General features: G+C 65.4%; 222 protein-coding genes and 1 tRNA gene (2 of these 223 cut by a window edge). 131 read left to right on the top strand and 92 right to left on the bottom strand.

What is annotated here, in order from left to right; genetic code table 11:
• Together rocF and metG are read right to left on the bottom strand one after the other, a co-directional pair.
• Window positions 1-371, bottom strand: the start of a protein-coding gene (gene rocF / locus ACFOMH_RS02175; RefSeq protein WP_377742308.1) for an arginase. The gene continues 550 nt to the left of window position 1, outside the view; only the first 371 of its 921 coding nucleotides appear in the window; its start codon is at window positions 369-371; its stop codon lies off the left edge, out of view.
• A 60-nt stretch (window positions 372-431) separates the two neighbouring features.
• Complete coding sequence (gene metG, locus ACFOMH_RS02170) at window positions 432-2,150, bottom strand: methionine--tRNA ligase (protein WP_377742306.1); 1,719 nt, start codon at window positions 2,148-2,150, stop codon at window positions 432-434.
• 204 nt (window positions 2,151-2,354) lie between these two features.
• On the opposite strand from metG, the gene ACFOMH_RS02165 reads away from it, so the two are divergent.
• Window positions 2,355-3,062: a hypothetical protein gene (locus ACFOMH_RS02165; protein WP_377742305.1), complete on the top strand. Its 708-nt coding sequence runs from the start codon at window positions 2,355-2,357 to the stop codon at window positions 3,060-3,062.
• On the opposite strand, the gene ACFOMH_RS02160 is transcribed toward ACFOMH_RS02165, so the two are convergent.
• Both ACFOMH_RS02160 and ACFOMH_RS02155 read right to left on the bottom strand, forming a co-directional pair.
• A complete protein-coding gene (locus tag ACFOMH_RS02160; RefSeq protein WP_377742303.1) occupies window positions 2,995-3,450 on the bottom strand; it encodes an NUDIX hydrolase in 456 nt (151 codons plus the stop codon). The genes ACFOMH_RS02165 and ACFOMH_RS02160 overlap by 68 nt on opposite strands.
• 1 nt (window position 3,451) lies before the next feature.
• The gene (locus tag ACFOMH_RS02155; protein ID WP_374424070.1) at window positions 3,452-4,060 is read right to left on the bottom strand and encodes a GcrA family cell cycle regulator; all 609 of its coding nucleotides are present in this window, start codon (window positions 4,058-4,060) and stop codon (window positions 3,452-3,454) included.
• A 132-nt stretch (window positions 4,061-4,192) separates the two neighbouring features.
• On the opposite strand from ACFOMH_RS02155, the gene ACFOMH_RS02150 reads away from it, so the two are divergent.
• The 3 genes from ACFOMH_RS02150 (at window position 4,193) to argF (ending at window position 7,523) form a co-directional block, all read left to right on the top strand.
• A complete protein-coding gene (locus ACFOMH_RS02150; protein ID WP_374424071.1) occupies window positions 4,193-5,014 on the top strand; it encodes an ABC transporter permease in 822 nt (273 codons plus the stop codon).
• A 167-nt stretch (window positions 5,015-5,181) separates the two neighbouring features.
• Window positions 5,182-6,354: an aspartate aminotransferase family protein gene (locus ACFOMH_RS02145; RefSeq protein ID WP_377742300.1), complete on the top strand. Its 1,173-nt coding sequence runs from the start codon at window positions 5,182-5,184 to the stop codon at window positions 6,352-6,354.
• A gap of 242 nt (window positions 6,355-6,596) precedes the next feature.
• Window positions 6,597-7,523 carry an ornithine carbamoyltransferase gene (gene argF / locus ACFOMH_RS02140; RefSeq protein WP_374424075.1) on the top strand — a complete coding sequence of 309 codons (927 nt, stop codon included), beginning with the start codon at window positions 6,597-6,599 and terminating at the stop codon, window positions 7,521-7,523.
• 73 nt (window positions 7,524-7,596) lie between these two features.
• Here the strand turns inward: argF and ACFOMH_RS02135 are convergent, their stop codons facing one another.
• Together ACFOMH_RS02135 and ACFOMH_RS02130 are read right to left on the bottom strand one after the other, a co-directional pair.
• Window positions 7,597-9,024, bottom strand: a complete 1,428-nt coding sequence (locus tag ACFOMH_RS02135) for an HlyD family type I secretion periplasmic adaptor subunit (protein ID WP_374424077.1) — start codon at window positions 9,022-9,024, stop codon at window positions 7,597-7,599.
• Window positions 9,021-10,763, bottom strand: coding sequence for a type I secretion system permease/ATPase (locus tag ACFOMH_RS02130; protein WP_374424079.1), 1,743 nt, complete (start codon window positions 10,761-10,763; stop codon window positions 9,021-9,023). Before ACFOMH_RS02130 ends, ACFOMH_RS02135 begins: the two co-directional genes overlap by 4 nt.
• 156 nt (window positions 10,764-10,919) lie before the next feature.
• On the opposite strand from ACFOMH_RS02130, the gene ACFOMH_RS02125 reads away from it, so the two are divergent.
• Together ACFOMH_RS02125 and ACFOMH_RS02120 are read left to right on the top strand one after the other, a co-directional pair.
• Entirely contained in the window at window positions 10,920-11,651 is a 732-nt protein-coding gene (locus ACFOMH_RS02125; RefSeq protein ID WP_377742299.1) for an MlaA family lipoprotein, read from the top strand.
• A complete protein-coding gene (locus tag ACFOMH_RS02120) occupies window positions 11,641-12,237 on the top strand; it encodes an MlaC/ttg2D family ABC transporter substrate-binding protein (RefSeq protein ID WP_374424178.1) in 597 nt (198 codons plus the stop codon). Before ACFOMH_RS02125 ends, ACFOMH_RS02120 begins: the two co-directional genes overlap by 11 nt.
• 87 nt (window positions 12,238-12,324) lie before the next feature.
• Here the strand turns inward: ACFOMH_RS02120 and ACFOMH_RS02115 are convergent, their stop codons facing one another.
• On the bottom strand, window positions 12,325-14,688 hold the full coding sequence (locus ACFOMH_RS02115; protein ID WP_377742297.1) for a transglycosylase domain-containing protein: 2,364 nt from the start codon (window positions 14,686-14,688) through the stop codon (window positions 12,325-12,327).
• 259 nt (window positions 14,689-14,947) lie between these two features.
• Between ACFOMH_RS02115 and ACFOMH_RS02110 the strand changes: the two genes are divergently transcribed.
• The gene (locus tag ACFOMH_RS02110; RefSeq protein ID WP_374424180.1) at window positions 14,948-16,381 is read left to right on the top strand and encodes an ammonium transporter; all 1,434 of its coding nucleotides are present in this window, start codon (window positions 14,948-14,950) and stop codon (window positions 16,379-16,381) included.
• Window positions 16,382-16,453: 72 nt separating this feature from the next.
• On the opposite strand, the gene ACFOMH_RS02105 is transcribed toward ACFOMH_RS02110, so the two are convergent.
• A complete protein-coding gene (locus ACFOMH_RS02105) occupies window positions 16,454-17,455 on the bottom strand; it encodes a polyprenyl synthetase family protein (RefSeq protein ID WP_377742296.1) in 1,002 nt (333 codons plus the stop codon).
• 75 nt (window positions 17,456-17,530) lie between these two features.
• On the opposite strand from ACFOMH_RS02105, the gene ACFOMH_RS02100 reads away from it, so the two are divergent.
• The 3 genes from ACFOMH_RS02100 to ACFOMH_RS02090 all read left to right on the top strand — a co-directional run bounded on the left by ACFOMH_RS02100 (window position 17,531) and on the right by ACFOMH_RS02090 (window position 18,762).
• Window positions 17,531-17,743 carry a putative signal transducing protein gene (locus ACFOMH_RS02100; RefSeq protein WP_374424087.1) on the top strand — a complete coding sequence of 71 codons (213 nt, stop codon included), beginning with the start codon at window positions 17,531-17,533 and terminating at the stop codon, window positions 17,741-17,743.
• 37 nt (window positions 17,744-17,780) lie between these two features.
• Window positions 17,781-18,515, top strand: a complete 735-nt coding sequence (locus ACFOMH_RS02095) for a tRNA1(Val) (adenine(37)-N6)-methyltransferase (RefSeq protein WP_377742295.1) — start codon at window positions 17,781-17,783, stop codon at window positions 18,513-18,515.
• Between the two features lie 82 nt (window positions 18,516-18,597).
• Window positions 18,598-18,762, top strand: coding sequence for a YdcH family protein (locus ACFOMH_RS02090; protein WP_377742293.1), 165 nt, complete (start codon window positions 18,598-18,600; stop codon window positions 18,760-18,762).
• A 99-nt stretch (window positions 18,763-18,861) separates the two neighbouring features.
• On the opposite strand, the gene phbB is transcribed toward ACFOMH_RS02090, so the two are convergent.
• The 3 genes from phbB to ACFOMH_RS02075 form a co-directional block, all read right to left on the bottom strand.
• The gene (gene phbB, locus ACFOMH_RS02085; protein ID WP_374424093.1) at window positions 18,862-19,587 is read right to left on the bottom strand and encodes an acetoacetyl-CoA reductase; all 726 of its coding nucleotides are present in this window, start codon (window positions 19,585-19,587) and stop codon (window positions 18,862-18,864) included.
• Between the two features lie 87 nt (window positions 19,588-19,674).
• A complete protein-coding gene (locus ACFOMH_RS02080; RefSeq protein ID WP_377742292.1) occupies window positions 19,675-20,847 on the bottom strand; it encodes an acetyl-CoA C-acetyltransferase in 1,173 nt (390 codons plus the stop codon).
• A gap of 141 nt (window positions 20,848-20,988) precedes the next feature.
• Window positions 20,989-21,816 carry an EAL domain-containing protein gene (locus tag ACFOMH_RS02075; protein WP_374424097.1) on the bottom strand — a complete coding sequence of 276 codons (828 nt, stop codon included), beginning with the start codon at window positions 21,814-21,816 and terminating at the stop codon, window positions 20,989-20,991.
• Between the two features lie 90 nt (window positions 21,817-21,906).
• Between ACFOMH_RS02075 and ACFOMH_RS02070 the strand changes: the two genes are divergently transcribed.
• Entirely contained in the window at window positions 21,907-22,494 is a 588-nt protein-coding gene (locus tag ACFOMH_RS02070) for a DNA-3-methyladenine glycosylase I (RefSeq protein WP_377742290.1), read from the top strand.
• On the opposite strand, the gene ACFOMH_RS02065 is transcribed toward ACFOMH_RS02070, so the two are convergent.
• A complete protein-coding gene (locus ACFOMH_RS02065; protein WP_374424182.1) occupies window positions 22,469-23,011 on the bottom strand; it encodes a TlpA disulfide reductase family protein in 543 nt (180 codons plus the stop codon). The genes ACFOMH_RS02070 and ACFOMH_RS02065 overlap by 26 nt on opposite strands.
• A 27-nt stretch (window positions 23,012-23,038) precedes the next feature.
• Here ACFOMH_RS02065 and argH point away from each other — a divergent pair, with 27 nt between their 5' ends.
• The 5 genes from argH to ACFOMH_RS02040 all read left to right on the top strand — a co-directional run bounded on the left by argH (window position 23,039) and on the right by ACFOMH_RS02040 (window position 28,828).
• Window positions 23,039-24,439 (top strand): argininosuccinate lyase, encoded by a 1,401-nt coding sequence (argH, locus tag ACFOMH_RS02060; RefSeq protein ID WP_374424101.1) that lies wholly within the window; start codon window positions 23,039-23,041, stop codon window positions 24,437-24,439.
• Window positions 24,436-24,585 (top strand): hypothetical protein, encoded by a 150-nt coding sequence (locus ACFOMH_RS02055; RefSeq protein WP_374424103.1) that lies wholly within the window; start codon window positions 24,436-24,438, stop codon window positions 24,583-24,585. The genes argH and ACFOMH_RS02055 overlap by 4 nt, the downstream gene beginning before the upstream one ends.
• A 10-nt stretch (window positions 24,586-24,595) precedes the next feature.
• Window positions 24,596-24,871 carry a DUF2834 domain-containing protein gene (locus tag ACFOMH_RS02050; RefSeq protein WP_377742287.1) on the top strand — a complete coding sequence of 92 codons (276 nt, stop codon included), beginning with the start codon at window positions 24,596-24,598 and terminating at the stop codon, window positions 24,869-24,871.
• The gene (lysA, locus tag ACFOMH_RS02045) at window positions 24,871-26,136 is read left to right on the top strand and encodes a diaminopimelate decarboxylase (RefSeq protein ID WP_377742285.1); all 1,266 of its coding nucleotides are present in this window, start codon (window positions 24,871-24,873) and stop codon (window positions 26,134-26,136) included. The genes ACFOMH_RS02050 and lysA overlap by 1 nt, the downstream gene beginning before the upstream one ends.
• Window positions 26,137-26,221: 85 nt before the next feature.
• Window positions 26,222-28,828 carry a DUF4175 domain-containing protein gene (locus ACFOMH_RS02040; protein ID WP_377742283.1) on the top strand — a complete coding sequence of 869 codons (2,607 nt, stop codon included), beginning with the start codon at window positions 26,222-26,224 and terminating at the stop codon, window positions 28,826-28,828.
• 60 nt (window positions 28,829-28,888) lie between these two features.
• On the opposite strand, the gene ACFOMH_RS02035 is transcribed toward ACFOMH_RS02040, so the two are convergent.
• Complete coding sequence (locus tag ACFOMH_RS02035) at window positions 28,889-29,785, bottom strand: zinc-ribbon domain-containing protein (protein ID WP_377742281.1); 897 nt, start codon at window positions 29,783-29,785, stop codon at window positions 28,889-28,891.
• Between the two features lie 136 nt (window positions 29,786-29,921).
• Between ACFOMH_RS02035 and ACFOMH_RS02030 the strand changes: the two genes are divergently transcribed.
• The 8 genes from ACFOMH_RS02030 (at window position 29,922) to ACFOMH_RS01995 (ending at window position 37,005) form a co-directional block, all read left to right on the top strand.
• Window positions 29,922-30,596: a cell division ATP-binding protein FtsE gene (locus ACFOMH_RS02030; RefSeq protein ID WP_374424111.1), complete on the top strand. Its 675-nt coding sequence runs from the start codon at window positions 29,922-29,924 to the stop codon at window positions 30,594-30,596.
• Complete coding sequence (locus ACFOMH_RS02025; RefSeq protein WP_377742279.1) at window positions 30,593-31,522, top strand: cell division protein FtsX; 930 nt, start codon at window positions 30,593-30,595, stop codon at window positions 31,520-31,522. Before ACFOMH_RS02030 ends, ACFOMH_RS02025 begins: the two co-directional genes overlap by 4 nt.
• The gene (locus ACFOMH_RS02020) at window positions 31,522-32,301 is read left to right on the top strand and encodes a lysophospholipid acyltransferase family protein (RefSeq protein ID WP_377742277.1); all 780 of its coding nucleotides are present in this window, start codon (window positions 31,522-31,524) and stop codon (window positions 32,299-32,301) included. The genes ACFOMH_RS02025 and ACFOMH_RS02020 overlap by 1 nt, the downstream gene beginning before the upstream one ends.
• Before the next feature lie 5 nt (window positions 32,302-32,306).
• Window positions 32,307-33,146 carry a hypothetical protein gene (locus tag ACFOMH_RS02015; protein WP_377742276.1) on the top strand — a complete coding sequence of 280 codons (840 nt, stop codon included), beginning with the start codon at window positions 32,307-32,309 and terminating at the stop codon, window positions 33,144-33,146.
• 73 nt (window positions 33,147-33,219) lie between these two features.
• Complete coding sequence (locus tag ACFOMH_RS02010; protein ID WP_377742275.1) at window positions 33,220-33,822, top strand: MSMEG_1061 family FMN-dependent PPOX-type flavoprotein; 603 nt, start codon at window positions 33,220-33,222, stop codon at window positions 33,820-33,822.
• A gap of 35 nt (window positions 33,823-33,857) precedes the next feature.
• Entirely contained in the window at window positions 33,858-34,787 is a 930-nt protein-coding gene (locus ACFOMH_RS02005; RefSeq protein ID WP_374424120.1) for an ABC transporter ATP-binding protein, read from the top strand.
• Complete coding sequence (locus ACFOMH_RS02000; protein ID WP_374424121.1) at window positions 34,784-35,545, top strand: ABC transporter permease; 762 nt, start codon at window positions 34,784-34,786, stop codon at window positions 35,543-35,545. Before ACFOMH_RS02005 ends, ACFOMH_RS02000 begins: the two co-directional genes overlap by 4 nt.
• A gap of 98 nt (window positions 35,546-35,643) precedes the next feature.
• A complete protein-coding gene (locus ACFOMH_RS01995) occupies window positions 35,644-37,005 on the top strand; it encodes an esterase-like activity of phytase family protein (protein WP_377742272.1) in 1,362 nt (453 codons plus the stop codon).
• A 78-nt stretch (window positions 37,006-37,083) separates the two neighbouring features.
• Here the strand turns inward: ACFOMH_RS01995 and ACFOMH_RS01990 are convergent, their stop codons facing one another.
• Window positions 37,084-37,455 carry an MliC family protein gene (locus ACFOMH_RS01990; protein WP_377742270.1) on the bottom strand — a complete coding sequence of 124 codons (372 nt, stop codon included), beginning with the start codon at window positions 37,453-37,455 and terminating at the stop codon, window positions 37,084-37,086.
• Between the two features lie 31 nt (window positions 37,456-37,486).
• Window positions 37,487-37,960 (bottom strand): hypothetical protein, encoded by a 474-nt coding sequence (locus ACFOMH_RS01985; RefSeq protein WP_374424125.1) that lies wholly within the window; start codon window positions 37,958-37,960, stop codon window positions 37,487-37,489.
• Between the two features lie 133 nt (window positions 37,961-38,093).
• On the opposite strand from ACFOMH_RS01985, the gene rimO reads away from it, so the two are divergent.
• Together rimO and ACFOMH_RS01975 are read left to right on the top strand one after the other, a co-directional pair.
• On the top strand, window positions 38,094-39,476 hold the full coding sequence (rimO, locus tag ACFOMH_RS01980; protein ID WP_377742268.1) for a 30S ribosomal protein S12 methylthiotransferase RimO: 1,383 nt from the start codon (window positions 38,094-38,096) through the stop codon (window positions 39,474-39,476).
• 29 nt (window positions 39,477-39,505) lie between these two features.
• Entirely contained in the window at window positions 39,506-40,009 is a 504-nt protein-coding gene (locus tag ACFOMH_RS01975) for an isochorismatase family protein (protein WP_377742267.1), read from the top strand.
• Window positions 40,010-40,024: 15 nt separating this feature from the next.
• On the opposite strand, the gene ACFOMH_RS01970 is transcribed toward ACFOMH_RS01975, so the two are convergent.
• The gene (locus ACFOMH_RS01970; protein ID WP_377742265.1) at window positions 40,025-40,900 is read right to left on the bottom strand and encodes a hypothetical protein; all 876 of its coding nucleotides are present in this window, start codon (window positions 40,898-40,900) and stop codon (window positions 40,025-40,027) included.
• 187 nt (window positions 40,901-41,087) lie between these two features.
• Between ACFOMH_RS01970 and ACFOMH_RS01965 the strand changes: the two genes are divergently transcribed.
• From ACFOMH_RS01965 to ACFOMH_RS01955, 3 genes are all read left to right on the top strand, one after another.
• Window positions 41,088-41,948 (top strand): sulfotransferase family protein, encoded by an 861-nt coding sequence (locus ACFOMH_RS01965; protein WP_374424131.1) that lies wholly within the window; start codon window positions 41,088-41,090, stop codon window positions 41,946-41,948.
• A 72-nt stretch (window positions 41,949-42,020) separates the two neighbouring features.
• On the top strand, window positions 42,021-43,676 hold the full coding sequence (ettA, locus tag ACFOMH_RS01960; RefSeq protein ID WP_377742263.1) for an energy-dependent translational throttle protein EttA: 1,656 nt from the start codon (window positions 42,021-42,023) through the stop codon (window positions 43,674-43,676).
• 52 nt (window positions 43,677-43,728) lie between these two features.
• Window positions 43,729-44,556: a glycosyltransferase gene (locus ACFOMH_RS01955; protein WP_377742262.1), complete on the top strand. Its 828-nt coding sequence runs from the start codon at window positions 43,729-43,731 to the stop codon at window positions 44,554-44,556.
• Window positions 44,557-44,636: 80 nt separating this feature from the next.
• Here the strand turns inward: ACFOMH_RS01955 and ACFOMH_RS01950 are convergent, their stop codons facing one another.
• The 3 genes from ACFOMH_RS01950 to lysM all read right to left on the bottom strand — a co-directional run bounded on the left by ACFOMH_RS01950 (window position 44,637) and on the right by lysM (window position 48,317).
• Entirely contained in the window at window positions 44,637-45,698 is a 1,062-nt protein-coding gene (locus tag ACFOMH_RS01950; protein WP_377742261.1) for a hypothetical protein, read from the bottom strand.
• Between the two features lie 98 nt (window positions 45,699-45,796).
• A complete protein-coding gene (locus tag ACFOMH_RS01945; protein ID WP_377742259.1) occupies window positions 45,797-47,683 on the bottom strand; it encodes an acyl-CoA synthetase in 1,887 nt (628 codons plus the stop codon).
• Between the two features lie 130 nt (window positions 47,684-47,813).
• Window positions 47,814-48,317: a peptidoglycan-binding protein LysM gene (lysM, locus tag ACFOMH_RS01940; protein WP_377742257.1), complete on the bottom strand. Its 504-nt coding sequence runs from the start codon at window positions 48,315-48,317 to the stop codon at window positions 47,814-47,816.
• Window positions 48,318-48,478: 161 nt separating this feature from the next.
• On the opposite strand from lysM, the gene ACFOMH_RS01935 reads away from it, so the two are divergent.
• The gene (locus ACFOMH_RS01935) at window positions 48,479-49,024 is read left to right on the top strand and encodes a CAP domain-containing protein (RefSeq protein ID WP_374424142.1); all 546 of its coding nucleotides are present in this window, start codon (window positions 48,479-48,481) and stop codon (window positions 49,022-49,024) included.
• Window positions 49,025-49,398: 374 nt separating this feature from the next.
• On the opposite strand, the gene ACFOMH_RS01930 is transcribed toward ACFOMH_RS01935, so the two are convergent.
• From ACFOMH_RS01930 to tsaD, 5 genes are all read right to left on the bottom strand, one after another.
• A complete protein-coding gene (locus tag ACFOMH_RS01930) occupies window positions 49,399-51,195 on the bottom strand; it encodes an ABC transporter transmembrane domain-containing protein (RefSeq protein WP_377742255.1) in 1,797 nt (598 codons plus the stop codon).
• Window positions 51,196-51,304: 109 nt separating this feature from the next.
• Window positions 51,305-51,730, bottom strand: coding sequence for an EVE domain-containing protein (locus tag ACFOMH_RS01925; protein WP_374424184.1), 426 nt, complete (start codon window positions 51,728-51,730; stop codon window positions 51,305-51,307).
• Window positions 51,730-52,005 (bottom strand): YciI family protein, encoded by a 276-nt coding sequence (locus ACFOMH_RS01920; RefSeq protein WP_377742254.1) that lies wholly within the window; start codon window positions 52,003-52,005, stop codon window positions 51,730-51,732. The genes ACFOMH_RS01925 and ACFOMH_RS01920 overlap by 1 nt, the downstream gene beginning before the upstream one ends.
• The gene (locus tag ACFOMH_RS01915) at window positions 52,002-52,946 is read right to left on the bottom strand and encodes an NAD(P)H-dependent glycerol-3-phosphate dehydrogenase (protein WP_377742253.1); all 945 of its coding nucleotides are present in this window, start codon (window positions 52,944-52,946) and stop codon (window positions 52,002-52,004) included. The genes ACFOMH_RS01920 and ACFOMH_RS01915 overlap by 4 nt, the downstream gene beginning before the upstream one ends.
• Window positions 52,943-54,007, bottom strand: coding sequence for a tRNA (adenosine(37)-N6)-threonylcarbamoyltransferase complex transferase subunit TsaD (gene tsaD / locus ACFOMH_RS01910; RefSeq protein ID WP_377742251.1), 1,065 nt, complete (start codon window positions 54,005-54,007; stop codon window positions 52,943-52,945). Before tsaD ends, ACFOMH_RS01915 begins: the two co-directional genes overlap by 4 nt.
• A gap of 87 nt (window positions 54,008-54,094) precedes the next feature.
• Here tsaD and ACFOMH_RS01905 point away from each other — a divergent pair, with 87 nt between their 5' ends.
• The 4 genes from ACFOMH_RS01905 (at window position 54,095) to ACFOMH_RS01890 (ending at window position 58,542) form a co-directional block, all read left to right on the top strand.
• Window positions 54,095-54,820 (top strand): uroporphyrinogen-III synthase, encoded by a 726-nt coding sequence (locus ACFOMH_RS01905; RefSeq protein ID WP_377742250.1) that lies wholly within the window; start codon window positions 54,095-54,097, stop codon window positions 54,818-54,820.
• Window positions 54,821-54,960: 140 nt separating this feature from the next.
• On the top strand, window positions 54,961-56,457 hold the full coding sequence (locus tag ACFOMH_RS01900) for a COG4223 family protein (protein WP_377742249.1): 1,497 nt from the start codon (window positions 54,961-54,963) through the stop codon (window positions 56,455-56,457).
• Between the two features lie 14 nt (window positions 56,458-56,471).
• The gene (locus ACFOMH_RS01895; protein ID WP_377742247.1) at window positions 56,472-58,295 is read left to right on the top strand and encodes a heme biosynthesis protein HemY; all 1,824 of its coding nucleotides are present in this window, start codon (window positions 56,472-56,474) and stop codon (window positions 58,293-58,295) included.
• 171 nt (window positions 58,296-58,466) lie between these two features.
• Window positions 58,467-58,542: transfer RNA gene (locus ACFOMH_RS01890), tRNA-Thr, on the top strand.
• Window positions 58,543-58,580: 38 nt separating this feature from the next.
• On the opposite strand, the gene pdxR is transcribed toward ACFOMH_RS01890, so the two are convergent.
• Complete coding sequence (gene pdxR, locus ACFOMH_RS01885) at window positions 58,581-60,071, bottom strand: MocR-like pyridoxine biosynthesis transcription factor PdxR (RefSeq protein ID WP_377742245.1); 1,491 nt, start codon at window positions 60,069-60,071, stop codon at window positions 58,581-58,583.
• Between the two features lie 121 nt (window positions 60,072-60,192).
• On the opposite strand from pdxR, the gene ACFOMH_RS01880 reads away from it, so the two are divergent.
• The 8 genes from ACFOMH_RS01880 to ACFOMH_RS01845 all read left to right on the top strand — a co-directional run bounded on the left by ACFOMH_RS01880 (window position 60,193) and on the right by ACFOMH_RS01845 (window position 68,958).
• Window positions 60,193-61,194, top strand: a complete 1,002-nt coding sequence (locus tag ACFOMH_RS01880; protein WP_374424155.1) for a TRAP transporter substrate-binding protein — start codon at window positions 60,193-60,195, stop codon at window positions 61,192-61,194.
• A gap of 98 nt (window positions 61,195-61,292) precedes the next feature.
• The gene (locus tag ACFOMH_RS01875) at window positions 61,293-61,844 is read left to right on the top strand and encodes a TRAP transporter small permease (RefSeq protein WP_374424185.1); all 552 of its coding nucleotides are present in this window, start codon (window positions 61,293-61,295) and stop codon (window positions 61,842-61,844) included.
• Window positions 61,844-63,184: a TRAP transporter large permease gene (locus tag ACFOMH_RS01870; RefSeq protein ID WP_377742244.1), complete on the top strand. Its 1,341-nt coding sequence runs from the start codon at window positions 61,844-61,846 to the stop codon at window positions 63,182-63,184. The genes ACFOMH_RS01875 and ACFOMH_RS01870 overlap by 1 nt, the downstream gene beginning before the upstream one ends.
• Window positions 63,185-63,199: 15 nt before the next feature.
• Window positions 63,200-63,595, top strand: coding sequence for a nuclear transport factor 2 family protein (locus ACFOMH_RS01865; RefSeq protein WP_374424159.1), 396 nt, complete (start codon window positions 63,200-63,202; stop codon window positions 63,593-63,595).
• A 7-nt stretch (window positions 63,596-63,602) separates the two neighbouring features.
• Window positions 63,603-64,994, top strand: a complete 1,392-nt coding sequence (locus ACFOMH_RS01860; RefSeq protein ID WP_377742242.1) for an NAD(P)/FAD-dependent oxidoreductase — start codon at window positions 63,603-63,605, stop codon at window positions 64,992-64,994.
• Window positions 64,995-65,006: 12 nt separating this feature from the next.
• Complete coding sequence (xsc, locus tag ACFOMH_RS01855) at window positions 65,007-66,788, top strand: sulfoacetaldehyde acetyltransferase (RefSeq protein WP_377742240.1); 1,782 nt, start codon at window positions 65,007-65,009, stop codon at window positions 66,786-66,788.
• Between the two features lie 100 nt (window positions 66,789-66,888).
• Window positions 66,889-67,908, top strand: a complete 1,020-nt coding sequence (locus ACFOMH_RS01850) for a YeiH family protein (protein ID WP_374424165.1) — start codon at window positions 66,889-66,891, stop codon at window positions 67,906-67,908.
• 90 nt (window positions 67,909-67,998) lie between these two features.
• The gene (locus tag ACFOMH_RS01845; RefSeq protein ID WP_377742238.1) at window positions 67,999-68,958 is read left to right on the top strand and encodes a phosphate acetyltransferase; all 960 of its coding nucleotides are present in this window, start codon (window positions 67,999-68,001) and stop codon (window positions 68,956-68,958) included.
• On the opposite strand, the gene ACFOMH_RS01840 is transcribed toward ACFOMH_RS01845, so the two are convergent.
• Together ACFOMH_RS01840 and ACFOMH_RS01835 are read right to left on the bottom strand one after the other, a co-directional pair.
• Window positions 68,955-69,860: a polysaccharide deacetylase family protein gene (locus ACFOMH_RS01840; protein ID WP_377742236.1), complete on the bottom strand. Its 906-nt coding sequence runs from the start codon at window positions 69,858-69,860 to the stop codon at window positions 68,955-68,957. The genes ACFOMH_RS01845 and ACFOMH_RS01840 overlap by 4 nt on opposite strands.
• Window positions 69,844-71,619 (bottom strand): carbamoyltransferase family protein, encoded by a 1,776-nt coding sequence (locus ACFOMH_RS01835; protein WP_377742234.1) that lies wholly within the window; start codon window positions 71,617-71,619, stop codon window positions 69,844-69,846. The genes ACFOMH_RS01840 and ACFOMH_RS01835 overlap by 17 nt, the downstream gene beginning before the upstream one ends.
• Before the next feature lie 238 nt (window positions 71,620-71,857).
• Here ACFOMH_RS01835 and ACFOMH_RS01830 point away from each other — a divergent pair, with 238 nt between their 5' ends.
• Genes ACFOMH_RS01830 through dld form a run of 3 tightly spaced genes read left to right on the top strand, consistent with a single transcriptional unit; the run spans window position 71,858 to window position 75,239 of the window.
• The gene (locus ACFOMH_RS01830; protein WP_374424516.1) at window positions 71,858-72,361 is read left to right on the top strand and encodes an HdeD family acid-resistance protein; all 504 of its coding nucleotides are present in this window, start codon (window positions 71,858-71,860) and stop codon (window positions 72,359-72,361) included.
• Window positions 72,354-73,475, top strand: a complete 1,122-nt coding sequence (locus ACFOMH_RS01825; protein WP_374424517.1) for an AI-2E family transporter — start codon at window positions 72,354-72,356, stop codon at window positions 73,473-73,475. Before ACFOMH_RS01830 ends, ACFOMH_RS01825 begins: the two co-directional genes overlap by 8 nt.
• 57 nt (window positions 73,476-73,532) lie before the next feature.
• Window positions 73,533-75,239, top strand: coding sequence for a D-lactate dehydrogenase (gene dld / locus ACFOMH_RS01820; RefSeq protein WP_377742232.1), 1,707 nt, complete (start codon window positions 73,533-73,535; stop codon window positions 75,237-75,239).
• Here the strand turns inward: dld and ACFOMH_RS01815 are convergent.
• From ACFOMH_RS01815 to ACFOMH_RS01795, 5 genes are read right to left on the bottom strand one after another with little or no spacing between them, the layout of a single operon-like run.
• The gene (locus tag ACFOMH_RS01815) at window positions 75,236-75,913 is read right to left on the bottom strand and encodes a GntR family transcriptional regulator (protein WP_377742231.1); all 678 of its coding nucleotides are present in this window, start codon (window positions 75,911-75,913) and stop codon (window positions 75,236-75,238) included. The two genes, dld and ACFOMH_RS01815, sit on opposite strands and share 4 nt — an antisense overlap.
• A 28-nt stretch (window positions 75,914-75,941) precedes the next feature.
• Window positions 75,942-76,883 carry a 2-hydroxyacid dehydrogenase gene (locus ACFOMH_RS01810; RefSeq protein WP_377742229.1) on the bottom strand — a complete coding sequence of 314 codons (942 nt, stop codon included), beginning with the start codon at window positions 76,881-76,883 and terminating at the stop codon, window positions 75,942-75,944.
• Between the two features lie 17 nt (window positions 76,884-76,900).
• Complete coding sequence (locus ACFOMH_RS01805) at window positions 76,901-77,665, bottom strand: SDR family oxidoreductase (RefSeq protein WP_377742228.1); 765 nt, start codon at window positions 77,663-77,665, stop codon at window positions 76,901-76,903.
• A gap of 3 nt (window positions 77,666-77,668) precedes the next feature.
• Window positions 77,669-78,409 carry an SDR family oxidoreductase gene (locus ACFOMH_RS01800; RefSeq protein WP_377742226.1) on the bottom strand — a complete coding sequence of 247 codons (741 nt, stop codon included), beginning with the start codon at window positions 78,407-78,409 and terminating at the stop codon, window positions 77,669-77,671.
• A gap of 21 nt (window positions 78,410-78,430) precedes the next feature.
• On the bottom strand, window positions 78,431-80,212 hold the full coding sequence (locus ACFOMH_RS01795) for an IlvD/Edd family dehydratase (protein WP_377742225.1): 1,782 nt from the start codon (window positions 80,210-80,212) through the stop codon (window positions 78,431-78,433).
• A gap of 106 nt (window positions 80,213-80,318) precedes the next feature.
• Between ACFOMH_RS01795 and ACFOMH_RS01790 the strand changes: the two genes are divergently transcribed.
• The 9 genes from ACFOMH_RS01790 (at window position 80,319) to ACFOMH_RS01750 (ending at window position 88,570) form a co-directional block, all read left to right on the top strand.
• A complete protein-coding gene (locus tag ACFOMH_RS01790; RefSeq protein WP_377742223.1) occupies window positions 80,319-81,536 on the top strand; it encodes an SMP-30/gluconolactonase/LRE family protein in 1,218 nt (405 codons plus the stop codon).
• A gap of 69 nt (window positions 81,537-81,605) precedes the next feature.
• Window positions 81,606-82,517 (top strand): dihydrodipicolinate synthase family protein, encoded by a 912-nt coding sequence (locus tag ACFOMH_RS01785; protein ID WP_374424530.1) that lies wholly within the window; start codon window positions 81,606-81,608, stop codon window positions 82,515-82,517.
• Window positions 82,514-83,668, top strand: coding sequence for a fumarylacetoacetate hydrolase family protein (locus ACFOMH_RS01780; protein ID WP_377742222.1), 1,155 nt, complete (start codon window positions 82,514-82,516; stop codon window positions 83,666-83,668). Before ACFOMH_RS01785 ends, ACFOMH_RS01780 begins: the two co-directional genes overlap by 4 nt.
• Before the next feature lie 64 nt (window positions 83,669-83,732).
• Window positions 83,733-84,704 carry a D-erythronate dehydrogenase gene (denD, locus tag ACFOMH_RS01775; RefSeq protein ID WP_377742220.1) on the top strand — a complete coding sequence of 324 codons (972 nt, stop codon included), beginning with the start codon at window positions 83,733-83,735 and terminating at the stop codon, window positions 84,702-84,704.
• A 2-nt stretch (window positions 84,705-84,706) separates the two neighbouring features.
• Window positions 84,707-85,477, top strand: a complete 771-nt coding sequence (locus ACFOMH_RS01770) for a GntR family transcriptional regulator (protein WP_377742219.1) — start codon at window positions 84,707-84,709, stop codon at window positions 85,475-85,477.
• Window positions 85,477-86,205, top strand: a complete 729-nt coding sequence (locus ACFOMH_RS01765; RefSeq protein WP_374424537.1) for an SDR family NAD(P)-dependent oxidoreductase — start codon at window positions 85,477-85,479, stop codon at window positions 86,203-86,205. Before ACFOMH_RS01770 ends, ACFOMH_RS01765 begins: the two co-directional genes overlap by 1 nt.
• A 96-nt stretch (window positions 86,206-86,301) precedes the next feature.
• Complete coding sequence (locus ACFOMH_RS01760; protein ID WP_377742217.1) at window positions 86,302-87,156, top strand: ureidoglycolate lyase; 855 nt, start codon at window positions 86,302-86,304, stop codon at window positions 87,154-87,156.
• A 2-nt stretch (window positions 87,157-87,158) separates the two neighbouring features.
• Complete coding sequence (gene otnC / locus ACFOMH_RS01755; protein ID WP_377742214.1) at window positions 87,159-87,809, top strand: 3-oxo-tetronate 4-phosphate decarboxylase; 651 nt, start codon at window positions 87,159-87,161, stop codon at window positions 87,807-87,809.
• Window positions 87,810-87,811: 2 nt separating this feature from the next.
• Entirely contained in the window at window positions 87,812-88,570 is a 759-nt protein-coding gene (locus ACFOMH_RS01750; RefSeq protein WP_377742374.1) for a hydroxypyruvate isomerase family protein, read from the top strand.
• On the opposite strand, the gene otnK is transcribed toward ACFOMH_RS01750, so the two are convergent.
• From otnK to ACFOMH_RS01725, 5 genes are read right to left on the bottom strand one after another with little or no spacing between them, the layout of a single operon-like run.
• Window positions 88,567-89,826: a 3-oxo-tetronate kinase gene (gene otnK / locus ACFOMH_RS01745; RefSeq protein WP_377742212.1), complete on the bottom strand. Its 1,260-nt coding sequence runs from the start codon at window positions 89,824-89,826 to the stop codon at window positions 88,567-88,569. The genes ACFOMH_RS01750 and otnK overlap by 4 nt on opposite strands.
• Window positions 89,823-90,752 carry an L-threonate dehydrogenase gene (ltnD, locus tag ACFOMH_RS01740; RefSeq protein WP_377742210.1) on the bottom strand — a complete coding sequence of 310 codons (930 nt, stop codon included), beginning with the start codon at window positions 90,750-90,752 and terminating at the stop codon, window positions 89,823-89,825. The genes otnK and ltnD overlap by 4 nt, the downstream gene beginning before the upstream one ends.
• A complete protein-coding gene (locus tag ACFOMH_RS01735) occupies window positions 90,749-92,233 on the bottom strand; it encodes a tripartite tricarboxylate transporter permease (protein ID WP_377742208.1) in 1,485 nt (494 codons plus the stop codon). The genes ltnD and ACFOMH_RS01735 overlap by 4 nt, the downstream gene beginning before the upstream one ends.
• Before the next feature lie 7 nt (window positions 92,234-92,240).
• Complete coding sequence (locus ACFOMH_RS01730) at window positions 92,241-92,771, bottom strand: tripartite tricarboxylate transporter TctB family protein (RefSeq protein ID WP_377742206.1); 531 nt, start codon at window positions 92,769-92,771, stop codon at window positions 92,241-92,243.
• Entirely contained in the window at window positions 92,768-93,811 is a 1,044-nt protein-coding gene (locus ACFOMH_RS01725) for a Bug family tripartite tricarboxylate transporter substrate binding protein (protein ID WP_377742204.1), read from the bottom strand. Before ACFOMH_RS01725 ends, ACFOMH_RS01730 begins: the two co-directional genes overlap by 4 nt.
• Before the next feature lie 176 nt (window positions 93,812-93,987).
• Here ACFOMH_RS01725 and ACFOMH_RS01720 point away from each other — a divergent pair, with 176 nt between their 5' ends.
• The 4 genes from ACFOMH_RS01720 (at window position 93,988) to ACFOMH_RS01705 (ending at window position 98,376) form a co-directional block, all read left to right on the top strand.
• On the top strand, window positions 93,988-95,046 hold the full coding sequence (locus tag ACFOMH_RS01720; protein WP_374424555.1) for an ABC transporter ATP-binding protein: 1,059 nt from the start codon (window positions 93,988-93,990) through the stop codon (window positions 95,044-95,046).
• Window positions 95,047-95,137: 91 nt separating this feature from the next.
• The gene (locus ACFOMH_RS01715) at window positions 95,138-96,451 is read left to right on the top strand and encodes an ABC transporter substrate-binding protein (RefSeq protein WP_374424557.1); all 1,314 of its coding nucleotides are present in this window, start codon (window positions 95,138-95,140) and stop codon (window positions 96,449-96,451) included.
• A 75-nt stretch (window positions 96,452-96,526) separates the two neighbouring features.
• A complete protein-coding gene (locus ACFOMH_RS01710) occupies window positions 96,527-97,486 on the top strand; it encodes a carbohydrate ABC transporter permease (RefSeq protein WP_374424558.1) in 960 nt (319 codons plus the stop codon).
• A gap of 11 nt (window positions 97,487-97,497) precedes the next feature.
• Complete coding sequence (locus ACFOMH_RS01705) at window positions 97,498-98,376, top strand: carbohydrate ABC transporter permease (protein ID WP_374424559.1); 879 nt, start codon at window positions 97,498-97,500, stop codon at window positions 98,374-98,376.
• 648 nt (window positions 98,377-99,024) lie between these two features.
• Here the strand turns inward: ACFOMH_RS01705 and ACFOMH_RS01700 are convergent.
• The 6 genes from ACFOMH_RS01700 to ACFOMH_RS01675 all read right to left on the bottom strand — a co-directional run bounded on the left by ACFOMH_RS01700 (window position 99,025) and on the right by ACFOMH_RS01675 (window position 102,231).
• Window positions 99,025-99,822 carry a DUF1217 domain-containing protein gene (locus tag ACFOMH_RS01700; RefSeq protein ID WP_374424561.1) on the bottom strand — a complete coding sequence of 266 codons (798 nt, stop codon included), beginning with the start codon at window positions 99,820-99,822 and terminating at the stop codon, window positions 99,025-99,027.
• Window positions 99,822-100,223, bottom strand: coding sequence for a flagellar biosynthesis repressor FlbT (gene flbT / locus ACFOMH_RS01695; RefSeq protein WP_374424563.1), 402 nt, complete (start codon window positions 100,221-100,223; stop codon window positions 99,822-99,824). The genes ACFOMH_RS01700 and flbT overlap by 1 nt, the downstream gene beginning before the upstream one ends.
• Window positions 100,220-100,537, bottom strand: coding sequence for a flagellar biosynthesis regulator FlaF (gene flaF / locus ACFOMH_RS01690; RefSeq protein ID WP_377742202.1), 318 nt, complete (start codon window positions 100,535-100,537; stop codon window positions 100,220-100,222). Before flaF ends, flbT begins: the two co-directional genes overlap by 4 nt.
• Before the next feature lie 120 nt (window positions 100,538-100,657).
• Window positions 100,658-101,500, bottom strand: coding sequence for a flagellin N-terminal helical domain-containing protein (locus tag ACFOMH_RS01685; protein WP_374424566.1), 843 nt, complete (start codon window positions 101,498-101,500; stop codon window positions 100,658-100,660).
• A gap of 165 nt (window positions 101,501-101,665) precedes the next feature.
• Window positions 101,666-101,980, bottom strand: coding sequence for a hypothetical protein (locus ACFOMH_RS01680; RefSeq protein WP_377742200.1), 315 nt, complete (start codon window positions 101,978-101,980; stop codon window positions 101,666-101,668).
• Window positions 101,977-102,231: a hypothetical protein gene (locus ACFOMH_RS01675; RefSeq protein WP_377742198.1), complete on the bottom strand. Its 255-nt coding sequence runs from the start codon at window positions 102,229-102,231 to the stop codon at window positions 101,977-101,979. Before ACFOMH_RS01675 ends, ACFOMH_RS01680 begins: the two co-directional genes overlap by 4 nt.
• Window positions 102,232-102,487: 256 nt before the next feature.
• Here ACFOMH_RS01675 and fliK point away from each other — a divergent pair, with 256 nt between their 5' ends.
• Both fliK and ACFOMH_RS01665 read left to right on the top strand, forming a co-directional pair.
• Window positions 102,488-103,507 (top strand): flagellar hook-length control protein FliK, encoded by a 1,020-nt coding sequence (gene fliK, locus ACFOMH_RS01670; protein WP_377742197.1) that lies wholly within the window; start codon window positions 102,488-102,490, stop codon window positions 103,505-103,507.
• A gap of 12 nt (window positions 103,508-103,519) precedes the next feature.
• Window positions 103,520-104,179 (top strand): flagellar hook capping FlgD N-terminal domain-containing protein, encoded by a 660-nt coding sequence (locus ACFOMH_RS01665; protein WP_377742196.1) that lies wholly within the window; start codon window positions 103,520-103,522, stop codon window positions 104,177-104,179.
• A 226-nt stretch (window positions 104,180-104,405) separates the two neighbouring features.
• Here ACFOMH_RS01665 and ACFOMH_RS01660 read toward each other — a convergent pair whose 3' ends face one another.
• Window positions 104,406-105,098, bottom strand: a complete 693-nt coding sequence (locus tag ACFOMH_RS01660) for a GntR family transcriptional regulator (RefSeq protein ID WP_377742193.1) — start codon at window positions 105,096-105,098, stop codon at window positions 104,406-104,408.
• A gap of 126 nt (window positions 105,099-105,224) precedes the next feature.
• Here ACFOMH_RS01660 and ACFOMH_RS01655 point away from each other — a divergent pair, with 126 nt between their 5' ends.
• The 3 genes from ACFOMH_RS01655 to ACFOMH_RS01645 all read left to right on the top strand — a co-directional run bounded on the left by ACFOMH_RS01655 (window position 105,225) and on the right by ACFOMH_RS01645 (window position 109,169).
• Complete coding sequence (locus tag ACFOMH_RS01655) at window positions 105,225-106,574, top strand: glutamine synthetase family protein (RefSeq protein WP_377742192.1); 1,350 nt, start codon at window positions 105,225-105,227, stop codon at window positions 106,572-106,574.
• The gene (locus ACFOMH_RS01650; protein ID WP_377742190.1) at window positions 106,574-107,899 is read left to right on the top strand and encodes an NAD(P)/FAD-dependent oxidoreductase; all 1,326 of its coding nucleotides are present in this window, start codon (window positions 106,574-106,576) and stop codon (window positions 107,897-107,899) included. The genes ACFOMH_RS01655 and ACFOMH_RS01650 overlap by 1 nt, the downstream gene beginning before the upstream one ends.
• A gap of 97 nt (window positions 107,900-107,996) precedes the next feature.
• Window positions 107,997-109,169 carry a M20 aminoacylase family protein gene (locus tag ACFOMH_RS01645; RefSeq protein ID WP_377742189.1) on the top strand — a complete coding sequence of 391 codons (1,173 nt, stop codon included), beginning with the start codon at window positions 107,997-107,999 and terminating at the stop codon, window positions 109,167-109,169.
• A 30-nt stretch (window positions 109,170-109,199) separates the two neighbouring features.
• On the opposite strand, the gene ACFOMH_RS01640 is transcribed toward ACFOMH_RS01645, so the two are convergent.
• From ACFOMH_RS01640 to ACFOMH_RS01620, 5 genes are all read right to left on the bottom strand, one after another.
• Window positions 109,200-109,607 carry a DUF6691 family protein gene (locus ACFOMH_RS01640; protein ID WP_374424582.1) on the bottom strand — a complete coding sequence of 136 codons (408 nt, stop codon included), beginning with the start codon at window positions 109,605-109,607 and terminating at the stop codon, window positions 109,200-109,202.
• Between the two features lies 1 nt (window position 109,608).
• Window positions 109,609-110,028, bottom strand: coding sequence for a YeeE/YedE family protein (locus tag ACFOMH_RS01635; RefSeq protein WP_377742188.1), 420 nt, complete (start codon window positions 110,026-110,028; stop codon window positions 109,609-109,611).
• Between the two features lie 128 nt (window positions 110,029-110,156).
• Entirely contained in the window at window positions 110,157-111,035 is an 879-nt protein-coding gene (locus ACFOMH_RS01630) for an MBL fold metallo-hydrolase (protein ID WP_377742187.1), read from the bottom strand.
• Between the two features lie 192 nt (window positions 111,036-111,227).
• Window positions 111,228-114,662 carry a pyruvate carboxylase gene (locus ACFOMH_RS01625; protein ID WP_377742185.1) on the bottom strand — a complete coding sequence of 1,145 codons (3,435 nt, stop codon included), beginning with the start codon at window positions 114,660-114,662 and terminating at the stop codon, window positions 111,228-111,230.
• A 71-nt stretch (window positions 114,663-114,733) separates the two neighbouring features.
• Entirely contained in the window at window positions 114,734-115,204 is a 471-nt protein-coding gene (locus ACFOMH_RS01620; RefSeq protein WP_374424590.1) for a nucleoside deaminase, read from the bottom strand.
• Window positions 115,205-115,434: 230 nt separating this feature from the next.
• Between ACFOMH_RS01620 and ACFOMH_RS01615 the strand changes: the two genes are divergently transcribed.
• A complete protein-coding gene (locus ACFOMH_RS01615) occupies window positions 115,435-116,982 on the top strand; it encodes a pseudouridine synthase (protein WP_377742183.1) in 1,548 nt (515 codons plus the stop codon).
• 21 nt (window positions 116,983-117,003) lie between these two features.
• Here the strand turns inward: ACFOMH_RS01615 and hemP are convergent, their stop codons facing one another.
• Together hemP and ACFOMH_RS01605 are read right to left on the bottom strand one after the other, a co-directional pair.
• Entirely contained in the window at window positions 117,004-117,180 is a 177-nt protein-coding gene (gene hemP / locus ACFOMH_RS01610) for a hemin uptake protein HemP (RefSeq protein ID WP_377742182.1), read from the bottom strand.
• Window positions 117,181-117,361: 181 nt separating this feature from the next.
• Window positions 117,362-118,342 carry a zinc ABC transporter substrate-binding protein gene (locus tag ACFOMH_RS01605; RefSeq protein WP_377742181.1) on the bottom strand — a complete coding sequence of 327 codons (981 nt, stop codon included), beginning with the start codon at window positions 118,340-118,342 and terminating at the stop codon, window positions 117,362-117,364.
• Window positions 118,343-118,421: 79 nt separating this feature from the next.
• Here ACFOMH_RS01605 and ACFOMH_RS01600 point away from each other — a divergent pair, with 79 nt between their 5' ends.
• The 4 genes from ACFOMH_RS01600 to ACFOMH_RS01585 all read left to right on the top strand — a co-directional run bounded on the left by ACFOMH_RS01600 (window position 118,422) and on the right by ACFOMH_RS01585 (window position 120,970).
• On the top strand, window positions 118,422-118,919 hold the full coding sequence (locus tag ACFOMH_RS01600; RefSeq protein ID WP_374424598.1) for a Fur family transcriptional regulator: 498 nt from the start codon (window positions 118,422-118,424) through the stop codon (window positions 118,917-118,919).
• The gene (locus ACFOMH_RS01595) at window positions 118,916-119,746 is read left to right on the top strand and encodes a metal ABC transporter ATP-binding protein (protein WP_377742180.1); all 831 of its coding nucleotides are present in this window, start codon (window positions 118,916-118,918) and stop codon (window positions 119,744-119,746) included. Before ACFOMH_RS01600 ends, ACFOMH_RS01595 begins: the two co-directional genes overlap by 4 nt.
• Window positions 119,747-119,755: 9 nt before the next feature.
• On the top strand, window positions 119,756-120,541 hold the full coding sequence (locus tag ACFOMH_RS01590) for a metal ABC transporter permease (protein WP_377742179.1): 786 nt from the start codon (window positions 119,756-119,758) through the stop codon (window positions 120,539-120,541).
• Window positions 120,542-120,751: 210 nt separating this feature from the next.
• Window positions 120,752-120,970, top strand: a complete 219-nt coding sequence (locus ACFOMH_RS01585; RefSeq protein ID WP_377742178.1) for a hypothetical protein — start codon at window positions 120,752-120,754, stop codon at window positions 120,968-120,970.
• A gap of 212 nt (window positions 120,971-121,182) precedes the next feature.
• Here the strand turns inward: ACFOMH_RS01585 and ACFOMH_RS01580 are convergent, their stop codons facing one another.
• From ACFOMH_RS01580 to ACFOMH_RS01565, 4 genes are all read right to left on the bottom strand, one after another.
• A complete protein-coding gene (locus ACFOMH_RS01580) occupies window positions 121,183-121,839 on the bottom strand; it encodes a YjbF family lipoprotein (RefSeq protein ID WP_374424606.1) in 657 nt (218 codons plus the stop codon).
• Window positions 121,836-124,040 carry a YjbH domain-containing protein gene (locus ACFOMH_RS01575; RefSeq protein ID WP_377742177.1) on the bottom strand — a complete coding sequence of 735 codons (2,205 nt, stop codon included), beginning with the start codon at window positions 124,038-124,040 and terminating at the stop codon, window positions 121,836-121,838. Before ACFOMH_RS01575 ends, ACFOMH_RS01580 begins: the two co-directional genes overlap by 4 nt.
• Before the next feature lie 97 nt (window positions 124,041-124,137).
• A complete protein-coding gene (locus ACFOMH_RS01570) occupies window positions 124,138-124,986 on the bottom strand; it encodes a hypothetical protein (RefSeq protein WP_377742176.1) in 849 nt (282 codons plus the stop codon).
• A 135-nt stretch (window positions 124,987-125,121) separates the two neighbouring features.
• The gene (locus ACFOMH_RS01565; RefSeq protein WP_377742175.1) at window positions 125,122-126,504 is read right to left on the bottom strand and encodes an L-serine ammonia-lyase; all 1,383 of its coding nucleotides are present in this window, start codon (window positions 126,502-126,504) and stop codon (window positions 125,122-125,124) included.
• Between the two features lie 236 nt (window positions 126,505-126,740).
• Between ACFOMH_RS01565 and dusB the strand changes: the two genes are divergently transcribed.
• The 9 genes from dusB (at window position 126,741) to hflX (ending at window position 138,982) form a co-directional block, all read left to right on the top strand.
• Window positions 126,741-127,796 carry a tRNA dihydrouridine synthase DusB gene (dusB, locus tag ACFOMH_RS01560; RefSeq protein WP_377742174.1) on the top strand — a complete coding sequence of 352 codons (1,056 nt, stop codon included), beginning with the start codon at window positions 126,741-126,743 and terminating at the stop codon, window positions 127,794-127,796.
• Window positions 127,793-128,950 (top strand): two-component system sensor histidine kinase NtrB, encoded by a 1,158-nt coding sequence (locus ACFOMH_RS01555; RefSeq protein WP_377742172.1) that lies wholly within the window; start codon window positions 127,793-127,795, stop codon window positions 128,948-128,950. The genes dusB and ACFOMH_RS01555 overlap by 4 nt, the downstream gene beginning before the upstream one ends.
• Window positions 128,951-128,958: 8 nt before the next feature.
• Window positions 128,959-130,458 (top strand): response regulator, encoded by a 1,500-nt coding sequence (locus ACFOMH_RS01550; RefSeq protein WP_377742171.1) that lies wholly within the window; start codon window positions 128,959-128,961, stop codon window positions 130,456-130,458.
• A gap of 93 nt (window positions 130,459-130,551) precedes the next feature.
• Entirely contained in the window at window positions 130,552-132,798 is a 2,247-nt protein-coding gene (locus ACFOMH_RS01545; protein WP_377742169.1) for a sensor histidine kinase NtrY-like, read from the top strand.
• Complete coding sequence (ntrX, locus tag ACFOMH_RS01540) at window positions 132,795-134,186, top strand: nitrogen assimilation response regulator NtrX (protein ID WP_374424618.1); 1,392 nt, start codon at window positions 132,795-132,797, stop codon at window positions 134,184-134,186. The genes ACFOMH_RS01545 and ntrX overlap by 4 nt, the downstream gene beginning before the upstream one ends.
• Window positions 134,187-134,351: 165 nt before the next feature.
• Window positions 134,352-135,728 (top strand): Trk system potassium transporter TrkA, encoded by a 1,377-nt coding sequence (gene trkA / locus ACFOMH_RS01535; protein ID WP_374424619.1) that lies wholly within the window; start codon window positions 134,352-134,354, stop codon window positions 135,726-135,728.
• A 7-nt stretch (window positions 135,729-135,735) separates the two neighbouring features.
• A complete protein-coding gene (locus ACFOMH_RS01530; RefSeq protein WP_377742166.1) occupies window positions 135,736-137,358 on the top strand; it encodes a potassium transporter TrkG in 1,623 nt (540 codons plus the stop codon).
• 82 nt (window positions 137,359-137,440) lie between these two features.
• Window positions 137,441-137,674 (top strand): RNA chaperone Hfq, encoded by a 234-nt coding sequence (gene hfq / locus ACFOMH_RS01525; RefSeq protein ID WP_017999735.1) that lies wholly within the window; start codon window positions 137,441-137,443, stop codon window positions 137,672-137,674.
• On the top strand, window positions 137,675-138,982 hold the full coding sequence (hflX, locus tag ACFOMH_RS01520; RefSeq protein WP_374424623.1) for a GTPase HflX: 1,308 nt from the start codon (window positions 137,675-137,677) through the stop codon (window positions 138,980-138,982).
• Between the two features lie 126 nt (window positions 138,983-139,108).
• On the opposite strand, the gene ACFOMH_RS01515 is transcribed toward hflX, so the two are convergent.
• From ACFOMH_RS01515 to ACFOMH_RS01490, 6 genes are read right to left on the bottom strand one after another with little or no spacing between them, the layout of a single operon-like run.
• Complete coding sequence (locus tag ACFOMH_RS01515) at window positions 139,109-140,029, bottom strand: carbohydrate kinase family protein (RefSeq protein WP_377742164.1); 921 nt, start codon at window positions 140,027-140,029, stop codon at window positions 139,109-139,111.
• A 27-nt stretch (window positions 140,030-140,056) separates the two neighbouring features.
• Window positions 140,057-141,349: a zinc ribbon domain-containing protein gene (locus ACFOMH_RS01510; RefSeq protein ID WP_377742162.1), complete on the bottom strand. Its 1,293-nt coding sequence runs from the start codon at window positions 141,347-141,349 to the stop codon at window positions 140,057-140,059.
• Window positions 141,350-141,366: 17 nt separating this feature from the next.
• On the bottom strand, window positions 141,367-142,521 hold the full coding sequence (locus ACFOMH_RS01505) for an SPFH domain-containing protein (protein WP_377742160.1): 1,155 nt from the start codon (window positions 142,519-142,521) through the stop codon (window positions 141,367-141,369).
• Window positions 142,522-142,536: 15 nt separating this feature from the next.
• Window positions 142,537-143,199: a hypothetical protein gene (locus tag ACFOMH_RS01500; RefSeq protein WP_374424629.1), complete on the bottom strand. Its 663-nt coding sequence runs from the start codon at window positions 143,197-143,199 to the stop codon at window positions 142,537-142,539.
• An 11-nt stretch (window positions 143,200-143,210) separates the two neighbouring features.
• Window positions 143,211-144,254 carry a DUF2927 domain-containing protein gene (locus ACFOMH_RS01495; protein WP_377742158.1) on the bottom strand — a complete coding sequence of 348 codons (1,044 nt, stop codon included), beginning with the start codon at window positions 144,252-144,254 and terminating at the stop codon, window positions 143,211-143,213.
• Window positions 144,251-145,447 carry a toxic anion resistance protein gene (locus tag ACFOMH_RS01490; RefSeq protein WP_377742157.1) on the bottom strand — a complete coding sequence of 399 codons (1,197 nt, stop codon included), beginning with the start codon at window positions 145,445-145,447 and terminating at the stop codon, window positions 144,251-144,253. Before ACFOMH_RS01490 ends, ACFOMH_RS01495 begins: the two co-directional genes overlap by 4 nt.
• A gap of 224 nt (window positions 145,448-145,671) precedes the next feature.
• On the opposite strand from ACFOMH_RS01490, the gene fabF reads away from it, so the two are divergent.
• From fabF to cysE, 22 genes are all read left to right on the top strand, one after another.
• Complete coding sequence (gene fabF / locus ACFOMH_RS01485) at window positions 145,672-146,934, top strand: beta-ketoacyl-ACP synthase II (RefSeq protein ID WP_374424635.1); 1,263 nt, start codon at window positions 145,672-145,674, stop codon at window positions 146,932-146,934.
• Window positions 146,931-148,109, top strand: a complete 1,179-nt coding sequence (gene mltG / locus ACFOMH_RS01480) for an endolytic transglycosylase MltG (protein ID WP_374424637.1) — start codon at window positions 146,931-146,933, stop codon at window positions 148,107-148,109. The genes fabF and mltG overlap by 4 nt, the downstream gene beginning before the upstream one ends.
• A 154-nt stretch (window positions 148,110-148,263) precedes the next feature.
• Window positions 148,264-148,713 (top strand): hypothetical protein, encoded by a 450-nt coding sequence (locus tag ACFOMH_RS01475; protein ID WP_374424638.1) that lies wholly within the window; start codon window positions 148,264-148,266, stop codon window positions 148,711-148,713.
• A 334-nt stretch (window positions 148,714-149,047) separates the two neighbouring features.
• Window positions 149,048-149,410: a permease gene (locus ACFOMH_RS01470; RefSeq protein ID WP_374424640.1), complete on the top strand. Its 363-nt coding sequence runs from the start codon at window positions 149,048-149,050 to the stop codon at window positions 149,408-149,410.
• Window positions 149,361-150,701 (top strand): DNA-packaging protein, encoded by a 1,341-nt coding sequence (locus tag ACFOMH_RS01465; protein ID WP_377742154.1) that lies wholly within the window; start codon window positions 149,361-149,363, stop codon window positions 150,699-150,701. Before ACFOMH_RS01470 ends, ACFOMH_RS01465 begins: the two co-directional genes overlap by 50 nt.
• Before the next feature lie 151 nt (window positions 150,702-150,852).
• A complete protein-coding gene (locus ACFOMH_RS01460; protein ID WP_377742153.1) occupies window positions 150,853-152,037 on the top strand; it encodes a phage portal protein in 1,185 nt (394 codons plus the stop codon).
• Between the two features lies 1 nt (window position 152,038).
• On the top strand, window positions 152,039-152,272 hold the full coding sequence (locus tag ACFOMH_RS01455) for a GTA head formation protein, RCAP_rcc01685 family (protein WP_019352420.1): 234 nt from the start codon (window positions 152,039-152,041) through the stop codon (window positions 152,270-152,272).
• Window positions 152,253-152,810, top strand: coding sequence for an HK97 family phage prohead protease (locus tag ACFOMH_RS01450; protein ID WP_377742150.1), 558 nt, complete (start codon window positions 152,253-152,255; stop codon window positions 152,808-152,810). Before ACFOMH_RS01455 ends, ACFOMH_RS01450 begins: the two co-directional genes overlap by 20 nt.
• A gap of 24 nt (window positions 152,811-152,834) precedes the next feature.
• On the top strand, window positions 152,835-154,001 hold the full coding sequence (locus ACFOMH_RS01445; protein WP_377742148.1) for a phage major capsid protein: 1,167 nt from the start codon (window positions 152,835-152,837) through the stop codon (window positions 153,999-154,001).
• A gap of 138 nt (window positions 154,002-154,139) precedes the next feature.
• The gene (locus ACFOMH_RS01440; protein WP_374424649.1) at window positions 154,140-154,757 is read left to right on the top strand and encodes a head-tail connector protein; all 618 of its coding nucleotides are present in this window, start codon (window positions 154,140-154,142) and stop codon (window positions 154,755-154,757) included.
• Complete coding sequence (locus tag ACFOMH_RS01435) at window positions 154,754-155,119, top strand: head-tail adaptor protein (protein ID WP_374424651.1); 366 nt, start codon at window positions 154,754-154,756, stop codon at window positions 155,117-155,119. Before ACFOMH_RS01440 ends, ACFOMH_RS01435 begins: the two co-directional genes overlap by 4 nt.
• On the top strand, window positions 155,116-155,535 hold the full coding sequence (locus ACFOMH_RS01430; protein WP_377742147.1) for a DUF3168 domain-containing protein: 420 nt from the start codon (window positions 155,116-155,118) through the stop codon (window positions 155,533-155,535). The genes ACFOMH_RS01435 and ACFOMH_RS01430 overlap by 4 nt, the downstream gene beginning before the upstream one ends.
• Before the next feature lie 12 nt (window positions 155,536-155,547).
• Window positions 155,548-155,961: a phage major tail protein, TP901-1 family gene (locus ACFOMH_RS01425; RefSeq protein WP_374424655.1), complete on the top strand. Its 414-nt coding sequence runs from the start codon at window positions 155,548-155,550 to the stop codon at window positions 155,959-155,961.
• Between the two features lies 1 nt (window position 155,962).
• Window positions 155,963-156,280: a gene transfer agent family protein gene (locus tag ACFOMH_RS01420; RefSeq protein WP_377742144.1), complete on the top strand. Its 318-nt coding sequence runs from the start codon at window positions 155,963-155,965 to the stop codon at window positions 156,278-156,280.
• Window positions 156,277-156,489, top strand: a complete 213-nt coding sequence (locus tag ACFOMH_RS01415) for a phage tail assembly chaperone (RefSeq protein ID WP_377742142.1) — start codon at window positions 156,277-156,279, stop codon at window positions 156,487-156,489. Before ACFOMH_RS01420 ends, ACFOMH_RS01415 begins: the two co-directional genes overlap by 4 nt.
• Window positions 156,490-156,537: 48 nt before the next feature.
• Window positions 156,538-157,206 carry a phage tail tape measure protein gene (locus ACFOMH_RS01410; protein WP_374424661.1) on the top strand — a complete coding sequence of 223 codons (669 nt, stop codon included), beginning with the start codon at window positions 156,538-156,540 and terminating at the stop codon, window positions 157,204-157,206.
• Between the two features lie 6 nt (window positions 157,207-157,212).
• Window positions 157,213-157,845, top strand: coding sequence for a phage distal tail protein, Rcc01695 family (locus ACFOMH_RS01405; RefSeq protein ID WP_374424663.1), 633 nt, complete (start codon window positions 157,213-157,215; stop codon window positions 157,843-157,845).
• Window positions 157,842-158,663 carry a DUF2163 domain-containing protein gene (locus ACFOMH_RS01400; protein ID WP_377742139.1) on the top strand — a complete coding sequence of 274 codons (822 nt, stop codon included), beginning with the start codon at window positions 157,842-157,844 and terminating at the stop codon, window positions 158,661-158,663. The genes ACFOMH_RS01405 and ACFOMH_RS01400 overlap by 4 nt, the downstream gene beginning before the upstream one ends.
• The gene (locus tag ACFOMH_RS01395; RefSeq protein WP_374424667.1) at window positions 158,660-159,085 is read left to right on the top strand and encodes an NlpC/P60 family protein; all 426 of its coding nucleotides are present in this window, start codon (window positions 158,660-158,662) and stop codon (window positions 159,083-159,085) included. Before ACFOMH_RS01400 ends, ACFOMH_RS01395 begins: the two co-directional genes overlap by 4 nt.
• A gap of 20 nt (window positions 159,086-159,105) precedes the next feature.
• On the top strand, window positions 159,106-162,996 hold the full coding sequence (locus tag ACFOMH_RS01390) for a baseplate multidomain protein megatron (protein ID WP_377742137.1): 3,891 nt from the start codon (window positions 159,106-159,108) through the stop codon (window positions 162,994-162,996).
• On the top strand, window positions 162,989-163,699 hold the full coding sequence (locus ACFOMH_RS01385) for a DUF2793 domain-containing protein (RefSeq protein ID WP_377742135.1): 711 nt from the start codon (window positions 162,989-162,991) through the stop codon (window positions 163,697-163,699). Before ACFOMH_RS01390 ends, ACFOMH_RS01385 begins: the two co-directional genes overlap by 8 nt.
• Window positions 163,700-163,776: 77 nt before the next feature.
• A complete protein-coding gene (gene cysE / locus ACFOMH_RS01380) occupies window positions 163,777-164,616 on the top strand; it encodes a serine O-acetyltransferase (RefSeq protein WP_374424672.1) in 840 nt (279 codons plus the stop codon).
• A 25-nt stretch (window positions 164,617-164,641) separates the two neighbouring features.
• On the opposite strand, the gene ACFOMH_RS01375 is transcribed toward cysE, so the two are convergent.
• Both ACFOMH_RS01375 and ACFOMH_RS01370 read right to left on the bottom strand, forming a co-directional pair.
• Window positions 164,642-165,712, bottom strand: a complete 1,071-nt coding sequence (locus ACFOMH_RS01375; protein ID WP_377742133.1) for a quinone-dependent dihydroorotate dehydrogenase — start codon at window positions 165,710-165,712, stop codon at window positions 164,642-164,644.
• The gene (locus tag ACFOMH_RS01370; protein WP_377742131.1) at window positions 165,709-166,041 is read right to left on the bottom strand and encodes a DUF952 domain-containing protein; all 333 of its coding nucleotides are present in this window, start codon (window positions 166,039-166,041) and stop codon (window positions 165,709-165,711) included. Before ACFOMH_RS01370 ends, ACFOMH_RS01375 begins: the two co-directional genes overlap by 4 nt.
• Window positions 166,042-166,173: 132 nt before the next feature.
• On the opposite strand from ACFOMH_RS01370, the gene ACFOMH_RS01365 reads away from it, so the two are divergent.
• Complete coding sequence (locus ACFOMH_RS01365; RefSeq protein WP_377742130.1) at window positions 166,174-167,775, top strand: bifunctional metallophosphatase/5'-nucleotidase; 1,602 nt, start codon at window positions 166,174-166,176, stop codon at window positions 167,773-167,775.
• A 45-nt stretch (window positions 167,776-167,820) separates the two neighbouring features.
• Here ACFOMH_RS01365 and ACFOMH_RS01360 read toward each other — a convergent pair whose 3' ends face one another.
• Both ACFOMH_RS01360 and ACFOMH_RS01355 read right to left on the bottom strand, forming a co-directional pair.
• Window positions 167,821-168,999, bottom strand: coding sequence for a Hint domain-containing protein (locus ACFOMH_RS01360; RefSeq protein ID WP_377742129.1), 1,179 nt, complete (start codon window positions 168,997-168,999; stop codon window positions 167,821-167,823).
• Between the two features lie 148 nt (window positions 169,000-169,147).
• Window positions 169,148-169,498, bottom strand: a complete 351-nt coding sequence (locus ACFOMH_RS01355) for an ArsR/SmtB family transcription factor (RefSeq protein WP_374424680.1) — start codon at window positions 169,496-169,498, stop codon at window positions 169,148-169,150.
• A 188-nt stretch (window positions 169,499-169,686) separates the two neighbouring features.
• Between ACFOMH_RS01355 and ACFOMH_RS01350 the strand changes: the two genes are divergently transcribed.
• The 5 genes from ACFOMH_RS01350 (at window position 169,687) to ACFOMH_RS01330 (ending at window position 172,342) form a co-directional block, all read left to right on the top strand.
• Window positions 169,687-170,031 (top strand): AtpZ/AtpI family protein, encoded by a 345-nt coding sequence (locus ACFOMH_RS01350; RefSeq protein ID WP_374424682.1) that lies wholly within the window; start codon window positions 169,687-169,689, stop codon window positions 170,029-170,031.
• Window positions 170,028-170,786: a F0F1 ATP synthase subunit A gene (locus ACFOMH_RS01345; protein ID WP_377742126.1), complete on the top strand. Its 759-nt coding sequence runs from the start codon at window positions 170,028-170,030 to the stop codon at window positions 170,784-170,786. The genes ACFOMH_RS01350 and ACFOMH_RS01345 overlap by 4 nt, the downstream gene beginning before the upstream one ends.
• Window positions 170,787-170,849: 63 nt before the next feature.
• Entirely contained in the window at window positions 170,850-171,083 is a 234-nt protein-coding gene (locus ACFOMH_RS01340) for a F0F1 ATP synthase subunit C (RefSeq protein WP_114348568.1), read from the top strand.
• A gap of 78 nt (window positions 171,084-171,161) precedes the next feature.
• Window positions 171,162-171,791 (top strand): F0F1 ATP synthase subunit B', encoded by a 630-nt coding sequence (locus tag ACFOMH_RS01335; RefSeq protein WP_377742124.1) that lies wholly within the window; start codon window positions 171,162-171,164, stop codon window positions 171,789-171,791.
• The gene (locus tag ACFOMH_RS01330) at window positions 171,788-172,342 is read left to right on the top strand and encodes a F0F1 ATP synthase subunit B (RefSeq protein ID WP_377742122.1); all 555 of its coding nucleotides are present in this window, start codon (window positions 171,788-171,790) and stop codon (window positions 172,340-172,342) included. The genes ACFOMH_RS01335 and ACFOMH_RS01330 overlap by 4 nt, the downstream gene beginning before the upstream one ends.
• A gap of 76 nt (window positions 172,343-172,418) precedes the next feature.
• Here ACFOMH_RS01330 and ACFOMH_RS01325 read toward each other — a convergent pair whose 3' ends face one another.
• The 4 genes from ACFOMH_RS01325 to ACFOMH_RS01310 form a co-directional block, all read right to left on the bottom strand.
• The gene (locus tag ACFOMH_RS01325; protein WP_374424689.1) at window positions 172,419-172,982 is read right to left on the bottom strand and encodes a TetR/AcrR family transcriptional regulator; all 564 of its coding nucleotides are present in this window, start codon (window positions 172,980-172,982) and stop codon (window positions 172,419-172,421) included.
• 12 nt (window positions 172,983-172,994) lie between these two features.
• Window positions 172,995-173,474 (bottom strand): HPP family protein, encoded by a 480-nt coding sequence (locus ACFOMH_RS01320; protein WP_377742120.1) that lies wholly within the window; start codon window positions 173,472-173,474, stop codon window positions 172,995-172,997.
• A gap of 176 nt (window positions 173,475-173,650) precedes the next feature.
• Window positions 173,651-174,328, bottom strand: coding sequence for an OmpA family protein (locus ACFOMH_RS01315; RefSeq protein WP_377742118.1), 678 nt, complete (start codon window positions 174,326-174,328; stop codon window positions 173,651-173,653).
• Between the two features lie 163 nt (window positions 174,329-174,491).
• Window positions 174,492-175,088: a methylated-DNA--[protein]-cysteine S-methyltransferase gene (locus ACFOMH_RS01310; RefSeq protein WP_377742117.1), complete on the bottom strand. Its 597-nt coding sequence runs from the start codon at window positions 175,086-175,088 to the stop codon at window positions 174,492-174,494.
• Window positions 175,089-175,321: 233 nt separating this feature from the next.
• Between ACFOMH_RS01310 and nth the strand changes: the two genes are divergently transcribed.
• Window positions 175,322-175,942: an endonuclease III gene (gene nth / locus ACFOMH_RS01305; protein ID WP_377742372.1), complete on the top strand. Its 621-nt coding sequence runs from the start codon at window positions 175,322-175,324 to the stop codon at window positions 175,940-175,942.
• On the top strand, window positions 175,939-176,946 hold the full coding sequence (locus tag ACFOMH_RS01300; protein WP_377742115.1) for an adenosine kinase: 1,008 nt from the start codon (window positions 175,939-175,941) through the stop codon (window positions 176,944-176,946). The genes nth and ACFOMH_RS01300 overlap by 4 nt, the downstream gene beginning before the upstream one ends.
• Window positions 176,947-177,049: 103 nt before the next feature.
• On the opposite strand, the gene ACFOMH_RS01295 is transcribed toward ACFOMH_RS01300, so the two are convergent.
• From ACFOMH_RS01295 to ACFOMH_RS01265, 7 genes are all read right to left on the bottom strand, one after another.
• Entirely contained in the window at window positions 177,050-179,233 is a 2,184-nt protein-coding gene (locus ACFOMH_RS01295) for a 3-hydroxyacyl-CoA dehydrogenase NAD-binding domain-containing protein (protein ID WP_377742113.1), read from the bottom strand.
• The gene (locus tag ACFOMH_RS01290) at window positions 179,230-179,727 is read right to left on the bottom strand and encodes a cupin domain-containing protein (protein ID WP_377742112.1); all 498 of its coding nucleotides are present in this window, start codon (window positions 179,725-179,727) and stop codon (window positions 179,230-179,232) included. Before ACFOMH_RS01290 ends, ACFOMH_RS01295 begins: the two co-directional genes overlap by 4 nt.
• Window positions 179,727-180,938: an acetyl-CoA C-acetyltransferase gene (locus ACFOMH_RS01285; RefSeq protein ID WP_377742110.1), complete on the bottom strand. Its 1,212-nt coding sequence runs from the start codon at window positions 180,936-180,938 to the stop codon at window positions 179,727-179,729. The genes ACFOMH_RS01290 and ACFOMH_RS01285 overlap by 1 nt, the downstream gene beginning before the upstream one ends.
• Window positions 180,935-181,576, bottom strand: coding sequence for a glutathione S-transferase family protein (locus ACFOMH_RS01280; protein WP_377742108.1), 642 nt, complete (start codon window positions 181,574-181,576; stop codon window positions 180,935-180,937). The genes ACFOMH_RS01285 and ACFOMH_RS01280 overlap by 4 nt, the downstream gene beginning before the upstream one ends.
• 271 nt (window positions 181,577-181,847) lie before the next feature.
• Window positions 181,848-183,626 carry an acyl-CoA dehydrogenase C-terminal domain-containing protein gene (locus tag ACFOMH_RS01275; RefSeq protein ID WP_377742106.1) on the bottom strand — a complete coding sequence of 593 codons (1,779 nt, stop codon included), beginning with the start codon at window positions 183,624-183,626 and terminating at the stop codon, window positions 181,848-181,850.
• A 25-nt stretch (window positions 183,627-183,651) separates the two neighbouring features.
• On the bottom strand, window positions 183,652-184,041 hold the full coding sequence (locus ACFOMH_RS01270; RefSeq protein ID WP_374424705.1) for a MerR family transcriptional regulator: 390 nt from the start codon (window positions 184,039-184,041) through the stop codon (window positions 183,652-183,654).
• A gap of 137 nt (window positions 184,042-184,178) precedes the next feature.
• Window positions 184,179-184,577 carry a MerR family transcriptional regulator gene (locus ACFOMH_RS01265; RefSeq protein WP_377742104.1) on the bottom strand — a complete coding sequence of 133 codons (399 nt, stop codon included), beginning with the start codon at window positions 184,575-184,577 and terminating at the stop codon, window positions 184,179-184,181.
• Window positions 184,578-184,721: 144 nt separating this feature from the next.
• On the opposite strand from ACFOMH_RS01265, the gene ACFOMH_RS01260 reads away from it, so the two are divergent.
• The 3 genes from ACFOMH_RS01260 to ACFOMH_RS01250 are packed head-to-tail and all read left to right on the top strand — an operon-like array spanning window position 184,722 to window position 187,043.
• On the top strand, window positions 184,722-185,180 hold the full coding sequence (locus tag ACFOMH_RS01260) for a PaaI family thioesterase (RefSeq protein ID WP_377742102.1): 459 nt from the start codon (window positions 184,722-184,724) through the stop codon (window positions 185,178-185,180).
• 1 nt (window position 185,181) lies between these two features.
• On the top strand, window positions 185,182-185,685 hold the full coding sequence (locus ACFOMH_RS01255; protein ID WP_374424711.1) for a PaaI family thioesterase: 504 nt from the start codon (window positions 185,182-185,184) through the stop codon (window positions 185,683-185,685).
• A gap of 5 nt (window positions 185,686-185,690) precedes the next feature.
• Window positions 185,691-187,043: an MATE family efflux transporter gene (locus ACFOMH_RS01250; protein WP_377742100.1), complete on the top strand. Its 1,353-nt coding sequence runs from the start codon at window positions 185,691-185,693 to the stop codon at window positions 187,041-187,043.
• 93 nt (window positions 187,044-187,136) lie between these two features.
• Here ACFOMH_RS01250 and ACFOMH_RS01245 read toward each other — a convergent pair whose 3' ends face one another.
• Complete coding sequence (locus ACFOMH_RS01245) at window positions 187,137-187,451, bottom strand: DUF1476 domain-containing protein (protein WP_374424714.1); 315 nt, start codon at window positions 187,449-187,451, stop codon at window positions 187,137-187,139.
• A 252-nt stretch (window positions 187,452-187,703) separates the two neighbouring features.
• Between ACFOMH_RS01245 and purC the strand changes: the two genes are divergently transcribed.
• The 9 genes from purC (at window position 187,704) to rnr (ending at window position 198,008) form a co-directional block, all read left to right on the top strand.
• Entirely contained in the window at window positions 187,704-188,468 is a 765-nt protein-coding gene (gene purC, locus ACFOMH_RS01240; protein WP_374424716.1) for a phosphoribosylaminoimidazolesuccinocarboxamide synthase, read from the top strand.
• Window positions 188,469-188,479: 11 nt separating this feature from the next.
• Complete coding sequence (gene purS, locus ACFOMH_RS01235) at window positions 188,480-188,731, top strand: phosphoribosylformylglycinamidine synthase subunit PurS (protein WP_377742098.1); 252 nt, start codon at window positions 188,480-188,482, stop codon at window positions 188,729-188,731.
• Between the two features lie 76 nt (window positions 188,732-188,807).
• Window positions 188,808-189,680, top strand: coding sequence for a LysR family transcriptional regulator (locus ACFOMH_RS01230; RefSeq protein WP_377742097.1), 873 nt, complete (start codon window positions 188,808-188,810; stop codon window positions 189,678-189,680).
• 79 nt (window positions 189,681-189,759) lie between these two features.
• A complete protein-coding gene (locus ACFOMH_RS01225) occupies window positions 189,760-190,239 on the top strand; it encodes a formate dehydrogenase subunit gamma (RefSeq protein ID WP_377742095.1) in 480 nt (159 codons plus the stop codon).
• Window positions 190,236-191,771 (top strand): formate dehydrogenase beta subunit, encoded by a 1,536-nt coding sequence (locus tag ACFOMH_RS01220; protein WP_377742093.1) that lies wholly within the window; start codon window positions 190,236-190,238, stop codon window positions 191,769-191,771. The genes ACFOMH_RS01225 and ACFOMH_RS01220 overlap by 4 nt, the downstream gene beginning before the upstream one ends.
• On the top strand, window positions 191,768-194,644 hold the full coding sequence (gene fdhF / locus ACFOMH_RS01215; protein WP_377742091.1) for a formate dehydrogenase subunit alpha: 2,877 nt from the start codon (window positions 191,768-191,770) through the stop codon (window positions 194,642-194,644). Before ACFOMH_RS01220 ends, fdhF begins: the two co-directional genes overlap by 4 nt.
• A gap of 7 nt (window positions 194,645-194,651) precedes the next feature.
• A complete protein-coding gene (gene fdhD, locus ACFOMH_RS01210; protein ID WP_377742090.1) occupies window positions 194,652-195,470 on the top strand; it encodes a formate dehydrogenase accessory sulfurtransferase FdhD in 819 nt (272 codons plus the stop codon).
• Window positions 195,463-195,699, top strand: a complete 237-nt coding sequence (locus ACFOMH_RS01205) for a formate dehydrogenase subunit delta (RefSeq protein WP_374424728.1) — start codon at window positions 195,463-195,465, stop codon at window positions 195,697-195,699. Before fdhD ends, ACFOMH_RS01205 begins: the two co-directional genes overlap by 8 nt.
• 44 nt (window positions 195,700-195,743) lie before the next feature.
• Window positions 195,744-198,008: a ribonuclease R gene (gene rnr / locus ACFOMH_RS01200; protein WP_377742088.1), complete on the top strand. Its 2,265-nt coding sequence runs from the start codon at window positions 195,744-195,746 to the stop codon at window positions 198,006-198,008.
• A gap of 64 nt (window positions 198,009-198,072) precedes the next feature.
• Here rnr and ACFOMH_RS01195 read toward each other — a convergent pair whose 3' ends face one another.
• Entirely contained in the window at window positions 198,073-199,383 is a 1,311-nt protein-coding gene (locus tag ACFOMH_RS01195) for a short-chain fatty acid transporter (protein WP_374424731.1), read from the bottom strand.
• Window positions 199,384-199,590: 207 nt separating this feature from the next.
• Here ACFOMH_RS01195 and ACFOMH_RS01190 point away from each other — a divergent pair, with 207 nt between their 5' ends.
• Window positions 199,591-200,205: a LysE family translocator gene (locus ACFOMH_RS01190; RefSeq protein WP_377742086.1), complete on the top strand. Its 615-nt coding sequence runs from the start codon at window positions 199,591-199,593 to the stop codon at window positions 200,203-200,205.
• Window positions 200,206-200,288: 83 nt separating this feature from the next.
• Here the strand turns inward: ACFOMH_RS01190 and ACFOMH_RS01185 are convergent, their stop codons facing one another.
• On the bottom strand, window positions 200,289-201,887 hold the full coding sequence (locus tag ACFOMH_RS01185) for a phosphoenolpyruvate carboxykinase (protein ID WP_374424734.1): 1,599 nt from the start codon (window positions 201,885-201,887) through the stop codon (window positions 200,289-200,291).
• A 229-nt stretch (window positions 201,888-202,116) separates the two neighbouring features.
• On the opposite strand from ACFOMH_RS01185, the gene ACFOMH_RS01180 reads away from it, so the two are divergent.
• From ACFOMH_RS01180 to ACFOMH_RS01155, 6 genes are all read left to right on the top strand, one after another.
• Window positions 202,117-202,533, top strand: coding sequence for an HPr kinase/phosphorylase (locus ACFOMH_RS01180; protein WP_377742084.1), 417 nt, complete (start codon window positions 202,117-202,119; stop codon window positions 202,531-202,533).
• A gap of 5 nt (window positions 202,534-202,538) precedes the next feature.
• Entirely contained in the window at window positions 202,539-203,495 is a 957-nt protein-coding gene (gene rapZ / locus ACFOMH_RS01175) for an RNase adapter RapZ (protein ID WP_377742082.1), read from the top strand.
• Window positions 203,496-203,517: 22 nt separating this feature from the next.
• On the top strand, window positions 203,518-203,943 hold the full coding sequence (locus ACFOMH_RS01170; RefSeq protein WP_377742080.1) for a PTS sugar transporter subunit IIA: 426 nt from the start codon (window positions 203,518-203,520) through the stop codon (window positions 203,941-203,943).
• Window positions 203,940-204,230, top strand: coding sequence for an HPr family phosphocarrier protein (locus tag ACFOMH_RS01165; protein WP_374424740.1), 291 nt, complete (start codon window positions 203,940-203,942; stop codon window positions 204,228-204,230). The genes ACFOMH_RS01170 and ACFOMH_RS01165 overlap by 4 nt, the downstream gene beginning before the upstream one ends.
• 9 nt (window positions 204,231-204,239) lie before the next feature.
• Window positions 204,240-204,851 carry a TetR/AcrR family transcriptional regulator gene (locus tag ACFOMH_RS01160; protein ID WP_374424742.1) on the top strand — a complete coding sequence of 204 codons (612 nt, stop codon included), beginning with the start codon at window positions 204,240-204,242 and terminating at the stop codon, window positions 204,849-204,851.
• Window positions 204,852-204,937: 86 nt separating this feature from the next.
• Window positions 204,938-205,360 carry a DUF2852 domain-containing protein gene (locus ACFOMH_RS01155; protein ID WP_374424744.1) on the top strand — a complete coding sequence of 141 codons (423 nt, stop codon included), beginning with the start codon at window positions 204,938-204,940 and terminating at the stop codon, window positions 205,358-205,360.
• A gap of 78 nt (window positions 205,361-205,438) precedes the next feature.
• Here ACFOMH_RS01155 and ACFOMH_RS01150 read toward each other — a convergent pair whose 3' ends face one another.
• The 5 genes from ACFOMH_RS01150 to ACFOMH_RS01130 are packed head-to-tail and all read right to left on the bottom strand — an operon-like array spanning window position 205,439 to window position 209,755.
• Window positions 205,439-206,818, bottom strand: coding sequence for a glutamate--cysteine ligase (locus ACFOMH_RS01150; RefSeq protein ID WP_374424746.1), 1,380 nt, complete (start codon window positions 206,816-206,818; stop codon window positions 205,439-205,441).
• 53 nt (window positions 206,819-206,871) lie between these two features.
• A complete protein-coding gene (locus tag ACFOMH_RS01145; RefSeq protein WP_377742077.1) occupies window positions 206,872-207,387 on the bottom strand; it encodes a hypothetical protein in 516 nt (171 codons plus the stop codon).
• Complete coding sequence (locus tag ACFOMH_RS01140) at window positions 207,384-207,806, bottom strand: GNAT family N-acetyltransferase (RefSeq protein ID WP_377742076.1); 423 nt, start codon at window positions 207,804-207,806, stop codon at window positions 207,384-207,386. The genes ACFOMH_RS01145 and ACFOMH_RS01140 overlap by 4 nt, the downstream gene beginning before the upstream one ends.
• Window positions 207,803-208,951: a succinyl-diaminopimelate desuccinylase gene (gene dapE / locus ACFOMH_RS01135; protein ID WP_374424752.1), complete on the bottom strand. Its 1,149-nt coding sequence runs from the start codon at window positions 208,949-208,951 to the stop codon at window positions 207,803-207,805. The genes ACFOMH_RS01140 and dapE overlap by 4 nt, the downstream gene beginning before the upstream one ends.
• A 30-nt stretch (window positions 208,952-208,981) precedes the next feature.
• A complete protein-coding gene (locus ACFOMH_RS01130) occupies window positions 208,982-209,755 on the bottom strand; it encodes a sulfite exporter TauE/SafE family protein (protein WP_377742075.1) in 774 nt (257 codons plus the stop codon).
• Between the two features lie 156 nt (window positions 209,756-209,911).
• Here ACFOMH_RS01130 and ACFOMH_RS01125 point away from each other — a divergent pair, with 156 nt between their 5' ends.
• Window positions 209,912-210,334 carry an META domain-containing protein gene (locus tag ACFOMH_RS01125; RefSeq protein ID WP_374424756.1) on the top strand — a complete coding sequence of 141 codons (423 nt, stop codon included), beginning with the start codon at window positions 209,912-209,914 and terminating at the stop codon, window positions 210,332-210,334.
• A 63-nt stretch (window positions 210,335-210,397) separates the two neighbouring features.
• Here the strand turns inward: ACFOMH_RS01125 and recO are convergent, their stop codons facing one another.
• The 7 genes from recO to mutM form a co-directional block, all read right to left on the bottom strand.
• Window positions 210,398-211,141, bottom strand: coding sequence for a DNA repair protein RecO (gene recO / locus ACFOMH_RS01120; RefSeq protein WP_377742073.1), 744 nt, complete (start codon window positions 211,139-211,141; stop codon window positions 210,398-210,400).
• A gap of 1 nt (window position 211,142) precedes the next feature.
• Window positions 211,143-212,213, bottom strand: a complete 1,071-nt coding sequence (gene recF / locus ACFOMH_RS01115; RefSeq protein ID WP_377742070.1) for a DNA replication/repair protein RecF — start codon at window positions 212,211-212,213, stop codon at window positions 211,143-211,145.
• Complete coding sequence (gene dnaN, locus ACFOMH_RS01110; RefSeq protein ID WP_374424761.1) at window positions 212,210-213,328, bottom strand: DNA polymerase III subunit beta; 1,119 nt, start codon at window positions 213,326-213,328, stop codon at window positions 212,210-212,212. The genes recF and dnaN overlap by 4 nt, the downstream gene beginning before the upstream one ends.
• A 128-nt stretch (window positions 213,329-213,456) precedes the next feature.
• Entirely contained in the window at window positions 213,457-214,800 is a 1,344-nt protein-coding gene (gene dnaA, locus ACFOMH_RS01105; RefSeq protein ID WP_374424763.1) for a chromosomal replication initiator protein DnaA, read from the bottom strand.
• A gap of 510 nt (window positions 214,801-215,310) precedes the next feature.
• Entirely contained in the window at window positions 215,311-215,580 is a 270-nt protein-coding gene (gene rpsT / locus ACFOMH_RS01100) for a 30S ribosomal protein S20 (RefSeq protein ID WP_374424765.1), read from the bottom strand.
• Window positions 215,581-215,731: 151 nt separating this feature from the next.
• Window positions 215,732-216,508 (bottom strand): enoyl-CoA hydratase, encoded by a 777-nt coding sequence (locus ACFOMH_RS01095; protein WP_377742067.1) that lies wholly within the window; start codon window positions 216,506-216,508, stop codon window positions 215,732-215,734.
• Between the two features lie 123 nt (window positions 216,509-216,631).
• The gene (gene mutM, locus ACFOMH_RS01090; protein WP_377742065.1) at window positions 216,632-217,477 is read right to left on the bottom strand and encodes a bifunctional DNA-formamidopyrimidine glycosylase/DNA-(apurinic or apyrimidinic site) lyase; all 846 of its coding nucleotides are present in this window, start codon (window positions 217,475-217,477) and stop codon (window positions 216,632-216,634) included.
• Between the two features lie 95 nt (window positions 217,478-217,572).
• Between mutM and ubiE the strand changes: the two genes are divergently transcribed.
• From ubiE to ACFOMH_RS01070, 4 genes are all read left to right on the top strand, one after another.
• Complete coding sequence (gene ubiE, locus ACFOMH_RS01085; RefSeq protein ID WP_377742063.1) at window positions 217,573-218,325, top strand: bifunctional demethylmenaquinone methyltransferase/2-methoxy-6-polyprenyl-1,4-benzoquinol methylase UbiE; 753 nt, start codon at window positions 217,573-217,575, stop codon at window positions 218,323-218,325.
• A 1-nt stretch (window position 218,326) separates the two neighbouring features.
• The gene (gene ubiB / locus ACFOMH_RS01080; protein ID WP_377742061.1) at window positions 218,327-219,868 is read left to right on the top strand and encodes a 2-polyprenylphenol 6-hydroxylase; all 1,542 of its coding nucleotides are present in this window, start codon (window positions 218,327-218,329) and stop codon (window positions 219,866-219,868) included.
• Between the two features lie 62 nt (window positions 219,869-219,930).
• Window positions 219,931-220,749 carry a TIGR00282 family metallophosphoesterase gene (locus ACFOMH_RS01075; RefSeq protein ID WP_374424775.1) on the top strand — a complete coding sequence of 273 codons (819 nt, stop codon included), beginning with the start codon at window positions 219,931-219,933 and terminating at the stop codon, window positions 220,747-220,749.
• Between the two features lie 88 nt (window positions 220,750-220,837).
• Window positions 220,838-222,616 carry an SLC13 family permease gene (locus tag ACFOMH_RS01070; RefSeq protein WP_377742060.1) on the top strand — a complete coding sequence of 593 codons (1,779 nt, stop codon included), beginning with the start codon at window positions 220,838-220,840 and terminating at the stop codon, window positions 222,614-222,616.
• 11 nt (window positions 222,617-222,627) lie between these two features.
• Here the strand turns inward: ACFOMH_RS01070 and ACFOMH_RS01065 are convergent, their stop codons facing one another.
• On the bottom strand, window positions 222,628-223,174 hold the 3' portion of the coding sequence (locus tag ACFOMH_RS01065) for a lysophospholipid acyltransferase family protein (RefSeq protein ID WP_374424779.1). The gene runs 290 nt beyond the window's last position; 547 of the gene's 837 nt are visible here — the last part of the coding sequence; its start codon lies off the right edge, out of view; its stop codon occupies window positions 222,628-222,630.

Raw genomic sequence — 223,174 nt, 5'->3', positions numbered from 1 at the left:
TCCAGCCAAAGCACGAATTGCGGCCGGTCAAGCGTCTCGGCATGGGCCGTCACCCCCGATAACGTCCCCAGCGCCAGCGAATGATCCCCACCCAGAAAGATGGGCAGACCGGCCCCCATGGCGGTGGTTGCGGCGGCGGCCAGCGCCTCGGTCCAGGCGACCACCTCGGGCAGGTGGTGAACGGCGGGATTGTCGCAGGTCTCGCCGCGCCCGGGCGCCGGGATCAGATCGCCCCGATCCTCGACGGAATGGCCAAGCTCGGCCAGCGTCCGGGCAAGGCCCGCGACACGATAGGCGGCCGGCCCCATCAGACAGCCGAGGCGGCGCTGCCCCTCGTCCACCGGGGCGCCGATCAGAATGCAATGGGTCATCAGCTCTCTTTCGGTGATTCGCGGGTCAGGTGGCAGGGGTTGGGGATCAAGGGGCGGGGATCAGGTGCGGATCCCCTTGAAGCGATCCTGCCAGTCGTCGCGCTGTTCGTCGGTGATCTTGGCAAACAGAACCTCGGGCACGGTAAAGGCGTGGCCGGCGGGCAGGGCCTGCATGGCGGCGCGCACATCGTCGGGCCAGTTGCGGTCATCCGATTGCATCGCGGCCAGCATCGCATCCGCCGCAAAGGGGATGAAGGGCGAGGACAGTACCGCGTAAAGCCGGATCAGGTTCAGCCCCAGCCGGACCTGCATCGCGGCCTTTTCCGGGTCGGTCTTAAAGGTGGACCAGGGCGCCGCCGATTGCAGATATTCGTTCCCCAGAACCCAGATCGCGCGCAACTCGGCCGCCGATTTGCGGACCTCGGTATGGTCCATAAAGCCCTCATAGGCGCGGATGCGCGTGGTCAGCGCCTCGATCAAGGCCTCTTCCTCGGGGCCATAGCTGCCGCCTTCGGGGATCACCTCGCCGAATTTCGAGCGGCAGAACTTGGTGATGCGGCTGACGAAATTGCCCAGAACATCGGCCAGATCCTTGTTCACCGATTGCTGGAAATTGTCCCAGGTGAATTCGCTGTCCCCCGATTCCGGAGCATGCGACAAAAGCCACCAGCGCCAGTAGTCGGCGGGCAGGATCGACAGCGCCTGATCCATGAACACGCCGCGCCCCTGCGAGGTGCTGAACTGGCCGCCGTCATAGGTCAGATAGTTGAACGATTTGATGTAATCGACCAGCTTCCACGGCTCGCCCGAACCGATGATCGTGGCCGGAAAGCCCAGCGTGTGGAAGGGGACGTTATCCTTGCCCATGAACTGGGTATAGGTGACGTCGCCCGCCCCCTCGTCCAGCCGCCACCAGCGGCGCCAGTCGGCATCGGTCCTGCCATTGGCATCGGCCCATTCGGCGGTGCCGGCGATATATTCGATGGGGGCGTCGAACCAGACGTAAAAGACCTTGCCCTCCATCCCCGGCCAGGGCTGGTCGCCCTTTTTGACCGGGATGCCCCAGTCCAGATCGCGGGTGATGCCGCGGTCCTGCAACCCGTCGCCGTCATTGAGCCATTTCTTCGCGATCGAGGTGGTCAGGATCGGCCAGTCCGTCTTGCTGTCGATCCAAGCCGCGATCTGATCCTTGAGCGCGCGCTGGCGCAGATAGAGATGCTTGGTGCTGCGGACCTCAAGATTGGTCGAGCCGCTGATGGCGCTGCGCGGGTCGATCAGGTCGGTCGGGTCCAGCTGCTTGGTGCAGTTTTCGCATTGATCGCCGCGCGCCTTGTCATAGCCGCAATTCGGACAGGTGCCCTCGATATAGCGGTCGGGCAGGAAACGGCCGTCATCGATGGAATAGACCTGACGTTCCTCGACCTCGCTGATCCAGCCGTTTTCGTCCAGCTTGCCGGCGAAATGCTGGGTCAGGATGTGGTTGCGTTCGCTGGACGAGCGGCCGAAATGGTCGAAGGACAGACCGAAATTCTGCGCGATCCCGGCCTGAACCTCGTGCATTTCGGCGCAATAGACCTGTACCGGCTTGCCGGCTTTCTTGGCGGCAAGCTCGGCGGGCGTGCCATGTTCGTCGGTGGCGCAGATGAACATGACCTCATGCCCGCGCTCGCGCAGATAGCGGGCGTAAAGATCCGCCGGAAGCTGTGAACCGACCAGATTTCCGAGATGCTTGATCCCGTTGATATAGGGGATCGCCGAGGTGATGAGGTGCCGGGCCATGTCTGCGTCCTGAAAGCTGCTTGTGCGCTGTTTACCGGCGGTGCCGGGTGAAGGCCAGTGCCTCGCAACCCCCTGTCACCTTTCTGTCATGACCTTGTCACATGCCCGACCGGTCCCCAGTTCAGGGGTCGCGGCCGGTTAACCATGTGTGATGTTCCAGCGGTTGTCGCGATGTCCTGACAATCCGCAAGAACACGAAACACCATGTCTGACACTGCCTGCCTGTCCCCCAACGCCACGCTGAACCTGATGCTGGGGCTGATCCTTGCATTGCTTTGTTTCGATCTTGTGACCCAGGACGCGACCGCGATCCTTTTCAAGGAAGGTCATGCCTTCGAGACAGCCTCGGCTCTGATCCTGGGGGCGGTGGCGGGGTTTTGGTACTATGCCGGCGCCGATGACATGAAGGGGCGGCAATGGCACCTGCCGGTGATCCTTGTGCTGATGGCGCTGCGCGAGCTGGATTTCGACAAGCGTTTCACGTCGCTCGGCGTGCTGAAACTGCGGCTTTATACAGAGCCCGGGCCGCTTTGGGAAAAGGCGGTCGGGCTGGCGGTGATCGCGCTGATCCTGTTTTGCGGCTGGCGGCTTTTGGTGATCACGGTGCCGCGCTGGTGGGCGGGGATGCGCGCGGGTCGGTCCGACAGCCAGCTTGCGGCGGCGGCGGCCCTGATGCTGGTGCTGTCCAAGTCGCTGGACGGGCTGGATCGCAAGCTGGCAGGTTTTGGCATCGCATTGCCCGCCGATCTGGGTCAGATGTCGGGCCGCATCGAGGAAATGCTGGAACTGGGCGTCGCGATCATGCTGATGCAGGCGCTGGTCTGTTTTCTGCGCGACCGCTGTGTCAACCGGGCGCCTGTCCGGTATCGCGCCGCGCCGACAGTGCCAGCGCCTTGTGCAAGGTCGCGCTGACCCCGGCGCTCAGCGGGCGGCGCGCCGCCAGCACATCCGCGACCGGCACCCAGGCCGCATCCCGCGCATCATCGGCGGCAATGGGTGTGCCGGAAACATAATCGCAGAGCACCGCCGCCAACAGGAAATGGAACCGCAGCGCGCCATCCGCCCCGCGTTCGATCACGTCGATATTGTCGATATATGCACGAGGGCGGCCGGTTACGCCCGTTTCCTCGAAAAGTTCGCGGACGGCGGCGGCCAGCGCCGTCTCGCCCGGTTCGACATGGCCGCCGGGGAAACCCCAAAGCCCGGCATCGGGCGGATTGCGGCGCTGCACCAAAAGCACCCGCGCCGCCGTCGCGTCCAGCACCACCGCCAGCGCGGCCAGCCGGGGGAACCCCGTCACCTCAGCGGCGCCGGTCGCGGCGCGAACTCATCGGCTGGAAGGCGACGCCGACATGGGCCTCGCAATAGGGTTTGCCGGGGGCCGAGGGCAGGCCGCAGAACCAGAACTTATCCGTGGCCGGATCGCCGATCGGCCATTTGCAGGTGCGCTCGGTCAGGTCCATCAGCGACAGCTTGCGGGCCTTTTTCTCGACCTCGCGCACATTGGCCAGGGCCTCGGGGCTGATTTCATTCGCCGAGGGCTGCGGCGGCAAGGGTTGGCCGGCCGGCACGATAGGGCGGCGGTTGAAATTGTTGGCCGCGGGCGCCGGGGTGGCGGGCTCGGGTTCCGCCGGGGCCGGTTGCGGCGCGGCGGCGGCGGCCGGGGCGGGCTTGGGCTCGGCCTTGGGTTCGGGCGCGGGCTTCGGGGCCGCGGCCTTGGGTTCGGGCTTGGCCTCGGGCGCGGGGTCGGCGGCGCCATCCTCATTGCGGTTCGACAGGCCCAGCCGGTGGACCTTTCCGATCACGGCGTTGCGGGTCACCCCGCCCAGTTCCTTGGCGATCTGGCTGGCCGACTGGCCCTCGGCCCACATGCGTTTCAGCGTCTCGACGCGCTCGTCGGTCCAGGACATGACTTGCCTTTCCAGCACCGGAGCGGTTCGCCGGTGCCCTTCACTCTAGTGGCTTCAATTCCGCGGGACCCGGGCTTAAACCCGGGGATAGCCAGATTTACCCGCACCATGCCGCAAATTCAAGGAGTGCCGATGCAACCGCCCCCGTCCCGTCCCGGTTTTCGCCAGATGGGCGTGCGCCGTTTCGGCCGCGTCAACTGGCTGGGGCTTTACACGCTGGCCCGGCGCGAGGTGATGCGCTTCATGAATGTCTGGCAGCAGACGGTTCTGGCGCCGCTGATGACCGCCGGGCTTTTCGTCGTGGTCTTTGCCCTGGCGCTTGGCAAGAACCGGGGGGAAATCATGGGCTTGCCCTATCTGGCCTTTCTGGGGCCGGGCATCCTGATGATGACGGTGATCCAGAACGCGTTTGCCAATACCTCGTCCAGCATCATCTCGGCCAAGATGCAGGGCAATATTGTCGACACGCTGATGCCGCCGCTGTCCGCCGCCGAAATTCTGGCCGGTTATCTGGCCGGTGCGCTGATCCGGGCGCTGATCGTGGCGGTGGTGATCGGCGCGGGCATGGCGGTGGTGATCGGCCAGAACGTCGCGCATCCGCTTTGGGCGCTCAGCTTTGTGCTGTTGGGGGCGGCGCTGATGGGCGGGCTTGGGCTTTTGGGCGGGATCGTGGCGCAAAAGTTCGACCAGATGGCCGCCATCACCAATTTCGTCGTCACCCCGCTGAGCTTTCTGTCGGGGACCTTCTATTCGGTGCAATCCCTGCCCGAACCGTTCCGCATTCTCGCGCATTGGAACCCGATCTTTTATCTGATCGACGGCGCGCGCTATGGCTTTACGGGTGTCTCTGATGCGCCGCCGCTTCTGGGACTTTGCGTCTGCGGGGGCAGCGCCGCGCTTGTGCTGGCGGTGGCCTGGCGCTGGCTTGACAGCGGCTATCGGATGAAGCCGTGAAAACCGTTGCGTGGCCGGGAATTTGCCGTTATTCGAAGGCGATGATCGTTCGGACCGCCCATATCGCCCGTCCCCGACGTTGATTTTTCAACGTCCGATCCTGCCTGCCTTTTCGTCACCCCTGTTGCCGCCAGCCGCGCGGCACTTGTCTGCAAGAGGACAATTCCATGATTACGCACGTCCTTCCGACCTATAATCGCGCCAATATCGCCTTTGAACGGGGCGAGGGCAGCTGGGCCATTGCCACGGATGGGACGCGATATCTGGACCTGGGGGCAGGGATTGCGGTCAATGCTCTGGGCCACGCCAATCCCGACCTGATCGCCGCGCTGACCGAACAGGCCGGGCGGATCTGGCATGTCTCGAACATCTATCAGATCCCCGAACAGGAAAAGCTGGCCGATCTGCTGGTCGAACATACCTTTGCCGATACCGTCTTTTTCACCAATTCCGGCACCGAGGCGGCCGAGCTGGCGATCAAGATGGTCCGCAAATACTGGTACGAGCTGGGCGATGCCGACCGTGAAGAGATCCTGACCTTCGAGGGTGCGTTTCATGGCCGCTCGACCGGCGCCATCGCGGCGGCGGGATCGGAAAAGATGGTCAAAGGATTCGGCCCGCTGATGCCCGGTTTCCGGCAGCTGCCCTTTGGCGATATCGAGGCGCTGCGCGCGGGCATCGGCGAACGCACCGCCGCCGTGATGATCGAGCCGATTCAGGGCGAAGGCGGGATCCGCCCGCTTTCCGACGCCGATCTGCGCGAGATCCGGGCGCTTTGCGACACGACCGGGGCGCTATTGGTGCTGGACGAGGTGCAATCGGGCATGGGCCGGACCGGAAAGCTGTTCGCGCATGAATTTTCCGGCATTACCCCCGACATCATGATGGTCGCCAAGGGGATTGGCGGCGGCTTCCCGCTTGGGGCGGTGCTGGCCACCGAAAACGCGGCATCCGGCATGGTGGTGGGTACGCATGGTTCGACCTATGGCGGCAATCCCCTGGCCTGCGCGGTCGGTGCCCGGGTGATGGAGATCATCGCCGAGCCCGCCTTTCTGGCCGAGGTGAACCGCAAGGCCGGACTGCTGCGCCAGCGGCTGGAGGGGGTGGTCGCCGCGCATCCCGAGGTGTTCGAAGGCGTCCGGGGAACCGGGTTGATGCTGGGCCTGAAATGCCGGCTTGCCCCGGCCGATCTGGTCAAGGCGGGCTATGCGGAACATGTGCTGACAGTGGCCGCCGCCGACAATACGCTGCGGCTTTTGCCGCCCCTGACCATTACCGATGACGAGATCGTCGAGGCGGTCCACCGGCTGGACCTGGCCGCCGCGCGGCTTGAGGGGTGACGGATGATCCCGGCGATTTCAGCCGCAGCCTCGCGCAAGCGGCATTCAGCGGGGTGCCGGCGGATTGTCGGTGCACGGCGCTCGGCTATGGGTGCCCGTTCAGGTCACCGGCTGCTGAAACGGCGCCGATGACGCATATTGTTCTGAGCATGCGCCAAAATCGCCCCGGCCAGAGGCTTGGGCCTTGACCTCGTTTCGGCAAAGCGGCTTGCTTGCCCGATCATTCCGAAAGACAGCACGACATGAACAGTTTCCTCGATATCAACAGCACCGATAAGGCCGATCTGCGCAGCATGATCGACATGGCCCGCCGAATGAAAGAGGCGCGCGACGGACAGCCCAAGGGGACGCCGGACGCGGATCTGCCGCTGAAGAACCGCATGGTCGCGCTGATCTTCGAAAAACCCTCGACGCGGACGCGGGTCAGTTTCGACCTTGGCGTCCGGCAGATGGGCGGGCAGACCATGGTGCTGTCGGGCAAGGAAATGCAGCTGGGTCATGGTGAGACCATCGCCGATACGGCCCGGGTGCTGTCGCGTTATGTCGATCTGATCATGATCCGCACTTTCGAAGAGGCGACGCTGCTCGAGATGGCCGAATATGCCAGCGTGCCGGTCATCAACGGGCTGACCAACCGTACCCATCCCTGTCAGATCATGGCCGATGTCATGACCTTCGAGGAACATCGCGGGCCGATCGCCGGCAAGAAAGTGGTCTGGTCGGGCGATGGCAACAATGTCTGTGCCAGCATGATCCATGGTGCCGGCCAGTTCGGCTATGACTTCACCTTCACCGGCCCGCCGACGCTGGATCCCGAACCCGAGGCTTTGGCCTTTGCGCGAGCGCAGGGTGTTCAGGCCATCATCGAGCGTGATCCGGTCAAGGCGGTCGAGGGGGCCGATCTGGTCGTGGCCGATACCTGGGTCTCGATGCACGATCCGCAATCCGCGCGCGAACGGCGCCACAATCAGTTGCGCGCCTATCAGGTGAATGCGGCGCTGATGGCGCAGGCGCGGTCCGATGCGCTGTTCATGCATTGTCTGCCGGCGCATCGCGACGACGAGGTGACCAGCGAGGTCATGGACGGGCCGAATTCGGTGGTCTTCGACGAGGCCGAAAACCGGCTGCACGCGCAAAAGGCGATCATGCGCTGGTGTCTGGGGGTATAGGGGGCGCTGCCCCCCGCCTGCCCGAGGGGCAGGCGTCCCCCGGGATATTTTTCTGAAGAAGAAGGCCCGGTGTTCAGTTTTCGCGGAAGGCGCGGGTGAAATAGTCGCTGAGCGGCTTGATCAGATAAGCGATCGGGCTGCGTTCGCCGGTCTGGATATAGACCTCGACCGGCATGCCGGGAACGAGGTCGAGGCCCTTGAGCTTTTCCAGTTCCGTCGTGGGGATGGTGACCTCTGCGCGGTAATAGGGAACCTGTGTGGCCTGGTCGATGAGCGTGTCGGCCGAGACGCGGCTCAGAAGGCCATCGATTTCCGGGGTGGTGCGCGAAGAGAAGGACGAGAAGCGCAGGACCACCTCCTGTCCGGGATGGACCTCGTCGATATTGATCGTGGCGATGCGCGCGGCGACGACCAGAGGCCGGTCCTGGGGAATCAGATAAAGGATCGGATCCGCGGCCCGGATCACAGAGCGCGGTGTCGTGACCTGCAATTCCTGAACCACGCCCGAAACCGGGGCCCGGATTTCAAGCCGCGTGATCTGTTCGCTGAGCGAACGGCGGCGTTCGGCCAGTTCAAGTTCGCGGTAACCCTGATCACGCAGTTCGGTTTCGGCGGCCTCTCGCTGGGTGGCGGTCTTTTCAAGGCGGGACAGGTCGATTTCGGCAAGCTGGGTCACGGCGCGGGCGCGGGTGGCGATCACCTCGCCAAGCTGGCCGTCAAGACGCGCGGCCTCGCGTTCCAGGGCCAGCACGCGCGGCGCCTGGGCAAGGCCCTTTTCAAGCAATGCGCGCTGGTCACGCAGTTCCTGTCCAATGAAGTCGCGTTGCTGGCGCAGGGCCGAGGCTTGCGCATCTATGCCGCCGATCTGGGATTCGATCTGTTCGGATTGCTTGGCCAACTGGCCAAGGGATTGTTCAAGCGTATTGCGCCGGGCCGCGAACAGGCTGAGCTGTCCCTGCATCATGGCATCATATTGCGGGTTATTGGCGGCTGCTTCGATCAATTCGTCGGGAAAGGTGATTTCGGGAGTTTCGGCGCGCTCGGCCTCGAGCCGGCCGCGGCGGGCCAGTATTTCGAAATACTGGCCCTCGACGATGGTCAGCTCGGTGTTGAGCAGGGCGCCGTCGAGGCGGATCAGCGGCTGGCCGGCCGCGACCGTTTCGCCGTCATGGATCAGGATTTCGGCCACCACACCGCCATCGGGATGCTGGACGACCTGGCGGCGCTGTTCGACCTCGACCTGGCCGCTGGCAACGACGGCGCCGGCGATGCGGGCGGACCAGGACCAGAGACCGAAGCCACCGATCAGCAGAACAAGCGCGAACAGGCCAAGCAGGATCGCACCCCGTGCCGACCATTCCGGGCGCTTTTCCGCCACGGGCGGCGGCGGGGGTGGGACATCGCTGGCCTTGGCGCGAAACCGCGGCGGTGTGGTCCGGGCGGCCATGTCATCCGAGGATTTGGCCACCGGGGCGCGGCCTAGTTTGTCGGGATCTGTCATGTCACGCCTCCACCATGACCCTGGGCGCGGGTGATCTGGTCGGCATTGCGGACCATGGATTTCAGCACCTCGTCACGCGGACCAAAGGCCCGGCGGGTCCCCTGATCCATGACCAGCAGCAATTCGCATTCCGTGATCGCGGCGGGCCGGTGCGCCATGATGATGACCGCGCCGCCGCGCGCCTTGATGTTGCGGATGGCCGTGTTCAGCGCGGTCGAGCCCTCGTTGTCGAGATTCGAGTTCGGTTCATCCAGAACGAAGATCGCCGGATCGGCGTAAAGGGCACGGGCCAGTCCGATGCGCTGAATCTGGCCACCAGAGAGCCGGCCGCCGCTTTGGGTCACCGGCGTGTCATACCCCTGGGGCAGGTCCAGGATCATCCGGTGCGCCGCGGCAGCGATCGCGGCGGCGACCACGCGTTGCGGATCGGGGTTGGGCGAAAGGCGCGCGATATTTTCGGAAATGGTGCCATCGAACAGGGTAACCTGTTGGGGCAGATAGCCGATCAGCCCGCCAAGGACATCGGGGTCATATTGATCCAGTGTCGCCCCGGCCAGCCGGATCGAGCCGCCCGAGATCGGCCAGGCGCTGATCAGGGCGCGGGCCAGCGTGGTCTTGCCGGCGCCCGAGGGACCGATGACGCCAAGCGCCTGGCCGGGCGCCAGATCGAAGCTGACCCCGCGCAGCGTCGGCACGTTCTGTCCGGGCGGGACCATGGTCAGGTTGCGGATCTCAAGCTGAGCCTCGGGCCGGGGCAGGGGCGTGCGCGGCACCGGCGGCGGCCGTCGCGACAAAAGCTCGGAAAGCCGCTTCCAGCCGTCCTGAGCGCGCTGGACCACCGACCAGCCGCCCACGACCTGTTCGACCGGGGCAAGCGCGCGGCCCATCAGGATCGAGGATGCGATCATCGCGCCCGGCGTCACCTGTTGGCGCAGCACCAGCCACGCCCCCGCAGCAAGCAGGGCGCTTTGCAAAAACAGGCGGAATGTCCGGGAAAAGACCGTGAAGCTGCTGGCGCGGTCCGTGCCCTGCATCGTCGCCTCGGTGGCGCGGTCGCGGGCGCTTTGCCAGCGCTGGAACGCCGCCCCGCGCATGCCGAGCGAGCCGATCAGCTCGCCCTCGTCGCGATAGAGGTCGGACATGCGGTCCGCCGCCTGACCGGCGATGGTCGCCCGTTGCAGCGAATCGCGGCTGAGCCATTGGTTGAGCAGCGTCGACACCACCAGCACGGCCATGCCGGCGGTCGCGACCATGCCCAGAACCGGGTGGAAAAGATAAACCGCCGCCAGAAAGAACGGCGCCCATGGCAGGTCGAACAGTGCCATCAGCACCGGCGACGAGATCAGCCGCTGCACCGCCTCGAGGTCGCGCATGCCGCCACGCACGATCAGATCCGATCCGGCGGCGTTGCCGTCTTGCAGCGCGGCGGTGAAAACCCGCCCCTCCATCTTTTCCTGAAAGCGGGCGGCGACGCGCGCCATGACCCGGTTCCGGGCCAAGTCCAGAAGGCCCATCATGGTGAACAGAAACACCACCAGCAAAAACAGCGCCGTCAGCGTTTCCACCGAACGGCTGGCCAGAACGCGGTCATAAACCTGCATCATGAACAGCGGGCCGGTCAGCATCAGCATGTTCACGGCAAAAGAAAACACCCCGACCACGCCATAGAGTTTCCACCCCTGGCCGCGCGCGTTGCGCAATTCCCGTTGACCGTCATGTCGCATTGGCGGCAAGGCCATGCCGGTTCCTTCCTGTTCAATCCACCGGGGCTTGCCCGGCATCCTTTCAGCGCATATCCCAAAGCGTGGCCGTGAAACAGCCCGTTTGCCAGCATTGCCGGCAGTCCCGATTCCGGTGGGCCTGATCCGTCATAACCACAGAAGGTTATCAGAAGCTTGACTGCGACGAAAATTTCCGCCGCGCTGTGCATGATCGCCGCCTTGTCGGCCTGTGCCGCAAATCCGGGCGCCGATGATCCGCTTGAGCCCATGAACCGACAGGTTCACGCCTTTAACCGTGGGCTGGATGCGCATGTCGTGCGCCCGGTGACGCGGGGCATGTCCTCGGGCGAAAGCAAGGGGGAAAGCGGGCCGGCGGGCAAGGCGGTCGCGGCGGTCGGCAATTTCGGGTCGAATCTGGCCCTGCCGGGCAAGGCGGTGAACCATCTCTTGCAGGGCAAGCCTGCGCCGGCCGTGCGCACGACCTTTCGGTTTCTGGTGAATTCCACCTTAGGGTTTGCGGGCTTGCTGGATCCGGCGGCCAAGGATTTCGCATTGCCCGAAGAGGATACCGATTTCGGCCAGACCCTGGCCGTCTGGGGCGTGGGCGAGGGGCCCTATCTTGAACTGCCGCTGGTCGGTCCCTCGAACCTGCGCGATGCCACCGGGCGTATCGTCGATCTGGTGGCCGATCCGGTGCGGCCGTGGCTGGGGCGCGATACCTGGCTGGTCGGGCTGGGCGGGCGGCTGGTCTCAAAAGCCGGTGAACGGGGGCGTTTCGGCGATTCCGTCGATTCCATCCTGCATGAAAGTGCCGATAGTTACACCCAGACGCGGCTGATCTGGCAGCAGCATCGCCGCTATGAGCTTGGCCAGGAAGGAGACTATATTGACCCTTATGCCGAATGACACCCGCCGCGGATTTCTGGGCCTGATCGGGGCCGGACTGGCGCTGGCCGCCAGCCCCGCCTGGGCGCTGAACACCGATCAGGCCCGCGCGCTGGTCGAGAAATCGCTGGCCGAGGTCTATGCCGTCATCAATTCCGGCCAGCCGCCGGCACAGATGTATAAATCCTTCGAGGCGATCTTTGCGCGCTATGCCGATGTCGACATCATCGCGCGCTCGGCGCTGGGGCCGGCGGCGCGGCAGGTCGGTGCCGCCGATTTCGCCGCCTATAAACAGGCGTTTCAGGGATATATCGGGCGCAAATACGGCAAGCGCTTTCGCGAATTCATCGGCTCGAAGATCGAGGTGACGGGCGCGAAAAAGGTGAAATCCTTCTTTGCGGTGACCTCGGTCGCCTATCTGAACGGGCGCAGCCCGATGGAAATGGAATGGCATGTCTCGGACAAATCCGGGCAGAGCCGCTATTTCAACATCATCATCGAGGGGGTGAACATGCTCGCCTCGGAGCGCGCCGAAATCAGCGCCATGTTGACCCAGCGCGGCGGCGATATCAGGGCGCTGACGGCCGATCTGCAAAAGGCGGGTTAGCGCGGGGAAAACCCCCTGAACGGAAACGAAAAAGGCCGACCCGGCGGGGTCGGCCTTTCGCATTCGCGCGGGATGCCCGGCGCGGGGCTATTCCTGATAGACGCCCTGAATGCCCCGCAGCGCCTGGGTCAGGGCGTCGTCGGCCCCGCCCTCGGCCGCCGAGGGATCGCTGCTTAGTGTTTCGGCCGGAAATTGCGGCGGCGCGGCCGGGCTTTGATCTTGGCCATTCGGATCGGCGCCGGCCTGCACCCCGGGATCGGGCAGGACCTGGCCGCCATTTTGATCCCCGGCCTCGCCGTCGGTTGCCTGCGGGCTTTGCGGGGCAGGCTGGCCAAGCGCCTGCGACAGGGCATCGGCCAGCGGGTCGGCCGCGCCATCGCTGCCCGAGCTGACCACCTGCGGCACCGCGCTTTGTCCGTCAAAGACGAAATTGCCCAAAGGCTCGACCGGCAATCCCTCGTGGATTTCGGCCATCACCGCCTGCCAGATCTCGGCCGGAAGGCCGCCGCCTGTCACGCCTTTCAGCGGCGTGTTGTCGTCGTATCCCATCCAGACGCCGGTCACATATTGGCCGGTAAAGCCGATGAACCACGCGTCGCGATAGCTTGAGGTGGTGCCGGTCTTGCCGGCGACTGGCCGCCCGGACAGGCGGGCGCGCTTGCCGGTGCCGTTTTCGACCACCTGCTGCATCATGCCGATCAGCTCACCGGCCGCCTTTTGGGAAATGACCCGCTGACCCAGACCGCCGGCCTGACCGATCAGCGCCTGATCGTCGCCCTGAATGCGCAGCTCGACAAGGCCATAGGGGCTGACGGCGGTGCCGCCGTTGCGGATGCCGGCATAGGCGCCGGTCATCGCCAGAAGCGTCGATTCCGACACGCCCAGACCCAGCGAGGGACCGCTGGCCAGATCGTTGGCAAAGCCGAAATCGGTGGCCACGCGGCGCACCGCATCGCGGCCGGCGATCTCTTGCAGGCGGATGGTCGCGGTGTTCAGCGAATTGGCCAAGGCCCGGGTCAGCGTCACCTCGCCCATATAGCGGCGCGAATAGTTCTGGGGCGACCACGGCCCCGAACCGCGCACATTGATGGTCAGCGGCGCGTCCAGAATCATGTCATTGGGGCCATACCCCTGATCCAGCGCGGCGGCGAAAACAAAGGGCTTGAAGCTGGACCCGGTCTGCCGGTTGGCCTGGGTCGCGCGGTTGAAGGTGCCGACCACCTGCGTATCGCGGCCGCCGATCATGGCGCGCACCGCGCCGTCGGGCGACATGACCACGACCGCCGCCTCGGCCTTGGACCCCTTGGCCACCTTTTCGTCGAAGATCCGCTTCAATGCCCGTTCGGCGGCGCGCTGCACGCGCTGGTCGAAGGTGGTCTTGATGGTGACGTCTTCGGTCGTCTCGCTGGTCAGGAAGCCGGGGCCGGATTCCATCACCCAATCGGCGAAATAGCCGCCCGCCCGGGCCGCCGCCGCCTTGGACAGCGCCGCCGGATGGGCCTTGGCATCGGCGAATTGCGCATCGTCCAGATAGCCCTGATCGTGCATCAGGCCCAGAATGACGCTGGCGCGGTCCTGCGCGCGTTCAAGGTTCGAGGTCGGGGCGAAATAGCTGGGCGCCTTGAGCAGACCGGCCAGCATCGCCGCCTCGGCCGGGGTCACATCGGCCGCCGATTTGTCAAAGTAACGCTGTGCCGCGGCTTCGAACCCGCGCGCGCCGGCGCCCAGATAGGACCGGTTCATATAGATGTTGAGGATGTCCTCTTTCGAATATTTGGCCTCCATGGCCAGCGAATAGGGGACCTCCTTGACCTTGCGCCAGATCGAGGATTTGCGGCATTCGGCCTCGAAATCGGCCTCGGATTTCCAGAGGATCGGGTCGAACGTGTCGCCAAGGCACAGAAGTTTCGCGACCTGCTGGGTGATGGTCGAGCCGCCATTCCCCTCAAGCGGGCCGCGCCCGGCGGCCATGTTGATCTTGATGGCGCTGGCGATGCCGCGCGGGCTGACGCCCAGATGGCCGTAAAAACGCTTGTCCTCGGTCGCGACCACGGCGTTTTTCAGAACCGGCGCGATCTTGTCGGCGCTGACCATGCCGAAGGTTTCGCCGCGCCAGGCAAAGACGCGACCTTCGTTGTCCTGCATGGTGACGGAACCGCGCGCCCGGCCGTCAAACAGCGCCGAGGCCTCGGGCAGGGTGGTGTAATAATAAAAGGTCGCGGCGGCCACGATTGCGATCACGGTCAGCGACAGGCGCCAGAATGATCCCCAGACCACCCGCCAGACCAGCGAAATCAGCCCGGTGATTCCCCGTGTCACCATATTCCCGCGCCGCCCGCCACGGGTCGGCTTGCGCGGCGGTTGGGACGGCTGTTTCTGTCTTTTCTGAGGGGCTTGGTCGAAATTGCGCTTGTCCGCGACAATACGGCCGCTGCCGGTCGGTTTTTTCATGCCTGTTTTCCTGCCCGGCCAAGTCCGCTGGCCTGTTTGGCGGCAACATACAGGAACGCGTCGGGTTTGAGAACTCAGTTGACCTATCAGTGAACTGCCGTGCATCGCGGCAGAGCCGGCCATCGCTGCCCGAAAAGCGGGCAGTCGCGCGGCGCCATCGGCGGGGGACTGCACAAACCTTGTGCCGGATCGGGGCGCATGGGCTTTCTGATCGGGACACGGAACTGCTGCAACGCAGAAAGAAGGTGCAGGAAAGATGATGAGACCTACCGCGATCAAACCTCTGATCCCGGCGCTTGCGCTGCCTCTGATCGGGCTGGCGCTGCCGGCCCTCGCGCAAGAGGCCGAGGCCGTCGCCACCGTCGCAGAAACCGTCGCCCCCATCGTCGACAAGGGGGACACAACCTGGATGATGCTTTCGGCGATCCTGGTCATGGCGATGACCATTCCGGGGCTGGCGCTGTTCTATGGCGGTCTGGTGCGGGCCAAGAACATGCTGTCGGTGCTGATGCAGGTGCTGACCATCTTTTGCGTGATGGTGCTCTTGTGGGTCTGCTTCGGCTATTCGCTGGCCTTTACCGGGGCCGGTTCTGCCGAGGATGCGACGGCGCTGACGCCGTTCATCGGGGGCTTGTCCAAGGCGTTCCTGTCCGGCGTGAACACCGCCTCGCTGGCCGAGACCTTCACCACCAATGTCTTTGTGCCGGAATATGTCTTTGTCGTGTTCCAGATGGCCTTCGCCTGTATCGCCTCGGCGCTGATCGTGGGGGCCACGGTCGAGCGGATGAAGTTTCCGGCGATCCTGCTTTTCGTGGTGATCTGGTTCATCTTTTCCTATCTGCCGATGGCGCACATGGTCTGGTGGTGGGGCGGCCCCAGCGCCTATGACGCGCCGGCGGGCTTTCTGTTCGGTCATGGCGATCTGGACTTTGCCGGTGGTACGGTCATCCATATCAACGCAGGCGTCGCCGGGCTGGTCGCGGCGCTGGTCGTCGGTCCCCGCCTTGGCTATGGGCGCGAATTGATCGCGCCGCATAACCTGACCTTCACCTTTATCGGCGGCTGTCTCTTGTGGATCGGCTGGTTCGGGTTCAACGCCGGCTCGAACATGGAGGCCACGGGCATCGCCGCCATGGCGATCGTGAACACCGTCGTCGCCACCGCTGCCGCCACGCTGGCCTGGGCCTTTGGCGAATGGGTGTTGCGGGGCCATCCCTCGCTTTTGGGCGGGGTTTCGGGTGCCATTGCCGGTCTGGTCGCGATCACGCCGGCGGCGGGTTTCGTCGGTCCGATGGGGGCCATCGCCATGGGGCTGATCGCGGGGCTGGCCTGCATGTGGTTCGTCATCAGCGTGAAGGCGAAGCTGGGCGTCGACGAAAGCCTTGACGTCTTTGGCATCCACGGTGTCGGCGGCATCATCGGCGCCATCCTGACCGGGGTCTTTGCCTCACCCTCGCTGGGGGGATCGGGCATCTATGATTACGCGACCGAGGCGGTGGCCGCCAATTACAGCATCCCCGATCAGGTGATGACCCAAACGCTGGGCGTGATCGTGGCGGTGATCTGGTCGGCGGTGGTGTCCTATGCCGCGCTGATGATCGTCAAGGCACTGATTGGGCTGCGCGTGCCCGCCAGCGACGAACGTCAGGGTCTGGACATCACCACCCATGGCGAGAACGCCTATAACAGCTGAGGATCGCGGCCTCTGAAACGACAAAGCCCGGGGCAGGCCCCGGGCTTTTTCATATCCGCGCCGGTCACGCGATCAGGCGACGCGCGCGACCACGAAATCCGCCAGATCGGAAAGCTGATCGCGGATCGGATGCGGCGGCAACACCGCCAGGGCCGTCCGCGCCCGCGCCACCCAGTCCAGCGCATCGCCCCGCGCCGCCGCAAGCGCGCCATGGCGCGCCAGCAGCGCCAGCGCCTGTTCCAGATCGCCCTCGCGCTGATCGCCCTTTTCGATGGTGCGCTGCCAGAAGGCGCGTTCCTCGGCCGAGGCGGCGGCCACGGCCTTGATCACCGGCAGGGTCAGCTTGCGTTCCCGGAAATCGTCGCCGACATTCTTGCCGATGGTTTCGGTCATGCCGCCATAATCGAGAATGTCGTCCACGATCTGAAACGCGATCCCCAGCGCGTCGCCATAATCGAACAGCGCCTGCACCTGTTCCGGGGTGGCATCGGCCAGCACGGCGCCGGATTCCGTCGCCGCCGAGAACAGTGCCGCCGTCTTGCCGCGCACCACCTGCAAATAAATCTGTTCATCCGTGGCCAGATCCTGCGCGGCGGTCAGTTGCAGCACCTCGCCCTCGGCGATGGTGGCGCTGGCATTGGCCAGAATGTCCAGAATGCGCAGCTTGCCCGGCTCGACCATCAACTGAAAGGCGCGGGCGAAGAGATAGTCGCCGACCAGCACGCTGGACTTGTTGTCCCAAAGCAGGTTCGCCGTCGGCCGGCCGCGCCGCTGCCGGCTTTCATCGACGACATCGTCATGAAGCAGGGTCGCGGTGTGGATGAATTCGACCGTCGCCGCCAGATGGATGTGATAAGGCCCCGGATAGCCCAGCAGCCGTGCGGCGGCCAGCACCAGCATCGGGCGCAGCCGTTTTCCCCCGGCCTCGACCAGATGGGCGGTCACCTCGGGGATGCGGGGCGCGTGACGGCTGGCCATGCGTTCACGGATCAGCGCGTTGACGGCCTCCATATCCCCGGCGAGTTCCGCGGCCAAGCGGTCGAGCGGCTTCGAGACGTTTTCGTTCATGCCCATTTGCCATTCCCTTTCGCCGCAAGCCATTGCCATGCCATGGACACATGCGCAACCGCCGCTTAACTTTCCCATGACATGAAAGAGCTTTTGCGCACCACTGACCCGCTTTTGATCACCCGCGTCACCGACTTGCTGGAGGGCGAGGGCATTGCCGCCTTTCCCTTGGACCAGCATATGAGCGTGCTCGAGGGATCCCTGGGGATTCTGCCCCGCCGGCTTATGGTCGCGGACCGCGATCTGTTCATGGCGCGCGCCATCCTGCGCGATCATGACATTGTCCATGAATGATGCGGAATGCCCCCCAAATGACCCTGCGGCCCAAGCGATGAGCCCGCTGCGCGAGGATGGCTTTCTGGGCGGGCGGCTGCGCATCGCCCAGCCGGTGCGCGGCTATCGCGCCGGGGCCGATGCGGTGATGCTGGCGGCGGCCTGTCCCGCGCGGGCGGGGGAGAGCGTGCTGGAACTGGGCTGCGGGGCAGGGGTGGCGATGCTGTGCCTGGCGCTGCGCGTGCCGGGAATCGCGCTCAGCGGCCTTGAGGTACAGGCGGAATATGCCGATCTGGCGCGACGAAATGCCGCCGCCAATGGCATTCCCGCCCGGATCCATGAAGGCGATCTGACCGAGATGCCGGCTGAACTGCGCGCCGTCGCATTCGATCACGTGATCGCCAATCCCCCCTATTTCACCGCCGGCACCACCGCGCCCGAAACCGGGCGCGGCCTTGCCCGCCACGAGGTGACGCCCATGGCCGCCTGGATCGATGCCGCCTTGCGCCGCCTGCGGCCCGGCGGGGGGCTGACGCTGATCCAGCGCGCAGACCGGCTGGATGCGATTCTGTCGGGTCTGGAAAGGCGTGCGGGCGCGATCACAATTCTGCCAGTGGTTGCACGCGCGGGGCGCGATGCGGGGCGGGTGATCGTGCGTGCGCGCAAGGGTGCGCGGGGGCCGCTGCGGCTGCTATCCCCCTTTGTCATGCACGAAAATCTGTCACATTCCGCCGATGCCGAGGACCTCACACCGGCCGCGCAGGCGGTTTTGCGCGAGGCTGCGGCACTTTGACAATCTGAACTGATTTTCCGGTGACAATGTGACGATTCTGTGCTGCAATCGCCTCGTTAGATCAATCCTAGAGGAGGACGGAATGTCGGTTGAATCCCATGTTCAGGAGCTTCGCCGTAAACACCAGTCATTGTCTAACGCCATCGAGGCCGCCGCGCGCAGCCCGGGTGTGGATGACCTCAGCATCTCTCAGATGAAAAAGGAAAAACTGCGCCTCAAGGAAGAGATCACCCGCCTGTCGCATTGACAGCCAAAGGGCGGAGCGTCTGATCGCATCCGGCCCGGAAACGGAACAGAAAACGGCCCGCGATTTTCGCGGGCCGTTGCATTTTTGGTGTCTGCGGAGTTAGCCGAAGAATTGGCCGCCATTGGCGCTGATGGTCGAGCCGGTGATAAAGCCCGCATCCTCGGATGCCAGAAAGACCACCACGCGCGCGATTTCCTCGGGCTCACCCAGACGGCCGACGGGGATTTGCGGGATGATGCGTTCGGCCAGCACCTTTTCATCGATGGCGCGCACCATTTCGGTGCCGATATAGCCGGGCGCGATGGCATTCACGGTGATGTTGGCGCGCGCGCCTTCCTGCGCCAGGGCGCGGGTAAAGCCGATATCGCCGGCCTTGGCGGCCGAATAATTGGCCTGTCCGGCCTGACCCTTCTGACCGTTGACCGAGCTGATATTGATGATGCGGCCGAATTTGCGGTCGCGCATGCCGCCCCAGACCGGGTGCGTCATGTTGAAAATGCCGCTCAGATTGGTGTCGATGACCTCTTTCCACTGCTGGGGGGTCATCTTGTGGAACATCGCGTCGCGGGTGATGCCGGCATTGTTGACCAGCACGGCGATGGGGCCAAGTTCGGCCTCGACGCGGCTGATGCCGTCGGCGCAGGCGTCGTAATCGGCGACCGACCATTTATAGGTCTTGATGCCGGTTGCCTCGGTAAAAGCGCGGGCCGCGTCGTCATTGCCGGCGTAATTGGCGGCAACGGTATATCCCGCATCTTTCAGCGCCGTCGAAATCGCCGCGCCAATCCCGCGCGAGCCGCCGGTCACAAGGGCCACTTTTGCCATTTCTTCCCCTCCAAGGTTTGTCATTGAAATTATGCTAGCCAGAGGTTTTTGCGCGCGCAAGATAATTGCGCGCGCCTTTCGCGGGGATCAGCGCTCGACGCAAAGCGCGACGCCCATGCCGCCGCCGATGCACAGCGTGGCCAGACCTTTTTTGGCGTCGCGACGCGCCATTTCGAACAGAAGCGTGTTGAGAATCCGCGCCCCCGAGGCACCGATCGGGTGACCGATGGCGATGGCGCCGCCATTGACGTTGACGATGGCCGGGTCCCAGCCCATGTCGCGGTTCACGGCGATGGCCTGGGCTGCAAATGCCTCATTCGCCTCGACCAGATCCAGATCGGCGACCTTCCAGCCGGCCTTTTCAAGGGCGCGGCGACTGGCCGGAATCGGACCCGAGCCCATGATCGCCGGATCGACGCCGGCCGTGGCATAGGATGCGATGCGGGCCAGTGGCGTCAGGCCACGGCGGGCGGCCTCATCCTCGGTCATGACCAGCACCGCGGCGGCCCCGTCGTTCAGGCCCGAGGCGTTGCCGGCGGTGACGGTCCCGTCCTTGGTGAAGGCGGGCTTGAGCTTTTGCATCGCCTCAAGCGTGGCGCCGTGGCGGATATATTCGTCGCTGTCGACGACGGTGTCACCCTTGCGGCCCTTGACGGTGACGGGGGTGATCTCATCCTTGAATTTGCCGGCATTGTGCGCGGCCTCGGCCTTGTTCTGCGAGGCGACGGCGAATTCGTCCTGTTCCTCGCGGCTGATTCCCCATTTCGCGGCGACGTTCTCGGCCGTCTGGCCCATGTGGTAATTGTTGAACGCGTCCCAGAGGCCGTCCTTGATCATCGTGTCCAGAAGCTTCATGTCGCCCATCTTCTGGCCCGCGCGGATATGGGCGGCATGGGTGGAAAGCGACATCGATTCCTGCCCGCCCGCGGCGACGACGGTGGCATCGCCCAAAAGCACCTGCTGCGCCGCCAGCGCCACCGAGCGCAGTCCCGAGCCGCAGACCTGGTTGATCAGCCAGGCCGCGGATTCGCGCGGATAGCCGGCATGGATATGGGCCTGGCGGCCGGGATTCTGGCCCTGCGCGGCGGTCAGCACCTGGCCCAGAATGGTTTCGGAAATCTCGGACGGGTCGATGCCAGCGCGCTCGACGATGGCTTTCAGAACCGTGGCGCCAAGCTCATGCGCGGGCACATTCGCGTATGAACCAAGAAAACTTCCTACCGGCGTGCGGGCGGCTGAGACGATTACGGCTTTGGTCATGGCGAAATCCTTCCCTTGATGTCCGGTCATACCGGGTTCAGGGAACTGTTCGCCATTTCATTCCATAAGGTCAAGCCGGCTCGGCGCCGGATCGCGACGACCCCTGAGCCGCCGCCAGATCACTGTCGGATCACTGCCGGATTACTGCCGTTTGGCGGCAGAGTTGGGGGATTTCCACGGCGGCACGATGGTCGGCGCGCCGAAGTAATACCCCTGCATGCAGTCGATCCCCATATCGATCACGAAGGCCGCGTCATCTGCGGTTTCGACTGATTCCGCGACCGTGAACATGTCGAAATGATGGGCGATGGATTGCAGCGCGCGGGTCAGCACCTGATTATCGCGATGCTGCGAGATTTCGCGGATGAACTGTCCGTCGATCTTGATCATGTCAAAGCAGAAATCGCGCAGGTAACGGAACGAGGTATAGCCCGCACCGAAATCGTCCAGGGCGAAGCTGACGCCATGCCCTTGCAATTCCTGCATGAAACGGCCGACCAGCTCGGGCATGCCCATGGCCGAGCTTTCGGTGATCTCAAGGATCAGCCGCTCGGCGACACGCTCATCCTCGGCGATGCCGGCGCGTAGGGTTTGCAGCCATGCGGGATAGCCGATCGAGCGCGCCGACATGTTGATCGACAGCCGCATCGAGGGTTCTTCGGACAGCGCCTTGAGGCCCAGCGACAGCGACAGGCAGTCAATCTGCCGGCCCAGTTCGGTGGTCTCCGCCAGCGGCATGAAATCGCGCAGGGGCACGATGCGCCCGGTTTCGTCGATGATGCGGATCAGCCCTTCGTGAAAGGCGGGGGCGTCGGTGCGGTCGGATTGCACCACCGGTTGATAGGCCAGCACGGCATCGCCGCGTGACACCGCCCGCCGGACGGTCGCCATCGTGATGCGCGATTGTTGATCCACCGCGAAATCCAGCGGAGAGCCGAATTCCGGGCCCGAATCGATTTTGTCGGTCATGCCAAGACTCCTTCTTCCGCCGCAGTCTGGCGATCATCCCCTAAGATCGGGTAAACCCAAGGGGGTTTCTGGACTCGAGGTTAACGGAACATGACTGATACCCCCCAGCGCTGCGCGTGGTGCGGCACCGATCCGCTATATGTGGACTATCACGATACCGAATGGGGGGTGCCGGAATACGATTCGCGCGCCTTGTGGGAAAAACTGGTTCTGGACGGGTTTCAGGCCGGGCTGAGCTGGATCACCATCCTGCGCAAACGCGACGATTTCCGCGAATGCTTCGAGGGCTTCGACCCCGAGCGCGTCGCCCGCTGGGGCGAAGCGGAGATTCTGCGCGCCCTGCAAAACCCCGGGATCGTCCGCCATCGCGGCAAGATCGAGGCGGCGGTGACCGGCGCGCGCGCCTATCTTGAGATCGAGGCAGCCGAGGGGTTTTCCCCCTTTATCTGGTCCTTTGTCGGCGGCCGGCCCATCCAGAACGCCCTGACCTCGATGGCCGAGGTGCAGGCCAGGACCGCCGAATCCGATTCTATGTCCAAGGCATTGAAAAAGCGCGGTTTCAAGTTCTGCGGCCCGGTCATCACCTATGCCTTCATGCAAGCCTGCGGACTGGTCAACGATCACATGATCCATTGCCCGCAGCACGCCCGCGTCAAGGCGCTGTCGCCTGCCGGATAAGCGTTTTCGACGCCTCGGATGCCCAGTCGGCGCCACCGATCAGGCGCGCGATCTCATTGCCGTCGCGGTCGATCAGCACCGTCACGGGCATCCCCAGAACACCCATTTCGCGGGCCAGCCCCTGACGCGGATCCAGCAGCACGGGCAGGTTCCGGATCCCGGCCTCGGTCAGGAATTTTGTGATCGCGGGGGGCGGGTTATGGCCTGCGGCAATGGCCACGACCTGAAAATCCTCGCCGCCCAGTTCCGCCTGCAATGCGTCGAGCGAGGGCATTTCCTCGCGGCAGGGGGCGCACCATGTCGCCCAGAAATTCAACAGCACCACCTTGCCGCGATAATCGGCCAGCGAATGAGTGCCGCCCTCGGGGTCGGTGAAGGCGGTCGCCGGGACCGGGGTGGGCGTTGTCTGCGCCAGCTTGGCCAGACCGCCGTCATGCGCCGCCTGCCAGTCGATTTCCCCGGCCAGCGCGGCATTTGCACCAATCCCCAGTGCCGTATAAAGAACCAGCCAACGCAGCATTTCATCCCCCCGAAGGATCAAGTCATGACCGAGCAGCCCGCCAGCACCGCCAACCAGATGTGGGGTGGACGTTTCGCCGCCGGCCCGGACGCGATCATGGAGGCGATCAATGCCTCGATCGGATTCGACCAGCGGCTCTATGCCCAGGACATCCGGGGCAGCCGCGCCCATGCGGCGATGCTGGCCGCACAAGGCATCATCAGCGATAGCGATGCCAAGGCCATCGGGGAAGGCCTTCTCACGGTCTTGTCAGAGATCGAGAAGGGGGATTTCCCGTTTTCGACCGCGCTCGAAGACATTCACATGAACGTGGAATCGCGTCTGAAAGAGGTGATCGGCGAGCCGGCGGGGCGGCTGCACACCGCGCGGTCCAGAAACGATCAGGTGGCGACCGATTTCCGGCTCTGGGTGCGCGATCAATGCGACGCGGCGATTTCGGGGCTGGACGCGCTGATCCGCGCGGCACTGGCGCAGGCCGAGGCCGGCGCCGATTGGGTCATGCCCGGCTTTACCCATCTGCAAACCGCGCAGCCGGTGACCTGGGGCCACCACATGATGGCCTATGTCGAAATGTTCGGCCGCGACCTGTCGCGGTTTCAGGATGCGCGCAAGCGGATGAACGAATCACCCCTTGGCGCGGCGGCGCTGGCCGGGACGGGCTTTCCCATCGACCGCCATGCGACGGCGCAGGCGCTGGGGTTCGATCGGCCGATGGCCAACAGCCTCGATGCGGTCAGCGACCGGGATTTCGCGCTGGAATACCTGTCCTCGGCGGCGATCTGTGCGGTGCATCTGTCGCGGCTGGCCGAAGAGCTGGTGATCTGGTCCTCGGCGCAGTTCCGCTTCGTGACCATGTCGGACCGCTTTTCCACCGGCTCGTCGATCATGCCGCAAAAGAAAAACCCCGACGCGGCCGAGCTGATCCGCGCCAAGATCGGGCGCATCCTTGGCGCCGCCGTGGCGCTGTTCGTGGTGATGAAGGGCCTACCCTTGGCCTATTCCAAGGACATGCAAGAGGACAAGGAACAGGTCTTTGACGCGAGCGACAACCTGATGCTGGCGCTGGCGGCGATGACCGGGATGCTGTCCGATCTGGTCGCGAACCGTGACCGGCTTGAGGCGGCGGCGGGCGCGGGCTTTTCGACCGCGACCGATCTGGCCGATTGGCTGGTGCGCGAGGCGGGGCTGCCCTTCCGCGATGCCCATCACGCGACCGGCGCGCTGGTCGCCATGGCCGAGAAACGCGGCGTCGACTTACCCGACCTGACGCTGGATGAAATGCGATCCGTTAACCCCGCGATTACCGGGGATGTCTATAAGGTGCTGGGCGTGCATAATTCGGTCGCCTCGCGCACAAGCTATGGCGGCACGGCGCCGGCGCAGGTCCGCGCCCAGATCGCCCGCTGGAAGGAGAAACTGGCATGATCCGTATCACGCTTGCCGTTCTGGTGCTGACGCTTGCGGGCTGTGGCGCGGATGGCCCGCCCACGCGGCCCGGACCCGCGCCCGAACCGCAACCCGGCATCGCCGTCAGCGGAGAGGCGCGGATCGGTGTCGTCTCGACGCTTTGAGACGCGGCAGGTGTCGTCTCGGCGCTTTGCTCTGACGCCCTTGCGGCTTGTCTGGCTTGGGCTGGCGTTGCTGGGCGCGGCCGTCGCGCTGTGGCGCGGCGAATGGCTGTGGCAGGATGCGCGCGCGACCGAGATCGTGGCGCAGATCGCCCTGGCGATCTGGTGCCTGGTCGAGACCATGGTGCGCCGCAACCGCGCCGCTCTGTTGACCCTGCCGGCGCTTGGGCTGGGGATCGGTTGCGCGCTGCCGCTTTATCTTTTCATCCGCTCAAGCAGGATCGTCTGATGGATTACTTCAACTATGTGGACGGCTGGCTTCACGCCGAGGAGGTGCCCCTTGCCCGCATCGCCGAGGCTGTGGGGACGCCCGTCTATGTCTATTCGGCGGCCACGCTGACCCGGCATTTCAAGCTGTTCCAGCAGGCGTTGGAATGGACCGATCACCTGGTCTGTTTCGCGGTCAAGTCGAACTCGAACCTTGCCGTGCTCAAGCTGCTGGGCGATCTGGGCGCGGGCATGGATATCGTTTCGGGCGGGGAATATGCGCGGGCGCGGGCCGCCGGCGTTCCGGGGGAACGGATCGTCTTTTCCGGTGTCGGCAAGCTCGAATCCGAGATGCGCATGGCGCTGGAGGGCGGCATTCGCCAGTTCAACGTCGAATCCGAGCCGGAACTGGAGCTGCTGTCGCGCGTCGCCCATTCCATGGGCCTGCGCGCGCCCATCGCCATCCGTGTGAACCCGGATGTGGATGCGAAAACCCATGAAAAGATCGCGACCGGCAAGTCCGAGAACAAGTTCGGCATCCCCATCGCCCGCGCGCGCGAGGTCTATGCCGCCGCCGCCCGGTTGCCCGGGATCGAGGTCGTGGGGATCGACATGCATATCGGCAGCCAGCTGACCGATCTGGAACCTTACCGTCAGGCCTATGCCAAGATGGCGGATCTGACGCGCGCGCTGCGCGCGGATGGCCATGATATCCGCCGGCTGGATATGGGCGGGGGCCTGGGTATTCCTTACCGGCGCGACAACAATGCGCCGCCCCTGCCGATCGAATACGGGCAGGTGATCCGCGAGGCGGTGGGGGATCTGGGCTGCGAGATCGAGATCGAGCCGGGGCGCAATATCTCGGGCAATGCCGGGATTTTGCTGAGTTCTGTGATCTATCTGAAAGAGGGCGAGGGGCGCGATTTCCTGATCCTTGACGCGGCCATGAACGACCTGATCCGCCCGGCCATGTACGCGGCGCATCACGATATCGTCCCGGTGCGCGAGGCGGCGCCGGGCACGGATGTGGTGCGTTTCGACGTGGTGGGTCCCGTGTGCGAGACCGGCGATACCTTTGCCAAGGGCGTCGATCTGCCGGGGTTGGCGGCGGGCGATCTTGTCGCGTTCCGGTCGGCAGGGGCCTATGGCGCGGTGATGGCGTCCGAGTATAATTCGCGTCCGCTGGTGCCCGAGGTTCTGGTCCGAGGCGATCAATTCGCTGTCATTCGCCCAAGGCCGACACTTGAGGAAATGCTGGGACGCGATACCATCCCGGAATGGCTTTGATCGGATCCTATTGCAGCGTGGTCACCGGGGGTTTCACACCCCCGGACCCCCGTGGGATATTTTTCCATGAAAGAAGGGCAAGGGCGTGACGGCGCGGCGGGACGTTGAATTCGCGGCGCGCGCGGTCGGGCTGACCCGTGCCGGGATGTGGTGGGAGGCTGCTGCAAGGGCCTTTTGGCGGCTGGGGGTTTTTCTGGCCGTGCTGTTCGCCGCGCTGGCGTTTGGGGCGACCGAGCTTTTGGCGACGCGGCTTTTGCCCTGGGCGCTGGGGATTGCGGTGCTTGCGGGGCTGTTGCTGGCCGGCTGGGGATTGCGGGGGTTCCGGCGGCCGACGCGTGCCGACGCGCAGGCGCGGGTTGACCGGACCTTGCCCGGGCGGCCGCTTTCGGCGCTGAGCGATCAGGTCGCGGTAGGTGCCGGGGATGACGGTTCGGCCGGGCTTTGGTCGGCGCATCTGGCGCGGATGGCGCAGGCGGCGGCAGAGGCGCGCGCGGTGCGTCCCGATGCGCGGCTGCGCTGGCGCGATCCGGCGGGTCTGCGGTTGCTGGGGCTTGCGGCGGTGGTGATGGCGCTGATCTTTGCGCCGACCGGGCGCTTTGGGCAGGGCATCGCCGCATTGGGGGCGAGTTTCCGGCCCATGTCCGAGCGCCGTTCCGATGTCGCGCCCGCCCCGGTCTGGGAAGGCTGGGCCGAGCCGCCGGCCTATACGCGGCGCCCGACCATTTATCTGAACGCGCTGCCCGAGGGGCAGGTTCTGGAATTGCCCAAGGGCAGCAGGATCAGCTTTCGGTTCTATGGGGATGGCGTCGATCTGAAACAGGATATTTCCGCCGGAATGGCCGGGGATCCGGCCACCGCGCCGCAATTCGTCGCCGAACGGGACGGGATGATCGAGGTCGCCGGACGGCGGTTCGATATTGCCGTATTGCCCGACGCGCCGCCGCAGGTTCAGCCGGGCGTGGCGCCCGATCGCCGGGCCGATGGCCGCCTGGTGCAGGAATTTTCCGCCAGCGACGACAATGGCGTGACCGGCGGGCGGGCGGTGATCACGCTTGATCTGGGGGCGGTCGACCGGCGGTTTGGTCTGAAGTCCGCGCCCGAACCGCGCGAGGATATCACGCTTGAGCTGCCCTTGCCGGCCTCGGGCAATCGCAAGGAGGTGCGGGGCCGTCTGACCGAGGATCTGTCGCGTCATCCATGGGCGAACCTGCCGGTCAGGGTGTCGCTGAGCGTGAGCGACGGGATCGAGCAGGAGGGGCGGTCGGCCCCAATGGCGATGGTGTTGCCGGGGCGGCGCTTTTTCGACCCGCTGGCCGCGGCGCTGATCGAATTGCGGCGCGATCTGCTTTGGTCGCGGGGGAATGCGCCCGAGGCGGCGCAGATGCTGCGCGCTGTCAGCTGGCAACCCGACGGGTTGATGGATGAAGAGCTTTATGGCGGGCTGCGTGGTGTGGTCACGACGCTTGAGGCCGGGCCGTTGAGCGAAGAGACGCGCAACCGGTTGGCGCAGGTGCTGTGGGATGCTGCCGTCGCGCTTGAGGATGGCGGGCTTGCCGATGCCTTGCAGCGCATGCAGCAGGCGCAGGAGCGGCTGTCCGAGGCGATCCGCAACGGCGCCAGCCCCGACGAGATCCAGCGCCTGATGGACGAATTGCAGCAGGCGACCGACCAATATATCGACATGCTGGCCCAGCAGCAGGGCGAGGATCCCGCACAGCGTTTCGACCGCTCGCCGCGCGAACAGAACCAGCAGATCACCGGCGATCAGATCCAGCAGATGATGGACGAGATCCAGCGGCTGATGAATGAGGGCCGCATGGCCGAGGCGCAGGAGCTGCTGGAACAGTTCAACCGCATGATGCAGAACCTTCAGGTGACCAACAGCAGCGACCCATCCGGTTCGGGACGGTCGGGGCGCATGGGCGAGCTGGCCGAGACGCTGCGTGATCAGCAAAAGCTGGCCGATGAGGCGATGCGGCAGATGCAGGACCAATATGGCCAGTGGCAGCCGCCGGGCCAGCAAGGTCAGGACCAGCAGGATCAGGGTCAGGGAGAGGCGCGGCAGGATCAGGACGGCCAGGGTCAGGATACCCAGAATCAGAATGGGCAGAATCAGGGGGCCGGGAATCAGAATGGTCAGGACCTTGCCGGGCAACAGCGCGAGCTGCGCGAAAGGCTGGGCCGGCAGCGCGGGCTGTTGCCCGGTCGCGGCACCGAACAGGGGGATCAGGCCCGGCGCGATCTGGACGAGGCCGGGCGCGCGATGGAACAGGCCGAACAGGCGCTGCGCGATGGCGATAACGGCGCCGCGATGGAGCGGCAGGCCCAGGCGATCCAGTCCATGCGCGAAGGCATGCGCGCGCTGGGCGATATGATGGCCCAAGAACAGCAGGGACAGCAGGGCCAACCGCAGCAGGGCAACCAGCAGAACGGGCCGCAGGGGCCGGCGGGCGATCCGAATGGCCAGCGCGGGCTGGCGCAGCCCTGGTCGCAACAGCCCCAGACCGATCCTCTGGGCCGCGCGCTTTCGGGTGATGGCGGAACCATCGTGGGCAATGAGCCGCTGGCCGAAGGGGGCGATCCGTCGCGCAAGGCCCGCGATCTTCAGGACGAGATCCGCCGCCGCGAGGCCGAGCGCCAGCGCCCGCGCGACGAACGTGATTATCTTGGCCGGTTGCTGGAAAACTTCTGATCGTGGCGCAGGTCCGGCCCCGGCATGAGGCCGGGGCGCCCGATCCGTGCGGTGCGGGGGCTAGTCCTCGGTCGCCGGGTCAAAGATGCGGTCATGCAGCCACAGCCTGCCGCGATCGATTTCCTGACGCCACTCGCCCAAAACGCCCCCCATGACCCCGGCGGGCACCCGTGGCGCCAGCGCATAGACCGTGACGATCCCCAAACCGAGCATGGCCGCAAGGCCGAACCCGGTTGCATAGCCGGAGCCGTGCCGGGCGGGCGTCGCCGGGGCCGTGAAGGGGCCGGTATCCATGCCGGGGACGGGGGGTGCCGATGCCTCGGTCGGGGGCGGCGCTTCGATTGCGGCCTCGGTCGCGGTTTCGGTCGTGGCGGGGGACGGCCCGCTGCGCGTCAGGGTCGCGGCCAGCTCGGCCGCATCGGGCAGGGTGGGGGCCGGGGTTTCCTCTTCAGCCGGCGCATCCTCGGGCGGTTCCTGTTCCGTCCGTTCGGATATGAGCGCGCTCTGTTCTTGCGCGGCCGGGACCGGCGGCCGGTCCGTGGCGCCCGGACGGACCGCCTCGGTCAGGGTGGTCGCGGGCCAGTCGTGATCGCCGGGCGCGGATGTGGGGGGCGCGGATGCGGGGGGCGCCCCTGCATCCCTGTTCGCGATATTTTGATCTGTGTCCTCATCCCCGGTCTCGGCATCGCTGCCGGAAGCGGCCCCGGCGGGCGGGGTGCCGGTGCGGGCCTGCAATTCGCGCGCGGTTTCTTCGCGCAGGATCGACAGGATCGACTCGTTCAGCGGCCGGTTCAGCATCGGGCGCGCCGCCGGATCATAGGGCGCGGCGGCCTTGCCCGCGCCGGGCTGATGCCAGACATGGGCGCAGGCCGAGCATTCCACCTCGCGTCCGGCGACGGGGATGGCCGATTCCGCGATCTCGTACTGGGCTCCGCAGCGTGGGCAGGTCAGGCGCATGAACGGGTCCCTCGGGCAATATTGCGGTGTCAATCTTGGGCGGCGTCAATGGTGCGGGCGTCTCGCATTCGCCGCAGGACTGTTCTATCAAGCCACGAACCGCGCGCCAAGCAGGCCGCTGGCAAAGGAGTCGACCGTGATCGAGATGCAGAACCTGTCCTTCGGCTATAGCGGCGGCGATCCGCTGCTGGCCGATATGACGCTTAGCCTGCAACCGGGATCGTTCCATTTTCTGACCGGGCCGTCCGGGGCGGGCAAGACCACGTTTCTGCGGCTGTGCTTTGCCGATCTGCTGCCGACGGCGGGGCGGATGTCGGCATTCGGTCAGGATGTGCGCGCGCTCAGCCGCGATGGCATCGCCGGGCTGCGCCGCCGGGTGGGCGTGGTCCATCAGGATCCGCAGTTTCTGGACCATCTGCCGGTGGCCGAGAACATCGCCCTGCCGCTGATGGTCGCCGGCCATCAGATCGACATGGCGGCGCTGGGCGATCTTTTGGCCTGGGTCCAGCTTGGCGGCCATGCCCGCGCCATGCCGCCCGAGCTTTCGGGCGGCGAACGCCAGCGCGCGGCGCTTGCGCGCGCCGTCATCATGTCGCCCGACCTGATCGTCGCGGATGAGCCGACGGGCAATCTTGACTGGGACATGTCGATGCGACTGCTGCAATTGCTGATCGAGCTGAACCGTTCGGGCAAGGCGGTTCTGATCGCGACCCATGACCTGAACCTGATCCGCGCCGCCAAGCAACAGGTGCAGGCGCGGGTGCTGCGCATCGCCGGCAAGCGGCTGCAACTCGCGGGGGCGGACCTGTGAAGAAACCGGACCTGAAATCGCTTGATCTTGCGGCGCTGTGGCGGGGCCTGACCCGGCCCGATACCGCCGGGGCCGACCGCGTGGTGCCGCCGACCGGCTTTACCGCGCAGCTGACGCTGTTTTCCGCCGCCGCCATGGCCTTTCTGGCGGTGTTCGCGCTGGCGCTGGCGCTGGCCACGGGGCGGCTGGCGGAACGCTGGTCGACGGAGCTGGCGCAGACGGTGACCGTGCGCGTCTCGGCCCCCGCCGATCAGATCGACGCCCAGACCGATGCGGTGATGGCCGCGCTCAAGACCACGCCCGGCATCGCCGAGGCCACGCTTTTGCCCGATTCCGAGGTCGAAAAGCTGCTTGAGCCGTGGTTCGGCCCCGATGTCCCGGTCGAGGCCCTGCCGGTGCCGCGCCTGATCGAGGTGACCGAGGCCGATGAGGGCTTTGACGCCGACGCGCTGCGCCTGCGGCTTCAGGGCGAGGCGCCGGGGGCGGTGCTGGACGACCATACCCGTTGGCGTCAGCCGCTGGTTTCGGCGGCCAACAGGCTGCGGATGCTGGGGCTTTTCTCGCTGTTGCTGATCGCGGCGGCGGCGGCGGCGATGATCACGCTGGCGGCCAAGGCGGCGCTGGCGGCGAATGGACAGGTGATCCGGGTGCTGCGTCTGATCGGGGCGCGTGACATCACCATTGCCACGGCCTTTGTGCGCCGCTTTACCCGTCGCGCGGCGATGGGGGCGGCGGCGGGCACCGGGCTGGGAATGCTGGCGGTCTGGGCCTTGCCTTCGGTCGATCAGGCGGGCGGCTTTCTGACCGGGCTTGGCTTTCAGGGCTGGGGCTGGCTTTTGCCACTGCTGATCCCGGTTCTGGCCGCCGTGATCGGCTTTGCCGCCACCCGCTGGGCGGCGCTGCGCATGCTGCGCGAGGTGCGTTGATGAACCGCTATCATCCGCGCCCGCCCTCGATCCTGGATTGGCCGCGCACGCTGATCTATTACCTTTACATCGCGCTGGCGACGATCGTCTTGGGGCTTTGGGGCCTGCCGCAGGGGTTGCGGGGCCGGGCGCAGGCCAACCATGTCGCCACCGTCTGGCTGGGCCAGATGATGGGCGCGGCCCGCGTCATCCTTGGCCTGCGGGTCGAGCTGCGCGGCACGCCGCCCGCCGGCGATTGCCTGATCGCGGCCAAGCATCAAAGCTTTCTGGATATTCTTGCGCTGGCGCAGGCCTGTCCGCGCCGCGCCTTCGTGATGAAGCGCGCGGTCCTCAACGTGCCGATCATGGGCTGGTTCGCGCGCAAGGTCGGCTGCATCCCCATCGACCGCGCCAAGGGCAAAGAGGCGCTCAAGCAGATCATCACCGAGGTCGAGACCGCCATGGCCAGCCCCGAGGGCCTTGGCCAGCTGGTCTTTTACCCCGAAGGCACGCGCACGCGGCCGGGCCACAGCCTGCCCTATAAGCACGGCGTCGGCTCGATCCAGCGCGCGACCGGGCTGCCCATCGTGCCGGTGGCGGTCAATTGCGGCATGTTCTGGCCCAAGCGCGGCTTTCCGATCCGGGGCGGCACCACGGTGATCGAATTCCTTCCCGTCCTGCCGCCGGGCGAACGCGCCGGCGCGGTGATGGAGGTCCTTTACGAACAGATCGAACCCGCCAGCCTGCGGCTTTACGCCGAGGCGGGCGGTGAGCCGGTGGTGGCTGAAGCCCAGCCATGAGGCGCGTGCATCTGCGCATCCTTGGTTTTGTGGCAGGTGTTGGGATTGCGCTTGGCGCACTGCTCGCGGTGGAATGGGCGCGCGCTGTTCCAAGAACCGAGCTGCTGGTATTTTTTGAACGGCAAGGTTGTGTAATCGGTCCGGCGACGCGGGGCGCCGCCCGCGATGCCGGGTTCTCCGACGCGGATATCGATGCGCTGGCGCGCCGCACCCGCCTTGTCGGCCGGGCTGAGACACAGCGCGACTGGCTGGTTCTTGCGCCGGAAATCTGCACCATCCGCCCTCCCGCGATCAAGGCGACCCTGCATCTGGGCGATCCGGGCTTGGGCGCGTATTTCGCCGCGCACTTTTCCGGCGCGGGTGTGGTGCGCCCAGGCTGCTCTCTTGATCTTGGAGCCACGGTCCTTGCTGCGCAGAAGCAATTTGGCTGGGATCGTGACCGGGCAATGCTTGAAGCCACGCGTCTTGTCGGAGCCGCGCTTGTTTCGGGTGAGATGGCCTTTTACTCGGCCGATCCCAATATCGTGCCGGCCGGGCTTTGGCTGATGACCGGTGAATGCGCCAAGCTTCCGGCACAGGCCGCCATCCGGCAAAGCCACGAATTCCTGATGCGGGAGTTCGATTCGCTGGTCCGGTTTGCGGGTTCGGTCACAGTTTGCGAGAAGGGCGCCCTAACCGAGCCGGCGCTGATCCGGGCAAAGGCCGAAAAGCTTTGGGGCGGGCAAGGCGGAAACGCCTGGCTTTTTGCCGAACTGCGATGGATTGCTGAAGCCGCTGGCTGGTACGGCGATCTTTTGGCGCGCGACATCGGCACGCCGCGCCCGCCCTTTTGCCACTACGAATAGTCGCCCGGGCGCGGCTGCTGGACAAATCCCCGGTGCTTGGTCAAAGCTGTCGGCGAACAGGACCGGGGGGATCATGCATCGGCTGACGGCGGACGATCTTGCGCGTATTTATGGCACGCCCGCGCCGGCCGCGCTGCGCAAGGTCGCGGATCACGTCACGCCCGAATATGCGCGGCTGATCGAGGCCGCGCGCTTTTGCGTGCTGGCGACGTCGGGGCCAAAGGGCGTCGATGCCAGCCCGCGCGGCGATGACGGGCCGGTGGCGCGGCTTCTGGATCCGCATCATGTCGCGCTGCCCGACTGGCACGGCAACAACCGCATCGATTCCATCGCCAATATCGTCGCCGATGGCCGCGCCAGTCTGATGTTCATGATCCGCGGCTCGGCCACGGTGCTGCGTCTGCGCGGGACGGCGTGGGTGACCGATGATGTGCAATTGCGCACAAGTTTTGCGCGCGGCGAAAAACTTCCGCGCACGGTCATTGTCTTGCGCCCGTCCGAGGTTTACTTCCAATGCGCCCGGGCGGTAAAGCGCGCCGGATTGTGGGACGGGGGCGACGAATCCGCCGGCCTGCCCACACCGGGCGAAATCCTGTCCGCATTGACCTTGGGTGAGGTCGGCGGAAAAACCTATGACGCCGAATGGCCAGAACGCGCCGCCCGCAGCATGTGGTAGGCCCCGGCCCGATTGACCTGACCGAAGGAGGGCGCATGCGTCCGATCATCGAAATCGACCATCTTTCGAAACGCTATGACAGCGGCACCGTGGCGCTGAATGACGTTTCGCTGAATATCAACGAGGGTGAGATCCTTGCGCTGCTGGGCCCTAATGGCGCCGGCAAGACGACGCTGATCTCGATCATCTGCGGGCTGGTGGTGCCGACGGGCGGCACCGTGCGCGTGGGGGGCCACGACATCCGCACCGACTGGCGCGCGGCGCGCAAGATGATCGGGCTTGTGCCGCAGGAAATCCTGCTCGAGCCGTTCGAAAAGGTCATCGACTGCGTGCGGTTCACCCGCGGCCTTTATGGCGAGCCCCCGGACGAGGCCTATGTCGAACAATTGCTGCGCAGCCTTGCGCTGTGGGACAAGCGCGATGCCCGCACGCGCGAATTGTCGGGCGGCATGAAACGCCGGGTGCTGATCGCGAAGGCGCTGTCGCACCGGCCCAAGGTGCTGTTTCTGGACGAACCCACCGCCGGCGTCGACGTGGCTTTGCGGCGCGAGATGTGGGTGGTGATGCGCGACCTCAGCAAGCAGGGCGTGACCATCATCCTGACCACGCATTACCTGGAAGAGGCCGAGGACATGGCCGACCGCATCGGCGTGATCAATCACGGCCAGCTTTTGCTGTGTCAGCCCAAGGACGAGCTGATGGGCGAATTCGGCAAAAAGCACCTGACCATCCAGCTGGATCAGCCGCTGATCGCATTGCCCCGGGCGCTCAAGGGGCGCGGGCTGACCCTGTCGCCCAGCGGCCATGCGCTGGGTTACGATTACGACACCCGGGCCGAGCGCACGGGCATCGCGCGGCTTCTGGCGGATCTGGCCGATGCCGGGATCTCGGTCAGGGACGTCTCGACCAAGCAAAGCAGCCTCGAGGAAATCTTTATCTCTCTGGTCGAGGAGCCGCAGGCATGAACTGGCGTTCCATCCGCGCGATCTATGGCCATGAGATGGCGCGTTTCTTCCGCACGATCTGGCAATCGCTGGCCTCGCCGGTGCTGTCGACGGTGCTTTATTTCGTGGTCTTCGGCGCGGCCATCGGCGGCCGCATCCAGTCCGTCGAAGGGGTGGCCTATGGCGCCTTTATCGTGCCGGGGCTGATGATGCTGACGGTGTTGCAGCAATCGGTCAGCAATGCCAGCTTTGGCATCTATTTCCCGAAATTCTCGGGCACGATCTATGAATATCTGGTCGCGCCCACCGGCTGGATCGAGGTCACGCTGGGCTTTGTCGGCGCCGCCGCCAGCAAGGCCGTTCTGATCGCGCTGGTGATCCTTTTGACCAGCTTCTGGTTCAACGGCGTCCATATCGCGCATCCGTTCTGGATGGTGGCGTTTCTGGTGCTGACGGCGACGGCGTTTTCGATGCTCGGCTTTATCATCGGGCTTTGGGCCAAGAATTTCGAACAGCTTCAGATCGTGCCGATGATGGTGATCACGCCGCTGACCTTTCTGGGGGGCGCGTTCTATTCGGCCAGCATGCTGCCGCCGTTCTGGGCGGGCGTGGCCAAGCTGAACCCGGTGCTTTATCTGGTTTCCGGGTTCCGCTGGTCGTTCTTCGGGCTGGCCGATGTGCCGGTGGGGCTGTCGATTTTCGCGGTCATGCTGACCATCGTCATCTGCATGGTGGCGATCCGCTGGATCTTTCTGACCGGCTGGCGGTTGCGCGAATAGGCCGACCAAGGCGTCACGCATCCGACATTTCGCTGCAACGGCATTGTCACGCCCCGGCATTAGCAGGGGCGTGATTTTTCTATGCGAAGGAACGAAAGATGCGCCTTTCCATTGCCGTGCTGGCCTGTGTCGCGGGCGTGGCCCAGCCCGCGCTGGCCCAGAATGCCCAGACCGAAGAAAGCTTTCCCGCCCGGCTGGCCGGTCACGCGCTGTTGCCGGCGATGACCATGGCCGCGCCGCCGGCGGATGCGCCGCGCGACCTGTGGATCTCGGGCAAGTTCACCGGCAAGACCCGTATCGAAACCCCGATGAGCGTGGCCGGCGACACCGGCGAAAAATATGGCCGCCACGGCACCGGCATCAGCCTTCCCTTCATTGGCCAGCCGGTGCAGGGCATGTCGGGGCTTGCCATGAACCGCGACCGCGATGGCGACTGGTTCGTGCTGACCGACAATGGCTTTGGCAGCAAGTTGAACAGCCCCGACGCCATGCTGTTTTTCCACCGCATGCGGCCCGATTTCGACGCCGGCACCGTCACCCGCACCGAAACGGTGTTCTTGCGCGATCCCGACCGCAAGGTGCCGTTCCGCATCGCCAATGAGGGCACCGAGAGCCGCTATCTGACCGGCGCCGATTTCGATCCCGAAAGCATCCAGATCCTGAACGATGAAATCTGGATCGGCGAGGAATTCGGCCCCTCGATCCTGCGTGTCGCCCGCGATGGCCGGGTGCTGGGGGTCTTTGCGACCGAACTGGACGGCGCCGTGCTGAGCGGTCCCGACACGCCCGGCACCACCGTTCCCGCCCAGCCCGGCGCGGATTTCCGCGTCCAGCGTTCCGGGGGATACGAAGGCATGGCCTTGCAGCCGGGCACCAACCTGCTTTGGGCGATGCTGGAAAAGCCGCTTCTGGGCAATGACGGCCAGCCCGAGGGCGACTTTCTCCGGGTGATGACCTTTGATCCGGCGAAACCCGGCTGGACCGGCGACAGCTATCGCTTCCGGCTGGCCGAGGGGGCGACCGCGATCGGGGATTTCAACTTTATCGACGAGAGCCGCGCGCTGGTGATCGAACGCGACAATGGCGAAGGCGACGCGGCGAAAGCCTGTGCCGAGGGTGCCGATCCGGCGGACTGCTATCCGCAGCCGGCGCGGGTCAAGAACGTCGTGCTGGTCGATACCGCCAGCATCGACGAGCAAGGCTATATGCGCCGGATCGGGCATGTGAATCTGCTCGATATCGCGGATCCGGATGGCAAGGCCCGGCTGGGCGGCGCGGCGGGGCAGGGGGTGTTCAGCTTTCCCTTTTTCACCATCGAGGATGTGGCGCGGGTCGATGACAGCCACATCATGGTCGCCAATGACAACAACCTGCCCTTTTCCGGCGGGCGCGAGATCGGCCGGGCGGCCGATAACGAATTCATCCTGTTGTCGGTGCCCGAGCTTTTGGGCGCCAAATAACCCGCGCCCGCATCCCGCATGAAGAAGGCCCGCCCCCGACCGGGGCGGGCCATTCATCCTTATGCGCTGGTCCGTGGCCTATTCGGGGGGAAGTTCGGTGCATTCCTGGGCCGGGGCCTCGGTCATGGTGTCGGTCAGTGTCGCGGCCTCGCCCTTGCTCCACCATTCATGCGCGCCCGAGACATAGCGTACGCCCGAGGCGCTGACGACCTGGACAAAGACCCGCTCGCTGCCGGCGACCGGGATCAATGCCAAGTTGTTTTCGTTCGCATTGACATATTGCATATCAAAGGGCGCGCCGCCGTCGCAGGAATAGCGTGCGGTGACGATATTGGCGTCCGGGCCGGTTTCAAGCTGGATGTTGAGGGTGGCGCCGCTTTGGGCCGGGGCGCCGGCGCCAAGGGCGATCAGGCCAAGGCCTGCGGCGGTGATGCTGCGAAACAGGGTCATGGTCGATACTTTCAGGGATCGTTAACGGGGATCAGTTCTTGCAAAGCCGCGTCTGCGGGTCCAGCCGGACATATTCCTTGGCCGAGATCTTTTGCATCTTCAGCGAATGTTTCCAGGTCGAATTCCACCGCGCCAGAATGCCGTTGCGGTAATAGCGGGCCATGATTTCGTCGACCAGCGGCGGGATGATGGTGGTGTTGGGAATGCGCGGCGCGTGAAAGCCGACCGTGGCGCCGGGACCAAGGCAGGCATTGGGCAGCGTGATCAGAATCGTGCAGGCCGACCGGCAATAGCCCCGGATCTCGACCCGGCGGCCGCTCGCGGCCAGCTTGTTGCGGTATTGCACGGTGTCGAGCACATTGCCGCCGCGATGGTTCCAGATCTGGATCGGCTTGCCCTGTGGCGCGGCCTCGGCCACGGGCGGATTGGTCGAAACACAGGCGGCAAGGGTCAGCGCAAGGGCGAGGGCGGTGGATACGCGGGTCAAGGTGATCATCGTTCTCATGGCTGGCGTGGGGCGGGCGGGCCGCTTGGGCAGATTGCACGCACTAACGCGCAAACATAAATGACGTTCCGGTGTGGTGGGGGTTTTCGCATCACCGCTTAACAACCGCCGCGCCCCGCATTATATCCCGGCCATGAGCCAGAACCCGCCCCAGCTACGCCCCGACCTTGCCCCCGCGCCGGTATTCGACGCGGCCCCCCGCGATGGCCAGCCGACCATCGGCATGGTCAGCCTTGGCTGCCCCAAGGCGCTGGTCGACAGCGAACGCATCCTGACCCGTCTGCGGGCCGAAGGCTATGCCATCAGCCCCGATTACAAAGGCGCGGGCGCGGTGATCGTGAACACCTGCGGCTTTCTGGACAGCGCCAAGGCGGAAAGCCTGCAAGCCATTGGCGAGGCGCTGGCCGAAAACGGCAAGGTCATCGTCACCGGCTGTCTGGGCGCGGAACCCGAATATATCACCGGCGCGCATCCCTCCGTGCTGGCCGTGACCGGGCCACAGCAATATGAACAGGTGCTGGACGCGGTCCATGTCGCCGTGCCGCCCAGCCCCGATCCGTTCATCGATCTTTTGCCGGCCAGCGGGGTCAAGCTGACGCCGCGCCATTACAGCTATCTCAAGATTTCCGAAGGCTGCAACCACGCCTGCAAATTCTGCATCATCCCCGACATGCGCGGCAAACTGGTCAGCCGCCCCGCCCATGCCGTGATCCGCGAGGCCGAAAAGCTGGTCGAGGCCGGGGTGCGCGAATTGCTGGTCATCTCGCAGGATACCAGCGCCTACGGCCTTGACCGCAAATTCGCGACCGAACGCGGCCACCGCGCCCATATCACCGATCTGGCCCGCGATCTGGGCAGCCTTGGCGCGTGGGTGCGGCTGCATTACGTCTATCCCTATCCGCATGTGCGCGACCTGATCCCGCTGATGGCCGCCCATGGGGAAACCGACGGGCTGGTGCTGCCCTATCTGGATATCCCGTTCCAGCATGCCCATCCCGATACCCTGAAGCGCATGGCGCGGCCGGCGGCAGCCGCCAGAACGCTTGACGAGATCGCGGCCTGGCGTGCGGCCTGCCCGGAAATCACCCTGCGCTCGACCTTCATCGTCGGTTACCCCGGCGAGACCGAGGCCGAGTTCCAGACCCTGCTCGACTGGCTCGACGAGGCGCAGCTGGATCGCGTGGGCTGTTTCCAATACGAAAACGTCAAGGGCGCGCGGGCCAACGATCTGCCCGACCATGTCCCGGACGAGGTCAAACAGGACCGCTGGGACCGCTTCATGGAAAAGGCGCAGGCGATTTCCGAGGCCAAGCTTGCCGCCAAGGTCGGCCAGAGGATCGAGGTCATCGTGGACGCGGTGGATGCCGACGGCGCCACCTGCCGGACCAAGGCCGACGCGCCCGAGATCGACGGCAACCTGTTCATCGACGAAGGTTTCGAGGACCTGACCCCCGGCGATATCGTCACCGTGACGGTGGACGAGGCCGGCGAATACGACCTTTGGGGACGGCTTTGATCCCCGTGACCCGCAACGGAGACCCGGACATGACCCGCGCCCTGATCGTCATCGACGTGCAGAACGAATATTTCGACGGCGGCAAGCTGCCGCTCTTTGAAGCGGCCGAGACCGAGGCCCGCATCATCGACGCCATCACCCGCGCGCGTGCCGCCGGGGATCGCGTCATTCTGATCCGCCATGAAGCGCAAAGCGATCAGGGGATTTTTGCCGCCGGTTCATCCGGGACCCTGATCCGCGACGGTATTCTGGCTGCTGCGGGCGATGCGCCGGTGGTGACCAAGCATTTCGCCGATTCCTTTCAGGAAACCGATCTGCTGGGCCATCTGGATGGCATCGACAGCCTGCTGATCTGTGGGATGATGACCCAGAACTGCGTGGTCTTTACCGCCATGTCGGAACTGACCGGCGGGCGCGCGGTGACGGTGGCGGGCGATCTTTGCGCCGCGCCCTCGCAGGTCGTGCATCTGGTGGCGCTGGCGGCGCTGGGGTCCAAACGGAAAATGGCCGACGCCGCGAGCCTTTGGCCCTGACGTCGGCGGTCGGGCCTAAAGACAGCCCTCAAGCAGGCGCTCAAGCTCGGCGGCATCGTGGCGATAGCGCGCCATGGTGCGCCGCAGCGTCGCCTGCATCGTGGCCTTGGTCGCCATCAGATTGCCCGAGGTTTCCAGCCGCCGGTTGAAGGCGCCTTCAAGTTCGCGGTTATAGCTGGCCATGGCCTTGGCGATCTGGGCGGCCGCGCCGATGCGCTTGGCGGTCGGATGGCCGCCCGGCGTGCCCGCATCCAGCGTGTCGGCGCTGCGCTGGATCAGGCCGGCGGTCATCTCGACGCCCGCCTCGAAGCTGCGCGTATTGGCCGAGGGGCTGCCCTGCGCGGCCACGATATTGTCCATATTCGCCCAGCCCCCAAGCGCGATATCGCCGCTGCCCTTGGCCATGGCGCCCCCGGCGCCCTTGGGCTTGGCATGGGTCAGCGCGCGCTGTGCCAGCGTGCGGCCGAATTCCTTGGCCGATACCGATCCGTTCGCGACCCCGGCCGCGCCGCCATAGACATCGCTGATGGTCTGGGTGCCATCGGCCAGCGCGCGCGCCGCATCGCCGGTTTTCAGCCCGGTCGCCTGCATCAGCGCCGCCGCCAGATCCAGCGAGGCGAGCGAGGTCTTGTGAATGATGTCCACGACCAGCCAGATGCGGCCTTCGTCGTTCAGCCGGTCCAGCTCGGCCGACATTTCGCGATATTCGCGATCCGCCCCGGCGATCAGATGGCGCAGATTGGCCAGCTTGGCGCGGTTGTCGCGGCATTGCGCGGGCGGCACGACCCGGTTGCGCCGCATGGCGTCGTCTATGGAATGCACGGTCTTGCGCTGGCGCGGCAGCTTGTAGGGGATGCCCTGCCAGCCGTTGTTCTGCTGATAACCTGTCATCGTAAACCTCCGGTCGCGGGCGCAGGTTAACGGCTTGGCGGCGCGCTGTCGATGCATTGCGGGCGGGGCTGCGACATTCCCGCCATCGGGGCGCGAAACCGGCAATGTCTGCTTTTGTCTGCCGCGCGGCTGCCCTAAGGAAGGGGCAGGGACAGGGAAACCGCGATCTGGAACAAAGGCCGCACGCATGAAATGGGACCCCGAGGGCAAGCCCCGCAAACCGGACGTTCTGGGCATCGGCGCGCAAAAGGCCGGCACCACATGGCTGTCGCAGATGCTGAGCCAGCACCCGGATATCTGGGCGCCCCCCTTCAAGGAGGTGCAGTTCTTCAACCACCGTTACATCGAAGAACATCGCGAATGGCTGCCCTGGCATTTCAACCGCACCAAGAAGAACATCCGCGAAAGCTGGGCCAGCCGCGGGCGCGAGATGCCGGCCCATCTGACAGATTATCTTGAACGTCTGACCCGGGGCGAGATGTTCACCAATCACTGGTACAAGCGCGTCTTTGCGCCCACGCCCGTGGGCGCGCTGGCCATGGACGTGACCCCCGAATATTCGACCTTGCCCGATGAAGGCGTCGATTTCATTGGGAAATTCCTGCCCAACGCCAAATTTGTCTATGTCATCCGCCATCCCGTCGACCGCGCCATTTCGCAGATGCGCATGAACATGCGCCGGCTGAAACGCACGCCCCGGACCGATGACGACTGGAAGGCCGAGGTCGAGGATCCGGTGCTGATGGATCGCGGCGATTATGCCACCTATGTGCCGCGCTGGCGCGCGCGCTTTGGCCCCGACCGGCTTTTGATCCTGCCCTTTGGCCAGATCGCGGCCGATCCCCAGGGCCTGTTGCGCCGGATCGAGGAATTTCTGGGGCTTGCGCCGCATGGCACCTATCGCGGCGCCGATCAAAAGGTCTTTGCCTCAGAGGGGGGGCCGAGCGTGCCTCCCGAGGTCCGCGCGAAGCTGCGCGAAAAGCTGGAGCCGCAATTCGCCTTTCTTGAGGCCGAATTCGGCCCGGAATTCACGCGGGCGTGCCGCTGAGCCTTTCCCTTTGCCCGGCCAGCGGCTACATAGCGGCCAAACTCGGACAGCATTCAACGGCGGGGAAAGATCATGGCCTCATATCAGTTCGTCTACCACATGGACGGGGTGTCCAAGACCTATCCCGGCGGCAAGAAGACCTTTGAAAATATCCGCCTGAATTTCCTGCCCGGGGTAAAGATCGGCGTCGTCGGCGTGAACGGCGCCGGTAAGTCGACGCTCTTGCGCATCATGGCCGGCATCGACAAGGATTTCACCGGCGAGGCATGGGCCGCCAAGGGCGCGACCGTCGGCTATCTGCCGCAGGAGCCGCAGCTGGACCCGGCGCTGAACGTGCGCGGCAATGTCATGGAGGGCGTCAAGGCCAAACAGGACAAGCTGAACCGCTATAACGAGCTGGCGATGAACTACTCGGACGAGACCGCCGAGGAAATGGCTAAGCTTCAGGACGAAATCGACGCCGAAAACCTGTGGGATCTGGACAGCCAGATCGACATCGCGATGGAGGCCCTGCGCTGCCCGCCCGACGATGCCGATGTCGAAAGCCTGTCGGGCGGCGAACGCCGCCGGGTCGCGCTCTGCAAGCTGTTGCTTGAGGCGCCCGATATGCTGCTGCTGGACGAACCGACCAACCACCTTGACGCCGAAACCATCGCCTGGCTGCAAAAGCACCTGATCGAATATCCCGGCACGATTCTGGTCGTCACGCACGACCGCTATTTCCTCGACGACATCACCGGCTGGATCCTTGAGCTGGATCGCGGTCGCGGCATTCCCTATGAGGGGAATTATTCCGCCTGGCTGGACCAGAAGGCCAAGCGCCTGGAACAGGAAGCGCGCGAGGACAAGGCCAAGCAGAAGACGCTGGAACGCGAACTGGAATGGATCCGCGCCGGTGCCAAGGCCCGTCAGGCCAAGCAAAAGGCCCGGATCAACGCCTATAACGAACTGGTCGGCCAGTCCGAGCGCGAAAAGCTGTCCAACGCCCAGATCATCATCCCCAATGGCGAGCGTCTGGGCAACAAGGTGATCGAGATCGAGGGCCTGAAAAAGGCCATGGGCGACAAGCTTCTGATCGAGGATCTGACCTTTTCGCTGCCGCCGGGCGGCATTGTCGGCGTGATCGGCCCGAACGGCGCCGGCAAATCGACGCTGTTTCGCATGCTGACCGGCAATGAGGCCCCCGATGCGGGCCAGATCAGCCTGGGCGATACCGTCAAGCTGAGCTATGTCGACCAGTCGCGCGATGCGCTGGATGCCAACAAGACCGTCTGGGAGGAAATCTCGGGCGGGGCCGAGCAGATCGTGCTGGGCGATGCGACGATGAACAGCCGCGCCTATTGCTCGGCCTTCAACTTCAAGGGCGGCGACCAGCAGAAGAAAGTCGGCCTTTTGTCGGGCGGTGAACGCAACCGCGTGCATATGGCCAAGCTTTTGAAATCCGGCGGAAACGTCCTGCTGCTCGATGAGCCGACCAACGATCTGGACGTCGAAACCCTTCAGGCGCTGGAAGCCGCGCTTGAGGATTTCGCCGGCTGCGCGGTCATCATCAGCCACGACCGTTTCTTCCTTGACCGGCTTTGCACGCATATCCTTGCCTTTGAAGGCGATGCCCATGTCGAATGGTTCGAAGGCAACTTCGAGGATTACGAGGCCGACAAGGTCCGCCGCCTTGGCCCGGATTCGATCGAACCCAAGCGGGTGAAATACAAGAAATTCACGCGGTGACCCGGTCACCGCGTCCGCTGCGCCTGATTTTTACAGATATTGGTTGGTTGTGATGGGTCTGGATATTGTTGGCATCTGCCGGTTTTCATTGTTGGGGCGGGGTGACTGGAAGGCGACCGGCGGCAAAAGCGATGCCGAACTGGCCGAGATTCTGGAATCGCGGGCCGAAATGCTTTACGCGCCGCAGCGCATGGAAGAGCGTTTCGCCACCTTCGAGCATCTGACCCTGAAATCCATCGCGGCACAGCGGGACAAGGATTTCACCTTTCTCGTCTGCGCCTCGGAACGGATGCCGGCCGAATATCGCAAGCGTCTGGATGCGATTACCGCCCCCATTCCCCAGGTCGCGGTGCGCTATTATCCGGCCACCGACGTGATTTCGGCCCAGAACGCCTTTTTCAAGGAACAGGGTGTGGATCAGGAAAACTGCATCCAGTTCCGGCTGGACGATGACGATTGCGTCTTTGTCCGCTTTATCGACCGGCTGCGGTTCTTTGGCGAACAGCTTGAGGCGGTCAAGACCTTCGGGATCACCTTTTCCGACCTGATCTATTCGTCGCTGAACCATCCCGAAGGCGGGGTCTTTCACTGGCACCGGGATTTCTTTTCGGCCGGTGCGGCGATCCGGCACCCGACGCGCTCGATCTACAGCTATGGGCATTTCGCGATTCCGCGGCGGATGCCCTGTGTGACCGTGCCCTATTTCATGCCGCTGGTGACGCATCGCGGCAATAACGACACGCGCCCGATCCAGACCCATCCCGGCGCGCGGGGCGAGGTGGTGCGGATCGCGCCCGATGCCCTGGAAAAATACATCGCCGCGCATCTGCCGTTTCTGGATGAAACCGGGCTCAAGGTCGCCGGGCTGATCCCCGAATAGGCCGCGCGGGAACGCCCGGCCCGAAACGCCCGCCCCGAAACGCCCGGCCAGAGCCGGCGCCGCCGCAAGCGGCGCCTTGTTCACTCGACCGGGGGTGTCACCGGCGGCGCCACGGGCGCTTTGCGGCGGCGCCCGGCGGGGCGGCCGGGACGCGGGCCGCCGGCGGCCTCGATATGCTTCTGGCGGATCTTGTGGGCCAGAAATCCCTGACCGGAATTGCGCAGATAGATCACCATGCGCTTGCTTAGCCCGAAATGGCGGCGCGACAGGGCCTTGTCGGCGATGATGCTGGCAAACCACGGAAACGTCCGCACCGCGCGGTAATGGCGATAAAAGCGGGCCGGGGTCATTTCGCCGCGCACCGTTTCGCGCACCACCGTGCTCAGCAGGTTGGCGCGGCGCAGGATCAGCGCCGTCTTGTGCCCGGCATAGCGCGCCTTGAGCAGGCGGATATTGGGGCCGCTGAACATTTCGATATGCTGGCGATCCTCTTCGAAATGCGGATCATAGACCAGCCAGACCTCGGCCGCCGCCGCGACCTCGCGGGCGGCATTGGAAAAATCTCCGCTCCAATCCATCTTGCGCCCGGCGGGAAAGCGCTTTTCCCAAGGCGCGAGGTCCTGATCAAGGCTCGCCTGCGGGGAAAAGGCCAGCACCGTACAGCCCGGCACCAGCGAGGCAAAGGCACAGGCCGCATAGCCCCCCATCGACGTCCCGGTCAGGAAAACCCGGCCGAAACGGCGGAAGAAGCCCGATTTCGCAAGCGCGCGCAATTCGGCGAACAGATCTTCGCTGCGAAACCAGTTCGCGCCAAAGGCCAGGACGCCAAGATGCGACCAGCCGTTCTTGGCCACGAACCCATAGCCCCAGCTGTCGCGGTCGATGCCCGCATCGCGCGCCGCCGACAGGTTGTCAAAACTGACCACCAGCACCGCGTCGCCGCGATCGGTGAATTGCAGTGCATATTCGCCCAGCGACTTGTAATAGCCGATGCGATGTTCGGATCGGCGCATGTCGACGATCCAGCGCGGCGCCAGATCGGGCGGCTGGGGCGCGGCATTCTTGTCTGCGGGCAACTCGTTTGGGGGAGCATCCTCGTCAAGGTGCTCGTCGTCCCGGTCTTCGACCGATGCGTCCGTCATTTAAATTCCACAACCGATAAAATCGCTATGCCTCAGGGTAACCGGCGGCCATGGAAGTTGCAACCTGAGCAGGCCGGCCCGTCGCGGAATCCCGGCGCTCATGTCCATTCCCAGGGCCGGGTAAAGCGGCCAAGGCAATCGATGACCGCCTGGTCCTCGACCTCTGCGGTGCGGCGCAGCCGGGCCGTCAGGCCGCGTTTCTTGTCATCGACCACCTCGGCCACCTCGACGGCCAGCCCGGCCTCGGCCAGCGCCGTGCCATAGACCCGCGCCAGTGCCAGCTTGCGCAGCTCGGGCTTGAAGATCTTGCCGATCGCCGTCTTGGGAAGCTCGGGCACGATCTCGATATATTTCGGAACGGCGGCGCGTTCATGGATATGGGTGCGGGCATGTTCCATCAGCTCGTCGACGGACAGTTCGGCCCCGGCCACCAGCTCGACATAGGCACAGGGCAGTTCGCCCGCGAAACTGTCGGGCTGGCCGATCGCGCCGACAAAGGCGACCTTGGGATGCGAAAGCAGCGCGTCCTCGATCTCGGCCGGGTCGATATTGTGGCCGCCCCGGATGATCAGGTCCTTGGCGCGCCCGGTGATCCAGATATAGCCATCGGCGTCGAACCGGCCCAGATCGCCGGTGCGCAGGAAACGGTCCTCGACGAAGAGATCGTGGTTCTTGTCGGTTTCGGTATAGGTTGACCCCTCGAAGACGCCGGGATTGGCGATGCAGATCTCGCCGACTTCGTCGGTGGCGCATTCCTCGAAGCCGCTATCGCGGCGCCTGAGGATGCGCACATGCGTATAGGGCAGGGGGATGCCGACCGAGCCCACCTTTTTCACCCCGTCGATGGGGTTGCAGGCCACCAGACAGGTGGCCTCGGTCAGGCCGTAGCCCTCGGCGATCTCGACCCCGGTCGAGGCCTTGAAGCGGTTGTAAAGCTCGATCGGCAGCGGCGCCGAACCCGAGATCGCGATCTTCAGCGACGAGACATCGGCATTGACCGGGCGCTGCATCAGCGCGGCGATGGCGGTCGGCACGGTGATCAGGAACGTCGCCTGCCAGCGTTCGATCAGCTTCCAGAAATTGTCGAACACCCCCTCGCCGCGATAGCCGGCCGGGGTCGGCATCACCAGATGCGCCCCCGACATCAGACAGGACATCAGCACCGGATAGGCGGCAAAGACGTGAAACAGCGGCAGCGGGCACATCAGTACGTCGCGTTCGTTGAACAGCAGCGTGCCGCCCAGCCAGCCATTATAGATCATGCCCGACAGCTTGTGCTGGGCGACCTTGGGGGTGCCGGTGGTGCCGCCGGTGTGGAAATAGGCGGCGACGCGATCCTCGGGCGGCTCGTCAAAGGTCAGGCGGTCGTGGCGATGCGCGCTCGCCCCAGCCTCGAAATCCATGACTTTGGCGTGATGGCGGGTCGGCATCTTGGGCCGCATCATCGGCACCAGAAGACGCTTGATCCCGGTCAGATAGCGGTTCAGGTCCACCTCGAGCACGGTCTCGACGCCGGGGGCCATCGCCACCGCCAGCGCGGCCTTTTGCGCGATATCGGATTTCGGAAAACTTTTCAGCGTGACCAGCACCTTGGCGCCGGTCTCGCGCAGGATGCCGGCGATCTGCTCGGGTTCCAGAAGCGGGTTGATCGGGTTCACGATCCCGGCGGTCGCCCCGGCCAGAAGCACCACAGGCGTTTCAAGGCAATTGGGCAGCATATAGGCGACGACATCGCGTTCGCCGATGCCAAGGCTGCGAAACAGATTGGTGGTTTCGGTCACCCGCTCATGCAACTCGGTCCAGTTCAGACTGCGTGCGGGCGCGTCGGGGGCCGAAAACAGCTGAAAGCTGATCGCCTTGCGGTCGGGGTGCACATCGCGCGTGCGGCTCAGGGCCTGAAAAACCGTGCGCGGCAGGTCGCGCAGGGAATAATCCATTTCCGCCTCGAGCGCGTCGCGCGCCGCGACATCCACAAACCTCGTCATCGACATTCCTCCCAGATCGTCCGCGGGGGGCACCCCGCATTGCCGGAAAGAATGGTCCGAAACGGCACCCCGGACAAGAGTTGACCCCCCGTCGCAAGGTGCCGCAACGCTGCGTCAAAGTGTCGTTGGGTCAGGCCTGCGGAATGCGCAGGGTCTGGCCCGGATAAATCTTGTCGGGATCGCTGAGCATGGGCCGGTTCGCTTCGAAAATATCCTTGTAGCGATTGGCGTTGCCCAGATAGTGCTTGGCGATGGCCGACAGCGTCTCGCCTTTCTTGACGGTGTGAAAGACCGGCTTGGTGCCGGCGGGGGCGGGGGTTTCGGTGCTGGTATCGTCGGCCAGCTCGACCCGGGCGATGCCCTTGATATTGCCAAGCGCCACGATCAGCTTTTCCAGTGTTTCCTGATCGCGCGCCTTGCCCGAAATGACGATGGTGTCGCCGCCGCGCAGCGTAAGATGCACGTCATTGGCGGTCAGACCCAGCGCCTTGAGCTCGGCTTTCAGCGCGGCGACCTTGCGGTCGGTTTCGCTGGGTGCCGGCTGTGCGGGGGTTGCTGCGGGGGCAGGCGCCGCTTCGGCCTCGGAGCCGAGAACCGATTTCCCGGCATCCTTGACGAAATCCCAAAAAGCCATTGCTTCTCCTTTCACATCGACCTGCGGCGGCAAGGCTTTGCCGAAACCCAGATCCGTGGGGCAACGCCTTGCCGATGGCCCGGTTCCCTAGAATTTTCAGCAATCTTTGGTTGAGAAACTGAACTTTCGGTCCTAAGTTCGCCGCAAATGAGGGATGCGGAATGCCGAAAAAATATCTGAGATCAGCCATTTGCGCCGTCGTTCTTGGGCTTGTGGCCGTGCCGGCTTCGGCCTCGGAAGATATCGCCATTCCGCATCGGACCCCGCATGGCGGCAAGCCTTTGGGCGATGTCGTCTGTTTCGGAACCACGCGTCAGGACAATGAGTCGGCCGTCCGCGCGACCAATGCCACGCGCAAGGCGCGCGGGCTGAAACCCCTGCGCGCCAGTTCCGATCTGGCGCTGGCCGCCGCCCGCCATGCCTGTGACATGGCCCGCCGCAGCGTCATCTCGCATCGCGGCACCAATAGCCGCGGGCCGATGCAGCGGGTCAAAAAGACCGGCTACAAGCCGGGCATTGCCGCCGAAAACATCGCCGCCGGCCCCTGGGGCCAGGAACAGGTGCTGACCGAATGGGTGCGGTCCAAGGGGCATCTGGACAATATCCTGATCCCGCAGATTCGCGATTACGGCATCGGCAAGGCGATTGGCGCCGATGGCCGCACCGTTTTCTGGGCGGCGGTCTATAGCGCGCCCAAGCGGCGCTGAACGGGATCATCCTGTCGGCGGAGGCCGGTCGCGCGTCTTGGGCTGATCGGTATGGGAAAATCAGCTTGAGAAGATCGGCCCGGGAAAGCCGGGCCGGGAAAGCTCGCGGGGGAAACTGGGCCCGGGAAAAGCCGGCCCAAGAAAACCTGCCCCGAGCAAGCTGATATCGTAAACCACCGTGGACAGCGCCGCGAAACGGATGCCGCGAAACAGGGTCGCCGAACAGGGTGACCCGTTAAAGCCCAGCCTGACAGATTCTCCGCAACAAACAGGTTCGGATCCCCGGGCCTGAACACGGTGCCGCCAAGACTGCAATCCGAACGCCGATGGTGCGGGCACCTGGAAGACAGATTTCCGACCCGGCGGTTCGCGCGCTATTCCGCCGCTTCGCTGAGCGGCCCTTCGGTGAATTGCAGGCGCGCCAGCCGGGCATATAGCCCGCCTTGTGCCACCAGCTCGTCATGGCGCCCCTGCGCGACGATGCGGCCATGGTCAAAGACGACGATGCGGTCGGCCTTTTTCACCGTGGCCAGCCGATGCGCCACGATGATGGTGGTGCGTGTGCGCGCCAGTTCATCCACCGCCTCTTGCACCAGCCGTTCGGATTCGGCGTCCAGCGCGCTGGTCGCCTCGTCCAGAAGCAGGATCGGCGCGTCGCGCAGGATGGCGCGGGCGATGGCGATGCGCTGTTTCTGCCCCCCCGACAGCATCACCCCGCGCTCGCCGACATAGCTGTCGTAACCATCGGGCAGCTGGGTCAGGAATTCGTCGGCATGGGCGGCGCGGGCGGCGGCCTCGACCTCGGCATCCGTGGCGTCGGGTCGACCAAAGCGGATGTTTTCGCGCGCCGACGCGGCAAAGATCACCGGATCCTGCGGCACCAGCGCGATAGAGCGGCGGAAATCGGCGCGCGCCATGTCGCGCAGATCGATGCCGTCGATGCGCACCGCGCCCGCATCCGGGTCCCAGAATCGCAGCAAAAGCTGGATCACCGTGGTCTTGCCCGCCCCCGAGGGACCGACCAGCGCCACCGTCTCGCCGGCCGCGATGTCCAGATTGACGTCGTCCAGCGCCGAACGGTCGGGGCGGCTGGGATAATGAAAGGTCACCGCGTCGAACCCGATCCGGCCCTGCACCGGCCGGGGCAGGGGGACGGGATGGGCGGGGTCGCGCAGGCTGTCCTGGGCGGTCAGCAATTCGGTCAGCCGCTCGGTCGCGCCGGCCGCGCGCTGCAACTCGCCCCAGATTTCGGAAAGCGCACCGACCGCGCCCGCGACCAGCACCGCATAGATGACGAACTGCACCAGCTCGCCCACGCTCATTGTGTGCAGCCGCACATCGCGCGCGCCGATCCACAGCACGCCCAAGACACCGGCAAAGATCAGAAAGATCACGATCACCGTCATGATCGTGCGCACCCGTACCCGGCGCAGGGCGACGTCAAAGGCGCCCTCGGTCACCGTGTCGAAACGGGCGCGGGTCGGCCCCTCCTGGGTAAAGGCCTGCACGGTCTGCGCAGCCAAAAGGCTTTCCGAGGCCGCGCCCGAGGATTGCGCGATCCAGTCCTGGGTTTCGCGCGACAGCCCGCGCAGCCGCCGGCCCAGCACGATGATCGGCACCACGATCACCGGCACCAGCACCAAAAGCAGCATGGAAAGCTTGGCCGAGGTCCAGATCAGCATCGCCATCCCGCCGATCAGGATCAACAGATTGCGCAGCGCGATCGACACGGAAGAGCCGATCACCGACTGGATCAGCGTGGTGTCGGTGGTGATGCGGCTGATGATTTCGCCGGTCAGGACGCGTTCATAAAAGGCCGGGCTCATGGCGATGACGCGATCGAAAACGGCCTTGCGGATATCGGCCACGACCCGTTCGCCCAGCCGGGTGACAAGGTAATAGCGCAGCCCCGTCCCCAGCGCGAGCAAGGCGACAATGGCCAGCGCGGCGCCGAAATACTGGTCCAGAAGATGCGCGCCGGCCCCGAATCCGTCGACCACGCGCCGCACCGCCAGCGGCAGGACAAGGCTGATCCCCGCCGTCACCGCCAGCGCCGCCATCGCCGCCAGCAGCAGCCAGCGATAGGGCCGGATGAATGGCCACAGCGCCCGCAGCGCGCCAATGCGTTTCGTCGTCGGACGGTCGGCGATAAGCTTGGTGCCGCGTGCCATGTCTTCTCCTTGGGTGCCGAACCGGGCGGGTCGGTCAGTAACGTCCGGCCCGGTATCGGTGCCTGTCTTGCGCCCGCCGCTCCCGCTCAAGGGGGGCGGCGGGCAGATCTCACAGGGGCTGGGGGCCGCCGGCCAGTTCCAGCACCACCTGCCATTCCGCGTCCGATACCGGCTGCACGGACAGGCGCGAATTATTGACCAGCACCATGTCTTTCAGGCGCGGCTCGGCCTTGGCCTCATCCAGCGAAACCGGGCGCAGGACCCGCGCCACGGCGCGGATGTCGACGCATTCCCATTTCGGATCGGCGGCCTTGGAATCGGGATGGGCCAGCGCCACCACCTCGCAGATGCCGACAACTTCCTTGCCGATATTCGAGTGATAGAAAAAGCCGCGATCCCCGATCTGCATCGCCCGCATGTTGTTTCGGGCCTGATAGTTGCGCACGCCGTCCCATTCCTCGCCCGTCTCGCCCTTTGCGATCAGGTCGTCAAAGCTGAAGACGTCAGGCTCGGATTTAAAGAGCCAATGCGCCATCAGCCGATCACCTTTTTCCATTCGATCACCTCGACCGAGGCAAAAAGTCCTGCGGCCTTGTAGGGGTCGCCGGCGGCCCAGTCCTTGACCTGGGTCAACGTCTCGGCCTCGACGATCAAAAGCGAGCCGCGCATCTCGCCCTCTTCGATCAGGGGGCCGGCCATCCGCAGGCCGGGCTGTTCCTTCAGAAAGGTCAGGTGCTTGTCGCGGGTGTCCAGACGGGTTTGCAGCTTGCCGGGCAGGTCACGGCAGATCACGGCGAAAAGGGACATCATTCCTCCTTCAAGGGGCGGTTCAGCAGAATATCAAGGGCTTGTTTCATGGCGATCCGCCCCTCGGCAAGGCCGGCGACCAGATCCGAGATCGGCATCTCGATGGCCTTTTGCCGGGCCAGCGCGCTGACGGCGCGGGCGGTGGCGGCGCCTTCGACGGTGGTGCCCTGTGCAAAGGGCCGGCCCGCGCCAAGCGCAAGCCCATAGCGGAAATTGCGCGACTGCTCGGACGTGCAGGTCAGCACCAGATCGCCAAGCCCGGAAAGCCCGTTCAGCGTTTCCGGCCTCGCGCCAAGCGCGGTCGCCAGCCGCCCCATCTCGGCAAAGCCGCGGGTGACGATGCTGGCGCGCGCGCTGTCGCCGTAGCCTGCGCCGATGGCGGCGCCCGCGGCGATGGCGATGATGTTCTTTAGGGCCCCGCCAAGCTCGGCGCCGGTCACATCGGTGGTGCGGTAAAGCCGCAGCGTCGCCGTGCTCAGATCGCGCTGCAAGGCCTCGGCCGCGGCGGCATCCGCACAGGCCAGCGTCAGCGCCGTGGGCAGGCCGCGCGCGATATCGGCGGCGAAACTGGGGCCGGTCAGCACCGCGACCGTGGCCAGGGGACAGGCCCGCGCAATCAGCGCCGACGGCCCGGTCAGCGTGGCCAGATCGATCCCCTTGGCGCAATTGACCAGCCTGCGCCCGCCCAGCCGCGCGCCATGTTTGGCCAGAAAACCGCCCAGCACCTGCGCGGGCAGCGCCAGCAACAGGGTTTCGGCCTGGATCATGTCGATCCGGTTCGTCACCTGCATTCCGGCGGGCAGGCGGATCCCGGGCAGGCGCGGGTTCTCGCGCCCGCGCGCCCAGCCGGTATCGCGGCCCCAGAGCGTGACCTGTCCCCTGCCGGCCAGATTGACCGCCAATGCGGTGCCGAATGCGCCCGCGCCAATGACCGCCACGCTCATGCCTTGGCCCCCTTTTTTCCCGCGCCCAGCATGGGCGCCGCATCGCGGTCCAGGGGCCAGCGCGGCCGCGCGGCCAGATCCATGCCGTCGCGCTGACCGGCGGCATAGGCCTCGATCCCGGCCCAGGCGATCATCGCGGCATTGTCGGTGCAAAGCGTCAGCGGCGGCGCCAGAAAGCGGGCGCCGGCCTTGTCCGCCACCGCCTCAAGCGCCGCGCGCAGGGTCTGGTTCGCCGCGACCCCGCCGGCGACCGCCAGAACCGGGGCACGGGTCTGTTCCAGCGCGCGGCGGGTCTTTTCCGCCAGCACATCGGCCACGGCGGCCTGAAAGCCGGCGCAAAGATCGGCGCGGTCCTGTTCGTGCAGCCCGCCTTGCGCCGCGACCAGCTCGTCGCGCTGGCGCAGCACGGCGGTTTTCAGCCCCGAAAAGCTAAGGTCGCAGCCGGGGCGATCCAAAAGCGGGCGCGGCAGGGCAAAGCGTTTCGCGTTCCCCGCCCGCGCCGCCGCCTCGACCGGCGGGCCGCCGGGCTGGGGCAGGCCCAGAAGCTTGGCGATCTTGTCAAAGGCCTCGCCGGGGGCGTCGTCGATGGTGCCGCCCAGCCGGGTAAAGGCATCGGGGCCATCGACCATCAGAAACTGGCAATGCCCGCCCGACACCAGAAGCATCAGATAGGGATAGGCGACCGCATCGGTCAGGCGCGGGGTCAGCGCATGCCCCGCCAGATGGTTCACCCCAACCAGCGGCAGGCCGCTGCCCGCCGCCAACCCCTTGGCCAGCATGACGCCCGACAGCACGCCCCCGATCAGCCCCGGCCCGGCGGTCACCGCGATACCGTCCAGATCGGCCAGCCGCAGCCCCGCCTGCGCCAGCGCCTGTTCGACGCAGAGATCCAGCTTTTCGGCATGGGCGCGGGCAGCGATTTCCGGGACGACGCCGCCGAAATCGGCGTGCAGCGCGCTTTGACCGGCCACCACCGAGGCAAGGATCGTGCCATCCTCGCGCACCACCGCGGCGGCGGTGTCGTCGCAACTGCTTTCGATGCCCAGAAAGGTCCGTGACATGCTTGTCCTTGTTCCCGCGCCGCCAAGGGCCTAGGCAAAGGGAGGTAACATCTTGTCCCGCCGATTTCCATGCCGTTTGCCGCCCCGATGAAGCCATCGCCCGCCATGTCCAGCCCCATGCCGCCCGCCAGCCCGACCGATCCCGTGCCCACGCTGCTTTTGACCCGACCCGACGGGGCCTCGCGACGCTTTGCCACGGGGGTGGCGGATCTGGGGCTGGCGGTGGTGATCGCGCCGGTGCTGCGGATCGTGGCGGTCGAACATGACGCCGCCCGGCTGGCGGCGGCGCGGGGGCTGGTCTTTACCTCGGTCCATGCGGTTCCGGCGGCGGGGGCGGGGCGCGGCCGGCCCGCGATCTGTGTCGGCCCCGCCACCGCCGCCGCCGCCCGCGCCGCCGGTTTCGACGTGACCGAGGGGCCGGGCGATGCCGCCGGCATGATGCCGCTGCTTGCGGGGCTGGGCGCGGGGTGGCTGCACCCCCATGGCACCCATCTGGCCCGGGTGCTGCCGGTGCCGGGCATGGTCGTCTATGATCAGGCGCCGCAGGTACTGAACAATGCGGCGCGGGACCTTTTGGCGGGAACGGCGCCGGTCCTTTTGCCGCTGTTTTCGCCGCGCTCGGCGGCGCTCGTCGCCGAACAGGTGCGGGATGCGCAGGCGCCGCTTTGGCTGGTGCCGATCAGTCCGGCCGCGGATGCGGCATGGGATGGTGCCGGTGGCCGCGCGTCGCGGCGCTTGGTTGCGCCGCGCCCCTATGCGGGGGGGATCGTCGCCGCAATCGAAACCCTTTTGAATGCAAAGCAATCCATCTGAGGCTTGGTGTGATGCGCGGGTTGAGGCGCTGCGTCTCGGCGTCTAGACTGCGACCCAGAGCCAGAGGCATGATGCCATTCGGACGGGCGCCGATCCGCGCCCGGACCGAAGCGGGATCGACAGCGAAACGGGGAAGAGTCGTGAAAAAGCCAGAAACCGATGCCAGCGAAAGCAAACCCGCCCCCGATGCCAGCAACAAGAAAAAGCCGGCGACCGGCGCGGTGATCGACAGCCATCCGGTGGGCACCGGCGATGCGGCGGGCGCGGCCAAGGTCCCGGCCATGCCCAAGGTCGAATCAAAGCTGGTCGGATCGGGCACCGGACCGGCCGCCGCCGCGCCGAAATCCGCGGCTGCCGCCGAATCGGGTGGGGCATCGGTCACGAGCAAGCCCACGGAAAAGCCGGCCGCGAAACCGTCGGATGCCGCCGCGAAACCGGCCGCCACCCCGGCGCAGACGCCCGCCTCGACGCCCACCTCGACCCCGGCCAAATCCGAAACCCGCGTGATCGAGGTGCGCAAGGCGGGCTTCATGCCGACGCTTCTGGGCGGCATCATTGCCGCCGGTCTGGGTGCCGGCGCCACCTATTGGGCGATCCCGAAGCTGCCCCCCGCATGGCAGCCGGGCGCTGGACAGGGCGATCAACAGGGGTCGCTCGACGAGGTGCGCGCGGTCGCGACCGAGGTGGCGCGCGCCGAAATCCAGACCCAGCTTGATGCCGTGTCCGGCCGCGCCGCCGATGCCGGCGCCGATGCCGCGCGCCAGCTTCTGGCCGATAGCGGCCCAAGCGGGGCCTCGGTCGCCGATGCCGAGGCGTTGCAGGCGCAGCAGGAAAAACTGGCCGCGCTTGAACGCACGGTTGCGGATCTGGCCGCGCGTCCGGCCGTCCCCGCCGTTGCCCCCGGCGATGCGGATGGCCAGCTTCAGGCGCTTTTGTCCGATATGAGCGCGCGCATGACCGAACAGCAGCGCCGTCTTGACGAATTGTCGGCGCGTCCCGCCGGCGATGCGGGATCGGCCGAACAGTTGCAGGGGTTCGCCGCACAGGCGCAGGCGCTGGAAAGCCAGATCGCCGCCGCTGCAGACGCCGCCGAAAAGCGCATCTCGGCCGCCGAATCCCAGGCCGCCCAGTTGCAGGACAGCGCCGAGGCCGCCAATCGCCGCGCCCGCATCTCGGCCGCCGCCGCCGCCTTGCAGGCCGCGCTCAGCTCGGGCGGGGCGCGGGATCAGGCTTTGGCCGAATTGCAGGCCGCAGGGGTTCAGCCCCCGGCGGTGCTCAGCGGCGAGGTGGCGACGCTTGCGCAGCTGCGCGCCGAGTTTCCCGCCGCCGCGCGCGAAGGGCTGGCGGCGGCGCTCAAGGCCGCGCCCGCCAATGACGGCGCGATGGGCGTGATCGGGAATTTCCTGCGCGTGCAGACCGGCGCCCGTTCGGTCGAACCGCGCGAAGGCAGCGACCCCGATGCGGTGCTGTCGCGCGCCGATGCGGCGGTCAAGGCCGGCGATATTCCCGGCGCGCTGAGCGAAATCGGCGCCCTGCCACAGCCCGGCCAGGACGCGATGTCGGGTTGGTCCGCACAGGCGCGGACCTGGGTCGAAGCCAATGCCGCCCTGACCGCCCTGGCGGCAGGCAGCATGTAGAAAGGGGGTTGGACATGCTGCTTTCGGCTTTGAAAATACTTATCTTTTTTGCCATCGTTCTGGCGGTCACGCTTGGCGCGATGCAGCTTTCGGAAGGCAATGACGGGCTTGTGCTGGTCTTTGGCGGCACCGAATATGTGCTGGGCCCGGTGCATGCGCTGATCGCGCTGGTCATCGCCATCCTGCTGGGTTGGCTGGTGGTGCGCGTGGTCGGGCTGGTGCTGGCTTTCGTGCGCTTTCTTCTGGGCGACGAGACGGCGATCAACCGCTATTTTGCCCGCTCGCGCGAGCGCAAGGGCTATGAGGCGCTGTCCGAAGGCATGCTTGCCGTCGCCTCGGGCGAGGGGCGGCTGGCCCAGGACAAGGCCGCCCGTGCGGCACGGTTTCTCGACAAGCCCCATGTCACCGATCTTTTGGCCGCGCAGGCGGCCGAGGTGGCGGGCGATCGCGCCAAGGCCGGCGAGGTTTACCGTCGGCTCTTGTCGGACGACCGCACCCGCTTTGTCGGCATTCGCGGCCTTTTGCGCCAGAAGCTGGACGAAGGCGATACCGCGACCGCGCTGAAACTGGCCGAAAAGGCCTATGCGCTGAAACCCAAAAGCGCCGAGCTTCAGGACACCTTGCTGGAATTGCAGACCCGTCAGGGCGACTGGAAGGGCGCGCGCGCCGTGCTCAAGGACAAGCGCAAACAGGGGCATTTGCCGCAGGATGTCCATATCCGCCGCGACGCCGTGCTGGCCCTGAAAGAGGCGTCAGAGGTGCTGGCCGAGGGCAATTCGATCAGCGCCCGCGAGGCGGCGATTTCCGCCAGCCGCGCCAGCCCCGACCTGATCCCGGCGGCGGTGCTGGCGGCGCGCAGCTATATCGCCCAGAACGATGCCCGCAATGCCAGCCGCGTGCTGCAAAAGACCTGGAGCGTGCGGCCCCATCCCTCGATCGCGGCCACCTATGCCGAAATCGTGCCGGACGAAAAGCCGGCCGCGCGCCTGCGCCGCTTTGAGGATCTGATGCGGCAGAACCCCGATCACGAGGAAACCCGCCTGCTGCGCGCCGAATTGTTGCTGACCGCCGAGGATTTCCCCGGCGCCCGCCGCGCGCTGGGCAATCTGGCTGAAAAGCACCCGACCGTGCGATCGCTGTCGATCCTTGCCGCCATCGAACGCGGCGAGGGCGCCGATGACGCGGTGGTGCGCGGCATTCTGGCCCGGGCGCTGGTGGCCAGCCGTGGCCCGCAATGGGTCTGTGACAAATGTCACAACGTCATGGCGGAATGGGCGCCGGTCTGCGACAGCTGCGGCGGGTTCGATACGCTGACATGGCGCGAACCCGAAACGCCGGCATGGTCCGCCGCCGCCGGCAACGGGGTCGAGATGCTGCCGCTATTGGTGGGCAGCCGGCCGGCCGGCGATGGGGCGGACGCGGCCGTGCCGGTGCCCGTCTCCCAGGTCGAGGTCAAGGCGTCCGTGACGGGTCCTGCGACGGGTCCTGTGACTGCACCGACGCCCGGGATCGTCGGGGACGAGCCGGATCCGCCGGCCCCGGCCGCGCCCCCGCCGCGCGCGCAGGCGCCCGCCGATCTGCCGGATGTGGCGCCGGGCATGGTGCCCCGGGAATCGGATTATCGCGATTCGGGCAGTGTCGCGGATCGCGACACCGGCAACGGCACCGAGCCGGCGATGACCGTCACCGATCCCGAACCCGAACCGGCGCCCGTGGCAAGGCCGGTCCCGGCGCGGGCCAACGGTCCCCGCATCACCGACGAATCCGAGGTGCTGCCCGTGCGTCCCGATGTCGAACCCCCGGAAGGGGCCGGTCTCGACACCGCCAAAAAGCGCTGACACCCCCTTTTCCGCCGCGCCTGAACCTGTTATCTGGCGCGGCGTGGGTGCGGTCGAAAGCTTTGGCCGGAACCTGCGGGCCGGGCGATGCGTCGTCCCGCCATTACCAGCGGTCTTTCGGGCATGTTGATGCTTGCGAGGATCGCAACGCGCTGATAGATCGGCGCGGATGCCGCAGTAGCTCAGCTGGTAGAGCACGTCATTCGTAATGATGGGGTCGGGGGTTCGAGTCCCTTCTGCGGCACCATTTCCCTGTTTCATACTGATACAGGTCCGGCGCCCGGATCAGAACCGCATCCGTCTGATGCGCGCGGCGATCCGGCGGATGCCTTCGGGGATGGCGATATCGGCGATGGTGCCATAGCCCAGCCGGAAATAGGCACAGGGTTCGGCCGGCTTTTCAAAGAACACCGCCCCCGGTTCGATCAGCACGCTGTCGGGCCGCAGCGCAAGGGCCAGCGCGGTGCTGTCGCTGCCATCCGGCCCCCGGATCCAGACGCTGGATCCGCCCGCGGCCGGCGCGCCGGCGATCTGCAAGCCATGGCGATCCAGCGCCTGTTCCAGAATCTCGCGCCGCTGTTTGAACGCCTGTCGCAGCCGGGCGATATGGGCGTCGTAATGCCCAAGCGCCAGGAAATAGGCGGTGATGCGCTGAAGATGGCTGGGCGGGTGGCGCAGCATGATCGACCGCAGCGCGCGGGCGCGGGCGATCAGCTCGGGCGGCGCGACCATGTAGCCGATGCGCAGCCCCGGAAACAGCGATTTCGAAAAGCTGCCCAGATAGATCACCCGCCCCCCGGGATCGAGCGATTTCAGCGCCGGGGCCGGGGGCGCAAGATAGGACATCTCGAAATCGTAATCGTCCTCGATGATCAGGAAATCCTGCGCGGCGGCGCGGCGGATCAGCTCATGCCGGCGTTCAAGCGGCATGGTGGCGCCGGTCGGGATGTGATGGCTGGGCGTGACGATGACCAGCCGCGCATTGTCGGGCAGCTGATCGGGGTTCAGCCCCATCTGATCCACCGGCAGAAAGGTGGTCGGGCTATGCGCCCGGCGCAGGGTTTCGGCGAAATCGGGATAGCCGGGTTCCTCGGCCACGGCCAGACGGTCGGCACGCGACAAAAGCTCGGTGGCCAGAAACAGCCCGTTCTGCGCGCCCAGCGTCACCAGCACCTGATCGGGGCGCGCGGTGATGCCGCGCCGGGGCAGGGTGTTGGAACAGATGTAATCGATCAGCAGCGGGTCGTCGCTGCCATAGCGATCCGCCGCCAGTTCGCCGAAATCGCGGGTGCCGAGCGCGCGGCGCGCACAGTCGCGCCAGGCATTGTGGTCAAACAGCACCGGATCGGGCTGGCCATAGATAAAGGGGTAAAGATAGCTCTGCCAGTCCGGCGGCTTGCGGATGACGCGGCGCGGCGATGACTGATCGGAAAGCCAGCTTTGCCAGTCGGGCGGGCTGCCGGCGGTTTCGGCATCCGTGCGCTGACCCTTGAATTCCTCGGGCCGCAGGCGGCGATGCGGCACGGTCGCGGCCACCGCGATCCCCGAACGCGGCCGCGTCTCAAGGTAACCCAGGCTGACCAGTTCCTGATAGACCAGCGTCACCGTCATCCGCGACATGCCAAGCGCCTGCGCCAGCTTGCGGCTTGACGGCAAAAGCGTGCCCGGCCGCGCCCGGCTTTCCAGAATCGCGCGCACCACCGCCGCCGCCAGCCGCCCTTGCAGGGTGGGGGCCTCGGCCTCGCGCAGAAAGATCGCCTCGATGGGGATGCGCATCGCAAACTGGACCTAACATCGGGTTCATCTGGACATATAGGATTGGGTCCCGCTCTGCAAGATTGCGATGCGTCAAGCCGCCGCACCGAACGGGGCAAGACGACAAAAGGGAGGAATGAACATGAATCGTATGACCCGCCTGCTGACTGGCACGCTGACCGCGCTTGCGCTGGTGCTGCCCGCCGCTGCCACGGAATACCGCATCGCCGTGGGGGACGGCGCCGGCGGTACCCAAGAGGCGCTGGGCAAGGCCTTTATCGCCGCACTTGAGGAAAAATCCGGCGGCGAGATGACCGGCAAGCTGTTTCTGAACGGCCAGCTGGGCGACGAACAGGATACCGTCACCGCCGCCGCCACCGGCACGCTGGATTTCTCGATCGTCGCGATCAACAACATCACACCGTTTTCGCCCAGCGTCGGCACGCTGACCCTGCCTTATGTGATCCTGTCCCAGGAGGACGCCGAAAAGGTGACCCAGGGCGAGGTCGGCGAAAAGATGATCGCGCAGACCATCGAGGATGCGGGCGTGCGCATCATCGGCTGGGGCTATTCCGGGTTCCGGGTGCTGACCAATTCGAAAAAGCCGGTCTCGACGGTCGCCGATCTGCAAGGGCTGGTGATCCGCGTGCCCAAGAACGAAATCATGATCGAGACCTATAAAAGCTGGGGCATCAACCCGACCCCGATGGCCTGGGGCGAAACCTTCGCCGCGCTTCAGCAAAAGGTCGTCGACGGTCAGGACAATCCCTACATGACCGTCTATTCGATGAAGTTCGACGAGGTGCAGAAATATATCACCGATCTGCGCTATATCTTCTCGATCGAGCCGCTGATCATCAGCGAGGCGCTGTTCGAGGGCCTCAGCGACGAACAAAAGAGCCAGGTGCTTGAGGCCGGCAAGGCTGCGACCATGGCCTCGGCCGAATTCCTGCGCGCCGAAGAGGCCAAGATCCGCGAAGAGCTGGTCGCGCGTGGCATGGAAATCACCGCGCCGGCCGACGATGAAAAGGAATTCATCGAAAAGGCCACCACCACCGTCTGGCCGAAATTCTATGACCAGATCGGCGGTGTCGAGGTGCTCAACACCGTGCTGACCTCGTTGGGCCGTCCGGCGGTCGAGTAAACTCCCCCCCGACTGGGCGCGCGGACAGATTGCCGCGCGCCGCCTTTCCCGCCCGCCCTGTCCGCAACCACCCACCAGTGGGGAGCCCTGTCTTGTCCGTGCTCTGGTCTTTTCTCGACAAGTTCGAAAGCCATGTCTGCCGTGTTCTGCTGGCCATTTTCGTGTCGCTGCTGTTCGTGCAGATCGTGGCCCGCCAGATCTTTGGCTTTTCGATCACCTGGATCGAGGAACTCTCGGTCATCCTGTTCGTCTGGTTCGCCTATTTCGGCGCATCCTATGCGGCGCGCATGGCGGCCCATAACCGCGTCACCTTTCACCTGAACCAGATGCCGCGCACCCGTGCCCGCATCATCGAGGCCATCGGCGATGCGTTCTGGATCGCCTTCAATCTGATCTTCATCTGGCAGGCCACGGCATTCATCGGCCGGCTGAAGCCCTTCGTCAAAGCCCAGACGCTGGGCTGGGAAATGCGCTATGTCTATCTGGTCCTGCCGATCGCCTTCACACTGATGACGATCCGCATCATTCAGGTGAACTACCTGAAGCTTGTGCGCGGCATAGACCCCGCCGATCCCGACAAGGTCACCGTCGAGGCCGCTCTTGAGCTGGCCGAGGATGAACAGCGCGCCTTTGAACGGAGCAAGCACTGATGGACAGCTATCTGATTGAAATCCTGTTCGGCACCTTCTTCGGGCTGATGCTTCTGGGTGCGCCGATCACCGTGGCGCTGGGCGTCGCCTCGCTGGCCGCGATGTTCTATCTGGGCGACAACCCGATCAAGATGGTGCAGATGGCCTGGTCCTCGGTCGGGTCCTTCCCGCTGATGGCGCTGCCGGCATTCATCCTGGCCGGCGCGCTGATGGAGGCCTCGGGCCTGTCGCGGCGGCTGATCAATGTCGCCGAAAGTCTGGCCGGTCCGTTCACCGGGGGCCTGTCGGCCGCGACCATCATGGCCTGCCTGTTCTTTGGCGCCATTTCGGGTTCGGGGCCTGCGACCACGGCCGCCGTCGGCATGCTGATGATCCCGGCCATGGTGCGCCAGGGCTATGGCGCGGGCTATGCCGCATCGGTCACCGCCGCCGCCGGGGGCTTGGGGATCATCATCCCGCCCTCGATCCCGATGGTGATCTATGGCATCTCGGCCATGGGCATTGCCCCCGATCCCGCCGCCATCGAGGCGCATGGCCAGTTTCAGTCCGTCTCGATTTCCAAGCTCTTCATCGCCGGCTTCCTGCCCGGTGTGGTGATGGCCGGCGGGCTTTTGATCATGAACTATATCCGCTGCCGGATGCGGGGCTTTCACGGCTCGCCGGAACCGCTGTCGCTGCGCAAGGTTGCCTGCGCCTGCTATCACGGGTTCTGGGCGCTTCTGGCCCCGGTGGTGATCCTGGGCGGCATCTATTCGGGTCTGTTCACGCCGACCGAGGCCGCCATCGTCGCCATCTTCTACACGCTCTTTGTCGGTGCGGTGATCTATCGCGAACTGGACCTGCGCGAGGTGATCAAGTCGCTCGATACCACCACATGGCTGGCCGGGCGGGTGCTTCTGGTGCTGTTCACCGCCACGATCTTTGGCCGGGTTCTGGTCGAAAACAACATCCCCGGCGTGATCGCGGGCGGCATCCTCAGCCTGACCACCAATGTCTATATGATCTGGGCCATGGTCATCGGCATGCTGCTGATCGTGGGGATGTTCATGGAAACGCTGGCGGCGATCATGATCCTCGTCCCGGTGATGCTGCCAGTGGCCTATATGGTCGGCATCGACCCGATCCATTTCGGCATCGTCATGATCTGCACGCTGTCGGTGGGCTTCCAGACCCCGCCATTGGGCGAGAACCTGTTCATCGCCTCGGGCATCTCGGGGGTGTCGATCGAACGGATCAGCCTGCGCGCGATCCCCTTCGCCGTCGCCTCTGTCACCGCAATCTTCATCATCGCCAGCTTCCCGGCCATCGCCCTCTGGGTGCCGCGGGTGCTGGGCTACTAACGCAAGGAGTTCGCAATGTCCCGTCAACTGACCGCCGCCGACCTGAAGGCCACCTTCGACGCCTTCAACCGCCATGACATCGACGCCGTGATGACCCATTTCGCCGATGACTGCGTGTTCTTCACCGTCGCGGGCGAGCACGAATACGGCAACAGGATCGAGGGCAAGGACGCCATCGCCAAGGCCTTTGTCGGCGTCTGGACCGCGATGCCGGACGTGCAATGGGCCGATCACAGCCATTTCCTGTCCGAGGACGGCACCCGCGGTGTCAGCCAGTGGACCTTTCGCGCCACCAACCCGGACGGCACCCGGACCGAGGTCGAGGGCGTCGATCTGTTCCGCATCAAGGATGGCCAGATCACCGAGAAACAGGCGATCCGCAAACAGCGCCCGGCCATTCCGGCGAAATGAGGCGCCCATGAAGTCCATCGACAAACGCCCGGGATCGGTGCCTTTCGATCCCCTCTATGACCCGATGACGGCATCCGGGCTGGGTCCGAAAAGCGATTATGCGCCGACCTATTGGATCGGCACCGCCGGTCCCGCGCCGGAAGATGACGGCCCCGTCACCGGCGACATGGATGTCGACGTGGCGGTGATCGGCTCGGGCTATACCGGCCTTTCGACCGCGATCCATCTGGCCAAGATGCATGGCATCAAGGCGGTGGTGCTGGAAGCGAATGGCGTGGCCTATGGCTGTTCGACCCGCAATGGCGGACAGGCCCAGATCAGCTCGGGGCGGCTCAAGCGCAGTCAGTGGATCGACCGCTGGGGTCTTGATGTCGCCAAGGGCATGCATGCCGAGGTGGTCGAAGGGTTCGATCTGTTCCGGGGCCTGATCCGCGATCATGCCATCGACTGCGATCCCCAGGACGGCGGCCACTATTATATCGCGCATAAGGCCGCCTCGATGCCGGCGCTGGAAAGCGAAACCCGGCTGCTGAACGAAACATTCGGCTATGGCGCCCGGATGCTGTCGCGCGACGAGCTGCATGACGGCGTCGTCCGCGACATGGAGGCGCATGGCGCCATGTGGGAACCCGACGGTGTCGGCATCCACGCGGCAAAGCTGGCCTTCGGCTATCTGCGCGTGGCCCGCGAGCTGGGCGCAAAGGTCCATACCGACAGCCCGGTGCAGGGATGGCAGCTGAAAGACGGCGTCCATCACCTGCGCACGCCGGGCGGCACGGTGCGCGCCCGCCGCGTGGCGGTGGCGACGGCGGCCTATGCGCCGCGCGGCCTGCACCCGCAGCTCAAGGACCGGCTGATGCCGATCATGTCGAACAGCGTCGTCACCCGCGTGCTGCGCGAGGACGAGCTTGCCGCCATCGGCATCCGCAAGCTGTCGCCGCTGACCGATACGCGCATCCTGCGCCATTACTATCGCCTGTTGCCGGACAACCGGCTTCAGATCGGTTCGCGCGCCGCCATCACCGGCCGCGATGCGGCCAACCCAGCGCATCTGAACGCCCTGCGCGAGGGCATGGCCCGCAAGTTCCCCGCCCTGCGCGGGATCGAGCTGGATTACAGCTGGTGGGGTTGGGTCGATGTCAGCCATGACATGATGCCCCGCATCACCGGCATGCCCGACCTGCCGGGCGCGTTCTACGCGCTGGGCTATGGCGGCAACGGGGTCATGTATTCCGCCATGGCCGGCCGCCGCATGGCGCAACTGGTTGCCGGCGAAGCCGTGCCCAGCCTGCCCATCTTCAACGAGGAACTGCCCCATGAAGGCTGGAGGACCCCCTTCCGCCGGCTTGGCCAGCGCGCCCTCTATCACCTCTATCACTACCGCGACGAGCGCAAATAAGGAGCGACGCCGATGAAAATGACCACCGAAGAAGCCTTTGTCAAAGTCCTGCAAATGCATGGCATCGAACATGCGTTTGGGATTATCGGCTCGGCCATGATGCCCGTCTCGGACCTGTTCCCCAAGGCCGGGATCACCTTCTGGGACTGTGCCCATGAAACCAATGCCGGGCTGATGGCCGATGGCTTCACTCGCTCGACCGGCAAGATGTCGATGGCGATCGCCCAGAACGGGCCGGGCGTCACCGGCTTCGTGACCCCGGTCAAGACCGCCTATTGGAACCACACGCCCCTGCTTTTGGTCACGCCCCAGGCGGCGAACAAGACCATCGGTCAGGGCGGCTTCCAGGAAATGGAACAGATGCGGCTTTTCGCCGATGCCGTCTGCTATCAGGAAGAGGTCCGCGACCCGAGCCGCATCCCCGAGGTCCTGAACCGCGTCATCATGCAGGCCTGGCGCAATTCCGCGCCCGCACAGATGAACATCCCGCGCGACATGTGGACCCAGGTGATCGATGTCGATCTGCCGCAGGTCGTGGCCTTTGAGCGCCCCTCGGGTGGCGAGGATGCCGTGGCCGAGGCCGCGAAGCTTCTCTCCGAGGCGAAATTCCCGGTCATCCTGTCGGGCGCGGGCGTGGTGCTTTCAGGGGCGATCCCCGATCTGATCAAGCTGGCCGAGCGTCTGGATGCACCGGTCTGCTCGAACTATCAGCATAATGACAGCTTCCCCGGCTCGCATCCGCTGGCCATGGGCCCCTTGGGCTATAACGGTTCAAAGGCGGGGATGGAGATCATCCAGAAAGCCGATGTCGTGCTGGCGCTGGGGACGCGTCTGAACCCGTTCTCGACCCTGCCGGGCTACGGCATCGACTATTGGCCCAAGGACGCCAAGATCATTCAGGTCGATATCAATGCCGACCGGATCGGGCTGACCAAAAAGGTTACCGTGGGCATTCAGGGCGATGCCGGCAAGGTGGCGCGCGGGATCCTCGCGCAGCTGTCGGGCACGGCGGGCGATACCGGCCGCGCGGATCGCAAGGCATTGGTTGCGCAGACGAAATCCCGCTGGGCACAGGAACTTTCCAGCCTCGATCACGAAGATGACGATCCCGGCACCGAATGGAATTCCGGCGCCCGCACCCGCGACGCCGATCTGATGTCGCCGCGTCAGGCATGGCGCGCGATCATGCAGGCGGTGCCGGCGGATGCCATCGTCAGCTCGGATATCGGCAATAACTGCGCCATCGGGAACGCCTATCCGACCTTCGAGGCGGGGCGCAAATACCTCGCGCCGGGTCTTTTCGGTCCCTGCGGCTATGGCTTCCCGTCGATCCTCGGCGCCAAGATCGGCAACCCCGACACCCCGGTCATCGGCTTTGCCGGCGATGGCGCCTTCGGGATCTCGATGAACGAGATGACCGCCTGCGGTCGCGACGACTGGCCGGCGATCACCATGGTCATCTTCCGCAACTACCAGTGGGGCGCGGAAAAGCGCAACACGACGCTCTGGTACGACAACAACTTCGTCGGAACCGAGCTTGACCGCGACACCTCCTATGCCGCCATCGCGCGGGCCTGCGGGACCAATGGCGTGCAGGTGCGCAGCCAGGAGGAACTGACCCAGGCGCTGCATGACGCGGTCGAACGCCAGATGAAGAACAAGGAAACCACCTTCATCGAGGTGTTGCTCAATCAGGAACTGGGCGAACCCTTCCGCCGCGACGCGATGAAAAAGCCCGTCGTCGTCGCCGGGATCGATGCCGGAGACATGCGCCCGCAAAAAGGCGCGGCCTGATCCAGACCGCGCGGCCGGCCCCCGTCCGGGGTCGGCCCGATACCAGATGCCGGCGCGGGATGCCCCGCGCCGGGGCCAATCCCGAAACCGGATGACGACGATGCTGACCTCCACCATGATCCCCTCGCGCAGCCAAATCGACGCGATCTTTCCGGGCTTTGCCGTCTCGGTTCTGGTCGCCGCAACGGCGCAATTCCTGTCGGACCATTACGGCGCGCCCGCGATGCTACTGGCGCTGCTGCTGGGGCTGGCGCTGAATTTCCTTGCCGATGACGGCACCAAGACCGCGCCCGGAATCGCCTTCACCGCCCGCACCGTGCTGCGGCTGGGGGTGGCGCTTCTGGGCGCGCGCATTTCGGTCGACATGCTGGCCGCGCTCGGGGGCGCCTCGATCGCGCTGGTGGTGGCGGGGGTGGTGCTGACCATCCTCTTCGCGCTGGTCGCGACGCGGCTCGTGGGGCGCAACTGGCGCTTTGCCTTGCTGACCGGCGGCTCGGTCGCGATCTGCGGCGCTTCGGCGGCCATGGCCATCGCCGCCGTGCTGCCAAAGCATGAAAAATCCGAACGCGATCTGGTCTTTACCGTGCTTTCGGTGACGGTGCTCTCAACGGTGGCCATGGTGCTTTACCCGATGCTGGCGCAGCTTTTCGAATTCAATGCCCGTGACAGCGGCGTGTTTCTGGGCGGCACCATCCATGACGTGGCCCAGGTGGTCGGCGCGGGCTTTTCGATCAGCCCGGAAACCGGCGAAACCGCGACCCTGGTCAAGCTGATCCGCGTCTCGATGCTGGCGCCGGTGGTCCTGTGCTTTTCGCTGGTGATCCGCGCGCGCGGGCTGACTGACACCGATGGCGGCAAGGCGCCGCCGCTGCTGCCGGGCTTTGTCGTGGGCTTTCTGATCCTCGCCGCGCTCAACAGCTTCGGGGTGATCCCCGCGGTGGTCGCCGACTGGGCGGGACAGCTCTCACGCTGGGCGCTTCTGATCTCGATCGCGGCGGTGGGGATCAAGACCTCGCTCAAGAAGATGCTCGAAGTCGGCGGCGGCGCCATCGCCCTGATCGTGATCGAAACCGTGTTCCTCGGCGTCTTCGTCGTCGCGGGTCTTCATCTGCTCGGCTGACGCCGCCCGTTCTTCTTCACCCAAATATCCCGGGGGAGGCCGAAGGCCGGGGGCAGCGCCCCCATCCCCACCAAGCCGAAAGGCCAAGCCATGAAACCGCTCGACCGCATCTACCAGGCCGCCCGCGCCCATCCGCGCCATATCATCCTGCCCGAAGGCGACGATCCCCGCGTGGCCGAGGCCGCCGCCCGCATCACCGCCGAGGGGCTGGCGCGGATCACGCTGATGAACGGCCCCGACCTGCCCGGCGTCACCAGCCTGCGCCCGGCCGAGGCCCCCGATCTGGTCCAGCTTTCGACCCATTGGCACGAAATGCGCGCCGCCAAAGGCATGACCGCCGAACGCGCGCTCATAGAAATGCGCGACCCCATCCGTCAGGCCGCGCTCCGGGTGCGGCTGGGCCAGGCGGACGGCACCGTCGGCGGTGCCGTGGCGACCACGGCCGACACCGTGCGCGCCGCCTTGCAGGCCATCGGCAAGGCGCCCGATGCCGGCATCGTCAGCAGCTTTTTCCTGATGCTGTCCTGCGGCGCGGATGCGCCGGTCAAGGGCGGCATGATCTTTGCCGATTGCGGGCTGATCATCGATCCCGATGCACAGGAACTGGCGGCCATCGCGCGCTCGGCGGCGCAATCCTGCCGGCAATTGCTGGGCGAGGTGCCGCGGGTCGCGCTTTTGTCGTTTTCGACCGCAGGCTCGGCCGAACATCACAGCCTGACCAAGATCCGCGACGCGCTGGCCATGATCCGCGCCGCCGAACCCGATCTCGAAGTGGATGGAGAGCTGCAATTCGACGCCGCGCTCGACGACGCGGTGCGGGCGAAAAAGGCGCCGGGCAGCCGGCTCTCGGGGCGGCCCAACGTGTTCATCTTTCCCGATCTCGCCTCGGGCAATATCGGCTATAAGATCGCGCAGCGGCTGGGCGGGCTGAATGCCATCGGCCCGATCCTGCAAGGGCTGGCCCGGCCCGCAAACGACCTGTCGCGCGGCTGCACGGTCGAGGATATCGTGGCGGCGACGGCGGTGACCGCCGCGCAATCGGCGCGCTAGGGGGCGCCCGACAAGGTACCCGACACGGCATCCGGCACGGCCCCGGATGCGGCGGCAAGATCGCGGTCCAGCCGCCCCGCCAGCCCCCCGGCGCCGATCAGCGCCGCAAGCTTGCCGGACAGGCCGTCATTGCCGATCCGGTTCCATTGCGCCTGGCGCAGCCCCCAATAGGCCGCCTTGCGCCAGCCCAGCGGCCGGCGCTCGGTCGCCGACAGGGTATAGCGGCCATCGGCGGCGAATTCATAGGGATGCAGATAGATATGGGGCGCAAAACCCGCCCCCCGCGCCTGTGCGACAAGGTCATGGGCGACGGCCTGCGGAAACAGCTTCAGATAGGTGCCGCCCAGCCGCAGCGCCGGCCCCTTGCCGCGAAACCGGCCGGCAAAGATCGGCAGGATCGGGAAATCGCCCAGCCCCGCCGCGCGGCGGAACGCCGCCAGCTCGGCCAGATCGCCGGTCGGGAATGAACTGTCATAGCCAAAGATCGCCGCCACCGCCCGGTATTGATCCGGCGCGCTGCGGTCGATGCGGAATTTCGGCGCCCGGAAACCGCGCACCGGCTGGCCCGAGGCCGCCTCGAGCGCGTCGCGCGCGCGCGCCAGCATGCGGGTGACGGTGGGCACGTCCTGACGGTCCATCTCGTCATGGAAATGATAGTGACAGGCGATCTCGTGCCCGTCGCCCGCGATCCGCGCGATCAGATCGGGCGCCTGATCGGCGATGACGCCGGTACAGAAAAACGTGGCCCGCCGCCCGTCCGGCCCGCCATGCCGGGCCAGAAACGCATCGATGGTCAGATAGCTTTGCCACAGCGCGTCAAGGCGCAGCGGCCCGGTTTCCCAAAGACCCAGATCGCGTTTCAGATCATGGGCGAAATCCTCGAAATCAATGCTCAGATACATGGGTATCCTTTCGCGCGGCCAGATCGTCGCGCGTGACCAGATGATCGCCGATCACCAGCGCATCCACCCCCGAGGCGGCGAAGGTCGCAAAGGCCTCTGCGGGGGAATAGACGATCGGTTCCTGAATGTTGAAGGACGTGTTCAGCACGACCGGCACCCCGGTCGCCGCCCCAAAGGCCGAGATCAGCGCGTGATAGCGGGCATGGGCGCCCGCGCGCACGGTATGGACGCGCGCGGTGCCGTCGACATGGGTGACGGCTGGGATGCGGTCGTCGCGCACCCGCGCCACGATGTTCATATAGGGGCTGTCCTGTCCCAGATCAAAGAATGCCGGCGCCGCCTCGGCGGTGGCCGAGGGGGCAAAGGGGCGGAACAATTCGCGTTTCTTGATCTTGTCGTTCATCTCGTCGCGGATCGCATCGCGGCGCGGATCAGCCAGAAACGAGCGCGCGCCAAGCGCCCTTGGGCCGAATTCGGCCCGCCCCTGAAACCAGGCGATCAGCCTGCCTTCGGCCAGCATGCCGGCGGTCCGCGCGATCAGATCGTGTTCGGGCAGGGGCGGGGGCGGCGCGGGACAGGCATCCGCCACCGCCCGCGCGATCTCGGCGGGGCCGAATTCACGGCCCAGATAGGGGCTGCGCACAGCCGCCTTGTCGACCGGCGCCGGCAGCACCGCCAGCGCCGCGCCGATGGCGCAGCCGGCATCATGGGGCGCGGGCGGGATGATGATTTCATCAAAAAGCCCCGCCTCAAGCAGCCGGCCATTCGCGGTCACGTTCAGCGCGCAACCGCCCGAAATGACCAGCCGCCGCAATTCGGGATGGGCCGCGCGCGCCGGTTCCAGCACATGCATCAAGGCCGCCTCATGCGCGGCCTGCACGCTGGTCGCAAGGTCGATCTGGGCCTCGGTCGGGGGGGCGTCGGGCGCCCGGCGGGGACCGAAAAGCGCGCTCAGCCGGTCCGAGAACTGGCCCTTCAGCGCGGCGTGATAATCGCAGACCGAGGTGTCGAGCCGATAGCGCCCGCCGGGTTCCAGAACCAGCACCTCGCGCAGTATGGCGTCGCGGAAACGCGGCCTGCCATAGGGCGCAAGCCCCATCATCTTGTATTCCCCCTCAAGCATCCGGAACCCCAGATAGCCGGTGAAGGTGGAATAGAAATGGCCCAGCGAGTTCGGCCAGCGATGGCGGCTCAGCACCTCGCGGGCGCCGCCGCGCCGCACGGTCAGCACGGTGCTGTCGACCTCGCCCCCGCCATCATAGGATAGCGAGACGCAATCGTCCCAGTCGCGCATGGCCTCGGCATAAAGTTGATGGCTGAGATGATGGTCGACATGGGTGATGGCGGCGCGGGTCGGGCCGTGGATCCGCTCGAGCACCCGGCGCAGGCGCATCAGATCGGTCCATGAGCCGCGCACCTCATCCCCCCCGGCCTCGGCTGCGCCCCCCCGGCGCAGGAACATGGCGCCGGCGCGTTGGGCGATGGCGCGGGCGGTCGCCGGATTGCGGCGCATCTTGCCCAGCGTGCCGGCGATGCGCCCGCCGATGCGCCAGGGCTGCCAATAGACCGCGATGCGGTCCAGATCGGCCAGCGTGATCCCGGCGATCGACAGGACCTCGGCAATGGCCAGATGCGGGAAGGCGCCGTCATTCTTGATACGGCTCAGCCGTTCCTGTTCGACGGCGGCCACCAGCACCCCGTCGGCAAAGAGCGCGGCGGCGCTGTTGTCCATGGTGGCCAGACCCAATGTATACTGCATGACGCCCCCGCGCTTTTCGCCCCCCCTGTATAGAGGCCGGGCGGGTCGGAACAACCCCCGGCTGCCGGGCCATGCGACGCCCTGGCATGTGGCGGCGTCTTGGCAGCGGCGCGCGCGGGTGGCACAAACATCCCATGGGCCTGCGCCGCGGGCCCGCGATCCGTCTGCCGCAGGAGGATGACAGGATGACAAAGCCGATATTCCATTCGCCGCTTTCCGCATCGCGCGGGGTGCAGTCATGAAAGCCTGGTTGCCGATGCTGATGGCCGGGCTTGCCGCGCTGGCCGGCGGGTTTCTGGCGCTGATCAATCCGGTTTCGGCCAGCGTGGCGACGGCGACGCTGGCGGGGTGGGCGCTGTTGATCGTGGCCGTGGTCCAGGGTTGGGGCGCGTGGAAGGCCGAACAGCGCCGGCCGCGCATCCGCGCCGGGCTGATCGCCGCCGTCAGCGCCTTTCTGGGCCTGTCGCTGCTTTTGGGGCCGTTTGGCGACGGCCGGCTGATGCAGATCCTGATCGGGCTGTTGCTGATCGGATCGGGCGCGGTCAAGGGCTGGATCTCGCGCGATCTGCGCCATGCGCAGAACTTTCCGCTGATGCTGGGCACGGCGGTGGTTTCGGCGATCATGGGGCTGGTGGTGCTGTTCGGGCTGAACCTGAATTTCGGCGTCCTTTTGGGGGTCGAACTGATGGCCAGCGGGCTTGCCATGGTGCTTTTGGCCATGCACCGGCGCGCCGATGGCTGAAACCGGGGGCCGTATCGACCCGCTGCGCGGCCTTTTGGGGGTCGTTCTGGGGCTGGCGCTGGTGGCGCTGGTCGGGATGTTTCTGGTGATCGGGAAATCGCTGATCCTGCCCATCGTGGTCGCGGTTATCTCGGTCTATGTGCTGATCGCGGCCAGCGATGCGGTGGGGCGGCTGCCGGGGTGCCGGCATCTGCCGGAATGGCTGCGCCGGGCCATCGTTCTGGTGCTGTTTTTGCTGGCGATGATGTGGCTGGGCGGGGTGATGGTGTCGACCGCCGAACAGATCCGGCCACGCCTGCCCGAATATCAGGGCAATATCACCACGCTTGCCGGCGACCTGACCCGGCTTCTGGGCTTTGAAAAGCTGCCCGACTGGCGCAAGATCTGGTCCGATGCCGTGGGCCCGATCCGCATCCAGCAGGTGGCGGGGGCGATCCTTGGCTCGATCAGCGCCGGGGCGGGGCTGATTTTCATGGTGGTGGTCTATGCCGCCTTTCTGATGGGTGAGCGGGGCGGGTTCGCCCATAAGATCGCGGTCGCGCTGCCCGGCGAAAGCGGCGCCCAGACCAGCCGCATCGTGGCCGAGATCAACCGCGCGATCAGCCAGTATCTGGCGGTCAAGACGCTGGTGAATGTGATCCTTGGGGTGATTTCCTATGCGGTGATGTGGTTCTTTGGCGTCGATTTCGCGCTGTTCTGGGCGGTGCTGATCGGGCTTTTGAACTATATCCCCTATGTCGGCTCGTTTCTGGGGGTGATGTTTCCGGTGGTGCTGAGCATGGCGCAATTCGGATCGATCCAGAAAACGCTGGTGATCGCCCTGTTGCTGACGGGGGCGCAGATGTGGGTCGGCAATGCGCTGGAACCGCGCATGGTCGGACGGCGGGTGAACATGTCGCCCTTTGTCGTGCTGGTGGCGCTGGCCGTGTGGTCGGCGGTCTGGGGCGTGGCCGGGGCGATTCTGGCGATCCCGCTGACCTCGATCATCGCCATCGTCATGGGCAGCTTTGTCTCGACCCGGCCCTTTGCCGTGCTGCTTGCCGAAGATGTCAGCGTCTATGAGACCGTGCCCGAGACCGTGCCAGAGACCGCGCCCAACTCGGCGCCCAGCTAAGCCATGCCCGCGCCGCGCCGGCGGCGGGGCCTTTGCAACCTTGTTCCGGGGGCCGCCATGACCGATCTTTCCCAAGCCGCCATGTCACCGCGTTCCGAATTGCTGACACAGCTTTCCGGGATCGTCGGCGGGGTGAATGTTCTGACCGCGCCGCGCGCGACGCGCCGCTATACGCGCGGCATCCGCTTTGGCAGCGGGCCGGTCGCCGCCGTGGTCCGTCCCGGATCGCTGGTCGAGATGTGGCGCGTGCTCAACGCCGCCACGGCGTCGGGGCGGGCGGTGATCCTTCAGGCCGCGAATACCGGGCTGACCGGCGGCTCGACGCCCTGGGGCGACGATTACGACCGCGAGATCGTGCTGATCAGCGTGATGCGCCTGCGCGGCATCCACAAGCTGGGGCAGGGCGAGCAGGTCGTCTGCCTGCCCGGGGCGACGCTGGATGCGCTGGAAAAGACCCTGCGGCCCCTGGGGCGCGAGCCGCATTCGGTGATCGGCTCGTCCTGCATCGGGGCCTCGGTTCTGGGGGGCGTGTGCAACAACTCGGGCGGCGCGCTGATCCGGCGCGGGCCGGCCTATACCGAACTTGCCCTTTTCGCCGAGGTGCGTGAGGATGGCCGCGTCGCGCTGGTCAACAACCTTGGCCTTGATCTGGGCGAGGATCCCGAAACGATCCTGACCCGCGTCGAGCGGGGCGATCTGCCCGCGCCCGCGCCGACCGATGCCTGGGCCTCGGACCGCGAATATCACGACCACGTCCGCCAGATCGACGCCGAAACGCCCGCCCGCTTCAACGCCGATCCGCGCCGGCTGCATCAGGTGTCGGGCTGCGCGGGCAAGCTTGCGGTCTTTGCCGTGCGGCTGGACACGTTTCAGGCCGAACCGGAAACGGCGGTCTTTTACATCGGCACCAACGATCCCGCCGAGCTGACAGAGATCCGCCGCCATATCCTTGGCCAGTTCGAAAGCCTGCCGATTGCCGGGGAATATATCCATCGCGACGCCTATGACATCGCCGCGCGCTATGGCAAGGACACGTTCCTGTTCATCCAGAAGCTGGGCACCGACCGCATGCCGGCGCTGTTTTCCGCCAAGGCCCGCGTCGATGCCCTGACCGAGCGGCTGGGTCTGGGCACGACCATTTCCGACCGTATCGCGCAGGGGATCGCGGGTCTGATGCCGCATCACCTGCCCAAGCGTATGGACGATTTCCGCGACCGTTATGAACATCACCTGCTGTTGCGCATGGGCGGCACCGGCATCGCCGAGGCGCGGGCCCATCTGGCGCGGATGTTCCCTTCGGCCGGCGGGGATTTCTTTGAATGCAACGCGGATGAGGGCAAGGCCGCCTTTCTGCACCGTTTCGCGGTCGCGGGGGCCGCGAACCGGTACCGCGCCATCCATGCCCGCGAGGTCGAGGATATTCTGGCGCTGGACATCGCGCTGCGCCGCAATGACCGCGACTGGGTCGAAACGCTGCCCGCCGAAATCGACGCGCTGATCGCGCATAAGCTTTATTACGGGCATTTCTTCTGCCACGTCTTTCATCAGGATTATGTGGTGAAGAAAGGCCACAATCCCATCGCGCTGGAACATCGCATGTGGGACTTGCTGGACCGGCGCGGGGCCGAATATCCGGCCGAACACAATGTTGGCCATCTTTACAAGGCCAAGCCGCAGCTGGCCGATTTCTATCGCGGGCTGGACCCGACCAACAGCCTGAACCCCGGCATCGGCCAGACCTCAAGACATCGCTGCTGGCATTAGGCCAGCGGCGGCTTTTCGCGGTTCTGGAAATGGCGGGTGACATTGCGCACCATCCCGTCCAGATGCGAGGCCAGCGCCGCCGTCATCCGTTCCGGGTCGCGCCCGCGCAGGGCGGCGATCATTTCGCGATGATCGGCCAGCACGCGCGGCGCGTCGGCCCGTTCGCGCGCCGAGACAAAGCGGATGCGCCACAGCCGCGCCAGATATTCGCGATAGGTCCGGCTCAGCGCGGCATTGTGGCCGGCATCGCAGATCGCGCTGTGCATGCGCATGTCCTGATCAAAGACATCGACCTTGTCGCCATCGGCATGATGGGCGGCGACATCGGCGGCCAGCGCGGCGATTTCCTCGATTTCCTCGGGCGTGGCGTTCACACAGGCCAGCCCGCCCGAAAAGATCTCAAGCTGGCGCAGCACGGCGATTTCGTCCAGCACCTCGGCCAGCGAGGGGTCGGCGACGACCGGGCTGCGCAGGGGGCGCAGCGTGACCAGCCCCTCTTGCCCAAGGATGCGCACCGCCTCGCGCAGGGGGGTGCGGCTCACGCCCAGCCGCTGGGCGTTGTCGCGTTCCTTGAGCGGGCTTCCGGGCGGCAGCTCGCCGGTCAGGATCTCGCGCCGCAACCGCGCGGCGATGCCGGCGGGATAGGTCTTGTCGCTTTCAGCAGCTTGGGTCACGGCGCAGCCATCGTCGTCAGTTCGCCCTTCAGTTCACCGGGGTTTCCGGCGCGCGTCCGTCAAGGATCGCGCGCAGGTTGGCGCGCTGCAATTGCCCCATGGCGGCGCGGGTTTCAACCGTGGCCGAACCGATATGCGGCAGCGCCAGCAGGTTCGGCGCCGCCAAAAGACGCGGATCGACCTGCGGCTCGCCCCGGAACACATCCAGCGCCGCGCCCCGGATCGCCCCCGATTGCAGCGCGGCGATCAGCGCCTCTTCGTCGATGACGCTGCCGCGCGCGATATTCACGATCACCCCGTCCGGCCCCAGCGCGCCGATGACACCGGCCGAAACGAAGCCCTCGGTTTCCGGGCCACCGACCACGGCGACGATCAGGTCGTCGACCGCGCGGGCCAGTTCGACCGGATCGGCGTGATAGGTCCAGCCGGCGGGCGTGTCCTTGCGGCTGCGTGATTGATAGTGGATTTCGGTCTTGAAGGCCGCCAGCCGGTCGGCGATCTCGCGCCCGATGCGGCCCATGCCAAGAATGCCGACCCGGCGCCCGGATGCCTTGCGCGCCAAGGGCAGCCTGACCCCGCGCCCCCAGTCACCGCTGCGGGCGTTCTGCATCGCGGGTTCAAAATCGCGGGCCTGCGCGATCCACATGGCCACGGCCAGATCGGCCACGTCGTCGTTCAGCACATTGGGGGTGTTTGTCACCCGGATGCCCCGCGCCGTCGCCGCCGCCACGTCGATGGCGTCATAGCCCACGCCGAAATTGGTGATCGCCTTGAGCCCCGGCAAAAGATCCATCACCGCGCCGCCAAAGGGGTCATGCCCCATGAAGGCCACGGCCACGACATCGCGGCGCTGATCCTCGGGCAGGGTGGCGATGGCCGCCAGATCGGGCAGGCGCCGCGCGTCGAAATCCCGCGCCAGCGCGGCGGCGTCGGTGTCGGAATAGGGACCGATGGCGATGACTTGGGACATATGGGTTCCTTGTTCTTTCAAAGCGATGCGGTGATGCCGCCATCCACATAAAGGACGGTGCCGTTGACAAAGGACGAGGCCGGCGCCGACAGGAAGACCGCCGCGCCCACCAGTTCCTCGACCCGGCCCCAGCGGCCGGCGGGGGTGCGCTTTTTCAGCCATTCGGTAAAGGCCGGATCGGCGACCAGCGCCGCGTTCAGGGGCGTGTCGAAATAGCCCGGCGCCAGCGCGTTGCATTGCAGCCCGTGGCGCGCCCAGTCGGTGGCCATCCCCTTGGTCAGGTTCGCGACCGCGCCCTTGGTCGCGGTATAGGGCGCGATCCCGGGCCGCGCGAGCGCGCTTTGCACGCTGGCGATATTCACGATCTTGCCCGCCCGCCGCGCGATCATGTGCCGCGCGCAGGCCTGCGCCACGTTAAAGACGCTGGCGATATTGGTTTGCAGCAGGCGCTGGAACGCGTCGGCGGGAAATTCGTCCAGCGGCGCGCGGTGCTGCATGCCGGCATTGTTGATCAGGATATCGATGGGGCCGCGATTGCCCTCGAACCCGTCCACGGCGGCGCGGGCGGCGGCGTGATCGGTCACGTCAAAGGGCAGGGTCTGGACGGCGAACCCTTCGGCGCGCAGCATGTCCGCCGCCGTCTCCAGCTTGGCCCGATCACGCCCGTTCAGGACCAGCGCCGCGCCCGCCCCGGCCAGCCCGCGCGCCAGAGCAAGGCCGATCCCCTGGGACGAGCCGGTGATCAGCGCCTGTTTGCCGCTGAGGTCGAAAAGCCCCGCCATCGCTCAGCCGCGCCCGATAAAGGGCATGTTGGTGGCCATGACGGTGACGAATTGCACATTCGCCCCCTCGGGCAGGCTGGCCATGTGCAGGACGGTGTCGGCGACCACCTGTGCATCCATCACTGGTTCGACCCGGACCGAGCCATCGGCCTGCGGCACGCCTCTGGTCATCGCCTGCGCCATATCGGTCAGGGCGTTGCCGATGTCGATCTGCCCGCAGGCGATGTTATAGGGCCGCCCGTCAAGGCTGATGGAACGCGTGATCCCCGTCACCGCATGTTTCGAGGTGGTATAGCCGATCGAGCCCGGCCGCGGCGCGTGGGCCGAGACCGAGCCGTTGTTGATGATGCGCCCGCCCTGTGGGGTCTGTTCGCGCATGATGCGGAAGGCCGTATGGGCGCAGTTGAAAACGCCCAGCACATTGACCTCGATCACGCGGCGGAATTCGTCGGGATCGACCTCGTCGGGGGTCTGGGGGACCAGCCCGGTGCCGGCATTATTGAAGATGGCGTCCAGATGGCCCCATGCGGCATGGGCGCGGTCAAAGGCGGCATCGACCTCGGCCGCGTTCACCACGTCGCAGGGCAGGACCAGCGCCGCCTTGTCGCCGCCCGCCGTCTCGCGCAGCGCATCCTCGCGCCGGCCGATCAGACCCACCCGCCAGCCGGTCCTGAGAAAGGTCCGCGCCGTCACGCGGCCGATGCCGCTGCCTGCGCCGGTGATGATGATGGTTTTGCCGCTCATGCGCACGTTCCCCGTTCCCGCTTAGTGATTGTCGCGCGGCAGCATGCGCGCCACGCGCTGATAGGCCGTCGCCAGTTCCAGACAGCCGCCATCGGCAAGCTGGCCGACATTCCGGCGATAAAGCTCTTGCCACGGTGTCTGGTTGATCAGCTCGGGCGGCTGCCAGGCATCCTTGCGCGCCTGCCATTCGGCGGCATCGACCAGCGCGTCCATGCGCCGCGCGTTCAGGTCCAGCCGCACCCGGTCGCCGGTCCGCAGATAGGCCAGCCCGCCGCCCACCACCGCCTCGGGCGAGGCGTTCAGGATCGAGGGGCTTTCCGATGTGCCCGATTGCCGGCCGTCGCCCACCGTGGGCAAATGGTTGATCCCGGCTTTCAGCAGGGCGTCCGGCGGCTGCATGTTCACCACCTCGGCGCTGCCGGGGTAACCGACGCAGCCCACATTGCGGATGAACAGGATGCAGTTTTCGTCGATCCCAAGCGCGGGGTCGTTGATGCGGTCGTGGTAATCCTCGGGGCCTTCAAAGACGATGGCGCGGGCCTCATGGATGCCCTCGGCGCCGGGGCGCGACAGGAAACGGTCGCGGAAATCGGGGGAAATCACGCTGGTTTTCATCAGCGCGCTGTCAAAGAGGTTCCCCGACAGGACCAGAAAGCCCGCGTTTTCGCGCAAGGGGTCGGAGACCGCGCGGATCACCGCGCCGTCGCGGCTGTCCCAGCCCTTGAGGTTCTCGCCCATGGTCCGGCCGCTGACCGTCATCGCGCCTTCGCGGATCAGCCCGGTCTTCATCAACTCGCCCATCACCGCAGGCACGCCGCCGGCGCGGAAAAAGCTTTCGCCCAGAAACTCGCCCGCCGGCTGCATGTTCAGCAAAAGCGGCACTTCGAAGCCGACGGTTTCCCAATCCTTGAGGTTGAGCGCGATCCCCGCATGCCGCGCGATGGCCTGCAGATGCGGCGGCGCGTTGGTCGAGCCGCCAATGGCCGCGTTCACCACGATCGCGTTCTCGAAGCTTTCGCGGCTCAGGATGTCGCTGGGCTTCAGATCGTCCAGCACCATCTGCACGATGCGCTTGCCGGTCTCATAGGCCATGTTCATGCGTTCGCGGAACGGCGCCGGAATGGCCGAACAACCGGTCAGCGACATGCCAAGCGCCTCGGCCATGGCGTTCATGGTGCTGGCCGTGCCCATGGTGTTGCAATGGCCAAGGCTGGGGGCCGAGGCGCAGACGCGTTCCATGAATTCGTCGTAATCGATCTTGCCCTCGGCCAGAAGGCGGCGGCTTTCCCAGACGATGGTGCCCGAACCCGCCCGCTTGCCCTGCCACCAGCCGTCCAGCATCGGGCCGCCGTTGAGCGTGATCGCCGGAATGTCCACGGTCGCGGCGCCCATCAGCATGGCGGGCGTGGTCTTGTCGCAGCCGGTGGTCAGCACGACCCCGTCGATGGGATAGCCGTGCAGCACCTCGACAAGGCTGAGATAGGCAAGATTGCGGTCCAGCGCCGCCGTCGGACGCTTGCCGGTTTCCTGAATCGGATGGACCGGGAATTCCATCGGAATGCCGCCGCCGTCGCGGATTCCGGCCTTGATGCGGTCCATCAGAAAGACGTGGATCTTGTTGCAGGGGGCAAGGTCGCTGCCGGTCTGGGCCACGCCGATGATCGGGCGGTCGGACTGGATCTCGTCGCGGGTAAAGGCCTGATTCTGATAGCGTTCGACATAAAGCGCGGTCATGCCCGGATTGTTCGGATTGTCGAACCATTCCTGGCTGCGAAAGCGTTTCTTGGCGCGCGTGTCGGACATGGGATACCCTCGGCTGGCGGGAATTTACCTGATTTCAAATCTGGTATACCATAACCGGATTGTTCGAAAAGCAAACTGCATTTTTCCACGAGGAGGAGGGATCGGGATGACGCATCAGAGTGACATTGATCCGCCCCGGGGTATGACCCGGCGGCAATCGCTGGGCACGCTGGGGGCGGGGGCTGCGGCGGTGCTGGCCGCGCCCGCGGCTTTCGCGCAGGAAGGTCCGCCCCCGCCCAGCACGGTCACCACGCCGCCGCGCAGTTTCGCGCCCGATGCGCCGCCGAATGTCTATTTCCGCGATCCCGATGTGCTGACCGTCGATCCCGCCTTTGACGCGCTGGCGCAGGGCAATGCCCCGATCCGCAGGCTGTGGACCGGGGGGCTGTGGCTTGAGGGCCCGGCATGGAACGCGGTCGGGCAGTACCTGCTGTTTTCCGACATCCCCAACAATCGCCAGATGCGCTGGCTTCAGGATGACGGCCATGTCAGCGTGATGCGTCTGCCCTCGAACAATTCGAACGGCAACAGCTTTGACAGCAAGGGGCGACAGCTGACCTGCGAACACCTGACCCGCCGGGTGGTGCGCTATGAGCTGGACGGCACCGTCAGCATCGTCGCCGACCGCTATGACGGCAAGCGCTTCAATTCCCCCAATGACGTGGTCGAGCATCGCGATGGCAGCGTCTGGTTCACCGACCCGCCCTATGGTGGGCAGCTTTATGAAGGCACGCCCGACGCGCCCGGCGGCCCCTCGAACCCCGAGGGGCGGATCAACAACCGCATCGGCCAGCCCCCCGAAATCGGCGAGGCGAAACGCGAAATGCCCCATGGCGTCTATCGCGTGGCCCCGGACGGCGCGGTCACCCGTATGATCGAGGAAACCCAGGTCGAGGATCCGAACGGGCTTTGCTTTTCGCCGGACTTCGACCGGCTTTATGTCGCCTCGACCGGCAAGGGGCCGGGCGATACCGGCGCCGGCGGCAAGGGCGAGATCTTTGTCTTTGACGTGGCGCCGGATGGCGCGGTCTCGAACGGGCGGCTGTTCAGCGATTGCATGGTCGACGGGGTGAAATGCGCGCCCGACGGGCTGCGCTGCGACGTGTTCGGCAATCTTTGGGCGTCCAGCAATGCGGGGCGCGTGGTGGGCTATAGCGGGGTGACCTGCTGGGCGCCGGACGGGCGGCTTCTGGGTCGGGTGCGTCTGCCCGAGGTTTGCGGCAATATCTGCTTTGGCGGACCCAAGCGGAACGTGCTGTTCATGGCCGCCAGCCAGTCGATCTATGCCCTGCCCACGGCGACACAGGGCGCGGGATATTCCTGAAGAACGCGGCCTTGCCGTTGCCCAAAAATGGTATACCATCCGCGCATCGCATGATTCATGGGGGCTTTGATGCCGGGTTGGGAAGGAATTTGGCCGGTCGCGCCGACGCCATTCTTGGATGGTGGCGCGGTCGATTACGACGGCATGCGCCGGGTCTTGGATTGCATGGTCGATCAGGGATCGACCGGCATCTGCATCCTTGCGAATTTCTCGGAACAGTTCCTGCTGTCGGATGAGGAACGCGAAAAGCTGACCCGGCTGTCATTGGAACATGTCGCGGGCCGGGTGCCGGTGATCGTCACCATCAGCCATTTCGCCACGCCCATCGCGGTCGCCCGCGCCCGCCTTGCGCGCGAGCTGGGCGCGGCGGCGGTGATGATGATGCCGCCCTATCACGGTGCGCTGCTGCGCGGCACGGCCGAGCAGACCTTCGAGCAGTTCCGCGCCGTGGGCGAGGTGGGCATCCCGATCATGATCCAGGACGCGCCGCTGTCGGGGGTCGATCTGCCGGTGCCGCTTTTGGTGCGCATGGCCCGCGAAATCGAGATGGTGAAGCTGTTCAAGATCGAATGCCCGCAGGCGGCGAACAAGCTGCGCGCGCTGATCGCCGAAGGGGGCGATGCCATCGAGGCGCCGATGGACGGCGAAGAGGCGATCACGCTTCTGGCCGATCTGGATGCGGGGGCGACGGGATCGATGACCTCGGCCTCGATCACCGATCAGATCAAGCCGATCCTTGGCCTTTGGGCCTCGGGCGACCGCGAAGGCGCGACGGCGGCCTACGCGCGCGTTCTGCCCTTTGTGAACCATGAAAACCGGCAATGCGGTTTCCGCTCGGCCAAGGCGCTGATGGTCGAGGGGGGCGTGATCGGGTCCGAGTTCTGCCGCCATCCGATCCCGCCGCTGCATCCCGACACGCGGCGCATGGCCATCGACCTTGCCCGGCCGCTGGATCCCATCGTGCTGCGCTGGGGCAAATGAGCATGGGCGCCGGGTTCGCTCTGCCCGATGCGGGCATCTTTGTCGGCCGCGTCTGGCGCCCGGGCATCGGCCCGGCGCTGGTGGTGCTGCGCGACGGGACGGTTGTCGATGTGACCGCGCCCGACGCGCCGACCATGCGCGACCTGCTCGAGATCGAGGATCCCGCCGGCTGGCTGGCCGCGGCGCGCGGCGAAACCCTGTGCGATCTGGCCGATTTGCAGGTCACGGGCGCCGGTTCCGACCGGCTGCATCTGTTGTCCCCCGCCGATCTTCAGGCGATCAAGGCCAGCGGCGTGACCTTCGCCGAGTCGATGGTCGAGCGCGTGATCGAGGAACAGGCCGCCGGCAATCCCGATCTTGCCGCCGAGATCCGCGCCCGCATCGGCGCGCGTGTCGGCGACAACCTGCGCGGCATCGTGCCGGGATCCGAACGTGCCGCCGAGGTCAAGCGCGTGCTGTTGACCGAGGGGCTGTGGTCGCAATATCTTGAGGTGGGCATCGGCCCGGATGCCGAGATCTTCACCAAATGCCAGCCCATGGCCTCGGTCGGTTGGGGTGCGGATGTGGGGCTGCACCCGATCAGCCGCTGGAACAACCCCGAGCCGGAAATCGTGCTGGCCGTCGACAGCCGGGGCCGGATCAGGGGCGCGAGCCTTGGCAATGACGTGAACCTGCGCGATGTCGAAGGGCGCTCGGCGCTGCTGCTGGGCAAGGCCAAGGACAATAATGCATCCGCAGCCATCGGCCCCTTCATCCGGCTTTTCGATGCGGATTGGGGGCTGGACGATATCCGCCGGGCCGAACTGACGCTGCGGGTCGAGGGGGCGGACGGGTTCGTCATGGACGGGCGGTCCTCGATGGCGCGGATCAGCCGCGATCCGGCCGATCTGGTGGCGCAGGCGCGTGGACGCCATCATCAATATCCCGATGGCTTCATGCTGTATCTGGGCACGCTTTTCGCGCCCACACAGGACCGCGACGCCCCCGGTCAGGGCTTTACCCACCACCCCGGCGACATGGTCACCATCAGCGAGCCGGGTCTGGGCGCGCTGGTCAATCGGGTGGCGCTGTCCACCGAATGCGCCGAATGGACATTCGGCGCCGGCGCCCTGATGCGCAATCTGGCCGGGCGGGGGCTTCTAAGCGCTTGAACTGCCCTTGGCTCCGGTTAATGTATACATAAATTTCGGACTCAGGGGAAAGGGCAGGGACAGAATGAAGGTTCTCATCATCGGGGGCGCCGGCATGGTCGGGCGCAATCTGGCCGATACGCTGGTCGCTGCGGGTCAGCTGGGCGGCAAGCCGGTCACCGAACTGGTTCTGTTTGACGTGGTGCCCGCCGTGACGCAAGGCACGGATGCGGTCGCGGTCCGGGTCGAGACCGGCGATCTGTCCGACCGCGCCACGGTGGACGCGCTGATCGCCCCGCGCCCCGATGTGATCTTTCACCTTGCCGCCATCGTCTCGGGCGAGGCCGAGGCCGATTTCGACAAGGGTTACCGCATCAATATGGACGGCACCCGCAACCTGCTTGAGGCGATCCGCGCGCAGCCGGGCTATCACCCGCGCGTGGTCTATACCTCGTCGATCGCGGTCTTTGGCGCGCCCTTCCCCGAGGCCATCGGGGACGAATTCTTTACCACGCCGATGACCAGTTACGGCGCGCAGAAGATGATCGGCGAGCTGTTGTTGAACGACTATTCCCGGCGCGGCATTCTGGACGGCGTGGGGATCCGGCTGCCGACCATCGTGGTCCGTCCCGGCAAGCCGAACAAGGCCGCTTCGGGCTTTTTCTCGGGCATCATCCGCGAGCCGCTGGCCGGGATCGAGGCGGTGCTTCCCGTCGATGACAGCGTGCGCCACTGGGTCGCAAGCCCGGCCTCGGCGACCGGTTTCCTGATCCATGCCGCGACCATGGACACCGCCCCCCTTGGGGCGCGGCGCTGCATGACCATGCCGGGCCTTTCGGTCACGGTGGGCGAGATGATCGCCGCACTTGGTGAGGTCGCCGGCCCCGACAAGGTCGCGCTGATCAAGCGCCAGCCCGACGCCACCATCCGCGGCATCGTCGCCGGCTGGCCGGAAAACTTTGATGCCAGCCGCGCGACGGAAATGGGCTTTGTGGCCGATGCCAGCTTTCAGGACATCATCCGCGCCCATATCCGCGACATGGAAGCGGCGGGCTAGTCATGAAACCCGAGCGCGCCTTTCGCTCGAACCGGGCCACGCGCCCGCATCCGACGCTGTCGGGGGTCGAGCATATGCCGGCCCGCGACCGCGCCTATCACGATCTGCGCTATCGCATCCTGACCGGCAGGCTTGCGCCGGGCACGACGCTTCTGGAAACCGAGCTGGCGGCGCTGCTCTCGCTGTCGCGCACGCCGGTGCGCGAGGCGGCGATCAAGCTGGCCGAAGAGGGGCTGGTCAGCATCCGCGCCCGCCACGGCATCACCGTGCGCGACCTGAGCCTGCGCGATGTGGCCGAAATCCTCGATGTGTTTTCCGCGCTTGAGGTTCAGGCGGTGGCGCTTGTCGCGCGGCGCGGGCTGAGTCGGGTCGAACACGACCATCTGGCCGCGTTGCTGGACCGGATGGAGCGCCACACCGCCGGCGGCGATATCGCGCGCTGGTCCGATCTGGACGACGATTTCCATTCCAGCATGGTCAGCCTGTGCGGCAATGGCCGTCTTCAGCACACCCTGGGCGAATATTGGGGACAACAGTTCCGGGCGCGGATGCTGATCCTGCCGCTGCGGCCCAGCCCGCATCAATCCGACAGGGAGCATCGCGAAATTCTGGCCGCCGTTCATGCCCGGGACGAGGAAACGGCCCGCCGCACCCATGAACGCCACCGCCGGCGCGCCGATGCCCAGCAGCTTGCGCTGTTGAAAAGCCGGCTGCCGCCGGGCGATCCCGAAAACACGACCGAACCCGAAGACACAACCAAGGAGGAGAGCTGATGAACCGGATCGACCTTAAGGGGCGGCGCGCCGTCGTCACCGGGGGCGCACAGGGCATCGGGCTGGCCACCGCGCGCCGCTTTGCCGCCTCGGGCGCGGATGTGATCATCTGGGACATCAACGGCGATGCCGCCCGCGCCGCCGCCGAGGAACTGGGCGGTACGGCCCGGCAGGTCGAATTGACCGACGATGCCGATGTCGCCGCCGCCAGCGCCGAGGCGGGCGCGGTCGACATTCTGGTCAACAATGCCGGCATCACCGGCGGCAATGCGAAATTGTGGGAGATCGACCCCGCCACATGGCGGCAGGTCATGCAGGTCAATCTGACCGCGCCCTATGTCATCTGTCGCGCGCTGGTGCCGGGCATGATCGCGCGCGGCTATGGGCGCATCGTCAATATCGCCTCGATCGCGGGCAAAGAGGGCAATCCCAACGCCTCGCATTATTCGGCCAGCAAGGCCGGGCTGATCGCCTTGACCAAAAGCCTGGGCAAGGAGCTTGCCGGCACGGGCGTGGTGGTGAATTGCATCACCCCCGCCGCCGCGCGCACTCCGATCTTTGACCAGATGAAACAGGAACATATCGACTATATGCTGTCCAAGATCCCGCTGAACCGCTTTCTGGAACCCGATGAGGCGGCGGCGCTGATCGCATGGCTGGCATCCGAGGATTGCGCCTTTTCGACCGGGGCGGTCTTTGACATTTCGGGCGGCCGCGCGACCTATTGAGGGCGCCCGGGAATGCGCCGTAATCTGGTATGCCAGATTGCATGCAGGTTGCGGCTGGATTAGGTTGCTGCGGTATTCGCAAGATTGGGGGATGGGATGAAACTGCTGCGTTACGGGCCCGCGGGCGCCGAAAAGCCGGGGATCTTGGACGATCAGGGCCGCGTGCGCGACCTGTCGGCGCATGTGGCCGACATTGCGGGCGACGCGCTGACGCCGGCCGGCCTTGCGCGGCTGGCGGCGCTGAACCCCGCCGAGCTGCCGCTGGTCGAGGGCGCGCCGCAGGCGGAGCTGCGCCTTGGCCCCTGCGTCGGCAATGTGCGCAAGTTCATCGCCATCGGGCTGAACTATGCCGATCACGCGGCCGAATCCGGCATGGCCGTGCCGTCCGAGCCGGTCGTCTTCAACAAATGGACCAGCTGCATCACCGGCCCCGATGACGAGGTGCGGATCCCCAAAAACTCGGTCAAGACCGATTGGGAGGTCGAGCTGGGCGTGGTCATCGGCGCGCCCGCATCCGGCGTCAGCAAGGCGGATGCGATGGCGCATGTCGCGGGCTATTGCGTCGTCAACGATGTCAGCGAACGTGAATGGCAGCTTGAGCGCACGGCGACCTGGGACAAGGGCAAGGGGTTCGACACCTTTGGCCCAATCGGCCCGTGGATGGTGACTGCCGATGAAATCGCCGATCCCGGCAATCTGGCCATGTGGCTTGAGGTGGACGGCAAGCGCTATCAGGACGGCTCGACCGCGACCATGGTCTTTGGCGTGGCGGAACTGGTCAGCTATTGCTCGACCTTCATGACGCTTTTGCCGGGCGACATCATCACTACCGGCACGCCCCCCGGCGTCGGCATGGGGCAAAAGCCCCCGGTCTTTCTGCGCGGCGGCGAGGTGATGCGGCTGGGCATCGAGGGCCTGGGCCAGCAGACCCAGAAGGTCGGGCGCGCCTAGCGATGAGTGCCGAGGCCCGCCTGCGCGAAACGCTTTGCGACCTGGCGGCCTCGCTTTTTCAGCGCGGGCTGACGCATGGCTCGACCGGCAATATCTCGGCCCGCTGTGCGGATGGCGGGTTGCTGGTCTCGCCCACCGGGACCAGCTTCGGCCGGCTGGACCCGGCGCGGCTGGCGCGGTTCGACGCTTCGGGCCGCCATGTCGGGGGCGATGCGCCGACCAAGGAAATGCCGCTGCACCGGGCGTTTTACGACACCCGCAACGCGACGGGGGCGGTGGTGCATCTGCATTCCTGTCATTCGGTGGCGCTGTCGACATTGCCCGCCGATGACCCGCAGAACTGGCTGCCGCCGATCACGCCCTATGCGATCATGCAATTGGGCAAGGTCACGCTTTTGCCCTATTTCCGGCCCGGCGACGCGGCCATGGGGGATGCGGTGCGCGGGCTGAACGGCCGCCGCGCGGCGGTGATGCTGGCCAATCACGGCCCCGTCGTCGCGGGCAAAACGCCCGAGGCCGCCTGCAACGCCATCGAAGAGCTTGAGGCGACCGCGCGGCTGACCCTGATGCTGCGCGGATTGCCGGCGCGGATGCTGGATGCGGCGCAGATCGCCGATCTGACCCGCGCCCATGGCATCACGTGGGAGGATTGATGATGCCGCGCCTCTCCGCCAATCTTGGGTTTCTTTGGGCCGATCTGGCCTTGCCCGATGCGATCCGGGCCGCCGCGCGGGCGGGGTTCGACGCGGTCGAATGCCATTGGCCCTATGCCGTCGATCCGGCGCAGGTCCGCGCGGCGCTGGACGAGACCGGGCTGGACATGCTGGGCCTGAACACGCAGCGCGGTGCGCCGGGCGAAAACGGCCTTTCCGCCCTGCCGGGGCGCGAGGCCGAGGCGCGCGCCGCCATCGCCCAGGCCTTTGATTATGCCGCAAGGATCGGCTGCAAGGCGGTGCATGTCATGGCCGGTTTCGCCCAAGGTCCGGCGGCGGATGCGGCATTCGAGGCGAACCTGAATTTCGCCTGCGACATGGCGGCGGCGCAGGGTGCGACGGTGCTGATCGAGCCGCTGAACCGCTATGACGCGCCGGGCTATTTCCTGCGCGATGCCGATCAGGCGGCCGCGATCATCGCGCGGCTGGGGCGCGACAACCTGCGGCTGATGTTCGACTGTTATCATTTGCAGATCATGCAGGGCGATCTGACCCGCCTGCTGACCCGGATGGCGCCGATCACCGGCCATATCCAGTTCGCGGGCGTCCCCGATCGCGGCCCCCCCGACCGGGGCGAGGTAAATTACCGCCACATCTTTGAGCATGTCGACGCCATGGGCTGGGACCGGCCCTTGGGCGCGGAATATAAGCCCGGCGGACCCACGGGGGCGAGCCTGGGCTGGATGGCCGCGCTGCGCTAGCCCGCGGCCTGCAAGGCGCGCTCAAAGAACCGCTCATCTCCGAAATTCCCCGATTTCAGCGCCAGCGCCAGCGGGCCGGCGCCGTCCTCGCCCGCGCACCATGGCACGCCCGGCGCGATTTCCGCGCCCACGCGCAGCGCGGTGACGCCAAGCGCGCCGGTGATCGCGCCTGAGGTTTCGCCGCCCGCGACCACAAAGCGGGTGACGCCAAGGCCACGGGCCAAGGTGGCGGCGCGGGCCAGACAGTCCTCGACCAGCGCGCCCGCGCGTTCGGCGCCAAGCGCGGCCTGCGCGGCCGCGACCTCGGCCGGCTCGGCCGTGCCGTGAATGATCGGCACCCGTCCGGCATGCAGCTGTGCCGAAAGCCACTCCGCCATGCCGCCATCATCGCCCCGATCCAGCCGCAGCGGATCCAGTTTCAGCGCCGGGGCCTCTGCGGCATAGGCCGCGACCTGCCGGCGGGTCATGGCCGAGCAGCTGCCCGACAGAACGACGGCCGGCCCTGGCGGCAGGGCCGGCAGGTCCGCACGGTCGCGCGCCGGCCCGATCAGCCCGGCGGCGCGCCAGGCATCGGGCAGGTGGCCCGCGAATGCGCTGCCCCCTGTCAGCAGGGGCAGGTGATGGGCGGCGCGGGCCAGCGTCGCAAGATCGGCATCCTCGATGGCGTCACAGATCAGATGCGTCTCGCAGCGGCCCATGATCCCGGCCACGGCTTCGGCCCCGCGCCGGATCGCCGGCCAGTCGACCAGCCCGACCGTGGCCTCGGCGGAAAGCTGTGGCGTCAGCACGCGCATCAGGTTGCTGTCGGTCATCGGGTTCAGCGGGTGGTCCCGCATCGGGCTTTCGGCAAGGGGCTGATCGCCCACGAACATGTTGCCCATGAAAACGCGGCGGCCGTTTTCCGGAAAGGCGGGCACATAAAGCGTCTGTCGCGCCCGCAGGCGGCCCATCAGCGCCTCGGCCACCGGGCCGATATTGCCGCGCGCCGTGCTGTCGAAGGTCGAACAGTATTTCCAATAGATATGCCGCGCGCCGCCCGCCCGCAGCCAGTCCAGCGCCGCAAGGGCCTGTGTCACCGCCTGTTCGGGCGGGACCGAGCGGATTTTCAGCGCCACCACCTCGACCCCGTCCGAGGGGCCGATGCCGGGCCGCTCGGGCAGCCCGATCCGCAACGAGACCGGCACACCCGCACGCACCAGCAGCGCCGCCAGATCGGTGGCGCCGGTAAAATCATCGGCGATACAGCCCAGAATCATGGGGTTTTGTCCTTGTCGCTGCGGTCGTTTCCATCGTCGGGCAGGGTGATCCCGGCCTGTCCCGCCAGATGCAGCGCCACGGCGGCATCGTCGCGCCGGCCAAGACCGGCCTTTGAGGCCTGCTGAAACAGCTCAAGCGCGGTCAGGGACAGGGGCGCGGGCGCGCCGGCGGCGCGAGCAGTGGCGGCGACGATGCCCAGATCCTTGACAAAGATATCCACCGCCGAATGCGGCGTGTAATCGCCCGCCACCACATGCGCGCCGCGATTGGCGAACATCCAGGAATTGCCGGCGCAGGACTGGATGACGCGATGCACCTCGGCCAGATCCATCCCTTGTGCCGCGGCCATCACCATCGCCTCAGCCATGGCGGCGATGTGGACGCCCGCCAGCATCTGGTTGATGACCTTCATCCGCGCGCCCGCGCCCGGCGCCTCGCCCAGCCGAAAGACGGTGGCCGAAATCGCGTCGAGCACCGGCGCCGCACGCTGGAATGCCGCATCCGGCCCCGAGGCCATCATGGAAATCTGTCCCTCGGCCGCCTTGACCGAGCCGCCCGAAACCGGCGCGTCGATGGCCAGCATCCCGGCCTTGATCAGCCGGTCGCAAATCTCGGCGGCATCGGCGGGCTGCATGGTCACACAGATGACAAAGACGGTGCCGGGCCGGGCGGCGGCAACCGCGCCCTCGGGGCCGAACAGCGCCTCGCGCGTCTGGGCGGCATTGACCACATAGGCCAGCACCACATCAGAAAGCCGCCCCAGCGTCGTCGCATCAGGGGCGGGCATGCCCCCCTTGGCGGCAAAGGCGGTGCGCGCCTCTTCGCGCAGATCAAGGCCGAGCGTGGTGATCCCCGCCCGGACCAGCGACACCGCCGCCCCCATGCCCATCGAACCCAATCCGATCACGCCTGCGGTCATGTTCATTGGATCCCTGCCTTTCTGCGGGTGATGATCGCACGGATCAACGGCAACAGCCAGAATGCGATGGTCGCCACCCCCAGCGCGGCGGCGATCGGGCGCTCGAAAAAGGCCAGAAGATTGCCGTCCGCCTTGATCATCGAGGTGATGAAGTTCTTTTCCAGCATCGGCCCCAGCACGAGCCCAAGGATGGCCGGCGCGATGGGGATCTCGCATTCCTCCATGGCAAAGCCGATCAGCCCGAAGACAAGCATGACCCAGACCCCGAACATGGAATTGGTGATGGCAAAGGCGCCGACGATGCAGGACAGCATGATCAACGGCATCAGCACATTCTGCGGCACCGACAAAAGCCGCGCCCCAAGCTTGATCGCGACCCAGCCCAGCGGCAGCATGATCAGATTGGCCAGAAGAAAGACGATGAAAAGCGCATAGATCAGTTGCGGCTGCATCAGAAACACCGTCGGGCCGGGGTTCATCCCCTTGATGTACAGGACGCCAATGACGATGGCCGTGATGGAATCGCCCGGAATCCCAAAGACCAGCGCCGGGATCCACGCCCCCGAGACGGCGGCGTTGTTCGACGATCCGGCCTCGACCAGCCCCTCGACATGGCCGGTGCCGAATTTCTCGGGCGTGCGCGAAAACCGCTTCGAGACCGCATAGCTGATCCAGGCCGCGATATCGGCGCCGGCGCCGGGCAGGGCGCCGATGATGGTGCCAAGCGCGCTGCCGCGCAGCATCTGTTTGGGATAGCTGCGGATATTCTGCCACTGATGGCGAAAGATTTGGCTGGTATCGGCGCGCTCGGCCCGCGCGAGCCGGGTCGGATGGACGATGGCGCGAAACACCTCAGCGGTGGCGAAAAGCCCGATCATCGCGCAGATGAAGGGGATGCCCGCCATCATGTCGATATTGCCAAAGGTAAAGCGCGGCTGGCCGGCGGGATTGTCAAAGCCCACCGTCGCCGCCGTCAGCCCGACGACCAGCGACAGGATGCTTTTGAAGGCCGATCCCGGCGAGACGAAGATGGCGCAGCTGAGCCCCATCACCACCAGCCAGAAATATTCGAAGGACGAGAATTTCAGTGCCACCTCGGCCAGCGCCGGCGAGGCGAGGATCAGCACCAGCGTGCCCAGCATGCCGCCGATGGCCGAAAAGACCAAAAGCGCCCCCAGCGCGTCATTGGCGCGCCCCGACCGCGTCATGCGCCATGCGTCCTCGGTATAGGCGGCGCTGGCGGGGGTGCCGGGAATGCGCAACAGTGCCGCCGGCAGATCGCCCGCAAAGATCGCCATGGCGGCGGCGGTGACGATGGCGGCGATGGCCGGGACCGGCTCCATGAAAAAGGTGATCGGCACCAGAAGCGCCGTCGCCATGGTCGCGGTCAGCCCCGGCATCGCGCCCAGAAACATGCCAAAGGCCCCGGCCGCGATCATGGTCAGGATGACCTGCGGCGTCAGCACCAGTTCGAATGCCTGCATCATGACCATTTCAGCCCCCAAACCCCGACAGATCCAGACGCGGCAACGGCACCAGCAGGATATCGGCAAAAGCATAGCGCAGCGCCACCGCCGCCACGATGCCAAGGATCGCGGCGTGAACCGGCCTGACCCCCATCAACAGCGCATATCCGGCGACAATGGCAAAGCCGGCGATGATGAACCCGGTCAGCGGCGAAAAAAGCGCATAGCCCAGCACCAGCGCGAAAGCCGCGCCCAGCCGTGCCCAGGCGCGCGGATCGCGGATCCAGCCGGCCCCGGCCGATGCGGCACCGCTGCTGTCGGGGGTTCCGGCCTTCGCTCCGGCATCCGGTTCCGATCCCTGTTTCGGCCGCAGGCACTGGATCAGCATGGCGATCCCGGTGCCGATCGCAAGCGCCGCGATCAGCCGGGGCAGGGTGTCGGCGCCGTAATTCTGTCCCGGGATCGCGCCCAGCCCGCGCGACCCGACCAAAAGCGCCGCCCCGATCAGGATCGCGACGGCGCCCAGCCCGATCTCGCGGGCGCGATGGGGCTGGCTCACTTGGCCAGACCCGCTTCTTTCATCACCGCGCCAAGGCTGGCATCGTCGGATGCGACCTGGGCCGTGGCCTCATCGGGACCCATCCAGCGCAGGCCAAAGCCGCGTTCCTTCATGAAATCCTGATAGGTGGGGCTGTCATAGGCGGCCTTGACCGCCTCGGCGAGACGCGCGCGCGCGTCATCGGGCAGGCCCTTGGGCACCACGATGGTGCGCCAGACCGAAAGCTGCCAGTCCGAGCCGGTGGCCTCTTTGATGGTCGGGGTGTCGGGAAACAGCGCCTGCCGTTCGGTCGACATGCTGGCCAGGGGCAGGACCTTGCCCGCCTCGATCAGCGCGCGCCCCTCGGCCAGCGATGATGGCACCAGATTGACGCCGCCCGCCACCATGTCGGTCAGCCCCGAAACCGCGCCCTCGCTTGGCACCCAGGTCACGGCGTTGACGGGAATGCCCTCGGACATCAGCCAGCCCAGCAGGTTCAGGTGCCAGATACCGCCCTGACCGGTGCCGGATGCCTTGAAGGTGCCCGGGCCCGCCGCCTTGATCGCGTCGCGCAGGCTGACCGCATCCTTCCATTCGCTGTCCTCGGACACCATCAGCCCGCCGGGATCGGCATTCACCATGCCGAGGATGTCGAAATCCTGATAGGTCAGGTCGGTCAGCCCCTGCCAATGCATCATGTCGATTTCGATGGTCATCACGCCCATCGTATAGCCGTCGGGCTTGGCGCGCGCGATGGCGGTATGGCCGACCACGCCCGAGCCGCCGGTGCGGTTCACCACATTGACGGGCTGGCCCAGATTTTCCTGAAGGATCTGGGCAAAGATCCGACCCACCGCATCGGTGCCGCCGCCCGCGCCCCAGGGGACGATCATCTCGATTGGGCGTTCGGGATATTCGGCCAGCGCCGGGCCCGCGCCCAGCCCCGGCGTCAGGCCAAGCGCCGCCGTCATGGCCAGCGCAAGCCCGCCCAGAACGTGGCGCCGCCCCCGGCCCGGTTGCAGTTCCGTCGCATTCCCCGATGTCGCGTTTCCGGCGGTCATTGAAGCTTTCTCCCCTTGTGTTTCACCCCTCGGGGAACAGTTTTCGCCTCAATGTATACGTTGTCAATTGGAATGTCGGGCAGCGCGGGCCTGTGCCGGGCTCGTAAAAACCGCTTGCCCTTGTGCGGATTTGCCGCATAGCATCCGCCAATGCATACCTGTGGAGGGGGACGGCGATGGCATCGGTGACGATCGAGGATGTGCGAAAATCCTATGGCTCGGTCGAGGTTCTGCATGGCATCAATGTCGCGATAGAAGAGGGCGAATTCGTCGTTCTGGTCGGTCCTTCGGGCTGTGGGAAATCGACCCTGCTGCGGATGCTCGCCGGGCTTGAGCACATCACCTCGGGCGCGATTCGGATCGGGAACCGGGTGGTCAACGACCTTGCGCCCAAGGAACGCGACATCGCCATGGTGTTTCAGAACTATGCGCTTTACCCGCATCTGACCGTGGCCGAAAACATGGGCTTTTCGCTGAAACTGGCCGGGGTCAAACGCGCCGAGATCGAGGAAAAGGTCCGCCCCGCGGCCGAAATTCTTGGCCTTGCGCATCTTCTGGACCGCTATCCGCGCATGCTTTCGGGTGGTCAGCGTCAGCGGGTGGCGATGGGGCGCGCCATCGTGCGCGATCCGCAGGTGTTTTTGTTCGACGAGCCGCTGTCGAACCTTGACGCAAAGCTGCGAGTGACCATGCGCAGCGAAATCAAGAACCTGCATCAGCGGCTCAAGACCACGACCGTCTATGTCACCCATGACCAGATCGAGGCGATGACCATGGCCGACAAGATCGTGGTCATGCATGACGGCATCGTCGAACAGATCGGCACGCCGCTGGAACTTTATGACCGGCCCGACAACCTGTTCGTGGCCGGTTTCATCGGCTCGCCGGCGATGAACATGATCCCCGGCACGCTGGCCGATGATGGCCGCTTTCAGGCCCGCGACGGCACGCTTTTGCCGGTGACCAATACCGGCAGCGCCCGCGCCGGTCAGCCGCTGGTCTACGGCGTCCGGCCCGAGCTGATGCGCACGGGCGGCGACATCGCCATGAGCGTCGAGGTGACCGAGCCGACGGGGGCCGAAACCCATGTCGTCGGCCATCTGGGCGGCACCGAAATCACCGGCGTGTTCCGGGAACGCATCACCGTTCAGCACGGCCGGACGATCCCGATCAGCATCGACCCCTCGGGCGTGCATCTGTTCGACGAGGGCAGCGGTCAGCGCGTCTCGGGCTGACCAACGGCCCCGGCCGCGAGGGAGGGCGTGCGGTCGGGGCGCATCATCGGACGACGCAGATCGTCCGTGCATCAAGGGAGGAAAGACCAAGATGACCATTGACCGCAGGAAACTCTTGCAAGGTACGGCCGCGACGCTGGCGGCGGGTGCGCTTGTCGGCCCGTTCCGCGCCGGCCGCGCACTGGCCCAGGCCGCGCCCATGTTCACCCCCGAAGAGGGCGCGTCGCTGCGCCTGCTGCGCTGGGTGCCCTTTGTCGCCGGCGAGGAAGAGGCGTGGAACGCCAATACCAAGGCCTTTACCGATGCGACCGGCGTGCAGGTGACCATCGATCAGGAAAGCTGGGAGGACGTGCGTCCCAAGGCCGCCGTGGCCGCCAATGTGGGGTCCGGCCCCGATATGGTGATGAGCTGGTTCGACGATCCGTTCCAATATCCCGACAAGCTGGTCGATGTGACCGATCTGTGCACCCATCTGGGCGAGGCGCATGGCGGCTGGTATGACGGGCTTGCGGCCTACGGCTCGCAGGACGGCAAGTGGATCGCGACGCCGCTTTGCGCCATCGGGAACGCCATCTGCTATCGCGACAGCCATATGAAGGCGGCGGGCTTTGACACCTTCCCGACCGATACGGCCGGTTTCCTGAAACTGTGTCAGGCGATGAAGGAAAAGGGCACGCCCGCGGGCTTTCCGCATGGCAAGGCGGTGGGCGACGGCAATAACTATGCCCATTGGCTGCTCTGGTCGCATGGCGGCGAAGCGGTGAATGCCGAGGGGAAGGTGACCATCAACAGCCCCGAAACCCTGGCCGCGATCGAATATGCCAAACAGCTTTATGCGACCTTTATTCCGGGCACGGAAAGCTGGCTCGACATCAACAACAACCGCGCTTTCCTGGCCGGGGAAATCTCGCTGACCGCGAATGGTGTGTCGCTTTATTATGCGGCGCTGAAGGACCCGGCGATGAAAGAGATCGCCGACGACATCCGCACCACCAACCTGCCCATCGGGCCGGTCGGGAAATCGGTGGAACTGCATCAGACCTCGACCATCTCGATCTTTAACCACTGCAAATTCCCCAATGCCGCCAAGGCCTATCTGGAATTCATGTACCGTTCCGAGAACATGAACAAATGGCTGGAAGGGGCCAGCGCCTATTGCTGTCAGGCGCTCAAGGAATTTGCCGCGAACCCGGTCTGGACCTCGAACCCGGTGCATGCGCCCTATGCGAAGGCATCGGAATCGCTGCGTGAAAACGGCTATGCCGGCCCGCTTGGCCCGGCCTCGGCCGGGGCCATGGCCGATTACGTTCTGGTCGATATGTTCGCCGAGGCGGTAACCGGCCAGCGTTCGCCCGAAGACGCCATCGCCAATGCCGAACGGCGTTTGCAGCGCTATTACCGCTGAGCCAACGGGGCGCGCGCGGGCCTATCCGCGCGCGCCATCCGCCATTCCCGTGACGTGCAGGAAAAAGGACAGGCCATGCCCGGACCCGATCAGGCCACACGCGCGCCCGCGCAGGATCAGCCCCCGCCCAGTCGTGGGCTAATGGCGCGGCTTTCCGAAAGCCGCAACGGGCTTGGCTTTCTGTTCATGCTGCCGGCGGCGATATTTCTATTGTTCTTTCTGACCTATCCGCTGGGGCTTGGCGTCTGGCTGGGCTTTACCGATACCCGGATCGGGCGCGAGGGCGTTTTCATCGGGCTGGAAAACTATGCCTGGCTGTTTGACGACCCGGTCTTCTGGCTCTCGGTTTTCAATACGGTGCTTTATACGGTTGTGGCCTCGGTCGCGAAATTCGGGCTGGGGCTGTGGCTTGCGTTGATCCTGAACCGGCATCTGCCGTTCAAGAACTTCTTTCGCGCCATCATCCTGTTGCCCTGGGTGGTGCCGACGGTGCTGTCGGCCATGGCCTTCTGGTGGATCTTCGACAGCCAGTTTTCGATCATCTCCTGGTCGCTGATGAAAATGGGGTTGATCGACCAGCCCATCAACTTTCTGGGCGATACCTGGAATGCGCGCTGGTCGGTGATCGCCGCCAATGTCTGGCGCGGCATTCCCTTTGTCGCGATCTCGCTTCTGGCGGGGTTGCAGACCATTCCGCAATCGCTGAACGAGGCGGCGGCCATTGATGGCGCCACGCCCTGGCAGCGATTTACCAAGGTGACGCTGCCCTTGCTGACGCCGATCATCGCGGTGGTGATGACGTTTTCGGTTCTCTTCACCTTTACCGATTTTCAGCTGATCTATGTGCTGACCCGTGGCGGCCCGGTGAATGCCACCCATCTGATGGCGACCCTGTCGTTCCAGCGCGCCATTCCCGGCGGCCAGCTGGGCGAGGGTGCGGCCATCGCGGTCGCGATGATCCCGTTCCTTTTGGCGGCGATCCTGTTCAGCTTTTTCGGCCTTCAGCGCCGCAAATGGCAACAGGGTCAGGATTGAGGAGACGCGCCATGGCCAAAGCGACCGAGGATAATTCCGCCCCGCTGGAACAGTTCGAGACCCTGCCGCGCCGCATTCTTGTGGTCTATCTGCCGCTGGCGGTCTTTGTCTTCGTGCTGTTGTTCCCGTTCTACTGGATGGCGATCACGGCGGTGAAACCCGACAACCAGCTGACCGATTACGACAATTACAGCCCGTTCTGGGTGGTCGGTCCGACGCTGGATCACATGCGCTATCTGCTGTTTGAAACCTCCTATCCGGGCTGGATGCTGAACACGGTGATCGTGTCGGTGGCCTCGACGGTGATTGCGCTTTTTGCCTCGGTGCTGGCGGCCTATGCGATCGAGCGGCTGCGCTTCAAGGGCGCGCGGATCACTGGGCTTTTGATCTTTCTGGCCTATCTGGTGCCGCCCTCGATCCTGTTCATTCCGCTGGCCTATATCGTCTTTCAGGTCGGCATTTTCGATAGTCGGCTGGCGCTGATCCTGACCTATCCGACCTTTCTGATCCCGTTCTGCACTTGGCTGTTGATGGGGTATTTCCGCTCGATCCCCTATGAGCTTGAGGAATCTGCGCTGGTCGATGGCGCCAGCCGCTGGCAGATCCTGACCAAGGTGGTGCTGCCTCTGGCGGTGCCGGGGCTGATCTCGGCCGGCATCTTTGCCTTCACGCTGTCATGGAACGAATTCATCTATGCGCTGACGTTCATTTCTTCGTCCGAGAACAAGACTGTTCCGGTGGGCGTGCTGACCGAGCTGGTGCGCGGGGATATCTACGAATGGGGCGCGTTGATGAGCGGGGCTTTGCTGGGATCCTTGCCCGTGGTGATCCTCTATTCCTTCTTTGTCGACTATTACGTTTCGTCGATGACCGGGGCGGTGAAGGAATAGACCCGGGATTGCGGTGACGAAAATACATTCTTCGTGGGGTGTGGCGGTAAGCCGTGGCGCGACATGAAGACCGCATCGCTCAGTGTGGCGCACAAAGAGCTTGCGGCTGATCAGGTTCGGATCGTGTCGGAACCTGATCAAGCCCGAAGTGGCCAGAGAGCTCTGCCGTTCACCCCAGAAGGCGCTCGCCGCGATGGTGTCAGATATGGCCTGCGCGAAGGGGGGCAGGATCAAATAAGGCGCATTCAACTTGATTGAGCGCATTGATCTAACGCTTTAATCCAGCGCTCTAATGGCTAGGAATTAAACGCTGACCTCAACCCATCGACGTCTTTATGAACTGTGCCGCGTTTCCCGCCGCATCTCCGCGCCGTGTCCCAGACGGAATGGTGAACAGATCGCCCGGCGCGGACGCAGAGCTTACATCCCTTAATGGCGCGCATCGCTGATCTCTTTACGTCGAAGATCGCGATGCATTCTCCAGCTCGATCGCGGAATACCGCCTGTTTCCATTGAGGAGGTCGCTCAATCTCTTGAGGGCGCCCTGCTCTGCTGCGGCTTGCTGTTGATCAAGCCGATCTTGAACATTGACGTAACCAACAGCGCGGCTTGGGACAGCATTCTGCGTACGTCCTGCTCTCGACAGGCCTAGCCCCTGTTAGACAGGATCGCCAATGCTGACGAGTACCTCGACATACTTGCCGACTGAGCCGCCTGGTTTCGAATGAGATAGTACTTGAGCAGATGATCGAGCTTCGCGCTGTCGCTGAACTGATCGATATCAGAACTTCCCATCAGCCTTTCCGTCCGGCTTCTCAGCTCGGAAACCTGACGATCGATTGGCAGGTTGGCAAAATGGCTGCTTAGCCCGAAAGCGCCTTCAAAGACCTTGCGCAATGGCTTGGAGCCAACGATTTGGTACCATTTCGATTTCTGACTCAGGTCGACTTCGGCGAGCGTCTTGAGCTCACGCTGGGCGTTCAGCGAAATCTCGATTTCCTGATGGCGTTCGCCGATGTTCTTCTCAAAAGATCGGGTCACATACATATCAGAGATCGCCTTGCTGTCGACGGTTGTCGTTGTTCCCTCCGGAGCAGGCGCGCTCCATAGCTTGAATGCTGCGTTCAGCTGTTCATAGCGCTTATCCGGAAGCTTGTTGATCAGGCTGGATTCATCATCGGGATCCGCTTCCAGGACTTTTCGGATGAAGTATTTGTTGTTGATGTCGTCATCCAGACCAAATGCCCGGAGCGCAACGCTCAGAAGTTTGTAATTGCCAACAAGGTCTTCGGCGGCTTCGACTTTGGAGATGTTCTCGACGAAATAGTCGCGAGATCTCTGAATCTCGGCACTTTTCGAAAAGACCTGCTTTTGCGAGTCCAGCGTGCGTTCGAGAAGCTTCCAGCCAAGATAGCCGCCATCCGCGACTTGTACATTATAGGCCATCACCGTTGCACGGAGAGCATCCGTGCCTCCCTTGGTAACAGTTCACGCAACTGCTTGAGTGCGTGGTAATAGTTTTTCGAGACGATGGAATCGGTGGTCATGGCCAGGATGTTCCGGCTGTCTCGATCATGGAACACTTGCGAAAGCTGTTCCAAGCCCAAAATGATCTGATCATGGGCCTCATCCGCCGCTGCATCGCCTGTCAAAACCAATTGAAGGATATAACAGGTTCTGGAAACAGGGGTCTGGGCCTTTTCTGGATGAATTGCATCCTTCAGGCGAAGGATATTCGCATTAGGGGTTCGGATTGAAATCTTTGCCCGGCGATCACCGTTTTCGATGACCGCGCCATTGATCAGAACCCGTTCATTAGGGGCCAGTTTGAGGATGAGACCGGTCATCGCTGCACCTCACCGCGCAATCCCTTCATGATGTGCAGATTGATGTCGAGAAGTGGTTGAAGCGGTGCGTCTTCGGCCATGACACGGTGGCCATGCTTGATGCTGAAAATTGCCAATGAGATAAGATTCGCCTTGAGCTGATCGGGCAATTCGTTGCCTTGCGAGGCAAGGTCTGATGCTAGGGCGATCCACAACTCGGTATTGGCATGAGTGGCGCGAATAATGTCGTTGACGTTCCTGCTTTCAAGAGCGCTTTGAAGCAAACGAGTTACACGGGAAAAAGCCATATACTCGTTGTCGCGATCGGTGCGCATATGTTCCGCGCCGAATTGGAATTGGGTATTTCTGAAGGGAGCCGGATTCACGCCTGATTTCCTATTCTAGAATGCAGTCGGATTGCAGGGGCGCCGAATATGGCGCCCCTGCGGAGATCGTTACTTGAACAGGGCCAGGATGGTCTGCGGCGCCTGGTTGGCGATCGACAGGGCCTGGATGCCAAGCTGCTGCTGGGTCTGCAGCGCCTGCAGGCGGGCAGAAGCTTCTTCCATGTCGGCGTCGACCAGCGCGCCGACACCCGATTTCAGCGCATCGGCCAGACCCGACACGAAGTTCGACTGATCATTGATGCGTTTGGCCGAGGTGCCCAGATCGGCGGCGCCGACTTTCGCGATGTTGACCAGTGCCTCGATCTCGCCAAGTGCGGTAAGCGCACTCGCACGATCCGTGATGGTGGTCACCGTCGCCGCCTCGATATCGGCTTCAAAGTCGACCGAAGCAACGGTGATCGAGACCTTGGACGTGGCAACCGTACCCGAGGTCCGGTCCATCGAAGCCAGAACCGAAAAGTCGGTCTGACCGGGGATCGGGTTGGTCTTGAGCAGGTTGACACCGTTCATCTGGCTGGCATCGATGATGGCGGTGATCTGGTTCTTCTTGGCAACGATTTGAGAGTTGACGGTCGCGTAGTCGTTCGCGTCGCTGGCAACGCTGGCGGCCAGATCGCTCATCTCTTGCAGAAGGTCGCGTACTTGTTCCGCGCCTTTGCGGCCGGTGGTCACGACCGATTCAGCCAGATTCAGGTTGCTTTGAATGGTCTTGAAGCTGGACTGGTCCTGCTCCATGACTTTCGAGATTGCCCAGACCGCAGCGTTGTCCTGGGCGTTGGCAACCTTTTTGCCGGTCGAGATCTGGTCCTGGGTCTTTGCCAGGTTCGAGTTGATGCCTTTCAGAGTCTGAAGGGCAACCATTGCACCATTGTTGGTCAGAATGCTGGACATTTTTGTCTCCAATGTAAAAGGGCATTTTGCCCTGGTTTCAAAAAGGCCTTCTGACCTGCGGGTTTTGGCCCGGTGCTTTGAAGCACATGAACGGTCTTAACCGTCAGTTGTGAATAATCTCTGAATCTGCGCGCATCTCCAAGGAAATGTCCCGAACATATTTAATCAAAACTTGCGCGTAGCCATGGGGGCGACTTGTTCCGCCTTCCGATTTCCGGATCTGTCATAGGTGTCGAGACGCCGCGAAAGTTCGAGAATTTCTCGAAACTGCCTTTGTGCGGCTGCGACGCCGTCCTTTGCCGCTTCGGCCAGGCCCCGGATTTCTGCGAGCTCGGCCTGGAAAAGCGCGGCCGCATCTGCGGTCAGGCCGCTGGTTTTGATCTCGTCTTCAAAGCTACGCAGCGATTCTTCTGCGGCTTGCGGATTGAACGCGGTCAGCGCTGCGCGCGCCTGTTGCAGGTGCCCATGCGCCTTGCTCATGCTTTTCCTCCCTCAAGTTTCTTTCCAAGGCCAAGATCCATCCGCGCGCTAAGCGCATCTGCATAGGCATCGGTCATCATGCTTGCGAATTGAGATTCGCCAACTCCGCCAGAGAAGCTTCCCTCCAGTGACCGAGGTCCGGCGTATTTTAACATTTCGGAAAGAAATGCCCGTTCGAGCCCATCAGCAACCTTTGATTCCTGTGCGCTTTGGGGCGACGGTACAGTGGCTGCTATCGTGTTGATCTGCAAAGCTGGATCTCACTTTCTGTTAAAATATGATCATCCTGTGGAAAAATAACTTCTGACGGTAAATATTTGGTAACCAGGTGATGGTAATTCTGCGAATGAATTTGGGGTAAAATTCATGACGCCATTAATGGTAGCTTTTGCAAATGCGGTCCCCGTAAGGGCGGCAAATGCCATGTCTGCGCGGCCGTCCGAGGCTGGCGACGCGTTCTCTATGCTCGTTGAGGAGGGGGGGGCGGACGATTCGGTCTCGCCAGAGATGTCCCAGAACGAGCAGGAAGAGATCGGGGAAGAGGATGATTCGGAGCAGACGGACGGTGACGATATCGTCGTGGCCGTTTTGTTGCAGAACTCCGATATACCAGCGGCCGCAAAGCCGAAAGATGGATTGCCCGATGGACTCATGATCGCCGACCCGGCGGCGGGTGCCGCGTTTGCGGATCTGGTTGAGGGCGAGGCGGTGCGGGCTTCCGTAGCTGTATCGGCGGATGTGACCAGATCGCCCGCATCGGGTTCACAGATGCCGGTTGCAGAGGACGGGGATATGATCACCATGTACGCCCTATTGTCGCAAGATCCTTCGACGGAGAAAGGAGCTGACAAGGAGGGGGAGTTGCTCGATCTCGCTCGTTTGGATGAGACGCGTTCGCGGGTGTCGAAGGCGTCGGATCAGGCAACGATGACCGAGCTGCGTTCAGCGGTTGCGTTCTCAGCCGAGACCGGCGCTCCGCGAGAGGTCAAGCTTGCACCGCTTTTATCGAAAGACCGGGATACCCTTGAGGCAGAGGTCGGATTGCGTTTGGTTGCGCATACGCGGGCAGAGGTGGCGACGCCGGATGCTGCGTTGATGCAGGCCTCGCCGCGCCAAGTGTCCCATATCGCGCATGATGTGCTGAGGCAGATCGGTTCTGGTGTCGCAAATCGCGAAAGCGACCATATCGAGATCACGCTTAAGCCGGAAGAGCTTGGTACCGTCCGTCTGGTCATCACCGGAGGGGAACGCCCGTCCGTCGCCGTCTATGCCGAGCATGCGGATACGCTGGATCTGCTGCGCCGGCACGCAGATATCCTTGCGCGAGAGCTGCGGGATTCCGGCCTGGGGGGCGCTGAAATGTCATTTGCGGACAATAGCGGGACAGGAAAGCGGCAGGCATCAGATCGCGGGCATGCCGATATGATTGCCGAAAAGGAACAGATACCTGCCGTGGCAGAGCGGCAGCCGATGGTCAGAGCTGCACCGCAACCGCGGATCGGTTCGCAAATTGATATCAGAATCTGACGAGGTTTCAGAATGGTGAGTAATATTTCCTCGGTTGCGGCCGCTGCAACGGCACCGCGCCAGGCAAACAATGCGCAGGCTTCGGCCTTTTCCAGCAGCGATTTCGAGACGTTCCTGAAAATGCTGACGACGCAGATCAAGAATCAGGACCCGCTGAACCCCATGGAGGGGACGGAATTCGCGGTGCAGCTGGCGACATTCTCGGGGGTCGAACAGCAGGTTCTGACGAATCAGCTGCTTGCCCAGATGGCGCAAGGATCTGCGGGCGGGCTGGATCAGCTGTCCGGTTGGATCGGGCGCGAGGTGCGGACCACCGCGCCCGTCTGGTTCGATCAGACGCCGCTGACGCTGAATGTCGCCGGGCGACCCGATGCCGATGAGGTCAGGCTGGTGACGCTTGATGCGCGCGGCAATGAAATCTCTCGCGAAGAGATTGGCGCGGGCGATGGCGAGATCGACTGGCTCGGGCGTGACGCACAGGGCAATCTTTTGCCTGCTGGAAAGTACATGTTCCGGGTCGAATCGATCAAGGATGGTGAGGTGATCGGAACCTCCTATGGTGAGGCCTTTACCCGCGTGACGGGTGTCGAGCTTGTCAACGGAACGCCACGATTGACCCTGACCGGCGGTGCGACGGCCGAACTGGACGAGATCAGCGCATTGCGTGAATGATGTGGCGTCCCTTACCGATGAAAAGGGGTGAGGGGCGTTGATGGTTGCGCGCATGGCCCCGCGATCCATGAGGTGCCGTGATCGGTCGGGGGCGGGTGTTGATCCGAGCCTGTCGTGATTGGACGCCATGACTGGAATGGGGGTTGCTTGCGACGGTGGGATGGTTGTTTGGGTGTGTCTTGGCCCGGTCAACCGGACCATTGACCGCCTTGGCGCTGGCCGGGTCTCAGGGACCCGGCTGAGCCGGCATCTGCAACATCTGCCGTCCGGTGCGGATCGAACCGTCATGGACATCAGCCTCGATCGCGGCGCATAGCGCGGGCAGGTCGCGCTCACGCAGGGCGGACAGCATTTCCTTGTGGTGATCCTCAGTGGCGACCGGATCGATATGCTCGATCACCTGGCGCTGGAACGGGCCAAGCTGCAACCAGACGCTTTCGATCAGCGGGATCGCCGCCTGATTGGGGTTCAGCGCATAAAGCGTCTTGTGGAAAAGCTGATTGATCCGGGTCAGGGCGTCCAGATCGCGCCGGGCAAGCGCGTCATCCATCTGTGCGTCCAGCGCGGCCAAGCCTTCGATTGCCATGTCCGAGATATAGGGAAAGGCGCGGGTTGCGGCGTGAACCTCAAGGGTGGTGCGCAAATGCACCAGCTCTTCGAAGAGGCCCGGATTCATCGGCGGCACGCGCAGGCGACGATTGCCCAGAACTTCGATCGCGTTTTCCGAACTCAGCCTGCGCAACGCCTCGCGGATCGGGGTCGGGCTCAGCGACAGCTGATCGGCAAGCCCGCGAAAGGTCAGCGCGGTGCCGGGCTTCAATGCCCCGACCATGATCGCGTTTCGCAACCTGAAATAGGCATATTCCTGTGTCGTCATCACCGCGCCGCGCGGTATTTCGGGCAATTCGGGCGGGTCCATGGGCGATCCTTGTCACTCAGGCATGTTGCGGGGCGTCAAGGCAAGGTGCCGTCAGGCCCCGCTTGACACAAGTCCAAATGCTATCACATTATAAGAAACAGTATCACAAATATTCGGAGCAAGCAGATGACCTCGCAGGACGCCCCGGCCTGGCTGGCCGAACGACCCGAGATCGAGACGATCTTTGCCTGCATCTGTGACCTGAACGGGGTGATGCGTGGCAAGCGCGTCCCGATCGAGCAACTGGACAAGATCACCAGTGGCGCCTTGCGCATGCCGCTTTCGCTGCTCAGCATGGATATCTGGGGCGAGGATATCGAAGGCAACGATCTGGTGTTCGACACCGGCGATGCGGATGGCCTGTGCGATTTCACCGGCCGGCCGATCAGCCCGGTGGACTGGACCTCGCGCCCGGCGGCATTCGCCCAGCTGTGGATGCGACAGGAAGACGGCCGCCCCTTCATGGGCGACCCGCGCCGCGCCCTGGCCGCGGTGGTCGACCGCTTTCGCGAGCGTGGCCTGACCCCCGTCGTTGCCACCGAGCTGGAATTTTATGTCGTCGACCCGTCCGAGCCGGTGCCGCAGCCGCCGCGTTCGCCGATCACCGGCAAGCGGCTGGATTCCGACAGCGCGCTTTCCCTGGACGAATTGCAGCATTTCGATGCCTTTCTGAACGAGATTTACGATTCCTGTTATGCCCATGGCATTCCCGCCGATTCCGCGATCTCGGAAAACGGCGCCGGTCAGTTCGAAATCAACCTGTTGCATGTGGACGACCCGCTTCAGGCCGCCGATGACGCGGTGCTGTTCAAGCGTCTGGTGCGGGGCATCGCGCGCAAGCACGGTTTCGCCGCGACCTTCATGGCCAAGCCCTATGGCGACCGCGCCGGTTCGGGGATGCATGTGCATTTCTCGTTAAACGACGCACAGGGGCGCAATGTCTTTGACGATGGCGGCGATGAGGGGACGCCGATCATGCGCCATGCGGTGGCCGGCCTGATCCGCACGATGCAGGAAAACGCGCTGGTTTTCGCCCCGCATGAAAACAGTTTCCGCCGCCTGTTGCCGGGCGCGCATGCGCCGTCCTCGGTGGCCTGGGGCTATGAAAACCGCACCGTCGCCGTCCGCATTCCCGGCGGCGATCCCAAGGCGCGCCGGATCGAACATCGCGTGGCGGGGGCCGACGCCAATCCCTATCTGGTGCTGGCCTCGATCCTGGGCGGGGCGTTTCTGGGCATCGAAAACGGGTGGGAGCCGCCATCCCCGATTCAGGGCGACGCCTATTCGCAGAATCTGGAAACCCTGCCGCCCGACTGGGCCTCGGCCATCGAGGCGTTTTCGCGCGGGGTGCATGTGCCCGAAATCTATGCCCGCCGCCTGCAACGCATGTTCGTGCAGTGCAAGGTGCAGGAACTGCGCCGGTTCACCCGCCATGTCACTGAATTCGAATATCATTCCTATCTGGAGGCGGTCTGATGAACGCACCCGTCCGCCATTCCGCCGCCGCTCATCCCTATGCCGGAACGGGTGAGCATACCGGAAGCTATTATGCCGCCTCGGCCAATCCCGCGCCGCAGCGACCCGAGCTGATCGGCACGCATGATGTCGACGTGGCGGTGCTCGGCGCGGGCTATTCGGGCCTGTCGACCGCGCTGCATCTGGCCGAACATGGCTATGACGTCGCGGTGGTCGAGGGGGCGCGCATCGGCTGGGGGGCGTCGGGCCGCAATGGCGGACAGATCGTCAACGGGCTGAACGCCAGCCTTCAGACCATCGCCCGCCGCTATGGCCAGGATACGGCCGGTTTCGTGGCCGGTCTGGTGATGGAGGGGGGCGACATCATCCGCGAACGGGTCGCCACCTATGGCATCCAATGCGACCTGAAGCCCGGCAATGTCTTTGCCGCGCTGACCGATGCCCATCTGCGCGAGCTTGAGGACCGGTGGCACCTCTGGCGCGGCTATGGCATCGACAGTCAGGACATGCTGAGCGCCGATCAGATGCGCGATCATGTGGCCAGCGACCGCTATGTCGGCGGGATGATCGACCGCAAGGGCGGGCATATGCACCCGCTCAACCTGGCGCTTGGCGAGGCGGCGGCAATCGAAAGCCGGGGCGGCCGCATTTTCGAAATGTCGCCCGTCACCGCTGTCAGGACCGATGGACCGCAGCCCTCGCTGCACACCGCCAAGGGCGAATTGCGTGCCAGAACGCTGGTTCTGTGCGGCAATGCCTATCTGGGCCATGTCGTGCCGGCGCTGGCGCGGCGGGTGATGCCGGTTTCGACCCAGATCATGGCGACCGAGCCGCTGGGCGATCTGGCGGCGACCCTGATGCCCAGCGATATCTGTGTCGAGGATGTACGCTATATCCTTGATTATTATCGCATGTCCGCGGATGGGCGGTTGCTGTTCGGGGGCGGGACCGTCTATGGGGGCGCCGATCCCCATGACATCAAGGCCAAGCTCTGGACGAATATGGTCAAGGTCTTTCCGCAGCTGACCCAGACCCGCATCGACTATGCCTGGAGCGGGAATTTCGCCCTGTCCTTCAGCCGCGTGCCGCAGATGGGGCGGCTGGGGCCGAACACCTATTTCGCCCATGGCTATTCCGGTCACGGCGTCACCGGCTCGCATACTTTCGGCCGCATCCTGGCCGAGGCGATCCGTGGCGATACCGGGCGCTTTGACGTCTTTGCCGGCCTGCCATGGATCCCGTTCCCGGGCGGGCGCATGTTCCGCGTGCCCTATTCGGTCATGGGGTCGTGGTGGTACGGGCTGCGCGACCGATTGGGGCTTTAGCCCGGGCAGGGGGCGTTCGCGCATTGCCTTGCGATGCCGCCCCCGGCCATATTGCGGCATTCACCCCTGCCGCGCGCCCAAGAACAGGAACAGAGCCATGCCCGTCGAAAACTGGATTGCCGACCGGATCGGCGAGCTGATCGAATTTCGCCACGACCTGCACCGCCATCCCGAACTGCTTTACGATCTGCCGCGCACCGCCGCGCGCGTGGCCGAGGCACTGCGCGCCGCCGGCGTCGACGAGGTGCATGAGGGGATCGGCCAGACCGGGGTCGTGGCGGTGATCCGTGGGCGCACGAATGTCTCGGGCCGGGCGATCGGGCTGCGTTCGGATATGGATGCGCTGCCGATTGTCGAGGCGACGGGCAAGGACTGGACCTCGCAGGTGCCGGGCAAGATGCATGCCTGCGGCCATGATGGCCATGCGGCGATGCTTTTGGGTGCGGCCATCGGGCTTGCGGAAAGCCGCAATTTCGATGGCACCGTGGTGCTGATCTTTCAGCCCGCCGAAGAGGGCGGCGCCGGCGCCCGTGCGATGATCGAGGACGGGCTTTTCCGGCGTTTCCCCGTCGATGAGGTTTACGGCATGCATAACCGCCCCGGCATGGCGGTGGGCGAATTCACCATCGCACCGGGGCCGATCATGGGCTCGATCGACATGTTCGAGATCGAGATCGAGGGCGTCGGGGGTCATGCCGCCATGCCCGACCGGACCACCGATCCGATGCCGGTGGTCGCGGCGCTGATTCAGGCGGCGCAGACCATCGCCGCGCGCAATGTCGATCCGCTGGACGCGGTCGTGGTGTCGATCACCACCATCCATGGCGGCGACGCCTTTAACGTCATCCCGCAAAGCATCCGGATGACCGGCACCGTGCGCACCCTGCGCGAAGAGGTGCGCGATCTGGCTCAGGCGCGGCTGGGGCGCATCACCGCCGGCATCGCCGATGCCTATGGCGCGACCGGCCGGCTGAGCTATTCCCGGAACTATCCGGTGACGGTGAACCATGAGGCCGAAACCGAATATGCCGCCCTTGCCGCCGAGGCCGTGGCCGGCCCCGGCCGTGTCAGCCGCGACATGCCGCCGACCATGGGTGGCGAGGATTTTTCCTTTATGTTGAACGAGGTGCCGGGCGCGATGATCAATATCGGCAATGGCGACAGCGCCGGCCTGCATCACCCGGCCTATGATTTCAACGATGAGGCGATCGGCTGGGGCGTGTCCTATTGGACGGCGCTGGTCCGCGCCCGCCTGCCCGCCGCGCAATAGCGCCGGGCAATAGCGCCGGGCGGGGGCCCGCTAGCGGCGCAGCCTGCGGGCCAGCGCGATACCGGCGATCATCGCGCCCACAAAGATCGCCGCATCGGGCTGAAACAGTCCCAGCGCCGGCAGCGCGCCGCCGGGGCAGAACCCGGCGATGCCCCAGCCGATCCCGAAAACCGCCGAACCTCCGATCAGCGCCGGATCCAGATCGCGCCGCGTCGGCAGGTGAAACATCTTGTCAAACAGCGGCTGCGCGCGCCTCAGCACCAGCCGATAGCCGATCATCGTGACCAGCAGCGCGCCCCCCATCACAAAGATCAGCGAGGCGTCCCATGTCCCGGCGATATCAAAGAAATTCAGCACTTTGGCCGGGTTGATCATGCCCGACACGGCAATGCCCGCGCCAAAGATCAGCCCGGCGATCAGAGCGGCCAGAATGGGCATGTCAGAGCCCTCCGATCAGGTGGCGGATCACATAGACGGTGATCCCGGCGCTCAGCATAAAGGTCACCGTCGCCACCAGCGAGCGCGGCGACAGCCGGGCATTGCCACAGACCCCATGCCCCGAGGTGCAGCCGCCGCCATAGCTGACCCCGATGCCGACCAGCAGCCCGCCCAGCACCAGAAGCGGCCTTGGCACCGGGCTGTCAAAGGCGATCCCGGCCCCAAGCGCGCCCATCAGGATCGGCGCGGCGATGGCTCCGGCCAGAAATGCCAGGCGCCATCCCCGGTCAGGACCGAAGATCGCCCCCGAGAGAATGCCGGTCATGCCCGCGACCCGGCCCAGCAGTGCCATCAACAGCACGGCCGAAAGCCCGATCAGCGCGCCGCCGAATGCGGATTGAAGCGGGGTGAATTCGGTCATTGATGCCCCCGTCCGCTGATCCCGCACCGGCCGGCGGCGGGGCGGCGACCGGGCGGCGCGATCCCCCGGACCGGCCCGATGGGCGGGCTTTCATGCTTGATTTGGATGTGCATCCTGTTCCCCTTTGCCTAATCCCAGACCGTTGCGAACAGATCCAGCGGGATCTTGAGATAGCGCCGGCCATTGCCTTCGGCTTCGGGCAGGCGGCCGGCATTGGTATTGACCTGCAAGGCATGCAGGATCAGCTTGGGCATCGGCAGGGTCCGGTCGCGGGCCTCGCGCGCGGCGACGAATTCCGCCTCGGTCAGGTATTTCGAGATATGGATATTGGTCGCGCGCTGTTCGGCCACGCTGGATTCCCAGCGCGCCTCGCGCCCGCCCGCCCGGTAATCATGGCCGGTGAACAGCCGCGTCTCGGGCGGCAAAGCCAGGATCTCCTGGATCGAGCGCCAGAGCGCGGGCGCGCTGCCGCCCGGGAAATCGGCGCGCGCGGTGCCGCTGTCGGGCATGAACAGCGTGTCATGGACAAAGGCCGCGTCGCCGATGACATAGGTGACCGAGGCCAGCGTATGGCCGGGCGAAAACATCACCCGCACCGGGATGTCGCCCAGCTGAAAGACCTCGTCCGCGGCGAACAGTCTGTCCCATTGCGAACCATCGGTGGGGAAATCGGGGCGGTTGTAATATCCGGCCCAGAGCTTTTGCACCTCGGTCACCTTTTCGCCGATGGCGGTGGGTGCGCCGGTGCGGCGTTTCAGGTAATCGGCCGCCGAGAAGTGATCGGCATGGGGATGGGTGTCCAGAATCCACGCCACCCGATAGCCCCTGTCGGTGACGAAATTCAGGATCAGATCGGCCTGAATCGTCGCGGTGGCGGCGGATTTCTCGTCATAATCCAGCACCGGGTCGATGATGGCGCATTGCCGTGTCGCGGGATCGGCCACCACATATTGGACAGAGCCGGTCCGGGCCTCATAGAACGCTGTTACTTCCGGGGCCAGAATCATGGGAAAATCTCGTCATCTGTTCGTGTATACGGGAACACGGTTCCAGATATAGCGAGGCGGCGGCGATATCCAACAGTTTGCATCCCGCCGCCCGGCCGCATGGTGGCGCGGCATGATGGCGCAGAACGCAAAAGCGGGCCGGACCCCGATCGGGCCGGCCCGCCATGGCCTTGGTTTCGATGGGATCGCGGCCTATTCGATCTCGATCATCAGGTCCTTGGCGTCGATCTGTTGGCCGGGGGTGACATGCAGCGCGCGGACGATGCCGGCGCGGTCGGCATGGATGCCGGTCTCCATCTTCATCGCCTCGATGGTCAAGAGCATGTCGCCGGCGGCAACCTTCGCGCCCTGAGTGACGGCGACCGAGGCCACGACACCCGGCATCGGCGCGCCGACATGGCTGTCATTGCCGGGATCGGCCTTGGGCCGGGCGGCGGTCTGGGATTTGACCAGACGGTTCGGGACCCGGATCACGCGCGGCTGGCCGTTCAGTTCGAAGAATACCTTGACCTCGCCGGTCTCGTCGGTTTCGCCAATGGCTTGCAGACGGATTTCCAGGGTCTTGCCGGGGTCGATCTCGGCCTCGATCTGTTCGCCCGGATCCATGCCATAGAAAAAGGTGCGCGTGGGCAGGGTGCGGACCGGGCCATAGGTCCGGTGGCGGCCCATGTAATCCAGGAAAACCTTGGGATACATCAGATAGCCGTTCAGATCCTCGTCATCGACGGGCTTGCCCTCAAGCTGCTTGCTGACATCGGCGCGCACCACCTCAAGGTCGATGGGCGCCATGCTGGCCCCGGGGCGGGTGGTCATCGGGGCCTCGCCCTTGAGCACCTTGGCCTGCAAGTCCTGCGGCCAGCCGCCGGGGGGCTGGCCCAGATTGCCGCGCATCATGTCGACGACGCTGTCGGGAAAGGCCACCTCGACCGCCGGGTCCATGACCTGCGCGGGCGTCAGGTTCTGCGCCACCATCATCAAGGCCATGTCGCCCACCACCTTGGACGAGGGCGTGACCTTGACGATATCGCCAAACATCCGGTTCACATCGGCATAGGCCTGCGCCACCTCGTGCCAGCGTTCCTCAAGACCAAGACTGCGGGCCTGGGCTTTCAGGTTGGTGAACTGGCCGCCGGGCATTTCATGCAGATAAACCTCGGATGCCGGGGCTTGCAGGCCGGATTCGAAGGCCGCGTAATGTTCGCGCACCGCTTCCCAATAGTTGGAAATCTCGCGGATGGCGGCGATGTCCAGCCCGGTGTCGCGGTCGGTATGGCGCAGGGCCTCGACCACGGATCCCAGCGTGGGCTGGCTGGTATTGCCCGAAAGCGCGTCCATGGCGCAATCGACCGCATCGACGCCCGCCGCCGCCGCCGCAAGGATCGAGGCGCCGGCAATGCCGCCGGTGTCATGGGTGTGGAAATGGATCGGAAGGCCGACTTCCTCTTTCAGCGCCTTGACAAGCACCCCGGCCGAGCCCGGCTTCAATAGCCCCGCCATGTCCTTCAGCCCCAGCACATGCGCGCCCGCGTCACGCAGGTCGCGCGCCATGTCGAGGTAATATTTCAGGTCGTATTTGGCCCGCGCCGGGTCAAGAATATCGCCGGTATAACAGATCGTGCCTTCGCAGATCTTGCCGCTTTCGATCACCGCATCCATGGCGACGCGCATGTTCTCGACCCAGTTGAGGCTGTCAAAGACGCGGAACACGTCGATCCCGGTCGTCGCGGCCTGACGCACAAAGGCCTGCACCACATTGTCGGGATAGTTGGTATAGCCGACGCCGTTGCTGGCGCGCAGCAGCATTTGCGTCATCAGGTTCGGCATGCGCGCGCGGATGTCGCGCAGCCGCTGCCATGGGCATTCCTGCAAGAAGCGATAGGCCACGTCAAAGGTCGCGCCGCCCCAGCATTCGACGCTGAACAGCTGCGGCAGGTTCGCGGCATAGCTGGGCGCGACCCGCACCATGTCGATCGAGCGCATGCGCGTCGCCAAAAGCGACTGATGCCCGTCGCGCATGGTGGTGTCGGTGATCAGAAGGCGTTTCTCATCCAGCATCCAGTCGGCGACGGCCTTCGCGCCCTGCTGGTCCAACAGCTGGCGGGTGCCGGGTAGGGGATCGGCATGGGGGCGGGGCGGAACCGGGCTGCGCGCCTCGGCCGGGGGCAGGGGGCGGCCTGCGGTCTCGGGATGACCATTGACGCTGATATCGGCGATATAGGTCAGGATCTTGGTCGCCCGGTCGCGGCGCTTGCGGAAATGGAACAGGTCCGTGGTCGTGTCGATGAATTTCGTCGTATAGCTGTCATCCAGAAAGGTCGGATGTTTCAACAGGTTGATGACGAATTCGATATTCGTGGCCACGCCGCGCACCCGGAATTCGCGCAGCGCGCGGTCCATGCGGGCAATGGCCTTGCCCGGGGTCTGGGCATGCGCGGTGACCTTGACCAGAAGGCTGTCGTAATAGCGGGTGATGACGCCGCCCGCATAGGCGGTGCCGCCATCCAGCCGGATACCGTTGCCGGTGGCGCTGCGATAGGCGGTCAGGCGGCCGTAATCGGGAATGAAATTGTTCAGCGGATCCTCGGTCGTGACCCGGCATTGCAGGGCGTGACCATTCAGATGCACGCCGTCCTGATCCGCGACGCCGGTCGCCTCGGCAAGGGTGGCGCCTTCGGCGATCTGGATCTGGGCCTGCACGATGTCGATGCCGGTGACCTCTTCGGTCACGGTATGCTCGACCTGGACGCGGGGATTGACCTCGATGAAATAGAACTGCTGGCTGTCCATATCCATCAGGAATTCGACGGTGCCGGCGTTCTGATAGCCGACGGCGCGACCGATTTTCAGCGCCAGCTCGCACACCTCGGCGCGCTGCGCGGGCGTCAGATAGGGCGCGGGCGCGCGCTCGACGACCTTCTGGTTGCGGCGCTGGACGGTGCAGTCGCGTTCATAAAGATGGTAAAGACCGCCATGGCCGTCGCCCAGCAGCTGAACCTCGACATGGCGGGCGCGCAGGATCATCTTTTCCAGATAGCCCTCGCCATTGCCAAAGGCGGCCTCGGCCTCGCGCCGGCCCTCGCGGACCTTTTCGGGCAGTTCCTCGGGGCCGAAAATCGGACGCATGCCGCGCCCGCCACCGCCCCAGCTGGCCTTGAGCATCAGGGGATAGCCGATCCCGGCGGCCTCGGCCTTGATCGCGTCCATGTCGTCGCCAAGGACTTCGGTCGCGGGGATGACCGGAACGCCGGCGGCGATGGCGACACGCCGGGCGCTGGCCTTGTCGCCAAGCGCGCGCATCGTATCCGCGCTGGGGCCGATAAAGGTGATGCCGGCCGCCACGCAGGCATCGACGAAATCGGGGTTTTCCGACAAAAGGCCATAGCCCGGATGGATTGCGTCGGCGCCCGATTCCTTTGCCACCCGGATGATCTCGGGGATCGACAGATAAGCCGCAACCGGTCCCAGCCCCGCGCCGATGCGATAAGCCTCATCCGCCTTGAAGCGGTGCAGGCCAAGCTTGTCTTCTTCGGCATAGACGGCGACGGTCTTCTTGCCCAGCTCGTTCGCGGCGCGCATCACGCGGATCGCGATCTCACCCCGGTTCGCAATCAGAATCTTCCGAAACATCGGCCCCTCCAGGTTCGCTGACGTCAACATAACGATGCTGCGGTGCAGCGCAAGCGCTCACAAAAGACAGGTTATTTCGTGTAATTGCACCCATCGCGTCGTTCGCGAAAGAAATCTTGCAACAGGCGGCGCGATTCTTCCGCGGAAATGCCGTCAACGATGCCGGGGCGGTGGTGGCATTGCGGATGGTCAAAGACGCGCGCGCCATGGCGCACGCCCCCCATGCGCGGATCGTCGGCGCCATAGTAAAGGGTCTCGATCCGCGCGGCCGAAATCGCCGCCGCGCACATGGGACAGGGTTCCAGCGTGACCCAAAGCCGCGCGCCGGGCAACCGCTCGGACCCAAGGGCCGCGCAGGCCGCGCGAATGACCAGAATCTCGGCATGCGCGGTGGGATCCGACAGCTCGCGTGTCCGGTTGCCGGCTCGTGCCAGAACCCGACCATCCGCACCGATCAGCACCGCACCGACCGGCACCTCGTCGCGCGCGGCGGCGGCGCGCGCCTCGCGCAGGGCGTCAGGCATGTAAGAGGTGAAGTTCATGCCCTCTTCTGCCCCGCTGCGCGTCTTGCGGCAATAGCATGGATATTTGAACATGGAAGATGACCAGCCTTGTGCCCGGAGCGGCGGCGATTGCCCGTCTTTCATGCCGAAATATCCCGGGGGAGGCCCGGTACGGGCCGGGGGCAGAGCCCCCATCGCGCCCTTTCCTTTGCGGCATGATTCGTGTATCACACCCGCTTTGCCACCGCAGAGATGCGCAGGAGATCGCGATGACCGACACCCCAGAATCCCCCGTTTCGACCGGCGCCGAGCGTATTGCCAAAGTCATGGCGCGCGCCGGTGTCGCCAGCCGGCGCGAGGCCGAGCGCATGATCGTCGAAGGGCGGGTCACCGTGAACGGCCAGAAAATCGACAGCCCCGCGCTGGACGTCACGGCGGCGGACAAGGTGCGCGTCGATGGCAAGCCGCTGGAGGCGCCGCAAGAGACGCGGCTCTGGCTCTATTACAAGCCGATCGGGCTGGTCACCTCGACCGCAGATGAAAAGGGGCGGCAGACGGTGTTCGATGCGCTGCCGCGCGATCTGCCTCGGGTGATGACCGTCGGGCGGCTTGACCTGAATTCCGAGGGGCTGCTGCTTTTGACCAATGACGGCGAGCTCAAGCGCCGGCTTGAGCTGCCGACCACGGGCTGGCTGCGCCGCTATCGCGTGCGCGTGAATGGTCAGCCCAATGATCTGACATTCGCGCCGCTGCGCCGGGGCGTCACCATCGACGGCGAGGAATTCCAGCCGATGGAGATCAATCTGGACAGCCAGCAGGGCGCGAACGCCTGGCTGACCGTGGGAATCCGCGAAGGCCGCAACCGCGAGATCCGGCGCGCCATGGCCCATGTCGGGCTGATCGTGAACCGTCTGATCCGCATCGGCTATGGTCCCTTCAAGCTGACCGGCATGGAGGAAAACGAGGTGCGCGAGGTCAAGCGCAAGGTTCTGCGCGACCAATTGGGCGGCCTGTTGACCGGCGAGACCGAAGAAAAGCCGCGCAGTTTCCGCGAACGCGGCGCCGCGCGCGGTGAAGGGGGGGACGAGCGTCCCCGCGCCGATGAGGCCGGTCGCAAGCCCTTTGCCCGCCGCGAAGATGGCGAGCGCCGTCCCTATGCCAAGCGCGAAGACGGTGACCGCAAGCCCTATGCGCGTCGCGAGGATGGCGAGCGCAAGCCCTTTGCCCGCCGCGAAGACGGCGAGCGTCGTCCCTATGCCAAGCGCGAAGATGGTGACCGCAAGCCCTATGCGCGTCGCGATGATGGCGAGCGCAAGCCCTTTGCCCGCCGCGAAGACGGCGAGCGCCGCCCCTATGCCAAGCGCGAAGATGGTGACCGCAAGCCCTATGCGCGTCGCGAGGATGGCGAGCGCAAGCCCTTTGCCCGCCGCGAAGATGGCGAGCGCCGCCCCTATGCCAAGCGCGAAGATGGTGACCGCAAGCCCTATGCGCGTCGCGAGGATGGCGAGCGCAAGCCCTTTGCACGTCGTGAGGACGGCGAACGTCCGGCGCGCAGTGGCAAGCCGGGCTTCAAGACCGGGGATCGCCCCCGTTCGGCCGAAGGCGATCGCGGTGGTTTCGCGCCCCGGGATGGCAAACCGGGCGGGTTCAAACCGCGCGCGGGTGGCGGCAAGCCGTTCGGCGAGGGCAAGCCCGGGCGCGATGTCCGGGGCGGAAAGCCCGGCGGCAAGCCGGCGGGCTTCAAACCCGGTCCCAAAACGAATCGCACCCCCGGAAAGGGGGCGCGACCCGAGGGAAAGGGGCCAAGGCGCGGGTGATCCGCACCGCGTTCGGGCAGGTTACTTCGTCAGGATCAGCTTGCCCGCGCGGGTGATGCGCAGGTTATAGACCTGATCGCCCAGAACGATCAGCGCCTGATTGCCGCCGGCGGTCAGCAATTCGGCATCATGTTCGGGCAGGCGTTGCAGAGCGGTCACGCCGGGACGCGTGAATTCGGCAGGGCGGGTCGCGGTCATGTCGATATCCTCGTTTCGGTCGCGTGTATGCGTAATCTGACTGATTCACTATGGATTGTCAAAGTGAATAAGTCAGGAATTATAGGAATTATATTGTCGATATTTATGAATGCTTTGCCGGAAATGAATTGGCCGCCACCCTTGGGTGACGGCCAGGCATCAGGTCTTTCCCGGGGTGGGATCAGCCTTTGCCAAGACAGTCGGCAAACGCCCGGCTCAACCCGCGCAATGTCGCGTCATAGAGGCCGGGGCCGGGGGACAGCATGACGCCACCGGGATCCAGCGCCGCGCCTTCGCGGGTGTCGGTGCCTTCGATCGCGGTGGCCAGCAGGCGGGCGTCGTGATTGACCTCGGGAAAGGCGCAGCTGGCGTGCTGGGCAATGATCTGGTCGCGGACCGCGCTTAGCCGGGCGGCGGCCGGCGCCGATGCATCGCCAAGGCTGACCGGAATGGCCGGGCTTAGCCCGTAATGGGCTGTGAAATAGCCATAGGCATCGTGAAACACCACGAAACGCTGTTCGGCCAGCGGGGCCAGTTCGGCGCGCAATTCCTGATCCAGGGCGGCGACGGCCGCCTGTGCGGCGGTGGCATTGGCGGCATAGGTTCCGGCATTCTCGGGATCGGCCTTGGACAGGGCCTGCGCGATGGCCCCGAGCCAGACCTGAGCATTGGCGGGGTCGAGCCAGGCATGCGGATCCACGCCGGAATGATCGTGGCCATCGTCATGCGCATGGTCATGACCAGCGTGATCGTGCCCGTGATCGTGCCCATGATCGTGACTGTGATCATGGCCGTCCTCATGCTCATCCCAGGCGGCGAATTCGCGCAGATGCGTCTGGGGCAGGGACAGCAGCGCCAGCGAGCTGGCATCCGTGGCAAGGCTGGTGCTGGCGCGGTCGAGCCACGGCGTCATTTCGGGGCCGACCCAGATCAGCAGATCGGCCTTTTCAAGGTCCTGCGCCTGTTGCGGGCGCAGCTGGAAATGATGTGGATCGGCCCCCGCGGTCAGCAGCAGCCCGGGCTGGCCCAGATCACCCATGACCTGCTGCACGAGCGAGGCGGTGACCGGAAGGTCGGTCACGACGCGCGGCACCTCGGCCAGGGCAGGCAGGGCGCAGCCAAGCGCGAGACTGGACAGAAGGATCGGGCGGAACGGGGTCATGGCGTGCTCACTTGCGGAAATGGCAATGTTATTTATGTTATATCGTAACCCGTCAAGGATATTGTGATAGTATAACATCATGCCGACCTGTCAGCACGGGACAGACCCGTTTCACGACCACGATCATGACCGCTGCGCCACCGATGTGCTGCGCCGGGCCGAGGAACAGACCCGCGCCGACGGTGTCCGTTTGACGCCGGTGCGGCGGCGGGCGTTGGAAATCCTGCTGGAATCGCATCGTGCGATGGGCGCCTATGAGGTGCTGGAACGGCTGGCCGCGGATGGGTTCGGCAGGCAACCCCCAGTTGCCTATCGCGCGCTTGATTTCCTTGTGGATCAAGGGCTTGCGCATCGGGTTCAGCGGCTTAACGCCTATGCGGCCTGCCTGTCGCCGGAACGCCATCACGCGCCCGTCTTTCTGATCTGTCGCAGCTGCGAACAGGTCGCCGAGGCGGACGCGCCGCCATTGCGTGACGCGCTGAACGATCTGGCCGCACAGTCGGAATTCGCCATCGAGCGCAGCACCGTCGAGATCGTCGGCCAATGCGCCCGCTGCCGGGATGAGGGGCGGGCATGACCGCGCCGCTGATTCGGGCATCCGACCTTTCGGTCAGCCACGCGGGCGCCGATCTGCCGGTGCTGCGCCATGTCGATTTCCGCATCGACCCGGCCGAGATCGTGACCGTGGTCGGCCCCAACGGGTCGGGAAAATCGACGCTGGTGCGGGCGCTTCTTGGCCATGTCGCGCCGGATACCGGCCGGATCGAGCGTCAGGCCGGTCTGCGCATCGGCTATGTGCCGCAGCGCGTGCATATCGAAAAGGCGATGCCGATGACGGTGCGCCGGTTTCTGTCGCTGCCGCGGCGGGTCGGTGACGCAGAGGCCGGCGCCGCGCTGGCGCGGACGGGCGTCGCCGGGCTTGAGCGGCGGCAGATCACCGCGCTGTCGGGCGGCCAGTTTCAGCGTGTCCTGCTGGCGCGGGCGCTGTTGAACGATCCTCAGCTTCTGGTTCTGGACGAGCCGACGCAGGGGCTGGATCAGCCCGGGATCGTCGCCTTTTACAAGCTGATCGAAGAGGTGCGGGCCGAAACCGGCGCGGCGGTGCTGATGGTCAGCCACGATCTTTTGGTGGTGATGCGGGCCTCGGACCGGGTGGTCTGCCTGAACGGTCATGTCTGGTGCGAGGGCACGCCCCAGGTGGTCAGCGCCGCGCCGGCCTATCGGGCCTTGTTTGGCGCGGAATCGCTGGGCGCGCTGGCGCTGTATCAGCATCATCACGACCATGATCATGATCACGACCATCACCATGGCCATCACCATGGGCACGACCACGGTCACGCCCACGCCCATGCGGGGCCTGAACCCGAGCATTGCCACGGCCCCGAATGCCGCCATCAGCATTGAAGGTTTCCCATGCTTGACGATTTTCTGATCCGCGCAATTCTGGCGGGGCTTGGCGTGGTGATGGCGACCGGGGCCTTGGGATCGTTCGTGGTTTGGCGGCGCATGGCCTATTTCGGCGATTCGACCTCGCATGCGGCGGTTCTGGGGGTGGCGCTGAGCTTTGCGTTTCAGGCGCCGGTCTATCTGGGCACGCTGGCGGTCGCGCTGGCCATGGCCTTGATCGTGACGCGGCTGACGGCGCGCGGTCAGTCGGCGGATACGGTGCTGGGGGTGCTTGCGCATAGCGCGCTTGCGCTGGGGCTGGTCGCGGCCAGTTTCGTGCCGGGCCTGCGCACCGGGCTGGATGCGTTTCTGTTCGGGGATATTCTGGTGGTGTCGCGCTGGGATCTGGTCTGGATCTGGGGCGGGGCGGCGCTGGTGCTGGGGCTTCTGATCTGGCGCTGGCAGCGGCTGGTCACGGCCTCGGTGAACGAGGAACTGGCCATGGCCGCCGGCATCGACCCGGCGCGCGAAAGGCTGATCCTGTCGCTGGCGCTGGCTGTGGTGGTGGCGATAGCGATTCGGATTGTCGGGGCATTGCTGATATCGGCGATGCTGATCATCCCGGCGGCCGCCGCGCGGGGATTCTCTGCAACGCCCGAACAGATGGCGGGTTCCGCAACCCTGATCGGTGCAATCTCGGTTTTGGCGGGACTTGGCGCCAGTCTTTGGCTCGGCAGCCCGGCCGGCTCGTCGATCATCGCCGTCTCGGCCGGGATTTATGCTTTATCCTTGGCCTGTTACCGGAAATCGTGATATTTTCGCCTTGCGCGGGAACCCGCAGGTTCGGGGTGACGCTCCGGCGAGAACCCGCCCAGAAAACAGGGTGTTGGCGAATATGCAACAGTTGCCCGGACGGCAGAGCATTTCCCGATCAAGACCGCTTTCCAAGTCCTTGGCTTTATGCGACTGTCGCTGCGATGTTGCTGGAAACGGCAGCCTTCAAAGTACTAACGGAGCATGATCATGACCAAATTTGCTACCTTTGCCCTGGCCCTCGGCCTGACGGCTTCGTCGGCTCTGGCCGGCGGCTATGTCGCCCCCGTCGTGGAAGTCGAGCCGGTCGTCGTTGACGAGAAGCCCGCTTCGTCGAACGCTGGCCTCGTCGTTCCGGCCCTGCTGCTGCTGGGCGTGATCGCCGCCGTCGCTTCGGACGACGACGATGATGACGACTCGAGCAACTAATCGTCCGTAAAGGACCTTTGGTTGAAAGGGCTGGCCGCAAGGTCAGCCCTTTTTCTTTTGCCATGTCCCGACTTTGCCATGTCTCGACTTTGCCATGTCCCGACCATGCCGGCGCGCGGCCCCGGCATTGCGCCGCGAGACGAAAGACCCGGACATGAAAAAAGCCCCGCATCTCTGCGGGGCTTTTTCATGTCTGCGATGGTGTTGCGCGCTTAAGGGCGCAGTTCCTGAATGGTCACATAGCCCAGATTGGGCCCGACCCATTGCCGCGACACCGTCACCCGGCCGCCCGAAACGATATAGTTGTTCTGGAAGGTCGCCGGCCCGTTCTGACAGCTTTCCAGAATCACGCCGGCTTTCGGGCCGGGGCCGATGGTGCAGTCAAAGCTCATCGGGCGTTCCAGCCCGTCGCCGGTCCAATAGCGCATGACGCGCCGGGCCTGACCGCTGCGACCGGCGCGGATCAGCGCGGCCGAGTTCGACATTTCGGCCACCGACAGGTCATGCCCAAGGCCGCGCGTGCCCGCCAGCATGCCGCCGCGCAGGATCAGCGCCTGTTCGTTCTTGGTCATATAGGTGCGCTGACCGCCATTCTCGCCGGTCATGGCCATGACCTGGGTCGTGCCCATGTTTTCCAGCCCGACCATGATCAGCGGGCCGGAATTCACCCGCAGCGCCTCGGCCGCCATGGCCGAGGGATCGCGCGCAGGCGCGGCGGCGGCCTTTTCGCCCCGCACCTTGGCGGCGCTTTGCTTGACCGCCGTGCCCAGCATGCCGGCGACCGAGCCGTCGCTGCCCATATTGCCACAGGCCGACAGCATCGCCAGCAGGGCGGCACCGATCGCGGTGCGCGTCATCATGCGGTTCATCGCCAGAACCTCCCCCAACCTTGATAGAGTTGGCCCGAATGGCTGTCGCGGACCGTATCGTAAAGCCGCCCGTCGACACGCAGGCGCGAACCGCCGTCACGCGACAGCGAGCGGATGTTGCCGCCGACGCGGCGCAACGAGGGTTGCCCTGTGCCCCAGCCCAGCGGGATCGAAATCTCGACGCCCTTGTCGAACGAGCCTTCGCCGAAATCCTCGGCGCTCAGATCGGTCTTGGTCGCCCAGGCGCCGACCCGCCAGCCATTGGCGAATTCGCGCGACAGCGACACGGTCGCGCCCTTGTCGCCGGCCAGATATTTGCCGACATCCAGCTGTGCGGTGATGCCATTGCTGAATTCGTAATAGGCCGAGATATGGCCGGTCGTGACCTCATAGTCGCGGAAGCCAAAGACATCGCGGAAATCGCGTTTCTTGACCCGGTTGATCTCGGCGCCAAAGGCCAGGGGCGAATTGACCGGCCACCACAGCACTTCGCCCGAAACGCCGCCATAGGCGCGTTCCAAAAGGCCGACGGTGACGCGGCTATAGACCGTTTCGGTCGGCTTGGCATACCAGGCCAGCGTCAGGCGCGGGATGGTCGGGCTTTTGTTGCCCTGATACATCCGGCCGTCCGAACGCACGCGCGGCACGCCGTTTTCGTTCACATCCTCGCCCTGGGCTTCGTATTCGTCCGGGGTCAGGTTGCCGGGGCCCTCTTGTTCCTGATTGCCAAAGGCGCGCTGGCGCACGCTGCCGGACAGGATCAGCCCGGGCAGCAGCTCGTATTCCCCAAGCAGCTCGGCGCCGATTTCATAGCGGAACGGTTCGTCCGGGTCGAAAAGCGAGGTCGAGAGATAGGGCTTCAGCCCCCAGCGGAAGCGCGGGAACAGGTCCTGCGAATAGATCAGGTTGCCCGGACGCGGATCGGCATCCGTCACCACCGCGGCGGCGGCGATCTGGCCGGCTTCGCTGTTTTCCAGCCGCTCGACATCCGAGCGGCGCAGCGTCACCGAACTGGTCGGAACGCCGTCCTCGGACGAGGTGATGACCAGCGTTTCGACCGAAGGCGGCAGCGCCCGCGTCATCAGCCGCGCGGTCCGGCCGATGGCCTCGGCCTGCTGGATATAGCGGTGGTTGCGGATGCGGACCTCGGCGCGGTTGGCGTCCAGCGCCATGCTTTCCAGCACCTGACCCTCTTTGGACAGGGCCTCGCCCAGCACCTTCTGGATGGCGGGTTGTGCGGTCGGGTCGGCCGACCATGCACCCGACCAGCCTTCGGGATCGACGTTCTGGGCCACGCGCGGACGCACCGGCGCCGGCGCCTTTTCCAGCCCCGAGGGGAAGGGGGCCTGACGCGGATCCATGGCGACGCTGAACTGGAAACCGACCTGCTTGGCGCCCAGCACATAGCCCTTGACCTGATAGTTCGCGCCGATCTGATAGGTCAGGCCCAGGTTGAAGCGGTTCTTCAGCTTGTCGCCATCGCTCAGCCAGACGGCGCGCTGACAGTTCTCGGCATCGCCGGTCTCGCAGGCATAGCTGTCGCCGGAATATTCGGCGGTCAGATAAAGCTTGTCGGTCGCCTGCCAGGTGGCGTTGATGAAGGGCGCGACATCGCCACGGAACCATTGGTCGATATTGGGCTTGCCGCCTTCCTGATCGTCGGGATCGGGGCGGTCGCCGATGCTGCCGATGCTGCCCTGTTGGGCAAGCCGGCCCCAGCCAAGGCCGGCGCTGACGCGCAGGCGCGGGGTGATGGTCTTGCTGGCGACGAAATATTCGGCGCCAAAGATGCCGGTGCCCATGAAGTCCTGCAAGCCGACGGCGACCGCCGGCCGCCAGCCGTTCGGATCCTCGTCCAGGAACTGATAGCGGACGTCAAAGCTGCGGTCCCAGATGAAGCCCCGGCTTTCCTCGGTGCTGTCGACGCGGGAATAGCGCAGCGCCACGGTCAGACGCGGCAGCGCCTGAAACACGATCGAGTTGCGCCGGGCCAGATCGGAATAGGCGATGGTCGCGCCCAGCGTGGCGTCGGGCAGCATTTCGGCGGTCGGCGTGTCGATGCCGCCGGGCAGGCCATAGCTGTTCAGCGTCGAGCCGATCATCGGATCGGCCCGGCCGGGCGCGGTGCCCAGGCTCAGCAACAGCGCCACCGGCATGGTCGAGGCCAGCAGGCGGCGGGTCAGGGTCGAATGGGCGCGCATCGGCGGGTCCTCTCAGGTCTTGTGCCCGCGTCGGGGCGCGGCGGGGTGGCGCGGCCCGCGCGGCAGATGCCGCATGGGCCGCGTCCGGTCATTCGGATCATTGACCGGCTGCCGGGGCGGGGGGCGTGGGCGGCAGCACCAGCGCCGGGGCCGGCACGGCATTGCCGCCGGTGGCCGCAGGCGCGGTCGTCGCGGGCGCGGCCGGTGCCGTCGCGGGTGCGGTTGTCGTGGGCGTGGTCGTCACGGGTGCCGGCGCCGTGGTGGCGGGCGCGGTCGTCGCAGGCGCCGTCGTCGTGACCGCCGGGGTGGTGGCCGTGCCTGTCGCCGGGGTCGTGCCCGGCGGGACCTTCACCGGGCTTTCGCCAGCGGGGGAGGTGGTCGCCGTGGGCGGCTTGGGCGTGGTGGCGGCGGGCTTCGGTTGCGCCTTGGGTTTGGGGGCCGCGGACGAGGCGCGGGTTTGCGCCTTGGGCATCGTGTCGGTGGGCACGGCACAGCCGGTCAGCCGCTGGCTGCCGACGCGCAGGCGCGCGGTGAACGGGGTTTTCTGATCGCCCGCCTCGCAGGCCTGAGCCTGCACGTTCAGCGAAAAGACGGCGCCGTTCATGGTGCCGATGAACTCGACGCCGCGCGCATAGGTCACGCGGCGCACGCTGACGCCGACCGATTTCGCGCCGGCGCGTTCATAGACGGCATTCTTGTCGGCGGCGGTCACCGTCCAGCCCGCACCGCTGGCGCGGAACATGGCGGTGCTCATGGTGCTGGCCTCGGCGGTGGCGACGGGGACCAGCTCGGCCCCGGTCTCGATCGGCTGCTCCAGCGGCGAGACACCGGGCGGTCCGACATGGCCCGTGGCTTCGGGCTTGGCTGCGGTCTGAAAGGGCAGCTCGCTACAGGCGGCAAGCGCCACGGTCATGGAAAGCACGGCGAAAGCCGAACGGAATTTCATCTGCTCTGTCCCGGTTGCTTGGGTTTTGCTTATGCGACTTGGCTACAGGAAGGCCCCGGATTGGGCAAGCAAAGACAGGCCCCAACCGCCATGAAAGCAGGTGGATGCGCGAATTATCGCACGCTTTTTATTGTTTCAGCAGTTGGGCACATTCACCGCCAGCCCACCCAGCGAGGTTTCCTTGTATTTCTCGCTCATGTCGGCGCCGGTCTGGCGCATGGTCTCGATCGCGGCATCGAGCGGCACGAAATGCTGTCCGTCGCCGCGCAGCGCAAGGCTTGCCGCCGATACCGCCTTGATCGCGCCCAGCCCGTTCCTTTCGATGCAGGGCACCTGCACCAGCCCCCTGACCGGGTCGCAGGTCATGCCAAGGTGATGTTCAAGCGCGATTTCGGCGGCGTTCTCGACCTGCTGGGGCGTGCCGCCCAGCACCGCGCAAAGCCCGGCCGCGGCCATCGCGCTGGCCGAGCCCACCTCGGCCTGACATCCGCATTCCGCGCCCGAGATGCTGGCATTGTGCTTGATCAGCCCGCCGACCGCCGCCGCCGTCAGCAGGAAATCGTCCAGCTGGCGTTCGGATGCGCCGGGCACATGATCCAGCCAATAGCGGATGACGGCGGGCACCACGCCGGCCGCGCCATTGGTGGGGGCGGTCACCACCTGTCCGCCGGCGGCGTTTTCCTCGTTCACGGCCATGGCATACATGGACATCCAGTCATTGATCACATGGGGCGCGGTCAGGTTCATCCCCGCCTCGGCCTTGAGCGCGGCGTGGATGCCGGGCGCGCGGCGGCGGATCGACAGCCCGCCGGGCAGGATGCCGCCCGTTTCCAGCCCCCGTTCCATGCAGTTGCGCATCACCTGCCAGATGTGATGGATGCCGGCCGAAATTTCCGCGTCCGAGCGAAAGACACGTTCGTTTTCACGCTTCATCGCGGCGACGGATTTGCCCGATGCGGCGGCCATATCCAGCATTTCGGCGGCGCTGGCAAAGGCGTGCGGCACCTTGGGCGAGGCATCGGTGCGCGTGTCGTCGCCCCGCGCCGCCAGCTCGGCCGCCGTCAGCACGAAGCCGCCGCCGATGGAATAATAGGTTTCCTGCGAAATCACGTCGCCCTGGGCATCGGTCGCCATCAGGATCATGCCATTGGCATGGCCGGGCAGGGCGCGGTCATAGTCAAAGATCAGATCGCGCGCCGGATCGAAATGCAGATCGCCCAGCCCCTCGGGCGACAGGATCCGGCTGTCGCGATTGGCGGCCAGCACGGTCTCGGCGGCCTCGGCATTCATGGTTTCGGGCAAAAATCCGGCCAGACCAAGGATGGTGGCGCGGTCGGTGGCATGCCCCTTGCCGGTAAAGGCCAGACTGCCATGCAGGCTGGCGCGCAGCCCGTGCGGGCGAAAGGGCTGGTCGCGCAGCATGTCCAGAAAGCGCCCGCCCGCCACCATCGGTCCCATCGTATGCGACGACGAGGGGCCGACCCCGATCTTGAAGATATCAAAGACCGAAAGAAACATGGCGCGGCTCCTGGCTGTCACTGGCTTGGTCCAAGCTTAGCCGTTGGGACCGGCGCCGGCCAGAGGGGCTGCGACGCGGGGCGTGAAGCGATGCGACATTTGACGACGCAGCGTTTGCATATTATTTAGGCGAACAGCCCAAAAAACTGGCATATATCGGTGCTGGGCAAAAGCCCGTGATCCGGGCATACGCCCGGTTCTTTCGCATCCCACGAACCCGGCCTACGAGTTTTCACATGACATTGCCTCACCCCATCACCCTTGGTGCGACGCGGCTTGGCGCCCCGGTTTTCCTGGCGCCGATGGCGGGGATCACCGATCTGCCGTTTCGCCGCGCGGTGGCGCGTCATGGCGGCGCCGGGCTGATGGTCAGCGAGATGGTCGCCTCGACCGAGATGGTGACGCCGCGGCCCTCGACCCGTGCCGCCGTCCGCGCCAAGGCTTTGACCGAAGGGGCGTTGCCGGTCAGCGTCCAGATCGCCGGGCGCGAGGCGGAGGCCATGGCCGAAACCGCGCGCATCGTGGCCGGCATGGGGGCGCGCATCGTCGACATCAACATGGGCTGCCCGGCGAAAAAGGTCACGGGCGGGCTGTCGGGGGCGGCGCTGATGCGCGATCTGGACCACGCGCTGACGCTGGTCGAGGCGGTGGTGGCCGCCGTTCCCGACCTGCCGGTCACGTTGAAGATGCGGCTGGGCTGGGACCATGATTGCCTGAATGCGGCGGAGCTGGCGGCGCGCGCGGCCGGGGTAGGGGTCAGGATGCTGAGCGTGCATGGCCGGACGCGGGCGCAGTTCTATACAGGACAGGCCGATTGGCGCGCCATCCGGGCGGTCGCGAACCTGCCGGGCCGGCCGCCTCTGGTTGCCAATGGCGATGTGGTGGACGCGGCCTCGGCCCGCGCGGCGCTGGAACAATCGGGGGCGGATGCGGTCATGGTCGGGCGCGGCGCACAGGGCGCGCCCTGGCGGCTGGCGCAGATCGCGCATGCGCTTTGGGACACGCCCGCGCCGCAGCTGCCGCAGGGCGCGGCGCTGGCCGAGGCGGTGGCCGAACATTACGACGATATCCTGTCCTTTTACGGGCATGAGCTGGGCCTGCGCGTCGCGCGCAAGCATCTGGGCTGGTATGCCGAGGCGAATGGCGCCCCGAACCGCGCCGAATTGATGCGCGCCGCGACCCCCGGGGCGACGCTGGCCGCGATCCGCGCCGGCTTTGGCGACGCGGTTCCCCCCGGTTCCAGAACCGCCGGTTCCGAAATCACCGGTCCCGCCATCACGGGGGCGCCATGACCGCGCGCCCCGGCACTGGCATGTCTGTCGATCCCGAGGTCGAGCTTGGGCCCGCATTCATGCCCGCGACCGTCGGGCCGAACTGGTCGGCGCTGCCTTTGCCGGCGATCATTCTGGACGGTCGCGGACGCATCGCGGCGATGAACGATCTGGCGGAATCCTTTCTGAACATCTCGTGCCGGTCGTCGCTGGGCCACCCGATCGAGGGGCCCGAAATGCTGAAACGGCTGCGGGTCGTGCCGCCGCTGGCGACGATTCTGGACCGCGTCGCCGAAGGGCATGAGGCGATGAACCGCGCCGGCGTGCGGTTCGAGATCGGCGACCGCTCGGGCGGGCATAGCGACCGCTATGCCACGCTGCATGCCGGCCCCGCGCCCAGCCCGGCGGGCGGCACCGTGATCCTGATCGCCCCGCAAGAGGGGGGCGGCCGGCTGGGACAGGGGCAGGCGGCGCGTTCCGCCGCGCGCTCGGCCATCGGCATGGCGGAAATGCTGGCGCATGAGATCAAGAACCCGCTGGCCGGGATTCGCGGCGCCGCGCAGCTGATCGGCATGAACCTGCGCCCCGAGGATCAGGATCTGGCCGAGCTGATCGTGGCGGAATCGCGCCGCATCGTGGAATTGCTGGATCAGGTCGAACGCTTTGGCGACACCTCGGCGCCGCGTCTTGCGGCAGTCAATATCCATGACGTGCTGGAACGCGTGCGCCGGTCCGCCGCCGTGGGCTTTGGGCGCGGGCTGAAGATCGTGCCCGATTACGATCCCAGCCTGCCGCCGGCGCTGATCGATGCCGATCAGATGGTGCAGGTCTGTCTGAATCTGGTCAAGAACGCCGCCGAGGCCATCGCCCGCGCGCATACCGGCGGCACCATCCGCATCCACAGCTTTTATGACGGCGCGCTGCGCCTTGCGCCCACCGAGGCCGAGCCGCAGGGCCGCCATCTGCCCTTGCAGATCCAGATCGAGGATGACGGCCCCGGCATCCCCGACAGCATCGTCGCCGAGGTCTTTGAGCCCTTTGTTTCGGGGCGCGAGAACGGCACCGGCCTTGGGCTGGCGCTGGTTTCGAAGATCGTCGCCGATCACGGCGCCTGGATCGCGCTGGAATCGCGGCCCGGCCGCACCGTCTTTCGCCTTTCCCTGCCCAAAGCCTGAGGTTTTTCATGGACGGCACCGTTCTGATCGCTGATGACGACCGCACCATCCGCACCGTTCTGACGCAGGCGCTGACCCGCGCGGGCTGTCGGGTGCATGCCACCGGCTCGCTGAACCAGCTTTCGCGATGGGTCGATGAGGGGCGCGGCGATCTGGTCATCACCGATGTGATGATGCCCGATGGCAATGGCATCGACATGATCCCGGCGATCCGCAAGGCCCGGCCCGGCCTGCCAGTGATCGTGATTTCGGCCCAGAACACCATCGTCACCGCCATCCGTGCCACCGAAGCCGAGGCCTTCGATTATCTGCCCAAGCCGTTCGACCTGCCCGATCTGATGGCGCGCGCGGGGCAGGCGCTGTCGCGCCGCGTGCGCCGCGCCGATCCCGCCGCGCAATCCCCCGCAGCCCCGCCCCCCGAGGCAGAACCTGCCACCGATCCGACGCTGCCGCTGATCGGTCATGCGCCGGCGATGCAGAACCTGTTTCGCATGGTGGCGCGGGTGCTCAACGCCGATCTGCCGGTGGTGATCGCGGGCGAGGCGGGGGTGGGCAAGACCGTGGTGGCGCGTTCGTTTCACGATCTGTCCGACCGGCGCGAGGCGGGTTTCGTGGTGCTGACCTCGGCCGATCCATCGGAAGAGGCGATCCAGCGCGCGGCCGAACGTGCGCTGGGCGGCACCCTTTTGATCGAGGATCCGGCCGGGTTCGACAGCGCCGCGCAGGCCCGGCTGATCGGCATGATCGAGGCCTGGGAAAGCGGGCCGGGCCGCAACCAGATGCCGCGCCTGATTTCGACCACCGGCCCCGATCCGCAGGCCGAGGTGGCGGCCGGACGGCTGCGGGCGGATCTGTATTACCGGCTGGCCGGGGTCACGATCACCGTGCCGCCGCTGCGGGCGCGGGTCGACGACATTCCGCCGCTGGCGCGTCATCTTCTGGCGCGCGCGGCGACGCAGGGCCTGCCGGCGCGCAGGCTGTCGGATGCCGCGACCGCGGTGATTCGCGCCCATCCCTTTCCGGGCAATGTGCGCGAGCTGGAAAACATGATGCGGCGGCTGGCGCTGATTGCGGCGGGGGCGGAAATTTCCGAGGCCGAACTGCGCCAGACCTTGCAGGATTCGCAGCCGGTGATGGCGCAGGCGGCGGCGCCCGCGCCATCCGCGCCCCGCGCCATGTCCCCGGCGACCGGGATGGCCGCGCCGGCCCCGGCGCTTTCCGGCCCGCCTTTGGCCGGTCTGGGCGAGTCCGCGAATATGCGGCTGGCCCAATCGGTTGAGATGCATTTGCAACGCTATTTCGATCTGCATGGCGATCAGCTGCCGCCGCCCGGCCTTTACGACCGCATCCTGCGCGAGATCGAAAAGCCGCTGCTTGAGATCGCGCTGGACGCCACCGGCGGCAATCAGCTGCGCTGCGCCGACCTTCTGGGCATCAACCGCAATACGTTGCGCAAGAAACTGACCGACCTGAATATCGAAGTGACAAGACGCCGCAAGCTGATGTAAAACGGCCACAGGTCGGTTCGCGACAGTCGCGCGACGGCCACAGAACGCCGCGGAACAGCGGCGGAATGATGAGGTCGGCACGTGGCAGCGGTATTGTCCAGGCATTCTTGGGATCGGCTCGTCGCCCTGCGGCGCCGGCGCAGCTATCGCAATGCGGCGACGCTGGGGCTGGTGCTGCTGGGGCCGGCGCTGGCGGCGCTGACCTTTGCGGTGATGGGGCCGTTCGCGGGCGCGACCTCGGGGGGCAGGATGCTGCGGCTGGTGCTGTTGGCGGACCTGCTTTACCTGATCGTGCTGATCGGGCTGGTGGTGGCGCGCATGGTGCGCATCTTTGCCGCGCGGCGCAAATCGGCGGTGGGGTCGCGGCTGCATATGCGGCTGGTGGGCGTATTCGCCACCATCGCGCTGGTGCCGACGGTGCTGGTGGCGCTGTTCGCGGGGCTGACGCTGAGCATCGGGCTTGAGGGCTGGTTCTCGAACCGGGTGCAGCAGGTGGTCTCAAGCTCGCTTTCCGCCGCCGAGGCCTATCAGGACGAACATCGCCGCGACCTGACCAATGACGCCAAGCTTCTGGCCGGCGCGCTGACCCAGGCGGCGCGGCGCAATCCGATGCTGGATGACGGGGTGCTGCGCCAGCTTTTGGAACAGGGGCAGGGCCTGATCCAGCGCGGCCTGCGCGAGGCTTATGTCATCGACGGGCGCGGCACCATCCGCGCACGCGGCGAACGCAGCTATCAGTTCTGGTACGAACAGCCCAGCCCCGCGCAATTCGATCAGGCCAGCGCCACCGGGCTGGTGCTGATCGAGGACTGGCAGAATAACGAATTCCGCGCGCTGGTGCCGCTGCCGCCGCTGGCCGACCGCTATCTTTACGTCACCCGCGACGTGGATGGCGATCTTTTGGGGCTGTTGGACGACACCCGCCAGACGGTCGGCGAATATCAGCGGCTGGAACAGGAACGCGGCCGGGTTCTGTTGGAATTTTCCTTGCTTTACCTTGGCTTCGCACTGCTTCTTGTGGCGGCGGCGATGTGGTTGGGCCTGTGGTTCGCCGACCGGCTGTCGCGGCCGATCGGGCGGCTGGCCGCCGCTTCCGAACAGGTGGGCGAGGGCAATCTGGACCTGCAAATCCCCGATGCCAATACCGGCGACGAGATCCAGACCCTGGGCGAAAGCTTTAACCGCATGACCCGCCAGCTGAAACAGCAGCGTCAGGAGCTGGTCGAAAGCTATCGCGCCGCCGACGATCAGCGGCGGTTGTTCGATTCCGTGCTGTCCTCGGTCACGGCGGGGGTGATCGGGCTGGATGCGGCGGGCGAGATCGACTTTCTGAACCGCTCGGCGACGCGGCTTCTGGGGCTGGACCCGGCGCGGGACCACGACCGGTTGCTCTCCGAGGCGGTGCCGGAATTCGCCCCGCTCTTCGAGCGTCTGCACCAGTCGGTCAACGAATGGGTGCAGGACGAGATCCGCCTGAACCGCGAGGGCCGGGTCGAAAGCCTTTTGGTGCGCATGGCGATCCGGCGCGGCGCGGCGGGCGGGCTTGAGGGGTATGTGGTCGCGCTGGACGATGTGACCGATCTGGTTTCGGCGCAGCGCATGGCGGCCTGGGGCGATGTCGCCCGCCGCGTCGCCCATGAGATCAAGAACCCGCTGACCCCGATCCAGCTTTCGGCCGAGCGGCTCAAGCGCAAATTCGGCCCCATCGCCGGCGACGAGCGCGATGCGCTTGAGCAATATACCGAAGTCATCATCCGCCAGACCAATGACCTGCGCCGGATCGTGGACGAGTTTTCGCGTTTCGCCCGCATGCCCGAACCCGACCGCAAGGAAACCGATATCGCAAAGCTGTTGCGCGACAGCGAGCTGATGCAGCGCGACGCGCTGCAAGGGGCGCTGGTTTCCGATATTCCGGACGAGCCGGTGATCGTCGACGCCGATGCCGGCATGATGCGGCAGGTGTTCACCAATCTTTTGAAGAATGCCGGGGAAGCCATTGATGAATTGCGCAAAGACCCGCCCGAAGGTTGGGTGCCCCGGGTGCTGGTCGAGATGCATTCGGCCCCCGATGCGGTCACGATCCGCATTATCGACAACGGGCCCGGCCTGCCACAGGACCGGACCCGGCTTTTCGAACCCTATGTGACCATGAAACCCGGTGGGACCGGCCTTGGCCTGCCCATCGTCAAGAAGATCGTCGAGGAACATGGCGGCAGCCTGTCGCTGACCGATGCCCCCGGTCAGCAGGGGGCCATGGCTGAAATCCGGTTGCCGCGCGAGCGTCAGCCGGTGCGCCTGTCGGTTCGCCGCCAGAAACACGAGCAGGAAATGTCGAAATGAGTGATATTCTTATTGTTGATGATGAACGCGACATCCGCGAGCTGATCTCGGATATTCTGCGCGATGAGGGTTATGCCACGCGGCTGGCCGCCAATTCCGACGAGGCGGTGGCCGAGCTGAATGCCGGCGAGCCGGCGCTGATGATCCTGGATATCTGGCTGAAGGACAGCAAGATGGACGGGATCGACATCCTCAAGCAGGTCAAGCGCAACAACCCCGACGTGCCGGTGGTCATCATTTCCGGCCATGGCAATATCGAGATCGCGGTCGCGGCGATCAAACAGGGCGCCTATGACTTTATCGAAAAGCCCTTCAATATCGACCAGCTTCTGGTGGTGATCCGCCGCGCCATGGAAACCTCGCGGTTGCGGCGCGAGAACACGGTGCTGAAACGCGGCGAGGCCAAGGCGGCCGAGATGCTGGGCAATTCCGCGCCGTTCCGGCGGCTGCGCGAACAGCTGGACAAGGTGGCCAAGTCGAACGGCCGGGTGATGCTGACCGGCGAGCCGGGCGCGGGCAAGGAAATTTCCGCCCGCTATATCCACGCCCACAGCCCGCGCGACCGCGCGCCCTTTGTCACCGTGTCCTGCGCCACCATCGAGCCCGATCACATGGAAGAGGTGCTGTTCGGGCGCGAAAGCGCCGAGCGCGGCATCGAGCCCGGGCTTCTGGAACAGGCCCATGGCGGGGTGATCTATTTCGACGAGGTCGCCGATATGCCGCTGGGCACGCAGCCCAAGATCCTGCGCGTGCTGACCGAGCAGCAGTTCCAGCGTTCGGGCGGGACCGACAAGGTGCGGGTCGATCTGCGGGTGATTTCCTCGACCAATCGCGATCTGGCGGTCGAGATCAATGCCGGGCGTTTCCGGCAAGAGCTTTATGACCGGCTGAACGTGGTGCCGGTCGCCGTGCCCTCGCTGGCCGAGCGGCGCGACGACATTCCGATGCTGGCGGAATATTTCATCGAGCAGTTCCACCTGACCCAGTCGCTGCCGCAGCGCGAATTGCCCGAGGAAACCAGCGCCGCGCTTCAGACGATGAACTGGCCGGGAAACATCCGCCAGCTGCGCAATGTCATCGAGCGGGTGCTGATCCTGGGGGATGGGACCGGCCCGATCCAGCCGGCCGAGCTTGAGGTGCAGGGCGGCGCCAGCAGTGGCGGCGGCGAGGCGCTGGCGCTGGGGCCGCAGATCACGAGCCTGGCGCTGCGCGAGGCGCGCGAGCTGTTTGAGCGCGAATATCTTCTGGCCCAGATCAACCGTTTCGGCGGCAATATCAGCCGCACGGCGCAATTCGTCGGCATGGAGCGCAGCGCGCTCCACCGCAAGCTGAAATCGCTGGGCGTGGTGGGGGGCGTCCGCGTCGAGGACGAGGTCAGTGTGAAGTGATCGCGCCCGGCGGCGCGGTTCTTTGGATATTTATGTGAAGAAGAAACAGGGCGGATGGATGCGTGGGTGCCAGGGGGGGGCGGGATGGACGGGTGTTTTCGGGTATCGGTCATTCCCGGGCCGCGTTAGGATCGCCTCTTATGACGGCAGCAGGCTGGACAGGGAATGAAGATCATCATCTGCGGGGCGGGACAGGTCGGCTGGCACATTGCCCGTCATCTGGCCGGTGAACGCAACGACGTCACCATCATCGACACCAATGCCGAGCTGATCCGGCGCGCCACCGATGCGCTGGACGTGCAGGGTGTGACCGGTTTCGCCAGCCATCCCGAGGTGCTGGACCGGGCGGGGGCCCGTGACGCCGACCTGCTGATTGCGGCCACCCATTCGGATGAGGTGAACATGGTCACCTGTCAGGTCGCGCATTCCGTCTTTCAGGTGCCGCGCAAGATCGCGCGGCTGCGCAGTTCGGCCTATCTGGATGCGATCTATTCCGATCTTTACCGCACCGATCACCTGCCCATCGATGTCGTGATCAGCCCCGAGCGCGAGGTGGCGCGGGCGGCCTTGCAGCGGCTTTCGACGCCCTCGACCTTTGACGCCGAGACGTTCCTTGAGGGGCGGTTGCATCTGTTGGGGATTTCGCTGGAACCCGACAGCCCGGTGCTGAACACGCCTTTGCGCCAGCTCAATGACATGTTTTCCAGTCTGAGCGCGATCGTCACCGGCGTGCGCCGGCATGGCAAGCTTTTCGTCCCCGAGGCCAATGACCAGCTGTTCGAGGGTGATCAGATCTATGTCTTCACGCTGGCCGAGGATGTGCCGCGCACGCTGGAAATCTTTGGCAAGCCGACCGCGCGACAGGAAAACGTGGTCATCATCGGCGCCGGCAATGTGGGCCTTGCGGTGGCGCAGGCGCTTGAGGCGCGGCCCGAGCGTGTCCGTGTCAAGCTGATCGAGCGCAACCGCGCCCGGGCCGAGGACGCGGCCGATGCGCTGAACCGGACCATCGTGCTGAACGGGGACGGGCTTTCGGCCGAATTGCTCGAAGAGGCGGCGGTTCCCAAGGCCGATGCCGTTCTGGCCATTACCGATGACGACAAGACCAATATCCTGGCCGCCGTGCGCGCCAAGCAGGTCGGCGCCAAGCTGGCGATTTCGCTGGTCAACGATCCGACGCTGATGTCGATGATGGAGCCGCTGGACATCGACGCCTTTATCAACCCGCGCGCCAGCACGGTGTCGACCATCCTGCGCCATATCCGGCACGGGCGGGTGCGCGACATCTATTCCATCGGCGATGCCGAGGCCGAGGTGATCGAGGCGCAGGTGCTGTCCACATCGCCCATCGCGGGCCGGCCGGTGCGCGATATCGAATTCCCCGAAGGCGCGCTGATCGGTGCGGTGCAGAAACAGGGCAGGGTGATCAAGCCGGTCGGCGATCTGCGCGTCGAAGAGGGCGATATCGTGGTGATCTTTGCCCTGTCATCCGACATCCCCGAGGTCGAGCGCCTGTTGCAGGTCTCGATCGACTTTTTCTGAGGCGGGCATGAGGTTTCTTCTGCGCCTGCCGCTGATCGTCATTCTGGCCGGGATCGGCGCGTTGGCCATGATCATGCCGGGGCTTTATGCCCATGCGCTGGACCAGCACAAGATCGGCTCGATCTTTCTGGGCTGTGCGGGGCTGTTTTTGTTGCTGGCCGTGATCACCGGGCTGGCCAGCGCCGCCGATCCCGAAGGGCCGCGTCCCGGCAGCGTGCTTTTGACCATGCTGGGCACGATGACGGCGCTGCCGGCGATGCTGGCCGTGCCTTTCGCGCTGTCGCTGCCCGATACCGGCTATCTGAACGCGTGGTGGGAAATGGTGTCGAGCCTGACCACCACCGGGGCCTCGCTTTATTCGGCCGAGCTTTTGGCCGAGCCGCTGCATCTGTGGCGGGCGACGGTGGGCTGGCTCGGGGGGCTTTTCATGCTGGTGGCGGCGGTGGCGCTTTTGGCGCCGCTGCGGGTGGGCGGCTTTGAAATTCTGGCCTCACCCTATGGCCGCAACGAGCGGTTCGCCCGGCTGCCGCAATCCCCCGACGCGCCATTCGCGGCGGCGCAGCGCGTCACCGTGGGCTATCGGCCGGAATATGCCGATCCGGTCTATCGCATGATCCGGATCGGGCGGCAGGTGCTGCCGGTCTATGCCGGGCTGACGATGCTGATGTGGGTGCTGCTTTTGATGCTGGGCGAGCCGGGGCTGGTCGCGCTGACCCGGGCGATGGGCACGCTGTCGACCAGCGGCATCAGCCCGGTCAACGGTCCCGCCGGACAGGCCAGCGGGCTGACCGGCGAGGTGGTGATTTTCCTGTTTCTGATCCCGGCGCTGTCGCGGCGTTTCTGGCCCGGCGGGCGCGAGCTGAGCACCGGCGACAGCTGGCTTGAGGATCCCGAGCTGCGCATGGCGGCGGGGGTGGTGCTTCTGGTGTCGGTGATGCTGTTTGCGCGCCATTTCGTCGGTGCCATCGACGTGTCCCCGACCGGCGCGGCGGGCGTGCTGGAAACGCTGGACAGCGCGATGTCGGCGGCATGGGGCGGCATCTTCAACGGGCTCAGCTATCTGACCACGACGGGCTGGAACTCATTGGAATGGCAGGGCGCGCGGAACTGGTCGGGGCTGAGCTCGCCGGGCCTGATCCTGGCGGGGCTGGCGATGATGGGGGGCGGCGTTGCCACCACCGCCGGCGGGGTCAAGCTGTTGCGGGTCTATGCCCTGGCGCGCCATTCCGAACGCGAACTGGAACGGGTCGTGCATCCGCATTCCGTTTCCGGCGGCGGGCTGATGGCGCGGCGGCTGCGTCACGAGGGGGCCTATCTGGCCTTTATCTTTTTCATGCTTTTCGCAAGTTCGATCGCGGTGGTGGTCATGCTGATCTCGATCCAGGAAATCGAATTCGACAGCGCCACCATCCTGTCCATCGCCGCCCTGACGAATACCGGCCCGCTGGCCGGGGCGATTCCATTGACGCCGACCTTTCAGGGCTCGGCCGGGATGGCGGGCGCCCCCTGGGAGGGCTGGGCCGGGCTTCCGGCGGTCACCAAGGCCATTCTGGCCGGGGCGATGATCGTCGGCAGGGTCGAGACGCTGGCAATTCTGGCACTGTTCTCGCCCGATTACTGGCGGCGATAGTCCGGGGCCGCGTCACATGCTTGCAAGCCGCCTGCGGCTCGCCTAAGTCTTGAAAAACAGCGATAAGGACAAGGTGCCCCCTATGGCCGGCGACAAACAGAACCTTCAGGACGCTTTTCTCAACCATGTTCGCAAGGGCAAGGTTCCGGTCACGATTTTCCTTATCAATGGTGTGAAACTCCAGGGTGTTATCACCTGGTTCGACAATTTCTGCGTGCTCTTGCGCCGTGATGGCCAGTCGCAGCTGGTCTATAAGCATGCCATCTCGACCATCATGCCGGGGCAGCCGATCAGCCTTTACGACGGCGAGGATTGATTGGCCGAAGCCACCGAGACGCGCGAGGCCCCGACGCGGGCCTATGTGATCCATCCCGATCTGGGCAATGATCGCACCCGCCGGTCGCCCGATCTGGCGCTGGAGGAAGCCATCGCGCTGGCCCATGCGCTGCCCGCCATCGAAGTCGTCGGCGCCGAGGTCTCAAAGCTGCGCAAGCCCGATGCCGGGATGCTGTTTTCCAAGGGAAAACGCGAAGAGATCGGCGAGCATGTCAAGGCCGCCGCCGGGGGCGAGGGCGCCGAGCTGGTGCTGATCGACGGGCCGGTGACGCCGGTCCAGCAGCGCAATCTGGAAAAGGCATGGGGGGTCAAGATCCTTGACCGGACCGGGCTGATCCTTGAGATTTTCGCCGACCGCGCCCAGACCCGCGAAGGGGTGTTGCAGGTCGAGCTGGCGGCGCTGGCCTATCAGCGGACGCGGCTGGTCCGGGCCTGGACCCATCTTGAGCGCCAGCGGGGCGGGCTTGGCTTTGTCGGCGGTCCCGGCGAAACCCAGATCGAGGCCGACCGCCGCGCCATCGACGAACAGATGGTGCGCCTGCGCCGGCAGCTGGAGCGCGTGGTCAAGACCCGCGAGCTGCATCGCAAGGCGCGTGCCAAGGTACCCTATCCGATTGTCGCGTTGGTCGGCTATACCAATGCCGGGAAATCGACGCTTTTCAACCTGTTGACCGGGGCCGAGGTGATGGCCAAGGATCAGCTTTTCGCCACGCTCGACCCGACCATGCGGCAGATGACGCTGCCCGGCGGGCGGCGGGTGATCCTGTCCGATACGGTGGGATTCATCAGCGATCTGCCCCATGAGCTGGTCGCGGCTTTCCGCGCCACGCTCGAAGAGGTGCTGGCCGCCGATCTGATCCTGCATGTGCGCGATATCTCGCATCCCGAGACCGAGGAGCAGGCCGGCGATGTCGGCGAGATCCTGGACAGTCTGGGCGTCGAGGATGACGTGCCGTTGATCGAGGTCTGGAACAAGATCGATGCGCTGTCGGCCGAGACCCGCGCCGCGCTGCGCCGCGCCGATGCCCGCACCGAGGGGGTGCAGGCGATCTCGGCGCTGACCGGCGAGGGGATCGACGATCTTTTGGCGGCGGTGGATGCGCGTCTGGCCGAGGCGCTGGACGAGCCGCGCCTTGAGGAGGCGCTGGTTCTGGATCATGCCGATGGCCGCAGGCGCGCCTGGTTGCATCGTCAGGGCGTCGTTGTCACCGAAGAGCCGGGCGAAGATGGGGTGCGCCTGTCCTTGCGCTGGACCGAGCGGCAAAAGGCGCAGTTCGCGGCGCTTTGATGGCGGGGGACCGCCCTTTCGGGATCGGGTGATGCCGGTTGCGGCGGCCGGATCTGGATATTTGGATGAAGAAGAAAGCAGGGCCGCGCCGGAATTGCCGCGGCTTTTGCCTTTTGTCCGGGCGTTTCAGGCGGGCAGCGCCGCCAGTTCATGCGCCCAGGGCGGATTGGCGCCGGGGCGCGAGACGGTGATCGCCGCCGCGCGGGTGCCGAGCGTGAGCGCGGCGGTGATATGTTCGGCTGTCAGCTCGGCGAGGCCCTTGCGATTGAGGACGCCGGCCTGATCGAGGGCCGCGAGGACGCCGGCGTTGAAGGTGTCGCCGGCACCGATCGTATCGGCGACTTCGACCCGGACGGCCTTGGCGTTGAGGATGTCGCCCGACCAATGCGCGCGCGCGCCGGCCGATCCGCCGGTCTGAAAGACCACGCGCGGCCCCCGGGTCAGGATCGCGGCGGCGGCCTGATCGTGGCTGGCGCCGGGGGTCAGCCATTCCAGATCGTCGCCCGAAAGCTTGACCAGATCGGCCATGGCGATCAGCCGGTCGAGCCGGGCGCGATAGGCGGCCTCGTTCTGGATGAAGAAGGGGCGGATATTGGGGTCGATCATCACCGGGATACGGTCGCGGACGCGGGCCACCAATGCCTCGACGGCGGCGCCGCAGGGATCGGGCACAAGGCTGATGCCGCCGATGAACAGCGCGCTGACCCGGTCGGGGATGTCGGGCAGGTCGTCGGCCGTCAGCATGCGCCCGGCCGAGCCTTCGTCATAGAAGGCATAGCGCGCCTCGCCCCCGGTCAGGGTCACGAAGGCAAGCGTGGTGAGCCGGTCGCTGCGCGGAGAAAGCGAGGTGTCGACATGCGCCTCGGCCAGCGGATGGAGAAGCATTTCGCCAAAGGGATCGCGTGAGATGGGCCAGAGATAGCCGCTATCGGCGCCCATGCGCCCGAGCGCGATGGCGGTGTTATAGACCGCGCCGCCCGGCAGGGGGCGATAGCTTGCCCCTTCGGGCACCATGTCGATCAGCGATTCACCGGCGCAAAGGATCATGTCTGTTCCCCCCTCGTTACCGGTTCTTCATATCAGTTGATAGCGGTAACTGCCAATCGGGGAAATGCGGGCTGCGGCGGTGATGGCGGGCTTTTCGGCCGCGCCGATGCGGACATAGCCGCCGCGTTCGTTCGCCCAGACCAGCGCCGCGACCAGCGCCAAAGCCAGCAGCACCGCCAGCGCGATCTTCCAGACCGACCAGGGGCGTTCGCCCTGAACCCGCCCGGACTGGCCGTTGACCACGAAGCGATAGCTTTTGCCGTTATAGCGATAGGCGGCGGTCCAGACCGGCAACAGCACATGTTTGAAGGTTTCGCCGCTGTGGCGGGTTTCGATCCCGGTGATGCGCTGTTCGTCGCCACCGATGTCGCGGCGCACGTCCATGGTGATGACCCCGGCCATTTCCTGACGCGCGATGTCATGGCCCGCGGCCAGCGGGATCGTATAGCCCTCGGCCAGAAAACCCGAGAGATATTCCGGTCGATAGGGCATCAGATGCGACAGGTCCCAGGGCGTCAGCGCATCGGTGATGCGGCGCGGCAGCGAGCCCGAGGCCAGCACCAGCACATCGTCGAAATCGCGCGCGACCTGGCCAGAGACATTGTGCCAGCGGGTGCGGCGCACCTGTTCGGCGACGCGCTGTTGGCGGCCGTTGATTTCGCGGGTGACCCAGACGGTTTCGTAATACCAGTCCCCGCGCGCCCCGCTATAGCGCGACCGGGTATTGGCGTCGAAGGTCCAGAAGGGGGAATAGACCCCACTCATTTCCTTGCCGCGTCGTGCATAGGCGGTCAGGCCCGAGGGCGCGAACCAAAGCCCGCCCAGCCAATCCTCGAGCGCGGCCTTGGCCTGTGCTTCGGTGATGACAAAAGGCAGCACGCCCTGAGGCTTGATCAGGCGCGTGGTGCCGGTATCGGTCACCACGGGCGTGGCGCAGAACGGGCAGGCCGAGGCGTGGCGGTCGCTGGTGATTTCCACCTTGGCGCCGCAATTCGGGCAAGAAAGCGTGCGCACGGTTTCGGTGAGGTCGCTGTCGCTGTCGAGGCGCAACCCCTGATCCAGCGGCAATTCGCGCAGCGAGGGCGCCTTGTGCCCCGCATCCCATTGCAGCGCCCGCCCGGTCGCCGGATCGCGCAGGATCGCGGTTTCGCCCCATGGGCCGTCCTGTGGCTGGCGGCCGGGGGCGCGGGCGGGACCGGGGCCGATATCCTGTCTGTGCCCGCAATAGGGGCAGACAAGCACCTGCTGACCCGGCGAGAATTCGAGGCTTGCGCCGCAATTCTCGCAGGGAAAGCGGTATTCCGAGGGGGGCGTCGGCATGGCTGGGCGCGCCCCGATCAGCCGTCCTGTTTGGGCAGGGGCGGCGGGGGCGGCGGCGGCGCGATGGTGAATAGCTGCGCCAGCGCCGTCACCTCATCGGCGGGTTTCCAGCCGTCCTGTCCCGGGGTCCAGACCAGCGTGTCGCGGGTAAAGCGGCCCTCTTGGGCCAACCGGCCCAGATGGGCGCGGCCATAGGGTCCCTGGGCCTGACCGTCGACGGCGATATGCCAGACGATTTCGGATTGCAGGGGCGGGGGCGTCATCTGCTGGGGGGCCAGCTGGGGCGCCATCTGTTGGGGAACTGTGCCCCATGGGCCGCGTTGCATGCCGCCCATGGCCATGCCCATGCCCATACCGGCGCCGATGCCCGCGCCCATGGCCGCACCCGCGCCGCCCGCCTGGTTCGAGGCGTTCAGCATCGCCTCGGACGCGGCATATTGGCCAAAGCGGTCCAGATCGCCGACAATTCCCATCGAGGTCCGCTTGTCCAGCATCTTTTCGACTTCGTCCGGCAGGCTGATGTTTTCGATATAGAATTCCGGGATGGTCAGGCCGTAGGCCGCGACCGTCGGGCTGATCGCCTTGGCGACGATCTGGCCGAATTGCTGGGTATTGGCGGCCATGTCGAGAACCGGAATGCCCGAGGCCGCGATCATGCGCGAAAATTCCTGCACGATGATGTTGCGCAGCTGGAAGCTGATTTCATCGGCGGTGAATTCGCCATCGGTCCCGACGATTTCCTGCATGAACTTGCCGGGATCGGTCACGCGCATCGAATAGGTGCCAAAGGCGCGCAGCCTGACCGGGCCGAATTCCGGGTCGCGCGCGATGACCGGGTTCTTGGTGCCCCATTTCAGGTCGTTGAAGCGCGTCGTGTTGACGAAATAGATTTCCGACTTGAAGGGGCTGCGGAAGCCGTGATCCCAGTGCTGAAGCCGGGTCAGGATCGGCAGGTTGTTGGTTTCCAGCATGTAAAGGCCGGGCTGAAAGACATCGGCCAGTTGCCCCTCATGGATAAAAACCGCCGCCTGGCCTTCGCGCACCGTCAGCTTGGCGCCGTATTTGATCGCGCGGCCCACGGTCGGGAAGCGATAGACCATCGTGTCGCGCGAATCGTCCGTCCATTCGATGATCTCGATGAACTCGCCGCCAAGGATGTTGAACAGGGACATAGGGTGCCTTTCGGTTTATCGCGCTGCGGGCAACAGCGTGTCCAGAAATTTCAGGTCCGGTTGCCGGCCCATGATGTCTATCAGAATACCGCTGAGCGCGCCTCGCTCGTCAAGCAGCCAGACCGCAGCATAGCCGCCGTCATTGCCAGTAGAGACCAGAAAGATCGGCTGATCGGCGGGCGGGATTGGTAACCAGCGAGCGAAATTTCGCTGTTCCTGAATGGCGGGCATCAGCCATTCAAAGCTGTCACCTTTACCTTGATCTTGCAACGTCGTGCCCAGATCGACCAGCGCCTGACCAGCGCCCAGATCGCCAAGCGCGATGGTGGCAGCGTCGACGCCGAACTCGATCTTCTCACCTGTTTTGGCCGGGCGGTTGCCATTCGCCTCAAGCCAGATCAGGAGGTTATCGCCCTCGGGTGCGGTGCGGGTGAAAACCTGCAAGCTGGCGTCCAGTCGGCGCGGGTCGCGTATGTGATAGTCGTCGCCCCAGGTCGGGTCGCCGACGAAGATGCTGCCGCTGGGCAGGGCAAGCTGGCCGTGATCGTGCCAATTGCCTGGCCGGGCAGCGCTTTCGACAAGCCATATGCGTGCCGGAGAGAGCGGCTCGGCAAGGATGGGTGCAGAAAACAGTCCGAGTCCGAAGAGGCTCGAAAGACATCGTGACAACAGGCGCATGATCAGCCCTTCTAAACTTCGGTCCCCAGGAGTTCGGTCGCGATCTGCATGACGATGGGGCGGGCCTCGGCCTCGGTCATGCCGGGGCGCAGGCGCGGGTCGTAGAGGATCTTGAGCAGCAATTCGTCATGCCGTGTCAGATAGGCGAATTCCTCGTCATCGTTGAAGATCGAGGGCCGCGCGCGCGGGCTGTCATTGGCCAGTCCCATGCCCTGGGTCAGTTCCTCATGCATGCAGGACCGGCGCAGGCGCGGGGGCAATTCGGCGCGGATCACCGCCACGGCCTGGGCATAGACCGAGCCGCTGCCCTGGGAATAGGCAAAGACGGCGCAATAATTCTGGGGCGCGAGTTCGCTCAGCGCGGTCACGTCCTTGGCCGGGATGCCGGGGACAAGAGAATTCAGGCGCGGGCCAATGGCGCGGCGCTCGTCCTCGTTTACGATCAGCACGGTGAAATTGCCGCTGCCCCCGGTCAGCGATACCGGATGGCCGCTGATGCGTTGCAGGCGGCCGGCGAAATTGCCGATCTCGGTGCGGTCGCGGCTGCGCTGGCCGGTATCGACGCTGTCGCCGAATTCCATGCGGATCTGAACCGGGTTCTGCCAGCGCCGCAGCGGCGCCGGGGCGTGACGGACCACCAGCTTGTCGCCCTGACGGATATATTCGTCATGCAGCGCGATCTCGATAAAGGCATCGGTCAGCTTTTCGGGGCTGAGCGCGATTTCAAGGCCCTGATCGGTGCGCAGCCGGCCCCGGGCGATCAGCGCCTCTTCGGTATCGGTCAGATAGCTGCGCATGCCGATGCTGGCCGGGGTGACGGCGGCGGCCTTGGCGCGGTCATTGGCCGCGCGCGCGCTTTCGGCGCGTTCGCGGCGCAGCGCGGCCTGATCGACCCGCGGCTGTTCATCGGGCTTTTCGGGCGGGGCCGGGATATCGACGGGCGGTGCCGGCGGCGCTGCGGGCGGCGCGGCCGAACAGGCGGCCAGCGCCGCCATCAGCGTAAGGGCAAGCGGCAGTCCGGCCGCCGGCCGGTATGCGGAAAGCGTCGGTGTCACGATGATGCAGAGGTCCGGGATGCCGAGGTTTGGGCGGGGTTTGCGGGGCGCGCGCTCGGCGAGGCGAGGGTATTGCGCAATTCGGTTTCCATCGCGGTCAGGTCCTCTTCGGCGGCGGCGCGGCGGGTGCGGCCCTCGTCGGCGATGCGCAGGCTGTCCTCGATGGTGGCAATGAGTTCGGCATTGGCGGTGCGCACGGCCTCGATGTCAAAGACGCCGCGCTCGATCTGGGTGCGGATCTGGGCATTGGCCTGACGCAGGTTCTTGGCGTTCGCGGTCAAAAGCTCGTTGGTCAGGTCGTTGGCTTCCTTGACCGCGCGGGCGGCGGCGGCCCCGCGTTGGATGGTGACGGCCTGCGCAAGCTGGGTTTCCCAAAGCGGCACGGTGTTGACCAGCGTCGAATTGATCTTGGTGATCAGGGATTTGTCGTTTTCCTGAACCAGGCGGATCGAGGGCAGGGATTGCATCGTGACCTGCCGCGTCAGCTTGAGGTCATGGACGCGGCGTTCCAGATCGTCGCGGGCCGACCGCAGGTCGCGCAGCTGTTGGGCGGCCATCACCTTGTCGTTTTCGGACGCGGCCTTGATGGCGGCTTCGCGGGCCGGAATGTCCTCGCGGTCGATCTGGGCCAGCTTTTCCTCGCCGGCGGCGATGTAAAGCGCAAGCTCGTCATAGAAGTTCAGCGTGCGGTCATAAAGCACGTCGAGCGATTTGATGTCTTTCAGCAGCCGGTGCTGATGGCTGTCCAGATCGGCGGTGATGCGGTCGATCTGGGACTGGACCTGTTCGTAATTGGCGACGAATTTGGCAAAGGGCGCGGCGCGGCCCAGAAGCCGTTCCCACCAGCTGCGTTCGCGGCGCACATCCAGTTCGCTGACCGAAAAGCCGCGGATCGTGGTCACGATTTCACGCAGGGATTCGCCGGCGGGGCCGACATCCTTGTTTTTCACATCGGCCAGCATCGCCTGGCTGATTTCCTGCAATTCATTCTGGGCGCGGGCCCCGAAATGGACGATCGAGCCGGTATCGCCCATGTTCAGCTCGTCGATGCGCTTGCGGATTTCCTGGGCCAGGGCGGGGTCGGCCTGGGCAAGCGTCGGCGCGGCGGCCGGTGGCTCGGGAAGGACCGCGGCGGTTACGGTCTGGATCTCTTCCAGGGCGGCTTCGGCGCTGGCTTGCGTCTGGGTGGTCATCCGGTCGTCCTCTCGTCATGCTGTTCAGGACCGGCGGCAGAATAGGCCGATTCCCGGCGAGTGCAACGAGCGGCGGCCCCGGAAAGTTCCGCTTTCGCCGATATGTGGCTATCTTGCCGGGGCGGTGCGACGCCGCTTCCGGGGCGTGACGCCGGCTTGGCGTTGCGCGCGCGGCGGGCGGCGTGTACAAACCCAGCGATTATGCGATGCTAAGGAGCCTGTGGATGCGCAGAGTTGTCGTCACCGGTCTGGGAATGGTTACGCCGCTTGCCTCGGGGGTCGAAGAGACCTGGGCGCGGCTTCTGGCCGGGGAATCCGGCGCCGGCCCGATCACGCGTTTCGATGCCAAGGATGTGGTGACGAAATACGCCTGTGAGATCCCGTTTGGCGACGGCACGGATGGCAGCTTCAACCCCGATGACTGGATGGAGCCCAAGGACCGGCGCAAGGTCGACGATTTCATCCTGTACGGCATGGCCGCCGCGACCCAGGCGGTCCGCGATTCCGGCTGGGTTCCCGCCAATGAAGAGGACCGCGTCCGCACCGGCGTGATGATCGGATCGGGGATCGGCGGGCTGAACTCGATCGCGGAAACGGCGGTGCTGATCAAGGAGCGGGGGCCGAAGCGGGTTTCGCCCTTCTTTATTCCCGGCGCGCTGATCAATCTTGTGTCGGGTCAGGTTTCGATCCGCTTTGGCTTCAAGGGGCCGAACCATGCCGTGGTCACCGCCTGTTCGACCGGCGCACATGCCATCGGCGACGCCGCGCGGCTGATCATGCTGGGCGATGCGGATGTGATGATCGCGGGCGGCGCCGAAAGCCCCATCGGCGAGATCGGCGTCGCCGGTTTCAACGCCTGCAAGGCGCTCTCGACCAAGCGCGAGGATGACCCCAAGGCCGCGAGCCGCCCCTGGGACGAGGATCGCGACGGTTTCGTCATGGGCGAGGGCGCCGGTGTCGTCGTGCTTGAGGAATATGAGCACGCCAAGGCACGCGGCGCGAAAATCTATGCCGAGATCCTGGGCTATGGCCTGTCGGGCGATGCCTATCACATCACCGCCCCCAGCGAGGATGGCGATGGCGGTTTCCGGTCCATGTCGGCGGCGCTGGCGCGGGCCGAACTGTCGCCCGGCGATCTTGACTATATCAATGCGCATGGCACCTCGACCATGGCCGATGTGATCGAGCTTGGCGCGGTCGAGCGGCTTTTGGGCGATGCGGCGGGGGATGTGGTCATGTCCTCGACCAAATCCTCGATCGGGCATCTTCTGGGCGCGGCCGGCGCGGTCGAGGCGATTTTCTGCATCCTCGCCATTCGTGACCAGATCTGTCCGCCGACGATCAATCTGGACAATCCCGCGCGCGAAACGCCCATCGATCTGGCGGCCAATGCCGCCGTGCGCCGCAAGGTGGATTATGTGCTGTCGAACAGCTTCGGCTTTGGCGGCACCAATGCCAGTCTGGTGATGGGGCGGGTCAAGGAATGATCTGGCGCCATATCGCGTCCAATTTCCTGACCCTGCTGATCGTGATCCTGATCGCGGCGGCGGCGGCGATCGCCTGGGCCAAGCATCAATACAGCGCCCCCGGCCCCAGCGCCGTCGCGGCCTGTGTGCGGGTGGCGCCGGGCGCCAGCCTTGCCGCCGTCAGCGAACAGCTTGCGGCGCAGGGCGTGGTGTCGAACGCCTATATCTTTCGGGCGGGCACGGATTATGCCGGCAAATCGCGCGATCTGAAATTCGGATCCTATCTGATGCCGCCGCATTCCAGCATGGAAGATGTGGTCAAGGTCATCACCGCGGGCGGGCCTTCGACCTGTGGCACCGAGGTGGTGTTCCGCATCGGCGTGCGCGAAAACTCGGTGATCCTGCGCGATATGGATGCGACGACGGGTGAATTCGCCGAACAGGCGAAATATGTCCCCGGCGCAGGCGACGCCCCCGCCGCGATCACCGAGGCCGAGCAAAAGCCCGACGCCCGGCTGCGCATCACCGTGGCCGAGGGCGTGACCAGCTGGCAGGTGGTCGAGGGGCTGAAACAGGCCGGTTTCCTGGCCGGCGAGGTCGCGAATGTCCCGGCCGAGGGCAGTCTTGCCCCCGATACCTATGACGTCCAGAAGGGCGCCGACCGCGCCGCGCTTTTGGCCGAGATGGGCCGCCGTCAGGCCGCGATCCTGGCCAGCGCATGGGAAAGCCGCGAAGCCGGGCTGCCCTATCAGACCCCGGAAGAGGCGCTGACCATGGCCTCGATCATCGAAAAGGAAACCGCCGTCCCCGACGAGCGGCGCGTGGTCGCCAGCGTTTTCGTGAACCGGATGCGTCAGGGCATGCGGCTTGAGACCGACCCGACGGTGATCTATGGCATCACCAAGGGCGAGGGGGTTCTGGATCGCGGCATTCGCGGATCCGAGCTGCGTCGGCGCACGCCCTATAACACCTATCAGATCGACGGCCTGCCGCCGACCCCCATCGCCAATCCGGGCCGCGCCGCCATCGAGGCGGCCATGGACCCCGAGGACACGCAATTCGTGTTCTTTGTCGCCGATGGTTCGGGCGGGCATGCATTCGCCCGCACGCTGGACGAGCACAACCAGAACGTCCAACGCTGGCGCGAGATCGAACGCCAGCGTGGCGAGGCGCAATCCCCCGTTCAGGGCAACTAGGCGCGTCTTTTCGGGGACCATGATCGGGCGGCGGCGATGCGGATGCGTATCGCCGCCGATCTCTTTCGTGGCGATTTGACAAAGCTTGGGCGGGCTTGCACCATCATCGGGTCCGGCGTCGTGCCGGTGCCATCTTCAGCAAGGAGACGTAGCGATGAAACTGTCAGATCTTTTCACCAATTTGGCCGATGGTGCTCGCAATTTTGAGGGGCGGATCAAGAAATGGCAGGAAGATATGGAGGCCAAGGGTGCTGAAATGGAGGCGGGGGCCCGCCGCTGGCAAGAGGATGCCGCCACACGTCAGGAAGAGCTGAAGAAAAAGGTTCAGGGCTATCTGGACGATGCCAGCGAGAATGTGCGCACCCAGTGGAACAGCATGCAGGCAAGCTGGGACAAGCAGGTCGCCGAAACCAAGGCCAAGGCCGCCGAGATGCGCGCCAAGGTCGATGCCATGGATGCCGAGGATTACGCCGACTGGTCGGAAGCCTATGCCGCCAATATGGTCGCCTATGCGCAGTCCATGCAGGATGAGGCCTCGACCGCCGTTGCCGCCGCCGCCGAAGCGCGCGCCAAGGCCGATGCGGCCAAAGCCAAGACGAGCTGAGGCCAAGACGAGCTGAGGCCAAGACGAGCTGAGGCCGTTTTGTGAACGCGCCGCGCCCCCGCCGCAACGCGGTTGCGGGGCGCGGATTCGGCCCGAGGCGGCCTGTGTTGCGCGGCGTGCGCTGGGGTGTTGCGCGGGCTATTTAATTGATTTCAAATAAGTAATAACGAAACCCTAATCAACCTTTGGTTAAGCATTGACTCGGAGAACGCCTTAAAGTAGAAAGTATACATGCTGGGAGAGGTGGGCAAGCGGCCGGGTCGGGAGACCTAGGGCCGCTTTTTTCATGTCTCGCTCGTGCGGACAGGCACACGAGGGGCAGGGCGACACACGAATGACAATGAATTTCGATCCGGGGCCGGAGGCGCCGGAAGGGCCTTTCGTGCCCGGCGCCGCCATGGCGCAAGACATGGATGTGATCGAAATCGCCGATGGGCTGTTTCGGTCTTATGCGGGTGATCTTCATCAGCTTCGGCTGAGGATCCAGGCCGGGGAAACCCAGGATTTGAAGGAATCCGGCAAGCTGGTGCGCGACCTTCGGGCCGCCGCCCAGCTGGTGCTGGAGGAAAGGAGCAAGGTTGACAAGCTTCGCAAGGATGCTGCCGGAAGCGTCGGGACAGGTGTCCTTGACCTTGCCGCAGCACGAGATGAAATCGGGCGCCGCCTGGCTTGCCTGCGCCGAGCCGGAGGAAGTTGACGAGTTCCTTGGCGGCCTGAGCGACAACGCGCTTGCCGGTCTGCCCTGGCTTTTCGAGTTCTGGGCGCTGCCGCATCAATTGCCGCCCGGGGGCGATTGGAAAAGCTGGGTCATCATGGGGGGGCGCGGCGCGGGGAAAACCCGCGCCGGCGCCGAATGGGTCAGGGCGCAGGTCGAGGGTGCGACGCCCGAGGCGCCGGGGCGCGCGCATCGGGTCGCGCTGGTCAGCGAGACATTCGACCAGGCGCGCGACGTGATGGTCTTTGGCGAGTCGGGTATTCTGGCCTGTTCGCCGCCCGACCGTCGCCCGGTCTGGGAGGCGGGGCGGCGGCGGCTGGTCTGGCCCAATGGCGCGACCGCGCAGGTCTATTCGGCCCATGAGCCCGAGGCCCTGCGCGGCCCGCAATTCGATGCCGCCTGGGTCGACGAGCTGGCCAAGTGGAAAAAGGCCGAGGATACCTGGGACATGCTGCAATTCGCGCTGCGCCTGGGTGCGCATCCGCAGCAGGTCGTGACCACAACGCCGCGCAATGTGGCGGTGCTGAAGCGGATTCTGGGCAATGCCTCGACGGTGACGACGCATGCGCCGACGGATGCCAATCGCGCCTATCTGGCGGAAAGTTTCCTGAGCGAGGTCGAGGCGCGCTATGCCGGCACCCGGCTGGGGCGGCAGGAGCTTGAGGGGGTGCTCTTGGACGATATCGAGGGCGCGCTCTGGACGACGGCGACCATCGAGCGCTGTCGTGTCGAGGCCGCGCCGCAGCTGTCGCGGATCGTGGTCGCGGTCGATCCGGCCGTGTCGGGGGGCGCGGCCTCGGACGAATGCGGCATCGTCGTCGTCGGCGCCGTGACCGAGGGGCCGGTGACCGACTGGCGGGCCTATGTTCTGGAGGATGCGACCGTCAGGGGCGGGCCACTGGACTGGGCGCGGGCCGCCATTGCCGCGATGGAGCGGCATGGCGCCGAGCGGCTGGTGGCCGAGGTCAATCAGGGCGGCGATCTGGTCGAGAGCGTGATCCGGCAGGTCGATCCGCTGGTGCCGTTCCGGGCCTTGCGCGCGGCGCGGGGCAAGGGATTGCGGGCGGAGCCGGTCGCGGCGCTTTACGAGCAGGGGCGCATTCGTCACCTGCGGGGGCTTGGCGCGCTGGAGGATCAGATGTGCCGCATGACCTTGCAGGGCTATGATGGCAAAGGCTCGCCCGATCGGCTGGATGCGCTGGTCTGGGCGGTTCATGAGCTGATGATCGAGCCGGCCGCGCATTACCGGCGCCCGCAGGTGCGGGGCCTGTAGGTGCGGGGCCTTTAGGCCGGGACAATCCGGGGCGCTGCCCCGGACCCCGGGATATTTGGACATGAAAGAGAACGGGCGCCGGGCCAGGTCTGGGGGTCCGGTGGAGGGTCGCGTTTTGCGGCCCTTTTTCGTGGAAATTCAGGAGGAACCTATGGCGTTTCGTTGGTTCGGGCGTGGGGAAGCGGCGCCCGTCGAGATCGAGAAGAAGGCGAGTGCCACGGGCAAGCTGGTGGCCTTGGCCTCGGGGTCGGGGCGGGTGGTCTGGTCGCCGCGCGATACGGTGTCGCTGACGCGCACGGGATTTGCGGGCAATCCGGTCGGTTTTCGTGCCGTGCGGCTTATTGCCGAGGCGGCGGCTGCCGTGCCGCTGATCTGTCAGGATCGCGAGCGGCGCTATGAGGTGCATCCGGTGCTGGATCTGTTGCGGCGCCCGAATGCCGGGCAGGGGCGCGCCGAGCTGTTCGAGGCGCTGATCGGGCAGATCCTGTTGAGCGGGAACGGCTATCTTGAGGCGGTGGGCGAGGGGGCGCAGGGTCTGCCGGCCGAGTTGCATGTGTTGCGGTCGGACCGGATGTCGGTGGTGCCGGGGGCCGAGGGCTGGCCTGATGCCTATGAATATGCGGTGGGATCGCGCAAGTTCCGTTTCGACATGACCGGCAGTCCCGATCCGATCTGTCATATCCGCAGCTTTCATCCGCTGGACGATCATTACGGGCTGTCGCCCATGCAGGCGGCGGCGGTCGCGGTCGATGTTCACAACAGTGCCTCGAGCTGGTCCAAGGCGCTTTTGGACAATGCGGCGCGGCCTTCGGGGGCGTTCGTCTATAAGGGCGCGGATGGGCAGGGGGCTTTGGCGCCCGATCAATATGACCGGCTGTTGAGCGAGATGGAGATGCATCATCAGGGCGCGCGCAATGCCGGGCGGCCGATGCTTCTGGAGGGGGGGCTGGACTGGAAGCCCATGGGCTTCAGCCCCAGCGACATGGAGTTTCACGAAACCAAGAAGGCCGCCGCGCGCGAGATCGCGCAGGCCTTTGGTGTGCCGCCCATGCTGATCGGCATTCCGGGCGACGCGACCTATGCCAATTATGCCGAGGCGCATCGCGCGTTCTATCGCCTGACGGTGCTGCCGCTGGTGTCGCGGACGGCCAGCGCGCTGGCATGGTGGCTGGGCGAGCATCTGGGCGCCGAGATCGATCTGCGTCCCGATCCCGATCAGGTGCCGGCGCTGGCCGAGGAGCGCGATCAGCAGTGGAAGCGCGTCGGCGAGGCCGGTTTCCTGAGCGATGCGGAAAAGCGGGTCGCGCTGGGCCTGCCGCCTCTGTCGGAGGTCTAGGATGGAGGGCTCGCGTTTCGTGAAGGAGCCCTTTGACTGGCATGACCAGCGCTTTGACACGCAAGAGCGGATCATGGCGCTGCAATTCGGCCAGGTCGAGCGCCGGCTGGAACGGATCGAGGCACTGATCGAGGGGTTGGAGCGGCGGTTGTGGATGACGGTCTATGGTGTCGTCGCCGTCATCCTGACGCAGGCGGTGCAGTCGATCCTGGAATATGCACCGAAAGGAGGGTGACGTGAATTCAAAGGATTACGGGCTGGAGTTGAAATATGCGCCGGGCGCGCAGATCGTCAGCGACGGCACGCAGATCGAGGGCTATGCGAGCCTGTTCGGCCTGACCGATCAGGGCGGCGACATCGTCCAGAAGGGCGCCTATGCCGCCAGCCTGAAGCGGCTGGAGGCGCGGGGCGACAAGGTGCGGATGCTGTGGCAGCACGACCCCGCCCGCCCGATCGGCGTCTGGGACGAGATCCGCGAGGACGAGAAGGGTCTGTGGGTCAAGGGCCGGCTTCTGCCCGAGATCGCCCAGGCCCGCGAGGCGGCGGCGCTGATCGCGGCCGCGGCCATCGACGGGCTGTCGATCGGCTATCGCACCATTTCCGCAGAGCGCGATGGCAAGGGCCGGCGTCTGCTGAGCGAGGTCGAGCTGTGGGAGGTGTCGCTGGTCACGTTCCCGATGCTGGCCGAGGCCAAGGTCGGCAAGAAATCCGACCGGGCATTCGAGATGGCGGCGGCGTTCCGCGCCGCGACGCTGGCGCTGCGCGCCGAATAAGTTTCACCGAACTGGAGGGGAACCATGACCGAGGTGAAAGCCGCGGCCGGGGCGGACATGCCCGGCGATCTGGGCAGTGAGATGATCGGGTTTGTCAATGAACTCAAGTCATTCCGCGCCGATATTCAGAAACGACTGCAAGCACAGGAAGAACGCATGACCATGCTGGACCGCAAGAACATTTCCCGTGGCCGCGCCCCTCTGTCGGTTGAAGCCGATGCGGGCGCCCCCCATCAGAAGGCGTTCGACGCCTATATCCGCCACGGCGACGATGACGCCCTGCGCGGCCTGCCGCTGGAAGGCAAGGCCATGAGCACCGTCAGCGATGGCGGCTTCCTGGCGGCGCCGACGGTGGCGTTGCAGGTGCAGAACGCGCTGAACGTGACCGCATCGCTGCGGCGCGTGGCCAATGTCGTCACCGTGGAATCGGCCAATTACGAAGTGCTGGTCGATATGGGCGACATCGCCAGCGGCTGGTCCACCGAGGCAACCGCACAGGCCGAAACCGGCACCTCGACCGTGCAGCGCGTGGTCATTCCGGTCCATGAGCTGTCGGCGATGCCCAAGGCGAGCCAGCGTCTGCTGGATGATGCCGCCTTCGATATCGAAACCTGGCTAGCCGATTGCATCGCCAACAAGTTCGCCCGCGCCGAGGCCACCGCCTTTGTCAGTGGCGACGGCGTCAACAAGCCCAAGGGTTTCCTGACCCATGCGAAGGCCCCGAACGGCACCGCGACCAATGTCCAGATCGGCACCATCGCATCCGGCGGCGACGGCGATTTCGCCACCACCAACCCGGCCAATGCGCTGATCGATCTGGTTTATGCGCTGGGCGCGCAGTTCCGCGCCAATGCAAGCTTTGTCATGAACTCGAAAACCGCCGCCGCCGTGCGCAAGATGCGTGACGCCGATGGCCGTTTCCTGTGGGCCGACAGCCTTGCCATGGGTCAGCCCGCGCAGCTTTTGGGCTATCCGGTTCTGGTCTGTGAGGACATGCCGGACATCGCGCGCGGCTCGTTCTCGATCGCGTTCGGCGATTTCCATTCGGCCTATACGATCGTCGAGCGGCCCGACCTGCGCGTGCTGCGCGACCCCTTCTCGGCCAAGCCGCATGTGCTGTTCTATGCCACCAAGCGCGTCGGCGGCGGCGTCACCGATGCCCGCGCGATCAAGCTGATGGTCTTCGGCTGATCCAAGGCCGAAGCGGGGGTCGCGCAGGCAAGATCCGCCTGACCGGCTGAGCTGTCCGCGCGCGCGAAGGCGGATATGCGCGGCCCCCTGTTCGTTCGCCCTTGGGATGCAGGCTCCGTACACGCGGGAGAGACGAAGATGATGCTTGTGGAGTTGACGGCGCCAGCCCTTGAGGCGCTGCCGGTTGCGGGGTTGCGAGACCATCTGCGGCTGGGAACGGGTTTCGACATGGCCGAGGACACGGCCGAGACGGCGGCGCTTGCGGGTTTCCTGCGCGCCGCCATTGCCACCATCGAGGCGCGCACCGGCAAGGTGCTTCTGGCGCGGCAGTTCCGGCTGCGGCTTGAGGAATGGCGCGATCCGATGGAACAGCCGCTGCCGCTGGCGCCGGTCAGCGCCATCGAGCGTATCGAGATGACGAATGCCGCGGGCGCGGTGACGCTGGTCGATCCGGCGAGCTATCGGCTGATCCCGGACATGCAGCGCCCGATGCTGGCGCCGGTCGGGGCGTTTTTGCCCAATATCCCGGTTTCGGGCCATGCCACGGTGACTTTTTCGGCCGGGTTCGGAACGACATGGCAGGCGGTGCCGCCCGATCTGGCGCAGGCGGTGCTGCTGTTGGCGGCGCGCTATCACGAGGATCGCAGCTATGAGGGCACGCATTCGGCGATGCCCTTTGGCGTCAGCGCGCTGATCGAGCGCTGGCGCGCGGTCCGGGTGCTTGGGGGGCGCGGCAATTCGCGCGGCCGGGCATGACGGCGCAAGCGCAAACTGCACGGCGGCTGACGGTGCCGCTGGTGATCGAGACGCCGATCCGAGAGGCGGATGGCATGGGCGGTTTCCGCCTTGTCTGGCGCGATATCGGACGGATCTGGGCCGAGATGCGGTCCGGCGCGGGCGGCGAGCGGTTCGCCGAGGTGGGGGCGCAGAGCGTCGTGACCTGGCGGATTTTCGTCAGGGCGGCGCCGATGGGCGACCCGCGCCGCCCGCGCCCCGAGCAGCGGCTGCGCATGGGCGAGGACCCGCAGGCGCGCCGTTTCCGCATCGAGGCGGTGGCCGAGGACGACGCCCGCGGGCGTTGGCTGGTCTGTGTCGCGAAAGAGGAGGCTCTGGCATGAGCTATGCAGCAACGGCCGCGCTTCAGACGGCGGTTTATCAGACGCTGCGCCAGAACGAGGCGCTGCACAATTTGGTGGGCGACGCGATCTATGACGCGATGCCGGTGGCGGCGCCCACGGGCACCTATGTGTCGCTGGGTCCCGAGGACGTCAAGGATGCGGGCGATTACACGGCCGGCGGCGCGAACCATGATTTCGTGATCTCGGTTCTTTCGGGATCGGATGAGGCCAATGGCTTTGGCGCGGTGAAAGAGGTCGCGGTGGCGGTTTCCGACGCGCTGGAGACGGCCGGGATCACCTTGGATCGGGGGCATCTGGCGGGACTGTGGTTCCTGCGCGCACGCGCGCGCCGGGCCGAAAACGGCGCGGGGCGGCGGGTCGACATGACCTTTCGCGCGCGCATTGACCTGGGTTGAGGAGAGACGGACATGGCGGTGCAGAACGGACGCGACCTGCTGATCAAGATGGACATGACCGGTGACGGCCAGTTCGAGACCGTGGCGGGGCTGCGCGCCTCTCGCCTGGGTTTCAACGCCGAGACGGTGGATGTGACCAGCCTGGAAAGCGAAGGCCGCTGGCGCGAGCTTCTGGCGGGTGCGGGCGTGCGCTCGGCCTCGATCTCGGGGTCGGGGGTGTTTCGCGACGGGACCTCGGATGAACGGGCGCGGCAGGTCTTTTTCGATGGTGAAGTGCCGCGCTTTCAGGTGGTGATCCCCGATTTCGGCACGGTCGAGGGGCCGTTCCAGATCACGTCGCTTGAATATGCGGGCAGCTATAACGGTGAGGCCACCTATGAGATTTCCATGGCAAGCGCAGGCGCCATCACCTTTGTCGCGCTGTGACATGGCCAATCCGCTGACGGGTGAGGTCGAGCTTTGGCTGGATGGCACGCGCCATCTGGCCAAGCTGACGCTGGGCGCGCTGATCGAGCTTGAGACCGAGCTGGGCGCCGAAAGCATGGTCGCGATGGTCGAACGCTTTGAGGGCGGGCGGTTTTCCAGCCGCGACGTGATGGCGGTGCTGGTCGCGGGTCTGCGCGGCGCGGGCTGGACGGGCGGCATGGACGAACTCTTGGCCGCCGAGTTTCGCGGCGGCCCGGTGGGGGCGGCGCAGGCGGCGGCGTCGCTTTTGGCGCGGGCGTTCCGCATCGAGGGCACATGAGCGCGGGCCTGGATTGGCCGGGGCTGATCCGGGTCGGCATCGGCCCGGCCCGGCTGGGCGGGCTGGGGCTGACGCCGGCGGCGTTCTGGGCGCTGACGCCCGCGGAGCTTGCGCTGATGCTGGGGGTCGAGCCGGGCAAGGCGGCGGTGATGACGCGCGACAGGCTGGCAGAGCTTGTCGCGCGCTATCCCGACAGGCCCGCGCCGTAAGGCGGGCCTCGGCGAAATCAAACGGGACAGTTGAGAGGAGGCGCCGTCGTGGCAAACAAGGACGGATTCGACGGGCTGGCCGAGGACGGCCAGATCACGCTGGGCAAGGGCGTTGATCAAAGCACGCGCATCACCGCAGAGTTCGAGGCCGAGCTGGCACGGCTGCGCCAGTCGATGCTTTATACCAATCGCGAGGTCGGCACCCTGACCACCGGGATCGGCAGCGGGTTGCGGCGCGCCTTTGAGGGGCTGGCATTCGACGGGCTGAAGCTGAGCGATGCGCTGAAAGGCATTGCCCGCAGCATGGCCGATACGGCCTTTGGGGTGGCGTTGAAGCCGATCGAACAGGCGCTGTCGGGCGCCATCGCGCAGGGCGTCAACGGGTTGGTTTCGGGCATCCTGCCTTTTGCCAATGGCGGCGCCTTCACGCAGGGCCGCGTCATGCCCTTTGCCAAGGGCGGCGTGGTCAGCCAGCCGACCGCCTTTCCGATGCGCGGCGCGACCGGGTTGATGGGCGAAGCCGGCGCCGAGGCGATCATGCCTTTGCAGCGTGGCTCGGACGGGCGGCTGGGGGTTGCGGCATCGGGGGGCGCGGGACGGGCGGTCAATGTGACCTTCAACGTCTCGACCCCCGATGTGGCGGGGTTCCAGCGCAGCCAGAGCCAGATCGCATCGCAACTGGGCCGGCTGCTGGCGCGCGGCGAAAGAAACGGGTGACGACAGATGGCATTTCACGAAATCAGATTTCCGGCGAACCTGTCTTTCGGGTCCGTCGGCGGCCCGGAACGGCGTACCGAGATCGTGTCCATGACCAATGGTCACGAGGAACGCCGCACCCCCTGGGCGCATTCGCGCCGCCGCTATGATGCCGGGCTGGGGCTGCGGTCGCTGGACGATGTTGCGGCGCTGATCGCCTTTTTCGAAGCGCGGGCCGGGCAGATGCATGGTTTCCGCTGGAAGGACTGGGCCGATTACAAATCCTCGGCCCCGAGCAAGAAGGTCAGCTTTCGGGATCAGCCGCTGGGCAAGGGCGACGGCGTTCGCCGCGCCTTTGTGCTGCGCAAGGGGTATGCCTCGGGGCCGAGCAGCTATTGGCGCCCGATCACCAAACCGGTGACGGGCACGGTTCTGGCAGGCACCGGTGAGGTCGAGCTGCGCGACGGGCTGGATTTTGAGGTGAACCCGGCCACCGGCGTCATCACCTTCGCGGTCGCGCCCGAGGATGGCGCCCCGGTCACGGCCGGGTTCGAATTCGACGTGCCTGTGCGTTTCGACACCGACCGGATTGCGGTTTCGGTCGCCTCGTTCCAGGCGGGCGACCTGCCGCAGGTGCCGGTGCTGGAGGTGCGGCTATGACCGAAACGATTGCACGCGCCTGGGCGGTGACGCGTCGCGACGGCATGGTTCTGGGCTTTACCGATCACGACCGGGGGCTGAGCTTCGAGGGGATCGAGTTTCGCCCCGATGCCGGGCTGAGCGCGCGCGCCGTGGTTCAGGGTTCGGGCCTTTCGGTGGACAATACCGAGGCCGCGGGCGCCTTGTCCGACAGCGCCATCACCGAGATCGACCTGATGGCCGGCCGCTGGGATGCGGCCGATGTCCGGCTGTGGGATGTGGACTGGAATGATCCCGGAAATCGCCGGCTGATCTTTCGCGGTCAGCTGGGCGAGGTCACGCGCAGCGGCGCGGCCTTTCGCGCCGAATTGCGCGGCCTGTCCGAGCCGCTGAACCGCGCACAGGGGCGGGTTTATCACCCCCGCTGTTCGGCCGAACTGGGCGATGGTCAATGCAAGTTCGACCTGACGCGCGCCGGCTATTCGGCCGAGGGGCGGATCCTGTCCCACGAAGGCGGGCAGCGGATGATCCTTTCGGGCGTCGCCGGGCATGATGCGCGCTGGTTCGAACGCGGCCAGATGATTGTGATCTCGGGGGCGGCCGAGGGGCTGACGGCATTGGTCAAGAACGATCTGCTGCTGCCCGGAGGGCGGCGCGAGGTCGAGCTTTGGGCCGGGTTCGGGATCGCACCCGCCATCGGTGATCGCGTCAGGTTGATCGCGGGATGCGACAAGCGCGGCGAGACCTGTCGCCTGAAATTCCTGAACTATCTGAACTTTCGGGGCTTTCCGCATCTGCCGTCCGAGGACTGGCTGTTGACCCCGAAGGTGAACAGATGAGCGGCGCGATCGTAGAGGCGGCACGCGCCTGGATCGGCACGCCCTATGTGCATCAGGCCTCGGTCAAGGGGGCGGGGACGGATTGCCTTGGGCTGGTGCGCGGCATCTGGCGGGAGTTTCACGGCACTGAGCCCGAGACCTTGCCGGCCTATACGCCCGATTGGGGTGAGGTCGGGCAGGTCGAACTTTTGCTGGGCGGGGCGGGGCGGCTGTTGCGTCCCGCCCCGGATGAAGAGCCGGGCGATGTGCTGGTGTTTCGGATGCGTGCCGGAGCCATCGCCAAGCATATGGGAATTCTGGCGCAAACGGGAAAGCAGGCGAGCTTTGTGCATGCCTATGACCGGCATGGCGTGGTCGAAAGCCCGCTATCCGCGCCATGGCGGGCAAGGATCGCAGGCCGTTTCCGGTTTCCGCCGCTTTGAATAGGGAAGGATAAGGCGCAATGGCGACGATTCTGCTGGCGGCGGTCGGGGCATCGGTGGGTGCGGGTTTCGGCGGCACGGTTCTGGGCCTTTCGGGGGCGGTGATCGGTCGCGCGCTGGGCGCGACCCTGGGCCGGGTGATTGACCAGCGTCTGCTGGGTGGCGGCTCGAAGGCGGTCGAAACCGGGCGCGTGGACCGCATGCGGATCCAGACGGCGGGCGAGGGCAGTCCGATCCCGCGCCTGTGGGGACAGATGCGCGTGCCGGGGCATTGCATCTGGGCCTCGCCCTTGACCGAGGTGCGGCGGCGTCAGGGTGGCGGCAAAGGCTCGGCCCCAAGCGTGACCAGCATCAGCTATCGGCTGAGCTTTGCGCTGGCGATCTGTGAAGGGCCGATTCTGGGCATTGGCCGCATCTGGGCGGATGGCGAGGAAATCGCCGCCGACGACCTGAACATGCGCGTCTATCTTGGCGATGAGGAACAGCTGCCTGATCCGGCGATTGCCGCGCAGGAAGGTGAGGATGCGCCCGCCTATCGCGGCATCGCCTATGTCGTTTTCGAAGAGATGGGGCTGGAAAAATGGGGCAACCGTGTCCCGCAGCTGTCCTTTGAGGTGACGCGGGCGGCGAAAGAGGGGCGGGGCCTGTCGCGTGAGGTCGAGGCCGTTGCGATGATCCCGGGCACCGGCGAATATTCCCTGGCGACCACACCGGTCAGTTACGATTTTGGTGAGGGCGAGACCCAGATCATCAATCGCAATACCGCCATGGCCGAGACCGATTTTCAGGCCTCGATGCAGATACTTGGCCGCGAGTTGCCGAATGTGGGGTCGGTCTCATTGGTGGTGTCGTGGTTCGGGGACGACCTGCGGGTGGGTGAATGCACGGTGCAGCCCAAGGTCGAAAATGTCGAATGGGACGGGCGCGAGATGGGCTGGCGCGCGGGCGGCATCGGGCGCGATGGCGCGGTTGAGGTCGCGCGCGTGAACGATCGCCCGATCTATGGCGGCACGCCTTCGGACGGGTCGGTCATCGAGGCGCTGAGCGCGATCGCGCAGTCGGGCCGCAAGGCGGTGTTCTATCCCTTTATCCTGATGGAGCAGCTTGCGGGCAATGCTCGCCCCGATCCCTGGAGCGGCGCGGCCAGCCAGCCGGTCATGCCCTGGCGTGGTCGCATCACCACCAGCATCGCCCCTGGCCGCGCGGGCAGTCCCGCCGGCACCGCCGCCGCCGCTGCCGAGGTCGCGCGTTTTTTCGGCAGCGCCGAGGCCGGGCATTTCCAGCGCGACGGCGGCACGATCACCTATACCGGCCCCGCCGAATGGTCCTATCGCAGGTTCATCCTGCATTATGCGCATCTGTGCGCGGTGGCGGGTGGGATCGACGCCTTTCTGATCGGGTCGGAAATGGTCGGGCTGACCCAGATCCGGGGCGCCGGAAATACGTTCCCGGCGGTGGCGCAGCTGCGTCGGCTGGCCGCCGATGTGCGCGGCATTCTGGGCGAAGGGGTCAAGATCGGCTATGCCTCGGACTGGTCGGAATATTTCGGCTATCACCCCGGCAATGGCGATCTGTTCTTTCATCTCGATCCGCTGTGGTCGGATGACAATATCGACTTTATCGGCATCGACAATTACATGCCCTTGTCGGATTGGCGCGAGGGTGAGGACCATCTGGACGCCAAATGGGGCCGGATCGACAATCCCGATTACCTGCGCGCCAATGTCGCCGGGGGCGAGGGGTACGACTGGTATTATGCGCGTGACGAGGATCGCCGCGACCAGATCCGGTCGCCGATCAGCGACGGCGCCTATCACGAGCATTGGGTCTGGCGCTACAAGGACATCCGCAACTGGTGGGCGCGGGAACATTACAACCGGATCAACGGTGTGCGTCAGGCGCAGCCGACCGGTTGGGTGCCGCGTTCCAAGCCGGTCTGGTTCACCGAAATGGGGTGTGCGGCGCTGGACAAGGGGACGAACCAGCCCAACAAGTTCCTGGATGCGATGAGTTCGGAATCCGTTCTGCCGCATTTCTCGGATGGGCGGCGCGACGACGTGATCCAGGCGGCATATGTGCGCGCCATGACCGAGTTCTGGGGCGACCCGGCCAACAACCCGGCACGCGCGGCCTATGGCCGGACCGGGGCGGGTCGGATGATCGATATGTCGCGCGCCCATGTCTGGTGCTGGGACGCGCGGCCGTTTCCGGCATTTCCGGGACGCACCGACCTTTGGTCGGATGGTCCGGCCTGGGAACGGGGGCATTGGCTGAACGGGCGCGCGGGCGCGGTGCCGTTGGCCGATGTGGTTGCTGAACTCTGCCGTGAGGCGGGGGTTCGGGCCTTTGACACCGAGGGGCTGCGGGGCTTGGTCCGGGGTTATACGCTGTCAGGTGGCGAAAGCGGTCGCGCGGCGTTGCAGCCGTTGATGCTGGCGCATGGTTTTGATGCGGTGGAACGCGACGGCGTGCTGGGCTTTGTCATGCGCGGCGGCCAGCTGGATGCCGAGATCGGCCCCGATGACATGGCGCTTGCCGAAGAGGTCGAGACGGTCGAGGTCACGCGCGCGGCCGATGCCGAACTGGCCGGCCGGGTGCGGTTGACCCATGTCGAGGCAGGGGGCGACTATGCGACGCGCACCGCCGAAACGGTGCTGCCGGGCAGCGAGTTTCTGGCGGTCTCGGACAGTGAGCTTGCCATGGCGTTGACGCGTGGCGAGGGGCAGGCGATGGCGGAACGCTGGCTGTCCGAGGCGGCCGTTGCACGGGATTCGGTGCGCTTTGCGCTGCCGCCGTCGATGTCGCATCTGGGTCCGGGCGATGTCGTGCGTGTGTCCGAAGATCGGGCCGAGGCGCGGCGTTGGCGCATCGACCGGATCGAACGCGCCGGTGCGGTCACTGTCGATGCGGTGCGTGTCGAGCCGGGCGTTTATCGTCCGGCCCGGGCGGTCGAGGGCGAGGTGAGCCTGCGCGCGTTTCGTCCGCCGATCCCGGTCTGGCCGATGTTTCTGGACCTGCCGCTGTTGCGGGGGGACGAGGCGCCGCATGCGCCGCATCTGGCGGTTACGGCGACGCCTTGGCCGGGGGCGACTGCGGTCTGGGTCTCGGCCGAGCAGGCGGGGGGATATTCGCTGAACGCGACGATTCCGCAACCTTCGGTCATGGGCCATACGCTGGCGCCACTTTCGGCGGCGCGGCCGGGGGTCTGGGACCGGGGGCCGGGGCTGCGCATCCGGGTCAAGGGCGGCACGCTGGAAAGCGCGACGCCCGAAGCCCTGATGTCGGGGGCGAACCTGTTGGCCATTGGCGACGGTTCCGCCGAGGGATGGGAGCTTTTGCAGTTCGCGGATGCGCGTCTGATCAGCGCGGGGGTCTGGGAAATCTCGACCCGGTTGCGCGGGCAGGCGGGCACCGATGCCCTGATGCCCGATGTCTGGCCTGTGGGCAGCATCGTGGTGTTGCTGGACGGTGCCGCCGAGCAGGTGGATCTGGCGCCCACGGCGCGCAACCAGTTGCGGCACTGGCGGATCGGACCGGCCTCGCGCAGCCCCGATGACGCGAGCTATCGCCATATCGCGGCCGCCTTCCGGGGCGCCGGGTTGCGGCCGCTTTCGCCCTGTCATCTTGAGCTGCGCGGTCGCGTGGTCAGCTGGATTCGCCGCACGCGGGTTCAGGGCGATGGCTGGGACGGTCCGGATGTGCCCCTTGGCGAGGCGCAGGAGCTTTACAGCGTGCGGCTTGTCCAGAACGGTAACGTGCTGGCGCAGGCGCAGGTCGGGGTCCCGACATGGACCGTGCCGCAGGAAGTCTGGTCCTCTGCCATGGCGGGGGGCGGTTTTGCCATCGAGGTTGCCCAGCTTTCCGACAGTTTCGGATCGGGACCCTATGCAAGGAGGATGATCAATGTCTAACACCACCGCCAAATGCGCGCTGCCGCTGTTGATGCCGGCGCAGGCGCAAAAGCATGTCACCGTCAATGATGCGCTGATGCGGCTGGACGGGCAGATCGACCTTGTCCTGCAAAGCCTTGGCCGCACGACCCCGCCCGACACGGTGGTGGATGGGCTGTGCTGGGGCGTGCCCGCCGGAGCCGTGAACGCATGGGAGGGGCAGGGGGGCAAGATCGCCATTGCCGCGAACGGAGGCTGGATCTTTGTCGATCCCGGCTATGGCCGGCGTGCGATGATTGCCGATCAGGGGGTGACGGCGATCCATGATGGCACATCCTGGATCACGGGCGCGCTGACCATCGGCACGCATGGATCGGGCATGATCGCGCGGCAATCGTCCGAGGATCTGACGCTGGGCGCGGGGGCCAGTTTCCAGACAACGATGGTGATCCCGGCCAGCGCCATGGTGATCGGGGCGACCGCGCGCGTGCTGACCGCCATCACCGGCACGGCGACCTCATGGACGATGGGCACGGCGGGGGCCGAGAACCGTTTCGGCCAGGGGCTGGGCAAGGGGCAGGGATCATGGGCGCGCGGCATCCTTTCGGCGCCCATGACCTATTGGAATCCGGCGCCTGTGGTCTTGACCGCGACCGGCGGACAGTTCGCCGGCGGCCGGGTCCGTGTGGTCATTCACTGGTGGGAGCTGCGCGTGCCCAACTGACGCACCGGGCACAGCGGCCTTTTCGCGCCCGTCCGTTTCGGCTAGACAGGAATCATGAAACAGACGGGCGCGCCATCATGAATATGCAAAATGACAAGGTCGAGCCGCTTTTCGACGGACGAAATGCCACCCGCGAGGCCCTGTGGGGCCGCATTCAGTGCGAGGCCCGCGTTGCTGTGCGCGACGAGCCGCTTTTGGGTGCGCTGATCCATGCCGGGTTGTTGCATCACGCGACTTTTGAGGCCGCGCTGGCCTATCGCTTTTCGCTGAAACTGTCTTCGCGCGAGATGAGCGAACAGATCCTGCGTGAGATCGCGGATGACGCATTCGCGCGTTCCCCCGAGTTGGCCGAGGCTGCCAGAGAGGACCTTTTGGCGGTGTATGACCGCGATCCGGCGACGCATCGCCTGATGCAGCCCATCCTGTTCTTCAAGGGTTATCAGGCATTGCAGGCTTACCGGATCGGGCACTGGCTTTGGCAACAGGGCCGCTATGATCTGGCGTATTTCGTGCAGATGCGCTGTTCCGAGGTGTTCGGCGTCGATATCCATCCGGCTGCGCGCATGGGCACCGGCGTGATGATCGATCATGCCCATTCCATTGTGATCGGCGAAACCGCCGTGGTCGGCAATGACGTGTCGATGCTGCATTCGGTAACGCTGGGCGGGACCGGCAAGGAGGATGGCGACCGTCATCCCAAGATCGGCAATGGTGTGATGATCGGCGCGGGTGCCAAGGTGCTGGGCAATATCACGGTCGGCCATCATTCGCGCATCGCCGCGGGTTCGGTGGTGCTGAACGATGTGCCGCCCTGCAAGACCGTGGCCGGCGTGCCGGCGCGGATCGTGGGCGATGCCGGCTGTTCGGATCCGTCGGGTTCGATGAACCAGTTGCTGGGGCATGACGACCTTTTCTAGGGTGGTCGCCCCGGCTTGACGGAGCCTAGAGCCAGTCTCTGTTGCCGCTTCCGGTCAGTTCGGTCAGGGTAATTCCCTCGCGCTCAAGACGGGCGTCGATGTCCTGTGCGATGCGCGGGGCCAGCGAAAATCCCTGATAGATCAGCGCCGAATAGATCTGTACCGCCGATGCGCCTGCGCGCAGCTTTTGCCAGGCCTGTTCGGCCGAACCGATGCCACCGACGCCGATCAACGGGATGCGGCCGCCGGTTTCACGGTAAAGCCGTGCAAGGACGCGGGTCGCGCGGTCGAAAAGGGGCGCGCCCGACAGGCCGCCCGCCTCGCCGGCATGGGATGAGGCAATGCCATCGCGCGACAAGGTCGTGTTGGTGGCGATGATGGCGTCGACGGGGGCGGCCATGGCGACCGCCGCGATATCGGCCAAAGCTGCATCGTCCAGATCGGGCGCGATCTTGATGAAGACGGGCGGGCGGCTTGTCAGTTCGTCGCGGGCGGTGATCACCCCTTGCAACAAAGCGGCCAGCGCCTGCGGCCCCTGAAGGTCGCGCAGTTTTTCGGTATTCGGGGACGAGACGTTGACGGTCAGGAAATCTGCCGCCGCCCCCGCCCTGCGCACGACCTGCGCGAAATCCGCACTGCGGTCGTGGCTGTCCTTGTTCGCGCCGATGTTCAGTCCGACCGGAATGCCCTTTGGATAGGGGGCGGGGCGGGTGCTCATGCGCCGCGCGATCACCTCGGCGCCGTCATTGTTGAAGCCGAAGCGGTTGATGATGGCGCGGTCTTCGGTCAGGCGGAACAGGCGCGGCCGGGGATTGCCGGGTTGCGGGCGCGGGGTCGCGGCGCCGACTTCGACAAAGCCGAACCCCGCGCGCATCAGTGCCGGCAGAACGCGCGCGTTCTTGTCATAGCCGGCGGCCAATCCGACCGGGTTGGGCAGGTCCAGCCCAGCCAGCGTCAGGCGCAGCCGGTCCGACGTGACCGCCGCACCGGGCAGCGGCACAAGCCCCCGTTCCAGCGCCGCGATTGAGAGGTCATGCGCCTGTTCGGGATCGAGGCGGTGAAGCGCGGCAAGGCCCAGACGTTCGATCAGTTTCATGCCAGATCTCCGGTCAGGTGGCCGTTCGGACCCAGGGGGAGTTGCCGTGTCCAGATCACATCCGTTGCCAGCAACTCGCGGTAAAGATGCGGGAAAAGCTGTCCCCCGCGCGAGGGTTCCCAGCGCAATCCGCCCAATCCGTCGCTTTCCAGCGCCAGCAGATGCAGCCCGGTTTCGGCGGCGAAATGGCGCGCCAGCGTTTCGGGCAGCTGCGCGCCGGTGGACAGATGGATATAGCCATCGGCCAGATCGACGGGCGCGCCGGCGCTGCGGCCCGACTGGGAAAAGGCCTGAAATTCGGCCGTGCGGAATATCTTGTAGATCAGCATGCTGGGTTCATGCGCCGCGCCACGCGCTGCGTCAAGCGCAGTTCGCCGGCACACGGCTTCGTCGATTGACGGGCGTCCGGGCTTGGCCCAATCTGCCTTTTGTCCAGATTATCCGTGACGAGAGGAAACAAGATGACACGCTGGCTCATGGTTTCTGCGGCTGCCGTTGCTTTGTCGTCGGGCGCCGCCCAGGCCGATTACACCCTGCATATCCTGCACATCAACGATTTCCACAGCAGGGTTGAGCCGATCGGCAAATATGACAGCACCTGCGATGCCGAAGCGGATGAAAAGGGCGAGTGCTTTGGCGGCGTGGCGCGGCTGGCGACCAAGATCAACGAGCTGCGCAATCAGCTGAAGGCCGAGGGGCAGAACGTGCTGGTTCTGGATGCGGGCGACCAGTATCAGGGCAGCCTGTTCTATACCACCTACAAGGGCAAGGACACGGTCGAGTTCATGAACGCGATCGGCTTTGACGCCATGGCGGTGGGCAATCACGAATTCGACGATGGCCCCGCCGGGCTGCAACTGTTGGCCGAAGGGGTGAAATTCCCGGTCATTTCGGGCAATCTGGACCTGTCGCAATCGCCCGAGCTCAAGGGCAAGGTGGGCGATATGCTGACGCTTGATGTCGGCGGCGAAAAGATCGGCATTGTCTCGGCGCTGGCGATGGATACGCCCGAAACCGCCTCGCCGGGGGACAAGGTCATTTTCAAGGACGATCTGGACAGTCTGCGAGCGGATGCGCAGGAGTTGAGCGATGCGGGCGTGAACAAGATCATCGCGCTGACCCATGAAGGGTATAAGCGCGATCAGGAAATCGCCGCCGGGGTGCCCGGTATCGATGCGGTGATCGGCGGGCACAGCCATACCCTTTTGGGTGATATGGAGGGGGCCGAGGGTCCTTATCCCACCATGGTCAAGGCCGAGAACGGCGTCGAGGTTCCGGTGGTCACCGCACAGGCCTATGGCAAGTATCTGGGCCATCTGACGCTGACCTGGAACGATTCCGGCAAGCTGATCAAGGCCGAGGGCGCGCCGATCCTGTTGGACAGCTCGGTCGCGCCGGACGCCAAGCTGGCCGCGCGGGTCAGGGAGATGGGCGCCCCGATCGAAGAGCTGAAAAAGCGTAAGGTGGCCGAAATCAAGGCCCCGATCGACGGTGATCGTGCCTCGTGCCGGGCGCGCGAATGCGAGATGGGGACGCTTCTGGCCGAGGCGATGCTGGACCGTGTCAAGGATCAGGGCATCACCATCGCCATCCAGAATGGTGGCGGGCTGCGCGCCTCGATTCAGGCGGGGCCGGTCACCATGGGCGATGTGCTGACGGTGCTGCCGTTCCAGAACACGCTGTCGACCTTTCAGCTGAAAGGCAGCGATGTCGTCGCCGCGCTGGAAAACGGCGCCAGCCAGATCGAGGATCAGGCCGGTCGTTTCGCGCAGGTCGCGGGGCTGAAATATACGGTCGATCCCGCCGCGCCGGCCGGCAGCCGGATCAGCGATGTCGAGGTGCGCAGCGGCGCCAGCTGGGTGCCGATCGACAACAATGCGGTCTATGGCGTGGTATCGCAGAACTATATGCGCGCCGGGGGCGACGGCTATAAGGTCATGGCCGAAAAGGGTATGAACGCTTATGATTTCGGGCCCGATCTGGCCGATGTGCTGGCCGATTATCTGTCCAAACAGGGACCGGATTTTGTTGCCAAGACCGATGGGCGCATCACCGTCAAGTAAGATGAATTGACATGAACCATGGCCGGGCCGCGTGCCCGGCCTTTTTCATGTTCCGGCCGTGACCAGCGCGCGATTGTTCTTGAGATGCCGCTCGGCCAGCTTGCGGGCCTGACGGGCATTGGTCAGCGGCCGCACGCTTTGCGGACCGATGCCCGCGACCAGTTGCGGAAACAATGCGGTGATTTCGCGCCGCGCGGCGGGGGTCATGGCCTGCATGGCCTGCGGGCCGATGTAAAGTGACTCGGTCCATCCGCCATTGGACATGACCAGCTCATGGCGGTCAAAGAGCAGGTGCAGATAGGTGACGCCCATTTCGGGGCGCAGCACATCGATGCCCGGGATCGTGCAAAGATGCTTGGCCGCGACCAGCACCTCATCGGCGCCGAACATGCGTTGCGCGATGGCCGAACGAACCAGCACGCGATGCTGTGGCGAAACCACCAGATCGCGCGCCGGCAAGCCGGTTCCAAGCGCGCCGGCGGAAATGCGGATCGGGCGCAGGTTCGGTTGCAGATCCAGCCTTGCCGCGGGGATCTCGACGCCGCCGATCCAGCGCAGCACCTGAAACCCGTGATCGCGCGTCGCGATCAGATCGCCGGGGACCAGAGTCTCGACCGCGCGAGGGCCGGTCCGGGTCTCGATCAGGGTGCCGGGCGTGAAGCAGGTGGCTTGATCCGGCGCATAACTCACCGAGGTCTGGCCCGCCGAAATCCCCAATGTCTTGAGATAACGATAGCTGGCCGTCGCATCGAACGCCGGCCAGATGCTGGCGCCATCCGCGCCCTGTTGGACCTTGGGCACGATCATGACCGTGTGCCGACCGCCCGCCTCGGCGGGGTATCCCGTCGCACCGGGCTGGGTATAGGCGGGGAAAAAAACATAGAACTGATTTCCCTGGCCATCGCCGATCAGAATAGAATCCTGATAGGAAATCCGGGTGCCGGCGGGCAGGGTCTGCGCATCGTCGCCGAAGCCAAAGACGGTGTCCTGGGTCAGTGCCTGACTGGTTTCGGCCCCGCTGTCGTCGTAAAAGCTGCCCGAGCCGCCACGCGACAGATATCCCAGCGTGCCGTCATCATCGCTGATCGTGACATTGTCGATGCTGGCATCCGCAAAACTGATGTCATTGCTATTGGGAAAGGGGACGTATTTGTTCGCCCCCGATGCCCAGGGTTCGTTATAGACCTCGGTTTCGAAGGTCGCGGTAATGATCTGGTATTCCATTTCCCGCCCTATGCAATTTTAGATTGTTTTTATCTGTATACATTTCAATGCATGCGCGAATCAATCCTGAGGTTGTGGAAAATTAAAATCACAACTTTGGATTGAATAACCGGGATTGATGCGGAAACGCGTTCCGGCGATGCGGTGCCTATTCCGGGGCCGGTGTCGGGTGCCCCAGCTCTTCGGCCAGAAAACGTTCGAAATCGTCCAGATCGACGGGATCGAACTGTCCGAACCCCTGCATCCAGACCGAGGCGCGCCGCAGCCCGTCAGGATCGAGCTTGCACCAGATGATGCGTCCGCGCCGCTCTTGCCGGATCAGCCCGGCCCCGGCCAGAACGGCAAGGTGCTTTGAAATCGCCGCAAGGCTGACCGGAAACGGGGCCGCGACATCGGTGACGGCCATGTCATCCTCAAGCAGCATGGCAAGGATGGCGCGCCGCGTGGGATCGGCGAGCGCGGAAAAGATGGCGTCGAGGCGGGCGGTTTCAGTGGTCATCGGATTTGCTTAACTGGCGGGTTGAATATGAAACGGATGCCAAGCGCATCGCAAGTGCCCGTTTCCGCCCCGCTCGGATCGCAGTCAATACGAATGATTTCAATGTCTTGCGTGACGCGCTGCATTGCTTGACTCATGCGGTTCCAACCCCTATCACCGCGCCAACCGAAGTAACGGGGGTGTGAGCCTTGGCCGAAGAGCCGGATCATGAGGCCGAGCGCGCCCGGGACATCGAACGCCTTCGTGCGCTTGAGGCCCGGCTGGGTGAAAAATCGGCCAAGCCGCAGGTCTCGCGGGGTGAAGAGCATTTCAGTCAGGCCAATATGGCCTGGCGCATGGTGACGGAACTGGTGGCCGGATTGGGCATCGGCTTTCTGATCGGGTTCGGGCTGGACTATCTGACCGGCTGGCGTCCGGTCTTCATGGTGGTTTTTGTGCTGCTGGGCCTGGTGGCCGGCATCAAGACCATGATGCGGACGGCGAATGAAATAGGCAAGAAACCGGGGCATTCCGGCGACGACAAGGGTGAATGACGATGGCAGGGACGGAAGAAGAAGTTGATGGTCTGGTGTTCCACCCGATGGATCAGTTCATCATCAAGCCGCTGTTCGGCCATGGTGAAATCAGCTGGTACACCCCGACCAATGCGACGCTGTGGATGGCGCTCGCCGCGCTGGCGGTGATCGGGCTTCTGGTGTTCGGCACCCGTGGCCGCGCCATCGTGCCGAACCGCCTGCAATCCATCGCCGAGCTGCTTTACGGCATGGTCCGCAAGATGGTCGAGGACATCACCGGCAAAGAGGGGCTGAAATACTTCCCCTATGTGATGACGCTGTTCTGCTTCATCCTGTTCGCCAACTTCCTGGCCCTGCTGCCGAAAAGCTTTTCGCCCACCTCGCATATCGCGGTGACGGCGGTGCTGGCGCTTCTGGTCTTTGTCGGCGTGACGGTGCTGGGCTTCGTCAAGAACGGCACCCATTTCCTGGGCCTGTTCTGGGTCAGCTCGGCGCCGCTGGCGCTGCGCCCGGTTCTGGCCGTGATCGAACTGATCTCGTATTTCGTGCGTCCGGTCAGCCACTCGATCCGACTTGCCGGCAACGTCATGGCCGGTCACGCCGTGATCAAGGTTTTCGCGGCCTTTGCCGCCGTGGCCGCGATCGCGCCGGTTTCGGTGCTGGCCATCGTCGCCATCTACGGGCTTGAGGTGCTTGTCGCACTGATCCAGGCCTATGTGTTCACCATCCTGACCTGCGTCTATCTCAAGGACGCTCTGCACCCGTCGCACTAAGGCGCCGGGATCGCGGATCAGGACAATCGAAAACCCTTTCCAAAAGCCTCAAGGAGCATGAATATGGAAAATCTGGGTCAACTGGGACAGTATCTGGGCGCTGGTCTGGCTTGCATCGGTATGGCGGGCGCCGCCATGGGTGTGGGCAACGTCGCCGGCAACTATCTGGCGGGCGCGCTGCGCAACCCGTCGGCGGCCGCTTCGCAGACCGCCACGCTGTTCATCGGCATGGCCTTCGCGGAAGCTCTGGGGATCTTCTCGTTCCTGGTCGCGCTGCTGCTGCTGTTCGCAGTCTGATCCTTATTGCCATCCTTGCGGTTGGGTGGGGGCGTGATGCGCCCACCCGATTGTGAAACGACCGGCATGGGGTAGGATATGATCAGCCTGTTGCAACAGACCGCAGCCGATGCGGTCCATCAAACCGAAACGCAAGCCGTCGAAGCGGCTGGTCATGGCGCCGAAGCGGCCCATGCCGCGGCGGGTGCAGCCGATCACGCTGCCAGCGCGCCGGGTATGCCGCAGCTGGACTTTTCCACCTTCGGCAACCAGATTTTCTGGCTGCTGGTGGTTCTGGCCGTGATTTATTGGGTCCTGTCGCGCATCGCTTTGCCGCGCATCGGCGGGGTCATCTCGGATCGTCAGGGCGCCATCACCGGCGATCTGATGGCTGCCGAGGAATTCAAGCACAAGGCCAAAGAGGCCGAGGCCGCCTATGACAAGGCACTGGCCGACGCCCGCAGCGAAGCCCAGAAGATCGTCGCCGCCAACAAGGCCGAGATCCAGAAAGAGCTTGATGCCGCCATCGCCCATGCGGATGCGGAAATCGCCGCGCGTGCGGGCGGATCCGAAAAGCGCATCGGCGAGATCCGCGCCTCGGCTGTCGAGGATGCGCGCGCCGTGGCGCGTGACGTGACCGCGACGCTGGTCGAGTCCTTCGGCGGTTCCGCCGATCAGGGTCTGGTCAATGATGCGGTCGATCAGCGACTGAAAGGGGCGATGCAATGAAACGTCTGAGCGTTCTTTTCGCCCTGATGGCGAGCCCGGCCCTTGCGGCTTCGGGTCCGTTCTTCTCGCTGCGCAATACCGACTTTATCGTCACGATGGCCTTCCTGCTCTTTGTGGCGATCCTGGTCTATTACAAGGTGCCGGGCATCATCGGCGGTCTGTTGGACAAGCGCGCCGAGGGCATCCGCAACGATCTGGCCGAGGCCCGCCGCCTGCGCGAAGAAGCGCAGGAGATCTATGCGAGCTATGAGCGCCGTCAGCGCGAGGTCAAAGGCCAGGCCGATGCCATCGTTGCCAACGCCAAGCGCGAAGCCACGGTTGAGGCCGACAAGGCCAAAAAAGCTCTGGCCCAGTCCATCGAGCGCCGCCTGAAGGCTGCCGAGGATCAGATCGCCAGCGCCGAGGCCGATGCCGTGCGTGCCGTGCGCGACCGCGCCATCCAGACCGCCGTCGCCGCCGCGACCGAAATTCTGGGCAAACAGGCCAGCGCCGCCGACCGCAGCGCCGGCATCGACAAGGCGATTGCCGATGTGGCCACGCGCCTGAACTGATCGACCGGACCGGAACGCGAAAGCGCAATTCGGTTCTGCAAGATTGGCCCCCGGTGAGCTTGCTCGCCGGGGGCCTTCACTTTGCGATCTGCGACTGAGCCGCGCGCAGATCGGCGATCACGGCGTGAAAACGCTGTTCTTCTCCGGTCGCGCGAGCCAGAACGATGCCGCCCTGAATGCCGGCGAGGATGCGCTGCGCCTCGGTGCGGGCCTGGGCATCACCATGGCCGGCGCGGCGCAGGCATTGTTCCAGCGCCGTCAGCCAATCGTTGAAATAGGTCTGGATCTCTTGCGCAAAGCTGTCGCGCGTCGCATCCAGTGCAAAGGCCCCGACCAGGCAGATGCGTTGACCGCCGCGGAAATAATCCGACACGGCGCTGAACATGTGGTCAAGGGCGGCATCGGGCGCCATCCCGCGCAGCGGCGCAAAAACATTCTCGTCGAACCAGCGGGCGATATGGTCCAGAACGGCGGTGGCCATCTCTTGCTTGCCGCCGGGAAAGAGGTGGTAAAGGCTGCTTCGTCCCAGCCCGGTGGCCGAGACGATGATCCCGATGCTCGCGCCCTCATAGCCGTGGCGGCGAAACAGCTCGGCCAGCATCGGCGTGATGTCGCTTTTCTCGGCTATCATGCGCGCCATGGCGGTCCCCGGTCATTGCGGATAGGCGGTGCCGCTCAGCCGGTGAAACAGCGCGGCCAGCGCCACCAGCAGCACCGCCCCGGATATAACCGGAAATATGAGAAACAGGAAACCCGGATCGGCGGCAAAGACCACCAGCGGGTCGGCCCCGGCCGGCGGATGCGTCACCCGCAACAGCACCATCAGCGCAATCGCCAGCCCGACCGCCAGCGCCAGCGCCCACCATTGATCCGGCAGCGCCTGTCGCAGGACCAGCCCGGCCAGCGTCGCCACCGCATGCCCGCCGATGACATTGGCCGGCTGCGACAGCGGACTGTTGGGCACGGCAAACAACAGCACGCAGCTGGCGCCAAAGGGCGCCATCAACAGCGGCATTCCCGCCCCTTCGGTCATCAGCCGCAGGCCGGCAATGGCGATCACCCCGCCCAATCCGGCCAAAAGCACAAGGCGCGCCGAGGGTTTCGGCAGGGGTCTTGCGATGAATTTGCGCATAACGAATCCTGTAACGATTGTTCCAATATTGGAATGATCGTTACAGATGGGGGGATGGGTTTGTCAACGTCTTTGCCCGTCCGGTATTCCGCCCGGGCAGAACCCGTTGGGCGCAATGAAAACGGGCCGGCAGTCTGGCTGCCGGCCCGGTCATTTCTGCGCTGATTGCGACGCCCTTAGCGGTTCGGCGTGATCAGGATCTGCACGCGGCGGTTCTGGGCGCGGCCCGCGACCGTGTCATTGCTGGCGACCGGCTGGCTGGCGCCGCGGCCGGCGGTGGTGATGCGGTTCTGCGCCACGCCGCCTGCGGTCAGGATGCCGGCGACCGAACGCGCGCGGCGCTCGGACAGGTCCTGGTTATAGGCGGCCGAGCCGGTGCTGTCGGTATGGCCGACGACCTGGATCGTGCTGTCGGGATATTGCTGGAGGTTGCGCGCGATGGTGTAGAGATCGTTCTGCCCCTGCGCGCCGACGGCGGTGCTGTCGACCGCGAACAGCGTCGATTCCGGCATCGTGACCGACAGATAGCTGCCATGGTTCACGACCTGGATATTGGGGTTGTTCAGCGATTGCTGAAGCGATTTCTGTTGCCGGTCCAGGATGGCGCCGATGCCGCCGCCCAAAGCCGCACCGATCAGCGCGCCGCGTGCCGCATCCCGGCCCTGATCGTTCTTGTCGCTGTCGCGCGTCGCACCCAGGATGCCGCCGATGGCCGCGCCGGCCAGCGCGCCGGTCTGCGTCTTGTTCAGGCCGGTTCCGGTTCCGGTCGGGTTGCCATAGGGGTCGGTCGGTGCACAGGCGCTGACGGCGATCATGCCGACCGAGGCCAGAAGCAGCGGAATACGGGTCTTCATTCTTTCTTTTCCCTTTTTCACACGGGGCGATCCATCATCGCCTGTCCAAAACGATCTGGCCGGGCGTCGTGGCGACACCGACCGCTGGAGCCCAAACACCGCGACAATGCCATGGGTTCCCGCCCAAGGCCACAGCAACCGCCTGAAATCCGGGCGTCCTGCGTCACATTGCAGCGAGGGCGCGCGGCGCGATGCTGGCGCCCTCGCGCATCAGAAGCGCGCGCTTGATCGCCGCCCCCCAGTGATAACCGCCGATGCTGCCATCGATGCGGGTGATGCGGTGGCAGGGCACCGCCCATGACACCGGGTTCTGCCCGACGGCCGTGCCGACCGCGCGCAGCGCCCGGGGCCGGCCGATGATTTCGGCCAGCTTGGCATAGCTGATCACCGCGCCCGGCGGGACCTTGGTCAGCGCGCGCCAGACCAGCAGCTGGAATTCGGTTCCGCTAAGCCGGACGGTGATTTCCCCCTGACCGGTCAGCAGCGCGGTCACGGCCGGGGCAAGGGCCTCGGGGGCCTCGATCAGGCGGGCGCGGGGCCAACGGGCGGCCAGGTCCTGATGGACTTCGGGTTCGGACATCTCACCGGCAAAGCCCAGCCCCCACAAGACGCCGCCCGCGCCCATTGCGATCACGGTGCCGAAGGGGGTGGCAAAGCGGCCATGGCACAACACCACGTAGCCATCTTGTGCCGGTTGCGTGGTGATGACGATGCGCGGGCCGCTGTCGGGTTGGGCCATGGTGAACAGGGTTCGGGTCATGCTTGCCTCATCTGCGGGTTGGCGGATGCCTTTGGGCCAAGCCTAGCGTAAGATCGGCGCAAATCCAGCCTTGGCTTTGCGCGGAGCCTTGGGGCGTCTGGCCGCGCTCGGGGCTTGCGCCTGACGGACAGTCGGGGCATCAGACCGGCATGGTCCGTCAAATCACCAGCCAGAGCGTCCCCCAAAGCGCGCCCAAAAGCGTCCGGCGTGTCGGCCCGGCCTTGCCCTATGGCATGCAGGTGCAAATCTTTTCGCGCCTGCGCGAGGCGAACCCCCAGCCGGTGACCGAGCTGGAATATGTCAACGCCTTCACGCTGCTGGTGGCGGTGGCGCTGTCGGCGCAGGCGACCGATGCGGGGGTGAACAAGGCCACCAAAAACCTGTTTTCCCGCGTGCGGACGCCGCAAGAGATGCTGGATCTGGGCGTCGAGGCGCTGACCGAGGAAATCAGGACCATCGGCCTGTTCCGGCAAAAGGCCAAGAACGTGATCGCCCTGTCGCGCATTCTGGTCGAGGAATATGGCGGCGAGGTGCCGCAGTCGCGCGCCGCGCTGATGACGCTGCCCGGGGTGGGGCGCAAGACCGCGAATGTGGTTTTAAGCTGCGTCTTTCACTTTCCCGCGCAGGCTGTCGACACCCATATCTTTCGCGTCGGCAACCGCACCCGCATCGCGCCCGGCCGCGATGTTGATGCCGTCGAACGCGCGATCGAGGACAACGTCCCCGTCGAATTTCAGCAAAACGCCCATCACTGGCTGATCCTGCACGGCCGCTATGTCTGTCAGGCCAGGCGGCCGCGCTGCCGGATCTGTCCCATCGAAGACCTCTGCCCCTATGAGGAGAAGACCGAATGACCACCCCCTATGTGATCGGCATCGGCAATGCGGTCATGGATGTGATCGCGCCCGCGTCCGATGCCAGCCTGAACCGGCTGGGCATCGAAAAGGGCATCATGCAGCTGATCGACCGTGAACGCTCGGAATTCCTGATGGCGGCGCAATCGGCGGATGCGGATGCGCAGAAGGCGCGGCTGGTGCCGGGGGGATCGGTCGCGAATACCCTTGCAGGCATCGGCGCGCTGGGGCTGAAGACCGCCTTTATCGGCCGTGTGGCCGGCGATCCGCTGGGCCTGTCCTATGCCGAGCAGACCGAGGCGCAGGGCACGGTTTTCGTCAATCCGCCGGTGGCGGGCGAGGTGCTGCCGACCTCGCGCTCGATCATCTTCGTCACGCCGGACGGCGAGCGGTCGATGAATACCTATCTGGGCATCTCGGCCGAGCTGGATGCGGGCGACGTCAATCCCGCCACCTTCAGCGGCGCCGACTGGTTGTTCCTTGAGGGGTATCTTTTCGACAAGGATGCCGGCAAGGCCGCATTCCTGAAGGCGGCGGATGCCTGTCACAAGGCGGGCGGGCAGGCGGGGATCGCGCTGTCAGACCCGTTCTGCGTTGACCGCCACCGCGCCGATTTCCGGCGTCTGGTCGCCGGGCCGATGGATTACGTCATCGGCAATGTCCATGAATGGCAATCGCTTTATCAGGTCGAGGATCTGGAGGAAGCGCTGCGGCTGGCGCGTGCCGATTGCGGGACGGTGATCTGTACGCGCTCGGGCGAGGATGCGATCCTGATCCATGGGGACGAACGCGTGGCCGCGCCGGTCCATCGCGTGGTGCCGGTCGATGCGACCGGGGCGGGCGATCAGTTCGCCGCCGGGTTGATCTATGGGCTGGCCATTGGTGCGCCGCTGGCGGCTGCGGGGCGGATGGGCTGTATCGCGGCGGCCGAGGTGATCGGCCATGTCGGCGCCCGGCCCGAACAGGATGTGCGCGCCCTGTTCCGTGCCGAGGGGCTGATCTGATCGCGCGGGTTGCGCGGTTTTTTGGATATTTGAGTGAAGAAGAAGGGCAGAGGTTCGCGCCTCTGCCCCTTTTCATGCCATGCCGGTTCTTGCCATGCCGGTTTCAGGCGGCTTTCTTGCCGGCGCCGAAGCGACCATAGAAGCTGTCGCCTTTCGCGGCCATGTCGCGCAAAAGCTGCGGCGTGGTGAAGCGCGGGCCGAATTTTGCCGTCAGATCGTCGGCGATCTCGACCGTGCGCGGGGCGCCCAGCATGTCGAGCCAGCTGAACGGGCCACCCGACCAGGGCGCGAAGCCCCAGCCGAGGATGGCGCCGACATCGCCTTCGCGGATGTCCTCGAGCACGCCCTCTTCCAGCGCGCGCACGGCCTCCAGCGACTGGACGAACATCAGCCGGTGCTGGACCTCGGTCAGTTCGGGCTGTGCCTCGGATTGCGGCCATTCGGTCGCAAGGCCGGCCCAAAGATCGCCGCGCTTGCCCTTGTCGTCATAGTCATAGAAGCCGGCATTCGATTTGCGCCCCAGACGGCCCTGATCATACATCCTGAACAGCACCTCATCGACCGCGCCATCGGGATAGGCATTACCCATCGCCGCCTTGGTCGCCTTGGCGATCTTGACGCCCAGATCGATCGAAGTTTCATCGACCAGTTGCAGCGGCCCCAAGGGCATCCCCATCAACTTGGCGGCGTTTTCGATCAGCGTCGGGTTCACGCCTTCGCTGACCAGACGGATGCCTTCGTTGATATAGGGGATGATGCAGCGGTTGGCATAGAAGAAGCGCGCATCATTGACCACGATCGGGGTTTTGCGGATCTGGCGGACGAAATCCAGCGCCTTGGCGACGGCTAGGGGCCCGGTCTCGCGGCCCTTGATGATCTCGACCAGCGCCATCTTGTCCACCGGGCTGAAGAAGTGGATGCCGATGAACTGATCGGGGCGCGCGCTGGCCTTGGCCAGTTCGCTGATCGGCAGGGTCGAGGTGTTGGTGGCAAAGATCGCGTCTTTCGCGATGACGGCTTCGACCTTTTTCGTGACCTCGGCCTTGACGGCGGGGTCCTCGAACACCGCCTCGACGATCAGGTCGCAGCCTGCAAGCGCCGCGTAATCGGTGGTCGGCGTGATGCGGGAAAGCAGCTCGGTCTTTTTATCTTCGGTCGATTTGCCGCGGCTGATCGCCTTGTCCAGCAGGCCGGTCGAATAGGACTTGCCGCGTTCGGCGGCCTCCTGGCTGTTGTCGATCAGCACCACCTCGATCCCGGCCATCGCGCTGACATAGGCGATGCCGGCGCCCATCATGCCGGCGCCGATGATGCCGAGTTTCTTCACGCTCTGATCCGGGGCGTCGGGGCGGTTCGCGCCTTTTTCCAGCGCCTCCTTGTTGATGAAGAGGCTGCGGATCATCGCGGTCGAGCTGGGGTTCAGCAGCACATTGGTAAACCAGCGCGCCTCGATTTTCAGCGCGGTGTCAAAGGGCACCAGCGCGCCCTCATAGACCGCGCTCAGCAGGGCTTTCGCCGCCGGATAGACGCCCATGGTCTTGCCATGCACCATCGCGCTGGCGCCGACAAAGGTCATGAAGCCCGCCGGGTGATAGGGCTCGCCGCCGGGCATCTTGTAGCCCTTGGCGTCCCAGGGTTTCACCAGATCGGCGTCGGTCGCCTTCAGCACCCAGTCGCGGGCCGCCGCCACCGGGTCGGCCACGACCTCGTCGATCAGGCCGGCAGCCTTGGCCTTGGCGGGGTCGGAAAGCTTGCCCTCCAGCAGGAAGGGGGCCGCGCCCATAGCGCCCAGCTTGCGCACCAGCCGTGTGGTGCCGCCCGCGCCGGGGAAGATGCCGACCATGATTTCCGGCAGACCGATCTTGGCCTTGGGGTTCTCGGCGGCAAAGATGCGATGCGTGGACAAGGGCAGTTCCAGCCCGATCCCCAATGCGGTGCCGGGCAGGGCGGTGGCGATGGGCTTGCCGCCTTTCAGGGTCTTGGGGTCCATGCCCGCGCGCTCGATCTTGCGCAAAAGCTGGTGCAGGCCCATCACGCCGTCGAACACGCCCTGCGCGCCGCCCGCCCGCATGCCGGCGATGACGTTCAGATCCATCCCGCCGGCGAAATCCTTCTTGCCCGAGGTGATGACGATGCCCTTCACGGCGTCATCGGCCAGCGCGTCGTCGATCAGCCCGTTCAGCGCCGCCGCGCCATCGAGGCTGAGCACGTTCATCGACTTTCCGGGCACATCCCAGGTGATGATGGCGACGCCCTCGGCGTCCTTTTTCATGGTGAAATCGGTCATTTCGTCTCTCCCTTCGGGGCGAGGTCGCGGGGGGCGGTCCACTCGCTGCCGTCATGATAGGTAATGCGGGTCGCGCCGCCGTCGGTATGCAGCACCATGTCCACGTCGGAATAGGTCACCGTTTCGCAGTCAGCCTTGCTGCCGACCACGAGAAAGCTTGCCGGCGCGGCCGAGCGGTTGACAAAGCGGTGCCCGTTGGGTTCGCCCGCCCGCCATGCCGCGCAATCGCCGGGGTGCATGGGCGTTTCGCCGCCATCCTCGACAAGGATCAGATCGCCGCTCAGCACCATGGCGAATTCATCCTCGCGCAGATGCCAGTGGCGCAGGCTGGCAACCGCACCGGGTTGCAGCGTGATGATATTGACGCCGAACTGCGTCAGGCCGGCGGCCTGTCCCAGCCGCAATCCCGAACGCCCGGCCATCTGACTGGCATAGGGTTCGGGATAGAGCGAGCCGGTCTTGACCGGCGCGGTGTCCAGATCGATCTTGGGCATCACACGCGCTCGATGATGGTGGCCGCGCCCATGCCGGATGCGATGCACAGCGTGGCCAGCCCCACGTTCTTGTCCTGACGCTCCAGCTCATCCAGCAGGGTGCCGATGATGATGGCGCCGGTCGCGCCCAAGGGGTGGCCAAGCGCGATCGAGCCGCCATTGACGTTGACCAGCGCCGGATCGACCTGAAACGCCTGCATGAAGCGCAGAACGACCGAGGCGAAAGCCTCGTTCACCTCGAACAGGTCGATGTCGGAAATCGACATGCCGCTATCCTTCAGGATCTTTTCGGTGACGGGCACCGGGCCGGTCAGCATGATCGTCGGATCGGTGCCGATCTTGGCGGTGGCGCGGATGCGGGCGCGGGGCTTCAGTCCGTAAGCCTTGCCGAATTCGGCATTCCCGATCAGCACGGCGCCGGCGCCGTCCACGATGCCCGACGAGTTCCCGGCATGGTGGATATGCTCGATATGGGACAGATGCGGGTATTTCAGCATCGCCACCTTGTCGAAACCGGGCATCATCTCGCCCATTTCCTTGAAGCTGGCTTTCAGCTTGCCCAGATCCTCGACCGTGGTGCCGGGGCGCATGTATTCGTCGCGATCAAGGATGATCAGCCCGTTCTGGTCGCGAACCGGCACGATGGATTTGGCAAAGCGGTTCTCGGCCCATGCGACGCCGGCGCGGCGCTGGGATTCGACGGCCAGCGCATCGGCCTGTTCGCGGGTAAAGCCGTATTCGGTGGCGATGATGTCGGCCGAAATGCCCTGCGGGACGAAATAGGTCTGGAAGGTCAGGCTGGGATCGACGGCGATGGCGGCGCCGTCGCTGCCCATGGCCACGCGGCCCATCATTTCGACGCCCCCGGCGATATAGGCCTGACCGGCGCCACCCTTGACCTGGTTGGCGGCCAGGTTCACGGCCTCCATGCCGCTGGCGCAGAAACGGTTGATGGCAAGGCCGGGGATCGACTCGTCCAGATCCGATTCCAGCACCGCCGAGCGGGCAAGACAGCCGCCCTGTTCCTTGACCTGGGTGACATTGCCCCAGATCACGTCCTCGACCGCGTGGCCTTCAAGGCCGTTGCGTTCCTTGACGGCGTTCAAGAGCCGCGCCGACAGCGCGACCGATGTGACCTCGTGCAGGCTGCCATCGGGGCGGCCCTTGCCGCGCGGGGTGCGGGCGGCGTCATAGATATAGGCTTCGGTCATGCGTCCTCCTTCGTTGCCCGGTCCGAAGGGTTGCCGGGCATCAGATCATAGGGATGTTTCCAGCCGGGCAGGGCGGCGATGCCGTCCAGCCAACGGTCGATATGGGGCCACTCGGCGCGGTCGAAACCGAAGGGCTCGGGGTAATAAAGATAACCGCAGCAGGCAAAATCGGCGATGCTGGGGGTCGTGCCGGCCACCCAGTCGCGGCGGCTCAGATGATCGTCGAGCACCTTATAGGCGGCGCGCAGGCGCCCCATAAGGTAATCTATCGCCGCCTGCGGACGTTTCGGGGCCGGCACGAAATTCATCAGAAAGCGCGCCGGCCCGGCCTGGGCAGAAAGCTTGTGATTGTCGAACATCAGCCAGCGCAGGGTTTCGTTCCGATCCTGCCCCCAAAAGCGCCCTGTGCGGTCGGCGATATGCATCTGGATCACCGCCGACTGGCTCAGCGTCAGATCGTCTTCGCGAAAGACCGGCACCTCGCCCATTTCATTGAGGGCGCGAAATTCGGGGCTGCGGGTTTCGCCATGAAAAAAATCGACATGGACGGGCCGCCAGTCATAGCCGGCCAGTTCCATCGTCAGCGCCGCCTTATAGGCATTGCCGCTTTCACCAAAGCACCAGAGCTGTGCTGTCATCGCGTCCTCCTGCCTGCCAACCGGGGGCTGCGCGCCCCCGGACCCCCCGGGATATTTTTCTGAAGAAGAAAGAGGTTCGTTAACGCTTGCGCAACCTTTCACGAGTTACTTTGACGCCACGGCACAGGCTGGGAAGCCGATGACCGTTGAAGGAGAAAGCCCCGCGTCATGCCGCTGATGCCGATGGCCGCGTATGAGGCGGGGCCGCCCCTTCTTCTTCATTCAAATATCCCCGCCGGAGGCATCCGGCCGTGCCGGCGGGGTTCCGGTTTCAGAATCGCGCGGCGTCCAGCGCCATGACCGGCTCGGCGCCGGAGCGGATCCGGGCCAGATGGGCCGCCGTCGCCGGCAACTGGCGCGCCATATAGTAGCGGCCCGTGATCAGCTTGGTCTCGTAAAACGCTGCGTCCTCGGTGCCCTGAGCCAGCGCCTTGCGGGCTGCGGCCGCCATGCGCAGCCACATCAGACCCAGCGCGACCTGCCCAAAGAGATGCATGAAATCATACGAGCCGGCGAGCGCCGCGTTCGGGTTCTTCATGCCCTGTTCCATAAAGAACATGGCCGCAGCTTGCAGATCCTTGGACGCGGCCTTCAGCGGTTCGCAGAAGCCGGTCTTCAGAACCTGGTCGCCCTCATGTTCCCTGATCCCGGCCTTGACCATCTCGAAAAAGGCCATGATCGGCTTGCCGCCTTCGGCCGCGAGTTTGCGGCCCACGAGGTCCAGCGCCTGCACGCCATTGGCGCCCTCGTAGATCATGGTAATCCGGGCATCGCGCACGAATTGCGACATGCCCTGTTCCTCGATATAGCCGTGGCCGCCAAAGACCTGCTGGGCCTGCACCGCCGATTCAAAGCCCTTGTCGGTCAGAAAGCCCTTGATCACCGGGGTCATCAGCGAAATCAGCCCGTCCGCATCCTTGTCCTCGGCCAGATGCGTGCGGTCGATCAGATTGGCGCCCCAGAAGGCCAGCGCCCGCGCGCCCTCCAGAAAGCTTTTCTGATCCATCAGGTTGCGGCGGATATCGGGATGCACGATCAGCGGATCGGCCGGCCCCTTGGGATTGGCGTCACCGGTGACCGCGCGGCCTTGCAGGCGTTCGCGGGCATAGGCGACGGCGTTCTGATAGGCGTGTTCGGCCACCGCATAGCCTTGCAGGCCGACGCCGATCCGGGCCTCGTTCATCATGGTGAACATGGCGCGCATGCCCTTGTGCAGGTCGCCCAAGAGCCAGCCTTTGGCGCCATCATAGTTCATCACGCAGGTGGCATTGCCGTGAATGCCCATCTTTTCCTCAAGATTGCCGACGCTGACGGCGTTGCGCGCGCCAAGGCTGCCATCCTCGTTGACCAGAAATTTCGGCACGATGAAGAGCGAGATCCCCTTGGTGCCCTCGCCGCCGCCGGGGGCCTTGGCCAGCACCAGATGGATGACGTTTTCCGACATGTCGTGATCGCCGGCCGAGATGAAGATCTTTTGCCCGGTGATCAGATAGCTGCCATCGTCCTGGGGTTCGGCCTTGGTGCGCAGGATGCCCAGATCGGTGCCGGAATGCGGCTCGGTCAGGTTCATGGTGCCGGTCCATTCACAGGTCACCATCCTGGGCAGGTACATCGCCTTTTGCGCGTCCGAGCCATGGGCATGGATCGCCGAATAGGCGCCATGGGTCAGGCCCTGATACATGGTGAAGGCCATGTTCGAGGCCGAAAACATCTCGCCCGCCGCGATGCCGACCACATAGGGCATGCCCTGGCCGCCATATTCGGGATCGCAATCCAGCGCCGTCCAGCCGCCGTCGCGCATCTGCTCGAAGGCCGCGTGAAAGCCGGTCGGCGTCCGCACGACACCGTTTTCCAGCCTGCATCCCTCGCGGTCGCCGACGGCGTTCAGCGGCGCCAGCACCTCGGTCGCAAGCTTGCCTGCGGCGTCCAGAATGGCGCCGGTGAATTCGGGGTCCAGCTCGTCATAGCCCGGAAGATCCTGCGCAGAGATCTTCAACACGTCATGCAGGACGAACTGCATGTCACGGATGGGCGCGGCATAGATGGTCATTGTTCCTCCCAACGGATAATGATGCTCAGATGTTGGTTTTCAGCTTTTTCAGCTGGGCTTCGCCGTCGGTGATCTGGGCACGCAACTCGGCGATGGCCGCCCCCAGTTCCGCATATTGGCGCTCCATGTCGGCCAGCCGTTCGCGCGCGGTCGACAGCGTGGCTTCGGTCTGGGTCACATTGCGTTCGGCGGGGTCGTAAAGTTCCAGCAATTGCCGGATCTGTTCCAGCGAAAAGCCAAAGCGCTTGCCGCGCAAGATCAGCTTCAGCCGCGCCCGGTCGGATCGGCCGTAAAGGCGATGCTGGCCCCGGCGCTGCGGGAACAAAAGCTCGCGGGTTTCGTAAAATCGCAGCGTGCGCGGGGTGACGTCGAAGGCGTCGCACATCTGGCGAATGGTCATCACTTCGGCGCTCATGGCCGATCCCCCTTCTCCAACCACGGTTTCCTGCCATGTAATATAGGTAAGGTTGACGTTCGCGTCAGCCGCGACGTCGCGTCAGAGCACGACAAGGGGTGAAATCCCCTTGGGTAACAGTGCCTTATCGGGGCGAATTATTTTTTCTGCGCGTCCTCGGGCAGCCGGTCCAGGATCTGGGCGATCTCGTCGCGCAGCTGGCGCAGATCGGCGATCGAGGTTTCCAGCTCGTCGCGCTGTTGGGCCAGCACCTCAAGCTGGCGGTCGGCCAGCCTGATCCAGACGCGGGACTGTTCCTGCGTGCCCTTTTCGCCATAGATCAGCAGCCATTGCCGGATATCCTCAAGCGAAAAGCCAAAGCGCCGGCCGCGCAGGATCAACTTCATCCGCGCCACCTCGCGCGCGCCGTAAAAGCGTGACCGGCCTTCGCGATGGGGGCTGAGCAGTTCGATATACTCGTAATATCGCAGCGTTCGCGGCGTCACGTCAAAGCGTGCGCACATATCCTTGAAACTGATGAGTTCGCTGTCGGGCATCGAAAATCCCTGTGCTCGGAGGCGCTTCCGCAGCAAGCCTAGCGCGCGCAAGGTGCAAACTCAACCACAGCGGTCGGGCTTGCCTGACGGGGGCGGGCTGCTACCATCCGCGGGACAAGGATACAAAGGCGAAAGACATCCCCCATGACAGGGCAGGACCCAGATCAGCCCCCCGGACTGACCGAGCGCGAACAGCGCAAGCGCATCGCGCGCCAGTTCATCGAAGCGATCCCCCATGCCAAGGCGCTTGGCATGGTGCTGGACGATATCGGTCCCGAAGGGGCCGCCATCTCATTGCCGTGGCATCCCGATCTGGTCGGCGATCCGCGCAGCGGGGTGATCCATGGCGGCGTGGTTTCGGCGCTCATGGATACATGCAGCGGTGCGGCGGTGATGGCGCACCCGACCGGGCCGCGTTCGACCGCGACCATCGATCTGCGCATCGACTATATGCGCGGGGCCACGCCCGGTCAGATGATTCGGGCCCGGGCCGAATGCTATCACGTCACCCGGTCGGTCGCCTTTGTGCGGGCCTGGGCGATGGATGACGACGCGACCCGCCCCGTGGCCTCGGCCAGCGGCGCCTTTACGATCGAGCGCTGAGATGGCTGACCGCAACGAACCCCTGGCCGCGATCAAGTCGCGGCGTGACAAGACTCTGACCGCGCTGGTCGCGGGTGTGCCCTATATCCGCTGGCTGGGCATCCAGTTCGACCGCCGCGGGGATGAGCTGACGGCGGTGCTGCCTTTCGATCACAAGCTGATCGGCAATCCGCTGTTGCCGGCCATCCATGGCGGGGTGACGGCCGCGTTTCTTGAGGTGACGGCCATTGTCGAACTGGCCTGGACCGCATTGTGGGAGGATATGGAACAGGGCCGCATCGCCCCCGATGCCGCCGTGCCCGAAAGCCTGCCGCGCCTGCCCAAGACCATCGACTTTACCGTGGATTACCTGCGCTCGGGCCTGCCGCGCGATGCCTATGCGCGGGCGCGGGTGGTGCGTTCGGGGCGGCGCTATGCCAGCGTCCAGGTCGAGGCATGGCAGGATAATCGCAGCCGGCTTTTCGCGCAGGCGACCGGGCATTTCCTGATGCCGCAGGACGGCTAGGCCGCATGACCGGCACCAGCCTCGCCACCGGCGCGGACCGACCGGGGCGCGAGATCTCCAACCGCCGCGTGCTGGCGATCGCGCTGCCCATCGTGCTGTCCAATGCGACGATTCCGATCCTTGGCGCGGTCGATACCGGCGTCGTCGGCCAGCTGGGGCAGGCCGCGCCCATCGGCGCGGTGGGGATCGGTGCCATCGTCCTGGCCTCGGTCTACTGGATTTTCGGGTTTCTGCGCATGGGCACCTCGGGGCTGGTGGCCCAGGCCCATGGCGCGGGCGACGAGGTCGAGGCCGGCGGCCATCTGTTGCGGGCGCTGGGGATCGGGCTGGCGGCGGGGCTGGCGCTGATCCTGTTGCAGGTGCCGGTCTTTGGTGGCGCCTTTCGGCTGGCCCCCGCCTCGGCCGAGGTCGAGACGCTGGCCCGGCAATATCTGGGGATCCGCATCTGGGGCGCGCCGGCGACCATCGCGCTTTACGCCGTCACCGGCTGGCTGATCGCCATCGAGCGGACGCGCGCGGTCCTGGTGCTGCAACTGGTGATGAACGGGCTGAATGTGGGTCTGGACATCTGGTTCGTGCTGGGACTGGGCTGGGGGGTGCAGGGGGTCGCGCTGGCCACGCTGATCGCGGAATGGTCGGGGCTGGCGCTTGGCCTGTGGTTCGCGCGCCATGCGCTGCGCGGTGCCTGGGGGCAGGCGGGGCTTTGGGCGCGTGACCGCATCGATCAGCTGGCGCGCGTGAATGGCGATATCATGATCCGCTCGGTTCTGTTGCAGGGCGCGTTCACCAGCTTCATGTTTCTGGGCGCCGGACAGGGTGACGTGACGCTTGCCGCCAATCAGGTGCTGCTGCAATTTCTGGAAATCGTCGCCTATGGGCTGGACGGTTTCGCCTTTGCCGCGGAATCGCTGGTCGGGCAGGCCATCGGTGCGCGGCGTCCCGACCGGCTGGCGCGGGCGGCGCGGCTGACCTCGCAATGGGGTGTTGCGGGGGCGGCGCTGCTCGGGGGTGTCTTCTGGCTGGCCGGGCCGGCGATCATCGATCTTTTGACCACATCGCCCGAGGTGCGCGAGATGGCGCGGCATTATCTGCCATGGCTGATCGTCGCGCCGCTGATCGGGATCGCCTCATGGATGCTGGACGGCATCTTTATCGGTGCCACCCGCACGCGCGAGATGCGCAACGCCATGCTGGTATCGGTGGCCGTCTATGCCGTGCTGGTCTCGGTCCTGCCGATGGTCATGGGCAATCATGGGCTTTGGGCGGCGCTGATGGGGCTGAACGCGCTGCGCGGATTGACCATGTGGCGGCTTTATCCGCGTGTGGCGGCGGCGGCCCGGCCCGCGGCGCGCGCATAGCGGCGGCACAGGGCAAAACGCCCCGAGCGGGTCGGGGCGTTTTCTGTCACGGTCCGGGGGCGGGCGCTGTCCCGCGCGCCCCGGATGCCGGGCCTAGATTTCGTCGTCGATCTGGTTGCGGGCGACGGCGCGCAGTTCGACCATCTTGGCGCGGATCGTCGCCTCGTCGGCCTTGCCCGCCAGATCGGCGGCCAGCTTGCGATAGACATCCTCATCGCCCGGTTCCTCGAAATCCGAGGTGAGCACCGTCATCGCATAGGCGCGGGCATCGTCGCCCGTCTTGCCCAGAAGCGCGGCCGCCCATTCGCCCAGAAGACGGTTGCGCCGTGCCTCTGCCTTGAAGTTCAGTTCGGCGTCATAGGCGAATTTCGCCTCTTGCGCGCGCTCGCGGTCGTCAAAAGTGGTCATGGCGGCCTCCGGCTTGGGGTTGTCCCTTGATCATATTGAAGGATATGGCCGGCCAGGCGCCGCATCGCAAGCCTGTATCGCAGAATTGGTTTTCGCGATCTTAAGGCCGCCCCGCATCCGGCGCCGCTTTGGCCCGATCGCGGATTTGCCCGGCCTTGCCTTGGGAAGGCGCGCGCCCCGTATTGCCCCTGACCCCGTTTCTGGCCTATAGCCGCATAGAGACCGGCACCTTGCACATGGGAGACGCGCGGCATGGCACCACGGCGCAAGAAAATCTACGAAGGCAAGGCCAAGATCCTTTACGAAGGCACCGAGCCGGGCACCCTGATCCAGTATTTCAAGGATGATGCCACCGCCTTCAACGCCCAGAAAAAGGCGACAATCGAGGGCAAGGGCGTCCTGAACAATCGCCTGTCCGAGTTCTTCATGACCGGGCTGACCAATATCGGTGTGCCGAACCACTTTATCCGTCGCATCAACATGCGCGAACAGCTGGTGCGTCAGGTCGAGATCATCCCGCTGGAAGTGATCGTCAGGAATTTCGCCGCCGGCTCGATTGCCAAGCGTCTGGGCATGGAAGAGGGCACCCCCCTGCCGCGTCCCATCGTCGAATACAGCTTCAAGAACGACGAGCTGGGCGATCCCTTCGTGTCCGAGGAATATATCATCGCCTTCGGCTGGGCCAGCCAGCAGGATCTGGACGATATCGTGTCGCTTGCGCTGCGGGTGAACGATTTCCTGTCGGGCGTGTTCTTTGGCGCCGGCATCAAGCTGATCGATTTCAAGATCGAGGTGGGCCGGATCTGGGACGGCGATTTCATGCGCCTTGTCGTGGCCGATGAGATCAGCCCCGACAGCTGCCGGCTGTGGGACGTGAAAACCGGGCAGAAGCTCGACAAGGACGTGTTCCGCCGCGATCTGGGCAATCTGACCGACGCCTATACCGAGGTCGCGCGCCGGCTGGGCCTGATGCCCGCCAATACGACCAATCTGACCAAACCGACGCTGATCAACTGAAAGGCCCGCCGATGAAAGCCCCGCTCAAGGCTCGTGTCACCATCATGCTGAAGGATGGCGTTCTGGACCCGCAGGGCGAGGCGATCCGCCATGCGCTTGGCGGTCTGGGGTTCCAGGGCGTCGATGCGGTGCGTCAGGGCAAGGTGATCGAGCTGGATCTGACCTCGACCGATGCTGTGGCCGCGAAAGCCGAGGTCGCGCGCATGTGCGAGGGGCTGCTGGCCAATACCGTGATCGAGAAATACGCCGTCGAGATCGTCTGATCTGTCGGACCGGGGGCTTTGCGCCCCCGGACCCCCGCAGGATATTTGGGCATGAAAGACGACGGCAGGGGGTCCGATGATCGATCGGCTGTCGATGTTCATGGTTCTTGCGCGTGAGGAGCATTTCGGCCGCGCGGCCGAGGTGCTGGGGATCACGCAGCCGAGTCTTTCATCCGCGATCAAGGCGCTGGAGGAGCAGCTGGGCGTTCAGCTTGTGCGGCGCGGATCGCGCTATCAGGGGCTGACCCCCGAGGGGGAGCGGGTTCTGGACTGGGCGCGGCGCATCGTTGGCGATGCGCGCGCCATGCAGGCCGAGATGGCCGCCAGCCGCAAGGGGGTTTCGGGTCTGTTGCGTTTGGGGGTGATCCCCACCGCCATGCCCCGCATTGCCGAGCTGACCGGACCGTTTTTGCGCCGCCATCCCAATGCCGGCGTGTCGATCCTGTCGCGCAGCTCGGACGAGATCCGCGACCAGATCGAGGCGCTGGAGCTGGATGCCGGGGTGACATATCTGGACAGCGAGCCTTTGGGCCGGGTGCAGAGCCGGCCGCTTTACCGTGAAACCTATTGCCTTGTGTCGCGCGATGCCGAGACTGGGCCGGTCGGATGGACCGAGGCGGCGGGGCGGCCGCTTTGCCTTTTGACGCCGGATATGCAGAACCGCCGCATCGTCACCCGTCACCTGCTGGAGGCGGGGGCGGATGCGATGCCGCGGGTCGAGTCGACCTCGATGCTGGCGATTTTGTCGCATGTGGCGACGGGCGACTGGGCGGCGATCCTGCCCCAATCTCTGGCGCAGGGCTTGCCTTTGCCGCATGGGGTGGGCGCGCGGCGGCTTGCCGGGGCGGGCCATATGGTCGGGCTGGTCACCGCGCGGCGCGAGCCGCATCCGCCGCTGGTCGAGGCGCTGTTGAAGGCGACGGATTCGATTGACGTTTTCAATCAATAGACGAGAGATCGCGATTGTTATGGCTATCGTCGGGGCCTAGTCTGGTTGCACATTGCAATGAGCCAGGACCTGCCCAGCCATGACCAAAGCGGCCTCTTCCGCTGATCTGTCCGAACGCCTTGGGGCGATCATCGCCGCGCATCGTGACCGCGAGGGGCCGCTTTTGCCGATCCTGCACGATATTCAGGCCGAATGGGGGTTCATTCCCGACGAGGCCGAGCCGGTGATCGCCGCCGCGCTGGGGCTGACGCGGGCGGAAATTCATGGCGTCGTCAGCTTTTATCACGATTTCCGCGAAAAGCCGGCGGGGCGGCATGTGCTTCGCCTGTGCCGGGCCGAGGCCTGTCAGTCGATGGGGGCGGACGCGCTGGCCGATCAGGTGCGCGCGGCGCTGGGCATCGATTTTCACGAAACCACGCGGGATGGGCGACTGACGCTTGAGCCGGTGTTTTGTCTGGGGCTTTGCGCCTGTGCGCCCTCGGCGCAGATGGGCGCGCGGCTGCTGGGCCGCGCCGATCTTGCCAAGGTGCAGCGGCTGGTGGCGGAGGCGGGGGCATGAGGATCTGGGTTCCGCTGGACGCCGCCGCGAAGGCGATGGGGGCCGATGAGGTGGCCGGCGCGTTGGCCCGGGCGCTGCCCGATGCGCGGATCACCCGCAATGGCACGCGCGGCATGATCTGGCTAGAGCCCCTGGTCGAGGTCGAGCGTGACGGCGTGCGTTACGGCTATGGCCCGGTTGCGCCCGAGGATGCGACTTCGGTCGCCGAGGCGATCCGGTCGGGGGGGGCGCATCCGCTTTCGCTGGGTCCGGTCGAGGATCTGCCCTGGATGCGGGGGCAGATGCGGCTGACCTTTGCGCGTGTGGGGGTGATCGATCCGCTTTCCATTGCGGAATACGAGGCGCAGGGCGGGCTTGCGGGCCTGCGCCGCGCCATTGCGGCGGGGCCGGGGGCGACCGTTGACGAGATCACGGCCTCGGGCCTGCGCGGGCGCGGGGGCGCGGGGTTCCCGACCGGCATCAAGTGGAAGACGGTCGCCGGCGCCAAGGCCGCGCAGAAATACATCATCTGCAATGCCGATGAGGGCGACAGCGGCAGTTTCGCCGACCGCATGCTGATCGAGGGCGATCCGCTGGTCCTGATCGAGGGCATGGCGATCGCGGGCATCGCCGTGGGCGCCACCCGGGGCTATGTCTATATCCGCAGCGAATATCCCGACGCGATCCGCCAGATGCAGGCGGCGATTGCCGTGGCGCGGCAGGCGGGGATGCTGGGGGCGTCGGTGCTTGGGTCCGGCCACGCCTATGACATGGAGGTACGCGTCGGTGCCGGCGCCTATGTCTGTGGCGAGGAAACCAGTCTTCTGAACAGCCTCGAGGGGCGGCGCGGCACGGTGCGCGCCAAGCCCCCGATCCCGGCGCTCGAAGGGTTTCTGGGCCGTCCGACGGTGGTCAATAACGTGATCTCGCTGGCCTCGGTGCCGTGGATCATGGCGCAAGGTGCCGCGGAATATGCGGCGCTTGGGATCGGGCGGTCCAAGGGGACGATCCCGATCCAGATCGCCGGCAATGTCCGCCATGGCGGCCTTTACGAGGCGGCGTTCGGCATGAGCCTTGACCAGATCGTCAACGAGATCGGCGGCGGCACGGCCAGCGGCCGCCCGGTCAAGGCGGTGCAGGTCGGCGGCCCCCTGGGCGCCTATATCCCGCCCGGCGATTTCGACGTGCCCTTCGGCTATGAGGAGCTGGCGGGGCGCGAGGGGCTTTTGGGTCACGCCGGCATCACCGTCTTTGACGACAGCGCCGACATGATGAAACTGGCGCGCTTTGCGATGGAATTCTGCGCTGTGGAAAGCTGCGGGAAATGCACGCCCTGCCGCATCGGCTCGATCCGGGGCGTCGAGACCATCGACCGCATCGCCGCGGGTGATGCCGACGCGATCCCGATCCTGACCGATCTGTGCAATACGATGAAATGGGGCTCGCTCTGCGCGCTGGGGGGATTTGCGCCTTTCCCGGTGATGTCGGCGCTGACCCATTTCCCCGATGATTTCAGCGGGCGCGGGCTGCCCCGTCAGGAGGCTGCGGAATGAAGGATTTCATCATCCCGGATCGCGACATGGGCACGCCGGCGGTCAAATCCGGCACCACCGTCAACCTGACCGTGGACGGCATCAAGGTGCGCGTCCCCGCCGGCACCAGCGTGATGCGCGCCGCAGCCGAGGCCGGGATCAGCGTGCCAAAGCTTTGCGCCACCGATCATGTCAGCGCCTTCGGCTCGTGCCGGCTATGCGTGGTCCAGATCGACGGGATGCGCGGCACGCCCGCATCCTGCACGACGCCCGTGGCCGAGGGCATGGTCGTCCATACCCAGACCGACGACATTGCCCGCATCCGCAAGGGCGTGATGGAGCTTTATATCAGCGACCATCCGCTGGACTGCCTGACCTGCGCTGCCAATGGCGATTGCGAATTGCAGGATATGGCGGGCGCGGTGGGCCTGCGCGAGGTGCGCTTTGACCCCGGCGCCAACCATTTCAACGCGCGCGAGGCGGGCGCGCCGAACCCCGAATACCGGCCCAAGGATCAGTCGAACCCCTATTTCACCTTTGATCCGGCAAAATGCATCGTCTGTTCGCGCTGTGTGCGCGCCTGCGAAGAGGTGCAGGGCACCTTCGCGCTGACCATCGAGGGACGGGGCTTTGACAGCCGCGTCTCGGCGGGGATGGCGGGGGACGATTTCCTCAGCTCGGATTGCGTCAGCTGCGGGGCCTGCGTGCAGGTCTGTCCGACCGCGACGCTGATCGAGAACAAGGTGATCGAAATCGGCACGCCCGAGCATATCGTGAAAACCACCTGCGCCTATTGCGGGGTCGGCTGTTCCTTTGACGCCCATATGCGGGGCGAAGAGGTCGTGCGCATGGTCCCCTCGCGCGATGGCCGCGCCAATCGCGGCCATAGCTGCGTCAAGGGCCGTTTCGCATGGGGTTACGCCACCCATCAGGACCGCCAGACCCAGCCGATGATCCGCGAAAACATCAGCGATCCGTGGCGCGTGGTCGGCTGGGACGAGGCGCTGGATTTCGCCGCGACCCGGTTGCGGCGGGCGCAGGCCGATCACGGCGTCGATGCGATCGGGGTCATCACCTCGTCGCGCTGTACCAATGAGGAAACCTATCTGGTCCAGAAACTGGCCCGGGCGGTCTTTGGCAACAACAACACCGATACCTGTGCGCGGGTCTGTCATTCGCCGACCGGATACGGGTTGAAAACCGCCTTCGGCACCTCGGCCGGGACGCATGATTTCGATTCTGTGGACGAGACCGATCTGGCGCTGGTGATCGGCGCCAACCCGACCGACGGCCACCCGGTCTTTGCCAGCCGGTTGCGTCGGCGGTTGCGCCAGGGGGCGGGGCTGATCGTCCTCGACCCGCGCGAGATCGACCTTCTGTCGACCCCGCATATGGGCGAGGGGCTGCATCTGCCTCTGCGGCCCGGCACCAATGTCGCCGTGCTGACCGCGATGGCCCATGTCATTGTCGCCGAAAGGCTTTATGACGAGGTCTTTATCCGCGCCCGCTGTGACTGGGACGAATTCATGGCCTATGCCGAATTCGTGCTGGACCCGCGCCACAGCCCCGAAGAGGTCGAAAAGACCGCGCGCGTTCCGGCCGGGCTGATCGCCCGCGCCGCCCGCGCCTATGCCGCCGCGCCGCGCGCCAGCATCTATTACGGGCTGGGCGTGACCGAACATTCGCAGGGCTCGACCACGGTCATGGCCATCGCCAACCTTGCGATGATGTGCGGCAATATCGGCGTGCCCGGCACCGGCGTGAATCCCCTGCGCGGCCAGAACAACGTTCAGGGTTCCTGTGATATGGGCTCGTTCCCGCATGAATATCCGGGTTACCGCCATGTCTCGGACGCCGCCACGCGCGAGATTTACGAACGCGTCTGGGGGGTGCCCTTGCGGTCCGAGCCGGGCCTGCGCATTCCCAACATGTTCGACGCGGCGCTGGCCGGTCATTTCCGCGGGCTTTACTGTCAGGGCGAGGATATCGTCCAGTCCGATCCCGACACCCGGCATGTGACCTCGGCGCTTGCGGCGATGGATATCGTCATCGTTCACGACCTGTTTCTGAACGAGACCTCGAACTATGCGCATGTGTTCCTGCCCGGTTCGTCATTTCTGGAAAAGGACGGCACCTTCACCAATGCCGAGCGCCGCATCAATATGGTGCGCCGCGCCATGACCCCCAGAAACGGCCATGAGGACTGGCAGGTCACCCAGATGCTGGCGAACCGGCTGGGCGCGAACTGGTCCTATGGGCATCCGTCGGAAATCATGGAGGAAATCGCCCTGACCACGCCCAGCTTCTCGGGCGTGAGTTATGACCTTCTGGAACGCGAGGGCTCGGTGCAATGGCCCTGCAATGCCGATGCGCCGCTGGGCACGCCTTTGATGCATGTCGATGGTTTCGTGCGCGGCAAGGGGCGGTTCATCCATACCGAATATATCGCCACCGATGAACGCACCGGCCCGCGTTTCCCGCTTTTGCTGACCACGGGGCGGATTTTGTCGCAATACAATGTCGGCGCCCAGACCCGGCGCACCGCCAATGAGGTCTGGCATTCCGAGGATCTGTTGGAGATCCACCCCTCGGACGCGGAAAACCGGGGGGTGCGGGATGGCGACTGGGTGCGGCTTGCCTCGCGCGCGGGGGAAACCACGCTTCGGGCGGTGCTGACGGAACGGGTGGCGCCGGGTGTGGTCTATACGACCTTTCATCACCCGACGACTCAGGCCAATGTGGTGACCACGGAAAATTCCGACTGGGCCACGAATTGCCCCGAATTCAAGGTGACGGCCGTACAGGTCAGCCCCTCGAACGGCCCATCGGAATGGCAAGAGGAGTATCGCAGCCATTCGCAAGCCGCACGCCGTATCCTGCCCGCCGCCGAGTGACGGCGACATGAAGGACATCAGATCCGCGGTCCTGCGCTGGGATGGCGGCTGGCTGGATGCCGGCCCGATCCCCGCCGCGCCGCAGGAATGCCCGGTGGCCATCGTCATCGACGGCATGTCTCAGGCCGTGCTGATGGCGACGCCCCATGACCTGCGCGATTTCGCGCTGGGTTTCGCGCTGACCGAGGGGCTGATCGCCAGCCCCGCCGATGTTCAGGATTACGAGGAAGCGGTGGTCGAGGCCGACGGTTTCGCCGCGCGTGAGGCGCGGCTGTGGCTGCGCCCCGGCCTTGCCGCCGGTCTGGCCGAACGGCGGCGCAGCATGGTCGGGCCGGTGGGCTGCGGGCTGTGCGGCGTCGACAGCATCGCGGCGGCCTTGCCGCAGGTGGTGGCGGTCGCGTCCGACTGGACCATGCCGCCCGGCGATGTCGCCCGGGCGGTGGATGCGCTGATCCGGGGGCAGCGCCTGCGCCGCGCGACCCCCGCCATTCACGGCGCCGCCTTCTGGGACGGCGCCCGCGCCATCACCCGCGAGGATGTCGGCCGCCACAATGCGCTGGACAAGCTGGCCGGCGCGCTGACCCGCGACGGCATTGATGCGGGGCAGGGGGCGATCGTCATGTCCTCGCGCCTGTCGGTCGATCTGGTGCAAAAGGCCGCGCGGATCGGCGCGCCGGTGCTGATCGGCGCCAGCGCCCCCACCGGGCTTGCGCTGGACTGGGCGGACCGCGCCGGCATCACCTTGATTGCGCGGGCGCGGGATGCGTCCTTTGACCTTTATACCCATCCCCGGCGCATCGCCGGAAGCCGAGGCCCCGATGTCTGACAATTCCGACAAGCTGATCCGCATGGCCGGCCAGATGGCCGATTTCTTTCGCAGCCAGCCCGACCGCCCCCCGGCCGAGGCCGTCGCCGCCCATATCAATGACAGCTGGACCTATCGCATGCGCCGCGACCTGATCGCGCGGCTGGAACAGGATGGCGGCGCCGATCCGGTTCTGCGCGATGCCGCGGCCTTTATCGAACTGCCCGACGACGACCCGCGGCGGGGCTGATTTTGCCTCTGCCGCGCGCGCGGGCGGCGTGATAGCGTGGCGCCATGGCACAGCTACCTTCCCGTCAAGAAATTCTGGACTGGGTGTCGGAACATCCCGACGCCACGGCCAAACGCGATATCGCCAAGGCCTTTGGTCTCAAGGGTGCCGAGCGCATCGAATTGAAGCGTCTGCTCAAAGAGCTTGAGGCCGAGGGGCTTCTGGAACGCCGCCGCCGGCATTACCACGATGCCGAGCGGCTGCCCCCGGTCACCGTGTTGCAGATCCTGCCGCCCGATGCCGATGGCGATATCTTCGCGCGCCCCATGGAATGGCAGGGCGAGGGGCCGGTGCCACGCATCCTTTACGCACCGCTGAAATCCGATCCGGCCATTGGCGCGGGCGAACGCATCCTGGCCCGGCTGATCGAGGTCCGGGGCGAAGATCACGACTATCAGGCCCGGCTGATCCGCCGCATCGGCACCACCCAGCACCGCATCGTCGGCATCTATCGCGAGGGCCGTGGCGGCCCCGAGGCGGGCGGCCGCATCCTGCCCATCGACAAGGGCTCGGACAAGGAATGGCAGGTCCGTCCCGGCGACGCGCATGGCGCCAGGAACGGCGAGCTGGTCGAGGCCGAACAGGCCGGCCCGCGCGGCCGTCTTGGCCTGCCGATGGCGCGGGTGCTGGAACGTCTGGGCGATCCCTCGGCGCCGCGCGCGGTCAGCCTGATCGCCATTCATCAACATGGCATCCCCGACGATTTCCCCGATGAGGTCATCGCCGAGGCCGATGCCGCGAAACCCGTGGGCATGAAGGGGCGCGAGGATCTGCGCCATCTGCCGCTGGTCACCATCGACCCTTCGGATGCGCGCGACCATGACGATGCGGTGGCGGCCGAACTGCACGAGGATGGCGGCGCCACGATCTGGGTCGCCATCGCCGATGTGGCCCATTACGTCACCCCCGGCTCGGCCCTTGACCGCGAGGCGCGAAAGCGCGGCAATTCCACCTATTTCCCTGACCGTGTGGTGCCGATGCTGCCCGATATCCTGTCGGGTGATCTGTGTTCGCTGCACGAAGGCGTCGACCGCCCGGTGATCGCAGTCAAGATGCGGCTGGACGCACAGGGCAACAAGACCGGGCACAGCTTTCATCGCGGGGTGATGCGTTCCGCGGCCAGCCTGAGCTATGAACAGGCGCAGGCGGCGGCGGACGGCAATCCCGACGCACAGACCGAACCTCTGGTCTATAACGTCATTCGCCCGCTTTGGGGCGCCTATGATCTGTTGAAAGCGGCCCGCGCGCGGCGTCAGCCGCTGGAACTGGACCTGCCGGAACGCAAGATCATCCTGACCCCGGACGGGCGGGTGAAGTCGGTGAATTTCCGCGACCGCTTTGACGCGCATAAGCTGATCGAGGAATTCATGGTGCTGGCCAATGTCGCCGCCGCCGAGGAACTGGAACGCCTGCGCCGCCCGCTTTTGTACCGGGTCCATGAAGAACCCACCGCCGAGAAACTGGACGCCCTGCGCGAGGTGGCCGAGGCGTCGGGATTCACCCTGGCCAAGGGGCAGGTTTTACAGACGCGGCACCTGAACCGGCTTCTGGAACAGGCCGGCGGCACCGATTTCGACGAGCTGATCAACATGACCGCGCTGCGATCCATGCAGCAGGCCTATTATCACCCGGAAAACTATGGCCATTTCGGGCTGGCGCTGCGGTCATACGCGCATTTCACCTCGCCCATCCGGCGCTATTCCGACCTGATCGTGCATCGCGCGCTGGTCCTTGGCCATAAATGGGGCGATGACGGGCTGTCGCATTGGGATATCGAAAATCTGGGCGAGACCGCCAAACAGATCAGCGAGACCGAACGCCGTTCCATGGCCGCCGAACGCGACACCACCGACCGCTATCTGGCCGCCTATCTGGCCGACCGGGTCGGGGCCGAGTTCACCGGCCGCATCAGCGGGGTGCAGAAATTCGGCGCCTTCGTGCGGCTGGACGAAACCGGGGCGGACGGGCTTTTGCCGATCCGCGAAATCGGGCGCGAGTATTTCCACTATGACCCCGATGCGCAGGTGCTGATGGGGTCTGAAACTGGGCTGGAGATCGGCATCGGCCAGCGCGTCACCGTGCGCCTGTCCGAGGCGGTGCCGCTGACCGGCGGCTTGATGCTTGAGCTTCTCGAGGTCGAGGGCAAACCCCTGCCGCAGGGCGGCGGGCGCGGCAAGGGCAAGGGCCCGATCCGCAAGCGCGCCACCCAGTCCCGGCTGGCCGAATTGAAGCGGGCGCAAAAGCGCAAGCGCGTCCGCCGCGCCAAATAGATCGCCATCAAACGGAAAAAGGCGGGCCAAGGCCCGCCTTTTGTCTTTTCGCCGGATCGTTTCTTTACAGAAACAACAGGCCCGCGCCGATCACCACGCCGGTGACCAACAGCATCACCACGCAATAGCCCATGATGTCGCGCGCCTTCAGCCCGGCAATGCCCAGCATCGGCAGCGCCCAGAACGGTTGCAGCAGGTTCGTCCAGGCATCCCCCCAGGCCACGCCCATGGCGACGCGCGGGATGTCGGCGCCAAGCGCCTCGGCTGCGGGCAGCATCACCGGGGCCTGCACCGCCCATTGCCCGCCGCCCGAGGGCACGAAGATGTTCACGATGCCGCCGGCGATAAAGCTCCAGAAGGGCAGGGTTTCGGCGGTCGAGATCGAGACGAAGAACTCGGACAGGCTGGTCGCCAGCCCCGAGCCGGTCATGATCGCCATGATCCCGGCATAAAAGGGAAACTGGATCACGATCCCCGCGCCGCCCTTGACCGCGCGGTCCAGCGCCGAAAGCAGGCTGCGCGCACTGCCATGCAGGATGATGCCCAGAAACAGGAACAGGAAATTCACCACGTTCAGGTTCAGCCCGCCCCCGCCGCCGAAATGCATCGCCAGCCAGAGCAACCCCGGTATCCCCACAAGCCACATCAGGATGCGGCTGTTTTCCAGCCGCTCGGCCGGGGTGGGGTTGGCAGAGATCGGCGCCTCGGGGGCATCGTGCAGCATGGCCGGATCGACCAGCACCATCTCGTGATCGTCGGGCATCATCATCCGGTTGGCGATCGGGATCACGATGAACAGCGCCAGACAGATGGTCAGGTTCCAGCTGGAAAAGATGGTCAGCGCGGTGGGCACGATGCCGATCTGGCCTTCGGTGAAATGTCCCGGCGTCGAGATGGTCAGCGGGATCGAACCCGAAATGCCGCCATGCCAGATGACAAAGCCGGAATAGGCGGCGGCGACCAGCAGCCGGTAATCGACGCGGATCTGGCGCGCCAGTTCGCGGGCAAAGATCGCGCCGACGACCAGACCGAAGCCCCAGTTCAGCCAGCTTGCGATCAGCGACACCACCGAAACGAGGATGATCGCCGAGCCGGCCGAACCGGCCAGTCCCGCCAGCCGCGTCAGCAGGGCCCGGACCGGGGGCGAGCTGGCCAGAATATAGCCGGTGACCAGCACCAGCAGCATCTGCATCGAAAATTCGAGAAGCTTCCAGAACCCGTCCCCCCACATGCGGACGACGGCGACGGGGCTGTTGGCTTCGAAAATCACGGCCGACAGTGCCGCGACGATGGTCAGCACCAGCACGAAAATGAAGGCGTCGGGCAGCCATCGCTCCATCAGGCGCGTGGCTGGGCGGGACAGGGCGCGCAACATATCGGGTCTCCTTCTCTGGGTGTTCGCCTGTCGATTGTGTTGGCTGCTGCCGCTAAAGTCCACCGGGCGCAGGGAAAAAGCCGTGCCCCGATTGAGGCACCGCACGATGCGGCCACGATGCGGCAAAGCATGGCGCGCGCCGGGGCGGGGCTTGCGCGCGAAGGCCGGGCGCTCTTTGATGCGGCGATACGGGATAGGGGCCGTCGGATGCCGTTCGAGAACTGGATCGCCTATATCATCGCCTATGCCGTGATCTCGGTCATTCCCGGGCCCAGCGTGTTCATGGTGATCGGACAGTCGCTGACGCGCGGAGGTCGGGCCGCCATGGCCTGTATTCTGGGCGACCTTGCCGGGGGCGTCGTCGTGATGACGGCATCCTATCTGGGGCTTGGGCTGTTGCTGGCGTCGTCCGGCATGGCCTTCATGGCGCTGAAATGGGCGGGGGTGGCCTATATGGCCTGGCTGGGCGTTGCACAGATCAGGGCGGCGCGAAAGCTGGTGGATGCCGGGCCGATCGGCGCGGTTTCCACGCGGGGCAGCCTTGGCGCCGGCTTTCTGACCGGGGTGCTCAATCCGAAAGCCATCATGTTCTACATGGCGTTTCTGGCCCAGTTCATCGAGCCGACCGCCCCGCAATTTCCGCAATTCATGATCCTGATGGCAAGTTCGACCGTGATCGTCGCGCTTGTGCTGGGGGGATATGCGTTTGTGGCGGCAAGGCTCGGCGCGCGGCTGCAAAGCCTCAGTGCGCGCAAGCGGATGGGCTATGCGGGCGGCTCGTGCCTGCTTGGGGGAAGCGTGCTCATGGCCGCGACACGCTAGGTCGCGCTTTCGGCACCCGACACGGAAAAAGGGGCGGCCTGCGCCACCCCTTTCAAGCCGTGTTACAAGGGCGTGCCCGGGCCTCAGCCGATGGCTGCGGCGCGCACATCCTCGTCGATCTTGTCGGCATATTGGGCGAAATTGTCGCTGAACATGCCGACCAGCTTTTGCGCCTGTGCGTCATAGGCGGCCGGATCGGTCCAGGTGCGGCGCGGATCCAGCAGCTTGGCGTCGACGCCGGGCACCGCGACCGGAACCTCAAAGCCGAAATTCGGGTCCTTGCGGAATTCGACATTGTTGAGCGAGCCGTCCAGCGCCGCGGTCAACAGCGCGCGCGTGGCCTTGATCGGCATGCGCGAGCCGGTGCCATAGGCGCCGCCGGTCCAGCCGGTATTCACCAGCCAGCAATTGGCGCCGGCTTCGGCGATCTTGCCCTGCAAGAGCTTGCCGTAAACCTCGGGGCGGCGCGGCATGAATGGGGCGCCGAAACAGGTCGAAAAGGTCGGGATCGGCTCGGTCACGCCGACCTCGGTGCCCGGGGTTTTCGAGGTAAAGCCCGACAGGAAATGATACATCGCCTGCGCCGGGGTCAGCCGGGCGATGGGCGGCAGCACGCCAAAGGCGTCGCAGGTCAGCATGATCACGTTTTTCGGCTGTCCGCCCAGCGAGGTCGCCGAGGCGTTCGAGATCGCCTCAAGCGGATAGGCGCAGCGCATGTTGTCGGTGATCGAATTGTCCTCGAAATCCAGAACCAGGGTTTCGGGGTCAAAGACCATGTTTTCGATCACCGTGCCAAAGCGCGAGGTAGTCGCATGGATTTCCGGCTCGGCGCTGGCCGACAGGTTGATGGTCTTGGCATAGCAGCCACCTTCAAAGTTGAAGATGCCGCGATCCGACCAGCCATGTTCGTCATCGCCGATCAGCACCCGCGACGGGTCCGCCGAAAGCGTGGTCTTGCCGGTGCCCGACAGGCCGAAAAAGATCGCCGCGTCATCGGGATTGCCGATGGCGTGGTTGGCCGAGCAATGCATCGGCATCACGCCTTTGGCCGGCAGGATATAGTTCAGCAGCGTGAATACCGATTTCTTGTTCTCGCCGGCATAGGCGGTATTGCCGATCAGGATCAGCTTTTTCTCGAAATTCAGCGCGATCACGGTTTCCGAACGACAGCCGTGGCGGGCCGGATCGGCCTTGAAGCTGGGGCAGTTGATGATGGTGAATTCCGGCGCGAAAGCGGCCAGTTCGGCGGCATCGGGACGGCGCAGCAGGTGGCGGATAAAGAGCCCGTGCCAGGCCAGTTCGGTGACCACGCGCACATCCAGACGCAGCGCCGGATCGGCCCCGCCGTAAAGATCCTGCACGAAATAGTCGCGGCCCTTCATGTGCTCCAGCATGTCGGCATGCAGGCGGTCAAAGGCGTCGGGGGCCATGGGGCGGTTGTTTTCCCACCAGATCGTGTCCTCGACCGCGGGGGTGCGCACCACATGCTTGTCCTTGGGCGAGCGGCCGGTATGCGCGCCGGTCGAAACCAGGAACGCGCCCCCAAGACCCAGCTTGCCCTCGCCACGCGCGACGGCCGCCTCGACCAGGGCGGGCTCGATCAGGTTATAATAGACGTTGCCGAGCCCCGTGATCCCCTGGTCCTCAAGACGGCAATTCGGATTGACGCGCGGTTCGGTCATGTCACCTGTGCTCCTGCAAGAAATCTGCGGCCGTCAACCGGCCGTTGCGGTCCTATAGCATGGCATTTCCCCAGCGAAAGCGCACATATGGGCAGGGTTAGCGCAACCACAGTTGGTTAGCGCAATCATTTGCGCGAACACGGTTTTATCGACAAGAATTCGACACAAGACCGGGCCATCAAGGCCGGTGCCAGCCCGCGATTCGGTGCGGATTCCAAAGGGGGACGGGATGATCCTGCACGCATCTTGCGTCGCGCATCGGGGGCGGGGGCTGTTGATCCTGGGGCCGTCGGGTGCGGGCAAATCCGGCTTGGCGCTTGAAATGATGGCATTTGGGGCCTCGCTTGTGGCCGATGACCGGACCCTGCTGCGCGCCGAGGCCGGCCGAATCGTCGCCGATTCGCCGCCATCCATTCGCGGCCGGATCGAGGCGCGCGGTGTCGGCATCCTTAGGGCGCGCGCCCATGGGCCGGTCGATCTGGTGCTGGCGGTCGATCTGGCCCAGGCCGAACCCGACCGCCTGCCGCCCGACCGGCAGCTGGATCTGGGGCTGGGGCGGCTGCCCCTTGTTCTTGGGGCGGGGCGCGTTCATCTTGCGTCAATATTGTTACAATATCTTGAAGGTGGGCGGGCCGACACGGAATGACAACGATGGCGGATGATGCGATGGCCGACATGCATGACGACCGGGCGCAGCGGCTGGTTCTGGTGACCGGACCGTCCGGGGCCGGGCGGTCGACCGCCATCAATGTGCTTGAGGATCTGGGTTACGAATCCATCGACAATCTGCCCTTGTCGCTGGTGCCGCGGCTTCTGGACGGGCCGGCGCGGCCGGTGCCGCTGGCGCTGGGGCTGGATGTGCGCAACCGCGATTTCTCGGCCGCCAATCTGATCGAGCTGATCGACCGGCTGACGCGGCTGCCCGAATACGCGCCCGAGGTGCTGTATCTGGACTGTGCGACCGAACAGCTGTTGCGCCGCTTCAATGAAACCCGCCGCCGCCATCCCCTGCGGGCCGAGGGCGCGCCTTTGGACGCGATTCTGGCCGAACGCGACATGCTGGCGCCGATTCGCGCCCGCGCCGATGTGCTGGTTGATACCTCGGAATTGTCGCCCCATGACCTCAAGGCAGAGCTGGCACGCTGGTTCGATGCCGAACCGGGGCGGCGGCTTGCGGTTTCGGTCCAGTCCTTTTCCTATAAGCGGGGGGTGCCGCGCGGGGTCGACATGATGTTCGACTGTCGTTTTCTGGCCAATCCGCATTGGGAACCGGCTTTGCGGCCGCTGGATGGCCGCGACAAGGCGGTTCAGGATTACGTTGCGTCCGATCCGCGCTATGACGAGTTCTTTGAACGGGTGCGCGATCTTGCGCTTTTCACCCTTCCTGCCCATCTTGACGAAGGGAAGGCCCATCTGGCAATCGGCTTTGGTTGCACCGGCGGGCAACACCGTTCTGTCACAGTGGCGGAAAAAATGGCGGATGCGCTTGCGAAAGCGGGTTGGCAAGTGTCAATTAGGCATCGGGAACTTGAACGCCGTGAAAAGGCGCCGGCACCTGCGGATGATGGCCTGGAACTGGCCTCCCGTGCAGTCAGGGCGCAAGGGTGACGGCTGTGCGTGGTGGAGTGAATTGATCGGGATTGTTATCGTGGCACATGGTGGCCTCGCACGGGAATATCTCTCGGCGGTCGAGCATGTGGTGGGACCGCAGACCGGCATCAAGGCCGTGACGATTGAAGAAAATCACGATCGGGGCGAGAAGCAGGCCGAAATCTGCGCCGCCGCCGATGCGGTGGATTCGGGCGACGGCGTGGTCGTGGTCACCGATCTGTTCGGCGGCTCGCCCTCGAACCTGTCGCTGATGGCCTGTGCCGCGCGCAACCGCACCATTCTTTATGGCGCCAACCTGCCGATGCTGGTCAAGCTGGCCAAATCGCGCAAGATGACGGTGGCCGACGCGGTGGCGCTGGCCAAGGATGCGGGGCGCAAATACATCAACAGCTATGACGTCGCCCCCGCCGATGTCGTGCAGCTATCGAAACGTGCAGCTTCATGAGTGAACAGGTCAACGGGGCCGTTACCCGCGAATTGGCGATCATCAACGAAAAGGGCCTGCATGCGCGGGCCAGTGCGAAATTTGTCGAAACGGTCGAACGTTTCGACGCGCGCGCGACGGTCGAAAAGGACGGGATCAGCGTCTCTGGCGATTCGATCATGGGGCTTTTGATGCTGACCGCGCCGCGTGGCAGCACCATCGTCGTGACCACACAGGGCGCCCAGGCGGCCCAGCTTGCCGATGCGCTGACCGCGCTTGTCGGGGATTACTTCGGCGAAGGCATGTAGGGCCAGCGCGTGGCCCGGACTTCATACCATCACGGCAATCTCAGACAGGCGCTGGTCGAGGCGACCGTTCAGCTGATCGAGGACAAGGGCCCGCAGGCCTTTACCCTGGCCGAGGCCGCGCGCCTTGCCGGGGTCAGCGCGGCCGCGCCCTATCGCCATTTCGCCGGCCGCGACGAGCTTCTGGAAGAGGTCGCCCGTCAGGGATTCGAGGAATTCGCCGACCTGCTCGAGCGCGCCTTCAACGAGGGCCGGCCCAGCCCGCTGAGCGCGGTCATGCGCATGGGGCAAGCCTATCTGACCTTCGCGGCCCAGCGGCGCGGCTATTATATCGCCATGTTCGAATCGGGCATTTCGATTGCCGGGAATGCCGGGCTGTCGCAGGCCTCGGACCGGGCGCGGGGCGTTCTGGTCCGGGGCGCCGAGGCGCTGTTTCTGAAAATGCCCGCCGACCGGCGCCCGCCGCCCGGCATGGTCGCCGATCATCTCTGGGCGCTGAGCCATGGCGTGGTCGAGCTGTTCAGCCGTGGCAAACCGGGCAGCCGCTCACCGATTTCGCCCGGCGATATGCTGGAAAGCGGGGCGCTGATCTATCTGCGCGGGCTGGGCGTCATCCCCGATTGAAAATTTTCGCCGCGCTCTCTTGACCGCAGCTGCGCAAACTCCATCTATGTAAATGTGATTAACATTCACATCGAAAGGGACCGTCAATGAGTCACACTGAATTAACTGCTCGCCCTTCCGTGCTGGATCGGATCGGCGCGGCACTGTCCGGGATCCGCGACTGGCTTGATGAGCGTGGAAAGGCGGCCTGGATCGCTGTCATGATCCTGGGCTTCATCGCCGTCTGGCCGCTGGGCCTCGCCATTCTTGCCTATATGATCTGGAGCAAACGCATGTTTTCATCCTGCCGTCACCGTCATCATCACCGCGGCAATGGCCGCAGCTTCAGCGCGCCCACGGGCAATATCGCCTTTGACGCCTATCGTGAAGAGACGCTGAAGCGGCTCGAGGACGAGCACAACGAATTCGTCGACTTTCTGCAAAAGTTGCGCGAAGCCAAGGACAAGGCCGAGTTCGACCAGTTCATGCAGGGCCGCAAGGAGCCGCGCGACGTCACGCCGCAGAACTGATCGCCGCGCCGCATTGAACGTCGCATCAAAAAAGGGCCGGGAAAACCCCGGCCCTTTCGACATGGATCGGTCGGATCCTCAATAGGAATATTCGGCATAGATGCGGTCCAGATCGCCCGCCCATTCGCCGTGATATTTCGCCAGCATCTCGTCGGCCGGGACCTTGCCCGTCTCGACGCTTTCCTTGAGCGCGTTCAGGAAATGGGTCTCGTCGGGGACCAGCCCGCCGGCGCCCTGACGCGCGCGCGATTTCAGCCCGGCCTCGGCGATGGTCAGCACCTCGCGCGCCAGATCGCGCATCACCACGCCACCGACACGCGCGTCCAGCGCATGGATCCCGGCCTCGCGGCGCCAGGATTCGCGGGTTTCCGCATCCCAGCCCTTGACCAGATCCCAGGCCGCATCCAGTGCCGAGCCGTCATAGATCAGCCCGACCCAGAACGCCGGCAGCGCGCAGAGCCTGCGCCAGGGGCCACCATCGGCGCCACGCATCTCGATGAATTTCTTGACGCGGGCCTCGGGGAAAACGGTGGTCAGGTGATCGGCCCAATCCGACAGCGTCGGCACCTCGCCCGGCAGGGCGGGCAGGCGGCCGTTCAGGAAATCGCGGAAGCTTTGCCCCAGCGCGTCGATATACTTGCCATCGCGATAGACAAAATACATCGGTACATCAAGAACATAGTCGACCCAGCGTTCATAGCCCATGCCATCTTCAAAGGCAAAGGGCAGCATGCCCGTCCGGGCATTGTCAAGGTTTTGCCAGATATGCGCGCGCCAGCTTTTCCAGCCATTCGGCTTGCCATCGAGAAAGGGGGAATTGGCGAAAAGCGCATTGGCCACGGGTTGCAGCGCCAAGGCGACGCGCAGTTTCCGCACCATGTCGGCCTCGCTGGAAAAGTCCAGGTTCACCTGCACCGTGCAGGTGCGGTACATCATCTGCGTGCCCAGCGTGCCGACCCGGCCCATGTAATCGGTCATCAGCCGATAACGCCCCTTGGGCATCATCGGCATCTGGTCCTGACGCCAGATCGGCGCGGCGCCCAGCCCGATGAAGCCGGCGCCCATCTCGTCGGCGATGGTCTTGACCTCGGCCAGGTGGCTGTTCACCTCGTCACAGGTCTGATGAATGGTTTCCAGCGGCGCGCCGGACAGTTCCAGCTGGCCGCCCGGTTCCAGGCTGACATTGGCGCCATTGCGTTCCAGCCCGATGATATGCCCGGCCTCAAGCACCGGGGTCCAGCCAAAGCGGTCGCGCAGCCCTTCGAGCATGGCCTTGATCGAGGGCTGGCCCGCCGGCGCATCATAGGGGATCGGCATCAGGTCGGATTGGCGATAGCCGAATTTCTCGTGCTCGGTGCCGATGCGCCAGGCCTCGGCGGGCTTTTCACCCGCCGCGATATATTCGGCCAATTGTTCGGGACGCTCGATCGGGCCGCCGCCCTGTTGGGGAATGGACATCGGTCGGTGGCCTCTTGGTTATCTTGAGTGTCACAGGTGGCAATGCGCGCGGCTCAAGTCAAGGCGGCGCGTGCAGATCGGGTCCAAACCGTCTGAAAGGCGGGGGCGTCATCGGCGAGCGCGGCGGCGACGCGGCCCAGGTCAAGGCCGGGCAGGCTGGCAAAGGCGCTGGCCAGCCGTTCGGCACCCGCGGCATCGACCGGAACCAGCAGGGCCTGGCCATCGCGGCTTTTCATGCGCCAGTGGCGGCGGCCGTTCAGGCGCAACATCCTGATTTCCGCAAGATCACGCAGCGGAATTTCGCCACCCAGCAGGCGGTTGGGCGAAAGATAGCGAATCGCACCCTCGTCCAGTTCGACCATGCCGGGACCAAGTGCCGCATGGTTGAACCGCATGCGCCGCCGTGCATCCAATGCCCATAGCCCCGCGGCCACCGCGATCACCGCCCCCAGCGGCCAGAAGAGCCAGCCGCCCAGCGAAAACACCCACAGCCCGAACCCGGTCGCGGCCAGCGCGCTCAGGGTTTCGGCCCATGGACGCAGCCGGGCGGCCAGTTCGGGGCGGATCATGTCAGATCCCGCGTCATGTCACGATGCGGGATGCCGCCATCGTCATATTCGGGGCCGTGGGCGGTAAAGCCAAAGCGTTCATAAAAGGGGATGACATGGGTCTGTGCGCTCAGCTTGAGCCGGGTGATGCCGGGCAGGGCGCAAAGTTCGTCCATCGAGGCGCGGATCAGCGCCGCGCCAAGCCCGGTGCCGCGCGCGGGCTTGCGCACGGCCACGCGGCCGATCTTGCCGGTGCCGTCCAGCACCAGAAGGCGCGCGGTGCCCATCGGCCGGCCCTGATCGTCGCGGGCCAAAAGATGAATGGCGCCGGCATCCAGATCGTCGATTTCCTCGGCCTCAGGCACGCCCTGTTCGTCGATGAACACCTCGCGCCGGATGGCGAGGCAGGCGTCGATGTCGTCGGTCAGTTCGATCATCATGCGAAATAACGCTCCAGAATGCGGCGATAGATGCGGGACAGCTGGCGTACCTGTTCGGCCGGCACGCGTTCGTCCACCTGATGCATGAAATGACCGACAAGGCCGAATTCAAGAACCGGGCAATGGTCTTTCACGAAACGCGCATCCGACGTCCCGCCCGAGGTGGACAGAACCGGATCAAGCCCGGTTTCCGCGCGCACCACATCCGCCACAAGATCGACGAAGGGGCCGGGTTTCGTCAGGAAGCTTTCGCCCGAAATATCCGAACTGATGGTGAAATCGACCCCGCTATCGGCCGAGATCGCGGCGGCCTTGTCGCGGATCATCCGTTCCAGGCTTTGGCCGCTATGCAGGTCGTTGAAACGGATGTTCAGCACCGCGCGCGCCTTTTCGGGCACCACATTCGAGGCCGGGTTGCCGCAATCGATGGTGGTGACCTGCAAGCCCGAAGGATCGAAATGCTCGGTCCCGTGATCCAGCGGCGTGGTGATCAGATCGTTCAAAAGCCGGGTCAGCGCATGCAGCGGGTTGCGCACGCGATGCGGATAGGCGGCGTGACCCTGTAACCCATGGGCCGCGATGTGCAGCGTGATCGAGCCGCGCCGCCCGATCTTGATCATCTCGCCCATGCGGTCGGGGTTCGACGGCTCACCGACAAGACAGTCGCTCATCCGTTCATCGTTCTGCGCCATCCAGTCCAGCAGCGCCAGCGTGCCGTCGCGGCCCGCCCCCTCTTCGTCGCCGGTGATGGTCACGATCACCGCGCCGTCGGGGGGCGTCTCGCGCACGAAGGCGATGGCGGCGGCGACAAAGGCCGCGACGCCGGATTTCATGTCGGTGGCGCCGCGCCCCCAGATCCAGCCATCCTGTTCATGGCCGGAAAAGGGCGGGTGGGTCCAGCTGGCGGGATCGCCGGGCGGGACCACATCGGTATGGCCGTTGAAGCCAAAGCTGCGCGCCGCCCCCCTTGCGCCCCAGCGGGCAAAAAGGTTCGGCACCCCGTTCCGGTCCACGCGCCGGCATTCAAAGCCCGCCGCCGTCAGCTCATCGGCCAGAAGGCTCAGCGCGCCGCCCTCGTCGGGCGTGACCGAGGGACAGCGGATCAGCCTTGCGGTCAACTGGGCGGGGTCGGGCGTCTGGGTCATCTGCGGCCTCTGATCTGGGTTTCCACCTGACTACAGCGGCAGGTTCAGAACCTCCAGTGCGCGGCGGACCAGGTTCGCGCCGGTCAGCACCAGCAGGATCTGCGTCCAGCGCCGGAACTGCGCCACGTCCAGCCGGTCATGGGCGATAAAGCCCAGCCACATGCCCAGGGCCGCCGGAATGACCACAATCGCCGAAAGCGGCAATGTCTGCGCGTTCAGCACCCCGGATTGCAGATGCGCGAATGTCAGCACGACCGCCCCAAGCAGGAACACCACGCCCTGCACGCGCACCTGTTCGGTCTTTTCTGTGCCGATCGACAACAGATAGACGATCAGCGGTGGCCCCCAGATCCCCGAAACCCCGCCATAAAGCCCGCCGATGATCCCCGAGACAATCTCGACCCGGCGGCGGTGATGGATCGGGATGGCCATGCTGCGCCCGGCCAGCTGCCAGAGCGCGAAAAGCGTGATCGGCACGCCCAGCAAAAGATACATCACCCATTGCGGGATCGCCGGCGCGAACATGGCCGAAATCGGGATGAACAGCGCCACCATCCCGATATGCCAGCGATATTTTACCGTCGAATCCCAGGCCGGACGCCAGCCCTGGCGAAAGGCCTGGCCGATATTGGTGAACAGCGTCGGCAGGATCAGGATCGCCAAAGCCTGCTGCGCGCTCAGAAACGATCCCAGCGCCGACATCATGATCATCGGCATGGCAAAGCCGACCGCGCCCTTCACAAAGCCGGAAAACAGCGTGACGGCGATGACGATCCAGAAATGAAAGGGGTCCAGCCCGAACATGACCGCCAAACTGCGGCGTGACCGGCGCGCCCGCAAGGGGAAATCACGCCCGCGCTATGGTAAACGGGTGACTGCGCCTTGGGGAAATCCCGCTGCCTGCTGGACAGGCAGGGCCGATCGGGCATTATGTCGCCAGATCACAGAACGGAGCTGCCAATGACCCGCATCCCCATGATTCCGGTGGCGATTGCCGCCGTGCTCGGCCTTGCGGCCTGCGAACCCACGACCCCGGCCACGCCGGGCAGCACGATCCCCACCGGCCCCTATGTGCTGGTCGGCATCGGTTCCGATACCGTGCCCCAGCGCAATGTCGGCATGACCATCAATCCCGATGGCTCGGTCAGCGGGCAGGGCCCCTGCAACAGCTATAACGCCACCCAGACCTCGGAGCCTCCGGGCTTTACGCTGGGGCCGCTGGTCAGCACCCGCGTCGGATGCAGCGGCCGCGCCGGTCAGCTTGAGCAGCGCTATTTCGCGGCGCTTCAGGCCGCGAACGGCATCAGCTTCGAGGGCGGCGTCCTGACCATCAAGGGGCCGACCTACCTGACCTATGAGCCGGGCTATCGCAAAGAGAAATAAGCCCTATCCGGGTGGTTGAATGGCGCCGCTTTCTGCGGCGCCTTTTTTTCGGGCCGTCCGGTTTCAGATATCGCTGGCCGCGCGCAGCCGCGCCACCAGCCGCGCGCGCGCCGGGGGCAGGGGCCTGCCGGCATGGACCTCGCCCAGCCGCGAGGCCAGGAAATACCCCGTCAGCGCCAGCGCGTCCTCGATGCCGCCATTGCCGCGCCCGCCCAGCATGGCTGGCAATGGCAAGAGCTTCGGCGCCCAGTCGCCCGCGGCCGCGGCGCTGACCGCGCGGCCGGAACGCGGGCTGACATAGGCCAGCCCCTCGCGCGTGCCGGTGACCGCACAGCGCGTCAGGTCCAGCCCAAAGCCCATATCCTCCAAGAGCCGCATTTCCCAATGCAGATAGGCCTCGGCCCAGTCGGGGGCGCGGCCCGTGCCGGCGGCGGGTGCGGCATCCATCAGATCCAGCAGCGCCTCGGTCATATCGGTCAGGCGCGGATGCGGGTCGCGTTCGGGCAGGGCAAAGGTCAAAAGCGCGGTGACCGCGTTCACACCCGCCAGCGCATCGGCCCCCGCGATCAGGCCGGGCCGCGCGCGGGCCGGTTCGGCCGCAAAGGTGCCCAGCTGATCCTCAAGCCGCGCCCGCCAGCGCAGGGCGAGCCGCCCCCCGGGCTGCAACATGGCCGCGCGCTTTGCGCTGGCGCCGCCGGGGACCAGACCGCTGATCAGCCCCGCATCGCGCGACAGCACCGTCAGGATGACGGCATTCTCGCCGTGCCGGCGCTGGCTCATCACGCTGGCCTCGCCGCTCCATTCCATGTCAGGCGCGCTCCGATATCCCGGCGGGGCGGGTCACGGCCAGAAACTGGGCCCGACCGTCCAGCGCGGTGAACAGCTCGGGTCCGGTGCCGGTCAGAAATGCCTGCGCGCCAAGCGCCACGATCTCGTCATAAAGCGCGGCGCGGCGGTCGGCATCCAGATGCGCCGCCACCTCGTCCAAAAGCAGGACCGGCCCCTCGGCGGCCAGCGCCCGCGCATTGGCCAGGATCAGCGACAAAAGCAGCGCCTTCTGTTCCCCGGTGGAACTGAGCGCGGCCGGCATGTCCTGCGGCCCCCATGATGCCCCAAGATCGGCGCGATGCGCCCCGGTCAAGGTGCGGCCCGCCGCCATGTCGCGGCCCCGGGTGTCGGCCAGACGCGCGGCGATGCTGGCCGGATCGGGATCGTCGGCCGCGCCCTCGCCGGGCAAAAGCACCAGCCGCGCGGCGGGAAAACCGGTTTCGGCGCCCTCTTGCGCGGCCGTGATACGGGCGATCGCGTCCTGACGGTTGCGGGTCATGGCCGCGCCCATATCGGCCATCTGCGATTCCAGCGCCCGATACCAGCCGGCATCGCGCACCTCGTCGCGCAGCAGACGGTTGCGTTCGCGCATGGCCTTTTCATAGCCAAGCGCGTCCTCGGCATGACCGGGGGCAAAGCTCAGCGTGACCCGGTCCAGAAAACGCCGCCGCTGTTCGGGCGCGTCGGTCCACAGCCGGTCCATGGCGGGCGTCAGCCAGATCACCCGCATCAACCGCCCCAGCGCGATCTGGGTCGCGGGCTTGTCGTCGATCATCACCTCGCGCGGCTGGCCGGGCGGGGCGCGGGTCACGACCTGGTATTCGCCGATCCCGGCCCGGATCTGCCAGCCGACATCCGGCCCGCGCCGGGCCTGATCGCCGGGCGCGGCACCGCGCATGCCGCGCCCCGGCGACAGCATCGAGATGGCTTCGAGGATATTGGTCTTGCCGGCGCCGTTCGGCCCGTGGATCGCCACCGGCCGGCCGTCGGTTTCCAGCTCAAGCCTGTCCCAGCTGCGGAACTGGGTCAGGTGCAGATGCCTCAGCGTCACACGCGCATCGGCATGACGACATAGACCGCCGAGGTGTCGCCCCCCTCGCGGATCAGCGCCGCGTCGCCCGAGCCGTTGAACAGGAACACCGCGTTCTCGCGTTCGATCTGGCTGGCGATTTCATGCAGGTATTTGGCGTTGAAGCCGATTTCCAGCGGCTCGTCGCCATAGCCCACGGGCAGTTCCTCATCGGCGGCGCCGGCATCGGGGGCGTTCACCGACAGGACCAGCCGGTCCTCTTCCAGCGCCAGCTTCACGGCGCGCGAGCGCTCGCTGCTGACGGTGGCGACACGGTCCACGGCCTTGGCGAAATCGCCGGCATCGACCTCGAGCTTGCGGGCATTGCCCGAGGGAATCACCCGGCTGTAATCGGGGAAAGTGCCGTCGATCACCTTCGAGGTGAGGGTGATGGTCGGCGTGGCGAAACGCACCTTGGTCTCGCTGACGGAAACGGCGATCTGGGCCTCGTCATCGTCCAGAAGCTTGCGCAGCTCGCCCACGGTCTTGCGCGGCACGATGACGCCGGGCATGTCGGATGCCCCCTCGGGCAGGGGGGCGTCGATGCGCGCCAGCCTGTGACCATCGGTCGCGACGCAGCGCAGGCTGGGACCGTCCTCGGTCTGGGCCACATGCATATAGACGCCGTTCAGATAATAGCGCGTCTCTTCGTTCGAGATGGCGAATTTGGACTTGTCGAAGAGCCGGCGCAGAACCCCGGCGGGGGCGCTGAAATTGGCGCTGTATTCGGACGAGGACATGACCGGAAAATCCTCGCGCGGCAGGGTGGCGAGGCTGAAATTCGAACGCCCGGCCTGAACCGAAAGCCGGTCGGTCGCGGCATCGAGGCTCAGCTGGACCAGCGATCCGTCCGGCAATTTGCGGGCGATGTCATTGAGCATGCTGGCCGAAACCGTGGTGGCGCCGGGGCGTTCGACCTGTGCGGTGGTGCGGTCGACGACCTCGGTATCCAGATCGGTGGCGCGGAAACTGACACCATCGGGCGTGGCCTCGATCAGCACATTGGCCAGAATCGGAATGGTGTTGCGGCGTTCGACGACGGATTGGGCCTGTGCAACGGCCTTTACCAGATCGGCACGTTCGATCGAAAATTTCATGGTCAAACCCCTATGTCGTTCCGGCCCCGGACCCGGATGGTCACGCGGGGCGCCAATTTCGCACAAACCGGCGCGGGGTCAAGCTTTCTGACATGCGCGGGCCGGCGGGCCGGGATGGCGTCCCGGTCTCAGGCTTCCAGAAGGCGGCGCAACAGGTCGATATCTTCGGCCAGGCTGTGATCCGCGCTGCGCAATTCCTCGATCTTTTTCACCCCATGCATGATGGTGGTGTGATCGCGGCCCCCGAAGCGCCGGCCGATTTCGGGCAGCGACCGCGAGGTCATCTGCTTGGCCAGATACATGGCGATCTGACGCGGGCGGGCGACGACGCGAATCCGCTTGGGCCCGATCATGTCGGCCAGCCGGATGTTATAATGTTCCGCCACCTTGCGCTGAATTTCCTCGATCGAAACCTTGCGGTCATTGGCGCGCAGGATGTCGGCCAGACATTCCTGGGTCATGTCCAGCGTGATTTCGCGCCCCATCAGGCTGGCGAATGCAAAGAGCCGCTGCAACGCGCCCTCAAGCACCCGCACGTTCGAGGTGATGCGATGGGCCAGAAATTCCAGCACGCCTGGCGCGATCTGAAGGCCCGGATATTGCATGCGGAAGGCATCGGTCTTGGATTGCAGGATGCCCAGCCGCAGCTCGTAATCGGTCGGGTGCAGATCGACGACCAGACCGCATTGCAGGCGCGATTTGATGCGCTCTTCCAGATCCTTGATCTCGCCCGGCGCGCGGTCGGCCGAAATGACGATCTGTTTGCCCTGATCGACAAGCGTGTTGAAGGTGTGAAAGAACTCTTCCTGCGTGGAATCCTTGCCGGCGATGAACTGCACGTCATCGACCATCAGCACGGAAACGGTGCGGAACAATTCCTTGAAATCCATGACCGTACGTTCGCGCAGCGCCTGGACAAAGCGGTACATGAACTGTTCGGCCGACAGATACAGCACCCGCGCCTCGGGCTGGCGGGTCTGGATCTCGCGGGCGATGGCATGCATCAGGTGGGTCTTGCCCAGACCGACGCCGCCATAAAGAAACAGCGGGTTGAAGGTCACCGGCCCGCCCTCGGCCACGCGGCGGGCGGCGGCATGGGCCAGCTCGTTGGGCTTGCCGACGATGAAATTCTCGAAGGTGAAGCGGCTGTCCAGCGGCGCGGCCATGTCGTCATTGGCGGCCGGGCGCGGCGTATTGACGCGCTTGGCCGGCGCGGCCGCCCGACGCGCGGTCTGGGCGCGGGTCTCGAAGCTCAGGCGCTGCACGGGGCCTTCGATGCGGTCCAGAACCTTCAGGATGTCTTCGCTGTAATGGCGCGACACCCAGTCGGACAGAAAACGCGTGGGACAGGCGATGGTGGCTGTGCCTTCGCTGACGCCGGTCAGGCGCAGCGGTTCGATCCAGGTCGAGAAACTGTCGGCTCCGACGATTTTTTGCAGTTCTTCACGCGCTTGCCCCCAAAGCTTGTCCATCTTGGCCGATTCCGTTCCTTGTCCCTGTGCTCCACCGGGATGCTCCGGTGTGAGGCGGTCCACATTCACCCCAGAGGTACAAGGCTTGGGAAAAACAACACCCTTCGCCGCCAAAGCGACGTTCGGGGTCGTTCCACGACCAAAGCTCACAGACACGAGGCGCGTGCTGGTGGCAGCCAGCCTGCGCATCTTTGGCAGCGGATCTTGCAAATGATCCTGCTTCCACCCTGTCGGCCGGTGGCAGTACCGGCGGTTCAGGGCATGTCCCCCAGGTGCGACGTGAATCGCAGGAAGGAAACTAGCAAGAACCAAGGGCGGCCAGCAACTGTTCTTCGCGCTTGACAGCGGATTTGCCCGTTCGAATCTGACATCCGGGTAACGGCGCCACGACACGCGTCAAAGCATTGAAAAAATGCGCTTTATGCCGGGTTACTTAAGGGAAGGGGGCGCGCTCTGATTGAGCGCGCCCCCGTCAATTCCATCGATAGTTGCGCAAAAGTCGCAGCGCGATCAGGCCGCGCTCAGCGCCTTCACACGGGCCGACAGGCGCGAGATTTTGCGCGATGCGGTGTTCTTGTGGACGACGCCTTTGGTGACGCCGCGCATCAGCTCGGGCTGAGCGGCCAGCAGGGCGGCGCGGGCTTCATCGGCATTGCCGCCGGCGATCGCTTCCTCGACCTTGCGCAGGAAGGTGCGGATGCGCGAGCGACGGGCTTTGTTGACGGCGGTCTGGCGCTCGATCTGGCGGGCGCGTTTCTTGGATTGGGGCGTATTGGCCATGGGTGCGGTCCTGTCTGTGCTTCGAATTTCGATCGCGCAAAAGCCCCATGGCGCCGTTCCGGGGGAACGGTCATGATTCTTGCCTTAAGCGGGCCCACGCGCATGTAAGCCCGGCCCTATACAGGGGCCGGGTCGGAAAGCCAAGCCGAAATCAACGGTCGCGGAATTGCGGCTCGCGCTTTTCCAGGAATGCAAGCATGCCTTCCTTTTGATCCTCGGTCGCGAACAGCGCCTGGAAATTGCGCCGCTCGAACAACAGCCCCTCGGCAAGCGTGGTCTCATAGGCGCGGTTGACCGATTCCTTGGCGGCGATCACGGCAAGCTGGGATTTCTCGGCGATCTTGCGGGCGGTGGCGATGGCCTCGGGGATCAGCTTCGCGGCCGGCACGACGCGGCTGACCAGCCCCGAGCGCTCGGCCTCGGCCGCATCCATGAAGCGGCCGGTCAGATGCATTTCCATGGATTTCGACTTGCCCACGAACCGGGTCAGGCGCTGGGTGCCGCCAATGCCGGCGATGACGCCCAGATTGATCTCGGGCTGGCCGAATTTGGCGGTATCGGCGCAGATGATGAAATCGCAGGCCATGGCCAGCTCGCAACCGCCGCCAAGCGCATAGCCGGACACGGCGGCGATGATCGGCTTGCGGGTCGTGGTGATGCGGGTGATCTCGTCGCCGAACAGGTTGTCGTTATAAACCTCGACAAAGCTCTTCTGCGCCATCTCCTTGATATCGGCGCCGGCGGCAAAGGCCTTTTCGCTGCCGGTCAACACGATACAGCGCACCTTGTCGTTGCGATCGGCATCCGCCAGGGCCTCGGCCAGTTCCGCCATCAGCTGCGCGTTCAATGCGTTCAACGCCTCGGGCCGGTTCAGCCGGATCAGCGCAACATAGTCGTCGATCTCGACGGTGAGGGTCTGGTAAGCCATCGCTCTTTGCCTTTTGGAAACAAGCTGACCGCAATTCCTAGCAAAGCCGCGCGCCCAAGGCCAGTGCCGGCTTCTTTCATGTTCAAATATCCCCGCCGGAGGCAGCGGCCCGGCAGGGCCGCTTCACTTTTGGCAATCCGGGCAGAAATAGCTCGACCGCCCCGATTGCACGATGCGCCGGATGCTGCCCGTGCAGCCCGGGCTGGGGCAGGGCGCGCCCTCGCGGTCATAGACGCGGAATGCGTGCTGGAAATAGCCCAGCTCGCCCGTCGCCTGACGGTGGTCGCGCAGGCTCGATCCTCCGGCGGCGATGGCCTCGACGAGCACGTCGCGGATGTGACCGACCAGCGCCGAAAGCCGGCCCGCGCCGATCCGCCCGGCCGCCCGGCGCGGGTCGATCCCGGCCCGGTGCAACGCTTCCGAGACATAGATATTGCCCAGCCCCGCGACGATGCGCTGATCCAGCAGCGCGGCCTTGACCGGCGCGCGCCGGCCGTCAAAGGCGCGGCCCAGAATCTCGGGCGTAAACTCGTCCGACAACGGTTCCGGCCCCAGCTGCGCCAAAAGCGGATGCATGGCCCCCGGCGCGATCAGGTCGACCATGCCGAATCGCCGCGCATCGTTAAAGGTGATGCGCGTGCCCCGTTCGGTCCAGAACACGACATGATCGTGGCGCGGCAGGATCGCCGGGTCGCGATGGAACGCGCCCTGGGCCTCATCCTCGATCAGCATCCGCCCCGACATGCCCAGATGCAAAAGCAGGCTGCCGCGATCCTCCAGATCGGCGAGGATATATTTCGACCGCCGCCGCAGGCCGGTGACACGCGCCCCGGTCAGCACCTGCACCAGATCGGGCGGCAGCGGCCAGCGCAGATCGGGCCGGCGGGCCTCGGCGCGCAGGATGCGCTCTCCCTCGAGATGCGGCTGAAGGCCGCGCCGGACGGTTTCAACCTCTGGCAATTCTGGCATTTTCGTCCCATTCATCGCAGGATGCGCCCGCGGCCGACTGGCGCGCGCGGCGTTTAGACACTATCTGGGCGCGAAACCACGGATGGACAAGCGACATGACCCCTGATGAGCCCAAGCAGACCCATTTCGGCTTTCGCACCGTGGCCGAAACGGACAAGGCAGGTCTGGTCCATGGGGTCTTTTCCCGCGTCGCCTCGCGCTATGACGTGATGAACGATCTGATGAGCGTGGGCGTCCACCGGGTCTGGAAAACCGCGATGATGGACTGGCTGGCGCCGCGCGATGGCCAGCACCTGCTGGATGTGGCGGGCGGCACCGGCGATATCGCCTTTCGTTTCCTCGAACGCGCGTCGGGCGCGCGGGTCACCGTCTGCGACATGACCGAATCCATGCTGGTCGAGGGGCGCAAGCGCGCCGAGGCGGGCAAGCTGGCCGACCGTCTGGCCTGGGTCACGGGCGATGCGATGGCGCTGCCTTTCGCCGATGACAGCTTTGACCGCTATACGATCAGCTTTGGCATCCGCAACGTCACCCGCATCCCCGATGCGCTGGCCGAGGCGCGGCGGGTTCTGAAACCCGGCGGCCGGCTGATGGTGCTGGAATTCAGCCAGATGCCGGTGCCGATGCTGCAATGGCTTTACGACCGCTATTCCTTCAACGTGATCCCGGTGATGGGACAGGTCGTCGCCAATGATCGCGACAGCTATCAATATCTGGTCGAATCGATCCGCAAATTCCCCGATCAGGAGACATTCGCCCGGATGATCCGCGAGGCGGGCTTTGGCCGCGTGCAATGGCGCAATCTGGCGATGGGCATTGCCGCGCTGCATTCGGGCTGGAAGCTTTAGCATGCGCGGACCCCACAATATCTGGCGCCTGATCCGCACGGGCGCGACATTCGAACGCACCGGCGCGATGAAAGTGGCGCTGGACGCGGTGAACGCGCCCGCCCGCGTGCGCTTCGCCGCGCGCGTGCTGGGCTGGCCCTTTGCATGGCTGGGCTACAAGGGCGATCCCGCGCTGCCGCCGGTCACCCGCGCCATCACCGCGCTGGGGCCAGCCTATGTGAAATTCGGCCAGATCCTCTCGACCCGTCCCGATGTCGTGGGGGTCGAGCTGGCCAATCAGCTGACGATGTTGCAGGACCGCCTGCCGCCTTTCCCGACCGAGACCGCGATCGCCACCATCGAATCCGCGCTGGGTGATCCGGTGGACGTGCTGTTTTGCGAATTTTCCGACCCGGTCGCGGCGGCCTCGATCGCACAGGTCCACCGCGCGCGCCGCGCCGATAACGGGCGCGAGGTCGCGGTCAAGGTGCTGCGCCCCGGCATCGAGGGCGCGTTCCGGCGCGATATCGACGCCTTTCATTTCGCCGCCAGCATGATCGAACGGCTGTCGCCGGCCACCCGCCGCCTGCGTCCGCGCGATGTCATCAGCCATTTCGAATCGGTCGTGACCGGCGAGCTGGATCTGCGGCTCGAGGCCGCCTCGGCCTCGGAATTCGCGGAAAACACCGCGGGCGATGCCGGGATGGAGGTGCCGAAACCGCATTGGCATCTCAGCGCCCGGCGCGTGCTCAGCACCGACTGGGCCGAGGGCGTGCCGATGGGCGATGTCGCGGCCCTGCGCGCGGCGGGCCACGACCTGCCGCAGCTGGGCGCGAATGTCTTGCAGCTGTTTCTGCGCCATGCGCTGCGCGACGGCTATTTCCACGCCGACATGCATCAGGGCAACCTGAAGGTGGCGGCGGATGGAGATATCATCATCTATGATTTCGGCATCATGGGCGAAATCGACGAATATACCCGTCGCGTCTATGCCGAGATCCTGATGGGGTTCATCCAGCGCGATTACGAACGCGTGGCGCGGGTGCATTTCGAGGCGGGCTATGTGCCGCGCGACCGCGACATGCTGGAATTCGCGCGCGCGCTGCGCGCCGTGGGCGAGCCGATCTTTGGCGCCGATGCCAGCCGCATCTCGATGGCGAATCTGCTCGCCTATCTCTTCGAGGTGACCGAGCGTTTCGGCATGGCCACCCGGACCGAGCTGATCCTGCTGCAACGCACCATGGTCGTGGTCGAGGGGGTGGCGCGCTCGCTGGATCCACAAATCAACATGTGGGAGGTCGCCCGCCCCGTCGTCGAAAGCTATATCCGCGACAGTCTGGGGCCGCGCGCGGCGGCGCGCGACATGATGCGCATCGCCCAGCTGATGGGCCGATTCGCGCCGCTTTTGCCGGATTTTCTGGACCAGCGCATGCCCGAGCTGCTGCGCGCCCCACCGGCGACCCGCGTTGAGGACACGGGCCGGCGCGGCGATCTGCTGCGCGGAATGGTCGCGGGCGCGGTGATCGCGGTGCTGGCGATGGCGCTTGGGCTGGTTCTGGCGTGATCGCGCCACGCTCATGCCCGCCGGGGGTTGAGCGGCCCGGGGCTTTGCCCTAACGCTTGGGCATGCGAATTCTCTATCTTGGCGATGTGATGGGGCGGGCCGGACGGCGCGCGATATCCGAGGGGCTCGGCGCCCTCAAGGAACGGCTGCGCGTCGATTTCACCGTGGTGAACGGCGAAAACGCCAGCGGCGGCATGGGGCTTACGGCGGGGCATGCGGCGCTGATCCTCGAATCGGGGGCCGATTGCATCACGCTGGGCGATCATGCCTTCGACCAAAAGGACATGCTGTCCTTTATCGATACCGAGCCGCGCATCATCCGCCCGCTGAATTATTCCAAGGCCGCGCCGGGACGCGGCGCGCGTGTCTATGAGGCGACGCGCGGGCGCAAGGTGCTGGTGGCGCAGGTGCTGGGCCAGGTCTTTATGAAGCGGCCCTTCGACGATCCGTTCTCGGCCATCGACGCGGTGCTGCGTGCCCATCCGCTGGGCGGGCAGGTCGCGGCCTCGGTCGTCGACATCCATGCCGAGGCGACCAGCGAAAAGATGGCCATCGGTCATTGGTGCGATGGCCGGACCAGCCTTGTCATCGGCACCCATACCCATGTGCCGACCGCCGATACGATGATTCTGAACCGGGGCACCGCCTATCAGTCCGATGCCGGCATGTGCGGCGATTATGACAGCGTCATCGGCATGGAAAAATCCGAGCCGCTGCGGCGCTTTCTGACCGGCATGGCCTCGGAACGCTTTACCCCGGCCGAGGGCGAGGCGACGCTTTCGGGCGTGATCGTGACCACCGACGACCGCACCGGCCTTGCCACCGCGGTCGAGCCGGTGCGACAGGGCGGGCGGCTTGCGCCCGCGCCGGTTTTCGCCTGATCCTTCCGCTTTCGCTTGCGGCAAGTCGGCGAATCCCGCTAATGACCAGTGCGTAAGTCGAGATTTCGACGTTAGAGACAGGTTGCCTATGTTCGGGATTGAGCTGACGGGAAACAACGCCGCCATTGCGATGCTGATCATCGTGGCGCTGACATTCGTTCAGTTCATCCGCGAAAAGCAGCCGCCCGAGGTGGTGGCCATCGGCTCGGCGGCGACGATGATGATACTGGGCCTGTTGCCGGTGTCGGACGCGGCGGATGTGCTGTCCAATTCCGCGCCATGGACCATTGCCTTCATGTTTCTGATCATGGGCGGCCTCTTGCGGACCGGGGCGCTTGAAATGATGTCGCGCATGGTCTCCAGCCGCATCTCGACCCAGCCGGTGCTGACCGTGGTGATGCTGTTCGGCTTTGTCATCTTCGCCTCGGCGATCATGAACAACACGCCCGTTGTCGCGGTGATGATCCCGATCTTTATCCAGGTCGCCATAAGGCTTGGAGTTTCCCCGTCCAAGTTCCTGATGCCGCTCAGCTATTTCACCATTCTGGGCGGGATGATGACGCTTTTGGGCACCTCGACCAACCTGCTGGTGGACGGGGTGGCGCGCAAGGCGGGCATGACCCCCTTTACCATCTTCGAAATTGCCCCTGTCGGCATCGCGGTCACGCTGGCGGGCATCGCCTATTTCGTGCTGATCGGGCGCAAGCTTTTGCCCGATCGCAGCTCGCTCGCCAGCTTTCTGGGCACCCGGCGCGAGATGAAATATTTCACCGAGGTCGCGATCCCGGAGGATTCGTCTCTTGTCGGTCAGCAGGTGCTGGAGATCCCGCTGTTCAAGCGCGCCGCCGTCCGGGTGATCGACGTGCTGCGCGGCGATGCCTCGCTGCGCCGCAATCTGGCCGAGGTGGTGCTGGAGGCCGGCGACCGCGTCGTGCTGCGCACCGAGATGGCCGACCTTCTGGAAATGCAGGGCAACAAGAACCTGCAAATGGTCGACAAGCTCAGTTCTGTCGCGACCGAGACGGTCGAGGTGCTGATTTCGCCCGGCGCGCGGCTGATCGGGCGGCGTCTGGGCGACATGCGCCTGCGCCGGCGCTATGGCGTCTATGTGCTGGCCGCCCATCGCCGCAGCCAGAATATCGGCCGCCAGCTGGACGATCTGGTGGTGCGCGTGGGCGATACGCTGCTGCTTGAGGGCGCGCCCGAGGATATCGGCCGGCTGGCCGTCGATATGGAACTGGTCGATGTTTCGCGCCCTTCGGCCCGGCCTTATCGCCGCGAAAAGGCGCCTATCGCCATCCTGTCGCTCTTGTCGGTGGTGGTGCTTGCAGCGATGGATGTGGCGCCGATTCAGGCGCTGGCCTTTATCGCCGCGGCGGTGATTCTGGTCACCCGCTGTGTCGATGCCGAAGAGGCGTTTTCATTCGTGGACGGCCGTCTTTTGGCGATGATCTTTGCCATGCTGGCGGTGGGACAGGCTCTGGAACATACCGGCACGGTCAATCTGATCGTGGATTTCGTCGGGCCGTATCTGGCGGGCATGCCGCCTTTCGTGACGCTGGTCTGTGTCTATTTCCTGGGCCTTGCGATGACCGAGGTGCTGTCGAATAACGCCGTCGCGGTGCTTTTGACCCCCATCGCCATCGCGCTTGCACAATCGCTGGGGCACGATCCGCGCGCCTATGTCGTGGCGGTGATGTTCTCGGCGACCGTCGCCTTTGCGACGCCCATCGGCTATCAGACCCATATGATGGTATACGGCCCCGGCGGCTATAAGTTCAGCGATTTCATCCGCGTGGGCATTCCGCTGGACATCGTGACCGGTATCGTCGCCTGTCTGACGATCCCCATGTTCTGGCCGCTGTAACCTCGCCCGGATCAGTCCCGGTCGAAACCTTCGCGAATCGCGGTCTCGGCGCTGGCCGCAAGGGTCTTGCGGGTCGCGCCCTCGACCGGGATCGGGGGGTAAAGACGCACGGTGACGCTGCCCTGCGGATATTGCGCCAAGACCGCCAAAAGATGCGGCCCAAGATCCATATCCCCCCACCAGCCGTAAAAGCGCGGGTCCCGACCGCGTGGCGCGTGGTAATGCGCGCTCATCGGCTGGATGGCCAGCCCTTCGGGCAGGGCGGGGTCCAGAAAGCCCTGAAACAGCGTGGGCTTGAAGGGCAGGACGCGCTGACCGTCGGTGCTGGTGCCTTCGGGAAAGAACAGCAGACGGTGGCCGGCGCGGGTGCGGGCGGCGAATTCCTCGGCCTGGGCGCGGGCCAGTTTCGGGTCGCGGGCGACGAAATGGGTATTGGTGACCCGGGTCAGGATATTGATCCCCGGCCAGCCCGCCACCTCGGCCTTTGAGACGAAAAACACCGGCATGGCCGCGTTTAGCACGAAAATGTCCAGCCAGCTGGAATGGTTCGCGACAATG

The organism is Paracoccus mangrovi (assembly GCF_042648425.1).
Classification (GTDB): domain Bacteria; phylum Pseudomonadota; class Alphaproteobacteria; order Rhodobacterales; family Rhodobacteraceae; genus Paracoccus; species Paracoccus mangrovi.
Note: the sequence above shows the minus strand (reverse complement) of the source record. Positions and strands in the feature narration are given on the sequence as shown.

Coding starts and splice junctions, on each gene's coding strand:
- dnaA (WP_374424763.1), bottom strand. CDS start 214,800: ATGGACAAGCTTTGGGGGCAAGCGCGTGAAGAACTGCAAAAAATCGTC.
- ACFOMH_RS01870 (WP_377742244.1), top strand. CDS start 61,844: ATGGACAGCTATCTGATTGAAATCCTGTTCGGCACCTTCTTCGGGCTG.
- ACFOMH_RS01640 (WP_374424582.1), bottom strand. CDS start 109,607: ATGCCCATTCTGGCCGCTCTGATCGCCGGGCTGATCTTTGGCGCGGGC.
- ACFOMH_RS01705 (WP_374424559.1), top strand. CDS start 97,498: ATGGCCAAAGCGACCGAGGATAATTCCGCCCCGCTGGAACAGTTCGAG.
- ACFOMH_RS01585 (WP_377742178.1), top strand. CDS start 120,752: ATGACCAAATTTGCTACCTTTGCCCTGGCCCTCGGCCTGACGGCTTCG.
- ltnD (WP_377742210.1), bottom strand. CDS start 90,752: ATGAACATGACCGCAGGCGTGATCGGATTGGGTTCGATGGGCATGGGG.
- ACFOMH_RS01835 (WP_377742234.1), bottom strand. CDS start 71,619: ATGCAGTATACATTGGGTCTGGCCACCATGGACAACAGCGCCGCCGCG.
- ACFOMH_RS01955 (WP_377742262.1), top strand. CDS start 43,729: ATGGGTCTGGATATTGTTGGCATCTGCCGGTTTTCATTGTTGGGGCGG.
- ACFOMH_RS01680 (WP_377742200.1), bottom strand. CDS start 101,980: ATGAGCAAGGCGCATGGGCACCTGCAACAGGCGCGCGCAGCGCTGACC.
- ACFOMH_RS02000 (WP_374424121.1), top strand. CDS start 34,784: ATGAACTGGCGTTCCATCCGCGCGATCTATGGCCATGAGATGGCGCGT.
- phbB (WP_374424093.1), bottom strand. CDS start 19,587: ATGGCAAAAGTGGCCCTTGTGACCGGCGGCTCGCGCGGGATTGGCGCG.
- fdhD (WP_377742090.1), top strand. CDS start 194,652: ATGAAGGACATCAGATCCGCGGTCCTGCGCTGGGATGGCGGCTGGCTG.
- ACFOMH_RS01455 (WP_019352420.1), top strand. CDS start 152,039: ATGGAGGGCTCGCGTTTCGTGAAGGAGCCCTTTGACTGGCATGACCAG.
- ACFOMH_RS01345 (WP_377742126.1), top strand. CDS start 170,028: ATGACGATGGCAGGGACGGAAGAAGAAGTTGATGGTCTGGTGTTCCAC.
- ACFOMH_RS01725 (WP_377742204.1), bottom strand. CDS start 93,811: ATGACCGCCGGAAACGCGACATCGGGGAATGCGACGGAACTGCAACCG.
- ACFOMH_RS01770 (WP_377742219.1), top strand. CDS start 84,707: ATGAAACCCGAGCGCGCCTTTCGCTCGAACCGGGCCACGCGCCCGCAT.
- argH (WP_374424101.1), top strand. CDS start 23,039: ATGACCGAGCAGCCCGCCAGCACCGCCAACCAGATGTGGGGTGGACGT.
- ACFOMH_RS01830 (WP_374424516.1), top strand. CDS start 71,858: ATGAAAGCCTGGTTGCCGATGCTGATGGCCGGGCTTGCCGCGCTGGCC.
- ACFOMH_RS01935 (WP_374424142.1), top strand. CDS start 48,479: ATGCCGAAAAAATATCTGAGATCAGCCATTTGCGCCGTCGTTCTTGGG.
- ACFOMH_RS01260 (WP_377742102.1), top strand. CDS start 184,722: ATGACAGGGCAGGACCCAGATCAGCCCCCCGGACTGACCGAGCGCGAA.
- ACFOMH_RS01850 (WP_374424165.1), top strand. CDS start 66,889: ATGCTGACCTCCACCATGATCCCCTCGCGCAGCCAAATCGACGCGATC.
- ACFOMH_RS01245 (WP_374424714.1), bottom strand. CDS start 187,451: ATGACCACTTTTGACGACCGCGAGCGCGCGCAAGAGGCGAAATTCGCC.
- ACFOMH_RS01865 (WP_374424159.1), top strand. CDS start 63,200: ATGTCCCGTCAACTGACCGCCGCCGACCTGAAGGCCACCTTCGACGCC.
- ACFOMH_RS01250 (WP_377742100.1), top strand. CDS start 185,691: ATGACCGGCACCAGCCTCGCCACCGGCGCGGACCGACCGGGGCGCGAG.
- ACFOMH_RS01700 (WP_374424561.1), bottom strand. CDS start 99,822: ATGGCCTATAATGTACAAGTCGCGGATGGCGGCTATCTTGGCTGGAAG.
- ACFOMH_RS01470 (WP_374424640.1), top strand. CDS start 149,048: ATGACAATGAATTTCGATCCGGGGCCGGAGGCGCCGGAAGGGCCTTTC.
- ettA (WP_377742263.1), top strand. CDS start 42,021: ATGGCCTCATATCAGTTCGTCTACCACATGGACGGGGTGTCCAAGACC.
- ACFOMH_RS01310 (WP_377742117.1), bottom strand. CDS start 175,088: ATGACCCGAACCCTGTTCACCATGGCCCAACCCGACAGCGGCCCGCGC.
- ACFOMH_RS01915 (WP_377742253.1), bottom strand. CDS start 52,946: ATGAGCGTGGCGGTCATTGGCGCGGGCGCATTCGGCACCGCATTGGCG.
- ACFOMH_RS01970 (WP_377742265.1), bottom strand. CDS start 40,900: ATGACAGGTTATCAGCAGAACAACGGCTGGCAGGGCATCCCCTACAAG.
- ACFOMH_RS01925 (WP_374424184.1), bottom strand. CDS start 51,730: ATGGCGCATTGGCTCTTTAAATCCGAGCCTGACGTCTTCAGCTTTGAC.
- ACFOMH_RS01270 (WP_374424705.1), bottom strand. CDS start 184,041: ATGAGCGCCGAAGTGATGACCATTCGCCAGATGTGCGACGCCTTCGAC.
- argF (WP_374424075.1), top strand. CDS start 6,597: ATGAACAGTTTCCTCGATATCAACAGCACCGATAAGGCCGATCTGCGC.
- nth (WP_377742372.1), top strand. CDS start 175,322: ATGCAGGTGCAAATCTTTTCGCGCCTGCGCGAGGCGAACCCCCAGCCG.
- ACFOMH_RS01195 (WP_374424731.1), bottom strand. CDS start 199,383: ATGTTGCGCGCCCTGTCCCGCCCAGCCACGCGCCTGATGGAGCGATGG.
- ubiB (WP_377742061.1), top strand. CDS start 218,327: ATGCGCGGACCCCACAATATCTGGCGCCTGATCCGCACGGGCGCGACA.
- ACFOMH_RS01475 (WP_374424638.1), top strand. CDS start 148,264: ATGAAACTGTCAGATCTTTTCACCAATTTGGCCGATGGTGCTCGCAAT.
- ACFOMH_RS01465 (WP_377742154.1), top strand. CDS start 149,361: ATGAAATCGGGCGCCGCCTGGCTTGCCTGCGCCGAGCCGGAGGAAGTT.
- ACFOMH_RS02105 (WP_377742296.1), bottom strand. CDS start 17,455: ATGGGCATGAACGAAAACGTCTCGAAGCCGCTCGACCGCTTGGCCGCG.
- lysA (WP_377742285.1), top strand. CDS start 24,871: ATGGATTACTTCAACTATGTGGACGGCTGGCTTCACGCCGAGGAGGTG.
- ACFOMH_RS01365 (WP_377742130.1), top strand. CDS start 166,174: ATGACACGCTGGCTCATGGTTTCTGCGGCTGCCGTTGCTTTGTCGTCG.
- ACFOMH_RS01130 (WP_377742075.1), bottom strand. CDS start 209,755: ATGTTCGGGCTGGACCCCTTTCATTTCTGGATCGTCATCGCCGTCACG.
- ACFOMH_RS01440 (WP_374424649.1), top strand. CDS start 154,140: ATGATGCTTGTGGAGTTGACGGCGCCAGCCCTTGAGGCGCTGCCGGTT.
- ACFOMH_RS01180 (WP_377742084.1), top strand. CDS start 202,117: ATGATCCTGCACGCATCTTGCGTCGCGCATCGGGGGCGGGGGCTGTTG.
- ACFOMH_RS01150 (WP_374424746.1), bottom strand. CDS start 206,818: ATGTCCATTCCCCAACAGGGCGGCGGCCCGATCGAGCGTCCCGAACAA.
- ACFOMH_RS01460 (WP_377742153.1), top strand. CDS start 150,853: ATGGCGTTTCGTTGGTTCGGGCGTGGGGAAGCGGCGCCCGTCGAGATC.
- ACFOMH_RS01320 (WP_377742120.1), bottom strand. CDS start 173,474: ATGCGCAAATTCATCGCAAGACCCCTGCCGAAACCCTCGGCGCGCCTT.
- ACFOMH_RS01490 (WP_377742157.1), bottom strand. CDS start 145,447: ATGACCACCCAGACGCAAGCCAGCGCCGAAGCCGCCCTGGAAGAGATC.
- ACFOMH_RS01530 (WP_377742166.1), top strand. CDS start 135,736: ATGAGGTTTCTTCTGCGCCTGCCGCTGATCGTCATTCTGGCCGGGATC.
- ACFOMH_RS01450 (WP_377742150.1), top strand. CDS start 152,253: ATGCACCGAAAGGAGGGTGACGTGAATTCAAAGGATTACGGGCTGGAG.
- ACFOMH_RS01720 (WP_374424555.1), top strand. CDS start 93,988: ATGGCATCGGTGACGATCGAGGATGTGCGAAAATCCTATGGCTCGGTC.
- ACFOMH_RS01760 (WP_377742217.1), top strand. CDS start 86,302: ATGAAACTGCTGCGTTACGGGCCCGCGGGCGCCGAAAAGCCGGGGATC.
- xsc (WP_377742240.1), top strand. CDS start 65,007: ATGAAAATGACCACCGAAGAAGCCTTTGTCAAAGTCCTGCAAATGCAT.
- ACFOMH_RS01555 (WP_377742172.1), top strand. CDS start 127,793: ATGACCGCGCGCCCCGGCACTGGCATGTCTGTCGATCCCGAGGTCGAG.
- ACFOMH_RS01125 (WP_374424756.1), top strand. CDS start 209,912: ATGACCCGCATCCCCATGATTCCGGTGGCGATTGCCGCCGTGCTCGGC.
- ACFOMH_RS01800 (WP_377742226.1), bottom strand. CDS start 78,409: ATGAGCGGCAAAACCATCATCATCACCGGCGCAGGCAGCGGCATCGGC.
- ACFOMH_RS01385 (WP_377742135.1), top strand. CDS start 162,989: ATGTCTAACACCACCGCCAAATGCGCGCTGCCGCTGTTGATGCCGGCG.
- ACFOMH_RS01805 (WP_377742228.1), bottom strand. CDS start 77,665: ATGGCGGGGCTTTTCGACCTCAGCGGCAAACAGGCGCTGATCACCGGC.
- ACFOMH_RS01840 (WP_377742236.1), bottom strand. CDS start 69,860: ATGTATCTGAGCATTGATTTCGAGGATTTCGCCCATGATCTGAAACGC.
- hemP (WP_377742182.1), bottom strand. CDS start 117,180: ATGACCGCGACCCGCCCTGCCGAATTCACGCGTCCCGGCGTGACCGCT.
- ACFOMH_RS01205 (WP_374424728.1), top strand. CDS start 195,463: ATGTCTGACAATTCCGACAAGCTGATCCGCATGGCCGGCCAGATGGCC.
- rpsT (WP_374424765.1), bottom strand. CDS start 215,580: ATGGCCAATACGCCCCAATCCAAGAAACGCGCCCGCCAGATCGAGCGC.
- ACFOMH_RS01620 (WP_374424590.1), bottom strand. CDS start 115,204: ATGAACTTCACCTCTTACATGCCTGACGCCCTGCGCGAGGCGCGCGCC.
- ACFOMH_RS02070 (WP_377742290.1), top strand. CDS start 21,907: ATGACTGATACCCCCCAGCGCTGCGCGTGGTGCGGCACCGATCCGCTA.
- ACFOMH_RS01945 (WP_377742259.1), bottom strand. CDS start 47,683: ATGACGAGGTTTGTGGATGTCGCGGCGCGCGACGCGCTCGAGGCGGAA.
- ACFOMH_RS01590 (WP_377742179.1), top strand. CDS start 119,756: ATGCTTGACGATTTTCTGATCCGCGCAATTCTGGCGGGGCTTGGCGTG.
- ACFOMH_RS02110 (WP_374424180.1), top strand. CDS start 14,948: ATGAGACCTACCGCGATCAAACCTCTGATCCCGGCGCTTGCGCTGCCT.
- cysE (WP_374424672.1), top strand. CDS start 163,777: ATGAATATGCAAAATGACAAGGTCGAGCCGCTTTTCGACGGACGAAAT.
- otnK (WP_377742212.1), bottom strand. CDS start 89,826: ATGATTCTGGGCTGTATCGCCGATGATTTTACCGGCGCCACCGATCTG.
- ACFOMH_RS01550 (WP_377742171.1), top strand. CDS start 128,959: ATGGACGGCACCGTTCTGATCGCTGATGACGACCGCACCATCCGCACC.
- flaF (WP_377742202.1), bottom strand. CDS start 100,537: ATGCGCACCGATCGCGACAACGAGTATATGGCTTTTTCCCGTGTAACT.
- ACFOMH_RS02100 (WP_374424087.1), top strand. CDS start 17,531: ATGAAAGAGCTTTTGCGCACCACTGACCCGCTTTTGATCACCCGCGTC.
- ACFOMH_RS01280 (WP_377742108.1), bottom strand. CDS start 181,576: ATGACAGCACAGCTCTGGTGCTTTGGTGAAAGCGGCAATGCCTATAAG.
- ACFOMH_RS01445 (WP_377742148.1), top strand. CDS start 152,835: ATGACCGAGGTGAAAGCCGCGGCCGGGGCGGACATGCCCGGCGATCTG.
- ACFOMH_RS01300 (WP_377742115.1), top strand. CDS start 175,939: ATGACCACCCCCTATGTGATCGGCATCGGCAATGCGGTCATGGATGTG.
- purS (WP_377742098.1), top strand. CDS start 188,480: ATGAAAGCCCCGCTCAAGGCTCGTGTCACCATCATGCTGAAGGATGGC.
- ACFOMH_RS02005 (WP_374424120.1), top strand. CDS start 33,858: ATGCGTCCGATCATCGAAATCGACCATCTTTCGAAACGCTATGACAGC.
- ACFOMH_RS01405 (WP_374424663.1), top strand. CDS start 157,213: ATGGCATTTCACGAAATCAGATTTCCGGCGAACCTGTCTTTCGGGTCC.
- ACFOMH_RS01395 (WP_374424667.1), top strand. CDS start 158,660: ATGAGCGGCGCGATCGTAGAGGCGGCACGCGCCTGGATCGGCACGCCC.
- ACFOMH_RS01920 (WP_377742254.1), bottom strand. CDS start 52,005: ATGATGTCCCTTTTCGCCGTGATCTGCCGTGACCTGCCCGGCAAGCTG.
- ACFOMH_RS01400 (WP_377742139.1), top strand. CDS start 157,842: ATGACCGAAACGATTGCACGCGCCTGGGCGGTGACGCGTCGCGACGGC.
- ACFOMH_RS02145 (WP_377742300.1), top strand. CDS start 5,182: ATGATTACGCACGTCCTTCCGACCTATAATCGCGCCAATATCGCCTTT.
- ACFOMH_RS01230 (WP_377742097.1), top strand. CDS start 188,808: ATGATCGATCGGCTGTCGATGTTCATGGTTCTTGCGCGTGAGGAGCAT.
- ACFOMH_RS01995 (WP_377742272.1), top strand. CDS start 35,644: ATGCGCCTTTCCATTGCCGTGCTGGCCTGTGTCGCGGGCGTGGCCCAG.
- ACFOMH_RS01295 (WP_377742113.1), bottom strand. CDS start 179,233: ATGACCGATTTCACCATGAAAAAGGACGCCGAGGGCGTCGCCATCATC.
- ACFOMH_RS01905 (WP_377742250.1), top strand. CDS start 54,095: ATGAAGCCATCGCCCGCCATGTCCAGCCCCATGCCGCCCGCCAGCCCG.
- lysM (WP_377742257.1), bottom strand. CDS start 48,317: ATGGCTTTTTGGGATTTCGTCAAGGATGCCGGGAAATCGGTTCTCGGC.
- ACFOMH_RS01155 (WP_374424744.1), top strand. CDS start 204,938: ATGAGTCACACTGAATTAACTGCTCGCCCTTCCGTGCTGGATCGGATC.
- fdhF (WP_377742091.1), top strand. CDS start 191,768: ATGAAGGATTTCATCATCCCGGATCGCGACATGGGCACGCCGGCGGTC.
- ACFOMH_RS01595 (WP_377742180.1), top strand. CDS start 118,916: ATGACCGCGCCGCTGATTCGGGCATCCGACCTTTCGGTCAGCCACGCG.
- ACFOMH_RS01780 (WP_377742222.1), top strand. CDS start 82,514: ATGAGCATGGGCGCCGGGTTCGCTCTGCCCGATGCGGGCATCTTTGTC.
- ACFOMH_RS01290 (WP_377742112.1), bottom strand. CDS start 179,727: ATGCCCAAGATCGATCTGGACACCGCGCCGGTCAAGACCGGCTCGCTC.
- ACFOMH_RS01575 (WP_377742177.1), bottom strand. CDS start 124,040: ATGCGCGCCCATTCGACCCTGACCCGCCGCCTGCTGGCCTCGACCATG.
- ACFOMH_RS01285 (WP_377742110.1), bottom strand. CDS start 180,938: ATGACCGAAGCCTATATCTATGACGCCGCCCGCACCCCGCGCGGCAAG.
- ACFOMH_RS01845 (WP_377742238.1), top strand. CDS start 67,999: ATGAAACCGCTCGACCGCATCTACCAGGCCGCCCGCGCCCATCCGCGC.
- ACFOMH_RS01435 (WP_374424651.1), top strand. CDS start 154,754: ATGACGGCGCAAGCGCAAACTGCACGGCGGCTGACGGTGCCGCTGGTG.
- ACFOMH_RS01220 (WP_377742093.1), top strand. CDS start 190,236: ATGAGGATCTGGGTTCCGCTGGACGCCGCCGCGAAGGCGATGGGGGCC.
- ACFOMH_RS02020 (WP_377742277.1), top strand. CDS start 31,522: ATGAACCGCTATCATCCGCGCCCGCCCTCGATCCTGGATTGGCCGCGC.
- ACFOMH_RS01650 (WP_377742190.1), top strand. CDS start 106,574: ATGAACGCACCCGTCCGCCATTCCGCCGCCGCTCATCCCTATGCCGGA.
- ACFOMH_RS01880 (WP_374424155.1), top strand. CDS start 60,193: ATGAATCGTATGACCCGCCTGCTGACTGGCACGCTGACCGCGCTTGCG.
- ACFOMH_RS01335 (WP_377742124.1), top strand. CDS start 171,162: ATGATCAGCCTGTTGCAACAGACCGCAGCCGATGCGGTCCATCAAACC.
- ACFOMH_RS01765 (WP_374424537.1), top strand. CDS start 85,477: ATGAACCGGATCGACCTTAAGGGGCGGCGCGCCGTCGTCACCGGGGGC.
- ACFOMH_RS01315 (WP_377742118.1), bottom strand. CDS start 174,328: ATGAAGACCCGTATTCCGCTGCTTCTGGCCTCGGTCGGCATGATCGCC.
- ACFOMH_RS01785 (WP_374424530.1), top strand. CDS start 81,606: ATGCCGGGTTGGGAAGGAATTTGGCCGGTCGCGCCGACGCCATTCTTG.
- ACFOMH_RS01225 (WP_377742095.1), top strand. CDS start 189,760: ATGACCAAAGCGGCCTCTTCCGCTGATCTGTCCGAACGCCTTGGGGCG.
- ACFOMH_RS02090 (WP_377742293.1), top strand. CDS start 18,598: ATGTCGGTTGAATCCCATGTTCAGGAGCTTCGCCGTAAACACCAGTCA.
- ACFOMH_RS01330 (WP_377742122.1), top strand. CDS start 171,788: ATGAAACGTCTGAGCGTTCTTTTCGCCCTGATGGCGAGCCCGGCCCTT.
- hfq (WP_017999735.1), top strand. CDS start 137,441: ATGGCCGGCGACAAACAGAACCTTCAGGACGCTTTTCTCAACCATGTT.
- ACFOMH_RS01635 (WP_377742188.1), bottom strand. CDS start 110,028: ATGACCGAATTCACCCCGCTTCAATCCGCATTCGGCGGCGCGCTGATC.
- ACFOMH_RS01895 (WP_377742247.1), top strand. CDS start 56,472: ATGCTGCTTTCGGCTTTGAAAATACTTATCTTTTTTGCCATCGTTCTG.
- rimO (WP_377742268.1), top strand. CDS start 38,094: ATGAGCCAGAACCCGCCCCAGCTACGCCCCGACCTTGCCCCCGCGCCG.
- ACFOMH_RS01600 (WP_374424598.1), top strand. CDS start 118,422: ATGCCGACCTGTCAGCACGGGACAGACCCGTTTCACGACCACGATCAT.
- ACFOMH_RS01165 (WP_374424740.1), top strand. CDS start 203,940: ATGAGTGAACAGGTCAACGGGGCCGTTACCCGCGAATTGGCGATCATC.
- dapE (WP_374424752.1), bottom strand. CDS start 208,951: ATGACCCAGACGCCCGACCCCGCCCAGTTGACCGCAAGGCTGATCCGC.
- ACFOMH_RS01370 (WP_377742131.1), bottom strand. CDS start 166,041: ATGCTGATCTACAAGATATTCCGCACGGCCGAATTTCAGGCCTTTTCC.
- otnC (WP_377742214.1), top strand. CDS start 87,159: ATGAGTGCCGAGGCCCGCCTGCGCGAAACGCTTTGCGACCTGGCGGCC.
- ACFOMH_RS01580 (WP_374424606.1), bottom strand. CDS start 121,839: ATGAACCGCATGATGACGCGCACCGCGATCGGTGCCGCCCTGCTGGCG.
- ACFOMH_RS01565 (WP_377742175.1), bottom strand. CDS start 126,504: ATGTTTCTTTCGGTCTTTGATATCTTCAAGATCGGGGTCGGCCCCTCG.
- ntrX (WP_374424618.1), top strand. CDS start 132,795: ATGAGTGATATTCTTATTGTTGATGATGAACGCGACATCCGCGAGCTG.
- tsaD (WP_377742251.1), bottom strand. CDS start 54,007: ATGTCACGGACCTTTCTGGGCATCGAAAGCAGTTGCGACGACACCGCC.
- trkA (WP_374424619.1), top strand. CDS start 134,352: ATGAAGATCATCATCTGCGGGGCGGGACAGGTCGGCTGGCACATTGCC.
- ACFOMH_RS02155 (WP_374424070.1), bottom strand. CDS start 4,060: ATGTCCTGGACCGACGAGCGCGTCGAGACGCTGAAACGCATGTGGGCC.
- flbT (WP_374424563.1), bottom strand. CDS start 100,223: ATGACCGGTCTCATCCTCAAACTGGCCCCTAATGAACGGGTTCTGATC.
- ACFOMH_RS01665 (WP_377742196.1), top strand. CDS start 103,520: ATGGTGAGTAATATTTCCTCGGTTGCGGCCGCTGCAACGGCACCGCGC.
- ACFOMH_RS01860 (WP_377742242.1), top strand. CDS start 63,603: ATGAAGTCCATCGACAAACGCCCGGGATCGGTGCCTTTCGATCCCCTC.
- ACFOMH_RS01750 (WP_377742374.1), top strand. CDS start 87,812: ATGCCGCGCCTCTCCGCCAATCTTGGGTTTCTTTGGGCCGATCTGGCC.
- dld (WP_377742232.1), top strand. CDS start 73,533: ATGACCGATCTTTCCCAAGCCGCCATGTCACCGCGTTCCGAATTGCTG.
- ACFOMH_RS01070 (WP_377742060.1), top strand. CDS start 220,838: ATGTTCGGGATTGAGCTGACGGGAAACAACGCCGCCATTGCGATGCTG.
- ACFOMH_RS01645 (WP_377742189.1), top strand. CDS start 107,997: ATGCCCGTCGAAAACTGGATTGCCGACCGGATCGGCGAGCTGATCGAA.
- ACFOMH_RS01950 (WP_377742261.1), bottom strand. CDS start 45,698: ATGACGGACGCATCGGTCGAAGACCGGGACGACGAGCACCTTGACGAG.
- recO (WP_377742073.1), bottom strand. CDS start 211,141: ATGGAATGGAGCGGCGAGGCCAGCGTGATGAGCCAGCGCCGGCACGGC.
- ACFOMH_RS01375 (WP_377742133.1), bottom strand. CDS start 165,712: ATGAAACTGATCGAACGTCTGGGCCTTGCCGCGCTTCACCGCCTCGAT.
- ACFOMH_RS01500 (WP_374424629.1), bottom strand. CDS start 143,199: ATGCGCCTGTTGTCACGATGTCTTTCGAGCCTCTTCGGACTCGGACTG.
- ACFOMH_RS01685 (WP_374424566.1), bottom strand. CDS start 101,500: ATGTCCAGCATTCTGACCAACAATGGTGCAATGGTTGCCCTTCAGACT.
- ACFOMH_RS02150 (WP_374424071.1), top strand. CDS start 4,193: ATGCAACCGCCCCCGTCCCGTCCCGGTTTTCGCCAGATGGGCGTGCGC.
- rnr (WP_377742088.1), top strand. CDS start 195,744: ATGGCACAGCTACCTTCCCGTCAAGAAATTCTGGACTGGGTGTCGGAA.
- ACFOMH_RS01355 (WP_374424680.1), bottom strand. CDS start 169,498: ATGACCACTGAAACCGCCCGCCTCGACGCCATCTTTTCCGCGCTCGCC.
- pdxR (WP_377742245.1), bottom strand. CDS start 60,071: ATGCGCATCCCCATCGAGGCGATCTTTCTGCGCGAGGCCGAGGCCCCC.
- denD (WP_377742220.1), top strand. CDS start 83,733: ATGAAGGTTCTCATCATCGGGGGCGCCGGCATGGTCGGGCGCAATCTG.
- ACFOMH_RS01360 (WP_377742129.1), bottom strand. CDS start 168,999: ATGGAATACCAGATCATTACCGCGACCTTCGAAACCGAGGTCTATAAC.
- dusB (WP_377742174.1), top strand. CDS start 126,741: ATGACATTGCCTCACCCCATCACCCTTGGTGCGACGCGGCTTGGCGCC.
- ACFOMH_RS01425 (WP_374424655.1), top strand. CDS start 155,548: ATGGCGGTGCAGAACGGACGCGACCTGCTGATCAAGATGGACATGACC.
- ACFOMH_RS01930 (WP_377742255.1), bottom strand. CDS start 51,195: ATGGCACGCGGCACCAAGCTTATCGCCGACCGTCCGACGACGAAACGC.
- ACFOMH_RS02095 (WP_377742295.1), top strand. CDS start 17,781: ATGAGCCCGCTGCGCGAGGATGGCTTTCTGGGCGGGCGGCTGCGCATC.
- ACFOMH_RS01630 (WP_377742187.1), bottom strand. CDS start 111,035: ATGATTCTGGCCCCGGAAGTAACAGCGTTCTATGAGGCCCGGACCGGC.
- ACFOMH_RS01715 (WP_374424557.1), top strand. CDS start 95,138: ATGACCATTGACCGCAGGAAACTCTTGCAAGGTACGGCCGCGACGCTG.
- ACFOMH_RS01390 (WP_377742137.1), top strand. CDS start 159,106: ATGGCGACGATTCTGCTGGCGGCGGTCGGGGCATCGGTGGGTGCGGGT.
- ACFOMH_RS02075 (WP_374424097.1), bottom strand. CDS start 21,816: ATGACCGACAAAATCGATTCGGGCCCGGAATTCGGCTCTCCGCTGGAT.
- ACFOMH_RS01190 (WP_377742086.1), top strand. CDS start 199,591: ATGCCGTTCGAGAACTGGATCGCCTATATCATCGCCTATGCCGTGATC.
- ACFOMH_RS01985 (WP_374424125.1), bottom strand. CDS start 37,960: ATGAGAACGATGATCACCTTGACCCGCGTATCCACCGCCCTCGCCCTT.
- rapZ (WP_377742082.1), top strand. CDS start 202,539: ATGGCGGATGATGCGATGGCCGACATGCATGACGACCGGGCGCAGCGG.
- ACFOMH_RS01655 (WP_377742192.1), top strand. CDS start 105,225: ATGACCTCGCAGGACGCCCCGGCCTGGCTGGCCGAACGACCCGAGATC.
- ACFOMH_RS01810 (WP_377742229.1), bottom strand. CDS start 76,883: ATGTCCCAAGTCATCGCCATCGGTCCCTATTCCGACACCGACGCCGCC.
- ACFOMH_RS01185 (WP_374424734.1), bottom strand. CDS start 201,887: ATGACCGAACCGCGCGTCAATCCGAATTGCCGTCTTGAGGACCAGGGG.
- ACFOMH_RS02080 (WP_377742292.1), bottom strand. CDS start 20,847: ATGACCAAAGCCGTAATCGTCTCAGCCGCCCGCACGCCGGTAGGAAGT.
- ACFOMH_RS01625 (WP_377742185.1), bottom strand. CDS start 114,662: ATGTTTCGGAAGATTCTGATTGCGAACCGGGGTGAGATCGCGATCCGC.
- ACFOMH_RS02135 (WP_374424077.1), bottom strand. CDS start 9,024: ATGACAGATCCCGACAAACTAGGCCGCGCCCCGGTGGCCAAATCCTCG.
- ACFOMH_RS01255 (WP_374424711.1), top strand. CDS start 185,182: ATGGCTGACCGCAACGAACCCCTGGCCGCGATCAAGTCGCGGCGTGAC.
- ACFOMH_RS01140 (WP_377742076.1), bottom strand. CDS start 207,806: ATGATGATCGAACTGACCGACGACATCGACGCCTGCCTCGCCATCCGG.
- ACFOMH_RS01265 (WP_377742104.1), bottom strand. CDS start 184,577: ATGCCCGACAGCGAACTCATCAGTTTCAAGGATATGTGCGCACGCTTT.
- dnaN (WP_374424761.1), bottom strand. CDS start 213,328: ATGAAATTTTCGATCGAACGTGCCGATCTGGTAAAGGCCGTTGCACAG.
- ACFOMH_RS02010 (WP_377742275.1), top strand. CDS start 33,220: ATGCATCGGCTGACGGCGGACGATCTTGCGCGTATTTATGGCACGCCC.
- ACFOMH_RS01990 (WP_377742270.1), bottom strand. CDS start 37,455: ATGACCCTGTTTCGCAGCATCACCGCCGCAGGCCTTGGCCTGATCGCC.
- ACFOMH_RS01095 (WP_377742067.1), bottom strand. CDS start 216,508: ATGGCTTACCAGACCCTCACCGTCGAGATCGACGACTATGTTGCGCTG.
- ACFOMH_RS02130 (WP_374424079.1), bottom strand. CDS start 10,763: ATGGCCTTGCCGCCAATGCGACATGACGGTCAACGGGAATTGCGCAAC.
- ACFOMH_RS02165 (WP_377742305.1), top strand. CDS start 2,355: ATGTCTGACACTGCCTGCCTGTCCCCCAACGCCACGCTGAACCTGATG.
- metG (WP_377742306.1), bottom strand. CDS start 2,150: ATGGCCCGGCACCTCATCACCTCGGCGATCCCCTATATCAACGGGATC.
- mltG (WP_374424637.1), top strand. CDS start 146,931: ATGATCTGGCGCCATATCGCGTCCAATTTCCTGACCCTGCTGATCGTG.
- ubiE (WP_377742063.1), top strand. CDS start 217,573: ATGACCCCTGATGAGCCCAAGCAGACCCATTTCGGCTTTCGCACCGTG.
- ACFOMH_RS01615 (WP_377742183.1), top strand. CDS start 115,435: ATGACCGACACCCCAGAATCCCCCGTTTCGACCGGCGCCGAGCGTATT.
- ACFOMH_RS01430 (WP_377742147.1), top strand. CDS start 155,116: ATGAGCTATGCAGCAACGGCCGCGCTTCAGACGGCGGTTTATCAGACG.
- ACFOMH_RS01420 (WP_377742144.1), top strand. CDS start 155,963: ATGGCCAATCCGCTGACGGGTGAGGTCGAGCTTTGGCTGGATGGCACG.
- fabF (WP_374424635.1), top strand. CDS start 145,672: ATGCGCAGAGTTGTCGTCACCGGTCTGGGAATGGTTACGCCGCTTGCC.
- purC (WP_374424716.1), top strand. CDS start 187,704: ATGGCACCACGGCGCAAGAAAATCTACGAAGGCAAGGCCAAGATCCTT.
- ACFOMH_RS01325 (WP_374424689.1), bottom strand. CDS start 172,982: ATGGCGCGCATGATAGCCGAGAAAAGCGACATCACGCCGATGCTGGCC.
- mutM (WP_377742065.1), bottom strand. CDS start 217,477: ATGCCAGAATTGCCAGAGGTTGAAACCGTCCGGCGCGGCCTTCAGCCG.
- ACFOMH_RS01660 (WP_377742193.1), bottom strand. CDS start 105,098: ATGGACCCGCCCGAATTGCCCGAAATACCGCGCGGCGCGGTGATGACG.
- ACFOMH_RS02120 (WP_374424178.1), top strand. CDS start 11,641: ATGCCGAATGACACCCGCCGCGGATTTCTGGGCCTGATCGGGGCCGGA.
- ACFOMH_RS01710 (WP_374424558.1), top strand. CDS start 96,527: ATGCCCGGACCCGATCAGGCCACACGCGCGCCCGCGCAGGATCAGCCC.
- ACFOMH_RS01075 (WP_374424775.1), top strand. CDS start 219,931: ATGCGAATTCTCTATCTTGGCGATGTGATGGGGCGGGCCGGACGGCGC.
- ACFOMH_RS01965 (WP_374424131.1), top strand. CDS start 41,088: ATGAAATGGGACCCCGAGGGCAAGCCCCGCAAACCGGACGTTCTGGGC.
- ACFOMH_RS01735 (WP_377742208.1), bottom strand. CDS start 92,233: ATGATGCAGGCATTCGAACTGGTGCTGACGCCGCAGGTCATCCTGACC.
- ACFOMH_RS01570 (WP_377742176.1), bottom strand. CDS start 124,986: ATGAAATTCCGTTCGGCTTTCGCCGTGCTTTCCATGACCGTGGCGCTT.
- ACFOMH_RS02055 (WP_374424103.1), top strand. CDS start 24,436: ATGATCCGTATCACGCTTGCCGTTCTGGTGCTGACGCTTGCGGGCTGT.
- ACFOMH_RS01795 (WP_377742225.1), bottom strand. CDS start 80,212: ATGTCCGACACGCGCGCCAAGAAACGCTTTCGCAGCCAGGAATGGTTC.
- ACFOMH_RS02035 (WP_377742281.1), bottom strand. CDS start 29,785: ATGCGCCTGACCTGCCCACGCTGCGGAGCCCAGTACGAGATCGCGGAA.
- ACFOMH_RS01825 (WP_374424517.1), top strand. CDS start 72,354: ATGGCTGAAACCGGGGGCCGTATCGACCCGCTGCGCGGCCTTTTGGGG.
- ACFOMH_RS01505 (WP_377742160.1), bottom strand. CDS start 142,521: ATGTCCCTGTTCAACATCCTTGGCGGCGAGTTCATCGAGATCATCGAA.
- ACFOMH_RS01145 (WP_377742077.1), bottom strand. CDS start 207,387: ATGATCCGCCCCGAACTGGCCGCCCGGCTGCGTCCATGGGCCGAAACC.
- ACFOMH_RS02115 (WP_377742297.1), bottom strand. CDS start 14,688: ATGAAAAAACCGACCGGCAGCGGCCGTATTGTCGCGGACAAGCGCAAT.
- ACFOMH_RS01515 (WP_377742164.1), bottom strand. CDS start 140,029: ATGATCCTTTGCGCCGGTGAATCGCTGATCGACATGGTGCCCGAAGGG.
- ACFOMH_RS01975 (WP_377742267.1), top strand. CDS start 39,506: ATGACCCGCGCCCTGATCGTCATCGACGTGCAGAACGAATATTTCGAC.
- ACFOMH_RS01605 (WP_377742181.1), bottom strand. CDS start 118,342: ATGACCCCGTTCCGCCCGATCCTTCTGTCCAGTCTCGCGCTTGGCTGC.
- fliK (WP_377742197.1), top strand. CDS start 102,488: ATGTCCCAGAACGAGCAGGAAGAGATCGGGGAAGAGGATGATTCGGAG.
- ACFOMH_RS01415 (WP_377742142.1), top strand. CDS start 156,277: ATGAGCGCGGGCCTGGATTGGCCGGGGCTGATCCGGGTCGGCATCGGC.
- ACFOMH_RS01340 (WP_114348568.1), top strand. CDS start 170,850: ATGGAAAATCTGGGTCAACTGGGACAGTATCTGGGCGCTGGTCTGGCT.
- ACFOMH_RS01790 (WP_377742223.1), top strand. CDS start 80,319: ATGACGCATCAGAGTGACATTGATCCGCCCCGGGGTATGACCCGGCGG.
- ACFOMH_RS01275 (WP_377742106.1), bottom strand. CDS start 183,626: ATGACCATCTATGCCGCGCCCATCCGTGACATGCAGTTCGTCCTGCAT.
- ACFOMH_RS01510 (WP_377742162.1), bottom strand. CDS start 141,349: ATGCCGACGCCCCCCTCGGAATACCGCTTTCCCTGCGAGAATTGCGGC.